Consider the following 230686-nt stretch of genomic DNA (forward strand, 5'->3'; position numbering starts at 1 on the left):
CCCGATTGTAATCGGGATGCCCTGAACTAACTGAGCTACGCGCCCTTTTTTATTTTATTTCCCAAAGGTTAGGAAAATTATTTTCACTCTCCTCAACACTGACCCTCCCGATTGTAATCGGGATGCCCTGAACTAACTGAGCTACGCGCCCTTTTTTATTTTATTTCCCAAAGGTTAGGAAAACTATTTTCACTCTCCTCAACACTGACCCTCCCAATTGTAATCGGGATGCTCTGAACTAACTGAGCTACGCGCCTTGCTTGTTGCGGGTGCAAATATAATACAGATTTTAAATTCACCAAAGAAAAAATGAAATTTATTTTTAAATAATTTCTGCCACCACAAAAGTACTTCCGCCAACATAAATTATATCTTCTTGATTAGCATTGCCTAACGCAGATTGAAACGCATTTTTTACAGATGAATATTTTTTTCCAAATAAATGAAAATCTTCTGCCTTTAGTTGTAAATCAACTTCGGAAAGACCTCTAGGAATATCCGGTTTACAAAAATAGTAGCTTGCAGAGGTTGGAAATAAAGGCAAAACTGTATCTAATTTTTTATCTGACACCACACCTAAAACAATATGCAACTTCTTATATTGCTCTTTTTTCAATTGACGCATAACAATGGCCACCCCTTCTTTATTATGTGCCGTATCACAAATCACCTTTGGTTGATCTTGTAAAATTTGCCATCTACCTTTTAAGTTCGTGTTTTTTACCACATTTAGCAATCCGTTTTTAATATGTTCTTTAGATACTTGGAAACCTTTTAATTTCTGAATGGTAGCCACTGCTGTTTTTACATTTTTCTGCTGATAATCGCCCAACAAATCTGTTTTATAATTTTGATTATCATCCGAAGCAAAAAAGAGATCGGCATTCATTTTTTTTGCTTTATCTAAAAAAACATGCGCTACTTCTTTTTGTTTTTCGCCAATAACTATTGGTATATTTTGCTTGATAATTCCTGCTTTTTCAAAGGCAATTTCGGGTAAGGTTTCGCCTAAAAACTGGGTATGATCTAAACCTATATTTGTAATTGTAGCAATTTCTGGAGTAATGATATTTGTTGAATCTAATCTACCTCCTAAACCCACTTCGATAATAGCAATATCAACTTTTTCGTCTGCAAAATAATCAAAAGCCAAACCCACTGTCATCTCGAAAAAAGAGAGCCTTTGTTGCTCTAAAAAACACTGATGGTCTTCAATAAAAGAAGTTACTTTTTCCTGAGAAATTTCATCACCATTAATTCTAATACGCTCTGTAAAATTTTTTAAATGCGGTGAGGTGTACAAACCTACTTTATACCCTGCTTCTTGTAAAATAGACGCCAACATATGTGATGTTGACCCTTTACCATTTGTACCACCCACGTGAATGGATTTGAACTTCTTTTCTGGAAAATTAAGTTCTTTAGCCAGTGCTAATGTATTGGTTAAATCTTTTTTAAATGCTGTTTTTCCCTCTTTTTGATACATGGGTAATTGGGCAAACATCCAATGTAAAGTTTCTTTGTAGGTCATAATTTAGTAGTGAGACCTTTCGCAAACTTCGTTTCTTACTTTCAATCAAAATATATTTTGATTTCAGTAATGCTCAAGGTGACATTTCAAAAACAAAAATAAGCATTATTTGGTGAGAGAAAACTTATAAATGATTGTACCAACTTGGCTAGCTGGTGCTTTTTTATCGGCATTCCAAGTCGTTTTTAAAGCGGCTTCTTTGGCTGGTTTTAATAAACAAGCTGCTGTATTTGTAGAACCTTTTACGCCCGGAATTGCACTGATTACCTTTCCGTTTTTATCAACAGTAATTCGAACTACAACGATGCCTTCTTCTTGACAATCTGGTTGCTCTTTAGGTTTTGACAAGGCTTTTCTACCTGCTAAATTGTAATTTCCTCCAGAACCACTGCCTGTATTTCCGTAATATTTATTGGAGTCAGGATCTCCTTTTTGATTTCCTTTTATCCCTTTTTGATTGTCATCTCCTTCACCTTTTGGGGCTGCATCAACAGCATTACCATTTAGCAGACTCTTTAAGGCATCTGTGGTTGCCTTTGATGGTTTTGGTTTGGGTTTTTCTTTAGGCACTTCCTTTTTTACAACTTCTTTTATAGGTTCTTTTTTTACTTCTTTTACTTTTTCTACAATTGGAACCTCTTTAGCGGTATCATCTGTAATGATTTCTTCTTTAATGATTTCTTTTGGTGTTTCTTTAACCGGTTCAACTACATCTTGGACCACCTCTTCTTTCTCAACTACTTCTGGTACTGCCTTTTTTTGAGTGAATTTTACAGGCTCTCCATTGCCTACATTTGCATCACCAAAATTAATGGCCAAACCATATTCTTCTGGCGGATCTAAATAGGTCATTCCATAATTAAAAATAACCCACAATAATAGTAACAATATTATGGTTGTTATTACTGCAGATTTACGTTGATGTTTGGTATCTAATATGGGCATTATTTACTTAAATATAGATTGCTGCTTTTGCAGGGATAGCAATTATAAGGATTAGAAGCTGAAATAAATTCAGCTTGACCTAAAGGTCATTTCCCTTTTACTGCTAAAATCATTTTTAATTTATTTTTGTTTGCAATATCAATCACTTTCATCACATTTTTATAAGGCACATCTTTATCGCCTCTAATAACAATAGTTTTCTTTTTATCTGTGCCAACACTGCTTAAAATTTCACTTTCCAACCTTGATGCGCTTACTTTTGTTTTATCAATATAAAAAACAGAATTATTAGTAATGGTTACTGCAACTGATTTGCTATTTTCTGTTTTACCACCCGCTTTTGGCAATAGCACATCAATAGCGCTTACTGTTACTAAGGTAGACGTTAGCATAAAAAATATCAACAGTAAAAAAACAATATCTGTCATTGATGACATATTGAACGTTGGATCTACTTTATTTCTTCCTCTTAAATTCATATTTGGATATTCAAGGTTTAACGTTTAAAATTCAAAATTGAGCCTCAAAAAATAGTTTGTAACTTTTAAACGCTATACTTTAAATTTTGAACTTGTATTAGACTGGCTCATTTAGTAAATCCAGAAACTCCACTGATTTCGCTTCCATTTGATACACTACTTTGTTGGTTCTTACCACTAAGTGATTGTAGGTAATATAAGCAATAATCCCTACAATTAACCCTGCAACTGTAGTTGTCATGGCAGTATATAAACCATCAGAAAGCATTTTTATATCAATTTGACCACCAGCATTTGCAATTTCGTGGATGGCCACAATCATACCAATTACGGTTCCTAAAAAACCTATCATTGGTGCAGCACCCGCAATTGTTGCTAAAACTGATACATTTTTTTCTAGTTGATATACTTCTAATTTTCCTGCAGTTTCAATTGCTGTATTGATATCATCTAGAGGTTTGCCTATTCTAGAAATTCCTTTTCCAATTAATCTTGCTGTTGGAGTGTTTGTATTTTTACAAAGCGCATTCGCAGATTCTAACTTTCCGTTAGTTACATAATCTTTTATTTGATTCATAAAGTTTTTATCTACTTTAGATGCTGCTTTTATTGCAAAAAAACGCTCAAAATAAATATACAGCGCCACTGCTAACAACACAAAAAGCAATGCAATGATTATTTGCCCCCCTAAACCACCATCTATAATTAAATTATAAATAGAAAGTGTTTTTTCTTCTTGTATAGCCTCGTCTAACAAGTTTCTATTTTCTTGAAAAAATGATATCATTCAATTCTTTTTTATGTTTATATATTAACGTCTGTTATTTTTTTAAATTGCTTTGGTGAAAAGGAATCTATATTGTACTATCAAAAAAAATGCCATTCTGTATTTTACAAAATGACATTTCCATATTTTGTTCATATTCATTTAAAATTTAAAAGAGTGTTCTTGTTATCATAAATGTAGCTGAACCCACCACAAAACCAATTAAGGCTAACCACGATATTTTTTTAAAATACCAAAAGAAATCAATTTTTTCCATTCCCATAGCCACAACACCTGCTGCAGAACCGATAATTAACATACTACCTCCAGTACCTGCAGAAAAAGCTATAAAGTGCCACAACTCATTATCTAACGGTTCAGAAAACATACCTAAACTTGCGGCTACTAAAGGCACATTATCAATTATTGCAGACCCTACACCTAATAACATTACTACTAAATCTGAAACTCCAGCTGCTCCTTCTGTATGCATTTCTGTACCCATCATAGGAACTGTTTCTTGCAAGGTTGATGCAAAATTAAATAAAATCCCTAAAGATTCTAAAGCCGCTACAGCCATTAAAATTCCTAAGAAAAATAAAATACTTGGCATCTCTATTTTAGATAACGATGCGTGTACTGGACTATGATGTGCCTCTGAAGCGTGCTCTTGCGCTTGCTCGCCTTCTACACTTGAAATTGAGAATTTAGAATTACTGTATATTTCTGCAAATGTTGCTACCACTGCTAAAGACAACATCATACCTACATAAGGTGGTAAATGTGTTACCGTTTTAAAGATTGGCACAAAAACAATTGCTCCTAGTCCTAAATATAACATTCTTGCACTATGAGGACTTTTGGGTTGATCGCCGCCTTCACTTTCATCAAAATCTATCTGACCTTTAAATGCTGGTAAAAAGCTAGCTATAAAGGTAGGAACTGCCATACATAATAATGATGGTATTAATAAATATTCTACCAATTTAAGAGTAGTTACTTTATTACCTATCCAAAGCATTGTAGTAGTTACATCACCAATTGGCGACCAGGCACCACCTGCGTTTGCAGCAATAATAATTAAACCTGCAAACCAAATTCTTTCATCTCTATTTTTAACAATTTTTTGTAAAATTGAAATTAATACAATAGTTGCTGTTAAATTATCTATAATTGCAGATAGAATAAAGGCTAGGATGGCAAATATCCAAAGAATACTTTTTTTGTTTTTTGTTTTTACAAAACTTTTGATGGTAGAAAAACCATCGAAATAATCAATAATTTCTACAATAGTCATTGCACCTAGTAGAAATACCAATATTTCTGCAGTTTTACCCAAATGATGTAGTAGGGTTTCTTCTACCAAATGCATTTTATCTTCATGAGCCATAGAAGCAAAACCATCTACCAAACCGTGATTTGCAGAATCAAACCAATTAGAAAAGGAATCTACCCCCAAAGCTACTGCAGCCCAGCAAACTGCCATCATAATTAAAGCAGGGATTAATTTATCTAGTTTTAAATTATGTTCTAAGGTGATTGCTAAATACCCTATTACAAATACAATAATAATTACTGATTCCATTTTTAGTTGTTTGTTTGTTTTATATTTATATCAATTCTTTTAAAGCTATTGCAAAAGCGGTTTCACTTATATGATACTTAGAACCGTTTTTAGCAAATGTTTTTTCCAAGGCTTTTTTTATAACATTAGAAGTATCTTCAAAAATTGCTGTATCAGACATTTCTACTCTTTGCTCCATAAAATAGGCAAAAACCCTTGCCATTCCGCAATTGGAAATAAAATCTGGTATTAAACTTACTTTTTTATCTGTATCTTCCATAATTGAACCAAAGAAAATTTCTTTATCTGCAAACGGTACATTTGCGCCACAAGATATTACCTCTAGTCCAGATGCTATCATTTGATTTATTTGCTCTTGAGTTACCAATCTCGATGCTGCACAGGGCGCAAACACCTCACATTGTAAACTCCAAATTTTTTCATTAATTTCATCAAAAGGAATTATATTTTCTGCCATGAGTGTGTTGCCATGTTTTCTCAGAAAAAATGCTTTAATCTCTTCAAACGAAAATCCATCTTCATGAATAACACCACCCTCTCTATCTATAATTCCAACTACTTTAACCCCCATTTGCGACAAATAAAACGCTGCAGCAGACCCCACATTACCAAACCCCTGAATAACGGCTCGTTTCCCTTTTACATCTCCGCCATAAATATCATAATAATGTTTTACAGCTTCAGCCACACCAAAACCAGTAATCATGTCTGCGATTGTATATTTTTTCGCAATATCTGGAGAATAAAAATCACTTTCTATGACTTTTATCACCCCAAGTCTTAATTGACCAATTCTATTTATTTTGTCTGCCTCTGTAGGTTTAAAATGACCGTTAAAAACGCCTTCCTGAGGATGCCATACCCCACTTTCTTCAGTAATTGGTATTACTTCATGAATTTCATCTACATTTAAATCGCCTCCTGTTCCATAATAATTTTTTAACAGTGGCGAAACTGCTTTAAACCATCTTTCTAAAACTCCTTTTTTACGAGGGTCTTGTGGGTCAAAATTAATGCCCGATTTTGCGCCTCCAATTGCTGGACCAGACACCGTGAACTTTACCTCCATTGTTTTTGCTAAAGACAAAACTTCATTCATATCCAAGCCTTTTCTCATCCTTGTTCCGCCACCTGCAGCTCCTCCTCTTAGCGAGTTAATCACTGTCCATCCTTCTGCTTCTGTTTCACTATCTTTCCAATTAAAAACAATTTCAGGTTGTTTTTCTTCGTATTTTTTTAATAATTTTTTCATCTTAAAAATTTAAATCAATTTACTTTTTGTCTTTTCAAACAATTTTAATTAGCTATTAAAATCCCCAGCAGGGGAAAAGTTACAATTGATTCATTTTTTTAAAATTTTAGTATCTTTTGATACTTCACAAATTTAGGGTAAAAAGTTGAGGGTTCAAATTTTTTAAGAAAATCCTAAGGATAAAAAATAACACCAGAGGAATGATTTTGCGTGGCGCCAGTTACACTAGATAAACAATTTACCTGATTACCAACTCTTAACACCCCTAAAAAGGCAAAAATTAAAGCTTCTTTAAAATCTATAAATTCTTTACTAGGTAAGGTTATTTTAACTTTTGAGAGGCATTCAATTCTATATACTAGAAAAGAATTGAAGGCCCCACCCCCTGTAATTAAAACAGCATCTGAATCTATTATTTTAGAAATCTGAAAAGCAATATGTTCTGTAAAAGTTCTTAAAATGGATGGAATATTGTTTTCTAGTGCATCAATTAAGGGAAAAATATGCGCTTGTACCCATTCTAAACCTAAAGATTTTGGAGGTTCTTTTTGATAAAATTCCAATTTATTTAATTGATCTAAAAGATGTTGATTTAGCCTTCCTGTAGATGCTATTTCTCCTTTATCATCAAATTGAAAACCTAATTTGCGCACATAATGATTTAAGACAATATTTACAGGACAAATATCAAAAGCTATTCTTTGAGTACCTTGCTTGAAAGAAATATTAGAAAATCCGCCTAAATTTAAACAATAGTCGTAATCAGAAAACAACAACTCGTCTCCAATAGGAACCAAGGGCGCACCTTGCCCCCCTAATTTTACATCTTGTGTTCTAAAATCGCAAACTACTTTGGTATTGGTAATTTTTGCCATTTCTTTTCCACAACCTATTTGTAAGGTTAGCTTTTTTTGAGGTTGATGCAAAATGGTATGGCCATGAGAAGCGATAAAATCAACTTTATCTATTTTATAATTTGAGATAAAATTATTGATAGTTTGTCCTAAAAACTGACCATAAACCACATCCAAACCCTTTAATTCATCTTGCGATTTATGAACCGCATGTTGCAACACCTGTTTCCACTGTTTAGAATATTCAATGGTTTGCGAATGTATAATTTTAAAACTCTTGTGGTTGTTATTCTCAAATTTTACATATACCAAATCAATTCCGTCTAAAGAAGTACCCGACATTAGCCCGATAACAAAGATTTCGTCTATAATCATATTATAAAAATAATAAAAGTATTTTTATAATATGTTACGAAATCGATATATTTGCATCAATATTTTACGAATTTAATAAAAATTATACATGGATTTTAGTTTAACAGAAGAGCATTTAATGATACGTGATGCTGCAAGAGATTTTGCACAAACCGAATTATTACCAGGTGTTATTGAAAGAGACAATAAGCAAGAATTCCCTCAAGAATTGGTTAAAAAAATGGGCGATTTAGGTTTTATGGGGATTATGGTCGATCCAAAATACGGAGGTAGTGGTATGGACACCATTTCTTATGTGTTGGTAATGGAAGAATTGTCTAAAATTGATGCATCTGCTTCTGTTATGGTTTCTGTAAACAACTCATTGGTATGTTACGGCTTAGAAGCTTATGGAACCGAAGCTCAAAAACAAAAATATTTAACCAAATTAGCTACTGGCAAGCAAATTGGTGCTTTTTGTTTGTCTGAACCAGAAGCGGGTTCTGATGCAACATCGCAAGCCACAACTGCAATTGACAAAGGCGATCATTATCTCATTAACGGAACCAAAAACTGGATTACTAATGGTGGACGTTCTGATGTGTATTTGGTAATTGCACAAACCGATCGTGAAAAAGGCCATAAAGGAATTAACGCTTTTATTGTAGAAAAAGGCACTGAAGGTTTTCATATTGGCCCAAAAGAAGACAAATTGGGTATTCGTGGTTCAGACACACATACGTTGCAATTTAACGATGTAAAAGTACCGAAAGAAAACAGAATTGGCGAAGATGGTTTTGGTTTTAAATTCGCGATGAAAACGCTTTCTGGCGGTAGAATTGGTATTGCTGCACAAGCCTTAGGTATTGCTGCTGGCGCTTATGAATTGGCTTTAAAATACTCTAAAGAACGTAAAGCTTTTGGTACAGAAATTTGCAACCATCAAGCCATTGCATTTAAATTAGCAGACATGTACACCGAAATTGAAGCGGCTAGAATGCTGGTAATGAAAGCTGCTTGGACCAAAGATCAAGGTAAAAATTACGATATGGCATCTGCCATGGCAAAATTATATGCATCTAAAGTGGCAATGGAGCAAACTGTAGAAGCTGTACAAATTCATGGAGGAAATGGTTTTGTAAAAGAATATCATGTAGAACGTTTAATGCGCGATGCAAAAATCACACAAATTTACGAAGGCACTTCAGAGATTCAGAAAATTGTAATTTCTAGAGGCGTTATCAAAGGATAAAAAAACAGCTCTTAAAGTGTAGTTTAGGAATGCATCCTCAAAAAAATAAAACCTTATATAATAGTATAAAATCCATCTTTCTTTTCAGGTGGATTTTTTTTGGGCGTGTTTTTGTAAAAAAAACAAAAACCGCGCTATCCACTGTATCTTTTTTTTGAGCGACTATACTAATCTTATTGCTTTTAAAAAAATCATTCTATTTATTGCCAACTAATTCCTTATTTACAAACACAAAAAAAAGGATGTCGTTCCTATCGCTCACGCAAATACTTGCCAACGGAATTTCTTTTCTAGATGGTAAGTAACTATTTATCCAGCCTGAGATGTAAAATCATGATAAATCAATTTATAAAGATCGATCAAAACTCATATTAGTGACGTTTTAACTAAAATAGAGGAATCTCATTATAACTCATCAACAATTATCTTATACTTTAAAGTCAATATTATACAATTGCAAACCAGAAGCAGGCGCAATATTTCTTAAAAATTTTCGATCGTTATCTTCTTGTAAAGAAGCTTCTATAAATGCTAGGTCTATATTGCCTTTTCCCAACTCAAACAATGTTGCCATCATCAATCTTATTTGATATCTTAAGAAACCTTTCCCTTTTACTTTTAATATATAAGACTTTTCAGGAAAAAAGTTTGCCATTAAAACATCGTTCTCTACAATTTTACAACTATCTATGGTTCTTTTAAAAATTGTATTGGTAGAAGGTTTGGTACAATACTTATGAAAATAATGCTCGCCCTCAAAAAGCTTTGCCCCTTTTTGCATCAAATTTATATTTAAGATTTCATCTACATTAACCACCAAAGAAGCCGCAAAAGGGTGATTCTTATCCCCAAAAGAAAAGTAATAATGATACTCTTTTATTTTATCCGCATTAATAATATTAAAGCTTATAGGTACTTTTTGCATAGAAATTGCCCTAAAATCTGCAGGAAAGTTAACATTTAAAAGCTGTAAAAATGTATCTACTTCTAAAATATCATCTGTAAACAATTGTACATAATACACATTTGCAGATACTTTTGCATCTGTTCTACCCACACCAATGGTTTTGTAATTATTGTTTTTTAATACAAAAGACAATGATTTATCTACAACATCATGCAAAGTTTTTGCATTTTTTTGCTTTTGCCAACCCGAAAACCGAAAACCGAGAAATTGTAAGCAGATTAAGTAAGAATCTGAATATTTCATAAGCACAAATGTACAATAATTGCATTTTTTTTCATAAAAAGTGCATTTTTATGAATATCTCAAATTTACAAGCTTGTTTTTTATGAACCCAATATTTTTTACCCTCAATCAAACAAAAAATATATTTATCTCAAATTAACCCCCTTTTTTTTGAGGGTATACCCTAAAAATACATCGTTTTTAAAAATACACCCCCTTGTTAGTAAAAATTAAATATCTACATTTGGAGCGTTCAAATAATAAAAATCAATAAAAACTAAAACGAACATTATTATGAAAAAAGTTATTTTTACTTTATTATTAGCAAGCAGCTTGTTAGTAAATGCTCAAGAAGAAGAAAAAAAATCATTTACCTTAAGTGGTAGTGTAGATACTTACTTTAGAGGTAACATTAGTGGTGGTACTTTTGACACTGCTCCAGGTAGTTCATTTGCAAACAACCCAGGTTTTTCATTAGGTATGATTAACTTGATTGCTGGTTATGAAGGAGAAAAAGTAGGTTTTGTAGCAGATATGGTATATGGTCCAAGAGGGGCAGATGCAGTATTTGGTTCTCAACAAGAGATTGACGGTCAATTAGTAAGTGGAAACTCTACAATTGTAAATCAACTTTATGCTTATTGGAATGTTAGTGAAAGCGTTACGTTAACTATTGGTAACTTTAACACATTTTTAGGATATGAGGTTATCTCTCCAACTGCAAACTTTAACTACAGTACTTCTTACTTATTTTCTTATGGTCCATTTAGCCATACAGGTTTAAAAGCAGATTTTGCTTTAGGAGAAGATACTTCGTTAATGTTAGCTATTATGAACCCGACTGACGCTACCGAGTTTAACCCAAATGGTAGCTATGCTTTTGGTGCACAATTTGGTTTTTCTGGACAGTACATCAACTTCTTGTACGACCAAGGAGCTTATGAATTAGATTTTACTGGAGGATTTGATTTATCAGATACTTTCTTTTTAGGTGTTAATGCCGCTTATTTCTCTGGAGATGACGCTCCTGGATTCTATGGCGCTGCATTATATCCACAAATTACTACTTCAGATTCTTTTAAAATTGGTTTAAGAGCGGAACTTTTCCAAGAAACTGATGGTGAGTTTGGTGCAATTGGAACTGGCGTAGCTGAATCTAGCGTATTTGCAACAACCTTAACAGGTAACTACACTATTGGTTCTTTAACAATTATTCCAGAATTAAGATTAGACTCTGCTTCTGAAGCTGCTTTCGTAGGAGACAAGTCTTTAAGTACTTTCCTTTTAGCAGCAGTTTACTCTTTCTAAGAAAAAGAAAAGCAAAAACTATTACTAACTAAAATTAATATAATATGAGTTTATTTTTAACATTATTTCAAGACGCTCCTGCTTCTGAAGCTTCTAAAGTTTTAGAGCAAGTGAATGGAGATATGGGAATGCTTTGGATGCTAATTGCAGGTATCTTAGTTTTCTTAATGCAAGCAGGATTTACATTAGTAGAATCTGGTATGACAAGATCTAAAAACGCTGTAAATATAGCAATGAAAAACTTGCTAGACATCTGTGTAGGTTCTATCACTTTCTGGTTAGTTGGATATTCTTTAATGTATGGAGATACTTCTAACGGATGGTTCTTTTGGAGTGGATTATTTCAAGGAGAAGGAGCTGATCTATTTTTCCAAACAATGTTTGCTGCAACCACTGCAACAATTGTATCTGGAGCTATAGCTGGTAGAACAAAATATACAACCTATATTATATTTTCTTTAATTATGACAGCTATCATCTATCCAATCTCTGGAGGTTGGGAATGGAATGGTGGATGGTTAAATGATACTGATGGTATTATGCCAGCCGAATTTATCGATTTTGCAGGTTCTTCCATCGTACACTCTGTTGGTGGATGGGCCGCTTTAGTTGCTGCTTTTATGGTAGGTCCTAGAATCGGAAAATACGTAGATGGTAAAGTACTACCAATACCTGGTCACAACCAAATATTAGCAACCTTAGGGGTATTTATCTTATGGTTTGGATGGTTTGGTTTTAATGGTGGATCTCAATTAGCTTGGGGTGGTGATGATGCTACTGGAGCTTCTACTGTAGTTTTAATTACAAACCTAGCAGCAGCAGCAGGTGGTTTAGGTGCATTAGTTACTACTTGGATTTGGTATGGGAAACCTAACTTAGGACAAACTTTAAATGGATGTTTAGCTGGTTTAGTAAGTATTACTGCTGGTTGTGGTAACATGACTGCTGGTGGTGCTGTATTAGCAGGGTTAATTGGAGGTATTATTGTAGTATTCTCAATTGAATTCATCGAAAAGAAATTAAAAATTGACGATGCTATTGGTGCTGCTTCTGTACATGGTGTAGCTGGTGCATGGGGTACTTTAGTAATTGGTCTTTGGGGTGTAGATGGTGATACTGCTATTGGTTTATTTAATGGTGGTGGCGCTGCTCAATTAGGCGCTCAAGCAATTGGTGTTTTAGCTTATGCTGTTTGGGCTGTAGGTTTATCTTTTATCATTTTAGCGATATTAAAAGCTACAATGGGATTACGTGTAACTAAAGAAGTTGAGATAGAAGGTTTAGATATTTCAGAACATGGGTCAATTGCTTATCCAGGAAAAAGAGTAAGAGAATTTGATGAAGATAAATAAATCTTAAATCGAATATATAAAAATTGATTGTAAAAAAAATCACGCAACATAGTTGCGTGATTTTTTTTGTAGCTAATATTTTTTAGTAATTTCGCAAGCTTTAAAAGAAAAACATCAACTATTAACAACAAATTTAATTTTACAATGAAGAAAATTGAAGCGATTATTCGAAAATCTAAATTTAGAGCTGTAAAAGATGCACTGCATGAAGTAGATGTAAACTTCTTCTCTTACTGGGATGTTACCGGACTTGGTAACGAAAAAGAAGCCCATGTTTACAGAGGAGTAAGCTATAGCACAAGCGATATTCAAAGAAGATACCTGTCTATCGTAGTAAATGATGATTTTGAACAAATTACCATAGATGCTTTGTTAAAATCTGCAGCAACAGGAGATGTTGGAGATGGCAAAATCTTTGTATCAGACATCACAGAAGCTTACAGAATAAGAACTGGTGAAAAAGGAGGTGAAACTTTAAAAAAAATATCAAAATAAGACAACATGGAATTACTTACAATAAACAACGTATGGATGATGATCTGTACAGCACTTGTATTTTTTATGCACACTGGTTTTGCTTTTTTAGAAATTGGTTTAACCAGACAAAAAAATACAATCAACATACTTTTTAAAAATATTTTTATCATTACAGTTGGTCTTCTGTTATATTACATTTTAGGCTTTAACCTCATGTACCCAGGTTTCGAAGACGGCTCTGCTGACTTTTTTAAATTTGCTGGTTTTGGAATTACTCCGCCAGAAAATGGCATGACCCCAGAATATGCAGATGGTGGCTACACTTGGTGGACAGACTTTTTATTTCAGGGTATGTTTGCTGCTACTGCTGCAACTATCGTATCAGGAGCTGTAGCTGAACGAATGAAAATAGGAGCCTTTATGATTTTTACTATTGTGTATGTAGGTTTTGTATACCCAATAGCTGGATCTTGGAAATGGGGTGGTGGATTTTTAGATGAACTAGGTTTTTATGATTTTGCCGGTTCAACATTAGTGCATTCTGTTGGTGGCTGGGCAGCATTAGTAGCTGTATACTTATTAGGTTCTAGAATTGGCAAGTTTAAAGACGGAAAGCCTCAAGCAATTCCAGGCCACAGTATTCCCTTAGCTACTGCAGGAGTTTTAATTTTATGGTTAGGTTGGTTTGGTTTTAATGGAGGATCTGTACTTTCTGCCGACCCAGAATTAACCTCTTTAACCTTAGTAACCACCTGTTTAGCTGCTGCTGCAGGAGGCGTAGTTGCTGCTTTAGTTTCTTTCTTAAAATACAAAAACCTAGATTTAACCATGTTTTTAAATGGAATTTTAGGAGGATTAGTAGGTATTACAGCTGGCGCAGATGTTATGACCCCAGAAAGCGCAATCATTATTGGTGGAATTGCAGGTGCATTAATTGTATTTGCAGTAGCCTTTGTAGACACCATTAAATTAGATGACCCTGTAGGTGCAATAGCTGTACACCTAATCTGTGGTATATGGGGCACTTTAGCTGTTGGTATATTTTCTACCAATCCAGAGCACACCTTTTTAGTTCAATTAACGGGCGTAGCTTGCTATGCTGCTTTTTGTTTAGTTACCTCATTTTTAATCATATTCACCCTTAAAAAAACTATAGGAATTCGAGTAAGTGAAAAAGAAGAGTTAGAAGGTTTAGACACCCACGAACATGGTATGGATGCTTACCCTGATTTTAGATTAAACGAACACTAATTGTTTACTATTACAACTAAAAACACCTTTAAAGTTTAAATTTTAAAGGTGTTTTTCTTGTTTTTATGAATATCACAAATAAATTAGGTATAATTATCATAAATATTTAATTTTTACTAATTTTTTAATTTCATCACAAAAATTACATCAAAGAGACTCAAAAACTAAATTATATTCAACAAAATACATAGCTTTGTAGATATAATTGATTTTAATATGGAGAAACAAGGACTATACTTACCAGAGTTTGAACATGAAAATTGTGGCGCTGGTTTTATATGTAATTTAAATGGAGATAAGACAAACCAAATTATACACGATGCCCTAGAAATACTCGTAAAACTAGAGCATAGAGGTGGTGTAAGTGCAGATGGTAAAACAGGAGATGGAGCAGGTTTATTAATAGATATTCCTCACGATTATTTTACAAGAGTCTGCGAATTTCCGCTACCCAAACAAAGAGAGTATGCAGTAGGTATGGTTTTTTTACCGAAAGTATCCAATCAATATAACTTCTGTAAAACTATTTTTGAAAACGAAGTGCAAAATCAAGGGCTTTCTATTCTAGGATGGAGAAAAGTTCCTGTAGATTCTACACAACTAGGTGAAATAGCACTTGCATCAGAACCAAATATAGAACAACTTTTTATTGGAAAAACTGATGACATTGATGAAGCTACATTTAAGGCTAAATTGTACGCTGCACGCAAAATAGCAGAACACGAAATCAGAGAATCTAAAATTTCTGAAGCGAACTATTTTTACATTCCAAGTTTATCTATTACAACCATTATCTATAAAGGTATAATTATGCCTGAAGATATTGGACCATATTATTTAGACCTTCAAGAAATTGACTTGGTAACTCGCTTAGCCTTAGTACACCAACGTTTTTCTACCAACACCATGCCTACTTGGGAATTGGCACAACCGTTCAGACACATGTGTCAAAATGGAGAAATTAACACCTTACGTGGTAACGTAAGTAGAATGCGTGTTCGTGAAGAAATTATGAAAAGTGAAGTATTTGGCCCTCAAATCGAAAAACTTTTCCCGATAATTTTACCAGGCAAATCTGACTCCGCTTCTATGGATATGGTGGTAGAGTTATTAACACATACAGGACGTTCATTGCCAGAAATTATGATGATGATGATTCCTGAAGCTTGGGAAAAACATGCAACAATGTCTCCTGAACGTAAAGCATTTTACGAATATAATGCTTGTATTATGGAACCTTGGGATGGACCTGCTTCTGTACCTTTTACAGACGGAGACTATATTGGTGCTTTACTAGACAGAAATGGTTTAAGACCCTCAAGATACACCTTAACAAAAAGTGGTAAATTAATCATGTCTTCTGAGGTTGGTGTGGTAGATATTGATCCTTCTGATGTTAAAAAACACGGTAGATTAGAACCAGGAAGAATGTTTTTGGTAGACATGAATGAAGGTAGAATTATTGATGATGAAGAAATCAAAAATAAAATCGTTACTGAAAGACCTTATCAAGAATGGCTAGACAGGTCTCGCCTTCACTTAAAAGATGTTCCTTACACTAACGAAACTTGCCCAATAGAAACTATAGATATTAAAACTCGTCAACGTTTATTTAATTATACTTTCGAAGACATACAAGAAGTTATTACACCAATGGCACAAGTGGGTAAAGAGGCCTTGGGTTCAATGGGAATTGATACACCATTAGCAGTTTTATCAGACAGACCGCAATTAATTTCTAACTATTTCAAGCAATTGTTTGCGCAAGTTACCAATCCACCTTTAGATGGAATTCGTGAAAATATTGTAACAGATATCAGCTTAAATTTAGGGAAAGATCGAAATATTTTTAGCATTACAGATAGACAATGTAGAAAACTAAGAATTCAAAATCCTGTAATTTCAAATGCTGATTTAGAAAAAATTAGAACCATAGATATCGAAAGTTTTAAAGCAGAAACTATCGAAATCTTATATCCAAAATCACAGGGTGTAAATGGCTTAGAAGATGCTTTGGATAATATTATTCTACAAATAGAAAAGGCTTTAGAAAGAAAGACAAATATTATAATACTTTCAGATAGAGGTGTAAACCAAGAGTTTGCTCCTATACCCGCTTTACTGGCTTGTTCTTATGTAAATCATCAATTAAACAGATTGCGCAAGCGTTCTTATTTTGATATTATTATTGAATCTGCTGAACCACGTGAACCTCATCATTTTGCCACATTATTTGGTTACGGTGCAAGCGCCATCAACCCATATATGGTAAATGAAATTATCAGAATGCAAGTAAAAGAAGGCTTTATTACTGATATGGACGAACAAAAGGCTGTCGATAATTTTAATATGGCCATTGGTAAGGGTATTTTAAAGGTGATGAATAAAATCGGAATCTCAACCTTACATTCATATAGAGGTTCTCAAATTTTCGAAATCGTTGGTTTCAATTCTCAATTTGTAGAAAAATATTTCCCTTACACTGCTTCAAGAATAGAAGGTATTGGTTTATACGAAATTGAAAAAGAGATCGATAAAAGATATAAACAAGCATATCCTGACAATCAAATTGACAAAAACTTAGGGCTAAATATTGGTGGTGATTACAGATGGAGAAGAAATGGAGAACGCCATTTATTCAATCCAACCACCATATCAAAATTACAACAAGCTGTTCGTTTAAGCGATCAAGCCAGTTACGATGTATATTCAAAAGCCATCAACGAACAAGCAGAAAATTTAATGACCATTCGTGGTTTATTTGAGTTTGACAATCTAGATCCTATTCCTTTAGATGAAGTAGAACCTTGGACAGAAATTGTAAAACGCTTTAAAACGGGTGCCATGTCTTACGGATCTATATCTAGAGAAGCTCATGAAAACTTAGCGATTGCAATGAATAGAATTGGTGGAAAATCCAATTCTGGAGAAGGTGGTGAAGATAGAAAACGTTTTCAAAAAGATATTAATGGAGATAGTAGAAACTCTGCCATTAAGCAAGTTGCTTCTGGTAGATTTGGGGTAACCTCTCATTATTTAACAAATGCAAGAGAAATCCAAATTAAAATGGCTCAAGGAGCAAAACCGGGTGAAGGAGGACAATTACCTGGCTATAAAGTGTTACCTTGGATTGCAGATGCAAGAAATTCAACACCTTTTGTAGGATTGATTTCGCCACCACCTCATCATGACATTTATTCTATCGAAGATTTAGCACAATTAATTTTCGATTTAAAAAATGCTAATCGTGAAGCAAGAATCAATGTAAAATTGGTATCAGAAGTTGGTGTAGGAACTATTGCTGCAGGTGTGGCTAAAGCAAAAGCCGATGTTGTTTTAATCTCAGGATATGATGGTGGTACAGGAGCCTCTCCTCTAACCTCTTTAAAACATGCTGGTTTACCTTGGGAACTTGGTTTATCTGAAGCACAACAAACTCTGGTGTTAAATAACTTAAGAAGTAGAATTGTAGTTGAGTGTGATGGTCAATTAAAAACGGGACGTGATGTAGCCATTGCTGCATTATTAGGGGCAGAAGAATTTGGTTTTGCAACAGCTCCTTTGGTAGCTTCTGGTTGTATTATGATGCGTAAATGTCATTTAAACACCTGTCCTGTTGGTATTGCAACTCAAGATAAAGAGTTAAGAAAAAACTTTAAAGGTACGCCTGAGCATGTCATCAACTTTTTCTATTATGTAGCAGAAGAGTTAAGAAAAATTATGGCACAATTAGGTTTCAGAACCTTAGCTGAAATGGTTGGGCAAACTCATAAAATCAATGCCAATAAAGCTATTGATCATTATAAAGCCAAAGGCTTAGATTTATCGAGCATATTACACAGACCAAGCGTATATAAAAGCTTAACAGTTAAAAATACAGAACAACAAGATCATAATTTAGAAGGTGTTTTAGACTTTACCATTTTAAAAGATTCACATAGAGCTTTATATCGTAAAGAAAAAATGAATCTTGTGTATCCTATAAAAAACACAAACAGAACTGTGGGTGCTATTGTAAGCAACGAAATTTCTAAAATTTATGGTCATTTGGGCTTACCTGAAGATACATTAAACATCAACTTTACAGGTTCTGCAGGACAAAGTTTTGGCGCTTTTGGTGCTTTCGGATTAACATTTACGCTAGAAGGAAACACCAACGATTATTTAGGAAAAGGTTTATCTGGAGCTAAATTAATTGTTAAAAAACCAACCAAAGCAGATTTTATTGCTGATGAAAATATCATTGTGGGTAACGTTTGTTTATTTGGTGCTGTAAATGGTCAGGCTTACATTAACGGAATTGCAGGAGAGCGTTTTGCAGTGCGTAACTCTGGTGCAACTGCTGTTGTTGAAGGTGTTGGTGATCACTGTTGTGAATATATGACTGGTGGTAAAATAGTGGTTCTTGGTAAAACAGGTAGAAACTTTGCTGCAGGTATGAGTGGTGGTATCGCTTACGTATACGACCCTGAAAATAAATTCGTAAACGGCCTCTGCAATACAGAAACTATAGAATTTGAAAAAGTAGAAGGTGAAGATGCTGCAGATTTAAAAGCATCTATAGAAAAACACGTTTTATATACAGATAGTAAAAAAGGCACTAGTTTATTAGCAGATTGGGATACAGCTGTAAATAACTTTGTAAAAGTGATGCCAACTGAATATAAACGTGCTTTAGAACGTTTAAGAACAGAAGAACCAATGGTAGAAGAATTAACAATAGCATAGTGTCATGGGAAAAGTAACAGGATTTAAAGAGTTTGAAAGACAAGATGAAAAGTACGTATCTGTTAAAGATCGTGTACAAAATTATAAAGAATTTACAGTTCCACTTACTGAAAAGGAACTTACGAAACAAGGTTCACGTTGTATGGACTGTGGTATTCCTTTTTGCCATAGTGGTTGCCCTTTAGGAAATCTTATTCCTGATTTTAACCACATGGTACATCAAGGGGAATGGCAAAAAGCCTCATGGATTTTGCATTCTACAAACAACTTCCCAGAATTTACAGGAAGATTATGCCCTGCTCCTTGCGAAAAATCATGCGTTTTAGGTATTATTGAAGATCCAGTATCTATAGAAAATATCGAAAAAAATATCGTAGAACGTGCTTTTAAAGAAGGTTGGATTAAACCTCAACCTCCAAAATCTAGAACAGGTAAAACTATTGCTGTAGTAGGTTCAGGCCCTGCAGGCTTAGCAACTGCACAACAACTAAACAGAGCAGGACATACAGTTACTGTATTTGAAAGAGATGATGAAGTTGGTGGACTATTGCGATATGGAATTCCGAATTTTAAAATGGAAAAAGAAGTTATTGATAGAAGAGTAAAAATTTTAGAGGCTGAAGGTATCGTATTTAAAACCAATATAAATGTGGGTGTAAATTATGATGTTGAAGATCTAAAAGCTTTTGATGCAATAGTACTTTGTGGTGGTGCAACAAAAAGACGTAGCTTACCTACTCCTGGTATTGATGCTGATGGTGTTGTACAAGCTATGGATTTTTTAACCCAACAAACAAAAGTGTTATTTGGTAAAGAAGTAAAAGACCAAATAAAGGCAACTGATAAAAATGTGATTGTAATTGGTGGTGGAGATACAGGTTCAGATTGTATTGGTACTTCTAATAGACATGGAGCAAAATCTGTGGTAAACTTCGAGATTATGCCAAAACCTCCAGGACACAGATCGCCATCTACTCCTTGGCCTTTTTGGCCATTACAATTAAAAACCTCTTCTTCTCATGAAGAAGGTGTAGAGCGTAATTGGTTAATCAACACCAAAGAATTTGTTACAGATGATAACAATAAATTAGTTGCCCTAAAAACCGTAAATGTAGAATGGAAAATGGTGCCCGGAGAAAGACCTCAGTTGATAGAAATTGCAGGTACAGAAAAAACTTGGCCATGTGATTTAGCTTTATTAGCCTTAGGTTTTACAGGTCCAGAAAATACTTTAGCAGACAAATTAGGCATTAAAACAGATGCACGTTCTAATTATAAAGCTGAATATGGAAAATATCAAACCAATATTCCAAACATCTTTACTGCTGGAGATATGCGTAGAGGACAATCTTTAATTGTTTGGGCCATTTCAGAAGGTAGAGAAGCTGCTCGTCAAGTAGATTTGTACTTAATGGGAAAATCAGAATTACCATCAAAAGATATTACTGGAGACTTAGTAGCTATGTAATTTTAAAACTTCTTTAGTTTATAAATAAAAACGCATCAAATTAATATTGATGCGTTTTTGGTTTTTACAACTCAAAGAGCTTCGTATTATTTTAAGGTATTATGCTTTTGATAAATCATTCATTCAACAAAAAAAATAGATCTTATTAAAAAACCTGAGTTCGACCTCAAAACTATTTTTTATGAACTCATCTCCTATTTTATGATTTAAAACGAATGCCTTTCCGAATAAAGCGCAAGCAAGAAACCACGAAACCAATACTTTACGATATAAGATTTTTCCACAAGGCTGAGATAACAAAAAAAACTGAGTAAAAGAGTTGAACATCCTTGCTACTAAAATGGAAAAATCTTAGTTTAAATTTGAGATTTCTTAGCTACACTATTTACTTTGCAAGCCACTTTTAACAAAATTTATTTTTACCTCAGTAATGTTCTAAATAACAATATGCTGTTTTTCAGAAAAATAAAGCTACATACATCATGCTAAAAAGCTATATTAAACTCTAATTGTTTTAATTATTCTTGTACTTGTTCGGTTTCCTCTGGAAAAATATGACTAAACAGACTAAGTGTTTTATTATACTCTTCTTGCAACTCTTTTATCAATTCAGGGTCATTATCATATTGTGCAACTTGATCGATAACTCCTCTGTATAAATATCTAAAAGTCATGTCAAATTCTTCAAAAATCATATCAAAATCGTCAACATCAAAAGTGCTAAACCAAACCAATTTTTCTCGAAATAAGCGCATTAAATTTTCTGCAGTCTCTCTTGCTTTTTCAACTTCGCCCAGTTTATAATACATTTCTGGGTATTCCATAGATAAACTATAATGATCAAAATCTTCGATAGGCAATTTATCTAATGATAAATCTAACACTTCAACTGCCTTAATAGTATCTCCTTCTTTAGCAAATGCAGCAGACAGGCGCATTAAACTATTTCTAAGCGAAATTGCGTTTCGTTTGGTTTGTTCATCTAAGTATATTTTACCATCGTTTATGTTTCTCCATTCCCATTTTTTAACGTTGTTGTACATTTTTTCGGGATCAATTCTACCAATGTCAAACAAACTCAACTGACGAACCAGTTTTCCATTATCATCATAAATTTTTGTTGGCGTTTTTATAGGCACAAATTTAAAAGCAACGCCATCTAATTGTAAATAATCTTTTAACCAAATGTACTCACTATCAGCGTTAGAACCTCCAGTAAAATAAATGGGTTGTTTCCAATCAAAATTATTTAAAATATCTAGCATTAAAATGGTGTTTTTACCAATAGCTCTATCAATTGTAATATCTATATAAGGCACAATTTTATCAGCATCTTTTTGTGCTACTATACCATATTTTAGTACATTTTCTTTATTAACAGGAATTCTAATTTTATTGGTAGGCAATATTTTTTCAGGGTTTCCATCGTCATCTAAATCATAAAACGTACGTTTACTATCGCTTTGAATCCATTTCATAAAATTCTCTAACTCTAAAACAGAGTCTTTTAATTGAGGAAACAATTCTTGAAAATAATACGCTACATCTAATGTTCCGTATTTATATTCATCGTGTGTTAATTGTGATGGAATAGGGGCTGCATCATAAGTTTTTCTTTTCATTTGGTCTATGTACCAATCTGTTTGAAAAAGACTTGTGTTAATTAGTTTTATATCAGTTCTAATTCCCTCTACTTCTTGCATGTACCAAAGAGGAAAAGTATCATTATCTCCAATGGTAAACATAATGGCATTAGGATCGCAACTTTCTAAATATGCTTGAGCATTTAAACGTGTGGTATATCTATTAGAGCGGTCGTGGTCATCCCAGTTTTGATACGCCATTAATGTTGGTACGGCTAATAACGAAATTACAGAAACAGCAACAGCAACTCTTCTTCGAGATGCAAAATTTTTCAAATATTCATAAAGTGCTAATACGCCAAAGCCCACCCAAATTGCAAAGATGTAAAAACTACCAACTACAGCATAATCACGTTCTCTTGGTTCAAAAGGTTTTGGGTTTGTGTAAAAAATAATAGCAAAACCTGTAAAAGCGAAGAAGAGAAACAATGTAAAAAAGTTATTTTTATCTTTTTTGATTTGATAGAGTAACCCAATTAATCCTAGAATAAACGGAAGAAAAAAGTAGGTATTTCTACCTTTATTTAGTAGAACTTGCCAAGGTAGCATTTTTTGTGAACCTAATCTTGCTTCATCAATAGCGTTAATACCACTAATCCAATTTCCGTTATAAATGTCTAAATTACCTTGAATGTCGTTTTGTCTACCAACAAAATTCCACATAAAATAGCGTCCATACATATAACCAAACTGGTAGCTTATCATAAATTTAATGTTCTCTGCAAAAGTTGGTCTACGTTTACTGTTGGCAGGAATCCCTGCTATAGCCTTGTATTTTTCTTCAGATGCTGGATTTACCATTCTGGGTATAAACCCTTTATGTTTATCAGAATAGTTAGGTAAAACATCTTTATAAACATTTACAATTACATAACGATCTTTACCTTTAACAACTTTTTTCTCGTATTTAGGTTTGTCATCTCTTGTCGGGTTTTCTCTATCTCTTTCGTCACTGTACTTATTAGAATAATAGGTGTCATAAAACACGTTGGCATCTCCATATTGTTCACGTTCATAGTAAGCTAATAATTCACGAGCACTAGACGGATTGTTTTCGTTGATAGTTGTGTTAGCATTGGCTCTGATTGGCAGCATCATCCAAGAAGAAAAACCAATCATTATAAATAATAAAGATATAATTAACGTGTTGGCAGTTACTTTTTGTTTTTTTCTTGTGTAGTTTAATCCGAAGATAAAAAGAGCTACTAAAATAATAGCCGCAATAATACTTCCTGAATTAAAAGGTAAACCAACAGTGTTTACAAAAAATAGTTCTGATGCACTAAAGAATTTTAGGGTAAATGGAAAGATAAATTTAAAGACCAATATTAAAACAAAAACCGAAAAAATGGTAGCTATTGCTGTTGTTTTTAAATTGATATCTGTGTAGGTTTTAAAGAAATATAACATCACAACAGCTGGTATAACTAGCAATGATAGTATATGTACACCAAATGATAAACCAACTACAAAACTTATTAAAACTAACCATTTGTTGCCTCTAGGTGTGTTTATTTCACTTTCCCATTTTAAACCTAACCAAAAGATTAATGCCATTAAAAATGACGACATTGCATAAACTTCACCTTCTACTGCGCTAAACCAAAAACTATCAGAAAATGTGTAGGTTAAAGAACCAACTAGACTACTACCAAGAATAGCAATGCGTTTTCCTTTTGAAATATTACCCGTTTTTGCGGCTAATTTTTCTGCTAAGTTACTTATAGTCCAAAACATAAATAAGATGGTGAAAGCACTTGCTAAGGCAGACATAAAATTTACCATTTTAGCAATCTCAGCTGTATCTGATGTAAACATTGCAAAAAATGCGCCAAGCATTTGAAAAAGAGGTGCTCCTGGTGGATGCCCAACTTCAAGTTTTACAGCAGTAGAAATATATTCTCCTACATCCCAGGCACTAACAGTAGGCTCTAAAGTTAAAGTGTAAGTAACTAATGCAATAGCAAATGTACCCCATCCTAAAATGATGTTCCATTTATTAAAATTTGCTGGTGTCATAAAAGTTGATTATTACGTGTGGGCGAATTTACTAATAATTATGAATAAACAAGGGCTAGGTAGACTTTTCTAATTGTTGATATCTTCATAAAAGTTTGTTAAATACAAAAATTATAAAAAAATGTTTGCAAAATTAAAAGAATATATTAAATTTGCATCCGCTAACAAGCATTGGCCTATGGTGTAATTGGTAACACACCGGTTTTTGGTACCGTCATTCAAGGTTCGAGTCCTTGTAGGCCAACTAAAGCAACTTTTAATCAATTGATTATCAGTTGCTTTTTTGCTTTATATAAAGTATTACATGATTTTTAAAAAACCTTAAAACTTTTGTAGCAAAGCCCTCCTTTTTTTTCTTGCAATTTCTATTAAAAAAATCAACTTTTGGTAGTATTCATTCAGTTACCACAAATCACAGACATTTACACCAATCAAAAGGTATATTCTGGTTTTAGTTTTAGATAGGTATTAAAAAGAAAAAAGAGCTTTTAAATATATATTTAAAAGCTCTTTTTTCTTTAACATAACCAATATTATAAACTTAATACGCTGTTTTCTGCACCTGCAAAATCGTTCCAAGCAAGGCTATCAGCTTCTAGTTCGTTGGTATAAGTGCCGTCAATTAAGTACCTAAATTCATAAGAACTACCAGTTTCTAAATTAACAGTACCTTTAAAAGATCCGTTTTTTAATTTTTTAAGTGGTGTAGCTTCTTCATTCCATTCGTTAAAGCTTCCTACTACTGCAACATTTTTAGCATCTTCAGCAGGTACAGTAAAAGTTACTTTACATACTGGTTTACTCTTTAAAAATTGTTTTTTTATTGCCATAATTATTCGATTAAATTATATTGTAAAAATATAAAGAAGATTGTAATCTAATACAATATCTTTCACTAAGTATAAAGAATTATCAGTTTAATAAAAACCTCATATAAATTATTGAGATTTCAAAATAAAAGCAGAGCTATATTATAGTTTTACAAAAAATAATACACTTGTTTTTCGCTGATTTTCAGGGTTTTTAGGTCGAAAACGTATTCGCTAATCTTTATTTTTGTTTAAAATTCACCCAAAACGTCAAGTTTTGTGAACTTTTAAGTTATTTTTGTTTAAAACTATGAGTACAGTATGGTTACAATTATAGCCGCAATTGCAAAAAATAATGCCTTAGGATTAAATAACGATTTGATTTGGCATTTACCAGCAGATTTAAAAAGATTCAAGAAAGTTACCACAGGACACCATATAATAATGGGTAGAAATACTTTTGAATCTATAGGAAAACCTTTACCTAATAGAACTACTATAATCATTACCAGAAATAGTAATTATACTCAAGAAGGGTGTTTAATTGCAAATAGTGTAGAAGATGCCTTAGATATGGCAAAAAATGATCATCAAATCTATATTATTGGTGGTGCGCAAATTTACAAATATGCCATTGAAAATGATTTGGTAGATGTCTTAGACATCACATTAGTTCATCAAGAGTTTGAGGCAGATGTGTTTTTTCCTGAAATTGATTTAAATATTTGGGAAGAAGTTAAAAGAGAAGATTTTATTGCTGATGAAAAAAATAAATTCGACTATAGCTTTGTTCGTTACAAGAAAATTACTAATTAATCCTATCAGTTCTAAAACCACCTCCCAAACTCATTTTATATTTGCGTTGTGCAAATAAAAAGTAATTAAAAAGTTTGTAATTCACTTCATAACCATAATCAATATTTGGTTGGTAATCAATTCTATTTTCATAAATTCTGTCGTTAAACTGACTAGGATTTTGAAACCTCTGATTCCAAGTAATTACCCAAGCTCTATTTCTTGCCTCTAAATAGCTTTGAGCGTAAAATCCCTCTGGTTGTGCAATGGCATTTAAAAAATAGGTAAAACCTGGATCTATAATAATAATCTCATACTCTAAACTATCGTTAGCAATCACCACAGGTTCTTCCTTTTCAGTAACTTTTTTAGTTATGGTAGATGATGAGCCACAAGCCCAAAAAGAAAGCGTTAAAATAAATATAGCTATTATTTGTGTTAAAAGTTTCATACGATGTAAATGTATTAAATTGTTGTTTTATTAGTGTTGTTCAAATGTAATTGTATCTTATACGATTAAAAATCTATAATGAGCAAATACTACTTTATATTGAGTGAACTCGCGTACTATAAAAATAGTTCAAAAAATATACCACTTTTTCAAGCATTAATACTAATTTTAAAACTTAATTTTTTTTAAAAATGAAATTCCAATTCGTTACGCTATTGTTTTTAATGGGCATCATCTCCTGTAGCTCACCAAAAAAAGATAAAAATACCTACTCAATTTTAAAAGAGCGAGATAGGGCCACTATCAAAGATGAATTACTAGAAGATAGATTTACAAATTTGCTCCCAGATTTAATGGACAAAGCAGAGATAGATCTATGGTTACTGATTTCTAGAGAATATAATGAAGACCCCATTTTAAAAACCATGTTGCCTGCAACTTGGTTAAATGCAAGAAGAAGAACCATTATTGTTTTTTATAGAGATAAAGAAAAAAACACTTTAGAACGTTTGGCAGTTGCTAGATATGATATTGGTAAAAGCATACAATCTGCTTGGAATAAAGAAAAAGAACCCAACCAATGGAAAGCATTGGCAGCAATTATTAAAGAACGAAACCCTAAGAAAATAGGAATCAATATATCTACACATTTTGCTTTGGCAGATGGTTTGGTTAAGACAGATTATGATGAACTCGTTCAAAACCTACCAAAAAAAGACGTTTCTAAATTAGTATCTGCAGAAAAATTAGGTATTGCTTGGTTAGAAACCAGAACCGAAAAAGAGCTCGCGCTTTTTAGAAAACTAGTAAAAATTACTCATGATATTATTGATGAAACATTTTCATCAAAAACCATTATTCCTGGTAAAACTTCAACAGAAGATTTGGTTTGGTTTATGCGTCAAAAAGTTACAGATTTAGGTTTAGAAACCTGGTTTCATCCAACCATAGACGTGCAAAGAAATAACGAAGCTTTAAAATCGCATATCGAATCTTTTTCAAAAAGTAAAGACAAAAAAATTATACAAAAAGGAGATTTATTACATTGCGATTTTGGCATTACTTATATAGGGTTAAATACAGATTGTCAGCAACATGCTTATGTTTTAAAAGATGATGAAAAAGAAGTTCCTCAATTTTTACAAGAAGCCTTTAAAAAAGGAAACAGAGTACAAGATATTTTAACAAGTACCATGAAATCTGGTAAAACAGGAAATGAAATTTTATTATCAGCATTAACAAAAGGAAAATCCGAAGGTTTACGTCCATCTATTTACACACATCCTTTAGGAAAATATGGGCATAGTGCAGGGACTACTATTGGGATGTGGGATGCTCAAGGTGGAGTGCCTTTTAATGGCGATTATCCTCTACAAAAAAATACAGCCTATGCCATTGAATTAAATACGACTGTTTATATTAAAGAGTGGAATAAAGACATCAGAATTATGCTAGAAGAAGCTGGTTTTTTTGGTGATGACACTTTTGAATATGTTAACGAAAGACAGATTGCAGTAAAACCTATAAAAATAAATTAACACATTTGTTGCTTTCCTTTTTAAAAATTCCGAAAAAAGACCTAAAAGAAATACTAATTATTTTTTTTAGAGAAGCTGGTTTGTTTATTGCAGCAGTTTTTTTACTTTTTATTGATGGTGTTTATTTTAATGAACACATTTTTAAATCGCAAACAATGCTCAATGTTCTTATGGGTTTGGCTTTTGTGGCCATGTTGTATCGTGCAAATCCACGAGTAAGAGAATTAATGGTTATTGCAGTAATTTTAGGTTTTATTGGTGAGCATTTTTTCTCTAAAGTATTAGGTATGTATACTTACAGACTAGAAAACGTGCCATTATATGTGCCTTTTGGTCATGGTGTTTTATATGCGAGAATATTTAGGTTTAGCAAAGCATCAATAGTAAAAAAATATCATAAAGAAATTGAATCTTTTTTAATAGTAATTATGATAATAGTTTCAACAACTTACCTCCTATTTTTAAATGATGTATTCGGTTTTGTAATGACCATTTTTGTATTTCTAATTTTATGGAAAAGACCAAAAGATCGCTTGTTTTTCTTTTCAATGTACGTTTTAGTTGTAATTTTAGAAATCGGTGGTACAGCTTTTGGGGCTTGGAAATGGCCAAGTATAGGTTTTGGAGTATTCGAATTTTTACCAAGTAACAATCCGCCAAGTGGTATCAGTTTGTTTTACTTTTTGTTAGATATTGGTTGTTTTGTGGTGTATATTGTTTTGCATCAAAAAGCTTGGAAAAGATTGAAAAGTATGAGGAAACAGCAATTAAAATCAACAAGATGAAGCACAGATGTTTTTGGGTAACTGATAGTAAATTGTATCAAGAATACCACGATTTTGAGTGGGGAGTTCCTGTGTATGATGATACAACTTTGTTTGAGTTTTTAGTATTAGAAACTTTCCAAGCAGGCGTAAGTTGGATTACAATTTTAAATAAAAGAGAAAATTTTAGAAAGGCTTTTGACAATTTCGATTATCAAAAAATAGCAGAATATCCAGAAAGTAAGTTCAATGAATTGATGGAAAATGCTGGCATTATTAGAAATAAACTAAAAATAAGAAGCGCCATTACCAATGCACAATTGTTTATGGATATTCAAAAAGAATACGGATCGTTTTCAAAATTTGTGTGGAGTTATGTGGATGGAAAACCAATCATCAATACATTTCATAAAAGAGAAGACGTACCTGCAACATCACCTATTTCTGATCAACTATCAAAAGATTTAAAAAAAAGAGGATTTAAATTTACAGGGTCAACCATCATGTATGCCTATATGCAGGCTGTAGGTATGGTAAACGATCATACAACAGATTGTTTTAAGCATCCAATGACATCAATATAAAAATTAAACGAGTGATTTACGAAGAAATAATTGAAGAATTGTAAAAAATAAGGAATAAAAACCTCTGATTATCCAAGAAAAATATACAGAAAAGCGTAACATGGCAAGAAAATCTAAGGATCCAGGTTTTGGGTATAACTCTAAAAAAAATGCACAAAGCGTTATTAATGATGATGGCTCAAGCAATGTAAACCACATCAATAGAAAACGTAATGTAAACGATTTGTACACTTATTTTATAGACATATCTTGGTGGCAGTTTTTTATACTCATCATTTTGGCGTATACCTTGTTAAATATCATTTTTGGTTTGCTCTATGTGGCTATTGGAATTGAAGAAATTACAAAACCTCAAGGCACTTTTTTTCAAGATTTTTTAAACGGATTTTTTTTCAGCGCTCAAACCTTAACCACAGTAGGTTATGGTGGAATAACACCAAAAGGTATTACAGCAAATTTTATTGCTGCTTTTGAAGCCATGATTGGTTTGTTGAGTTTTTCTTTTATTACAGGAATGTTGTATGGGCGTTTTTCTAAGCCAAAAGCAAACATTCGATTTAGTGAAAATTTAATTTTAAGAGATTTTAAAGATGGACAAGCCATTATGTTTCGTTTGATAAACAGCCGAAAAACTGTAATGATTGAGCCTGAAATTACAGTTACTTTATCTGTAACTGAAGAACAAAAAAACAAGAAGTTTAAACGAAATTTTTATCAATTAAAACTAGAGCGTAGCAAAATAATGTACCTGCCAACTATTTGGACAATTGTACATCAAATTGATAAAAATAGTCCATTATACAAATACTCCAAAGACGAAATTGTAAATTTAGACGCCCATTTGTATATTTTAATCAATTATCACGAAGAATCATTTTCACAAAAAGTATATCAAATCAACTCTTACGATTTTGATGATTTAATTACAGATGTAAAATATGCATCAGCATCAAGTTTTGATGTTAAGGGCTTTACAGTTTTAGATCATGATAAATTAAGCGAAGTCGAAAAGATGTAGTGTTAGTTGCCAAAAATAATTCTAATAGCAACAAAAACCGCAATAATTATACTACCATACAACAATACTTTTTTACCCGCATTTTTGTAATGTCTGTTATGGCTTTGAATATCTTTTCTGTAACTCCAAACAATTAAAGACCCAAAAGCCAATACAAAAAAGATGATAAAAACAATTCTGCCTGTAGTAAAATATGCATTAAAAATCATTTGAATCATTCTTTATATATTTTTGGTGGTTTCCTTTTTAGAAGCTTTAAATTATAATTAAGTTTCTATATATTTAACACAACAAAATTACGAATAAATCGTAGAATTTTACGATTTCAAAATCATAAAAATGAAAGATAAAATAGCAGCAGTACATGCTTTTCATACCGCATTTCAATTAAATATACAAGATACACCCACTGTACATATTTCTGAGGATAGAAAACAATTGCGTTTTGAGTTGATGAAAGAAGAAAACGAAGAGTATTTAGAGGCTGCAAAAAATAACGATTTGGTAGAGGTTGCAGATGCTTTAGGAGATATGTTATATATTTTGTGTGGTACTATAATTGAGCATGGCATGCAAGATAAAATAGAAGAAGTATTTCAAGAAATTCAACGTTCTAACATGAGTAAGTTGGGTGAAGATGGTAAACCGATTTATAGAGAAGATGGCAAGGTTTTAAAAGGGCCCAACTATTTTAAACCAAATATTAAAGAAATATTAGAAAAGTAATTTTTGTTTTAGCATTGAATTTTGTAAAATTTAAGTAGCTAATTTTCTTTACTACCTCTTTAAAGTATTTGTTTTTAAAGCCAATTATTGTTTTACATTAAGGATAAACTTTATTATTGATAGTAAAAATAAAAACCTGATTGACTTATATCTCAATTTGCATACCTTCCTCCGCAAATTGAAACCCCAGTTTCTCTATTTTAACTCTTTCTGTACTACTACTCTTTTGAATTACAGGATTTGTATGATTAAAATGAATAAAAACAACCTTATTTTTTGTGGCTAAAGATTCATTTTTAAATAAAGCAATGGTTTCTTGTATAAATGGATGAGGAACTTCTGTCATCGCTCTTTTTACTTCATTCTGATTTAAAAAAGTGGCATCTAAAAAAGCATAATCTACTTTTTTAACCTCTTCAATAATATCCTTTTTCCATTTTCCCCACTTGTCAATATCAGGAATAAATAGTGCAGTTTTTTTTGATCCTTCAATTTTATAACCCACAGTTTCTGAAAATTCATCTCTGTGTGGCACTAAAAAAGGAGTAACTTTTAAGGTGTTATTTAAAATTATTGTAGAATCTTTTTGCAAACTTTTTAGCTTAATATTTTCTAAAGAAATCAATTGGCTCCAAGGCCCATTACTTACCAAAAATTGCTTCATTTTTGGCATAGCAAAAACAGGAATGTTCTTTTTTCCATAAGCTTCTCTTCCAAAATACATTAAACCTGTATAATGCCCAATATGTGCGTGTGTTAAAAAAACGCCATTGATAATTGAATTTGTTTTTAAATGATTGTTTTCTAAATCAGCCAATTGCGTATGCATATCTGGTGTAGCTTCAAATAACCACTTTTGTTGATGCTGAGCATCAACTAAACCCAGAGCAACAACACTTTTTCGCTGTTCTTTTCCACTATAAACATTGGCACAACACTGTTTTTTACAACCAATATGAGGATAACCACCATCTTGTGCAATTCCTAAAACAGTAATATATTGAGGTGGTTTTTTTGCAGTATTTTCTTCTGTTATATTAATTCTATCACAAGAAATAAAAAAGAGAAAAACAAAAAGAGAAAAAAGATATTTCATTATTTAAAATTATTCGATTATTGCTAAAACTCTTGATCAATTTTTACAATTTCATCTATATTTTTTTTTAATCAGCGTTTTTTCTTTTGGCTCACATACTTTGGGTAAAGCGAATGCGTATTTTAAAAGTACACAATTGTTTCTTGTTTCCAGCCAATTGTACTATCAATCTTTTGCCAATATTTACATAATGTAGCGCTTTACTTTTTAAAGATACTAAATTTAAAACAACAAAAAAGCATCAAAATGAATTGATGCTCTTTAAAGTTTATATAGATATCTACTAAACAAAAACGCGCCACCCATAAGGGTCATCAGCTTTGTTGGTTTGAATATCGGTTATTAATTTTTTTAATTGATAAGCATACGGATTTTCTAAGACAGGCAAATCAAAATCATTTTCTTGATAGCCAAAACCTGCAATTGGCGATATTACAGCAGCAGTTCCTGCTCCAAACATTTCTTTTAAACTACCATTTTTAGCAGCTTCTACAACTTCACCAACAGAAATTTTTCTTACCTCTGTATCAATACCATTGTCTTCTGCAATTTGCAAAATACTTTTACGTGTAATTCCGTCAAGAATTCTATCGCTTGTTGGGCTGGTAATTAAAGTATCGTTAATTCTTACAAAAATATTCATTGCACCAGCTTCCTCAATAAATTGATGCGAGTTATCGTCTGTCCAAATTACTTGATTGTAACCTTTGTCTATAGCCAATTGTGTTGGGTAAAATTGTGCAGCATAATTACCACCAGCTTTAGCATAACCCACACCACCATTTGCAGCACGTGCATATTTTTCTTCGATTAAAACCTTTACTTTTCCTGCAAAATAAGCACCAGAAGGAGCAGTACAAATTATAAATTTATAAGCGTCTGCGGGTGATGCATGAAAACCATTACCAGAAGCAAACATAAAAGGTCTGATGTATAAAGAACTTCCGTCGTTTGTAGGTATCCAATCACGATCAACTTCTAACAAAGTTTTTAATCCATCCATAAAAATATCCTCAGGAATTTCTGGAATTACCAAACGCGCAGCAGATTTGTTCAAACGCTTACAGTTGTCTAAAGGTCTAAAAAGCATCACATTATCATCAGCATCTTTATAAGCTTTCATCCCTTCAAAAATAGATTGCCCATAATGAAAAATCTTAGCAGAAGGATCTAATGCAATAGGTGCAAAAGGTTCAATTTTTGGTTCTTGCCATTTGCCGTTTACAAAATCGCAAGTTAACATATGGTCAGAATATACACTACCAAAAGGTAAATTGTTAAAATCAACAGAAGTTATCTTCGATTCTTTAACACGTTCAATAGCTATGCTTGTTGTCATTTTTAATGAGTTTAATCGCTACAAATGTACATAATTTATTTATTCAATATGTAACCAAAATCGCTGTTTTCTTGTTAATTTTATTACATTTGTAAAGTTTCCGTTTAAAATTATGAATATGAAAAATATAATAAAAATTTATGCTATTACACTTTTAGCATTTGCAGCTTGTAAAAAAGAGAAAGTAGAAAAAGTTACTGACAAAGAAGTAACTAAAATAGCTTCTAATTACGATTCTTTTGGTGATAAAATTTCGGCAGATAAAGCCTTATCATCAGAAGAAATGTTGGTAAAATTCAATACTTTAAATGTTGGTGATACTATAAATGTAAAATTTGCATCTAAAATTAATGAAGTTTGTTCTAAAAAAGGATGTTGGATGAAATTACCAGTTGGCGAAACTGAAACAATGGTACGTTTTAAAGATTATGGTTTTTTTATGCCTTTAGATGCTAAAGACAGAGAAGTTATAGTAGAAGGTAAGGCATTTTTAAAAGAAACTTCTGTAGATGAGTTAAAACATTATGCAGAAGATGCAGGGAAAACAGATGAAGAAATTGCTAAAATTACAGCACCAAAAAAAGAATTTTCTTTTGAAGCTAATGGTGTTTTAATGAAAAAATAATGAAAAAATTACTTTGCTTATTGCTGTTTATATGCGTTTTATCTTGTGTTGATAAAAAAGAAAACAAAGTAATTATACAAGAAAATAAAGCATATCAGCAGTCAGAAATGGCTGCTTTAATGCTTAATATGTACCAAGTAAATTTAGAAAACAAAAAACTGATTTTAGAAGGTAAATCTCCTGAAAAATATCATCAAGAATTTTCTAAAATTCACACTGCAAAACTTACAGATTCTACAGATAGGAATGCCGCATTTAAAGGTTTTTCTGACTTTTATTTAAAGAATTATAAAATGCTTTTTGAAACACCAAAAGACTCTTTAAAATTTAGTCATAATAAAACCATTAATAGTTGCATTGCTTGCCATAAAACTACCTGTATTGGCCCTATTCCTAAAATAAAAAAACTATTGATTAAAGAATAGTGAAGAGAGAAATAATTATTACTTCAGATGGATCAACCTCCATACATTTACCAGATTGGAATGAGCAATACCACTCCAAACACGGAGCTATACAAGAAGCGTATCACGTTTTTATAAAAGCAGGTTTTGAGAAGTTTTATAATGATTTTCTTGTAGAAGTTGATAAAAACAAGTTTGATGAAATATCTATTTTAGAAATTGGTTTTGGTACTGGTTTAAATGCATTTATTACTTTTTTAGAATCCCAAAAGAAAAACTTAAAAGTAGATTATATTGGTGTAGAAGCTTATCCTGTTTTAGATGATGAAATTCTTAAACTAAATTATGTTTCTGAATTAAAAGCGCTAAAAAATAAATCAGAATTTGAACAAATGCATCAAATTTCTTGGGATGTAAAACATCAAATTTCGGAGCTTTTTAAACTCACTAAAAGAAAACAGTTTTTCGAAAATATAGATGATGAAAATCGATTCGATATCATTTATTTTGATGCTTTTGGAGCTACAAATCAACCAGAATTATGGACGGAATCTATTTTTAAAAAAATGTATCACGCTTTAAAAATAGAAGGTGTTTTAACTACCTACTCTGCAAAGGGCAGTGTAAGAAGAGCCTTGCAAAGTGTTGGTTTTACTGTAGAAAGATTAGAAGGTCCTCCAGGAAAAAGAGAAATGTTAAGAGCAATCAAAAAGAAATTAGATTAATTTTTGTACTATTTTTTTTATGAAAATAACATCCTCTTAAGATTAGTAAAACTCTCAATAACATTTACTAGCTTTACATCTAAATTAAAAACAACAATTAAAGCAATGGAATTCAAAAGAAAATTTGGAAGACAAAAAAAATCAAAACCTACAAAAGGGCTTTTTTTAATTTTATTATTAGCATTGGCTTTATTTTTATGGTATAATGCAGAATCGCTTTTAAAATCTTTATTTTAACTATTTGGCGCTAGAAAAAATTATTTTAGGTATAGACCCTGGAACAACAATAATGGGTTTTGGAATTATAAAAGTTGTGGGTAAAAAAATGGAATTTATTCAAATGAATGAATTGATCTTAAAAAAATACGACGACCATTACCTAAAATTAAAACTCATTTTTGAAAGAACAATAGAACTTATAGATACCTATCATCCAGATGAAATTGCCATTGAAGCCCCATTTTTTGGTAAAAATGTACAATCTATGTTAAAATTGGGTAGAGCACAAGGAGTTGCAATGGCTGCTGGTTTATCAAGAGAAATTCCTATAACAGAATATTTGCCAAAAAAAATTAAAATGGCAATTACAGGTAATGGAAGTGCAAGCAAAGAACAAGTGGCTTTAATGTTAAAATCGCTTTTAAACTTAAAATCATTACCAAAAAATTTGGATGCTACAGATGGTTTGGCTGCTGCAGTTTGCCATTATTATAACTCAGGAAAAGTTGTTGGTGGTAAAAATTATTCGGGTTGGGCTAGCTTTGTAAAACAGAATAGCCCCCAAACCCCCAAAGGGGGCTCAAAAAACTCTCTCACAATAAATTTAAGGAAGAAGAAATAATAATTTAATGGATCAAAATATAAATTTCCATAAAGAAGAGAGTTCCTCTCCTTTGGAGAGGTTAGGAGAGGCTTCAGGAATCTACATACACATCCCATTTTGCAAACAAGCTTGTTATTATTGCGATTTCCATTTTTCTACATCATTAAAAAAGAAAGAGGAGTTAATTGCTTGTTTAATTAAAGAGATTGAAATTAGAAAAGAAGAGCTGAATCAATCAACAATAGAAACCATTTATTTTGGTGGTGGAACTCCGAGTTTGTTATCAACTAAAGAAATAGAAAAGTTGGTAAATGCTGTTTATCAAAATCATACTGTTGTAGAACATCCAGAAATTACGCTCGAAGCAAATCCGGATGATTTATCCGAAGAAAAAATAATTGAGCTTTCTAAATCACCCATAAACAGATTGAGTATTGGTGTGCAATCGTTTTTTGAACACGATTTAAAATTGATGAATAGAGCACACAATGCATCAGAAGCCAAAAAGTGTTTAAGGCTAGCAACTCAATATTTTAAAAATATTTCTGTGGATTTAATTTACGGAATTCCAGATTGTACTAATGAGCAATGGATGACAAATATTGCAACTGCTTTAAGTTTCGGAATTCCTCATATTTCGAGTTATGCATTAACAGTTGAGCCAAAAACTGCGTTGGCAAATTTTATACAAAAAGGAATTATTAAAAATGTTGATGACGAAAAAGCTCAAGAGCAATTTCATATTTTAATTGATGAATTAGAAAAAGCCAATTTTGTACATTATGAAACTTCTAATTTTGGTAAAGAAGGTTTTTTTAGTAAAAACAATTCTGCTTATTGGTTGGGCAAACCGTATTTAGGTATTGGTCCTTCTGCTCATTCTTTTAGTGGAAATCAACGAAGTTGGAATGTTAGAAATAACGCAAAATATATAAAAGCAATTCAGCAAAATCAGCTTCCTATAGAAAGAGAGATTTTATCGAAAACAGACAGGTATAATGAGTATATTATGACAGGTTTACGAACTATTTGGGGAGTTTCTATCGATAAAATTAGTAAAGATTTTGGAGCTCATTTTGCAGCATATTTAGAAAATCAATCTAAAAAATACATTAACGAAGAATTATTGTATATTGAAAACCAAATTTTAAAAACCACAAAAAAAGGTAAATTTTTATCAGATGGAATTGCTTCAGATTTATTTATGCTGCATTAAAAAAAGCATTTGTAAATTAGCATTTTAAAATAAGGTATCAATTTGTTTTTAGCAGTTCTAGAAATCAAAAGAAAGTAATTAATTATAATAAAAAATACTGAAATCAGTTCAGCATAAATGAAAGCAACAGTAGAATACAACTCAAGAAAAATAATAGTAGATATTTCTAATCCTATAGACATTTCAATTCCTATTGATTCGTCTAAAAAAAATGTAAATGCTTGGTATACAGATGGGCCAAAAATTTCTGCAGAAACCCAAGAAGGTTATGAAATAAGTGTTGCAAATGGAGCTGTGGTTAACTTTAACAGTATTCATTTTAATCCACATTCGCACATAACACATACAGAATGTGTGGGGCATATTACCAAAGAAGTACATTCTGTAAATAAGAATTTAAAGTATTTTATTTTTTTAGCAGAAGTGGTTACTATTGCTCCTTTGTTTCATAATGGCGATTTTTTAATTGGCGTAAAACAATTAAAAACTGCTTTAAAAAACAAAAAAAGAGATGCCATTGTTATTCGTACATTGCCCAATTTAGAGGATAAAAAAAGTATGGAATATTCGAATACAAATCCTACGTATTTATCAGAAAAAGCGGCCATTTATTTAAGAGAAAAAGGGATTAAACATTTGCTTATAGATTTACCTTCTGTAGATAAAGAAAAAGATGATGGTAAACTTTTATCGCACAATGCGTTTTGGAATACAGCAGGAGAAATTAGAATGGATGCTACCATTACAGAGTTTATTTATGTACCAAATTCTGTAGAAGATGGTGAGTATTTATTAAACTTAATGATTGCACCTTTTGAGAATGATGCTACACCAAGTAAACCAGTTCTGTATGAAATTATAAAGTAATTTTTTGCTTTTGTAAAAAAGGTTTTTTGTTGATGAAAGCACTTCTTAAAAATACCAGACTTTTGCTTGTGTTTATAACTTCGCTTTGTATTTATTTATATATGGAGTTTTCAGAAAATATAAAAAACCTACTCAATTTATTAGTAACAAGTAACAATTCCTATGCCTTTGGATATTATCTATTGATTCATATTGCCAAATGTGCTGCCTTTTTATTTAGCCTAATTTCATTAATTTTTCTGATAAAACTAATCGTTGTTAAAAAGGAAAATTAAAACCACTTTTTACGTTTAAAATACCAAACAGCAATGGCAGTTACCAAAACCATACTACCTAACAAAATAAAATAACCATTCTTGTATTTTAATTCAGGGATGTTTTCAAAATTCATTCCGTAAATACCTGCCAAAAAAGTAAGCGGAATAAAGATTACAGAAAAGATTGTTAAGGTTTTCATCACCTCATTTAATCTATGACCTTGTATACTAAAGATCAGGTTTATCTTACTTTCTAATTCTTGCAATTCAAAATCTATATTCGCAGTTAAATTATTGGTTTGTTCTTTTAATTCGCTAAAATATTTGATATCAAAATGATCAATTTCTATTTTTTCGAGTTTAATGATTGTATCTCTTAAACTTAAAGTTGCTTTTTTAAAATTGAACAATTCTTGCTTTCTTTTTTCTACTGCAGCAGTAAATTCTGGAGTTGGTTTTATCTGAGTAGAGTTTAATTTATCTGCACTTAAAGCTGCATTTTTTTGATACGTTTCCTGATAATTATCTACAATCGATTCTAAAATTAAAAACAATAAATAATCTGTTTTCTTTTTTCTAACAATGCCTTTATTGGCTTCTAAACGCTCACGAATCCAATCAAAATAATCGCCTTCTTTTTCTTGAATACTCCATAAATAACTAGAAGAAACTACAAAAAGCATTTGTTCAGACTCTAAAGTTTCGCTGTTGGTAATTAAAACACGAGTAGACACAAACACCAAATCGTCTAACAAAATAACTTTATTAGAATGCTCATCATCCATAAATAATTTGATCAAAAAATCGTCTAATTTATTGTGGTTTACAATAGTTTTAAAAATTTCTGAATACTTGTTTCCATAAGTATTTACCCATTCTGTAGAAGGTGTTTTATTCGATAAAATAATGTCAGAAATCGCATTGTAAGTATTCTTTTGATAATGATTTACAGAATAACTAATTAGCGATGTCTGTTTTAAAAAATCCTTCTCCATTTTAAAATTAATTGTAGATTTGGTTTTATAAAGATACTTTTTTAAAACCAACAACTAAAATGCACATAGAACAATTACGAGATTTTTGTATGGCTAAAAAAGGCGTAACTGAACATTTTCCTTTTGATAATGTTACGCTTGTTTTTAAGGTGATGAACAAAATGTTTGCTTTGGTTGGCTTAAATCATTGGGAAAAAGGCGAGCAGAAAATCAACCTAAAATGTAACCCTGAAAAGGCTTTAGAATTGCGTGCTGAATATGAAGGTATTTACCCAGGTTTTCATATGAACAAAAAACATTGGAACACCGTAAAAATTAACACTGCAGATGTTTCTGATGAATTAATTTTTGAGTTGATACATCATTCTTACGATTTGGTTGTGCAAGGTTTAACTAAAAAAGCAAAAGCTGAATTGGCTAATTTGTAAAATGAAAAAAGCTGAACTCAGAAAAATATACAAACATAAAAGGAAAAATTTATCTTCGGATGAAATTCGTCAGTTTCAAGAAGATATCTACAATCAAATTTATGATTTGGATATTTCTAACATTAAAACCATTCATATTTTTCTTTCGCTAGAAAAGTTTAAAGAGATTGATACAAAACCAATTATTGATTATTTTAGAGATAAAAAAATAAAAATTGTAGTTTCTAAAAGCGATTTTACAAACAATAGCTTAACTCATTTTTACTTAGAAAAAGACACAGAAATAGAAGTAAATACATACGGAATTCCTGAACCCAAAAATGCAGAACAAGTTTTAGAAACAGCAATAGATTTGGTTTTTGTACCTCTTTTAATTTCTGATGAATTGGGCTACAGAGTTGGATATGGTAAAGGTTTTTACGATCGATTTTTATCGAATTGTAGAAAAGACGTAAAAAAAATAGGTTTAAATTTCTTTAAACCTATTTCGAATATTTCTGATGTTAATCCCTTTGATGTTGCTTTAGATGAGGTTATTTATCCAAAGAAATCTTGCTGAACACTAACTTTAGTTTAAAATAAAATATACTTATATGTATCTTTAATTTTATTTATTTAGACATATATGTATAAATAAATTTGTTTTTATATACTTATATGTATACATTTATTGAAAATTATATACCTATATGTATAATATTTTATAAGATGAGAAACAAAAATAAACTACTCATAGCACAATTGGATGAAAAATTAATCCATTTTAAAGAAGCAGAAAAGATTTTAGTTCCTTCAAAAGGTTGGGTTAATACTATTAGAACTTCTCTTAATATGACAAGAGAACAATTAGGGATGAAATTAAATTTGACGAAAGGCGGAATTCAAAAAATTGAAGAACGAGAAGCTACAGGTCAAATAACAATAAATAAATTAAAAGATGCAGGTAGAGCTTTAAATATGAAATTTATTTATGGATTTGTTCCTGAGGATGGTACCATTGAAAATTTAATTAGTTTAAAGGCAGAAAAGCTTGCACGTAAAATTGTTTTGAGAACAAATCAAAATATGAAATTAGAAGATCAAGCTATAAGTGAAAAAAAAATTGAAGAATCGATTAATGATTTGGCAGATGAATTAAAGAGGGAAATGAGCAAATCATTATGGGATTAGATTTAAATTACAATGAAGGACAAACTCCTTTAGATGAAGAAGAAAAGGAAGGTCTTAAAATAAAATCGATTACTACACAAAGAGAACTCAACGAATTTGAACAATTAAATATAGAAAAAGCAGTAGAATGGATTATTAAAACAAATTTAAACCCTGAAAATATATTAACTGAAAAATTTATAAAAAATTTGCATAAAAAGATGTATGCTGATGTTTGGAAATGGGCAGGTAAATTTAGAAGAACTGATAAGAATATTGGAACAAAATGGACATCAATAGCAATTGAATTAAAAAATTTGTTTGATGATACCAATTTTTGGATAGAAAATAAAACTTATTCACCTGATGAAATTGCAATCAGATTTAAACATAGAATTGTATCTATTCACTGTTTTCCGAATGGAAATGGACGGCATTCAAGACTAATGGCTGATATTATTATGGAATCCATTTTTGCTCAAGAAATTTTTAGTTGGCATAAGTCGAATATGGTGAAAGCAGATGAAACAAGGAAAAAATATATAAGCGCATTGAAAACTGCAGATAATGGAGATATAATGCCTTTATTATCATTCGCTAAAAACTAATTGCTTCTTCTTGTTAATTTTTAATATTAAAAACCTTAATCAATATGATATTAGTTTTAGATGATGTTATTTATCCAAGTAAAAAAAAATTAACTTAAAGTCTGTCAGTCTGAGCTTGTCGAAGACTATAATTTATTCTTTGACAAACTCAGAAAGACATTCTAAATTTTACTTTTATTCAGATATATTAGAAGTCTAATTTTGAATTACTCATGACAACTACAAGTTGGAGTTGTAAAACTATTGGTTTTTGTGTTAAAAGGAACTCCTTGATTATAGCCATCCATTTCAAAATAAAACTGGGTTCTTTTCTTATCGTAATTACCAATTTCGTTCATGGTATCAACATCATACAAACGCCCATTTACCATTGTGTAAATCACTGAATTAGAGTTTTTAATATCTTCTAAAGGATTTTTATCAAGTATAATTAAATCTGCCAATTTTCCTTTTTCTAAAGAACCAATTTCATCAGCAACACCAATATAATTTGCACCATTTATTGTGGCAGCTTTTAAGGCTTCTAGATTGCTTAAACCACCTTGTTGTAGCATCCATAATTCCCAATGCGCACCTAAACCTTGTAATTGGCCATGTGCGCCTAAATTTACTTTTACACCTTCTTTAGCCAAAGCTGTAACTGTTTCAGAAGTTAAAACATGTCCGTTTTTATATTCTTCTTCAGGTATCATAGTTCTGTGTCTAGAACGTGTATCTACCACATATCTAGGTGTGTATTTCAGTAAGGTTTTGTTTTCCCAAACATTTGTTTTTTGATACCATTCGAACTCACCATTCATACCTCCATAATTTACAATTAAAGTAGGTGTATAACCAGTTTTACTGTTTTTCCAAAGTGATATTACATCTTTATACACAGGATTTACAGGAATGTTATGTTCAATTCCTGTATGCCCATCAAAAATCATAGACATGTTAGAGAAAAAATTAGAACCACCTTCAGGCACTACATTTACACCCAATTCTCTAGCTGCTTGCATAATTTGTTGACGCTGTTCTCTTCTGGGTTGATTGTAACTTTTAATCGATTTTGCACCAAAAGCTTTGGTTCTTGCAATGGCAAAACGTGCATCGTCTAAATTATTTACAACAGCTTTAAAATCGCCTTCTGCTCCATATAAAATAAAACCTGTTGAAAACATTCTTGGGCCAACTAATTGACCACTTTTTTGCAATTCTTCTAAGGTAAAAGCGGCTGCTGTATGCACAGAAGGATCATGAGAAGTAGTCACTCCGAAAGCCAAATTTGCATAAAATTGCCAGTGTTTTTGAGTGCTTAAACCGTTTCTAAAAGCGCCAACATGTGCATGCACATCTACAATACCAGGCATAATTGTTTTGCCTAACATTTTATACACTTTTGCATCAGCAGGAATATCAATATCATTGGTTTTACCAATCTTTTCAATTTTATTTTTATAGATGATAATTGTTCCGTCTTCAATAACCTCATTACCATTCATTGTAATAATTCTGGCATTTTTAAAGGCAATTCTACCTTCAGGAACATCTGATTTTGCTGTTAAGTTTATTTTGATGCTTGTTGCTTCATCTGCTGCTAAATTGGTTTTTGCAAATGGATTTGTTGTATTGTTTACAATTGATTTTGATGCATAATCATCACCCAAAGTCCAGAATACTTTAGAATCGTTTTTTGCCCAATGTAAATTAATACCAGCGTTTTTAGACAAACTTTCTACGTTAAAAGAATTGGTATTGTTATCTAGATTGATTTCACTTCCGTTCTTTACAAAAGGAGCAACATACAATTTATGTAAATGAATAAAAGCAATAAATTTATTATCGTTACTTGGTACTAACCTATTGGCTAATTTTGATGAAAAATGACTTCTTTCTTCTTTTCCATTTAAATCTACACTTTTTAATTTCTTGGTTAAACCACCAAAAAAAGAACCACCAGTTTGAAAGAAAATACGTGAATCATCTGCAGAAAAACTTGGGAATTCTCCATTTTTAGAAACTCTTTTAGCATTAGTACCATCAGCATTGGCAATATAAATTCCTGTTTTCTTAGTGTAATCAAAACCTTGATCTCCATTTCCAGATTCTTTTCTGTATACAATTTTAGAATCATCACTATTAAAAGCAGGAGTTCTGTAAATTCCTTTTTCTTTGGTGATTTTAGTTAAGTTGGTTCCGTCTAAATTTACACTATAAATTGCACCTAATTCTTCATCATTCCAAGTTACAAATACTACTGATTTACCATCAGCAGAAAAATGAGGTTCTGCTTCAAAATCGGTTAAAGTTGTAATTCTAGTAGGTTTTCCATCTGGTAAAACTTTTTTATAAATATGTCCTAAAGCAGTAAAAACTATCGTTTTTTCATCAGGAGAAGTTTGCACATCTTTAATCATTTTTGATGTAAATTGTTCTGTAAAAACCTTTCTTTTTACGCTGTGTGTTTTTGCTAATTTAATTTCTTCATCAACCTCAAAAGGAATATTTTGAATCTGTTTTGTTTCAATATTTATTCTGTTAATTTTACCTTGCGCCCAAATGATAATGTCTTTACTATCTGGCATCCAAGCAAAATGAGGATATACACCAAATACAGCCCAAGCTTCACTTTGGTCTTTGCTCAAATTCTCATAAATAGGCCACTCTTTACCTGTTTCTAATTCGTGAATGTATAAAACTGACTTTGTTCTTACACGTTTTACAAAAGCTAATAATTTACCATTTTTAGAAATTACAGGTCTTGCTGCACCTCCAGGACCACCTGTAATTTGCTCAATTTCTCCAGTTTCAAAATTGTAACGTTTTATTACATAAATCTGTTGATTAGGATCTTTATTGTATTGAAAATATCCTCCAGGATACATGTCTTCTGCATAATACAAATATTTTCCATCAGGAGATATTGATGGATCATTTACATCTTGTTGATCGTTTTTTCTTTTGGTTAATTGCAAACCTGCTGCTCCAGAAAGTGGATATTGCCACATTTCTCCTGCACCTACAGAACGTTGAGAAGTGTAGTGTTTTCTGGCCACTAAAGATTTTCCATCTGGTGTCCAAACTGCATTGTTTAGTAATCTATATTTTTCTTTGGTAATTGATTTTGCATCATTACCATTTGCTTTCATCACCCAAATATTATTACCACCTTCAGCATCACTTGTAAACGAAATGTATTTTCCATTTGGGCTAAATCTTGGTTGCACTTCGTATGCCAAGCCCGAACGCAAAATAGTAGTTGTACCACCAGAAATTGGCATTTTGTAAATATCACCTAACAAATCGAAAACTATGGTTTTTCCATCTGGCGAAACATCTAAATTCATCCAAGTACCTTCTGTAGTATTCAATTGAAAAGAATTGTATCTCCACGTTTCATGAGGATTGTTTACATCCCATTTTTTAGGTTTTTCTTGCGAATTGATTTGTATCGAAAACGCTAAGCAAAGCAGAAGTAATATATTTTTAGTCATCATTGATCTTAGTTAAAAATTGTACTTGCTAAATGTAAGACTATTATTTTAGATTTTTTGACACGGATTTCACAGATTTTCACGGATAAATGATTTATTGTGAATAAAAATCTGTGTAAATCTGTGAAATCCGTGTCTTGTTTTTTACAAAGAAGAAATTTTAAATAATAAATTAGGATTTGGGCAAATCATTTTCCAATAGTCAAGTTCACTTTCTAAAACCACACCAGGAAAATCGTTTTTATACTCTAATAATGAGAGTATTACTTGAAAGTGTAAATGAGGCACCCACTCACCATTTTCTGAGTAATTTCCTAAATCACCTATTTTATCACCAACTTTTAATATGTTGCCAATGCTATGTTTTAAGGTGCTTTCTTTAGATAAATGTCCATATAAAGTATAAAATTCAACTTGGTTTATTTGATGTTTTAAAATGATAAATCCACCATAACCTTTTAAATCTTTTTGATGAATAGCACAAACAATTTTGCCTTCTAAAATGGAATGAACTGCCGTTTTTTCTGGCAACCAAAAATCGACACCCAAATGAATATTTCTTTTTTCTGATGAATTTTCGGCTTCATAAATATCAGAAGTATACAAAGCACGTTTTTCTAAATAACCACCAGCAATAATTTTATTTGGATGTTGATTTTGGATTTCTAACAATTTAGCTTCAAAAAAAGTTGGATTATTGAACTCAGCTTCCGTTTTTACAGTGGAGTTAGAAATGCTTAAATCTATATGACAAAGTTCTTCCTTTTGAACAGTTGGAAATAATTCTTTTAAAGAAAATTGTTGGGTTTTGGCCCAATTCATAAAATTTTGATACTGTAGTTTTTCATCCATATTCAAAAATAATACTTTGGTCTAAATCTACAATACAGTTTTTTTACAAGCAATTTGCATATTTTTTTTATCCAAATGCAAATCCTTTTTTATTATTTGTAGTTTTGTGTAAAAGCAAAAAAATGATAGTACAAGGAAACATTGTCGATATTCAGAATAAAACCATTTTTAAAGGAGAAGTTGAGGTAAAAAATGATAAGATTGTCGCTATTCGTAAAGCAAATCATACTAACGAAAATTATATTTTACCCGGTTTTATAGATGCGCATATTCATATAGAAAGCTCAATGTTAGTACCATCAGAATTTGCTAAAATTGCAGTTGTACATGGCACAGTTGCTACTGTTTCAGATCCGCATGAAATTGCCAATGTTTTGGGTGTAAAAGGTGTGGATTTTATGATTGAAAACGGAAAAAAAGTACCGTTAAAATTTAATTTTGGAGCACCAAGTTGTGTGCCAGCCACTTCTTTTGAAAGTGCAGGAGCTGTTATTAATGCAGACGACATCAAAAAAATGATGGAAAACCCAGACATTAAATATTTGGCAGAAATGATGAATTATCCTGGTGTTTTGTTCGATGATGCAGAAGTTTTAACTAAAATAAATCACGCAAAAAATAACAATAAACCCATAGATGGCCATGCACCAGGTTTACGAGGTGATGATGCTACAAAATATATTGCTGCAGGAATTTCTACAGATCATGAATGTTTTTCTTTTGATGAAGCCAAAGAGAAACTAGAAAAAGGAATGAAAGTAATTATTAGAGAAGGTTCTGCTGCCAAAAATTTTGAAGCCTTGATTGATTTGTTAGCAGATAATTACGAAAATATGATGTTTTGTTCAGATGATAAACATCCAGATGATTTGTTGTTGGGGCACATCAACCAATTGTGTAAAAGAGCAGTTGCAAAGGGAATTGATGTTTTTAAAGTATTGCAAGCGGCTTGTGTAAACCCTGTAAAACATTATAATTTAGATGTGGGTGTATTACAAAAAGGTGATTTTGCTGATTTTGTTGTGGTTGATAGTTTAGAGAAATTCAACGTTTTAGAAACCTACATTAATGGTGAATTAGTTGCCAAAAATGGAAACTCATTTGTAAAAGATGTTGACTTCGAAGTATTGAATAATTTTAATACGGATAAAAAGAAAGTAGAAGAATTTAGGTTTGCATCATCCTCTGAAAAAATTAGAGTGATTGAAGCTTTAGATGGCGAATTAGTTACAAATCAAAAAGAGGCAGCATCTTTAATTGAAGATGGAAATTTAGTTTCGAACACTAAAACTGATGTTTTAAAAATGACGGTTGTGAATCGTTATAAAAATGCTAAACCATCAATAGCATTTATCAAAAATTTTGGATTAAAAGAAGGCGCCATTGCAAGTTCTGTTGGGCACGATTCTCATAACATTATAGCCATTGGTGTTTCTGATGAAATGATTTGCAAAGCTGTAAATTTAATCATCGAAAATAGAGGTGGAGTTTGTGCTGTAACATCATCCAAAGAAAAAATTGTTTCATTACCAGTTGCTGGAATTATGTCTGATAAACCTGCAAATGAAATTGGAAAATCTTATGCAGAATTAGATAAAATGGCCAAAGAAATGGGTAGTAAATTAAGAGCACCTTATATGAGTTTATCGTTTATGGCGTTGTTGGTAATACCTGCTTTAAAGCTTTCTGATAAAGGTTTGTTTGATGGAACTAGTTTTCAGTTTACATCATTAGAAATTGCATAAAAGAATAGTACATTTGCCAACATCAACTAAAAAACAATAATGAGTTTACAACAAGATTTAGAAAAAAGAAGTGGTAACCAATGCGAATTGTGTGCAGCAACAAATAATTTAACTATTTACGAAGTGAAACCAGTTTCTACAGGAGGTTTTGATGGTAGTATTTTAGCTTGCGAAACTTGTGTAACTCAAATTGAAAATCCTGAAGAAGTAGACGCAAATCATTGGCGTTGTTTAAATGATTCTATGTGGAGCGAATTTACGCCTGTAAAAGTTACAGTTTGGCGAATGTTACATCGTTTAAAAAACGAAGGTTGGCCACAAGATTTGTTAGGGATGATGTATTTAGAAGATGATGAAATTCGCTATGCAAAAGAATCTGGAGATCATTTATCTGAAAGCGAAAAAATAATTCATAGAGATGCAAATGGTGCAATTTTACAAGCAGGCGATTCTGTTGTGTTGATAAAAGATTTAAAAGTAAAAGGTTCTAGTATGGTTGCAAAACAAGGAACTGCAGTACGTAGAATTTCTTTAGATCACGAAAATGCAAAATATATTGAGGGTAAAGTTGGACCTACACAAATTGTAATTATTACAGATTATGTTAAGAAAATGGCAGAAAAGGAATAATCGATTTCTTTTAACATTTTTAAAAAAGGGTTTGGAATTTCATGTGAATTTCAAACCCTTTTTTTTGATTTAAAATTTTTAATCAAAAAAAATAAAAATCATTTTTCAACTAAATAATTAGTTTAAATAATATTTTTTGCTATATTTGTTTTATAAAACTAAAAATTTAGTTGAAAATTATGCAAAAACAATTAACAAAAGCAGAAGAGCAGATTATGCAAGTTTTATGGGATTTAGAAGAATCTTCTGTAAAAGAAATCATAGAAAAATTACCAGAACCTAAACCCGCTTACAATACAGTTTCTACCATTATTAGAATTTTAGAAACCAAAGAATTTGTGGCACACAAAGCAAAAGGCAGAGGTTATGTGTATTACCCAATTGTAGAAAAAGAAACGTATAGCAACCAAAGTTTACATAAATTAATGAACGGTTACTTTAATGGATCCTTTAAAAGTTTGGTGTCTTTTTTTGTAAAAGAAAACAATATGGATGTTAGTGAATTAGAATCTATTTTAAAAGAAGTGAATAAAAAAGAGTAACAGTTTTTCAGTATTCAGTTTACAGTTAACGCTTTCATTTCGAATGAAACGCAGTGAAATTGAGAAATCATTGTGCAACTAGATTTCTCCACAAGGTCGAAATGACAAGTATAAAAATAAAATAAATAACTATGATCAATTACATCCTCCAAGTCATCTTATTCCAAATATTGTTTTTGGTAGTGTATGATTTATTTTTAAGTAAGGAAACCTTTTTTACCAAAAATAGATGGTATTTATTAAGTACACCAATGTTGTCTTTTTTGTTACCATTGATAAAAATACCAACCTTTCAAAAAGCGGTTCCACAAGAATTTGTCATACAATTACCAGAAATTGTTTTAAATCCTGATAAGGTCATACAGCAAACGATTCAAACAACAAATATCGAACAATCTATCAATTATGTAAGCATCTTGTTTTGGGTTGGTGTTGCATTTTTCTTGATTTTATTTTTGATAAAATTGATGAAGATTGTCTCATTTATCAAAAAAAATGAAAGCATTAGAAAATCTGATTTTATCTTGGTATTTATTCCGAATCAAGCCAAAGCATTTTCGTTTTTCAACTACATTTTTTTAGGGGAGGAAGTTCCAAAAGAACAACAAGAAAAGGTCATTCAGCACGAGTTGGTGCACAGTCAACAAAAGCATTCTTTAGATTTATTGTTGTTTGAGTTACTAAAAATTACAATGTGGTTTAACCCAATGATTTATTTCTATCAAAAGCGAATCACCTTAGTACACGAATACATTTCTGATGCGGTTGTAGCCAAATCAGAAACCAAAGAAAGTTATATCAATAGCTTATTGTCTAGTTTTTTTCAGGTAGAAAATATTGAGTTTGTAAATCAATTTTATAAAAAAAGTTTAATTAAAAAAAGAATCATTATGATGAAAAAGAATCAATCTAAAGAAATGAATCAGTTAAAGTATTTGGTATTAGTTCCAGTTTTAATAAGTATGTTGTTTTATACTTCTTGCGCTGATGAAAACGCAAATATTTCTGAAAATAAAATTTCAGTAAAACAAAAACAAATTAGATACACAAAGTTAGCAGACGGTAAAATTAAAATTAGAAAATCTGAAAAAACAAGCTATCTTGATATATTTATAGGCACAACTCCTCCTGATTGGAACGAAATTACTTTCGGGGATTTAACTTTTGAAGAAGCAGAAGAGTATGAATTTCAAATAAATAAAATAAATAATTCAGATTCTAGATTGGCAAGATTAACAACTCTTAAATTGTATCGTCATAAAAATGGAAGAAAAGTTATAGCCAGTATTATTGATATGGAAAAGTTAAGAAATGAGGTTGAAAAAGAAGTAATAGAAACAGAAGAAGTTTCATTTATGACTATTGATCAAGGACCAACTTTCCCAGGCTGTGAAGATGGAGATAAAGATTGTTTTTCAAAAAGTATACAAAAACATTTCGCAAAGAATTTTGATGCGGATTTGCCTAAAAAATTGGGCTTATCAAAAGGTAGAAAAAGAGTATTTATTGCTTTTAACATAGATAAAGAAGGTAATGTAGTAGATGTAAAAGCTAGAGCACCACATGAAGAAATTAAAAATGAAGTTTTAAATGTGATGAATTCATTACCTAAAATGACTCCTGGAGAACACCAAGGAAAAAATATAACCGTAAAATATGCAATACCTTTTACCTTATTTATAGAATAAACGATTTATGAAAAAGAAGATTTTATTTATATTACTATTTGCAATTGTAAAAGTTGAAGCGCAAACTTCAACTTTTTCTGTTGCTGACAGTTTGTTTGCCAAAGGTAGGTATAAACTTGCTTTACAAGAATTAGATGCCAAAGGAGCTTCATTTTTATCAAACTACAAAAAAGCAGTTATTTACGAATCTATAGATAATTATAAAAAAGCAGCGTATTTTTTAGAAAAAGCCATCACTTTTAAAGATGATGAAAAGGCAAAATTAAAATTAGCAAAGAATTATCGTGCGTTGAAATTATCAAAAAAAGCCATCCCCATTTATGAAGAAATTTTAGCTAAAGATTCCTTGAACTTGGTGCTACAATATCAATTGGGGAAACTTTATATCATCAACAGAAAAGCCATAAAAGCTGAAAAAACTTTTCAATACTTAATTTCTCAAGATGAATCTAATGCCAATTATAGTTATCATTTAGGTTTGGCTTATGCTTTACAAGGCAAAAGAGACCCAATGATCAATAGTTTTATCACCACTTATATAAAAGATACCACACATTTTAATGCTATTGCAAGATTGGCTAAAAGTTTCAATACATTAAAAGATAGAGATTCTACACAGTTATTTGTCAGTAAAGGCTTGGCGTTAAATAAAAATCATATCGATTTAAATAAGTTAAAAATCAATCAACTATATAGAGATAAAAATTATAAAGAAGCCATTCCGTATTTATTACATTTAGACACCATTGATAGAAAAGATACCTATAGTATTTCTATGTTAGGCAGAGTTTATTTTAAAATGGATAGTTTGGATAAAGCAAAAAAGTACTTTAAAAAATTATCTTTTAAAGACAGAGAAGATTTTAAAGCCAATACGTATTTAGGTCATATTGCCATGATTGAAAAAGAGTATCGAAGTGCAATGTTCAACTACATGATGGCTACCTATAAAGGAAAAGACAAAAGAGATGAAGAATATTTGGGGTTAGGTACCATGTTTTTAGCTACCAACAAACCCAAACAAGCCATAAATGCATTTCAAGAAGCCTTTAAAGAAAACAGAAGAAATTATAAAGCATTATATCAATTGGCTAAAACTTCAGATGATTATTATAAAGATAAAAAAATAGCGTACAAACACTATATTAACTACATAGAAACCTTTTACGATAAAGATGATGTAATCACTGCCTTTGTAAAACGAAGAATCAAAGACATTAAAAAAGCGTATTTTATGAAGGGTGAAACTTTAAAATAGAAGTCGTTAAATTTTAGTAATTTCACGCCATAAATAAGGATATTTATATGCGTGTTTTTTCTTTTTTTTTATTGGCGATTTTTTTCACTTCGTGTGATAAATTTCCGTTTACAAAAAAACAGCCTTTACAAGCTATAGATACTATTGTAGATTTTACTGCTGTAGATACTTCTCCATCTTTTTCAGAATGTGATTCTATTATCGATAAAACAAAAAAATCAGAATGTTTTAGAACAACCATTCATCAAAAAATTAGTACGGAGCTACAAAAACATCCATTATCTATTGAAGATACTATTGATGAAACTATTTTAGTAGATTTGATGATTAAAGCGGATGGAAAAATAACTTTTGAGGGCTTAAAATCATCTGAAAAAATAAAAACAGAATTGCCAGAATTAGACAGTATTATACAGATTTCTGTGGATAAATTACCGATTGTTTTTCCTGCTATAAAGCAACGTTATAAAGTAACTACCAAATATCAATTACCTATTAGGATTTACTTAAAAGAGTAATTATTGTATTCGTTTGTAGAATCATTGTTTTTTTTAAAAGTATAAAAAATAGGTTACACATTGTAAATATGAAGAATCAACTAAAAGACAATTGGAAACTTTTTTTAATAGCGAGTTTAACCTTAGGTTTAGCTCCTTTTAATCCTCCTCATATTTGGGGTAAAATACAATGGATTTTAGGCGGAAATGCTTTTCATCCAGAAAAAGGAATGCAAGCCCAAGATTGGTTTGATGTGTTGTTACATGGCACTCCTTGGGTTTTACTGACAATTTCTCTTATTTTAAATCTTTTTACATTTCTGATAAAAAACAAAAAAGAATAGAACTTTATTTTGATCAATTATTTTTGTTTGTTTTGAAGAGTTGAGGGTAACAGCGGTATTACTGTAAACCAGATTTTTTCACAAAGCAAAAGTCATTAGTTTCGAAAAGAAATATCAATTTAGTTGATGAGCATTACATATTTTCTAAAATTTCAAACTCCATTTCAGGCAAAAACCGACCATGAATCGAACTTTCTGTTTCAGCAATCACCTTAAAACCATGTTTTGCATAAAATGATTTTGCATTTGGATCTGATAAAACATTTAAGATTGCACAACCTCCTTTAATACAATAATTTTTTGCATGATTTAACAATTGTGTTCCTATGCCCTGCCCTATAAATTTTGGTGATACAAATAAAAACTCTAAAAAACTGGTTCTAATATTGGCTCTGTTTAGTATATAAAAACCTACAATTTCATCATCAGTAGCATATTTGTAAATGTTCCAATCTTCAAACATTTTTGGAGTTACAGTCAAATCTTCTTCCCAGCTTTCTATTAACTCATTAGAATAACCCCAAAAAGCTTTCGATTGTAAAGCTATTGCTGTTAATTGTTTTGCATCTAAAACATCAGCTTTAACAATCATTTTATTTTTTTATGATTTGTTTTATTTTAATGTTTAAAGCTGCAAAAAGTAAGGTTGTAAAAGGACTTAGCCAATTAAATATAGCGTAAAAGAAATATTCACCAACACCTACACCTAAAACCCCAGATTGATATGCACCACAAGTATTCCAAGGAATTAAAACCGAAGTTACAGTTCCGGAATCTTCTAAAGTTCTACTTAAGTTTTCTGGTGCTAAACCTTTATCTTCATAGGCTTTTTTAAACATTTTTCCTGGAACTACAATTGCCAAATATTGGTCTGAAGCTGTAATATTTAAAGCCAAACAACTAGCCACTGTACTTGCAAACAAGCCAAAAACTGTAGATGCTAAACTTAGCAGGGCTTTACTAATTCTAGATAATGCGCCAATAGCATCCATAACCCCCCCAAAAACCATTGCACAAATAATTAACCAAATGGTATTTAACATACCACTCATACCTCCTGCAGAAAATAAATCGTTTAGTTCGGCACTTGTAGTTTCTACAGCAGAATCTACAGTTATTGCATTCATAACACCTTTATAAGCAGTGTTTATGGTTAACGTTTTGGCTCCTGCAACATTTATAACAATGTCTGGCTGAGCTATAATTGCAGTTATACCAGCTAGCAGTGTACCTGCCAACAACGCAATTAAGGGTTCTGTTTTTTTTACAATTAAAAAGATAACAAAAGCTGGAACAATAAATAACCAAGGAGAAATATTAAAAGCTTGATGTATCGCTAATAATTTGTCTGAAATATCTGGTGTGCCCGAAGTTTCTATAGAAAAGCCAATAATTATAAAAACTAAAAGCGTTACTAAAATTGTTGGTATAGTAGTTATGGCCATGTATTTTATATGATCAAACAGTTCACCCCCTGCCATGGTTGGTGCCAAGTTTGTGGTATCAGAAAGAGGAGACATTTTATCGCCAAAATAAGCACCCGATAAAACTGCTCCAGCAGTCATACCAGCAGAAATTCCCAAAGTATTTCCTATACCAATTAAAGCAATACCAACTGTTGCAGAGGTAGTCCAAGAACTTCCGGTTGCTATAGAAATTATGGCACAAATAATTACAGAAGCTGCTAAAAATATGGTGGGGTTTAAAATTTGTAATCCATAATAAATCATAGAAGGAATAATGCCACTTATTAACCAAGTACCTGCTAAGGCACCTACCATTAATAAAATTAAAATTGCACCAGTTGTAGATTTTACATTTTCTGCAACCTCTGCTATCATTTGTTTGTAAGAAACTTTATTTTTAAACCCAACTATGGCAGCGACAGCTGCACCTATTAATAAAATAAACTGATTACTTCCGCTCAAAGCATCATCTCCATAAACAAAAAACACATTGTAAAATAACATTCCAATTAAAGCAAAAATAGGAATTAACGCTTCCCAAATATTTAGCTCTTTATTTTCAATTATGTTTTCGTCTTGAGGTTCTTTTGGAGATATATTTTGACTTTCCATTCTAAAGTTTTAGTTGTGTAATGTTACAATTTTACGCAATGTTATGCAAATCAAAATTGTGCTGCTAATTTTTGTAAAATATAGCTGCATTACGCAAATTTATTTTGATGTAATTTGAAATCGGATCGTTTTCATCTAGTCGCCTCAAACTAGTAGAGAAATCTTTTTTTTTAGATTATTGATATTTAGGCTTAACTATGTTTTATTAAAAATAACACTTTTTAAATTTTTAAACTATTTCTTAAAAGCCTTTACGCCTGCCCTAATTCCTATATCTAAATGATTTTTTCTCGGTGTTAATGGGCAAGAATATTTATCATTATAAGCACAGTAAGGGTTATAAGTATTGTTAAAATTTAATGTGATGGTGTTGTTGTCATTAATATCAGTAGTCATAACATCCATATAGCGTCCACCTCCATACGATTCGTTGCCAGAAGTATCGTCTGTAAAAGGTAAAAAAAGATAATCTTTATATTTTTCATCTCTCAAATCATCTTGACTTTGATAAATAGTGAGTTGTAAATCTTTTCCTTTTAAGTTAAAATTTAAAATGCCATATTCTTTGTATAAAGGTGCTCTGTCTGTGGTAGTAGCCATTTTAAAAGTTGGTGCATTTTCTGTTCTAGTTAATTTTGCGGTAACAATAAAAGAAGAATCCACAGGAAAAAAATCTAAACCTTTAAAGTTTTTTAAATCTTTCTTTTTTAAAGGCGATGTTGTTGCATCCTTATAACTAGCATTTAATTTTTGTTGATATGCAGTTTCACCCACCAAAGGTCTTTTATCTTGAGAGTTGCATGATAATATCAATAAAAAAGAAACAAATACAAATAGATTTTTCATCACATAAATTTTAGCTAATCAAAAATACAACATTCAACTATTTTATGTAGTTTAAGGCTTTAAAAAAAGAATAAGCCTAAATAAGTTATAAAGTGATGTAAATAAAAGTACAATAAGCAGCTAGTAAAAGAGTGCCATGTTTCCAATTTAAGATATATTTTTTGGGTAGTAAAACCATTGGTAAAATAACAATTGAAATGGCCAGCATCCAATAAATATCGCTTGATAATAACCTTTCATCAGAAAGCGAAATAGGTGTTATCATAGAAGTAATACCAATAACAGCTAATATATTAAAAATGTTAGAGCCAATTAAATTACCTAAAGAAATGGCTTTTTCTTTTTTAATAACGGCTATAATAGATGCAGCCAATTCAGGAATACTTGTACCAATAGAAACTATAGTTACTCCAATTACACGTTCTGTAACACCAAAATCTAAAGCCAATGCAGTTGCTCCTTTAATGAGTAATTCAGAACCTCCCCAAAGGCCCAAACCTCCAAGTAATAAATATAATGTAGTTTTAATACTAGTTAAACTACTACTATCTTCTAATTCCTCTAAGTCGATTTTTTTTTGAGTACGCAAAAGGTAAACTAAAAAGAGAACTAAAAAAGAGAAAAGCAGAACACCCTCATATCTTACAATCACAGTATCGTTAGATAAAAACAAAAAGAGTAACGCAGAGGCAATAAGCATAACAGGCCAATCTAATTTATAAAAGTTTTTTTCAACGGTCATATTACCAAATAACAATGTAATTCCTAAAACTAAACCAAGGTTTGCAATATTAGAACCTATAACATTGCCTAATGCCAAATCAGAAGATCCATTTAACGCAGCATTTATACTAACAATAAGTTCTGGAGCTGAGGTAGCAAAAGACACTACTGTCATACCTACTACAACTTTAGAAATATTTAGTTTTAAGGATAACGCAACAGCTGATTTTAACAACCAGTTACCGCCCAAAACCAACAAAACTAAACCTCCAATTATTAGTAAAAAATTCATTGAATTGCTTTTTTGCAAAGATACATTTTTATCATCTCGAAAAGAAAACAAAAAATCAAAATGCTTTTTTAACCCCTTTCTATAATAGGATTTCCTTTGCTTCTTAAAAAATCAATACAAACACCCCTTTAGTTGCTAATTGTTTTACACCTTAAAAGAGTTTTTAGTTTTATAGTGTAATGTTTTTATAGTAATTCATATTACACATTAAAACAAATTTTATTTTTTTAGTTTATAATGTTAAATCAGTTTAAAAGATTTGTTTATAAACATTTGGTAGGCAATATACAAACATAGTATCTTCAAAAAACAATTACTCAAATAACCTTATTACTAACTAAAAAAACTTAATTATCATGATTATTGCAGCGTTAAAATTCATTAAACTTATTTCTGAAATTATTATTTCAATTCTATTCTAAGCTATAGAATGCTTTAGCGCTTTGCTTCGTTTTTTTTCTTTTTTAAATTATCAAAACACAACTTATTTCGAACCTTGATATACAATGTTTCAGTAACAAACTGATAATGGAACTGTTAAAAATATTGCTGTGCTTAAGCTTAAAAGAACGCTTGTTTCAAAAAAAATATTCATTTCATCTAAAAAAACAATTACTATGCTAACATTTATCGGAATTACACTTATTGCTATTGGAATGGCACTATTTATCTTAAAAAAGGTTTTTACAAACAATACAACTACAACCTTTAATATACCACATCAAAAAAGAAGTTTTCAGATTATTATTCTTGGTGTTTTATTAACTGTATTAAATGGAATGTTCTTTTACGCAGATGCAGGTACTGCCTATGCTGTACAATATTTAACGGGTGGAGATAAAATGATTACTACCCAAGGTTTAAAATTAAAATGGTGGGGAAGAATTATACCCCTTTCTTATGAAACTTCTGTAAAAGACATTATTGTAGAAAACAGTAGCCAACTGCCAGAGAGTACACAAGGTATGTACAATAGAAAAGCGCAAAAATGGGAATTTAGTGATGCAATTAAAGCAGAAATAAGCACCTCTGTTATTGTGGGTGTTAATATTAATGATGAAGATGTGTTTTTAAATATGGCAGATAGAAATAAAAGCGAATCTAAATTGATTTATGGTAGAGTGTTACCCAACATTGATGCCGCTATTAAAAACACCTGTAAATTAATGGATGCCCAAGATTATATTTCTGGTCAAGCTTCTGATTTTGATCGATATTTTAGAGATCAGTTAGAAAACGGTATGTATCAAGTAGAGCAATATTATGAAGCTGAAAATGTTAACGAAATTGTGGGAGATACCACTACTGTAAGACGAATTCGTGTAAATAAATCGAGTAAACAGAAAAAATTTAGAATCAAAAGAGACAATAGTGGAAATATTGTTAGAGACAATACAAACTCTTTAAAACAATATGGATTAAAAATTTATCAGGCTCAAGTTACTGGTATTGATTGGGAATCTTCTTTTGATGAGCGTTTAGATTTGCAAAAAAATGAAGTTGCCCAAACACAATTAGAAAAGCAACAAGCAGAACGTGAATATTATAGAGCTAAAAAAGAAGTTGCTAAAGGAGAATCTGAAAAAGCTAAAGAACGTGCTCGATTAGAAAAAATACAAATACAACAAACTATTGAAGCAGAAACAGAAGCAAAAGTTGCAGAATTTAATTTGATAAAAGAAAAAAAGCAATACGAGGTAGAACAATTTAAGGCAAAAAGTAAAAAAGTTGCAGCTGATGCTCAGTATTATGAAAATGCTAAACTAGTAAGTGCAGGCTTAACACCACAAGAAAGAGCAGAATGGGAGTATAAAACAGCTGTTGGTGTAGCACAGCAAATTAAAGAATTGAGTTTACCTGCTACTTATATTTCAGGTACAGAAAAAGGAAATAATAGTAACCTATTGCAATCTTTAATTGGTGCAGATTTGGCAAAAAGAATGATGGTTAAGGAAAAGTAGTTTTAATGAAAACAACTCATTCTGAAAAGATTGAGTTGTTATTTTTCATTAAATTTGATAAATAATCAAACTTTAATGAAAAAACAAATTTTTAAAATAGTAGCTAAAATTAATAAAATTGTTTTACCTTCTTACTCCAAAAGAAAATTAGATGTTGCTAAAGCATCAAAAATACAATTGGCAATTATTGGTTGGAGAGCTTATGTAACTAAGAATTCACTTGATTAAACCTAAAATTATGGAATTAGATTATACTAAATTATTTACGGATACAACTATTATTATTAATGGATTAAAAATGGAATTGGAAGCTGCAAATATTCAATACTTGGTGAAAGATCGTTTTGAGTCTGCAAGATTAGGGGGTTATGGAGAGCAGCAAGCATCAGTAGAGCTATATGTTTTACAAAAAGATATAGAAAAAGCAGAAAAAGTGCTATCTGCATACAAATCACAAATAAATGCTTAAAAAAATAGAGGTCAAATTTTCTAATTTAGAAAAATGAGCTTATATTTGCACCCGCTTACGGCCATGTGGCGCAACTGAATAGCGCACTTGATTACGGCTCAAGAGGTTACAGGTTTGAATCCTGTCATGGTCACTTGAAAACCAGCACTTTACAACGTTTTTGTAAATGCTGGTTTTTTTATTTTCACACTATTTACAGATAATTTAACACGAGTTCGATATAACTTCTCTGGTTTAAATAGGCGTATTTATTTGAAAATTAAATTGTTGTTGTTTTTAATATTAATGAGTTGGCAATAATTATGAGGAAAATACTACTAATTTTAATAATCTTAATTTCTTGTAAAAAAGAAAATAGGAAATCTGATTTTATTGGAAATTGGAGTTCAACATCGGATACGAATTTTGATATAAATATTACATTTTCAAATGACTCAATATTGATAGAAAATCCTGTTGTTCATTATGACAGAAATTATTCAACTAAATGGAAAGTTTTTGATAAAAAAATTAAACTTGAAGAAACTGTTTGGGACTTTAAACTTAATTCCAGAAAAGACACTTTGTGGATAAAACACGAAACCGATTCAGTTTATAATTTAATCTTAAAGAGAATTCAAAATAATTTTGAGTTTCTTGAAAATAGAATTGGATTGAAATTAAATTTGCCTAAAACCTCTGAAAAATTATCGAACATTGAAAATAAAGAACTTACATTTAATTTATATTTAGGAAAGAAAGATGATTCTATTTTGGTTAGAACTGACAATAATTTGAACAGTATTAATGAAATAATTTTTAAACGGTCTCTTTTCAAACATACTGAAATAGTGAGAAATATTAATGCTAAAAAATTGGAAAGAAATTTCAAAGTAGACACTTTAAATGTTATAATTTTTATGGACAACTCAATTAATAATAATGAATTAGATTCTATTAAAAATATTTTTAGGAAAAATAATATTAATAAGTTTTTCAGAATTTATGATAACGGAAAATATAAAAAACCCGAATGGAAATCCGAAATTAATTGGTTAGGCAAATATGAGTATTAACTATTGCCAACACCTTATATAATTTATTGCTGGCTTCTCGCCTACTTACGAAAGTCCTCGCTGACTTTCTTGGTCGGTAATTATTTAATAAATTAGTTGCTTAAATCTCGCAACAAACCATATACAAAAACGATAAAATAAATTTTTATTGAAAGTAGCTTGCGAAGCAAATAGTTGGGCTAAGAAACCTTGTTTATTGATAATTAAATACATAGATATTTCGACTTCGCTCAAAATGACATCCAGACCTAATTTTCAGACAGTCTCTTTTTTAAAAAAATTTATTTTTATTAGAGATATTTTTGAATAATCTCAATTAAGGCATCAGCATTTTTAAAGCCAGTTTCTCGCCATTTCATTTCTCCATCTTTGTAAATCATAAAAGTTGGGTTTCCTTTTATACGCAAGGCATCTGCTAAAGTTTCGTTCTTTTTAATATCTATTTTAATAATTTTTGCACTGTTACCCATAGCAGCTGCAACATCTCTTAAGGTACTTACAGAACTTTCTGCCTCATCCCAATCAGAATAAAAATCAATTAAAACAGGTTTATTTACACTAATTAATTCTCCAAACTTTGCCATACTAAATTATTTTAAAGAAAAAACAGAAAAATATTTTTTACTCGCTTTACACAAATATACTAAAATTGAACAATTCTACTGATTATCAAGCCTTTTTCAACTCAATAACTGTAATTTCTGGCCAAATCCCCACTCTACCAGGAAAAGCATGATAACCAAAACCTCTATTTACATTGATGTAACGCCCATATTCTTGATACAAACCTGCCCATTGTTTATATACAAATTGAGAAGGACTAAATCTAAAACCTGGAATTTCGATTCCCATTTGTAAACCATGCGTATGGCCACTAAGGGTTAATTGATAATTAAAATCATCTTTCTTTACTTTTTCTTGCCAGTGACTTGGATCGTGACTCATTAAAATTTTAAAATCTTCTTTTTTAATGTTTGCTGATGCTTTTGCTAAATCGCCAGCTTGATTAAAACCTTTACCCCAATTTTCTACTCCTAAAAGGGCAATTCTTTGCCCATTTTTTTCTAAATATCGATGCTCATCTAACAACAAATCAAAACCAATTTTTTGATGTATTTTCTTTACATCTTCAAAGTTTTTTACTTTATCTTCTGGCGATTTCCAATCCATATAATCACCATAATCATGATTTCCTAAAATAGCATATTTGCCTTCTTTTGCCTGTAATTGTGCAAAAACATCAATCCAATTGTCCATTTCATCAGCTTTATTATTTACAATATCACCTGTAAATAATAACACGTCCGATTTTTGCTCGTTAATTAAATCTACTCCATACTGTATTTTTTCTTTATTCGTAAAACTCCCTGAATGAATATCTGAGATTTGAGTAATCGTATATCCATCAAAAGCTTCTGGTAAATCATCAAAAGAAAGCTGATATTTGATTACTTTATAATTGTACTTTCCTTGAATAATACCATAAATAAAAGACACAAAAGGAATTGCAGCAACCCCCAAAGCCAATTGCGAAATAAACTTTCTTCTACCTGCTAAAGGTTGAGTTTCTGAACTAGAAATTGCAGAAATTGCTTTTACAATCCATCGATATACATCTTCTCCAAAAAGTACCAAAATCACAAATAACTTGGGTATTGAAAAAGTTAGTAAAACACCCAGTGCCATTTGAAACTGTGGTGTTTGCCCTCTACTTCTATCATACGTAAGTATAGTAATCAAAAAGTAAATATAAACTGCAATACTAGCTGCTAAGAAAGAAAATCGTATCCATTTATTTGAGGTGATTGTTTTAAATGCCTGAAATATATAAATCTCTACAACAACTATTAAAACAAGTAAAATAAGAACTGGAATTAACCAACGAGGCATAAGCTAAAGTTTAAAAACAAAGCAAAGGTAAACGTTAAAAAACGAATGATTTTTAACAACTTGTTAAAGTTTTTAGTAGTTTTATGCAGTAATTTAAAATGTTTTACGGCAGTAACTGTTTCTTTTTTTTCTGATAATTGAACGAGTTTATAAAGAGTTTATAAAATTTAATTTAAACTTTAAGTTGCTTATTTGTTTTTTAGCTACCAAAAAGTGTTCATCATTTATGTATAGATACTAAAGGCAGTTTTACTTTACAAAGTGCTTTTGCTGTAGTTATTTTAATAATTTATCTTTTGTTTACAAACAAAACAACTTGTAAGTAAATTAATCCTTCAAAGAAAGTAGGTATTGTAGAAATTGCCTTAATTTTGTGAATCCTAGTAGTATCAATTTATTTTTGTAATTAATGAGCAACTTTTCACACATCAACAAAAGTAATCATCCTAAAATGGTAAATGTTTCTGATAAGAAAATTACCAAAAGAACAGCATTGGCAAAAGCAACAATGTTTTTGGGTGAAACTATTATTTCGAATTTTACAAATGATGAACTTATTACTAAAAAAGGACCTGTTTTTCAAACAGCAATTATTGCAGGAATTCAAGGAGTTAAAAAAACTTCTGAATTGATTCCTATGTGTCATCCTCTTTTGATAAATGGTGTAGCTATTGACATCAATATTATTGATAATGAACACATAGAAGTATTGTGTAAAGTAACCATTACTGGAAAAACTGGAGTTGAAATGGAAGCTTTAACAGGTGCTAATATTGCTTGCTTAACTATTTACGATATGTGCAAAAGTATTAGTCAAAAAATGGTGATTAAAGAAGTAAAACTCTTAGAAAAAACAGGCGGAAAATCGGATATTAAAATCCCATCTTAATCTTCCCAAAGGGAAGAAACTCTATTGTCTCATTTCAAATGAAAAGCAGTAAAAGTGAGAAATCTTTAAATAATTAATTTAAGATTTCTGCATAAAGTTGAAATGACAAAAGTTAGTTTATAGAATTTAAATGTACATGAAAAAACATCAAAAACATACAAATTTAGTTCGAAGAAATAATGAACATTATGCGCCTAACGAAATTGCGATTTTAGGAACAAACTGTAAAATTATTTCAAATCTAGTGTATGCGATTTCGCGTAAATTATCAAACTACAAATTGGCTTATTTTGATGCTTCACATGCAAAAGATGTAGATAACAACACCATCTCTGAATATACTTTTCATCATCAAGGAAATTTACAAATTACAACTTCTGGAAGTATCAATAAATTTCAACAAAGATTGCAATTTGCACAACATGATTTTGTATTTATAAATGGTAATCATTATCAAGCAACAAAACAAATCTTAGTTTTAGACGCAGCTAAAGAAGCGTCTGTTTTAAAAAGATTAGAGCAATTGGGTAACATTCAATTTATCATCAAACTAAAACCAGAAACCCAATATTTTGATTTTTTAGAAGAAAAATATCCGCAGATAAAAAACTTAAAATGCTATACGATTAACGAAATTGATAAAATTTCAAATCACATTAACTACATCATTCAAGAGAAAATTGCACCTGTAAAAGGGCTGGTTTTAGTGGGTGGAAAAAGTACAAGAATGGGAACTGATAAAGCCCAGCTTAATTATTATGGGAAGCCACAGAAAGAAATAGCCAAAGAATTGTTAGAAAACAACAATTTAGAAACTTTTTATTCGGTAAGACCTTTCAACTGCGCTCAAGGTGACAATGGAAAATCTTATATCATTTCGAACGCAGTCGAGAAATCTCAAAACGAAATCCCAGATACATTCTTGCATTTAGGTCCTTTTGGTGGCATTTGTTCTGCCTTTCAAAAAGATCCCAATTCAGCTTGGTTTGTTTTGGCTACAGACCTTCCTTTTGTGAATGACGATTTGATAAAATTAGTATTGCAAAAAAGGAATCCGTCTAAAACAGCAACTGCTATTAAAGGAAAAAGTAAAGAATTTGTAGAACCATTAATTACTATTTATGAGTCAAAAGCGTATCCTATTTTATTGCAATATTTAGCACAAGGATATTCTTGTCCGCGTAAAATGCTTATTAATTCTGATGTAGAAATTGTAGAAATTGATGACGATTTGATACGTAATATCAACACACCTGAGGAATTTGAAATGGCTAAAAATGAGTTAAAAAAAATGTAGTTTGTCCTTTCGACTTTATAGAGAAATCTTAAAAAAGAAAAGATTTTTCGACTACATTGCATTTCGCTCAAAATGACAAATATATCAAAAGTGAAACCAACAAAAAACCAACTTTTTAAACGTCAAATTACTTTATCTGAAATTGGTGAAGAAGGTCAGCAAAAACTTCTAAACGCTTCAGTTTTGGTGGTTGGTTGTGGTGGTTTAGGTAGCCCAATTGCTGTGTATTTGGCTGCAAGTGGCATTGGTAAACTCCATTTGGTTGATTTTGATACTGTTGATATTACCAATTTACACAGACAAGTTTTTTATTGTTTAGACGATGTTGGAAAACCAAAAGCAGAAGTTTTACGTAAATTTATAAAGCGAAGAGCACCTTTTACAGAGGTAAATTACACCAACAAAGCAATTGCCAAAGAAAACGTGTTTGAATTAATAGATAAATTTGACATTGTGGTTGATGGAACAGATTCGCTACCCACAAAATATTTGTTAAATGACGCGTGTGTTCTAAAAAACAAACCTTTGGTATATGGCTCTCTATATAAATTTGATGGTTATGTGGCTGCATTTAATATAAAGCAAGCAGACGGAAGTTACTCATGTAATTTAAGAGATGCTTTTCCAGAAATGGCTACAGATATTCCTAATTGTGAAGAAGCAGGAACCTTAAATGCCATTGTGGGTATCATTGCAACTGCGCAAGTAAATGAAGTTTTAAAATTGGTTGCTGGCATAGGAAAACCATTAACCAACCAGTTGTTAATTTACAATGTGTTGCAAAACACGCAACTAAAAATGAAATTAAAGTCTATTTTTACAAAAGAAAAAATTGCAAAATTGTTTAAAATGCAAACTTATGTTGATGCTGCTTGCGCTAATCAAAATTTGGATTGGCAAATATTACCTCAACAGTTAAAAGAAAAATTGGGCGATAAAAACCTAGAAATTATAGCTGTGTTAAACAATTTAAAATTGCCTTTTAAAGTGCATCAAACCATTCATATTAATAGTTTTGATGCTAAAAAAATTGATATTGACTACGCTAAAACTTATGTAATGGTTTGCCAAAGAGGATTCAATAGTTACAGAGCTACAGAAAAAATGAAAAAACAATATCCAAATTTAAAAGTATTAAATTTAACTGGCGGAATTTCAAGTTATGAATAATCCTTTAGCATTTTACAATCAGCAAAAAACGGATTTAGAGCAACAATCACTGCAGCTTAAAAACAATATTTTCAAACTAGCAGTTTTACGATTTGCGGTATTTTTAATCACCTGCTTTTTTATATATTTTACATTTGGTAATTATCCCACAGTATTTATTATCGCCTTTTTAGGTATTGCAATTTTCTCGTTTTTAGTATCACAACACATCAATCTTAGAAGAAAAAAAACGATTATTGATAAAAAAATTAGCATCAACACCATCGAAATTGAAGTTTTACACCGAAAATTTCATCACTTAGCAACAGGAAATGAATTTGTAAATCCCACCCATTTTTACAGTAATGATATCGATTTGTTTGGCAAAGGTTCGTTTTTTCAATACATCAACAGAACAACTACTATTGATGGTACAAAAGTATTATCTGAATGTTTTTCAGAAAATAAAATTGATGATATTTTCGAAAAACAACAAACTATTAATGAACTCGCAGATAAAGTAAAATGGCGTCAGCATTTTTCTGCTTTGGCAAGTTTGGTATCTGTAAAAAACAAATCTACTGCTATTGTTACTTGGTTTTTGAACTACTCTCCTACTTTACCTAAGTTTTTATCTAAAATACAGTTAGTTTTTTCTGTAGTTTCTTTAATTCTAATAGGACTGATTTCTTTCGGATTACTATCGTTTTCGTTTTTAACAGCTTGGTTTTTTGTGGGACTTTTTATCACAGGTGCGTTCATTAAAAAAACAAGCAAATTATATACTGAAACGGAAAAAGTTAGAGAAACATTTAAGCAATACCATCAACTTTTAAATGAAATTGAAAACGAAAGTTTTACCACAAAAAATTTAGTTAATCAACAGAAAATCATTCAATCTGAAAACAAAAAAGCCTCTACAATTTTTAAGGAGTTTTCTAAAATATTAGATGCTTTTGATAACAGAAACAACATTATTATTGCAGTTTTAGGCAACGGATTGTTGCTTTGGGAATTAAACAATGCTTGTAAAGTTGAAAAATGGATAACCAACTACAAACACACTGTAGAAAAATGGTTTGAAGTAGTTGCTTATTTTGATGCTCAAAACTCTTTGGCGAATTTTAAATTCAATCATCCTAATTTTATTTTTCCTGTAATTTCTAACACTGATAAAATTATACAAGCAACCAATTTAGGACATCCTTTATTAGATCAAAACAAAAGAGTTGACAACGATTTTACTATTGATAATGCACAATTTTTTATTGTTACTGGAGCAAATATGGCTGGCAAAAGCACTTTTTTAAGAACCGTTTCTTTGTCTATTGTTATGGCAAATTGTGGTTTACCTGTTTGCGCAGAACGTTTTCAATATTCGCCAATAAAATTGATAACGAGTATGAGAACTACAGATTCTTTAACAGAAGATGAATCGTACTTCTACTCAGAGCTAAAAAGATTAAAATTTATTGTAGATGAAATTAAGAAAGAAAAATATTTTATCATTTTAGACGAAATTTTAAAGGGAACAAATAGTAAAGACAAGGCAATCGGTTCTAAACAATTTATTGAAAAATTAACCAAATCTAAATCTACTGGAATTATTGCTACGCACGATGTTAGTTTATGCGATTTAGAAAATGAATTTTCTAGCATCAGAAATTACTATTTTGATGCAGAAATCAGTAATAGCGAGTTGCATTTTGACTATACTTTAAAAAACGGAATTTGTAAAAACATGAATGCTTCTTTCTTATTGCTAAAAATGGAGATTGTTTAATTTTTTTTGAGACAAGAGAGAAAAGAATCAAGAGACAAGACTAAATGAACCAACTACTTTACCATCAAGATTGGAATTCCTTCCCTTTGTCAAGGTTAGTATGGGCTTTATTTCCACTCAGTAGTCTCAATTAATTTTAAAACATCTTCTTTTATATAAGCAACAGCTGGTAAAATAGAATCGTAATTAGGTTTTGCATAGAAATACAAAGCCCCTTTTATAAAATGATGTGTACTATCTGTAAGATGAAATTGCAAATGAGAAGCTGCATTACCTGTAATTTCATACAAACTGCCAAAAACGTTATTTTTAGGATTCACAAAATCTTTCGGAATAATTTGCTCTGCTTTTACTGCATGTTTAAACACCAATTTTTCGGCTTCTGTTAACAGTTCTTTTAAATTGTTTTGTACAGGTCTGTAAGTAATATCTATGGATGCTTTTAGATTAGGATATTTTATTTTTAACCAGTTATTTTTATCATCAATAATGGTGGTGTTTTTTAAAACATTAAAAGTATAAGGTCTTTTTACACTTAATTTTTTATAGGTTTTCTTTGGATATTGTAAACTTAAATATGCTTTTGGTTTTGGCAACACATTATCGTTACAAGAAGTGATCAGAAAAAAAAATAGGATAAATAAAAAAAAGGTTTTACACATTTCTGATAGCTTTTACTTGTTTTATGCGTTTTTTATCTAAGGCTTCTATGGTAAACGTGTAATTCTTGAAGTTTATTTTATCGCCCTTTTTAGGAAATTTTCCAGAAACTTCTAGAATAAAACCTGCTAAGGTTTCACTTTCTCCTTTTTCTTCTTCAAAAATAGCTTCGTCTTCATCATCAAAAACACGACAAAAATCTTTTATTGTAGTTTTTCCTTCAAAAATATACGTATTGGCATCTACTTTAGAGTATTGTAAATCGTCATCATCAAATTCATCATTAATATCGCCAACAATTTCTTCAATAACATCTTCTAAAGTAACCAAGCCACTGGTTCCCCCATATTCATCAACCACAATGGCTAAGTGATTTTTACGTGCTCTAAAATCATCTAATAAATCATCTAGCTTTTTGTTTTCTGGCACAAAAAAAGCTTCTCGCAATAAACTTTGCCATTTAAAATTTTTCTTATTTAAATGCGCTAATAAATCTTTAGCATACAAAATACCAATAATATTATCGATGTTTTCTTTGTAAACAGGGTTTCTAGAATATCCATTTTCAAGAATTTTTTGCAACACTACTTCATAACTTTCATCGTCAGACAATGCAAAAATATCTATTCTAGGCTTCATTATTTGTACAGTTTCGGTGTTACCAAAGTTTACAATTCCTTCTAAAATTTTTTGCTCATCTTTTGTGGTTGCTCCTTCTGAAGTTAATTCTAAAGCTTGCGATAAAGTTTCTACCGAAAAACTAGAATTTTTATTGCCTAATTTTTTTTCTATAAATTTTGTGACGAAGATTAATGGCGAGCTAAAAGGTGTTAATAAAATATTTACTGAATTGATAAATTTAGACATTAATTTAGAAAACCGAAGTGCATTTCTAGACGCGTATACTTTTGGCAAAACCTCACCAAATAACAAAATTAAGAAAGTAACTAAAATTACTTCTATTAAAAATCGGATAGAAACTGTAAATAAAAATATGTTAAGTTCGTAATCATAATCGCCAAACAGGGTTTCTGCTAAAGAAGCAAATAATAATACAATTAAAATATTGATAAAATTATTAGTAATTAAAATCGTTGCCAATAATTTTCTAGGTTTGTTTAATAAAGTTACAATAATGTTTTCTTCTTTACCGTCGTTAGAAAGTTCGTTTAAATCTGTTTGTGATAAAGAAAAAAAAGCAACTTCTGTACCAGAAATGAGTGCAGAACAAAACAGTAAGATAAGTAGCGCTAAAATATTGATTGATGTTAAAAAATCAATAGCAGCTAAAAATAGCAATAAAGGTTCAGGATCTGGATCCAAAATAAATAGTTTTTAAATGCTTAATATATCTAGAAATATAATTTATAGATTTTTAAGAACAAAGACGTTGTGTTATTTTTATTTTAAAATGGTAAATCATCATTTTCTTCTTCTACAGCTGGTTTTGGTTGTGCTGCTTGAGGCTGGTTTTGCTGAGGCTGGCTTGAATTTGTATCGTTTCTTTTGTTAGAGAGCATAGTCATTTCATTAACCTGTACTTCAGTTGAGTAACGCTTTACACCATCTTGTTCCCACTGTCGGTTTTTTAATTTCCCCTCTACATACACTTTATCACCTTTGCCTAAATATTTTTCACAAACTTTAGCCAAACCATTTCTTACTACAATGTTATGCCAATCTGTATTGGTAATTTTTTCTCCTGTTTGTTTATTGGTGTAACTCTCTGAGGTAGCAATAGGAAAACGTCCTACACAATTTTGATCATCAAAATAGTGCATTTTTACATCATCACCCAAATTACCAATTAAAATTACTTTGTTTATTGTTCCTGCCATAGCTTAAAATTTATTTGATAATTCATTAGGGTTTTGTTTGGTACTAAACACATCAAGAATTACCACTTTATCAATTTTTCTTTCGTAAATTATTTTATAATTCCATTTTGGAATGAATCTATATTTATTTTCATTAATAATAGGTTCTTTTGAATATTCAAAACGCTCATCACTTAGTGAATCTCCCAAATCTAATAAAGTTTCGAAGACTTTAATTGCATTTTGTGGACTGTCATCAAAAATGTAATCATAAATATTGGTTAATGATTTCATTGCTTCACGCGACTAAACAACATCCATTATCTTTCTAAAACAAATTTTCTAATTTCTTTTGATGAGTATGTTTTCTCACCTTTATCAATATTTTTCCTAATATTATCTAAATGAATTTTATACTCTTTTTGCGTTAAACCTTTTCCCTCAGAAGTATAAATCACAATTCCATTAGACAAACTTTTTTTAAGCTCATCAATTCTCTCTAACATCTGTTCATCTAAATTTTTAATCCATCTAGATAACTCATTCCTTTTTGACTCTACATTCATCACTAAATATTTATGTAAATATAATAAAAACTCAAAAATATCAATCACTTTTTAATGAGGTAATCTTCTAAAAAATTAGCAATTAAAACTGGTACTGGATACTCTTCAATCTTCGACCATTCTATTTCTGCGGATGTCAACTCCTTGGTTTCAACAATCCAGAATTGGGTATTTAAATGTTGATGTGATAATTTATGTACAATCTCTTTTTTATTAAACAACGAAATCGTGGTTTCATCAGGAAATAAATTTTTAAATTCTTCGGATGAAATGAGTTCATCTTTATGAATCAATTTATTACTCTCAATTAATGGAAATTGATACAAACCTTGCCAAATTCCTTTTCCTTTTCTTTCATATAAAATAGTTTTATCATCTTCTGTTTGAATCACTAAATAGTTAAAATAACGTTTTCTTACTTTAGTTTTTTTCTCTTTTACTGGCAGTTTTTCAATGATATTTTTTTGCAGTGCCACACAACTATCGGAAAGCGGACAAAACATACACAATGGTTTTTTGGGTTTACACTGAATAGCGCCAAACTCCATGATTGCTTGGTTGTAAATTGCAGGTTGCTTTTTGTTAATTAAAGATTGCGCTAGCGTTTTAAATTCTTTAATTCCTACTGATGAATTAATTGCAGTTTCAATTCCAAAGTAACGCGATAAAACTCTATACACGTTGCCATCTACAACTGCTGTAAGTTCATTAAACGCAAAAGAGGCAATGGCTGATGCTGTATAATCTCCAACTCCTTTTAATTTTATTATTTCATTATAGGTTGTTGGAAAAACTCCATTTAATTCGTTGGCAATATATTTAGCTGCACCATGCAAATTTCTTGCTCTTGAGTAATAACCTAGCCCTTGCCACATTTTTAAAACCATACTTTCATCTGCTTTTGCAAGGTCAAAAACTGTTGGAAAAGCAGTTGTAAACTTGTTATAATAGTCTAAACCTTGTGCAACTCTGGTTTGTTGCAACATAATTTCTGACAGCCAAATAAAATAGGGGTTATTGGTTTTGCGCCAAGGCAATTCTCGCTTGTTTTGTAAGTACCAGTATATTAAAGTGTTAGAAAATTTCATCGATTAAAAATAGATTTGCAATATTACATCATAAAATTCACATAAATTTAGTTGTTTAAGTTTTTGGAATTGATTAATTATCATATATTTGCATCCGCATTTTTGAAACTTAATTAATAAAAATATAGTAAAATTAGAGACATGACGAAAGCAGATATCGTATCAAAAATTTCAGACAAATCAGGAATTGAAAAAACTGATGTTTTAGCAACAGTTGAAGCATTTATGACTGAAGTTAAAGATGCATTAGAAAATGGCGACAATGTTTATTTAAGAGGTTTTGGTAGTTTTATTATTAAAACTAGAGCAGAAAAAACAGGTAGAAATATTTCTAAAAATACAACTATTAAAATTCCTGCACACAACATTCCTGCTTTTAAACCAGCCAAAACCTTTACTGAAGGAGTAAAAAATAAAGTAGCTGTTAAATAACAAAATACTAATCGAAACCCATAAAACGGTTTTAAAAACACACGACGATTATGCCAAGTGGTAAAAAAAGAAAGAGAGCAAAAATCTCTACACACAAAAGAAAAAAAAGAGCTAGAGCAAATAGACACAAGAAAAAGTAAGCATAAGCTTACTTTTTCGTTTATAGTTTAGCGAAAGCATTAAAAGTTCATTGACATCGAGGTTACACATACCTCAAATGGTATTATAAATACCTGACAATATTAATCCATCTGTGCAACAATGCGCAGTGTTAAAACCAGTTCAGCATGAAAACAGAATTGATCATTCGTTCAAATTCATCTGATATTGATTTTGCCTTATTAAGAGATGGAAAACTTATTGAATTAAATAATGAAACAACTGATAATAAATTTTCTGTAGGCGATATTTTTTTGGCCAAAATAGGAAAAGTATTAACAGGCTTAAACGCATCGTTTGTAAATGTTGGTTACCCAAAAGATGGGTTTTTGCATTATCACGATTTAGGCGCGCAAGTAAACTCATTAAATTCGTTCATTAAGAAAGTAAGCACAGGTAAGTATAAAGAGTTCACTTTAAAGAATTTCCGCAAGGAAGAAGACATTAACAAAGACGGTAGTATTAAAGATGTACTAAAAACAGGACAAAACCTGTTGGTACAAATTGTAAAAGAACCTATTTCTACAAAAGGCCCCAGATTAAGCTCTGAGCTTTCTATAGCTGGTAGATTTTTGGTTTTAGTTCCTTTTTCTAACAGAGTTTCTGTATCTCAAAAAATTGCAGACCCAAAAGAAAAAGAACGTTTAAAAAGATTAGCAAAAAGCATTAAACCCAAAGGGTTTGGTGTTATTTTAAGAACTGTTGCAGAAGGTAAAAAAGTTGCAGAACTTGATAAAGATTTGCAAAACTCATTAGAACGTTGGAAAACAATGTGTAAAAGAATACCTAACACAAATACACCAACAAAAATTTTAAGCGAGTTAAACAGAGCATCTTCTATTTTAAGAGATGTAATGAATGAAAGCTTTACTAATATTGTAACAAATGATGAAACGTTGAAAGTAGAAATCAAAGAGTATCTGCAAGAAATTTATCCTGAAAAGGAAAAAATTGTAAAATTACATAGATCGCAAACTCCTATTTTTGAAAAATACGGAATAGAACGTCAAATTAAAACATCATTTGGAAAAACAGTTTCTATGAGCAAAGGTGCCTATTTGGTAATAGAGCATACAGAAGCTTTACACGTTATTGATGTAAATAGCGGAAACCGTTCTAATAAAGCTGGTTCTCAAGAAGATACTGCATTAGAAGTTAATTTAATTTCGGCTACAGAAATTGCTCGTCAATTGCAATTACGTGATATGGGAGGAATTATTGTTGTTGATTTTATTGACATGCATAAGGCTGAAAACCGAAATAAGTTATATCAGCATTTGAAAGAACAAATGGCTTTAGATAGAACAAAACACAAAATTTTACCTCCAAGTAAATTTGGGTTAGTGCAAATTACAAGACAAAGGGTTAGACCTGAGTTGAGTATAAAAACTACCGAGCCAAATCCAAATAAAGACGGACAAGTAGAAGCTCCTATTGTTTTGTTAGATAAAATTGAAGCTGATTTAGAGAAATACATCTCTAAATTAGAGAGCAGCAAATCAACCAATAAAAAGATACAATTACATATACATCCTTTTATAGCTGCCTATTTAACAAAAGGAGTAAATTCAAAACGCTTTAAGTGGTACTTAAAGTACAAAAAGTGGATAACAATTATACCTAGAGATGCTTACACCTATTTATATTATAGATTTACAACTGTAAAAGAAAATTAATCTATACTTAATAAAGGCAATAATTTTTTATCAAAAAACCCTGTAATTAAAAATTACAGGGTTTTGTGTTTTATATACTTTCCTTTCTTTCTCTTAGCTAGCTTTTTACAAATGAAATACACTTAATTAGATACTAGAGTAGACTCTCTAATGATTAGATTTGTATTGATCTCAATAGTTTTGCTTGATAAATGTTCTTTTGGTTCTTCTATTTCTTTGATGAGGTATTTTACGGCCATTTCTCCAATTCTATTTCCTGGCTGATCTATAGTAGTGAGTCCAGGTTCAACAATTGTAGAACTTAAAGAGTTGCTAAAACCAATAACGGCTACCTCTTCAGGAATTTTAAAGTTAAACTTTTTTAAGGTTTGTAGTGCGCCAATTGCAGCTGCATCAGTAATAGAAAAAATAGCATCTGGCTTTTCTTTTAGCGTAATTAATTGGCTAGTTAATCTTCTGCCTTTTTTTAAAGAAATATCATGTGTACTTAAAATTAACTTTTCATCTACAGGAATATGGTTTGTTTTTAAAGCTCTTAAATACCCTTGAAAACGCTTTTCAGAATTGTAAGATTGTTCAAATTCTTTAAGAATTGCAATTCTTTTTTTTCCGATATTAATGAGGTGTTCTACAGCATTAAAAGCGGCTTCTTCTCCATTAATTATAATTTGGGTGCAAGGAACTTTACTAGAAACTTTATCGAACAGAATTAATGGTTTTTGATGCAATGCATATAAAATGGGTTCTATATCTACAGTGTGTTTAGTCAAAGACATTAAAATACCATCTACACCAAACTGAAGCATAGTTTGCAGCATTTCTTTTTCTTTTTTTACATCATTATTAGATTCAGAAATAATAACCCTGTACCCTTTCATTTCAGCTTGTAATAATATTTCTTTTAAAATTGTTGATGTAAAATAAGATAGAATATTGGGTACAATTACACCAATAATATTAGTTCTGTGTTGCCTAAATCCTTTTGCAAAAATATTAGGCATATAGTTTAATTTCTTTGCTAAGTTTTTTACTTTTTTAGAAGTTTCTTCGCTAATATCTGGATGATTATTTAACGCTCTAGAAACTGTAGATGTAGAAACGTCAAGCAGTTGTGCAATTTTTTTTAGAGTGGTAACTTCTTTTTTCATGAAAATTAGAATTAATTTCATAAAAGTAAATAAAACAAACGTTCCCGCAAACGTTTGCGTTATTTTTTCGTAATAAAATGACAAATAAACAATGTATTTGTCAATAAATTTACTTCATAATTAACTAAATCATAAAAAATGAAAAAAATATTACTAACATTAATTTGCATTGTAGGCTTTTCTGCAACTTATGGGCAAACAGTAGTGAAAGGAACTGTAAAAGACACTTCTGGTAACCCAATACCAAGTGCAAGTGTTCTAATTAAAGGGACAACTTCTGGTGGATCTTCTGATTTTGACGGAAATTTTAATTTTACAACCACAAGCACTGGTTCACAAACTATACAAGTATCCTACATAGGATATAAAACCTTTGAAAAAGCGATTAATTTAACGGGTTCATCTTTAACTATAAACGTTGTTTTAGAAGAAGGTGGTGCTCAATTAGACGAAGTAGTTTTAACAGCATCAGCAACTTTTAGATCTCAAAAAGAAACGCCAATGTCTATCAGTTCTGTAAAACAAAAAGAAATTACCAAACTTTCTGCGAATTCGCAGGCAGATATCATTAGAAGTATTCCAGGTATTACTGCAGAAGGTGGTGGAGGTGAAACAGCATCTAACGTTTTTGTAAGAGGTTTACCTTCTGGTGGCCAGTATGTGTTTAATCCTTTACAATATGATGGAATGCCGTTAATGAGTACTTTCGGATTAAACTCTTCTGCACACGATGTGTATGCAAGACCAGATGTTGGTTTTAAAGGAGTTGAATTTGTAAGGGGTGGAGCTGCTGTTTTATATGGTGCTGGTTCTGTTGCAGGTATTATTAACTACACAAGTAAAACAGGTGATTCTAATGATGAAAACCTAATAAATGTGGAATGGGCAGATAAAGGTAGATTAAAAACAGATTTTTATACAGGAGGTAAATTAGGTGGCGAAGATTCTAATACTTATTACGCTTTTACAGGTTTTGTAAGAAAAGATGATGGGCCAATAGAAACAGGAATGCCAACAAAAGGGGTGCAGTTTAGAGCTAACATTAAAAAGAAGTTTGAAAATGGTTCTTTTACCATTCACGGACAATTGATTAATGATAATGCACAATTCTTTATGCCTTTACCTTTAGATGGTAACAGAAATAGAATTGCTGGTAATGATGGCGAAGCTGTTTCTCAATTATTATCGGGTCAGTTAGCAAATACTTCTTTTTTAACTGCTGGTGGTGCTTACGAAAGTCCGATTGAAGATGGAGTTTTTACTCAGGGTGGATATGTAATGGGTGATTTTAACTATAATTTTGCTGATGATTTAAAATTTAAATCAAAAGTAAAATACGCAAACTATAAGCACAATTTTGCATTGTATATTGGTGGAAATGGAACTTATAACAATCCATTAACTTTAGGAGATTACATCAACAATGTGGCTCCAGGAAATTTAGGATATGATGCTCAATATCAAGGAGGAATAGGTACAATAAATTCAAATGATTTAGTTGTAGAAAACTTACACGTAGATCGTTTAAGACCTATGACAGATTATTCTGGTGAAGCATCTTTAACAAAAACAATAGAAACAGACGCAGGGAGTCATAATATTACTGCAGGTGTTTATTTAGCAAGAACAGAAGCAGAAGATGTAAATTATCAATATAGAGTTTTATCAGAATTTAACAATAATCCACGTTTGGTAAATTTAAGTTTTGTAGATGCAAGTGGTAATAATGTAACGTATTCTGAAGGTGGTTTGTACAACAGAATTGGTATGACATCTAACAATTTTTTATCGCAAACTAAAACTGCATTTTATTTAACAGATGAAATGGTTTTTGACAAATGGCGTTTTGATGCTGGTATAAGAATAGAAAGTACAAAAGGTACTTTTAGCAAAGGTAATGTGGTAAGTAATACAGTGTACGATGATGCAAATCTATCATCAGATTTAGCAAATGTACAATTTGCAGATGGTAGTTTTGTTAGAGCAGATGTAGAAGCTTCTGATTGGGCAATCTCTTTAGCTGCATTACATAATTTAACAGATAATGTAAATTTATATGCTAACTTTTCTAGAGGATTTTTCTTTCCGCAAATAAGAGGTTTTGCACCAGTTGCTGGGATACCAAATACCAACTACGATTCAGAAAAAATTACGCAATTTGAGATTGGTGCTAAATTAGGTACAGAAAAATTATCAGGTTCTTTAGCAGCTTATTATGTGAGTTTAAAAGACAGAATTAAAATTACACAAGGTTTTGTAAGTGGAGCTTTAGTAGATTTAACAAGATCAGAACAAAGTACAGCTACTTTAGGTTTAGAGGCAAATTGGTCTTATAAATTATCGAATAATTTAGATTTTAGAGGTACAGCAACGTATCAAGATCATGAAATTACCAAAAATACAGATGAAGATTTGGTAAATGGAGGATCATCTGAAGTAAATGTAGGAAATGAATTGGCAAGACAACCGAACTTTTTAACAAGCTTAGGTTTGCATTATGACAATAGTAATTTCGATGGTCAGTTTACCTTAAATCATACAGGAAGTAAATTTACAGCAGATAACAATAATGTAGAGTTAGAGGCTATAAATATCTTTAGAATAGGAGCAGGTTATACATTTCAATTAAATAAAGCAGAAGAACGTAATGAAAACTTAAGAATTGGTTTTTCTGTATTTAATTTATTCGACGACTCTGGAGTTACAGAAGGAGATCCAAGAAATGTAAATCAAGCAGGAGATGCAGAGTTTTTCTTTGGTAGACCAATTTTACCAAGAAGAATGTTTTTAACGGCAACTTTCAATTTTTAGTTCCCCAGTTTCTTTAATAATTATCAGATTTCTCACTACTTGATGTAGGTATTAAGTAGTGAGATTTTTAATCTTAATATATATTAAAAAAATTGCAAATTTTATAAAAAGAAGTTCATTACAATCCCAATCAATTTTTAATTAATAGTAGTTTATTATTTATAGTTTTCTCACTACTTAATGTAGTATTAAGTAGTGAGTTTTAATTCAAAAAATTCAAATCAATACAATTTAGAGAATGAAAGATTTACAAGAAAAAGCAATAGAAATTTTAAATAACAACTGGAAAGGGAATTTTAGTATTCCTTGTGCCAATTTATATCCTTTTCAGTGGAAATGGGATTCTGGTTTTATTGCCATTGGTTTTGCACACTTTAACATGCAAAATGCAGAAAAAGAAATAGAAACGTTGTTAGATGCTCAATGGGAAAACGGATTTATTCCGCACATTGTGTTTCATACAGAAAACGATAGTTATTTTCCAGGAGCCAGTTTTCATAGATCAGATTTGCATCCTTTGGCATCAAAAAAATACAAATCTACAGGTATGACACAGCCACCTGTAACTGGTTTTGTGCTAGAAGAAATGTATAAAATTAGTAAGGATAAATCGCAAACGCTAAAGTATTTAGAAACTGTAATTGATAAAGTGTATTTTAATCACGAATATTTTTACAATCACAGAGATCCAAAAAGTGAAGGTTTAGTTTATATTTATCATAACTGGGAATCTGGTACAGACAATTCTCCTATTTGGGATGATATTTGGGCAACAATGAATCCGCCAAACTATACTTTTGAAAGAAGAGATACAACACACGTAGATGCATCAGAAAGACCATCAAAAAGAGAATACGATCATTATTTACACATTATAGAAATTGCAAAAGAGCATCATTATAGTGATGAAAAAATAGCAGAATTATCGCCGTTTTTAGTGCAAGATCCGTTGTTTAATGCAATGTTGATAAAATCGAACGAAAGTTTAATTCAATTGTATCAAGAAATTGGAGGTAATGCTGATAAAATTGATCAACTAAAAAAATGGCAAGCACAAAGTATAAAATCATTTAACGAAAAATTATATGATGACGAATTAGGAGCTTACATTCATTACGATTTAAGAAACGAAAAGCCTTTAAGATATTTATCATCATCGTCTTTTGCGCCATTATTTGCCAATATTCCATCGCAACAAAGAGCAGATAAAATGGTAAAAGTGATGTTGGAAAAATTTGGTGGAGAACATCAATATTTATGTGCTTCTTTCGATCCTGATAGCGATCGTTTTAATCCTAAAAAATATTGGAGAGGTCCTGTTTGGATTAACCTAAATTGGATGCTTTTCTACGGATTAAAAAATTACGGTTACAATGCTATTTCAGAACGAGTAAAACAAGATTCAATAGATTTAGTTGCTAAAAATGGATTTTACGAATATTTCGATTCTAGAAAAGAAATGCATACTGATGGTAAAGCTGGTTATGGTGGAGGAGATTTTTCGTGGAGTGCAGCTTTACTGTTAGATATGTTAAATAATTAAATTATACTTTTAACAATGCACAAAATATAGAATAATGAATTATATAGATTACATAATTATTGTAGTTTACCTATTAGGTTTTTTAGGAATAGGTTACTTTTTTAAAGAGAACAAAAATTCTAAAGATTACTTTTTAGGAGGGCAATCTATGGGTTGGTTTCCATTGAGTTTATCAACCATGGCAACTCAACTTTCTGCCATTAGTTTTATTTCTGCACCTGCTTTTGTAGGATTAAAAGAAGGTGGAGGTTTGCAATGGTTAACCTACGAATTTGGTGTGCCTTTGGCAATGGCATTTCTGTTAATTGCAATAATTCCTACTTTATATAATTCTGGTATTGTAAGTGTTTACGAGTATTTAGAAAAGCGTTTCGATGCTTCATCTAGATTGTTAATCAGTTTTGTTTTTCAAATTAGTAGATCTGTTGCAACAGGAGTTATGGTGTACACAATGGCTTTAATTTTACAAGCAACAGTGGGTATCGACTTTTGGATTTCAGTATTAATCATCGGAATTATTACCATGATTTATTCTTTTCAAGGAGGAATGAAAGCTGTTATTTGGGGAGATGTTATACAAATGTGTATTCTCTTTTTTGGTATTGTAGTTTGTTTAATTTACGGAATTAGCGAACTTGGTGGTTTCGAAAACTTTTTAACTAATGTAGATAAAGAAAGGTTAACTGCTGTAGATTTTTCTAAATGGGGTTTTAATAATGCTGATAAAAATGATGAGTTTGGTTTTTGGCCAATGGTAATTGGAGGTTTCTTTTTGTACGCTTCTTATTATGGAACAGACCAAACACAATCGCAAAGATTATTATCTGCCAAAGGCATGCCAACCATTAAAAAATTATTGTTAGCCAATGGTTTATTGCGTTTTCCTATTACACTAACTTATTGTGTTATGGGTTTGGTTTTAGGAACTTTATTGTTGCAAGATGCAAGTTTTCAATCTTTAATGGATAGCGTTTATCAAACAAATATTGGAAGTTTAGAAGGCAAAAAAGCAGATTTAATGGTGCCTGTTTTTATCATTAAATATTTACCAAATGGTATTATTGGTATTTTAATTGTGGCTATAATGTCTGCTGCAATGTCATCATTAAGTTCTACAGTAAATTCGTTATCCGCAGTTTCTTTAGAAGATTTTATCAAAAGATTTAAACCTAATATTTCCGACAAACAATATGTATCTTATTCTAGATTATTATCTGTTTTCTGGGGATTAGTTTGTCTGTTTTTTGCATTTTTTGCAGGGAGTGTAGAAGGTACTGTAATTGAGGTGATTAATAAAATAAGTTCTATTTTTTACGGCCCAATTTTAGCCGCTTTTATCTTGGCAATTTTAACAAAAAGAACCCACGCTTTAGGTGCCAATATTGGTATAATTGCAGGTGTAGCTTTTAACATGTATTTATGGTTGTATGTACCTAATGTGTTTTGGTTTTGGTGGAACGCAATTGGCTGTTTGGTAACTATGTTTGTAGCTTATACAGTAAGTTTGGTAATAAAAAGAGAAGCTAGAGAAGGTTTAGAAGTTGTTTTTTATAAAGGAGGTAAAAAAGAAGTTGTATTATTATTAGGTTACTTTATCATCATTGTAATTTTAGCAATGTTTTTAGTTAATTTTCTAAGTTAAAAATTAAGTTTTGAAAATTGTTATAGCACCAGATAAATTTAAAAATTCGCTTACAGGTTTAGACTTTTGCGAAATTGTAAAAAAAGAAATTCTAGCAAAAAATTCTAATATAGAGGTTGTTCAACTTCCGCTTGCAGATGGTGGAGATGGCACAATTGAGGTTGTCAACTTCTATTTACAAGGAAAAGTAGTTGAGATTACTGTAAACAATCCTTTTTTTAAACCAGTTAAAGCTTCGTATTTATATTCAGAAAATTCTAAAACTGCGTTTATAGAAATGGCTGAGGCTTCTGGTGTAAAATTATTAGATAAAACTGAATTCGATTGTATAAATGCCACCACTTTTGGAACTGGAGAAATGATTGCTAATGCCATACATAAAGGTGCACAAACAATTATTTTAGGTATTGGAGGTAGTGCAACTAACGATTGTGGAATAGGAATGGCTGCTGCTTTAGGGTATCAATTTTTAGATGAAAATAATAATATAGTAAAGCCAATTGGTGCAAATTTATCGAAAATTAAATCGATAAATGCTTCAGAAATTCATCAAGGAATAAGCCATGTAGATTTTAAAATTGCTTGCGATGTTACCAATCCTTTATATGGCAAAAACGGAGCTGCTTATGTGTATGGAGCGCAAAAAGGAGCATCAGAAAAAGAAATTATTTTACTAAATAAAGGGTTAGAAGATTTTGCTAAAATTTTAAACGATGTTTTTACAATCGATGTTCAGTCTGTAAAAGGAGCTGGTGCAGCTGGTGGAATGGGAATTGCTTCTAAATTATTTTTAAACGGATCTTTAGAACCAGGAATTCAATTGGTAAAAAACCTGGCTAATTTTGATGAAAAAATTAAAAATACAGATTGGATTATTACTGGAGAAGGTAAATTAGACAGCCAAACTTTGTCTGGCAAAACCATACAAGGTGTTTTAGAATCTGCCAAAAAACAACAGATAAACGTGGCTGCTTTTTGTGGTAAAATAGAAATGAATAAAAAAGAATTAGATAGTATTGGAATTTTGTATGCGGATGATATTATGAGTGCTGCCAAAGATTTTAATGATGCAATGAAAAACACTACAAAATATTTAAAAACAATAACTAAAAGATTTGTTAGAGATGTGATGTTATTTTCTAAATCCAAGGATCATCGTTAACCTCTAATTGCTTCTGACTTGTAAAAGTTGGTTTTTTTTGACCTCCTGCTTCACCAATTTTTAAACAAGAAAACAACAAAAAACAGATTTCTATATCTTTTGCATCCAATAACAATAATTTTATACTTTCTGGGGAGTTTTTATCGGAATAAGACTCGTCTATTTCTGCAATTTTAACATCATTTTTATATATAGATAATTTCTTCTTATAATGAATTTTTATCTCATAATGAATCTGATTTACATCCACAGCATAAATTGTTTTTCTATTATTCTGAGAGATTAAATCGGGTAATGTACCTTCATTTTTTTGGATGTGATACACCATTTTCCATCTCCAGAATTGAAACTGCTTGATTATTTTGTAGATGAGTTTTTGGTTCGCGTCAAAAATTTCACAACCCAATTTTCCAAAATCCATATACCACTCAGCAACATAAATGTTATCTGCTGTAGAAAATAATTCTAATTTATTGTTAGTGTGTTGTATCGAAAAAGAAGTTAACTCCATTAAGCAAATATTTACAATTTCTTTACAAAGATATATATTGTGTTAATGATAATCACTTATATCTTAGAAAATAACAATAATATTTCAAAATCATTCCATAATTTAAAATTCTTGGTTTTGCTTTTCTAAAAACTTTAACACCAAGTCTGGAAAATCGGTAAATACACCATCAACCTTAGCATCAATTAAAAGAGTGTGTACCATTTTTTCAAATGATGCAAATTCCCCTAAAGCATCTGCTCTAAAGGTATAAGGATGCACTTTTAAACCCAATTGATGCGCCTCAGCAACCAAATCTGTAAACTGCCATTTTCCTTCAACTTTTTTATCTAAAATTTGTGTGTACCAAGGGCCAATTCCGTCTGCATAAGTTGCAAAAAAACCAAGTTGTTTTGTTTCTTCAGGAAACTCTATCAATTGCACTAAAAATAATTCAGATTTTAATTCTTTTCTAATTCTTTGCAATTCTTTAGCATCAAAACACTGTAAAATACAATTGTCTTTTTTACTGTAATATCCATAATCAGATAAAATTTTTAGCACAATTTCAGAAATTTTTTTCCCTTCTTTTTGATGAAATTCTGGCGCTTTAATTTCTGGATAAATTCCAATATTTTTTCCTGTAGATGCATTTAACCCTTGAATCAATTCAATTTCTTCTTGTAAAGAATGTAATCTAAAACTAGCTTTCCATTTCGGAAAACGGTTTTTATAAACTTGTTGTCCTGTTTTTGGATTAAAACGTTCGGTAACTTTTAATGTTTGTAGTTCATCAAATGTAAAATCAATTACATAATAACGATTGTCTTTTCGTTTTCTTTCACTGAATTTTAATGCCACATCTGTAACATCATCCAAGTAAATATCATGAATAACCATAGGCACATCATCTTTACTTAAAACCACATCTTGTTCAATAAAATCAACATTCATGGCATGTGCCATTGCTTTTGCAGCTAAAGTATGTTCAGGTAAATATCCAGAAGCACCTCTGTGAGCAATTACTATCTTTCTATCCATTTTAGATTCTTTATTAGGTGTAATACTGCAACCAAATAAGCATATGATACTTAAAAATGGTAAAATTATTGCTTTGGCAGTCATATTGAAAAGTTTAATTTATGAAATTGATTTCAAATTGTATTTAAAGATATAACTTTTGTAATTTTGTAACATGAAGTTAGCGTTAAAAATAATGTTCGGAATTTTTATTCTTTGGATGATTACAGGAGCTTTTCTAGTAAACACCGAACACGAAAAAGCCCAAATTGTAATGGGTTTAGGGGTTTTATTTCTGTCTTTTATATTTATGCCTTTGTTTATTTACTACAGATACAAAGATGGCAAATACAAAAAATACATATTAAATGATGAGAAGATTTTAGCTGCCTTTAAAAAGCAGGATGATAATTAGGCTTTCTTTTTTAAAAAAGCGTATACAGGAAAATGATCTGAAAAACCACCTTGATACCATTTACCAATATAGGTTCTAAAAGGGCTACCTTTAAATTTGCCGCTATAAATTTTCATCCAATCTTTATTAAAAACCTCTGCGTGTTTCAAGTAAAACTTACCTGATTCTTTGTCTAAAAAGTTTTTAGAAAAAATAATTTGATCGAACAAATTCCAATTTCCATTATAAGTAAGCGTTCCGCTTTTGTCTTTATCCAATAAACTTTTCATCGGATTATAAAAATCATCTTGAACCAAATATTTCGCTACGCTTTTGCTTGTAGGATCATCATTAAAATCGCCCATAATAATAATTTTCGGGCTCATTTCTTTGGTATGAATATCATCTATAATAGCTCGTACCGTTTTTGCAGCTATAATTCTTTTATGTGCAGTTTCTGCGGCTCCTTCTCTTCTAGAAGACCAATGATTTACTAAAATATGAATTAACTCTCCATATAAATTTCCGCTAACTTTTAAAATATCTCTAGTATAATCTCTTTCTCCGATTTCGGTTTCTAGAAAAACAGGATAGGTTTCAGATTCAATAAACTCAAATGCAATTTTATTGTATAACAAAGCCACATCAATTCCTCTTTCATCTGGTGAATTATGGTGTACAAATTCATAATGGTGTTTTCTTAAATGCTCAGCATTTACCAAATCTGCCACTACTTTTGCGTTTTCTACTTCTACCAAACCAACAATTGCAGGTGGATATTTAGATGCATTTAAACCCAATTGAGAAATTACTGAACCTAATTTTTTTATTTTATTACGATAACGTTTGTAGGTCCACTTTTTTTTACCCTCTGGTGTAAAATCATCATCATCAGTTTTTGGATCATCTATGGTATCAAATAAATTTTCTACATTATAAAAAGCAACAGTAATGTTATTTTTTCTCTGTTGATGAGATACTTTTAATGGAAACATAAAATAATCTTTTTGGTAAACGTAAGTAATTAGAAAAAAACAGATAATAACTGTATCATCTTGTTTTATTAACGTTATTATAACGTATAATAATTACAAAATTCTTAAATTTGCACCATATTATTAATGATATAAAAAAATAAATCGCACTAAAATACATAATCTATGAAAAACAACAAGTAAAAGCATTAAAAATTTGAATTAATTAGTTAAAGCCTCAATATATATTGAGGCTTTTTCTTTGCTAAAAAACAAACTTTTTCATTAAGTTAGAAACACTTTTTATAGTGCGCTTAATATTAATTTAATGCTAACTTTTGTAGTGTTTTTAACAACTTACTGTATTTGTATTTTATTTTTTTGACACATTCTATCTTTCGTTATAAAATCATTATAAATTTAATAACTATTAACACTTTATTGGTAGTATAAATATAATGTTAAGTAATAAAAAACACCCCAAAAACTAACCAATAGCACACATTTATATAACGTTTATTTTCTTTTTTAAAATTAGTCTTCAATTAAATTTACAGTATTATTTAATCATATTAAAATTTAAAAAAATGAAAAAGCTTTCCATCTTATTGTTAATCACTTTAATGACAACATTTACAACATTTTCTAACAACAACCGCTCAATTAGAGACGAAGTTAGTAACAAATTAAGAACAAAAATTATAACACTACTAGGCAACTATCAAAATGTTTTAGATACGCAAACAGAAAAAGCAGCCGTTAAATTTATGATTAATAGAAAAGGAGAAATTATTGTTCTTTCTGTAGATACAAAACAAGAAAACATTTCAAATTTTATAAAAAATAAACTAAATTACAAAGCGGCTAACATTAAAAATGTAAAATACTTTGCAACTTACACACTACCTATAAAATTTGTAAAAAACTAGTTTATATTGTCATAAACTTATTTTGAATTCGTTTGATAAAGCCTCCTTTTGTGAGGCTTTTTCAGTTCTCTTAAATTCTTCATTACAAAATGATAAATTTTTGTTAAATACAGGTTTTACTTTCTTTTACAATAGTATTACTTTTATATTTGCATAAGGTAGTATTAAAGTAATTTTTCAAGTTTTAGTTTATTATTTTTTGTTCTTTTTCTTTAGAAAAATAAATTTACATAAGCTTGTTTACTATTTCATTAAAGTTAGTTTGGTTGATTGATAAAGTTGGCATTAAAAATTCATTTTTTTGATGTCAACTTTTCTATTTTTTAGTTCAAAATAGTTCGTACTTTTGTAATCTATGATAGATGCAAAAGAAGCCATTTCTGAAAAAGCCGTTTTAATCGGTGTAATTACACAACAACAAGATGAAGCAAAATCTGAAGAATATTTAGATGAGTTAGAGTTTTTAACATCTACTGCTGGTGGAGTTGCTGTAAAACGTTTTGTTCAAAAGTTAGATAAACCAAATCCAAAGACTTTTTTAGGCGCTGGTAAGCTAGAAGATGTAAGAGATTATATTCACTCAAATCATATTGGTACTGCCATTTTTGATGATGAGCTCTCCCCTGCTCAATTACGTAATATTGAGAAAATTTTAGATTGCAAAATTTTAGACAGAACCAATTTAATCTTAGATATTTTTGCGCAAAGAGCACAAACTAGTTCTGCAAAAACACAAGTAGAATTGGCGCAACACGAATATTTATTACCACGTTTAACGCGTCTTTGGACTCACCTTGACAAACAAAAAGGGGGAATTGGAATGCGTGGACCTGGAGAAACCGAAATTGAAACAGACAGACGTATTATTCGCGATAAAATTACTTTATTAAAAAAACGTCTCAAAACTATCGATAAACAAATGGCGGTTCAGAGAAAGAACCGTGGTAAAATGGTAAGAGTAGCTTTGGTGGGTTACACCAATGTTGGTAAATCGACCTTAATGAATGTAATTAGCAAAAGCGAGGTTTTTGCAGAAAATAAGCTTTTCGCAACTTTAGATACTACTGTGCGTAAAGTGGTTATTAAAAACATTCCGTTTTTAATGACAGATACTGTTGGGTTTATCAGAAAATTACCAACGCAATTGGTAGAATCTTTTAAATCTACCTTAGATGAAGTTCGCGAAGCTGATTTGTTATTGCACGTTGTTGATATTTCTCACCCCAATTTCGAAGATCACATAGCCTCTGTAAATACCATTTTAGATGATATCAATTGTGTAGACAAACCCACTGTAATGGTTTTTAATAAAATTGATGCTTATCAATACGAAACCATTGATGAAGACGATTTAGAGACCGAAAAAACTAAAGAACATTATACCTTACAAGATTGGGAAAAAACTTGGATGAATAAAGAAAATGTTGAGGCTATTTTTATATCTGCCTTAAACAAACAAAATCTAGAGGATTTTAAAGAAAAAACCTATGAAGAGGTAAAGAAAATTCACATTCAACGTTTTCCTTACAACGATTTTTTATACTATGAGTATAAAGAAGAGTAATCGTTAATCAGAATATTTTTTTCTTAACCTCAACCCTCTATACAGTTTAAAAGAACAAGGAAAAGAACGTGTAATTATTTAATAGCAATACTGTTATTAGAGCGTTTAACAGTTCTAAAAAAAAGTAATTTTATCACCAATAAGCAGCTTCATCAACTTATAAAGTTATTATTTTTTAACAAATTATTGTTCAACTATTTTCAAATCAGTTCGTAAAAAAATCAAAACAGCAAAAATAAATACTCTTGTTTTATAATTTTGATGAGAATCTAATATGAACTTAAAAAAACAAGAGATGAGAGTGCAACCGTATTTAACGTTTAACGGAAACTGTAACGAAGCTTTAAACTTTTACAGCGAACTATTTAATGCCGAGGTAAAAAACAAACAAACATACCATGATAAAAAAATAGATGTTCCATTATCCCACAGAAAAAAATTACAACATGCAGAGTTAAAGGGAAAAGGAATTCATTTAATGGCTTATGATGCTTCTCCAGACACTCCTTTAAACGCAGGTAACAATATTAGCATTAGCGTAGATTTAAATGATAATGAAGAGGCAGAAGATGTTTTTAATAATCTTTCTAAAGAAGGAATAACACATCACGAATTTAAAGAAAGAGAATGGGGTTATTATGGAAGATGTACAGACAAATACGGAATTAGTTGGATGGTAAACTGTAATTGTTAAAAAGAACATAAAATTAAAAACAATGGATTGTGGTTACACAATCCATTGCTTATCTTTAGGAAAAACTAACATTTGAAACTCGTAAAATTTACCAAAAAAGGTATTTATTGTATTCCAGGGAAATTCTATTTAGACCCCTGGTATGCTGTTGATTATGCCGTAATTTCTCACGGACACGCAGATCACGCAAGATGGGGAAATACGCATTATTTATGTCATAACGATTCTAAGGCAATTTTACAACACAGAATTGGTCAAGATATTTCTATTGAAAGTTTAGGCTATAATCAACCTAAACAAATAAACGGCGTAAAAGTGAGTTTTTTTCCTGCAGGCCATATTATTGGTTCAGCACAAATTAAGTTAGAATATAAGGGTTATGTAGTTGTTTTTTCTGGTGATTATAAAATGCAGCCAGATTTTCTTACTACGCCTTTTGAGCCTGTAAAATGCCACGAATTCATTACAGAAAGCACCTTTGGTTTGCCAATTTACAAATGGAAATCTGAAATGGCATTGCAAACCGAAATCCAAAATTGGGTGCTACAAAATCAACAAAATAATAGAACTAGTGTTTTTTTAGGATATAGTTTAGGAAAAGCACAAAGAGTAATGAAACTACTTGAAAGAGTTTCCGATATTTATGTACATTCAGCAATTCATAATTTAAATGAAGCCATTGAAAACTCAGGAATAGCATTACCAAAATCAACCTTAATTACTGCAGATTTCAAGAAAGTTGATGTTCAAAATAAAATTGTCATCTTACCTCCTGCTCTATTAGGCTCTAAACTATTAAAACGTATTCCAAATGCAGCCACAGCAATTTGTTCGGGTTGGATGCATATTCGTGGTAACCGAAGATGGAAAGGTGTTGACGCTGGTTTTGCTGTAAGTGATCACGCTGATTGGGATGGACTTTTAACTGCTATAAAGGCCACAGAAGCCGAAAAAGTATACGTTACCCACGGATCTACAGCAGTATTTTCTAAATACTTGAATGAAATAGGTATTGAAGCTTATGAATTAAAAACAGAATTTGGTGATGATGAAATCGATAAAGAAGATAAATTGAAAACAGCCACTCCATAAGCTATGAAAGACTTTTCCAATTTAATTAGCGCCATCGAAATCACTAATAAAACCAATGCAAAAATGGATGCTTTGGTCAATTATTTTATAGCTGCACCAGATAAAGATAAGTTATGGTTAATTGCTTTATTTACAGGTAAAAGACCAAGCAGACCTGTAAAATCGAACTTAATGAAATTGTGGTGTATGGAAATTACAAAACTTCCAGAATGGTTGTTTTTAGAAAGTTACAGCACTGTGGGAGATTTAGGAGAAACTTTAGCACTCTTATTACCTAATCCTAAAAACAATATTGAAAAACCATTGCATATTTGGATTGATGAACTCATCAACCTAAAACAAAAAACAGACGAAGAAAAAAAGGAATATGTGTTAACAGCCTGGAATGGTTTAAACGCTCAAGAACGCTTAATTTTTAATAAACTAATTGGCGGAAGTTTTAGAATAGGTGTTTCTAAAAAAACATTGGTAAACGCTTTAGCGAAACTATCTGGAATTGATGCCAATCAATTAATGCACAGTATTATTGGGAATTGGACACCAGATTCCATCTCTTTTGATGCCTTATTACATGGAGAGCATATCAATTACGATAACTCTAAACCTTATCCTTTTTGTTTGGCATATGCTTTAGAAAAAGATTTGCAAGATTTAGGTGATGAAAACGACTGGCAAGTAGAATACAAATGGGATGGCATTCGTGGGCAAATCATCAAAAGAAAAAACGAAGTTTTTATATGGTCTAGAGGAGAAGAATTGGTTACGCAACAGTTTCCTGAAATTGTAACCGCTATTTCTGAGTTTAAAGACGATTTTGTAATCGATGGCGAAATTTTAGCCATAAAAGATAGTTCAGTATTGCTTTTTAACGATTTACAAAAACGATTGAATCGTAAAAATGTAACTAAAAAACTGTTAGAAGAAGTTCCTGTAGGTTTGTATGTCTATGACATTTTAGAATTGAATGATGAAGATTTAAGAAATCAATCTATGGCAGATAGAAGACTAAAACTAGAACAATTATTCCAACAAAATACCAGTAACATTTTAAAATTATCCGAAGTCATTACTTTCAAGAATTGGGATGAATTGGATGCCTTAAGAAATGCAGCAAGAAGTTTTAATTCAGAAGGATTAATGCTCAAAAACAAATCATCTGTTTATCATGTTGGAAGAAAAAAAGGCGATTGGTGGAAATGGAAAGTAGATCCGTTAACCATTGATGTTGTAATGATTTACGCTCAAAAAGGAAGTGGAAGACGAAGCTCTAAATACACAGATTATACGTTTGCTGTTAAAAATGAAGATAAATTAGTGACAGTTGCTAAAGCCTATTCAGGATTAACAGATAAAGAAATTACTAAAATATCAAAATGGGTAAATCAAAATGCTATTGAAAAATTTGGCCCAGTAAGAACTGTAACACCTGCATTGGTTTTCGAAATTGCTTTTGAAGGCATTGCCTATAGCAAAAGGCATAAAAGTGGAGTCGCTTTGCGTTTTCCCAGAATAAAACGTTGGCGAAAAGATAAAACTGTAAAAGATATTGATACTATTGATTCAGTTAAGGCATTGATTAAAAATAATTAAAAATTCTTAATCTAAAACATATCAAGTTTAAGTTTATTGGTAGCAAAACAACTTTTTAAAGCATTTTTTGTTGTTTTTTGTAAAAAGAATCTGCTTGTAATTTCATTAATTCTCTTGCCATTTTTTGTTTGTAGTTGTACAATTCTTCATCAGCAGTTATATCTTTATACACTTTATTATCAATAGTAATATCGGCATGTAACATTTGTTCTCTTTGTTGCATTTGTTGAATTGCCCAAGTTTTAACAGCAGATAATTTTTCTTCGAGTTTAAAATCATATTCACCTTTTGGTGCTAATAATTTTGCAATAATTGGTGAGGTTTCAATAGCCAAAAACAGCAAGAAAATAAAGAACGATGTAAAGAATGGCAATTTACCTAAAGCCTTAATTCTTGCCATTAATCCGTCAAAATTAGAAATTATGGGTTGCGATTTTGTTTCTGCCAACTTTTGATTATCAATTAAAACAGCAATCTTATTTTCTTTTTCTTCAATTTTAGTTAAATTTTCTTTTTTCAGTTGCTGTAAAGCCAATAAAGAAGCATCGTGTTTTGCTCTTTTTTCTTTGTAAACGGGGCCTTTACCTAATTTTTTTGTTCCAGTAATACCTTCTGCTTCAGAAATATAAATTTCGTACAAATTATTGGTTTCATTTTCTTTGCTAATAATTTCTTGTTGAAGCACTTGAATTTCTGACTTAATTTGATTAATCTCTGGTGTAAATTGTTGTGCAATTTGAGATTTGTTATCCAAAGTCATTTGGTTTTTTTCCATTAACAAAACCTGATTGATTTCTTTTTCAAACAATTTTAATTCTAAAGGTTTCGAAATAACAGTGGCAATAATAATTGCCAAAATTATTCTAGGTGTTGCTTGTGCAAATTCTTTCCATTTAGCATCTGTTTTTTTAATAGTAGAGACTATAAATCGATCTAAATTAAAGATTAATAATCCCCAAATTAATCCGAAGAAAATAGCGCTATACAAATTATCAAAAACAGTGTATAAAGCATACGAACCTGCAATAGTTGCCATAATTGCAGTAAAAAATACTGTAGCACCTATGCCAACATATTTATTTTGTTCGCCATTAGAACATTCGTTAATTAAGTTTTTATCAACTCCAGAACAAGTAAGAAAGAAATTTTTAAGCAAGGTTTTTGTATTTAAATGTATAAATACAACGTTTTAAAAGCGAATTTGTTACGTAAAAAAGCCTCGCGATTTTTCGAGGTTTTTTTTGTAACAAATTCTATATTGTAACTTTTACTTTTTTGTATTTGTTATTTCTGGAATTTTACTTCTTTTAGATAACGTAACTAGTAATTTTTTAAATGCTTTTTTGAGATTCTATAAAAATTATAATCAAGGTTCATCCATTTTAGACCAGTGATGGTTTAACGATACAACGCTAAAAATAGATGGTAAATATTTATGATGATTTTTTAGCTATTTTTGTTTATGAACCAATAGAAAAGTGATGAAAAAAGTAATTTTAATTGTATTTGCAGTTTTGCTATCTTCTTGTGCATCAAAAAAGTTTAATGAAAAATGGTTAAAAAAAGAGGCTCCAGCAACTTTTAAAGCAAGATTTGAAACCACAAAAGGGAATTTTGATATTGAAGCAAAAAGAGAATGGTCTCCAAAAGGAGTAGATCGATTTTATCAACTAATTAAAAATGATTATTATGTAAATGTTGCTATTTTTAGAGTGGTGCCCAATTTTGTGGCTCAATTTGGTATTCATAATGATACGTTAATCCATAATGCATGGCAAAAAAGAGGCATTGAAGACGAACCCGTTTTAGAAAAAAATGCTAAAATGACGATTTCGTTTGCTAGAGGTGGTAAAAATTCGAGATCTAATCAAATATTTATCAATCTAAAGGATAATTTTCGCTTAGATAAATTGGCTTATTCTGGAGTAACTGGTTTTCCTGTGGTTGCTAAAGTTATTGATGGTGAAGAAAATATTTTAAAATTTTACGATGGATATGGTGACGAATTAGGCCGTAAACAAGGCAGAATAACTAAAGAAGGGAATGCTTTTTTAGAAGAAAACTACCCTAAAGTTGATTATATTTTAAAGGCTTATATTTTAAAGAAATAGAACTAAAAAAGGGAGTGATTCACTTTGAATCACTCCCTTTTCATACATTTATCTCCTTACTTTTTAAAAAAGCCCGTTAATTTGTGCGTCTATTCTATCAATAATATACCCCAAATCTTCTTGATTTTTAACAAAATCTAAATTATCTACATCAATTACTAAAAGTTTTCCTTTGGTGTATTTAGCAATAAAAGCTTCATAACGTTCATTTAATCTGCTTAAATAATCAATACTAATAGAGTTTTCGTAATCTCTACCTCTTTTATGAATTTGACCTACCAAAGTAGAAATATCTGCACGTAAATAAATTAACAAATCTGGTGGAGAAATTAGGTTTTCCATCAACTCAAAAAGAGAACTGTAATTGCTATAATCTCTATTGGTCATTAAACCCATTGCATGTAAATTGGGTGCAAAAATATGTGCATCTTCATAAATGGTTCTATCTTGAATAATGCTTTTACCTGTTTTTCTTAATTCTAAAATTTGTCGAAAACGACTGTTTAAAAAATAAACCTGTAAGTTAAAAGACCAACGTTCCATTTCTCCATAAAAATCATCTAAATACGGATTTTCATCAACAGACTCATAATGAGGTTTCCATTTGTAATGTTTAGCTAAAAGTTTGGTTAGTGTGGTTTTACCAGCCCCAATATTACCTGCAATTGCAACGTGCATATTCTTAAGTTATATAAAATTGAAAAGTGCTGCTAAATTATAAAAATTATAGCTTTAAAATAGTTAACAAATCAATTTATATCCAAAACCTCTAACATTTAAAATTTTTATGTTAGAATCTGCTTTTAACTTTTTTCTAAGTTTGCTGATAAAAACATCCATACTTCTGGCATTAAAAAAATCGTCATTACCCCATAATTTGTTTAAGATAAAAGTTCTGTCTAAGACTTCATTTTTTTTCTCAAAAAGATAAAAAAGTAATTGCGCTTCTCTGTGTGTTAAAGTTTCTGTTGTATTTAAATGTACCAACGTTTGTTTGGTAAAATTAAAAATATACTCGCCTATTTTAAGGGTTTCTACATTGGTTTTTAATTCAATTCTATTCAGTAATGCTTTAATTCTAACAATAAGCTCTTCCATAGAAAAGGGCTTTTTTAAATAATCGTTACCACCAATAGAAAAACCTTCTAAAACATCGCTAGTTTGCGATTTTGCTGTTAAAAAAATAATAGGAATATTCTTGTTTTCTTGTCTAATTTCTTGCGCTAAAGTAAACCCATCTTTTTTGGGCATCATAACATCTAATACTAAAATGTCTGGTTGTTCTGTTTGATAAATTTGGTAAGCTTCTTCGCCATTTTCTGCATGATAAACCACAAAATTTCTAGTTTCTAAACTCTCTTTTACAATCATTCCTAAACTAGCTTCATCTTCAGCTAAAAGCACTTTAATTTTAGACATTGGGTATGGTTATTTTAAAAATGGTTTGTTTTTTATCAGAAGAAAGCGCAATGCTTCCTGTATGTTTTTCGATAATTTTTTTACAATAATACAAGCCAATTCCAAAGCCTTTTACATCGTGTTTATTTCCTTTCGGAACTCTGTAAAATTTGTCGAAAATCTTTTCTTGTTGATTTTTTTCAATTCCATTTCCATCATCAGCAATGGTAATTTCTGTTGAATTTAAAATAGAATTGACGTTAATTTCAATAGTATTTCCACCATATTTTATGGCATTGTCTATTAAATTAGAAATTACATTTTCAAAATGAAAAACATCAACATTTACATAATTAGGTTGTAAGTTCCATGAAAAATGCAACTCTTTGTTATTGGCTAATAATTGGTGTTTTTTTACTAGTTTATCTGTCATTTCAACAATATCAACAGTTTCTTTTTTTAGCATTAATTGTTCGCTATCTAAAGTAGCAGTTTCTAACAATTTTTCTACCATTTGATGTAGTTTTTTTAATTGTACAGCAGACATTGCCAAATATCTTTGGGTTTTTTCTTTATCATCTAAAACATTAAAATTTTCTATAGCTTCAATGGCTGTAGAAACTGTAGCAATTGGTGTTTTAAATTCGTGCGTAATATTGCTAATTAAATCGTTTTTAATGGCTGCTAATTCTTTTTGTTGATTAATGATTTTTAATAAATAAAACAAACAAGAAATAATTAATAAAGACAAAATTAACGATAGAAAAATGCCGCCAAAACTTCTTTTTAGTGCTTCATAATTTGGGTTGCTGTAATATAATTTATAAGATTGATTGTCTTTTACATAAGTAGATTTTGAGTTTGCTGAAAACTTTTTATCCACTAAAGTAGTGTCTTTGGTTTTCTTAAAAATGGTATCTTTTTTTAAATGATGAAAACTTGTTTTTAAGTGAATACCTTTGGTGTTTAATTGATTTTCTATTAAAGAATCTATTGTATTGTAATCTAAAGATTGATCTAAAAATGAGATAAAGATGGGTTTTAGATTGGTGACTAGTTTTAAACTATCTGCGGCTCTTTTTCCTTTAAAATATTTTACTGCAGTTTTACTGCCATTTTCATCAAAATGAATTCCGTTTTTATCATCTGTAAATTGGGTATAGGAAGTAGTGGAATCATTCTTCCATCGAAAACGAAGTAAAGAATCTCTTTTCCAATTAAGTTTAGTAACAAATTCTCTTGTACCAAGCATCAAAGAATCTCTTTTTTCTTGAGATAAATTTTCATCCGAAGAAATTTGAATACTATTAATAGTAAATTTAGGTTTCAGGTTATTTTTAGAATTTGAACTGTTTTTTATTTTAGAAATTATAGAATCGAAAGCTATATTTTTTTTAATTTTTACAGTTTGATCAGCATCTGTATCGTTATTAACAATGGTTAAAAAATTACTTTTTGCCAAAGTAGAAAAGTATTCTTCTATTGCATTGTCTAAACTTAATTGAATTTCATTAGCAACTCTTTGCTTGTTTTCTTGATAATTTTTTAGATTCCAATAAAACTGAACCCCAATTGTAGTAATAATTGTGATGGTTATTAAATAAAAAATCCATTGGTATTTTTTGGTATTCATATTACAAATATAGGTTGTAATTTTAAGAAAATTAACTGGTTAACACTCGTTAACGTTCGTTAACCTTAAAAAGTAAATTGATGTTGCATCTTTGTAGTGTAATCAAATAAAACAATTCATTATGAAAAAACTTACAACAGTAATTCTATTATTATGTTCAACAATTGTATTAGCACAACATAAAAAAATCACCTTAAATGAATCTATTAATACAGAAACAGATGTAAAAATAAGCTCTATGACTTTTACTGCAGATACTGTTAAAGAATTGGAAAGTATAGATTGGAATGATGTAAAAGCTATCTTTGAAAACAATAAAGACGAGGAACTTATAAAATTGAGTTTTGGAATTGATTTAAAAAAATCTTCAAATAAAAAAGTTGCAATTACAGGTAAATTTTCTGTTGAAGGAAAATCTGAAAATATTGATGATTTAATAATCAAATCAAAAAAAGGAATTAACGGACTAATAAAACTTTACAAAAAATACGAAAACGAATAAATTATGAAAACTATTACAACACTATTGGCGTTACTAGTAGCTACTGTTATAAATGCACAAAATTTTACAGGAAAAGCTATTTATAAAACGAGTAGAAAATCTAATGTGAAATTTGGAGAAAACCAAAAGGGAATAACCGATGAAATGCAAGAAGAACTCCAAAAGAGATTACAAAAAATGAATCAAAAAACTTTTGTCCTTGAGTTTGATAAAACAAATTCTACCTACAGAGAAGAAGTAAAATTGGCAGCACCAAACCCAAAAGCAAATGGAGCAAAAATTGTTCTTATGAGTGTTGGTGGTTCTGGACAAGGGAGTATTTATTATAAAAACCTTAAAGAAAAGCGTTTTGCCAATCAAACTGAAATTATGGGAAAAGCGTTTTTAGTGAAAGATAACCTGCCTGAATATGACTGGAAAATGAGTACTGAAACAAAAAATATTGGACAATACACCTGTTACAAAGCAACCCATACAGAAGAGGTAGAAAATAAAAAAATTAGTTTTATTAACGGTGAGTCTAAAGAAACTTTAACCAAAGCAACTAAAGTTACTACAGCTTGGTATACGTTACAAGTGCCAATTAGTAATGGACCAAAGAATTACCAAGGTTTACCTGGTTTAATTTTAGAATTAAATGATGGTAAAAATCTAATAGTTTGTACAGAGATTGTGCTAAATCCGTCTGAAACTATTAAAATTAAAGAACCTGAAAAAGGAAAAGTAGTTAACCAAAAGAAATTTGATGAAATCCAAGAACAAAAAAGCAAAGAAATGATGGAGAAATTTAAAAGTAGAAACGGAATGGACATTGGTGGTGGAATTAATATTAAAATGGGTGGCTAAAAATCATTTGTTAAACTTTTCCTAACGTCTTTAAACTTTTAAGTTTTTTTTAAGTCTTACAGAATATTATAACAGGTACTTTTGTAAAAACTAAAAAAATGAAATCATTATTTACCCTAGTGTTAGCGCTAGCAACCATTACATCTTTTGCTCAAAAAGATTTTCAAGGAAAAGCAACTTATATGTCTAAAACTACTGTTGATATGAGTATGTTTGGAGATAGAATGACAGAACAACAGAAACAGCAAAGGCTTGCTAGAATGAAAAGCTTTTTAGAGAAAACCTACACGCTAAGTTTTACTCGATCAGAATCTTCATTTAAAGAAAATGTAAAATTAGATGCTCCAGGGGCTTCTCGATCTAGATGGGGAGCGAGTAATGGTCAAGGCTCTATTTATAAGAATTTAAAAGAAAAAGAAATGATAGAAGATATAGAGCAGTTTAGCAAACGTTTTCTTATTGTGGAAGAGATGGAGCAACCTAAATGGGAATTAGGTACAGAAACTAAAAAAATAGGTCAGTATACTTGCTACAAAGCAACAATGACTACTGTTGATACCAAAATTGATTGGGGTAGTATTTTTAGAAGAGGAAGTCAAGCCAAAGATTCTACAAAAACTGAAAAGAAAAACGATATTAAATTATTAAAAGTAACTGCTTGGTATTCGCCACAAATACCTGTTAGCTCTGGCCCAGAAAGTTATTGGGGATTACCTGGTTTAATTTTAGAACTAAATGCTGGCAGAACAACCATGCTTTGTACAGAAATTGTACTAAATCCAGAGGAAGCTATTGAAATTAAAAAACCTAAAAAAGGTAAAAAAGTAAGCAGAGAAGAGTACAACAAAATTATAAAAGTAAAAACAGAAGAACTTAAAGAACGTTTTCAAAACAGAAGTAGAGGTGGTGGAAGAAGATTTTAAAAATCGCCTAAATTGCTTTTAACCCAACTACATTAATTCAAATCAAACAAATGAAAAGAATATTACTAATCACCATTTTTATGGTGTCATGGGTATCTAGTGCCCAAATTAAATACACAGGAGTGGTAAAAGACTCTATTGGAGAGCCTTTAGAAATGGCCAATATTATTGCCTTAGATACTGTTGCTAAAACCATTGCGTCTTACGGTTTTTCTGATGCTAATGGTACTTTTAAATTAGATTTAAAGAAAAACACAGTCTACAACATAAAGATTAGCTACGTAGGTTTTAAAGAAATTAGTGAGTTTGTAAAAACAAACACTACCAATATTACTAAAAACTACACCATGTATGAAGACAATATGTTAGATGGTATTAATATTGTTGCTAAAATGCCAGTAACTGTTAAAGGTGATACTATTATTTATAATGCAGATTCCTTTAAAAATGGTTCTGAACGAAAGTTAAAAGACGTTATCGATAAACTACCTGGTGTAGAAATTAACGACGCTGGCCAAATAGAAGTAGAAGGAAAAGCGGTTGAAAAAATTATGGTAGATGGTAAAGAGTTTTTTAGTGGAGACACAAAACTAGCTACTGAAAACATACCTTCTAATGCTGTAGATAAAATTCAAGTTTTAAGAAATTATGGTGATGTAAACCAATTAAAAGGAGTGCAAAACAACCAAGATAGAGTTGCCATAAACATCAAATTAAAAGAAGGTAAAAAGAACTTTTGGTTCGGAGATATTTTAGCGGGTGCAGGAGATTCTCCAGACACTGGGTTATATCTATTTCAACCTAAACTATTTTATTACACACCCAAATACACCATTAATGTTATTGGTGATGTAAATAATATGGGAGAAGTAGTTATTGGTAGAAGAGAAGCAAGAAATTTTGGAGGAAGCTTTAGAAGTCAGAGTCCATCCAATGGAACTAATATTAGTACACCAGATGCAGGTATTGGTATTTTAAATGCAAGTGCTAGAAATGCCAATAGAATAGAAACAAAATTATCGGCTTTAAACTTTAGTTATTCTCCAAATCCAAAATTAGATTTAAGTGGATATTTAATATGGTCTGGAAACAGCAATGGACAAAGAAATATCAATTCTATCGATTATGTAGACCCTGATACTCCAGATGATGTTGTAGATAATACTACAGACCAAACCAGTAATATAGGTTTATTCAGGTTTAGTACTATCTACAAAAAAGATTTTAACAATCAATTAAACTACAATATTACAGGTCGTTTAACAAACGAGTTTAGAACAGACAATGTAAACTCTCAAGTTTTGAGTGATATTACTGAAACAGAAAGGGCAACACCTTTTACCATAAATCAAGATTTTAGTTATTTTTATACAGCTAGTGAAACAAGTATTTTTGCGTTAGAAGTACAACATTTATTGCAAGACGAAGATCCTTTTTATATTGCATCTTTAGAGAATGACCCAAATAACAACGACAATGATCCTGATGGAGATATGCCTCCAGATGGATTTGATGATGCAGCAGAATCATTAGATTTAGATAGAAGTTTAACGTTTTATGATTTAGAACAAGACAGACGTGTAAAAACAAATCAGCTGAATGCAAAATTAGATTACTATTACATTTTAAATCAAAAAAGTAATTTAAACTTTGTTGCTGGTACAATTTTAAGCAGCCAACGTTTTAATTCAGAGTTTTTTCAATTAGGTACCACTAACATACCAAATCCAGAAATTGATGGTATAGAAGATGAACAAATTAACAACGATACTGAATATAAATTTACAGATATTTATGCTGGTTTAAGATACCGTTTAAAAACTGGAATTTTTACAATCACTCCAGGTTTTACTGCGCACTCTTACAATTCTAATAATACACAATATGGTACAGAGTTTTTTCAGGACACCTTTTTTAAAGTGCTTCCAGAATTTGAAGCCATTGCACAATTTAAAAGAAGCGAGAGTTTAAGGTTTACCTATAAACAAGAAGTAAATTTTACAGATGTTAGTCAAGTTGCCAGAGGAATTGTAGCTAACAATTACAACTCATTTTTTGCTGGTAATTCAGAGCTTTTAAATGCTAGTTTTCATAACGTAAGTTTAAACTATAGTAGCTTTAACCTGTTTAATAACAGTAGTGTTTTTGCAAGAATAAATTATAGAAAAACAATGGATCAAGTAAATAGAAACACCATATTTGAGCCAGGATCTGTAGTTTCTAGTAGTACTTCTATAAATTCGCCATTAGATAACGAAAGTTTTACTGCATTTGCAAGTTTAAGTAAAACCATCAGAAAAATAACAGCAAGATTAGGAGGTAATTTTTCGTATAACAAAAGCTACCAATTTATAAATTCTTTAGAGAATACAAACGAAAATATTTCTAGAGGTATTAATACAAGAATTGGTACTAATTTTACAAAAGCACCAAACGTTAGCCTTCGATACAATGTAAACTTTAATGATCAAAGCAATACTGCAAGAACACAAGATGTAAAAACAGTAACACACACACCATCTATTAATTTTGATGCTTACATCTGGAATTCTTTAACACTAACAGCAGATTATTCTTACACAGATCAAAGACAGAATGGCGAAAGTACAAATACCTTTAGTATTTTAAATGCAAAATTAGCATACAGAAAAAATAGAGATGCCAAATTAGAATATGAGTTAATAGGTAGCAACTTATTAGCCACAGGTTCTCAGGCCTCAGTAAACCAAAGTATTATTGCTTTTACAACTAACGAACGTTTTATTTTACCAAGATTTATCAGTTTAAGACTACGTTACCAGTTGTAAATAACAGTTTAATTTAGTTTTTTTAAATGGCTCTTTTTAGAGCCATTTTTTATTTACTTTATATATTTTTGTAACATGAGTATTATTGCTACAAAATCATCATTTTACGCTGCGTTTAAGAGTTTAGGTCTGTTATATCTTTTCTTTATTGTGGGGTTGTTTTTAGATAGTTTTTATATGATAAAAATTACAAATAATGCCCAATTATATGCAAATATTTTAATGTTTAGTGTATTTGCAATTACCATCTTTAAAGTAAATAAAAGACTAAAAATACAAATGCTATTTGCTGTACTCATTGGTTTTGTAGGTGAGTATTTATTTTCTGTACTCTTAGGGATGTACACCTATAGATTAGAAAACGTACCACACTATATTCCTTTTGGTCACGCTTTTGTATATTTAGCTGTATTACTTTTTGCAAAAGCAGCCTCTATAAAAAAACACCATATAAAAATTGAGAAATTTCTGACTATTTTCATCTTCATTTATGCAAGTGTATTTCTTATTGTAAAGAATGATGTTTTCGGTTTTGTAATGACCATAACAACACTTTTAATTTTAAGAAATAAACCTAGAGAGCGTTTATTCTACTTAACCATGTATATTTCTGTAGCTTGCCTAGAAATAATCGGAACCTATTATAAATGTTGGTGGTGGCCATCCACTGCTTGGGGTGTTATTCCTTTTTTACCAAGCTATAACCCACCAAGTGGAATTAGTCTATTCTATTTTTTATTAGATTTAGGTACTTTATGGCTCTACAAACAAACCCATAAAACAGCTTGGCAAAGAATGAAAAATATAAGATATATTCGCTCATCCACATCAAACTAAAACAATAATAGCTACGTTATCATAATAATCAATTAAATTTAGAATGTCGATAAAAGTTACTTCAGTTAGCAAAATATACACCACTCAAAAAGCATTACATGAGGTTTCTTTTTCTGCGGATAAAGGTCAGATTATTGGGTTTTTAGGACCAAATGGCGCAGGGAAATCTACTATGATGAAAATCTTAACTGGCTATGTAAAACCAAATGCAGGCGAGGTTTTGGTTGATGATATTGATGTATTACAAAATCCATTAGAGGCTCAGAAAACTATTGGGTATTTGCCAGAACATAATCCTTTATATGCTGATATGTATGTACGAGAGTACTTGCAATTTCAAGCCTCAATTTTTGAGGTGGATAAAAACGAAATAGAAACCTGTATAAAAAAAGTGGGTTTAGGTGCTGAAGCGCATAAAAAAATCAATCAATTGTCTAAAGGATATCAACAAAGAGTAGGTTTGGCAGCTGCTATTTTACACAATCCGTCTGTGTTAATTTTAGATGAACCCACAACTGGTTTAGATCCAAATCAATTGGTAGAAATTAGAGCGTTGATTAAAGCCTTAGGCAAAGAAAAAACAGTACTCTTTTCTACGCATATTATGCAAGAGGTAGAAGCCGTTTGCGATCGGGTAATCATCATCAAAAAAGGTGAAATCTTAATCGATAAAAAGCTAAAAGAACTCCAAAATAACAATCAACAAGTTATAAAAGTTGTTTTTAATACTAAAATTGATGAGGATAAATTATATCAAATTCCTTATTTATTGTCCGTTGATAAATTAGACCACAAATCTTGGAAGTTATTTTTTAAAACCCAAGAAGATATGCGTTCTCAAATTTTTGATTTTGCGCAAGATAATGAGCTTAAAATCTTAGAATTGGTTGCAGAAAACAAGAATTTAGAAAGTTTGTTTAGAGAATTGACTTTACAATAAAGTTATATGCTTGTAAAATATAGACTTTACAGGTCTTGAATTATCTCGAAAAAATCACTACAAATTACTTCCTTTTGGAGTTTGCCATACGCGTTAAGGATTGAGCGGTTTGTTTGAACTCTTTTTTGCTTTTTCAGCAAAAAAAGTGAGTAGCGAAAGCCTGACCTGAAAGGGAACGCCCTAATAATTTTATTGAGTTAAATATTGATAGGCTTCTAACAAGGTAGGAAAAACCAATTGACTACCAGCTGCTTTAAGCTCTGCTTCTGAATATTGTGTTAAAATACCAATAGGAATCATACCTGCTGCTTTTGCAGCTTTTGTGCCTGTTAAGCTGTCTTCGAAAACCCAAAGATGTGCAAAATCGCTTTGTGTAAATCCTAAAGCTTTTGCCAAAGTCATATAAGCCTCTGGATGAGGTTTAGGTTTCTCATAATCTTGTACACCAAAAACCGTTTTAAAATCTAGATTTAGGTGATAAACACTATTCTTTAAAAATTGTTTGGTGGCATTACTTGCTATGCCATAAGGAATTTTTTCTTCGGATAAAAAAGCTGTAAACTCTCTTACACCTGGTAATAATTTAGGTACTGTAAAATAGGTGTCTAAATGTTTATCTTTTAAATGGTACAATTCTGCTGTTTGAGCTTCTTTACCAATAACGCTACAAAAATATTCAGCAATAATCATGGGCGATTTTCCTGAATGAAATTTTGGAAAAGGTGCAATTTCTTCATGAAACAGTTCTTTGAAAGCCGATTTCCAAGCAGAAAAATGGCTTTCAAAACTGTTTACGATTACACCGTCAAAATCGAATAAAAATCCTTTAGGCAATTTCATTAACCAATGTTTTAGCGGCTACTAATTTAGTTAAATATGGATTTAAAAACTTATTTGTTGGGTCTAATTTTTGTCTTATTGCTTTAAATTCTTCCCATTTTGGATAAATTTGAGACAATTCTGCATCTTTTGCTGCAAAACGTTTTCCCCAATGTGGTCTACCACCATATTTTAAGAAAATATTTTCTATAGTTTTAAACGCTTCATAAGTATCTGCAGTAGCTGCATTTCTAGATACACAACCCATGGTTACTGTATCATGTCCATAGGCATAACTTAACCAAGATTTGTCTTGATATACAAAACGCACATCCATTGGAATATGAATAAAAGATTTGTTATTCCATTGGTTGATTACGGTTTTTAATTCTTTAAATACTTCTGGAAACTTGTCTAAACTTACTGTCCATTCTGCCAACTCTAAAGTAGATCCTCTAGATTTTGTAACAGTGGCTTGATACAAAGTTCCTTTATGTTCTTTTTTTGAACTGAAAAAGGCTTTGGCTAATATTTTGTTAGCAATGGCTGTTAACCAAGGGAAAATGTGTGTGTATTTGTATAAAATTTTTGAAGCAGTTCTTCGATGTTTTAAATAACTTGGCCCTAAATTTTCTACCACCTTTGCATCAGCATCTATTTTATCGCCAGTAATCACGTATCCTGTATCTGTATGAGGCAGCCACAAGATTCTAAGAAAATCGTGTTTTTTTAACCTACTCTTAATTTTCGGTAACCATTCACTATCTTTTTCTGGTCCTTCTTTGATATGTAAAGTATAGGCTGGTTGACATTGAAAAGTTACAGTAGACATTACACCTAACATTCCTAAAGAAACCCGAACTGCATCTATTAAATCGTCTTTTTCTGTAATGGTTTTTACGCTTCCGTCAGCCAACACCAAATTACAAGATGTCATATATTCACACAGTAATTTACCGCTTGTTCCATGGGTTCCTGTGGCTAATGCACCACCGATAGTAATGGTATTAATATCTGGCAAGCAGGGTATACACCAACCTACAGATTCTATAGCTTCTAACAACTCGCTTAAGATTAAACCAGACTGAACTGTAATTGTTTTATCGTAATAATCGTAAGAAACAATTTTGTTATAACTTGTCATGTCTATCAACACATCAGTACCTGCAGCTATATCCGCAGAAGATTGTTTGCTTCCAAAAAAACGTATTTTTTCATTTTGCGCTACAACTTTTTGAAGTTCTTCTTCAGTAGTAATATCATACTTTGTGGTGTAGTTGTACTTAAGGTTCTCATTCCAGCTAACCCAAGTTCCGTTATTTTTTTGTTTCATGATTATTTAATTTTGTTAAACAAAATTACAGAATTATAAGGCTAACAATGTTTTTTAAGTGTTAAGAAAAACCAAAATACATTTATGGCAAAAAATTAAATCTAATTTTATGAATACCATAAAAGTGAAGTTTCAAAAAAAAGAATGTGTTATTTTTTATGTGATTAAAAGGCTTGAATATTTTTTTGGTTTATAAAAAACCCCTATTTAATTCAGTTTATAATGAATTTGTTGCTGTTGTAGCATTGCTAATAACTCGCTAGAAACTTTAACTTTTGTATTTCTACTTGGCAAGTTTACTTCAATTTTTTCTTTGGCATCCCAAATAGTAAATTTTAAAGATTGCTTACCAACATTAGTTTTAAGAATTTTCTGTAAATTGGTAATGGTTTCTTCGTTAATTTCGTCTACAGGAATTTTAATGGTTAATTTTTTGCACAGCTCGTCCATAATATCGTGCAATAATTTCATTTCTGTAAATTTTAATCTTGGTTCTCCAGTAACACCCTCTTTGTTTGTCCAGCCAGGTTGAATGGTACAACGTACAAATAAGAAAGAATTTGGCACTAAAAAGTGCTTCATTTTTAGGTAATCTTCACCAAAAATTCGAAACTCATTACTATCTCCATAATCTTCAATAGTAAATGCTGCCCAACCTTTACCAGCTTTAGAAACACGGTGTTGTACATCTGTAATAATACCAGCAAAAGACAAGTTCATCCCTACATACTTAGAAATATCACCTTTAAAATACTGTAAAGTAGCATTGCAGAAAACGAGCTCATTTTTAAAATCATCTAAAGGATGTGCAGAAATATAAATACCAATAACCTCTTTTTCTTGCGATAATAATTCCATGGTTCCCCAAGTATCACATTTTGGAATATCTGGTTCAGGAAATTGTACTGTAGAAGTTTCACCAAACATAGAAACCTGTGCTGAGTTTTTATTTTCTTGGTATTTACTACCAAATTTTAACGCGCGCTCTAAAAAAGTAAGTCCTTTTTCATCGGTTGCAAAATATTGTGCTCTGTGAGTATCTGTAAAAGAATCAAAAGCACCCGCTTTTATTAAACTATCAAAAGATTTTTTATTTGCTGTTCTTAAATCTACACGCTTTGCCAAATCAAAAATTGAGGTGTAATTCCCATTTTCTTCACGTTCTTTAATAATGGCTTTTACAGCAGAGTTACCAACACCTTTAACAGCAGCCATACCAAAACGAACAGCACCTTCTTGATTTACTGAAAATTTTAAAAAAGATTCATTAATGTCTGGCCCTAAAACTGCTAACCCCATTCGTTTACATTCTTCCATAAAAAACGATACCGATTTTATATCATTCATATTATTAGAAAGCACAGAAGCCATGTATTCTGCAGGATAATGTGCTTTTAAATATGCAGTTTGATAAGCAATCCAAGCATAACAAGTAGAATGCGATTTGTTAAAGGCATAACTTGCAAAGGCTTCCCAATCTTTCCATATTTTTTCTAGCTTTTCTTCATCATGGCCATTTTTACCAGCTTGCTCAATGAATTTGGGTTTCATTTTATCAAGTACAGCAATCTGCTTTTTACCCATGGCTTTACGTAAAACATCAGCTTCACCTTTGGTAAAATCTGCCAGTTTTTGCGAGAGTAGCATTACTTGCTCTTGGTACACCGTAATTCCGTAAGTTTCTGCCAAATACTCTTCCATTGCTGGTAAATCGTATTCAATTTCTTCTGTTCCGTGTTTTCTGTTGATAAAACTCGGAATGTATTCCATTGGTCCAGGTCTGTACAAGGCATTCATTGCAATTAAATCTGCAAAAACGGTTGGTTTTAAAGAACGCATGTGTTTTTGCATCCCTGGAGATTCATATTGAAAAATACCTACTGTTTCTCCTCTTTGAAAGAGTTCGTAAGTTTTTACATCATCTAAAGGAAAATTCTCAGGATCTAATTCTACACCATGTTTTGCTTTTACAATTTTAACAGTATCTTTAATTAAAGTCAGTGTTTTTAATCCTAAGAAATCCATTTTTAACAAACCTGCAGATTCTACAACAGAGTTGTCAAATTGGGTTACATACATGTCTGAATCCTTTGCCAAAGCTACAGGGACATAATTTGTAATATCACCAGGAGTAATAATTACACCACAGGCATGAATACCAGTATTACGAACAGAACCTTCTAAAATAGTCGCTTTATTTATGGTTTCTGAAGTTAAATCATTACCATAAGACATGTTTTTTAGTTCTTCAACTAGCTGTTTTTCTTCAGCACGCAAGCCATCAACTTTACCTTTACTTTTTGGGTCATCACCAAAAATATTTTTAAGCTTTATTCCAGGAATTAATTTGGCAATTCTATCAGCTTCAAAAAGCGGTAAATCTAAAACTCGGGCTGTATCTCTAATCGAAGATTTTGCAGCCATCGTTCCATACGTAATAATTTGTGCAACTTGATTGGCACCATATTTATCAATTACATAATCCATAACTCTGCTTCGTCCTTCATCATCAAAATCAATGTCGATATCTGGCATCGAAACACGCTCAGGATTTAAGAAACGCTCAAAAAGTAAATCGTATTGAATAGGATCTATATTCGTAATCCACAAACAATAGGCAACCACAGAGCCAGCTGCAGAACCACGTCCAGGACCTACAGCCACATCCATTTTTCTGGCTTCTCTAATAAAATCTTCAACAATTAAAAAATACCCTGGATAACCCGTTTTTTCGATTACTTCTAATTCAAAATCTAAACGCTCTTTAATTTTTGGCGTAATTTCTCTATAACGTTTTTTGGCACCTTCAAAAGTTAAGTGTTTTAAGAAATTATTTTCACCACGTTTTCCTCCATCTTCATCATCTTTTGCATCTTTAAACTTTTCGGGAATGTCGAAAGCAGGTAATAAAACATCTCTGGCTAGAGTAAAGATTTCAATCTTATCAACAATTTCTTGAATATTGATAATCGCTTCTGGCAAGTCTGCAAAAAGCGTTTTCATTTCATCTGAAGACTTGAAATAGTACTCTTCATTAGGCAAACCATATCTATAACCACGTCCTTTTCCTTTTGGTGTAGCTTGTTTTTCGCCATCTTTTACACACAATAAAATATCGTGTGCGTTAGCGTCTTTTTTCTCTAAATAAAATGTATTATTGGTCGCAACAATCTTAACATTGTGTTTTTTTGAAAACTTTAATAGCGTTTCATTCACAATGTTTTCATCTTGCTGATTGTGGCGCATCAACTCAATGTAAAAATCATCTTGAAATTCTTGTTTCCACCATAATAAAGCTTCTTCTGCTTGTTTTTCTCCGAGATTTAAAATTTTACTAGGCACTTCACCATAAAGATTTCCTGTTAAAACAATAACATCCTCTTTATATTTTTTGATGATTTCTCTATCAATTCTTGGTACGTAATAAAATCCATCAACAAAAGCAATGGAAGACATTTTTGCTAAATTGTGATAGCCTTTTTTGTTTTTTGCCAGCAAAACTACTTGATAACCATTGTCTTTTTGAGATTTATTGGTGTGATCTTCACAAACATTAAACTCACAACCAATAATTGGTTTTATTGGTTTTTCTGCACTTTTATTATGATTTAAAACAGCACTTACAAAATGAAATGCAGCCATCATATTTGCAGTATCTGTCATAGCCACTGCAGGCATGTTATCTTTTGCTGCAGCTTTTACAATGTTACCAATTTGCATGGTAGATTGTAAAACAGAATATTGCGTGTGGTTGTGTAAATGTGCAAATTGTACATCTTTTAATTCGGCTAAACCTGCTGATGTAGATTTTGTTTCTTGAACATCTTTTAATTTATCGAGACGTTTACGAATTTTATCACTTTCTTGTTTAAGGTTAATGTGCTTTAACCCTATTACTTGAATTGGTTTTGGGTTTGCTTCAGAAAAGTTTTTAAAATAATCTGCATCTACATCTAATTCCTCTTTGGTAAACTCTCTTAATCGAATTAATTCTAAAAAACAACGTGTAGTTGCCTCAACATCTGCAGTTGCATTGTGCGCTTCACCAAAACCAACACCAAATAAATGATTGTGTAATTCTGTTAACGTTGGTAATTTAAATTTACCTCCTCTACCACCAGGAATTTGACACATTTGTGCCGTTTTTTCTGTACAAGTATCTAAAAGTGGCAGTTTTGTTAAGTTATTTTCTACACCTAATCTATGAAATTCACATCCCATAATATTAATATCGAAACCAACATTTTGCCCAACTATAAACTTGGTTTTTTTAAGAGCTTCGTTAAAAAGTGCTAAACCCTTGTCTAGTTTAATACCTTGTTCTTGTGCTAATTCAGTAGAAATTCCGTGAATTCTTTCTGCATCATAAGGTATATTAAAACCTTCTGGTTGTACTAAAAAATCGTTATGTTCTAATACATTTCCCATTGCATCATGCAATTGCCATGCAATTTGAATACACCTTGGCCAGTTGTCTGTGTCTGTAATGGGTGCATTCCAACTTTTGGGTAAACCAGTGGTTTCAGTATCAAAAATTAAGTACATAAATGATTTTTTTTGCTCATTATTTTGGAAGGTTAAATGTACGAAATCATTAAAGACCTCGTGTTGAATATTTTTGATGACTTATCAACAATAATCAATATGATAAAAACGCAAACTCTTTTTAACAAGGCTTACAACTTTGTGTTTTTACGACGATTATAAAAATAATAACTACACACAAAAACGATTTAATTATCTTTGCTGAAAGACAATATAACAAATGAGTAATTTAATTGCACCTTCAATTTTAGCGGCAGATTTTGCCAACTTACAAAGAGACATAGAAATGGTAAACAATAGTGAGGCAGATTGGTTTCATATTGATATTATGGACGGTGTTTTTGTTCCCAACATTTCTTTTGGAATGCCCGTTTTAAAGGCAATTACCAAACATGCTACCAAAACAATTGATGTGCATTTGATGATTGTAAATCCTGATCAATACATACAAACTTTTGCAAATTTAGGCGCAGATATTTTAACAGTACATTACGAAGCTTGTACGCACTTACACAGAACCGTACAAGCTATTAAAACAGCAGGAATGAAAGCCGGAGTTGCCTTAAATCCGCATACACCAATTGCAGTTTTAGAAGATATTATTGCAGATTTAGATTTAGTTTGTATTATGAGTGTGAACCCAGGTTTTGGTGGTCAGTCTTTTATAGAAAATACCTATAAAAAAGTTTCTCAATTGCGTCATTTAATAGAGTTTTCAAAATCTAACTGCCAGATAGAAATTGATGGAGGAGTTACCAACAAAAATGCCAATGCTTTGATTGAAGCTGGGGCCAATGTTTTAGTGGCTGGAAGTTATGTTTTTAAAAGCGATGATCCAACAACAACAATAGCAGATTTAAAAAATAGTATAGCATAATTTGTATGCTGTTGTAGACATAGAAACCACAGGAAATGGGCACAAAGGCCAGAAAATTACTGAAATTTCTATTTTTATTTTTGATGGAAAAGTTGTGGTTGATGAGTTTACGTCTTTGGTAAATCCTGAGCAAAACATTCCACCTTTTATCACCAATTTAACAGGCATAACCAATGCAATGGTTCGTTATGCACCAAAGTTTTATGAAATTGCAAGAAAGGTAGAAGAAATAACCAAAGACACCATTTTTGTAGCTCATAATGTAAACTTCGATTACAACATTATAAAAGATGAATTTAAAAATTTAGGCTTTGATTTTAAACGAAAAAAATTGTGTACTGTTCGTTTAACTCGAAAAATTATACCAGGTTTACGTTCGTATAGTTTGGGTAATATTTGTGCAGATGAAAATATTCCTATAAATGGAAGACACAGAGCTAAAGGTGATGCTGAAGCTACTACAGAATTGTTTCGAAGATTAATTGAAAGAGATGATAAATTTATTATCAATTCTTTTTTAAATCCAAAATCAAGGCAAGCCACTTTACCCCCACTTTTAGATAAAAAAGTAGTTGATAATTTACCTGAAACTTTTGGGGTATACTATTTTAAAAATACCGCTAAAGAAATTATTTATGTGGGGAAAGCCAATAACATCAAACAAAGAGTCATTAGTCATTTTTACGACAAAAAGAAAAAAGAACGAGAATTGTGTATGGAAACTGCTCATATTTCTTACTCAGAAACAGGTAGTGAAATTTTAGCTTTGTTGTTAGAATCATCAGAAATAAAAAATATTTACCCAAAATACAATCGTTCTCAAAAAAACAATGCTGCAACTATTGGTTTATTCTCTTATGAAGACCAAAAAGGAATTATTCATTTGGCGTTTAACAAAGTAAAATTAGTTCCTAATTCCATTATGAATTTCAATTCTTTAGCAGCATGCAGACATTTTTTAGAAAACCTTTGTAAAGAATTTATTTTATGCCCTAAGTATTGTCATTTGCAGACTAACGTAAAAGCTTGCTTTCATCATCAATTAAAAGAATGTAAAGGGGTTTGTTGCGATAAAGAATCCGTTAAAGATTACAACAATCGTGTTCAAAAAGCAATTGATTCTATAGGTTTATCCTTAGAAAACAAGGTAATAAAAGAACAAGGCAGAACCAACAACGAAATTGGTTTTGCGTTAATATTGGGAGGCAAATATCAAGGATTTGGATTTATAGAAAAAAGTATTGCAGACCAATTAACTACCCCAGAAGAGTATCAGTTTTATTTACAGCCACAAAAAGACAACAGAGATATTCAAAGAATTTTAGCGGCTTATTTTAAAAAAAAGGAAGCTATGATAAACCTATAATATTTACCGATTATACGTTAACCTTAACTCACTAAATTACGAGAAAAGTTGATGTAGAAAAATGAGTTTGTCGAAATGTATTGAAGAAATTGCAATATATTTTATTCCGACAAACTCAAAACTTCACTCACTTAAACACTGTTTTTAAATTAATTCAATTGCGCCAACAAATACATACTTAAATCTGTAGTGGTAATAATGCCTTCTAAAACACCTTCTTGAACCACTGGCAATGCATGAAATTCTTTTTCTGCAAATATTTGTGCCACATCCCTTATAGTAGCTTCTGGTGTAACTACTGTTAGATTTTTTGCCATTAGTTGTTGAATGCTAAACATATCGTACACAAAAGCATCAACATTTTCTTCATTATTTGTTACATCTGCAAAACTAATTCTTAACAAATCGGAATAGCTTAACATACCTACAATTTTATCATCATCTACAACAGGAATATGTCTTATTTTATTTTTTTTAAATAATTTCTCAGCTGTTTCTAAACTATCAAAAACACCTAAAGTTATTAAATTAGTACTCATTATTTCGGAAATTGGTGTTCTTTTTTTCATCTTACATCGTATTTAATAATACTTCAAATTTTGCAAATAAACCGCATGTAAACCATGATTTTCATCATGTAATAAATGGTAATTTATTTGTATTAATGAAAGACTTTATCATAAAACTTAGAAGTAGTATCTTTATACTTATAACCATTATTGTTTTTTATGAAAAAATCAGATTACAACATATATATTATTGGTGCAGGTGTAAGTGGATTAGTTTCTGCTCAGGTTTTAGAAAATCATGGATATCACCCTACAATTATTGAAGCTTCTAACACTATTGGTGGCCGAGTACAATCGGATTTGGTAGAAAATTATATTTTAGATCGTGGTTTTCAGGTGTTGTTGACTTCTTACCCTGCCGCGAAACATTACTTGAGTTATACTGATTTAGAATTACAAGAGTTTTTACCTGGAGCTACAATTTTTAAAGATGGAAAATCACAAACCATTGGAGACCCTTTACGCAGTTTTTCTTTATTATTTCCAACACTTTTTGCTTCGGTTGGCAATTTTGCTGATAAAACAAAAATTTTAAAACTAAATGCTCTTTTAAAGAAGAAAAAAGTAGTTGAAATCTTTAGAACTGATGAAAAATCAACCTTAAAATATTTACAAGATTTTGGTTTTTCTGAATCGATAATTAACGATTTTTTCAAACCTTTTTTTAGTGGCATATTTTTAGAACCCAATTTAGCAACCTCAAGCAGAATGTTTGAGTTTGTCTATAAAATGTTTGGTGATGGTTTGGCTGTTTTACCAAAAGGAGGTATTCAAGAAATTCCGAATCAATTAAAATCGAATTTAAAACACACAACTTTTAAATTTAACACACCTGTAAAAGAAGTAAAAGACAGTGATATTATTTTACAAAATGATGCTGTTATTAAAAGTAATATGACCATTATTGCTACAGAAGCCAGTAATTTAGTAGCTAACTTAAAAAATCAAGAAACAGATTGGAAAAGTTGTGATACTTTTTATTTTGAAACCCATCATAGAGTTATCAATAAACCTTTAATTGGTTTAATTGCAGATAAAAACGCACTTATTAATAATATATTTTACCATACAAGTTTAGCAACGTCATCTAAAGGAAATAAAGAATTACTTTCTGTTACAGTAGTAAAAGAACACCAATTATCGAAATTAGATTTGATATTAAGAGTAACAGAAGATTTAAAGAAATACTGTTCTATTGATACTGTAAACCTCTTAAAACATTATCATATTAAAAAAGCTTTGCCTAAGTTAGACAACGTACAGTACGAAATTTCTAGCACAGAAACCAAATTAAAACCAACTGTATTTTTAGCTGGTGACCAATTGTTAAACGGCTCTTTAAATGCTGCAATGATTGCAGGTGAAAGGGCTGCTTTTGGGGTAATACAAACTTTAGAAGATGGCTTAATTGTTGATGAATTGACCTCTGAATATTCATCATAAAAAAACTCAAAACAAATTTAACTAGTTTGTTTTGAGATTTGTAATCTATAAAAAACCAATAGTTTATACGTTACTTAATTTATCCCCCAAAAAAATAAGTTGTATAAATCTATTGGTTTTTTACTGTACAATAACAACTTAGTTGTCTTGTATTGTTTCTTTTATTGAGTTTTGTTTGTGATCTTTTTTATCTTTACAAAGTGCAAAAGTAAATAACGCAACTTCTGCAAGCAATAAAGCAATTTTTAGCTTTTTACTTTTACTTACAGCCGCAGTTAATCCTAAAATTTTTGTAGCAATCATAATTTTTATTTTTTTGTTACTTCAAAATTAGTAGGATTGTGGTGTGCAAATTAATGCATTTCATTTAAAAAGTAACGCAAATAAAAAATCTCAAAATGTAAAATTTTGAGATTTGAATGTTTTAGAAAGAAAAGTGAGCTTAAATTCCGTCTCCTAATTCTTTTAATTTTTCTGTGTTTTCGGCTAACATTAATTCGTCTATAATTTTCTGAATATCGCCATTTACAATGTTAGACAAATCGTATAAAGTTAAATTTATTCTATGATCTGTAACTCTACCTTGTGGATAGTTGTAGGTTCTAATTTTTGCACTTCTATCTCCAGAAGTAACCATAGAACCACGTTTTGCAGCGTCTTCTGCTTGTTTTTTTGCCAATTCTAAATCGTATAAACGAGAACGTAAAACTTTAAACGCTTTCTCTTTATTTTTATGCTGACTTTTTTGATCTTGACATTGCGCCACTAAACCAGTAGGTATGTGCGTTAAACGAACTGCAGAATAGGTAGTATTTACAGACTGACCCCCAGGACCTGAAGAACAGAAAAAATCGATTCTTACATCTTTTGGATTGATTTCTACATCAAATTCTTCTGCTTCTGGAAAAACCATACACGTTGCTGCTGAAGTATGCACACGACCTTGTGTTTCTGTTTGCGGTACTCTTTGTACACGATGCACACCAGCTTCAAATTTTAACGTTCCGTAAACGTCATCGCCATTTACTTCGAACTGAATTTCTTTAAAACCACCATTTGTACCTTCAGAATAATCTACTGTAGAAACTTTCCAACCTTTACTTTCGCAATATTTGCTATACATTCTAAACAAATCTCCAGCAAAAATACTGGCTTCATCTCCACCTGTACCCGCACGTAATTCTACGACTGCATTTTTAGAATCTTCAGGATCTTTAGGTATCAGCAAAAATTTTATTTCTTCTTCTAATTCAGGAATTCTAGCATTGGCCTCTTCAATTTCCATTTTAGCCATTTCTGTCATTTCAGCATCAGAACCATCAGCAATAATTTCTTTAGCTTCTTCAATATTGTTGGTTAAGGTTTGGTATTCATCACCTTTTTTAACAACATCACCTAAATCTTTATATTCCTTCATCAATTGCGCATAACGTTTTTGATCCATAATGATTTCTGGCTGAATAATTAAATCAGAAACCTCATCATAACGTTGTTTTACAATTCTTAATTTATCTAACATCTTCTACTCTTTTCTTGGATTGCGAATTTACAATTTTTTATCTTAACTATTTTTTATTTTCATTTAACTATATTTGAAACAAAACTGCATGCATACTTTTAAAAAACTAAAATTATACCTTTATTTTTTTAAAGGAAAATTTTTTATTCCATTAATCTTTAGTGTATTTATAGTGTACACGTTTCAACTTTTATTTTTAGGTTTTATGGGTTTGGCATGTACCAGTGTTTTTGTTTGGTTTTACCATCATTATTTAAATGATATAAAAAAACAACATTTGTATTTCTATTTTAATTTTGGTCTTAGCGAATTACAGCTTTATATATTTACGTTTATTTTGAATTTAATTTTATTACTAATCTCTTATTACTTACTACAATGAACGTGCTTGAGGTAGATAATATTGAATTAAATTTTGGCTCAAAACAAATATTAAATGCTATTTATTTTAAAGCCGAAAAAGGACAAGTAACTGGTATTTTAGGAAGTAATGGATCTGGAAAAACATCACTTTTACGAATCATTTTTGGTGAGTTAAGACCAAATAATAAACTAATACGTATTGACCATAAACCAATTCTAAATGCACTATATAAAAACGAATATATAAAATACTTACCTCAATTTCATAGCATACCCAATTCTTTTACTATTAAAAAGGCTTTCTATTATTTTAGTTGTTCTGTAGATGCTTTTGTAAATGATTTTCCAAATTTTAAAAAGTATAAAAACCTTCGTTTTTCAGAACTTTCAGGTGGAGAAAGAAGATTGATTGAAGTTTATTTACACATAAAATCTGATGCTAAAATTATATTGTTAGATGAACCTTTTTCTCATTTAGCACCTCTATACATCGAAAAAATAAAGGAGATAATTGCTATTGAAAAAAAACATAAAATTTTTGTTATTACAGACCATTTATTTAAAGATATTTTAGATATTTCTGATGCTATTTATCTGTTAAAAAATGGATGGAGCAAGTTGATTAAAAATACTAATGATTTAATTTTTTACAGGTATACCAATTCAATATGAAAAAACTACTTTTATTATCTGTTATTTTACTGATTTTTTCTTGCAAAAATGAAACCAAAACCTCTGAAAAACCCACTTTTTTAATTGGCGAATGGAAGCGTTTAAATGATAAACCTGGCAGCCAAACATACGAAATGTGGAACACCAATTTAATAGGTATGGGATATACCATGAAAGGTAAAAAAAGATCTTTTCAAGAGATTTTAAGTATTGTAAAAATTGATGATACGTTACATTTAGAAGTAAAAGGCGTAAATGAAAAAGCTACTTTATTTAAGTTTACAAATCAAACAGATACATCTTTTGTTTGTGAAAATCCAAAAAACGAATTCCCAAAAAAAAATCACCTATTTTAAAGATGGTAAACAATTAAAAGCAATGGTTGAAGCAGATGATTTTAGGATTGATTTTATTTTTGATAGAGTACATTAATTTTGGTTTTTAGGAAGTGAAAAGAAAAATGTAGTTCCGATTTTTTCTTTACTCTCAACCCAAATTTTTCCGTTATAAAATTCAACTATCTTTTTTACAGTAGATAAACCTATACCAGAAGACGAGCCTACATTATCTAATTTAGAAAACACGTTAAATATTTTATTAAAATACTTAGACTCTATTCCTATTCCGTTATCTTTTACAAAAAACTCGAAATTATCTTCTTTCTCTGAACACCCTATTTCTATAACTCCGTTTTCTTTATCATTATAATTAATAGCATTTTGAATTAAATTTTGAAATAATTGATTAAAACGCCACGTATTTCCGTACAAAATAGGTAGATTTTCTTGCACCTTAATTTTAATATTTTTGGGCACTAAAGTAAGTTTAATAACTTCTTGTACAATGGTATTTAAATCTACGTTTCGATCTCTTGTTTCTAATCGATTAACTTTAGAGTAATCTAAGATACCTTTAATTAAAAGATCCATTTTTTCAATATTAAACAATACTTCGTGTAACGATTGCAAAGCTGTTTCATCAACCAAATGCTTATTATCACTGATAAACCAAGTTAGTAGTGTGTGCATGTTGATTAAAGGTGCTTTTAAATCGTGCGACACCATTTGCGCGTAGTCATTTAATTGCTCATTTTGACTCGATAAGTGTTTTAATAACTCCTCTTTTTTCTCTTCTTGTTTCTGTATTTGCTCTTCTTGTTCTGCCCTTTGAATAATATTTACCAACATGTTTGCAAAAACAAATAAAATGTTTTTTTCATCTTCAGAATAGGTATGCAACTCTTTTACCGAATCAAAACCAATAAAGCCAATTAACTCGTTATTTTTAATTTTTGGTATTGTAATTAAGCTTTTAATACCTTGAGGTTCTAAAACAGCACGCAAACCCATTTCACCATCTTCTGGTAAAAGACTAACATTTTCTACATAAAGAGCCTCGCCTTTACTATGAACATCTAACCAGTCTTTTACATGTTCTATAGGAACATTTTGTAAGTTATCAATTTCTGGTTCAGTTCCTTCACTGCACCATTCGTGGGTATTAGAGCAGGTTTTATTCACAAAATCATACGAAAAAATATAACTTCTATCAGCACCAACAAATTGACCAATTTTTTTTAAAGATTCTTTAATAAGCTCGTCAGATTTTGATAAATCTGCATTAATATATTTTGTAGAAATGCTTATGAGCAAGTCTTGAAACCGTAATTGATAATCGATTATTTTATCTTTTTCAATTTGGGATAAATCATTTTTTTTCATCAAATTCACTTTTTTTGTAAGTAAAATATTCATTTACTTATAGACAGAAAACAATATATAAAAATAAATCTTTTCCACGAACTTATAAAATGATAAAAAAACTCTTACCTAATAATTAGCTTAACCTCAATTTGAAGAACCGCTTTTATTAGCGATTAAGCAGTATTTTTTATAACTTTTACCTATCTGCAATACAACGCACAATAATTTCTTTATCAAAAAAACATTATCTTAGTTTTTACATTTCCTTTTTATTCAAAAAAAATAGTATTGAGTAGCGTTTAACATACTAACCAAAATATACAATACCATGAAACAAAATTTTGTATTTATAAGCATCGTATTTGCTTTTTTCTTTAGCAGTCTAAGTTCTGCCCAAGACAAAGTATTACAACTAAAAGATTATAGCAAATGGAAACGTATAGTATCCTCAAAAATTTCTTCGGATGGAGAGTGGTTTACCTATGGTCTTAAGCCAAATGGCGGTGATGATACTTTATTTATAAAAAAAACAACCGCTGCTACTTCAAACTTTAGCTATCGTATTCCTTACGCGAGTTCACCTTCATTTTCTAGCGACAGCAAATGGGCAGCCTATCTTATTTCTCCATCAAAAAAAGCTGCTAAAAAACTAAAAAAGTCAAGAAAAAAAGCATTCAAAACAGCTGAGTTAAGAAATCTTATTACTGGTGATTCTATTCGTTTTAAAAGAGCAAAATCGATGACATTTTCTGAAGACGGAAACTACTTTGCCATATCTTTAGAGAAGCCAGAAAGTGATAAATCTAAACACAAAGGGCAAGATTTGCTTATTATAGATTTAAAAACCCTTTCAACTTTAAATTTTGGTAATGTTAACGAATTTTCATTTAACAAAAACTCCACCCATATTGCATATACCATAGATGCAGCTGAAATGGTTGGTAATGGTTTGTATGTATACGATCTTAGCAAAAACAAACTACAGAATTTAGATAGCGATAGAAAAACATATAGCAATCTTACTTGGGATGATGCAAACGTACTCAAGAAAGATTGGGACACTAAAGGTACTCAAATTGCAGTATTAAAAGGTAAAAAAATAGATACCTTAGAGCAGAGAAACAATATGCTTTTAGTAGTCTCTAACGTGCATCAAACTCCAACCAAAAAGACGCTAAATATAAAGAAAACATCTAATTTTCCTAAAAACTTTGTAGTTAGTGAAAAAGGACGTTTGCAATTTAGCAACGATGGGAGTTTTGTTTTGTTTGGAATTAAAGAGCAAGAAAAAAAAGTAAAGTTATCTAAAGATACCATTGCCAATCTTGATATTTTTCATTGGAATGATGAAACTATTAATTCTGTACAAAGAAGAAGAGCAAGTAGAAATAGAAACTTTACCTATTGGGCATCATACCAATTTAAAAATAATGTATTTACCAGACTTACTGACGATAGTATGCGTAATTTATTATTCTCTAGAAACTCAGACTATTGGGTAGGCCGTAATCCAAAACCTTATATTAATGATGTAAATTGGGGAGTATCTCCTGCAGATTTATATCGTGTTAATCTAAAAACTGGAAAACGTGACCTTATGGTTAAGTTAATCAAAAGACCTTTAGGCTATTCACCTGATGGAAATTATTACGCCGTACAAAAAGACACAGCTATTCATATCATAGATTTAGCAAATAATAGAGTAACCAATATTTCTAAAGCTGCTAATGTAAACTTTATGAACTTAGAGCATCCTTATCCTCATGAAAAACCACCTTATGGTTTAGCAGGATGGACAAAAGATGGCGCTTCAATTATCTTAAATCATAAATATGATTTGTGGTCATTAAAATTAGATGGTTCTGCTGCTAAAAATATAACGCAAGGATTGGGAGACAAAGAAGAAATTAGATTTAGATACCAAAACCTAAATGCTAATGATCCTTACATAGACACCAAAAAACCACTACTTTTAAATGCCTATGGTGAATGGACAAAAAAGGCCGGTTTTTACGAATCAAAAGTGGGTAAAAAACCAAAAGCATTGCTTTTTGATGACTATGCATTTACCAGAATTATAAAAGCAGAAAATGCTGATAAGGTTGTATTTACCAAAGAATCTTTTGTAACATTTCCAGATTACCATGTAAGTAATCTTTCATTCAGAAAACCTAACAGGTTAACGGATGCCAATCCGCAGCAAAAAGAATACAAATGGGGTTCTAAAGTGTTGGTTGATTATACTAACAGTAAAGGAGACAAGTTACAAGGTACACTTACCCTTCCACCAGATTATGAAAAGGGTAAAAAATATCCTATGGTTGTGTATTTCTACGAGAAAATGTCTAACAGACACCATCGTTATTATATGCCATCTTATGATGATCGTCCACATGGCTCTACTTATGCTAGTAATGGGTATTTATTCTTTCAACCAGACAATGTTTACGAGGTAGGAAAACCAGGCACAAGCTCTTTAGATTGTATTACATCTGCAACTCAAAAAGTAATTGATTTAGGCTATGCAGATCCTAAAAAAATTGGGTTACAAGGGCATAGTTGGGGTGGTTATCAATCTTCATTTATACTCACACAAACAGATATGTTTGCTTGTGTAGTAACTGGAGCACCACCTACAGATCTAGAAAGTTTTTACAATAATATTTACGGAAATACAGGAACCAACCATGTTGGTATTATGGAAATTGGACAAGTAAGAATGGGTAGAGGTGTTACACCATGGACACATCGTGAAATTTATCAGCGAGAAAACCCAATGTTTCATGCGCAAAAAATTAAAGTTCCTTTTATGATATTACATGGAACAGCTGATGGTGCTGTAGATTGGACACAAGGTCTTGAGTTTTACAATGCTGCAAGAAGGTTAGGCAAAGAAGTTATCTTCTTATCCTATCCAGATGAACCTCATCATTTAAGAGTTGAGGCCAATCAAAAAGATTTTCAGGTTAGAATGAAACAATATTTTGATCATTATTTAATGGATAAAGAAGCCCCTAAATGGATGACTGATGGCATACCTCATCTAAAAAAACTGTATGATAAAGCGAAATAGTTTTTACTAAAAATTATCTAGGATTTATTCTTAAACATAAAAAAACTTCCAATACAAATTATTGTCTTGGAAGTTTTTAGTGTTAGAGAGTGATTATCCACACTTTGAAGAACCACATTCTTGACAAGTTAAACATCCTTCTTGATAAATTAAATCTGTAGAATTACAATTATCACAGGTTTGTCCTTTTGCTTTTGTACCATCTTCTACATAACGTTTTAAAGCTCTTTGCACACCGTTTTTCCAAGTGTTGATAGAAGCTGTGTCTAGTTGCAAACTATTAATTAAATCGACAACTTTATCAATTGGCATTCCATGACGTAAAGTACCCGAAATTAGCTTTGCATAATTCCAAAATTCTGGATTAAATTTATGAGACAAACCTTCTATAGTGGTTTTATAACCTCTTTTATTTTTGTACTGAAAATCGTAACGAGAAGCACCATTTTCATCTCTGCTTTTAATAATTACTCCTTTTTCTACAGAACGTGGAATTAAAATTCCGTCTTCATCATCTACCAAACCCGTAAAAATTTCATAAGGTTTGTGATCAAAAATACCTACAAAAGCAATCCATTTTTCTTTTTGATTTTGAAAACGAACCACATCTGCCTCTAATTCTACAGGTCTTTTTTTAGGAAAACCTGCATTAATTGTTTTGTCTTCGGTTTTATCATCCGTAGAAATTAAAACGCCAGCTCTAGAACCATCTCTATACACAGTAACCCCTTTACAACCAACTTGCCAGGCTTTTAAATACAATTCGCCCACCAAATCTTCTGTAACATTATTAGGTAAATTTACAGTTACACTAATGGAATGATCTACCCATTTTTGAATAGCACCTTGCATGGTTACTTTACTTAACCAATTGATATCGTTTGATGTGGCTTTATAATATGGCGATTTTTTAACAAGCTCATTTAATTCTTCTTGTGTAAAGTTTTTAGAAGAATCTATGTTATTTACTTCCATCCATTGTTTAAATCGATGATGAAAAACTACATATTCTTCCCAAGAATCGCCAACTTCATCCACAAAATCTACGCGAATATCTTTGTCATTAGGATTTACTTTTTTTCTACGTTTATAGACTGGCATAAAAACTGGTTCTATTCCAGAGGATGTTTGCGTCATTAAACTTGTTGTTCCTGTTGGAGCGATGGTTAGCAAAGCAATATTTCTACGTCCATGTTCTAGCATTTCGTAGTACAATTTACTATCGGCTTCTTTTAAGCGTAAAATAAATGGATTTTCTTTTTCTCTAGCTGCATCAAAAATTGAAAAAGCACCTCTTTCTTTGGCTAAATTTACAGAAGCTCTGTAGGTTTCTACTGCCAACGTTTTATGAACTTTGGTAGAAAATGCATTGCCTTTTTCACTTCCATAACGAATTCCTAAAGCCGCTAACATATCTCCTTCTGCAGTAATTCCAATTCCTGTTCTTCTACCCTCATAAGCTTTTTGTCTGATGTTTAACCACAGATTTTTTTCTGTGGCTTTTACAGTATCTTCTTCAGGATCTGCATCAATCTTTGCTAAAATTCCATCAATTTTTTCTAACTCTAAATCAATGATATCATCCATCATTCTTTGAGCAACAACAATATGTTTTTTAAATAATTTAAAATTGAATTCTGCCTTTTCTGTAAACGGATTTTCTACATAAGAAAATAAGTTGATTGCCAACAAACGACAAGAATCATAAGGGCATAAAGGAATTTCTCCACAAGGATTTGTAGAAACTGTTTTGTATCCTAAATCTGCATAGCAATCTGGTACAGATTCGTTAATTATGGTATCCCAAAATAAAATTCCGGGTTCTGCGGATTTCCAAGCATTGTGTACAATTTTTTTCCAAATTTTAGTAGCTTCTATCTCCTTTGTATACACAGGATTTTTACTAAATGTTGGATATTTTTGTGTGTACTTTTCATCCGCTTTTACAGCTTTCATAAAAGCATCATCTATTCTTACAGAAACATTGGCTCCAGTAACTTTTCCTTGTTCTAATTTAGCATCGATAAAATCTTCTGCATCTGGGTGATTGATAGAAACCGACAGCATTAAAGCACCTCTTCTACCATCTTGTGCAACTTCTCTGGTTGAGTTTGAGTAACGCTCCATAAAAGGCACAATTCCTGTGGAAGTTAACGCAGAATTTTTAACAGGAGAGCCTTTTGGACGAATGTGAGATAAATCGTGCCCAACACCACCTCTACGTTTCATTAACTGCACCTGTTCTTGATCTATTTTTAGAATTCCACCATAAGAATCTGACTCGCCATTATTACCAATTACAAAACAATTAGACAACGATGCAATTTGAAACGGATTCCCAATTCCGGCCATAGGACTTCCTTGAGGAACAATGTATTTAAAGTTTTTAATGACATCAAAAATTTCTTGTTCGGTTAACGGGTTTTTATATTTCTGCTCTATTCTTGCAATTTCTGATGCAATTCTTTGATGCATTTCATCTGGTGATTTCTCGTAAATATTATTTAAAGAATCTTTTAATGCATATTTATTTAACCATACAGAGGCTGCTAATTCATCGCCTTTAAAATATGTTTTTGCAGCTTGTAAAGCTTCTTCTCTTAAATACGTTTTTGTTAGAGAAAGCACAGTTTTAGATTTCATTGTTTTTGGTAAATTAAGTTGATTTAGAAGAAATAAAAATCCTTAAAAAACGAAACTTAAAAGATGATAATTATCATATAATTTTCAATAAAAAAAAATAAACAACTAATTATAAGACAGTTAAAAACTTATTAACACAAAAAAGTTAACAAGTAAATTCAATTATAGAAAATGAATTTTACATAAAATCACTAAATAAAACCTTTGTTGATGTACTCAATTTTGTAGAAATAAACCTTGTAAAACCGTATTTTATACTTGGTTTTTAGCGTCTTCTAATCCCCATTGATCTAGACTTCTTAAGATATTTTCTAAAGACTTTCCTCTTTCAGTTAAACCATATTCTACTTTTGGAGGCACTACAGGATAAACCTTTCTAAAAACCAAACCATCTTTTTCTAATTCTCTAACTGTTTGGGTAAACATTTTGTTTGATATTCCATTGATATGTTTCTGTAAAACACCAGAACGTAAATCGCCATCTAACAAATGAAACAATAATAAAGGTTTCCATTTTGTACCTATTAAATTCATAGTATAATTTAAAGGACATTTAATTTCTTTATTCAATTTTTAAATGTATTTTATTGATATTCATTATTTTACTAATTTTGGTAACTATACTACTTTTTAGTAAGTTATTGCCAAACAGGTAAATATAAATTAATTTTGCAACTTAAATCGATAAAACTATGACAACAAATAAAAATTATCCGAAATCATTTTCACATATAGGTTTAACAGTACCAGATATAAAAGAAGCTGTGAAATTTTACTCAGAAGTTATGGGTTGGTACATTATTATGGAACCTTCTACCATTAAAAAAGAAGCTGAAACTGCAATTGGCCAAATGTGTATTGACGTTTTTGGTAATGATTGGGAAGAGTTTGAAATTGCACATTTAGCAACTTCTGATGGTGTTGGTGTTGAATTATTTTGTTTTCCACATGGTGTAAAAGAAGCACCTGAGTTTACTCCTTTTAACACAGGACTTTTCCATTTTTGTATTCAAGATCCTAATATTGAAGATTTAATTGATAAAATTGTGGCTTATGGAGGGAAACAAAGAATGCCAATTAGAGCGTATTACCCAAAAGATAAACCTTTTAAAATGTGTTATGTAGAAGATCCTTTTGGAATTGTTTTTGAAATTTACACTCACAGTTACGAGTTAACGTATTCGTCTGGCGCTTATCAAAAGAAATAATTCCGAATTATTTCAATACTAAAAAACCTCTAAATTTTAATCAATTTAGAGGTTTTTAAATATTTTAAATTTAGGATTATTCATAAATGAATTCACCAAACTCGCTTTTAATAGTTAACTTTTTTATTTCTGATGCTTCTACTCTACCTACAATTTTAGCATCAACATTAAAAGATTTAGAAATAGAAATAATGTCTTCTGCAATTTCTGGAGTAACATACACTTCCATTCTATGACCACAATTAAATACTTGATACATTTCTTTCCAATCTGTTTTAGACTGTTCTTGTATTAATTTAAACAATGGCGGAATTGCAAACATATCATCTTTTACAATATGCAAATTATCAACAAAATGTAAAATTTTGGTTTGCGCTCCACCAGAACAATGAATCATTCCATGCACTTTATCCGAAGAAAAATGAGATAAAATTTCTTTAATAATTGGTGCATACGTTCTTGTTGGTGATAACACTAATTTACCAGCATCAATAGGAGAATCTTTTACTTCATCAGTTAATTTAGTACCTCCTGAATATACCAATTCTTCTGGTACAGCAGCATCAAAACTTTCTGGATATTTATCTGCTAAATACTTATGAAAAACATCGTGTCTTGCAGAAGTTAATCCATTAGAACCCATACCTCCATTATATTCGGTTTCGTAAGTTGCTTGTCCAAAAGATTCTAAACCAACAATTACATCACCAGCTTTTATGTTGGCATTATCAATAACATCAGAACGTCTCATTCTTGCAGTTACTGTTGAATCTACTATAATTGTGCGCACTAAATCTCCAACATCTGCTGTTTCTCCTCCTGTTGAATGTATGGTAACTCCGAATTTTTTTAAATCTTCGATTAACTCTTCTGTTCCGTTAATAATTGCTGATAAAACTTCGCCAGGAATTTTACTTTTGTTACGACCAATAGTGGAAGAAAGTAGTATATTATCTGTTGCGCCAACACATAATAAATCGTCTATATTCATAATTAACGCATCTTGCGCTATGCCTTTCCAAACAGAAATATCTCCTGTTTCTTTCCAATACATGTAAGCCAAAGAAGATTTTGTACCTGCACCATCTGCATGCATTATTAAACAATAATCATCGTCATTGGTTAAATAATCTGGTACTATTTTACAAAATGCTTTCGGAAACAAACCTTTGTCTATATTCTTAATTGCATTGTGCACATCTTCTTTTGATGCAGAAACACCTCTTTGTGCGTATCTTTTAGAAACTTCTTGACTCATATTGTATTGTTGATTTTTGCAAATTTAGTTTTTTGATTAGATAAAATACAAAAAACAGAGATGAATGTTTATTTTATGACATACAAAAATCAATATATTAAAAAAAGACCTTAGCTATTTTACAAAAATACCTAAGGTCTTTACACTAATAAATATACTATTTTAAGAAGCTGCTCTTAGCTTTTTTAATGTTGAATTTGATAGTTTGGCTTCTGCGTATTCTTTAGTTACGTTAAATTCTTTATCTTCAGAACTTGGTAAATCGAACATTGCATCTGTAAAAATAGCTTCACATAAAGAGCGTAATCCTCTAGCTCCTAATTTATATTCTACTGCTTTTTCTACAATGTAATTTAAGGCATCTTCCTCTATAGTAAACGCTACGTCATCCATTACAAACAACTTTGCATATTGTTTGATAATCGAGTTTTTGGGTTCTGTTAAAATAGCACGTAATGTTTTAGCATCTAAAGGATTCATATAACTTAAAACCGGTAAACGCCCAATAATTTCTGGTATTAAACCAAAAGATTTTAAATCTAAAGGTGTGATGTATTGTAATAAGTTTTCTTCGTCTATTTTGTCTTCATCTAAAGAGGCTCCAAAACCAACTGCTTGTCTGTTTAATCGTTTGCTAATTAATCGATCTATGCCAGAAAATGCACCGCCTGCAATAAATAAAATATCTTTTGTATTTACTTCGATAAATTTTTGCTCTGGATGTTTACGACCTCCTTTAGGCGCTACATTTACAACAGCGCCTTCTAATAATTTTAATAAAGCTTGTTGAACGCCTTCGCCAGAAACATCTCTGGTTATGGATGGATTATCGCCTTTTCTTGCAATTTTATCAATTTCATCAATAAAAACAATACCTCTTTGCGCTTTTTCTACATCGTAATCTGCTGCTTGCAGTAACCTACTTAAGATACTCTCTACATCTTCGCCAACATAACCTGCTTGCGTTAATACAGTAGCATCTACTATAGAAAATGGTACGTTTAACATTTTTGCAATTGTTCTTGCAACTAATGTTTTACCTGTACCTGTTTCCCCTACCAAAACAATGTTAGATTTTTCAATTTCTACATCATCATTTGTATCTTCTTGTAACAATCTTTTATAGTGATTGTACACAGCTACAGCCATTGCACGTTTGGTTTCGGTTTGCCCAATAATGTATTGATCTAGGAAATCTTTAATTTCTAACGGTTTTTTTAAAGTTAAATCTTTAGCTAGTGAACTAGATTTAGATTCAGAAATTTCTTCTTCTACAATACCATGTGCTTGTTCTATACATTTATCACAAATATGGGCATCCATACCTGCAATAAGCAAATCTGTTTCGGCTTTTTTACGTCCGCAAAACGAACACTCTAAGTTTTCTTCTTTTGACATTTTTATGAATCTTAAGTTGTTAGTCTTTAGACGTTAGATGTTAGTTTTTTTCACTACTGTCTAACTACTAATTACTATTGACCAATCTATTTTCTAGCTAAAATTTCATCAATCATTCCATATTCTTTAGCTTCGTCTGCTTTCATCCAGTAATCTCTATCAGAATCATTATGCACTTTTTCTATAGTTTGCCCAGAATGATTTGCAATTATAGCATACAATTCGTCTTTTAACTTTAAGATTTCTCTTGCCGTAATTTCTATATCAGAAGCTTGACCTTGTGCACCTCCTAAAGGTTGGTGAATCATAATTCTAGAATGTGGTAAAGCTGAACGTTTTCCTTTTTGCCCTGCACACATTAAAACTGCACCCATAGAAGCTGCCATACCTGTACAAATTGTAGCCACATCTGGCTTAATAAATTGCATAGTATCGTAAATACCTAAACCTGCATAAACGCCACCTCCTGGAGAATTGATATAAATTGATATATCTTTATTAGCATCTACACTTTCTAAAAACAACAATTGTGCTTGTATAATATTAGCAACCTGATCATTAATTCCTGTTCCTAAAAAGATAATTCTGTCCATCATTAAACGCGAAAAAACATCCATTTGAGTGATGTTCATTTGGCGTTCTTCCATAATGTATGGGGTTAAACTACTTGTTATTTTAGTATAAGAAGTGCTACTAATACCATGATGTTTTGTAGCATATTTTTCGAACTCTTTTCCGTAATCCATTTCTCTATTCTTTTAAAGTATTTGGTTGTGTAAAGATAAGAACATTTCTCTTAATATTATGTTACAGTTTTTGGGCAAAAAAACCTGAATTTTTCAATTCAGGTTTTATCATATTTTACGATATCTCTTCTTTACTAAAGATGATAAAATACCATCAAAAAATTACTTCTTGTAAGCCTCTTTTACAAACTCTTCATAAGAAACTTCTTTTGTTTTAAAGTTGATGTTCTCTTTAAAGAAAGTCAATAATTTTTGACTAATTAATTGAGATTGTAACTTTTGCGCTTCTTCTTGGTTTTGTAAAATTCTACCAGCAATATCGTCTAATTCTTTTTCTTCTGGATTCATGTTACCAAACTGAGCCATTTGCGTTCTGATAAATCCTTTTGCGTAATCTACCAATTCAGCATAATCTAATTTAATATCGTTATCTTTCATAAGCTTACCTTCAATTAATTGATAACGTAAACCTTGTTCAGATTTTTTATATTCTTCTTTTGCTTCTTCTGGCGTTAATTCTTTTTCGCCAGCAGTTTGTAACCATTTTTGTAAAAATGCTGCAGGTAAATCGAATTTTGTATTTTCTATTAAATACTCTTGTACAGCATTTAATAAATATTGATCTCCTTGTTGTTCGAATTGCTTTTCAGCATCTTCTTTAATTTTTTCTTTTAATTCAGTTACTGTAGTAACACTACCATCAGCAAATAATTTATCGAACAATTCTTGATCTAATTCTGCTGGTTCTGTTTTTGTAATTTCTTCTACAGTAAAAGTTACAGTAATATCTAAATCGTGAATTTCATCGTGAGAAACTCCTAATAAGTGTTGTAATTTATGATTGTCTTCGAATAATTTCTTAGTTTCTAACTCAATAACATCACCTACTTTAGCACCAATAACTTTCTTTTCATTTTTCTTACCTTTTAAGTCGTTAACTAAAAAAGTACCTTTTTTATTGATTTCTTTTTCTTCGTTAACAAATGTACCAGTTACGTTAGAATGTTCAGTAGCTTCATCTAAAGAGCTCATTTTTCCATAACGAGTCTGAATGTTTTTTACTTCTTCTTCTAATAATTCATCAGTTGCAACAATATTGTATTGCTTAATTTTATTTTTTTCTGATAAATCTATTTCGAATTCTGGAGCTAACCCTAATTCAAATTCAAAAGATAAAGTATCTGCATCCCAATTAAAATCATCTTGGACTCTTGGTAAAGGATTACCTAAAATATCTAACTTTTCTTCTGTGATAAATTTATTTAAAGAATCTTGTAAAAGCTTGTTTACTTCATCAATCATTACAGATTTACCATATTGCTTTTTTACCATTCCCATTGGTACATGGCCTTTTCTAAATCCAGGAATATCTGCTTTTTTGCGGTAATCTGTTAATACTTTTGTTACTTTTTCTTGATAATCATCTGCAACAATATCAACTTTTACAACTGCATTTAATGCATCTACGTTTTCTTTTGTAATATTCATTTCTCTTTAATCTAGTTCTTAAAAAAATCGAGTGCAAAATTAATCAATTAAATTGATTTACCAAGTCTTTAAATACTTCTATTTCAGTAATTTCGTTTCAATTTATAAATTACATAACAAATTAAAAACTAAAACTATAGCAGTGATTTGAGTATAAATAAAAAAAATACTTAATTTTGCACAACTCAAATTCTTTATCATAAGAATTTTTAAACAACCAAACAAAATGCAATACAAAAGAATTCTTTTAAAATTAAGTGGTGAAGCCTTAATGGGCGATAGACAATATGGTATAGACCCAAAGCGCTTGGCAGAATATGCAAAAGAAATTAAACAAGTGATAAATTTAGGCATTGAAGTTGCCATAGTTATTGGTGGTGGAAATATTTTTAGAGGTGTTGCTGGCGCTAGTAATGGTATGGATCGTGTACAAGGAGATCATATGGGAATGTTAGCCACTTGTATTAACGGATTAGCTTTGCAAAGTGCTCTAGAAGATGAAGATGTGCATACTCGTTTACAAACCGCTTTAGAAATTAAAGCTGTTGCAGAGCCATATATTAAAAGAAAAGCAATTCGTCATTTAGAGAAAGGACGTGTTGTTATTTTTGGTGCAGGTACAGGAAACCCTTACTTTACCACAGATACAGCTGCTGTTTTAAGAGCTATTGAAATTCAAGCAGATGCTATTTTAAAAGGAACAAGAGTTGATGGAGTATATAACACAGACCCTGAAAAAGATAAAAATGCTGTAAAATTTGACAATATTACCTTTAAAGATGTAATTAGTAAAGGTTTAAAAGTAATGGACATGACTGCTTTTACCTTAAGTGAAGAAAATAAATTACCGATTATTATATTTGATATGAATAAAATTGGTAATCTGATAAAACTAGTTTCAGGAGAAAAAATTGGTACTGTTGTTGATGTTTTATAAATAAACTTTTAATTTTAGAAAGATGAACGAAGAAGTTGAATTTGTTTTAGATAGTGCTAAAGAAGCCATGAATGGTGCAATTGCCCATTTAGAAAAAGAGTTAAAATCTATTAGAGCTGGTAAAGCCACACCAGCAATGTTAAGTACTGTAATGGTAGATTATTATGGCTCTCAAACCCCATTAGCTCAGGTTGCCAATGTAAACACGCCAGATGCAAGAACATTAAGCATACAACCTTGGGAAAAAAACATGCTTCAAGAAATTGAAAAAGCAATACAAATTGCCAACTTAGGTTTTAACCCAATGAATAATGGTGATGTTATTATGATAAACGTACCACCTTTAACGGAAGAAAGAAGAAAAAACTTAGCAAAGCAAGCAAAAGCAGAAGCTGAAGAAGCTAAAATTGGGGTTAGAAACGATCGTAAAGAAGCCAATAACGAATTAAAGAAATTAGATATTTCTGAAGATATGCTAAAAATTGCCGAAGGCGAAGTACAAAAATTAACAGATAATTTTACAAAACTTATTGATGAAAAACTAGCTGTTAAAGAAAAAGAAATTCTTACCATATAACACAATTCATAACATAATTAGAAAGAGGTGTTTTTAACACCTCTTTTTTTTAGCGCTCTATTTCAAATTATGTACCTTTGCGCAAATTTTTTTAAATGAATTTCTGGACAAAAGTCGCCGGTATTATTTTAAGAAACCGCTACTTGGTTTTATTAGGTATTGCCATCATTACAGGTTTGTTAGCCTCGCAAATGCAGTACATGAAGTTTTCTTACACAGAGGCAAACTTACTTCCAGAAAATCACGAAGCAAATTTAGAATACAACAAATTTTTAGAAATTTTTGGTGAAGAAGGCAACCTTGTAATCTTAGGTATAAAAGATTCTACCGTATTTACACCTCAAAAATTTAACGCTTGGAACAAATTAGTAGACCAGTTTGATGATTTAGAAGAGATTGATTTTACTATTTCTATTGCTGATGTTCAACAATTAAAAGCAGATAAAAAGAAAAGAAAATTTGTACTTGAGCCTTTGTATGAAGATAACCCCGCAACAATTAAAGAAGTTTTAGCCATAAAAAAACAGCTTTTTGAAAAACTTCCTTTTTACGATAATTTATTGTTTAATAAAGAAACAGGAACCTTACAAACTGCTATTTACATAAAAAAGGAAATCATTAACACTCCTGTTCGTAGAGATTTTATTTTCAATACCTTAATCCCTATAATAGAAAAATTTGAAAAAGAAAATAATCTTGATGTTCGTGTTTCTGGAATGCCTTATATACGTACATTAAATGCCCAAAACATACAAAATGAAATTGGCATTTTTGTTGGTGGAGCCTTGTTAATTACTGCTATTATCTTCTTTTTATTTTTTAAATCTTTTAGAGCCACATTCATTACTCTTTTAGTAGTGATGATTGGTGTTACTTGGGCATTTGGTTTTATTGGTTTATTTAGATATGAAATTACAGTTTTATCTGCTTTAATACCTCCTTTAATTATTGTAATTGGTGTGCCCAATGCTGTTTTCTTAATTAATAAATATCAACAAGAAATCAAAAAACATGGGCAACAAGCTAAAGCACTACAACGTGTAATCTCTAAAATTGGTAATGCCACTTTAATGACCAATATTACAACTGCCTCTGGTTTTGCCACTTTTGTGTTTGTAAAGAGTAATTTATTGAGAGAATTCGGAATCTTAGCTTCTGTAAACATTATTAGTATTTTTATTTTAGCATTGTTAATTATTCCAATTATTTACAGTTTCATGCCTCTTCCAAAAGAGAAACACTTGAATCATTTAGAAAGAAAATGGATAGAGAACGTGGTAGACTGGATGGAAAAAACAGTTAGAGATCAACGAATCACTATCTACTTTGCCACGGTTATTATTATAGTTTTAAGTATTATTGGTGTTTACAAAATTAGAGTCTCTGGGACACTTATAGAAGACATGCCTAAAAGTATGGGCTTTTATAAAGATATCAAATTTTTTGAAAAAGAATTTGGTGGTATTATGCCATTAGAAATTTTTATCGATACTAAAAAAGAAAAAGGGGTTATGAAATTATCTACCTTAAAAAAGATGGATAAAATAAATGAGATTATTGAATCTTTCCCAGAACTATCTAAACCTGTATCTGTTGTAAACTTAGTAAAATACTCTAAACAAGCTTTTTACAAAGGCAACCCTAAATACTATCAACTACCATCTAATCAAGAACAGAGTTATATTTTCTCGTACACTAAAAACACGAATAGTGATGCTGGCATGCTAAAAAACTTTGTAGATTCTACTGGACGTTATGCAAGAATAACCACGTTTATGAAAGATATTGGTACTGATAAAATGGATATTATTCAAGAACGATTACAATCAGTTATTGTAAAGGAATTTCCTTCCGAAAAATTTGACGTTTCTATTACAGGTAAAGCCTTAGTATTTATTAAAGGAACCAATTATTTAATTACAAATTTAGTTTTTTCTTTATCTCTTGCTATTATTTTAATTGCCTTATTTATGGCATGGATGTTTAGATCTCCTCAAATGATTATTATTTCATTATTACCCAATATTCTTCCTTTACTAATTACAGCAAGTTTAATGGGCTTTTTAGACATCCCTATAAAACCTTCAACCATTTTGGTTTTTAGTATTGCTTTTGGTATTTCTGTAGATGACACCATACACTTTTTAGCAAAATATAGGCAAGAATTAATTGCTAACAAATGGAAAATAAAACCCTCTGTATATGGAGCTTTGCGAGAAACAGGTGTAAGTATGTTTTATACTTCTATAGTATTATTTTTCGGGTTTTTAACCTTTACCTTATCTAGCTTTGGAGGCACAATAGCATTAGGTGGTTTGGTTTCCATTACGTTATTATTGGCAATGGTATCTAATTTATTACTACTACCTTCTTTATTGTTAACTTTTGAAAAGAAAATTGCTAATAAAAAAGTTTTTAAAGAGCCAAAAATTAAGATTATCCCTCCTAATGAAGACAAGGTAATAGAGCAATAAAAAACCTTTATCTGATTTTCAGTTGATAAAGGTTCCTATAACATCTAAATTGAGGGAATCTAAAGTTTTATTAATGCCAAATTTAAAATTCTTTTTCATAGCAATTTTCTTAGTAACATTTTTCTTTTTCAATAGTACTACAAATTTATGACACAATTATACATTAATCAACTGTGTAATTACGCAGTTTTTAGTATAATTGTACTATGAAAGAGGATTTTGGAAAATATACTAGAGACCGGGTGTCTAATATTCCTTTTGATAAAGATGACCCCACATATATAGAGTACAAAGAAAAGGTGCCTCAGTTTATGGGGCAAGCTGTTTATATTTATTCTTTTCAGAAAAATAGAATGCTTTTTGCCAATGGCTGGGAAGATTTATTAGGCTATAAAGATGAAGAAATTACACTATTAAAAATAGTAAGTTGCACTTCTAAAAGACACTTTAAATTCTCTAACGAATTAAACGACAAAGCTTTACTTTTTTTAAAAAATAAAAAGAAAGATTTAGATAAATATAGCTTTACAATAGAAGTTGAAAAGATTCATAAAAATGGAGAAATTATTCCGCTATTCTCTAGAGTAGGTATTTACAAATCTTTTAATGGAACTATTTTAGAAATTATTGGAATTTCTGAAAGAATACACTCAAGAAGGCTAGGTGATATTATGCAATATGCTGCTTATGGCCCTGAAAAATCTGGATTTGAAGATACCCTAAATTCACAATTATTTAATAAATTAGGTATCTCTAGAAAAGAAAAAGAAGCATTAGAGTTGGCGGCTAAAGGTTATGCTTTTAAAGAAATTGCTGATAAATTATGTGTAAGTCAGTCTGCAATAGAAAAAAGAATTATTCCAATGTATAAACGTTTTAAAGTAAAAAGTTTACCTCATTTAATTAGTTTTGCTCACGACAATTATATCTTATAATTAAATATCAATCAGATAAATTAATTGTAGAAATTTTACAATCATTAACACCAATTTCTAGCAAAAGATCTTTCCACAGATTTACATTGTTTTTGGTTGATTGCATCTTACTTCCCAAAATCCAAATTATGTTTTTTTCTTTAAGAGTTTTTCTATTATTAGTATTTATAGGTTGATTTGTATCTATAAAACTTAATAATGTTTTTGGTGAAATTAGTGCCTCTTGTATTGGTTTACTCGGATTAATATCATCAATCAGTAAAAAATCAGCTGTTCTCCAATTCCAAATTTCGTCATTACTTAGTTTATCCTCATCAAAAAAAGCATTAAACATTTTTATCCCATTTTTATACAAACAGCTATTGTTTTTGATACTCAATTCATTAAGAATACCAACCCCTAAACTTGTTTTACCACTACCAAAATCACCATAAATTAACAGATGATTTCCATCCTTTTTTTTACTTTTTTTATACTTTTCTACTATATCAATATTTTGTTTGCTAATATTTAAATTCCACTGACTCAATCTAAACTGAAATGGATACTTTGCATTTAATTGATACATTTTTGTTAAAAACCAATACCTAGAGGCAAAAATTAAATACAAGCCCAATAAAGAAAGTACAATAATTACGGTATTATTATTGTACTCGGTAAAAACTAAGCTAAACAAAAATGCACCCAGTGCAAAAAAACAAACATCAGTAAATGTGTCAAAAGTTATATTTACCCATTTTGGTTTAAAAGGATATTTTTGTTTTTTAAACATTAAAGGCACCAAAAAATTTAGTATTTCAAACCCTAACCAAAACAAAGAAACGATAACTGCAGAAGCCACAGAATTGTATTTAGTTGAGTAGCATATTAAAAAAGAAGGTATAAAACCCAAAGCTATATGCCCAAACTGATTTGCCATCAAAGCATAAGTTAAAGTTATACCTCTATGCGAATCTTTTCCTATTAAATCTGCTTTCAGCTGTTTTAAGACATATTTAGGTGTAATGGTATTTTTCATAACAAAAAAATTATTCTCAAATATAAATTATTCTACTCAATTTTAAAATCGAGCGCAAATCCCTTCTTCACTTTCCATCAAAAAAAGTATCTTTACGTTTTAGCAAATTTTTAGAGAAAATCAAACATTATATAACATGACAGAGAAAAATGTTGCAGAAATTTTAAATTCTAACATACTTTTACAAGAAGTACAACTAAAAGGTTGGGTAAGAACTTTTAGAAGTAATCGGTTTATTGCTTTAAATGATGGTTCTACTATTAAAAATATCCAATGTGTTATCGATTTTGAAAATACAGATGAAAACACACTAAAAAGAATAACAACTGGAGCTGCAATTTCTGTTAAGGGCACCATTGTAGAAAGTCAAGGTAGAGGACAATCTGTAGAAATCCAAGTGTCAGAAATTGAAATTTTGGGAGATTCTAACCCAGACGAATATCCAATACAGCCCAAAAAACATAGCTTTGAATTTTTACGAGAAAATGCGCATTTACGTATGCGAACCAATACATTTAGTGCAGTAATGCGTGTGCGCTCTAAATTATCTTTTGCAGTGCATAAATATTTTCAAGAAAATGGTTTCAACTATGTAAACACACCTATAATTACGGGTTCTGATGCAGAAGGTGCAGGAGAAATGTTTAGAGTTACTAGTTTTGAAGATAATAAAGCCCCTGTAACTGAAGATGGTAAAATTGATTATTCTAAAGATTTTTTTGGTAAAGAAACTAACTTAACCGTTTCTGGCCAATTAGAAGCAGAAACCTTTGCCATGTCTTTAGGTAAAGCCTATACTTTTGGGCCAACTTTTAGAGCTGAAAATTCAAACACTACACGTCATTTAGCAGAGTTTTGGATGATTGAACCAGAAGTTGCCTTTATGGATTTAGCAGGTAATATGGATTTGGCAGAAGATTTTATAAAATCTGTAATCAACAATATTTTAGAAAATTGTAAAGACGATTTAGCATTTTTAGATCAACGTTTAACGCAAGAAGAAAAAAGCAAACCGCAAGCGCAACGTAGTGAAATGAGTTTACTAGAAAAATTAAAATTTGTAGTAGACAATAATTTTAAACGTGTTTCATACACAGAAGCTATTGATATTTTAAGAAATTCTAAACCAAATAAAAAGAAAAAGTTTCAGTTTCCTATTAACGAATGGGGTGCTGATTTACAGTCAGAACACGAACGTTATTTAGTTGAAAAACACTTTAAATGCCCCGTAATTTTGTTCGATTACCCTGCAAATATTAAAGCATTTTATATGCGTTTAAACGATGATGGAAAAACGGTTAGAGCTATGGATGTGTTGTTTCCAGGAATTGGAGAAATTGTAGGAGGTTCTCAAAGAGAAGAGCGTTATGAAGTTTTGGTTGAAAAAATGAAAGCGTTAGATATTCCTGAAGAAGAATTATGGTGGTATTTAGATTTAAGAAAATTTGGCACAGCTGTACACTCTGGCTTTGGTCTTGGTTTTGAAAGACTCGTGCAGTTTGCTACAGGAATGAATAATATTAGAGATGTAATTCCTTTTCCAAGAACACCTCAAAATGCTGAGTTCTAAACAAAAAAATAAAAAACTTAATTTACAAATCGTCATTCCTTTAAGAATGGCGATTTTATTTTAACCGATTTCTTATATTTGTTTATATGCTAAAGCAAAGTTTACAATACAAATTACTTCAAAAATTATCTCCTCAGCAAATTCAGCTGATGAAATTGATTCAATTGCCAACGCAGGCTTTTGAGGAACGTTTAAAACAAGAAATTGAAGAAAACCCTGCCTTAGATACAGGTAAAGAAGAATCTGATTCTTTTGATGATGATTTATCTAACGAATACGACGATACTGGTACAGAAAAGATAGATGCCGAAGATATAAATATTGATGAATATTTAAGTGATGATGAAATACCGAATTATAAAACTCAGGCAAATAATTATTCATCTGATGATGAAGAAAAAAACGTGCCTTATGCAGCAGGAACAAGTTTTCATCAATCTTTAAAAAATCAATTAAATACTTATAGTTTAAATGAAGAAGAACGCTCCATTGCAGAATTTTTAGTAGGTAGTATTGATGATAGTGGATATATTAGAAGAGAAATTATTGATTTGGTTGATGACTTAGCTTTTACTGCCAACATTTTTACTACAGAAGAAAAAGTAATTACGGTATTAAAAAAAACAGTACATACTCTTGATCCAATAGGTGTTGGCGCAAGAGATCTTAAAGAATGTTTAATCATTCAATTGAAATCGAAACAAATTACTAAAATTAGAAGTTTAGCAATAGCTATTTTAGAAGAAGCTTTTGATCATTTTGTAAAGAAACACTACAAAAAACTATTAGAAAAATTTAATATTTCTGAAGAAGAATTAAAAGCTGTAAACGCTGAAATTTCTAAATTAAATCCCAAACCTGGTAGTTCTTATGCTGGCAATAATAAACTTGCAGAGCAAATTGTGCCAGATTTTTCTATCAAAATTATAGATGGCGAATTAGATTTAACCTTAAACTCTAGAAATGCCCCAGAGTTACATGTTTCTAGAGAATATAATAATATGCTGAAAGGTTATCAAGAATCTAAAACTAAAAGCAAATCTCAAAAAGATGCTGTGTTTTTTATCAAACAAAAATTAGATGCCGCAAAATGGTTTATAGATGCTATTAAACAGCGACAGCAGACACTCTTAGTAACTATGAACACTATAATGCACTATCAGTATGATTATTTTTTAACGGGTGATGAACGTAAGCTAAAACCAATGATTTTAAAAGATATTGCAGATAAAATCAATATGGATGTTTCAACGGTTTCTAGAGTTGCTAGTAGCAAGTATGTTTCTACTCCTTATGGTACTAAATTAATTAAAGAGTTTTTTTCTGAATCTATGAAAAATGATCAAGGAGAAGACGTATCTACTAAAGAAATTAAAAAAATATTGGAAACTGTTATTGCAGAAGAAGACAAAAAGAAACCTTTAACTGACGAGAAATTATCTAAAATTCTAAAAGAAAAAGGGTATCCAATAGCAAGACGTACTGTTGCCAAATATCGCGAACAATTAGAGTTACCTGTAGCTCGTTTACGCAAAGAGATTTAGTGCGATTTCATAAATCTATATCAACCATATTGCATCCAATTGTATTTCCTACTATTGGTGTAATGCTGTATTTTTTATTAACTACAAACAATTATTTGAGCAACCAAAAATTTGCCATTTTAAGTGTAGTGTTTATTTTTACCTATTTGGTTCCACTTTTAATTCTTATTCTTTTTAAGAAACTAGGAATCATCAAAAGTTATAAGACCGAAAGTATTAAAGAAAGAAAGTTGCCAGTAGCACTAATGATTGTTCTTTTTTATTTAATAGGAAATACAATGAATAGCGCTACAAATTTGAGAGATTTGGGCTTACTTTTTTACGCGACTTCTATAGGGTTATTGTTTATTTATATATTGTTTTTTTTTAAAATAAAAGCGAGTATTCACCTGCTTTCTACAGGTATTTCTGCAGGTTTTTTTATGGTTTTAGGACATAATTATTCTCAATCCTATTTAATTATTATCATTATTGTTTTTTTATTATCAGGAGTAATAGCCAGTGCAAGACTACACCTAAAAGCACATACACACAAAGAAATATATATTGGTTTTTTTGTAGGGATGCTAACCCCAATTGTTCTCAACTATATCTATAATATATAGAAAATTAGTCCGAATTTTAAAATTGATGAATTTATTTCCTCTCCGCTAATAACTGCATTATTGAATATTGAAGTCAGGCTGTAGTAGATATTCACGTTAAATTCGTCATAACCTGCAGAAAGTGTTAATCCATATTGAAATTGATTATAGCTACTAACATTAGTATAAGAAATAGTATTTGAATTTTCTTCAAAATTAAACGTGTTAGATAGGTTGTATAAGAGCTTAACTCCAGCATAAACACGCCAAAAATTGTATCTTTTTGCTGTTGATGTTCTCCACCTTAACTCAAAAGGAAACTCTATATTATGCGATTTAAAGACGTTTGCAGCCAAACTTTGGCCCCTACTAAAAAAAGTAGTAGCGTTACGCTCTTCTACTTTTAATTCATGATTAAAAAAATCAAATCCATAACCGACACCTAATGCTATTGCTACATTGCCTTGCTTGTTTAAAATAATATCTTTTATAAAACCTGTTGAAAGCCCATAAGAGAAACCGCTTTTGCTTATTGGTGATGGTTGATCAAACAACTGGGCATAAGATATCGAAACATATATTTGATCTTCAGCATATCTGTCTCCAATTTGCAAAGAATCTTTTTGGGCCAGTAGATTAGAAACACAAAATAGTATCCATAAAAAATTTATTATTTGTTTCATTTCTAAATTTAATGAATATAAATATACATTTTTTATAATAGGCTTACCAAAAAATAACAGAAATAAAAAAAGGTTAACTGTGTATAGTTAACCTTTTTTAAGAACTGTATTTTATAATTCTAATTCTTAGATCCAGCAGTAGATGAATAGTTAATTTTAAGAGCGTTAACATCTCTTAATTTTAGTCTAATATCTATAATAGTACCTACATTAGATTCTTTATCAGCCTTTATAGAAGTAGTCATAAAAGGATGTAAAGCTTCTGCTAATTTATCTCTTTTACTAAAAATAAAAGCAGGCACTTGATCTGCAGTTGAAATTTTATCATTTAACTGAATTTTATTATATCCTACACCATCTCTATTAGGGTCTTTAGATTTACCTACATAAATAGTGCTTACCAAACTTTTATCTTCTAATTTCTTAATTTCAGTTGCAGAAGGCAACCTAGGGTTTTCAATTACTAAATTTGTTTCTCTCATAGTTGTAGTAACCATAAAGAAAAATAGTAACATAAAAACAATATCTGGCAAGGCTGCTGTATTTACAGCAGGTATTCCTTTTTTCTTTTTTCTAAATTTAGACATAGTTTCTTGTTTTAAATTTAATTAATTAGGAAGTTGGTTCAGCATCTGAAATAATCTGAGGATAGGATTTCTTGATATCTTCAACTTTCACTTTCAATTGCTCAGATAATCTTTTGGTATCAGCACTTTTCTTAGCGTCTTTATATTGCTCTTCTAGTTCATCAAAAGAGATTCCATATCGTTGTTTAGACAATCTATTTCTTAATTCGCTGTAAGCCCTCAACAACTCATTCTGCACTTCAATATAAACCCCGTAATCTGTACCTCTATCACTTTGCACAGAGATAATTGCTTTGTTAGGATGATCAGAAGACTTATCACTTCTTTCACCTTGGCAATAGTCACAAGGTTTACCTGGTGTACCATCTTCTCCTGGCTTACCAATTCCACCTCCATTATCAATAAACTTTAAAGCTGCGTCTTTAATGTCTTTGATTTCCATTGGTTCATTTTCAACAAGAAGTTCATTATTTCTGTTGATATTTACCTCAAAGATATTTTTTTCTTTAATTACAGGTGGCACATAATCTGCTGGTGGTTTTTCTGACAACTTCTTAGAGACACCTGAATCTACATTCATGGTAGTAGTTACTAAGAAGAAAATTAATAACAGAAAAGCAATGTCTGCCATAGAACCTGCGTTAATTTCTGGATTTTCTCTTCTTGCCATATATTATGATTTAACTAATCCTTTTAATAAATCTACAATAAAAAATGCTCCAGCAATGATTAATAGTATTGTACTATACCATATTCCTGCGCCTACCCATCTATTTACAGATGACCCTTCTTCTCCTCCTGGTAAAACATTTAATCCATTTGCATCATATACAACTGAACTGTCTGACAAGAAGTAAGCAATAAATAACAACACTGCTAACACTGCTAAACCTCCTAAAGTTTTCTTTAGGTTCTCTGGATTTCTTATTAAACTCCAAAGAGATAATAATATTGTAATTACAACACCAGCAATAAACAACCAAAATGAAAATGAAATTAGTGGGCTAACCAAACTATTTTGTACATCAACATTGGTTTCTATTACCTCTGCATCTTCCGAAAATATTCTTACAAAAAGAATACCTCCAATAAGTGCTATTAAAGTAATTCCAATATTTAAAATTTTACTACTTTTCATATTGAATATTATTTTTTATACTTTACTAATAAATCTACCAATGATATAGATGCATCTTCCATATTGTTTACAATACCATCGATTTTTGCAACGATATAGTTGTAAAATATTTGAAGAATAATAGCCACAATTAAACCAAATACAGTAGTTAATAAGGCAACTTTAATACCACCTGCAACTACGGCTGGAGAGATATCGTTTGCTACAGCAATGTCGTTAAATGCTCCAATCATACCAATTACAGTACCCATGAAACCAAGCATTGGTGCTAATGCAATAAATAAAGAAATCCAAGAAACGTTTTTCTCTAATTGTCCCATTTGAACTCCACCATAGGCAACAACTGCTTTTTCAGCTTCTTCTACACCTTCATCAACTCTATCTAAACCTTGATAAAAAATAGATGCAACAGGCCCTTTTGTATTTCTACAAACTTCTTTAGCAGCTTCTACACCACCAGAACTTAAAGCATCATCTACATTTGCTAATAATTTTTTAGTGTTAGTTGTAGCCATATTCAAATAAATAATTCTTTCAATGGCAATAGCTAAACCTAAAATTAAAGCTACCAATACAATTCCCATAAAACCTGGCCCACCATCAATAAAGTTTTGCTTTAATATTTGGTGAAAGGTTTGTTCAGTTTCTGCAGCTTCTTGCGCAAAAGAGGATTGTACAGCTCCAAAAAACATAAATCCTGTTACAGATAAGACATTTACTACTTTTTTCATCTTAGTTATAAATTAATTTTAATAGTTATTAACGGGTTAAAGATATAAATTTTCGTTCCAAAAAAAGAAATAATATTGTTATTTATGATTTTTTTGGTCAGAATTTCTCTCATTCCTTTTTAAGAGACTGCCAAGTAACAAAAAATGTAAAGCATAAAAAAATTTTTTTTAGCTATTTATTGCTTTTTGGGCATTTTGTTGCTAAAAAAAATTTGTTCTGATTAAATTTTCGCTATTTGTTCTCTTATGTATCAGAAATCTCACCTCGTAAAGATTTTTCATAGTAGTATATAAAGTCTTTTTTTGACAGGTTTTTATGCAGCAAGTACATTAATTTTGCCACGGCAGATTCTGTAGTAATGTCTTTTCCGCTAATTACACCGATCTTTTTTAAAACCATACTTGTTTCGTAGTGGCCTTGTACCACACTACCTCCTTCGCATTGTGTTACATTTACTATTTTGATGTCTTTTTCAATTGCTATTTTTAACAAGTTTAAAAACCATTTTTCGTTTGGTGCATTACCAGCGCCATAAGTTTCTAGCACAACACCTCTTAAATTTTCTATGCTTAAAATACTTTGCACTGTTTTTTGCGTAATTCCTGGAAATAATTTTAAAATTACAATATCGTTTACCAAATCTTTTCTAACCACCAATTCTTTTGGGCTGTTTACTTTATTAATGTAGTGATGGTTAAAGTTTAAGTGTACCCCACTTTCTGCAAGTGGCGGATAATTTAAAGAACTAAACGCTTCGAATTGTTCTGCATTTATTTTTGATGTTCTGTTTGCTCTGTACAATTTATACTCAAAATACAAACATACTTCTGATATAATTGGTTTTTGATTTTCTTGTGCACATGCAATTTCTATAGAAGTAATTAGGTTTTCTTTGGCATCTGTTCGTAAATCTCCTATTGGTAATTGAGCTCCTGTAAAAATAATGGGCTTTTGTAAATTCTCAAACATAAAGCTTAAGGTAGATGAAATGTAAGACATGGTATCTGAACCTGTAAGAATTACAAAACCATCAAACTGATTGTAATTGTTTTCTATTATTTCTGCAATTTCTTTATAATAATGTGTGTTCATATTTGATGAATCCATAGGCTCATCAAAAGAAATCGTTTTGATATTACAATTTAATTGTTCTAATTCTGGAATCTTTTCTACAATTTGACTAAAATCAAATGCTTTTAGCGCATTTGTTTTATAGTCTTTTATCATACCTATTGTACCACCTGTATATACAATTAATATGTTTGGTTTTTTTGCCATTTTGACATCTATTTCTTAAAAAAATATTAATTTTCGACTACTATATTATGTCATTAGTTGATTTAATTCCATAAAAATGGAATTGGAATGCTTTATGTTGTAAATTTATCAAACAAAAATCGATACACAATTTAAAACCTTATAAATATGTTACAGTTTTATATATTAATTGGTGCAATTTCTTTAGTAAGTTGGTTAGTAAGTAATCAATTGAAACAAAAGTTTAAAAAATATTCTCAGTTAAGTTTAAGAAATGGAATGAGTGGTGCAGAAATTGCTACCAAAATGCTTGCTGACCATGGTATTTTTGATGTAAAAGTAATTTCTACTCCTGGTAGATTAACAGATCATTACAACCCAAAAGACAAAACTGTAAATTTAAGTGAGGCTGTTTACAGTCAAAGAAATGCTGCAGCTGCAGCTGTTGCTGCTCATGAAGTTGGTCATGCTGTTCAGCATGCAAAAGCCTATCAATGGTTAACTTTACGATCTCAATTAGTACCCATTGTTAGTATCTCTTCTAATTTTTCTCAGTGGTTAGTAATTGGCGGGCTAATTTTAGGTGTTGCTACCAATTCTACTGGTGGATATGGTATTGGTTTTTATATTGCCATAGCTGGTTTGGCAATGATGGCTTTAGCAACTTTGTTTAGTTTTATTACACTACCTGTAGAGTATGATGCTAGCAATAGAGCTTTAGCATGGTTGAAAAATAAAAATATGGTTTCTCAACAAGAATTTGAAGGTTCTAAAGATGCTTTAAAATGGGCTGCAAGAACTTATTTAGTGGCTGCTTTGGGTTCTTTAGCCATGTTGTTGTATTGGGGAATGCAAGTTTTAGGTAGCAGAGATTAAATATTGATTTTTTTTGTTGCAAAAGATACATTTAAAATGCTTTGATTTTCAAGGCATTTTTTTTTGTGGGAAACTATTTGAATAATTTCAGCGTCTTGTGTTTAAAGAAAAAGAATATCTGTTTATCGGAAAAATAACCCAATTCATCAGATTTCGATTTCACAACTTCTAATAATCAACCAATTTTGAAGTGTAAAACACAACGTATGAAAACTAAAATCACCACTTTATTTATTATTTTATGTACACTATCTATTTTTGCACAACACAACATCAACGGAAAAATTGTTGATGCGCAAAATACACCTTTACCATTCGCAAATATTGTGTTACAAAAAATAGATGCAGAAGCAAAACCAAAAGGCACTGTTTCTGATGAGAATGGAACATTTTTCTTTGATAAAATTGCATCAGGAAAATACAAAATAGAAATTTCTATGCTAGGCTTTAAAACCTATAAAATTTCTGAACTTGATTTGAACACCAATAAAACGTTCAACATTACACTACAAGAAGAAACACAAACTTTAAATGAAGTGGTTGTAAAAAGCAAACGACCAGTAATCAAACAAACCGCAGAAAAACTAATTGTAGATTTAGAAAAATCGGAAATGATTAATACCAATTTGCAAGATGTAATGCGTAAAATTCCTGGAGTTTTGGTAACCAATAACGGAATTTCTATTGCAGGCAATAGAGGTGTTCGAATTTTAATCAACGGAAAAACTACTGAATATATGGATGTGGAAACGCTTTTAAGAGATTTTCCTGCAGACAATATTGCTAAAGTTGAAGTTGTAGAACAACCTGGTGCTGAATATGAAGCTTCTGGTTCTGGTGCTATCATCAACATTATTCTAAAGAAAAATGTAAAACTTGGTACTTATGGAAGTGTAAATTCTTGGGTTGGTGAAGACCAAGGTTTTGAATGGGGTTCAGGCTTTTCAATTGCTAGTTATAAAAACAAACTAAATTGGCAATTGAGTACAGGGTATTCTCAACCCACTTGGAGAGAGGATTTATTTTTGATTAGAACAGTTGGAGAGGAAACATACAATCAAGTAACTAGAGAACCTTACGATCCTGATAATTTTAGATTTGGTGGTAGTTTAGATTATTATATAAGTGATAAACATTCCATAGGAATTGGAGGGCAAATTAACACGAGAGATTCTGACAGAATAGCAAGTAGTAAAACCATTATTTCTGATGAAAATTCTACAAACACTTTGTTTTCTGAAAATAGTTTTAATAGGCAAAGAACCACCTTTAACATCAATCCCTATTACGAATACAAAACAAACACAGACAAATTATTGATTGATTTTAATTATATAGATTTTGTAAACGATAACACCAATATTTTAAGTGATGCTGCTGGCAGTACAATTGATTTTACAAACAGAAAGTACATACAAGATGGCACCTACAACATAAAAACTTATAGAATAGACTATACCAAAACATTCTCAGATAATTTTAAACTAAGTGCGGGTTCTCGTTTTGCTGATGTAGCTACAGATAACGATTTACAAGCGTTCTCTGAAACCAACAATATTTTTGAAAAAGACATTGCTGAAAGTAGCCGATTTGTAATTGACGAAACCATCTTAGCTTTTTATGGAAAAATAAATGCAAAAATGGGAAAATGGTCTTTTTCTGGTGGTTTACGTTATGAAGATAGTAATACAAATGGTACTTCTACCTTTATAAAAGATGGAAATCAGGTAACTGAAATTCAAAAACGTCCGATCCAAAAAATATTTCCAAGCGCATCTATTAGCAGAAAATTAACCAATGTTTTAGGCGCAAGCGTATCTTACAGTTATAGAATTCAAAGACCTTCTTACAGTAGCTTAAACTCTTTTCAACAATTCTTAGATCCGTTTTCTGCAAATGAAGGTAACCCTACTTTAAGACCTTCTTTTACCAACAATTATCAATTTAATTTAACATACGATGGTCAACCTTTTTTTACCATCGGATATAGCAAAACTGATGACGCCATCTCTCAAGTAATCAGCCAAACAAATTCTACTGCACAAATAAGACAGCAAGAAACCAATATTGATGCATTATATAATTGGAATTTTAGATTGTTTGCACCTGTAAATTTTGCCAAAGGTTTAGATGGTTTTACCGGAATTATTGTAAATAACAACAATTTTGCTGCCACCATTTTAGATGATGATAACATTGGTGAATCTTTTAAAATAGATTTGAGCAAATGGAATTTAATTTGGTTTATTCAAGCGAGTTACCAATTGCCTTGGGATATTAATTTAGAAGTAAGTGGAAATTATGGTACTGGTGCTTTAGAAGGGCAAATTGAAGTAGATTGGTTGGCAGAATTGGATTTTTCTTTTGGTAAGAAATTTTTAGATGATAAGTTAAAAGTAAATCTTGGTTTTAATAAAATGTTAAACAGAGGTTTTGTAGGAAATATTGATTATGGAAATGGAACTGCTTGGGTAGAAAGCAATGGTTCTCGACAAAATGTTCAATTACGCTTAGTATATAGTTTTGGTTCTAAATTCGGAAAGAAAAAATCTCGTAGAAATACCAATAGAGACGAACAAAACAGAATTAATGACAGTAATTAATATATTTGTTTGATGAACACAAAGCTAAACAAATCTGACTACGTTATTCTCGCTATTTTTTACCTAATAAGTGTTACTCTAAATATTTTTGATTATCTAGATCAAGACGCAACTTTACTAGAATATTTGGTAGATATCCCTATGTATGTTATCACTTCTTTTTTGGGACTGCTTGCGTTTGTGTATATCATCATCCCAAAGTATTTGATTAAAAATAAAAATTATATTCTTTTTGTTGTACTTGGGTTATTGGTAATTACCTTAATTGGAGTTGTAGAAAGAGTAGTTGGTTTTGCTACAGGTAATAATGAATGGAGTAAATTTCCGAATGCTTACAATTTAATTTTATATGCCGTTTTTAACGGCTCAGATTCTGTTGGTCTTATATTAGGAATAATAATAACTAAGAAATTTTACGAATCTCAAACTCAAATTTCTAAAATAAAAGAACAACAAAAAGAAAACGAATTAAAATTGTTACGGTCTCAAATTGATCCACATTTTTTGTTTAATAATTTAAATACATTAGACAGTTTAATTGATAGCAACCCAGAAAAAGCTAAAGAATACATCAATAGGTTATCGTTAATTTACAGGTATTTAATTCAAACAAAAGATGCTGAAGTTATGGAACTTGGCAAAGAAATTGACCTCGGCAAAAACTATATTTTTTTAATTCAAACTCGTTTTGGTAATGATTACGAGTTTACCATCAATAAAAATATTTCTTTAGCTAATAAATTTATTCCTACAGGCGCATTGCAAACACTGTTAGAAAATGTGGTAAAACACAATAAATCAGATGGTACAAAGCCCATTAAAACAACAATTCAAATTCATAAAGGCTGGTTGATTATAACCAATACAAAATCAAAAGTAATTCCGCAAAAAGAATCTTTTGGCACAGGCTTAAAAAACCTAAAAACTCGTTACCAATTATTATCGGACGAAAAAATACAAATACTAAATACAGACACAAAATTTGAAGTTTTTATTCCTATAATTGAGTTGAGTAATTAAACTAGACTATAACCATTGTAAAATAATATTTTAGGTAAAGCACCCTTTTAAAACCTCTACTTATCAATAAATAAAAAAACGCATTATAAAACACATAACATATATTCTAATAACTCTTTATTATTCATTAAGTTTCGGGCAACAAAAAGAAATTGTTTTGGTAGGTACAATGCATCAAGTATCAAGGATTTTAAAAAATAATTAAGCTGAAAAAATTATAAAGATTGATCATAGTACGAGTACTTTTTATACATTTATAATGATTTTAAAATATATGAAAGAAGTACGATGATTTTTGAGCAAAAAGAAATACAGTTACCACCGTATAAAAGAGGTTTTCATTCTATAACTTCAACTATAATTAAGGCGTTTCCTGAAATAAAATCCATAGAAAAAGGATTTTTTAAAGTATTTATTAAACATACATCAGCAAGTTTAACGATTAATGAAGATGCAGACCCTAGTGTGCGTGTTGATTTTGAAAGTCATTTTAATACTATAATTCCAGAAAATGCGCCTTACTATATCCATACTTACGAAGGAAGTGATGACATGCCAGCACATTTAAAAACATCTATTTTGGGCTGTTCTGTAGAGATACCTATTACTAATGGGCGTTTAAATTTAGGAACTTGGCAAGGTATTTATTTGTGCGAACATAGAAATTATGGAGGTAGAAGAAAATTAGTAATTTCTGCTTTTGGTATTTAACAAATGTTCAATTTAGTTAGCAGTAATGCATGTCGTTTTTGTCTACGTAGTAATCACAACAAGTACAAATGATTATTAATTTTTAGAAGCAATCAATTGCTTTAAAATAGTTTCTACACCAAAATTGTTATTACTTTTAGTTGTAAATTTTGCAATTGCTTTGATATCTTTATGAGCATTACCCATTGCAAAACTCAACCCAGCTTCTTCCATCATTTCTATATCATTATGATAATCTCCAAAAACTAAGGTTTCTTCTTTAGTAACATTTAAAAGTTGTTGTACTTCTTTTAAAGCATTGCCTTTGTTGGCCTTTTTATCAGAAATATCTAACCAATTGATGCCGGATATTTTTAGTAATATGCCATCATTTAAATCTTTTACAACAGGATAAATATAGTGTTCGGAAGAGTCAAAATGATATACAGCAATTTTAAATACAGGCACAGTTTTGGCAATTGTCATCAAATCGTCAACCTGTTTAAAACTATGATAATATTCTTGAAATAATTGTATAAAACGCTGGTCTGTACTTTCTATATACGCTGCGTCATCACAACATAAAACCATATTTGTGCCTTCAATTTTTCGTAAAACCGGAATTAAATGGATTACTTTTTCAGCTGATAAAAAATTTGAAAGCAAAACGTTAGTGCCTTTTTTGGCAACACCACCATTTTCGGCAATCACATAAATATCGTTTTTAATACTATCTAATTTAGCAACAATGCTATTATGTTGTCTTCCACTAGCAGCACAAAATGTAATATTATGTTGTTGTAATTGTGTAAAAAGGTTAAAAAAATCGTTACTTACCTCACCTTTAGTATTTAATAAAGTGCCATCCATATCAGAAACGACAAGTTTTATTTTTGAAAAATCAATCATTTTATCTTGTAGAATCTCTTATTACTAAATCTGTTTTAATTACTTCAGTTACAATATCTGTATTTTTATTTTTGAGTTTATCAATCAAAATCTGAGTAGCTTTTGTTCCAATTTGTTCTCCATGCTGACTAATAGTTGTCATTTTTGGGCTTGAGTGTCTAGATAAAATACCGTTAGAAAATGCAATTACAGAAACATCTTTTGGTATTTTTTTACCGCTCTTTTTAACGGCTTTCATTGTAGACACGGCAACAGATTCTCCTGTAGCAATTACAGCATCAATTTCTGTAGAATTAATAAAAGGTTTTAGTACATTTTTATATTTCTTGTAATCTTTTTCGATGATATTTAAAACCAAGTTCTCATCAAACTTAAGCCCTACTTTTTCTAAACCTTTTTTGTATCCTAAAAATCGTTGTTTGCCTATATGCAAATTACTCATAGTAGATACAAAAGCAATTTTCTTATGCCCTTTTTTATATAAATACTCAACTGTATTTGATGCTGAGCTAATATTATCTGTTACAACTTTATCGCACGCAATCGATTGAGCAACTCTATCAAACATCACAACAGGTGTTCCGTTTTCTATAGATTCTTTAAAATGATCAAATTGATTATTTAGTTCTGTTTCTTTAGCCATTGATAACAGAAAACCATCTATGCTGCCATTAGACAACATTTCAATAATTTCTACTTCTTTTTCGTGAGATTGATTGGATATACAAGTAATTACTTTGTAACCTTGTTCTAATGCTGTTTTTTCTATTCCTTTAAATACCTGTGCAAAGAAATAATTGAGCATTGTAGGCATAATTACACCTATTGTTTTTGTACTTCTATTTTTTAAACTTAGGGCATTAAAATTGGGTTTATAATTATGCTCTTTGGCATATTTTTGAATTTTGTTTTTAGTAGCCTCACTAATTTCGTAGCTGTCGTTCAGCGCTTTAGAAACTGTAGAGATAGACACGTTAAACTGTTTAGCAATGTCTTTAATGGTTAGTTTTTTCATACAAAAAAATTAGCCACTAATATATAAAATTAATGGCACTAGCAATTTAATAAATTATTAATTATAAATTTTTTTTTACTGTTTTTAGTAATTTCGTAAATAAGGTACAGGTATACAACTAAATATTCTAAACTTACAAACCACAAGTTTTCTTGCCAAGGAGTATTTGAGTAAGCTTGATAACTTAAAATAACAACCAAACTCCACACAATTGGAAATTTATACTGAGTAAAAACCGATAAAATTATAGGTGTCGCTAAATACCAAGGATGCATGGTAGTGGTGGTAAAATAGTAAAAACATAAACCAAACAACATAGCTGTAAATAACTGAACCATTGAGCTGTTTTTTCTAAAAAACGTTAAAATGATTACGCATAAAATGGTTAATACTGGTGTAATTTTACCAATGATAGCAATTTCATTATAGCCTCTAAACAAGTAACCTATTTCTCTAAAAAGATAATAAAAGCTAGCATTAAATTCAAAATTTCTAAACCATAAACCTACAGAGTTTGCATAGTTTTCAATTAAGGTTGATGAATAAAAAGGCAAGAATAATACAACCACAGTAGTTACAACAATTGTGTAAAAAGCTAAAAGCTTTAACAAGTTTTTCGGTTGTAGTTTAACCCTAAACCATTTTATGTTGTTTGCGATTTTAGTAGAAGCGTTTTTAACAAACCACTGAAAAAATAGTGGTAAAAACAACAAAGGAATCAATTTTACAGACACAGAACAGGCTATTAATAGTGCAGCCAAAATCCATTTTTGTTGATGCAACTTGTACATCCCAAATATTAAAAAGAACAACATTACTGGCTCAAAATGTAAATTCCCTGTCATTTCTATAATGATAAACGGATTTAAGATGTACCAAAATATACTCTTGATTGGTAAATGTAAACGCTCCAAAAGACGTTTACCAAAGTATAAAATACCAATATCTGCTAAAATGATAATCAACCTTAAAACAATTGCAGCACCAACAATATTTTTACTAGAAAAAAATGCTGCTATTAAAAAACAAAGTTGATTTAAAGGCGGATAATTGGTATAGTGGCTGCCATTCAATTCACCCATACCTGCATACAATTCTTTTGCTTGAGCTACAGGATAATTGTTTTGTTGTATAAAGGTTTCTGGTAATGATAAATAGGGATTTAAGCCTTCAAAAATCATTCTACCATCCCAAATAAATCGATAAAAATCTTGCGATAGATTAGGGATTGCAAATAAAAAAACCAACCTAAAAATAATAGAAATACCAACTAAATTTGCGAATGAAATTTGATTGTTTTTCATCAATATATAAAAACATCCAAAAAGTGTAAACCATAAAAAACAGAGTTGATAAAAGGAAGTTCTTTCTAAAAAATACGCGAATAAAAAATAGAGTACGATGCTAACAAAAACTAAAACCAGTTGTTGCTGTTTTTTTAAAAAAGACATGGTTATGCTTTAGAAAAAATAGATTTAAAAAAAACATACGCAAAACCTATAAAAAGCATCAAATGAAAAGGAAACAACCCATAATCACCTCCTTGGTTACCAACTATAGATGCACTGTACATACCAAAAACAAAATAGCATGCTAATAAACCTTCTAAAATTACGTGTACAGAAGGTTTCTTTTTAATGTATTTATTGTTTTTCCACCCATCTTTTAGGGTTTTAATATTAAATTTTGGTGTACGTACAAATTCACTTTTTTTACCAAAATGCCCTTCTAGAACTGCAATGGTGTTGTGTAAAGAAAAGCCCATTGCTACTGAGAAAAATGTAAAAAATGCGCCAATATATTTTATAAATTTTACAAAACCACCGCCATAAATACTTTTATACATGTGCCAATAACAGATAAAAAAGATGATAGAACTCATCACAAAAAAGCTCATCACATAAAAATAATTTTTTAAGTGTGCATACTCATTTTTAATGTAAAGCATTGGTATGCTTAGCACTGCAACTAAAAAGATACAGGTAAACATAGAGCTGTTTAGCAAATGTAGCACACAGTGAATTTTTGTTTTCAAAGAAACGGTTTTACTGGTAATAATTTTGCGTACCATTTTTTGAAAATTTTCTGCACCACCTTTATTCCATCTAAATTGTTGCGATCTTGCAGCGCTGATAATTACGGGCAATTCAGCAGGGGTTTCAACATGTTCTAAATACTTAAATTTCCAGTTTTTTAGCTGTGCTCTATAACTTAAATCAATATCTTCTGTTAGCGTATCTCCTTGCCAATTACCAGCATCGTAAATACATTCTTTGCGCCAAACACCAGCTGTGCCGTTAAAATTTATAAAATGACCTTTGCTATTTCTACCCACTTGTTCTAAGGTAAAATGGGCATCTAACATAAATGCCTGAATACGAGTTAAGGTAGAATAGTTTCTGTTGATATGGCTCCATCTAGTTTGTACCACACCAATGTTATCGTCTTTAAAATAAGGTATTGTTTGGTGTAACCAGTCTTTTTTTGGTAAAAAATCGGCATCAAAAATGGCAATAAATTCACCTTTTGCCGTTTTTAAGCCTTCTTTTAATGCCCCCGCTTTAAAACCTTTTCTGTTACTTCTACGAATGTGTTGAATATCGATTCCTTTTTCTTGAATGATTTTTACGTGTTTTGCAGTCATTTCTACAGACTCATCAGTAGAATCATCTAAAACTTGAATTTCTAATTTATCTAAAGGATAGTCTAATTTTGCGATGTTTTTAAGCAAACGTTTCATTACATACAACTCGTTATAAACAGGCAGTTGAATGGTAACAAAAGGTATTTCTTTAGGATTGTTAAAGTTGAATTTTATGGAGTTGTCTTGTTTATTTTTATAACGTAAATAGTTGAATAAAAGGTTCAATTGTGCCAATGCGTACATAAAAATAAGTAGCAAACAAATTGTATATACAATAATAATGATGTACTCTAAAACCATTTATTTAAAACTATATTTAAAAATCCAACCAAGAATCTTTACTCCTGCAAATATAGTACCTTTTACAGTACCTGAAACTTTAGAAACACCTATTCTATTTCTATATTTTACAGGAATTTCTTGATAGCTCATTTTTTGTTTTAAAACTTTTAGTTGCATTTCTACTGTCCAACCATACGTTTTATCTTCCATTTCTAAAGCCAAAAGTTTATCGTATTTTATGGCTCTAAAAGGACCTAAATCAGAGAATTTTGCCCCAAAAAAAAGTTTCATTAAAAAAGTAGCTAGCCAATTGCCAAATACTTGTTGAGGTGTCATAGCACCATCTTCTCTTAATTTTTTAACTCTTGCACCAACAACAAAATCAATATCATCTTTAATTATAGGCTTAATAATTTCTGTTAATTGCTCTGGGTAATCAGAATAATCACCATCTAAAAAAACAATAATATCTGGTTTTTTTTCTTGTTTGCTGATGTATTTCATCCCTTTTAAACAAGCATTACCATATCCTTTTCTTTCTTCTGATAACACAGTTGCACCCGCATTTTTGGCATTAAGTTCTGTATCATCAGTAGAGTTATTGCTGATCACGATAACTTCATCAACAATATTAGGAATGTCTTGTATTACATTACCAATAGAATCTTGCTCATTATAAGCAGGGATAATGACTTTTATAATAGGTTGCATTATCTTAAATCGTTTAGATTATTCTCTTTTCTGAAAGATGAAAAATCTGTCCATTCTTTTAATTTCTTACCTGCTTTAAATTTAGAGGCTTTTATGAGTTTATTTTTTTTGTAAATCAAACAGTATCCGTTTTTTTTATTGTTTTTAAGTTGGCATTTGTGATTTATGTTTCCTGCTTTATCATAAAACAGCCACCAATCACTTTGCAAACCCATTTTAAAATGTCCTTCTTTTTCAGGAATTGAGTTCACGTTGTAAAAGTACCAATATTTTACTTTTTTTCCATTTTTATATCGACCTTCTTCTCTTATGTTACTATTTTTGTAATAAAACTTCCAATAATCAACTTTTTTTTCATTTAAAATCCAGCCTTCTTGTTTTAGATTTCCATTTTTAAAATATGTTTTTTGATACGTTTTTTGCGATAAAATCATCATTGAAAAAAGTAAAAAACAACAAGTAAGTATATTTTTCATGTTATAATAGGTTTCACAAAAACTACAAAGTATTAAGCCGATAATTGAAATTAAAGCCTTTTTGTATTTGAAGTAAATGATTTTTAAAAATTAAGTAGCTGTTTATTTTTTATTGATAAGATTCATTAAATCGACATCATTACCCAATAATATTTCAGTAGGATTTATTCTACCATCTTCAGGGCCATTTTCTAATTTTAATACTCCTCTTGGACAAACAGCAGAACAAATTCCACAACCTACACAACTAGAACGTACAATGTTTTCGCCTTTTTGTGCATAAGCTCTTACATCAATTCCTTGCTCACAATAGGTAGAACAGTTTCCACAAGAAATGCATTGTCCGCCATTAGTAGTAATTCTAAAACGCGATTTAAAACGTTGTACTAAACCTAAATAGGCAGCCAAAGGACAACCAAATCTACACCAAACTCTGTTTCCAAAAATAGGGTAGAAACCAGTACCAATTACACCTGCAAACCAAGCTCCAATTAAAAAACTGTAAGTATCTTTTATCCATTGCGATTTTATCCCCAGAAAAGAAGAAGTCCCTGAAAAATAACAATATAAAGTTACTAATGTCATCACCAAAGAAAATAGAAGAACAGTGTGAATTAACCATCTTTCCAGTTTCCAGGCATTTAAACTTTTGTTAGAATGTTGTCTGTAAGGATCTCCTAAAGTTTCTGCTAAACCTCCACAACCACAAACCCAAGAACAGTACCATCTTTTACCAAAGAAATACACCATAACAGGCACAATTACTAAGGTTAAAACGATTCCCCAAACTAGAATAAAAACACCTATTCCACCACTTTCGGTTAAACTTTTTAAATTCCATTCAAAGAAAAAATCATAATCTAAAGGAAACGCATTTTTAAAATCATAGCCTGGCATATTCAAGCTGGTCATAATTTCTGGAATTAAAAAAGCAAACACAATTTGAAAAAACAATACAGATGTTGTTCTTATAATTTGATATTTATTATGTCTGTATTTTATGTACATTCTAACCCCCATTACTAGCATAATTGTACAATACAAAAATCCGTAAACAAACCATTGAGAAGCCTCACCACCATTTAATGCTTTACTAATTGGGTCTAAAATAAATGTCCAGTTTACCACATAATCTGGTCTAAAATAAAGAACCAAATAAAATACAACCAAATACACCAAAACCAACCAAGCAATCCAACCTCTGTTTGTTGCAGATTCTAAATAAATTCCGTCATTTTTAATACCTGGTTTTCCTAAAAGAATCAAATTTGGAAGTATAAATAACAAAGCACCAATTATTCCCAAACCAAAAGTTAAAAACCAAAATAAGCCTGCATTTTCTTTTACTAAACCACTACCTGCTTTTTTAGCAATTTCGTAGCTTAAAGTGTGGGGTTTTCCAAAAATTTTGTATTGATATTGTTCTCCCTTTTTTGCCCAGTTTTTTTCTTTACTATATTTAGCAATCAATGCATCGTAATGATTATTTGAGGCTTCAAAAGCATTTCTAGCTTCTGTGGAAAATTCAAAAATATTTAATTTTTTATCTACAATTGCTTTGGATAGTTCTTGTTTTATAATTTCACTTTTATAGCCTTTTTCAGAAATATAAGTATCTAATTCTTGTTGAGTAAGCGAAAAATTTCCTGTAAAAATAGATGCTGTAAAAATCGATAATCCTATTAAGAAAATGATTAAACCAAATTGCTTTATAATATTCATTTATTTTGAGATTTCCTGCAAGGTTTTCAAAACCTTGTAGGTATTTGTTACTTATTTATACTTAGGTCTACCAGGTTTTTGAAACCTTGTAGAAACAGGATTACGCTTTTGAGAAAATTCGTTTCCAACTTTTCTTTCTTATTTTGATGTTTGTTTGATGTTCTTTATTGAATTTATCAACAATTTCTGCCTCATATAACGTATAAAATTCAGGATCAAAATTTGCATCTCTTAAAAATTCTAATACGTGCTCTATAGTTTGATTTTCATTTAGCCAACGATCAAAAATTTCGTGTCGCATTCGAATTCCGAAAGTATTTATTCCCAAAAATTTATGACTATTTTTATCAAAAGAAATGGTAATGCAAATATTTTCTTTTGGATGTTTCCATTGAAAATAAGCTTCGTTTTCTTGCTTATTTCTTTCACTAAAAACCCAACCATAAGTTTGGTATTCAATGTCTAAAAACTTGGCTGAATTAAACCAATTTCCTGGTTTGTATGCTGTTTTTTTGTTGCAAATTGTTTGTGCCAAAGTTTCTCCCATCATTCTACCTGTATACCAAACTGCCTCAATATTTCTGCGTTGTCCAATAGCTTCTCTTTGTTCTGCACAATCTCCAATGGCATAAACATCAGCAATATTCGTTTCTAAAAAACGATTGACTAAAACACCTTTTTTGGTTTCAATACCTGAGCCTTTTAAAAAATCGATATTCGGAGTTACACCAGCAGTTAAACCAACAACATTACAAGGAATTTCTTCTCCAGTTTCTTCGATAATTATCGATTTAACTTTGCCATTTTCATCCGCTTTTATTTCTTTTAAATTGGTGCTTAAACGCAAATCTATATGATGTTCAGTAATGTGTTTGTTAATCATTTCAGATTCTTGAGCAGGCAAAACTCCGTTCCAAAAACTGGATTCACGAACTAAAAAAGTAACAGGTATTTTTCTGCTTCTTAGCATTTCTGCCAATTCAATGCCTATTAATCCACCACCAACAATTACAGCTCTTTTACAAACTTTATTATCAGGTGCAAATTGCTCTAAATTCTCTAAATCTTGTTTATGATACATGCCCAAAACACCATCTAAATCTTGACCAGGCCAACCAAATTTATTCGGTTTAGAACCAGTTGCAATAATTAGTTTATCGTAAGAAAGAGAAGAACCATCTTTAAACTCTAAAGATTTTTGTACTGTATTTACTTTAGAAACATATCCCTCTTTTAAATCGATTTTATTTTTATCCCAAAACCAATTCTCATAAGGTTGTGTATGTTCAAATTTCATATGCCCCATATAAATATACATGAGTGCAGTTCTAGAAAAGAAGTACTTTGTTTCTGCAGATATAAGGGTTATTTTACTATCAGAATTTTTTCTGATATGCCTAGCAGCTGTAACTCCAGAAATTCCATTTCCTATAATAACAATATGTTGCATGGTTAATTAATTAGTTCTTGGTTTATGTCGATGCTAAAGTTAAGAACTTAAAAACGGACAGTAATTTAGAATTGATATAAATAAAAACACAAAGGTGTAAGTAATTAGAAACCATAAAGACTGAGGTTGTAATAAATTCTGATAATTAAAAATCAACTAAAATGAATAAAAGATATTTTAAATTTTTACTACTATTGGCCTTATCAATTAATTTTAATGCTTTTGCACAACAAAAAGGTGATACAGACACTGAATCAAGTGCAATACAAAGAAGTAATATACAAACCTATACTCCATCAATTTTATTAAAAAAAGGACAATGGGACATTAAACTCTTTAACAACTTATACACAGAAACTAAGGCTACTTTTGATGGTGTTGAAGCAGATAAACCAAGAGAAAATTATTTAACATCAACCTTAGAAATTTTTACAGGTGTTACAGATAGTAGAAGATTCAATTTAGGGGTTATTATAGAGGTTCGTTCAAATACAATTGGCGGAAAAGGTGCGTTTGATGTGTTTAACTTAGGTACAGATGATTTTTCAAGAAAAGCAATAACATCAATAGCGCCGTCTATAAAATGGCAGCCCATAGAAAGTGTTGGCAAATTTTCTGTACAATCTTCTATACATATTCCTTTGGTAAAAAGAGAAACTGTTGATGGTGTTTTTTTAGATGAAGCAGCCTGGAATTTTCAAAACAGACTTTTTTACGACTACACATTTCCTAACGGAAACTGGCAATTATTCTCTGAAATTAATACACAATATTTTTTTGGAGATAAAGAAGTAGCAACCTTTGATAGATTGGGCAGAAAAACAACCTCAGCAGGAAGTTTTGCCACCAATACATTTATTGTAAATCCTGGTTTGTTTTTAAGTTATTTTCCTTCAGATAAATCTACAGTGTTAGGTTTTGTGCAGCACACCAATAGATTTGGAGATTTTACACAAGATTTTACAGCTTTGGGGTTTGGTGGTAAATATCAGTTAACTGATGCATTAAACTTAGAAGTTTTATACAGTAAATTTGTTAGAGGAACCAATACAGGATTAGGAGAAAGTTTTAACATTGGTTTAAGAGTGTTATTTTAGAAAAAAGCCCTATTTTTAAGATATTTATGAAAATAAAATATCTCTTAGTTTTAGGTCTTTATCTGATACAAGTTTCAGCCAATAGTCAAGTTAAAAAATATAATGGTGTTAGTTTTGTAGCATCAGGTATTAAAATTAACGAAACCCACACAAACCCAGTAATAAAGGCACAAAGTAACACAGTTGCATTGATGCCTTTTGGTTTCATTAAAAACTTGTCATCTCCCCAAATTATACACAACACAAAAAAACAATGGTTTGGCGAAACTAAAGCTGGTTTAAAACAGTATGCAAGTGAGTTTAAAAAACATCATATTAAAATTATGGTGAAACCTCAAATTTGGGTTTGGAAAGGTTATTTTACGGGTGATATCATTATGGATTCTGAAGAAAATTGGAAGATTTTAGAAGATTCGTACACTTCATTTATTATAACCTACGCCAAAGCTGCTCAAGATATTAATGCAGAAATTTTATGTATTGGTACAGAATTAGAAAAGTTTGTGATGCACAGGCCAAAATATTGGAATAACTTAATTGCAAAAATTAGAAAAGTATATCAAGGAAAATTAACTTATGCTGCAAATTGGGATGAATTTAAAAGAGTCCCTTTTTGGAATCAGTTAGATTTTATAGGAATAGATGCCTATTTTCCATTAAGTGATAAGAAAACACCAACAGTTGCAGATTTTGAAAACGGTTGGAAACCTCACAAAAATGAAATTATACAAGTGCAAACTAAATTTCAAAAACCCGTATTATTCACAGAATATGGTTACAGAAGTGTTGATTATGCAGGTAAAAAACCTTGGGAATCTAAAAGACAAAAAGGTAACGTAAATTTAGACGCGCAGGTAAATGGTTTGCAAGCAATTCACAACCAATTTTGGAATGAAAAATGGTTTGCAGGTGGTTTTATATGGAAATGGTTTCACAAACATAATGAGGTAGGAGGTATTAATAATAATAGATTTACACCCCAAAATAAACCCGCCCAAAAAAGACTAACAAAATTATATGGTCATACAATTTACGAGTAAAACATGACGAAAGTCCTTTTTTGTTACACGCAATGATGTTAAATTTGAAACATAGTAATAAAAATACAACATGAAAAAAATTATAGTTCCTGTCGATTTCTCAAAGCACTCTGAATATGCACTAAAAGTTGCTGCGTTATTTGCAAAAAAATACAATATGACTCTTTATGCGCTGCATATGTTAGATATGCAGGAGTTTTCGATCTCAGAAAACCCGAATGTAAAACAAGAAAAAGGAGTGTTTTTCTTAAAATTAGCAGAAAAGAAATTTAAAAAGTTTTTAACGCAAGATTTTTTGAAAGGTGTACATGTTGTACCTATCATTAAACACTACAAAGTATTTAGCGAAGTTAATAAAGTAGCTAAAGAGGTTAATGCAGATTTAATTATTATGGGATCTCATGGTGTTTCTGGTTTAAAAGAGTTTTTTGTGGGCTCTAATACAGAAAAGGTTATCAGATATGCTAGTATACCCGTGCTTGTTGTAAAAAATGAAATTAAAGACATTAGTTTTAATAATATTGTTATGGCTACAGATTTCTCTGACGAGTCTGTACCAGCATTTAAAAATAGTTTACAAACCTTAGATTTTTTACAAGCTAAAAAACATATTCTGTACGTAAATTTACCGAACGAAAATTTTAAAACCACTCCAGAAATGGAAACCATGGCGAATAATTTTTTAACAAAAGTAGATGGTAATATAGATCGTTTGATAAATGTTAATTTTGTTTGTGCAAGATCTATTGAAAAAGGAATACTAAATTTTGCCAATGTAGCAGGTGCCGATTTAATTGTAACCATAACGCATGGTAGAAAAGGAATTTCGCATATTTTTGAAGGCAGTATCTCAGAAGATCTTTCAAATCATGCAGCCTTACCAATTATGACGTTTAAATTATAAGATGATAAAAAAGATACATCTATTTCTACTAACCGTTTTAATTTTATGTTTTTCTTGCTCAGAAGATAACGATATTACTACACCTAGAAATTTACAAGAATACATTGAAACCGTTTCTAGCAAAGAACTAGGAAATGTAATTGCATGTGCAGCAAGTGCAGATGAGAATGCAAGTTTAACCTATATTTTTTATTATCCAGAAGAGGGTGCAACCGATATTCGCTATTATGAAGCAGATAGTTTAACTATTGCAGATGAAAATGATTTTTCTAATTATCGTAAATACATTGCTACTCCTGAAGATGTTTTTGGCGGAAAATTACAACGATTTTCTCGTTCGAGCTCCGAAGAAAGTTGGAGTATTGTTACCTATATTTTAGAAGGGAAATTGCACATTTCTAATCCCATTCGTTTAAAAAATGCTACAAATGCAACTACTTGGCAAGATGAGGTAACTATTGATAATTCTGAAAGCCTACAACCTATTTTTACATGGTCTGATTTTGGTAGAACAGACAATGATATTTATTTTCAAGTAATTTTAGATAAAGATGATGTTTTTATGTCTGGAACATATACAAATGAAACCAATTTTAAATATTACGACACCTCTAACGTGGTTTTAAATATCAATACTGAAACACCAGCAGATTTAGTTTTAGATGATACGTATAATTTTACGTTAATGGCTATAAGTGAAGATAATTGGGTAAATTTGGTGATACAAAAGTCATTTGTAGCACAATAATGAAGCTTAAGAAACACCTATTTATACTATGTTTTATTGGCATAACCACCCTAGTTTTCTCTCAAAAGAGAATGGTAAATTCAATTACTATAAAAGGTGCTAACAAAACCAAAGTATCACTCATCAAATCATTATTAATTACAAGAGTAGACCAACCTTTAGACTCTATAACGTTAAAAAATGACATCATTCTCTTAAAACGATTGCCAGCAATTAGCCATGCACATTACCAAGTTTATCATTCTCATAAAAACAATTACAATATTTTTATTTATGTTAAAGAGCATCATACCATTATTCCAGAAATAAATTTATGGACAACCACTAACAATGTATTTTCCTATAAATTAGGTCTGTATGATTATAATTTTTTAGGAAATAATATCACCCTTGGTGGTTTCTATCAGTTTAACGGTTTTGATACGTATGCTATTAATTTTAGAGCGCCAAACTTATTTTCTAAAAAATGGGGTTTGGCTGTAAATCATCAAAACTGGAAAAGTGAAGAGCCTTTATATTTTAATGAGGTATCTGCAAACTACTTGTACAATAATATTTCTTTTGAGGCTTTGGGTTTATATCAAATCAATCTTAAAAATACAATTAATTTTGGTGTAAACTTGTTTAAAGAAAAATATCAATTTTTGTCGGGTAATATCGATTTTACCAACTCATCTGTTCCCAAAACTTTAAGTTTAAATAAAGCCTTACTAAAATTGGTGTATAGTTATAATAATTTAGAGTATAATTATCAATATGTAAGTGGTTTTAAAAGTATTTTATACGCACAATATGTAATTACTAAAAACAATTTTCAAAACGATTTTTATATTTTTTGGAACGATTTCTTTTACTTTAAAAGAATTAGAGAAAATGGCAACTGGGCAAACAGATTACGTTTTGGACTATCAGCTAACGAAAATTCACCATTTGCACCATTTGCTTTAGATAATAACATCAATTTAAGAGGTGTAGGAATTTTGGTAGATAGAGGTACAGGAACCATAGTTTTGAACTCAGAATACAGGCATACAATTTACGATAAAGCTGGTATAGCTATACAAACTAATGTTTTTTCAGATTTTGGGTCGTGGAGAAACCCAGGTGGCCAATTAAATGATTTTGTTCAAGAAGATAATATCCGAATTTACTCCGGTTTTGGCCTACGTTTTATCAGCAAAAAAATATACAATGCCACTTTTAGAGTTGATTATGGTTTTAGTATTTTAAATACAAAAGCCAATTCTAAAGGTGGTTTTGTATTCGGAATTGGTCAGTATTTCTAAAAGAATTTTTAATCAAAAAATCAACTCGTTTTTTTAAAAATAAACTTATCTGCAATTGCATTTTCTTTCATTTAATATTATAATAACTTTTTTTAATCATTTAAAAAGTTAAGAATAGTTAGTTTTGTACAAAACAATATAGTGATGAGAACTTTTGCAATTGGCGATATTCACGGAGGTTTAAAAGCCTTACTTCAAGTACTAAACAAAATTGAAATTAAAGACGATGATACACTTATTTTTATGGGCGATTATGTAGATGGCTGGAGCGAATCTGCACAAGTCATCGCCTTTTTAATAGATTTATCAAAAAAAATAGATTGTGTTTTTATAAAAGGAAACCATGATGTTTGGTGCCAAAACTGGCTAAAAGATAGCAATGATGTAAATCCTTCATGGTTTATGCATGGAGGCAAAGAAACTATAGAAAGTTATGCAGATTTTTCTAATGATGATAAAAAGCAACACCTAAACTTCTTTGATTCTATGCAAATGTATTATTTAGATGATGAAAACCGACTGTTTTTACATGCAGGTTTTACTTCGATGCATGGCGTTGAAAAAGAAACCTATTCGCATAAATTTTGCACAGATAGAACACTCTGGGAAATGGCTCTGGTAATGGACTCAAAAATTGACTTGAATCACAACACATATCCAAAAAGATTAAAACACTACAAAGAAATTTATATAGGTCATACCCCCACAACAAATTATGGAGAAGTGGAACCAATGAATAGAATGAATGTTTGGAATGTAGATACTGGAGCCGCTTTTAAAGGAAAAGTAACAGCAATGAATATTGATACCAAGGCTTTTTTTCAAAGTGATATCTTACCTAAATTATATCCGAATGAAAAAGGTAGAAACAAATAAATTCTTATAATTATTTAGCAATACATAAATAAAAATTTATACTTAATATAAGTAAGACTAATTAAAAACAGAAGGTTTCTATTTTTTTTTGATGTACATTTAACACGGGTTAATACTAGTGTTGGGGGACGCTTTATAACCATCTAAACTGCCTCTTGGGGCAGTTTTTTTTATTTAAAACTCACAAGATAAAAGCATCCCTAAATGCATACAAACTAAAAATTTGTAAATTCGTTGTATGAGTTTAAAAGACAAATTACTTGCCAACAGAATTTACCTAATTCTTGCAGCCCTTTTTATAGCTTCTTTGGTAACTTCTAACTTAATATTTCAAAAATTTTTTTATTGGTATCCTTTTGATATCGAAATTTTTGATACAAAATTATTTGAAGTTTCTGTGGGCTTACTCCCCTATCCCATTACATTTTTAATTACAGATATTTTATCAGAAATTTACGGAAAACGCAAAGCAAATGAGGTTGTTATTGCTGGTATATTTGCCTCCTTTTTTTCTTTATTAATCATTTACGCTTCTAAAGAAGTGCCAGCAACACCATGGTCTCCAATTAACAACGGTATTTTTACAAATGTTTTTGGCGCAGCTCCTTTAGCGGTTTTAGCTTCTATGTTAGCATATTTATTTGCTCAATTTATAGACATTAAAATTTATCATTTTTGGAAACAGCTCACAAAAGGAAAGCACCTATGGTTGCGAAATAATTTTTCTACATTTTCTTCTCAAATTGTAGACACCCTAACTGTTTTAGTTTTATTGTGTTCATTCAAAATTATAGATTGGAACAATTTTTTAGGTCTTTTTATAAGTGGTGTGCTATTTAAAGTGATGATAGCAGCTTTAGATACACCCTTGCTATATTTAGCAGTTTACGCTTTTAGAAAGCGATTTAAGTTAAAGGTGAATGAAGAAATTTTAGATTGATAATATTTTTTTGTAATCTGTGAAATAATTTCTCGTCTAAAAAATTAGAAATAAACAAAAATGAAAAAACCAATTGCATTCGTTATCGTAATTTTTACGTTCATCCAAGTAAATGCACAGTCATCAATATTCAACAAATTATTACAAACTCACGTTTCTGATAATGGAATTGTAGACTACAAATCTTTTAAAGCAGATGAATTAAAATTAGATAGTTATCTTTCTTATTTAGAAAAAACTACACCAAAAAATTCTTGGTCAATCAACAAACAAAAAGCATTTTGGATTAACGCGTATAACGCCTATACAATCAAATTAATTTTAGAGCATTATCCTTTAAAATCTATTATGGATATTAAAAAAGATGGCAAAACAGCTTGGAAAATTCCTTTTGCTAAAGTAGGGGGTAAAACCTATACGTTAGATTTTATAGAGCATCAAATTTTACGTAAAAAAATCTTCGATCCTAAAATTCATGTGGGTGTAAATTGTGCTTCGGGTTCTTGTCCTAAATTAGGAAATAAGGCATTTACAGAAGAAAATGTAGAAACAGAATTAACACAATTAATGAAAGATTTTGTAAATGATGTTTCTAGAAATAAATTATCAAAAAAGAAAATTCAAATATCATCTATTTTCGATTGGTTTAAAGAAGATTTTACCAAAAACGGATCGTTAATCGATTATTTAAATCAATATTCTGAGGTAGAAATTAAAGCCAATGCTAAGATTAATTATTTAACATACAATTGGGCTTTAAACGAAAAATAGACTTGCTATTTTTGCGGATAAGTTTTTGAAACAATTTGTATCTTTAATCCTTTTTAAAAAATATTATATGTCAAAATCATATTATGATGCAGCCGATTTAAGAAAATTCGGTAAAATAACAGAATGGAGTGTAGAACTTGGTAACAAGTTTTTCGATTATTATGGAAAAGTTTTTGAAGAAGGAGCACTTTCTGCTCGCGAAAAATCTTTAATTGCTTTGGCTGTAGCGCACACAGAACAATGCCCATATTGTATAGATGCATATACAAAAGATGGTTTGCAAAGAGGTATCACCAAAGAAGAAATGATGGAAGCCATTCACGTGGGTGCAGCCATAAAAAGTGGTGCAACTTTGGTGCATGGCGTACAAATGATGAACAAGGTGAATAAGTTGGAGATGTAAGCAGAGAACCAATTTTTGCAAAAAAACAAAAATTGTGTGAATCGCTTATCCTGAGTTTACGAAGGATCTTATTAAATAAATTTTTAATTACGAATTATGAGTTGAAAAACTCAATTCGTAATTCATAATTCTACATTCGTAATTAAATGAAGAAATCTTTAAAAGCAAGAAATAACGACATTGCAAACACTTCTCGTCAATTAGAAATTCTTTCAAACGGAATTTTTGCTGATGGAGAATTGCCCACATTTGCCACTAAAATAAAAGAAACCAATCAGTTTCCATTACGTCCTAAAAAATTAGAAATTCTTCAAATTAATTTGGGCTATATGTGCAATCAAGTTTGCGAGCATTGCCATGTAGATGCAGGTCCAGACAGAAAAGAAATTATGACTATTGAAACCATGCAGCAATGTTTGGATGTAATTAAAAATACGGGTGCACATACGTTAGATTTAACTGGTGGCGCTCCAGAAATGAATCCTAATTTTAGATGGTTTGTAGAAGAAGCTTCAAAAGCAGGAATTAAAGATTTTATTGTACGTTCTAATTTAACCATTATTAGAGCCAATAAAAAATATTACGATTTACCAGAGTTTTTTAAAAAACACAACGTTCATGTCGTTTCTTCTATGCCTCATTGGACACGTGGAAAAACCGACAAACAAAGAGGTGATGGAGTTTTTGATAAATCAATTAAAGCCTTACAAGAACTAAATGCGGTTGGTTATGGAATGCCAAATTCTGATTTAAAATTAGATTTGGTGTATAATCCTTCAGGAGCCTTTTTACCTGGAGATCAAATGGGCTTGGAACGTGATTTTAAAAAAGCGCTAAAGGCGGATTTTAATATCAATTTTAATAGTTTGTTTGCCATCACAAATTTACCTATCAGTCGTTTTTTAGATTATTTAATTGCATCAGAAAATTACGAAGATTATATGTTTGCTTTGGTTGATGCTTACAATCCAGCTGCAGTAGAAAATGTAATGTGTACAAATACCCTTTCTGTAAGTTGGGATGGATGGTTGTACGATTGTGACTTTAATCAAATGTTAAATTTAAAAGTCAACGCTAAAGTAAAACATATTGCCGAGTATAATGAAGAATTGTTGCAAAACAGAAATATCATTATCAATCAACATTGTTATGGTTGCACAGCAGGTGCAGGTAGTAGCTGCCAAGGAACTGTAGCCTAACAATCTCTTGCAAGGTATTTCCGAAGAATGAGGATTCCTTGTCAGTTTTAAATAAAATATACCTTAAAGGTTTATGAAACCTTGCAGGATAGTAAAAAAACAAACAATAAATGAGTTATTTAGAAACTACAAAAGATGTATACAAAGAGGCAGCCTTAACACCAGATGTTGGGTTGTGCTGTACTACAAATCCTATTTGGGAATTACCAGGTCTTAAGATTCCTAGAATAATGCAAGAAATGAATTACGGTTGTGGTTCTACTGTGCATGCGCGCGATTTAACCAACAATCCTAAAATGTTGTATGTGGGTGTTGGTGGTGGAATGGAGTTGTTACAATTCGCCTACTTTAACAGAAATAAAGGTGGAGTTATCGGACTAGATGTTGTTGATGAAATGTTAGAGGCTTCTCGAAAAAACTTTACAATTGCAGAAGAACAAAACGAGTGGTTTAAAAGTGAGTTTGTAGATTTACGCAAAGGCGATGCTATGGATTTACCTGTTGAAGACAATTCCATAGATGTTGCTGCTCAAAATTGTTTGTTCAACATTTTTAAGTCAGACGATTTAAAGAAAGCCATTGCAGAAATGTACAGAGTGTTAAAACCTCATGGTAAATTGGTAATGAGCGACCCAACTTGCGAGCAAGAAATGAATGATGAATTGCGTAATGACGAACGATTGCGTGCTTTGTGTTTAAGCGGTAGTTTGTCAATAGCAGATTATGTAAAAGCCCTTACAGATGCTGGTTTTGGAACTATAGAAATCAGAGCAAGAAAACCATATAGAATCTTAGACCCTAAGAACTATCCAACAGACGAATTGATTTATATAGAGTCTATAGAAGTTGCTGCCATAAAAGACCCAATGCCAGCAGACGGCCCTTGTATTTTTACAGGAAAAGCTGCTATTTATTTTGGTGATGAAGATTATTTTGATGACAATGCTGGTCATGTTTTACTTAAAAATCAACCCTTAGCCATTTGCGATAAAACTGCAGGAGCTTTAGCTGCTTTGGGTAGAGACGATATTTTTATTTCAGAAAGTACCTATCATTATGATGGTGGTGGATGTTGCTAGATTAGTTATTAGTTTGTCATTTTGAGCGTAATGAAATGGAGTCGAAAAATCTCATCTAATATTTAAGATTTCTCTACAAGATTGAAATGACACTTTGAAATATTTAAAAATGAAAAAAATACTCATCCTTTTTTTAATAATCAGCTCAGCAACTTTTGGACAAAAAAAGTTAGACAAACTACTCCATAAATGGAACAAAAGAAACGTTCCATATATGTCTGTGGAAACCTTAGCTTTACCAAAAACCAACGCTATTTTATTAGATGCTAGAGAAGAAAAAGAATACCAAGTTAGCCACCTTAAAGATGCTATTTACGTGGGCTATGATAATTTTAATCTAAAAAAAATAATAAACAAATTACCCAAAGATAAAAATGCAAAAATAGTAGTCTATTGCTCATTAGGAATCCGTTCAGAAACTGTTGCTTACAAACTCATAAAAGCGGGTTACACCAACGTCTATAATTTATATGGAGGTATTTTTGAATGGAAAAACGCCAATTTTAAAGTAATAGACACCTTAGGTAAACCCACTGAAAACATACACACCTTTAATAAGGAATGGAGTAAATGGCTAAAAAAAGGAAAGAAAGTGTATTAGTTGTTTGTCGAAAATTATAAATCAAATGTCATTTCGACTTTATGGAGAAATCTCATTTTAGTCAAAAGGTTGCCAAATCACAACTAATTTTGAAATGACAAAAATTATGAAGAAGAAAAACCTCCTATTAATATTTACCAGAAACCCAGAATTAGGGAAAGCAAAAACACGTTTAGCAAAAACTGTTGGCGATGAAACTGCTCTAGAAATCTATAAATTTTTATTACAAAAAACCAGAGATATTTCCTTAAAAGTAAATGCAGATAAAGCCGTTTATTATTCTGTAAAAATCAGAAAAAATGATATTTGGGATAATAACAGCTATCAAAAACACCAACAAAAAGGAGATGATTTAGGCATACGAATGCACAATGCTTTTAAAAACGGATTTGAGGCTGGCTATGAAAAAATCATTATTATTGGTAGCGATTTGTATGATTTAACATCAACAAATATCGACAATGCATTCCATCAATTAGATAAAAATGATGTTGTTATTGGGCCTGCTTTAGATGGTGGTTATTATTTATTGGGGATGAAAAAAATGCATCCACAAGTATTTTTAAATAAAAATTGGGGAACAGAAACCGTTAGAAAAGATACTTTAGCCAATTTACAAGACAAAAAAGTATTTTTGTTAAAAGAATTAAATGATGTAGATCTTTTTGAAGATATAGAACATCACCCTGCATTTCAACATTTTTTAAATTAAAAAGCATGACCAAACAAAATCAATTAAAAGAAACCATCCTTTTTTTAACTCAAAAAGGGGTAGCTAATCCAGAAATAGGGATTGTTTTAGGCACAGGATTAGGCAAATTAGTTGATGAAATTTCTATAGAAATAGAAGTTGCATATAAAGATATTCCTAATTTTCCTATGGCAACTGTAGAGTTTCATTCAGGTAAATTAATTTATGGTGAGTTGTCTGGGAAAAAAGTAATTGTTATGGCTGGTCGTTTTCATTTATACGAAGGATATACACCTTGGGAAGTTACTTACGGAATTAGAACAATGCACGGTTTAGGAATCAAAAATCTGTTAATTTCTAATGCAGCAGGAGCCATTAATTTATCTTACAAAAAAGGCGATTTAATGTTGATAGAAGATCATATAAACTTACAAGGTCAATCTCCATTAGGATTTAAAGGCGCAAATACTTTTGGTAATATTTTTGCTGATATGTTAATGCCTTATGATGATAAAATCAACACTAAAATTAAAACAATAGCCAAAGAACAAAATATAGTTTTGCATAATGGAGTCTATGCAAGTGTTTTAGGTCCTCAATTAGAAACTAGAGCAGAATATAGAATGTTGCAAATTTTAGAAACGGATGCTGTGGGTATGAGTACAGTGCCAGAAGTAATTGTTGCCAAACAACTGAATGTACCATGTGCAGCAATTTCGGTATTAACAGACGAATGCGATCCGAAAAACTTACAACCTGTAGATATTGCAGAAATCATTGCTGTTGCTGGTGAAGCTGAACCAAAAATGATAGCTTTGTTTAAGGGAGTTATTCAGGTTTTATAATAAATTAGACCCTTCAGGTTTTCAAAACCTGAAGGGTCTGTAAATAAGGTTTATGAAAATTGAAAAAGTAGAATCAGATTACTATTACCATATTTATAATAGAGGTAATAATGCTGATAATATCTTTTTTGATGAAGATAATTACAGCTATTTCTTAAGTTTGGTTAAAAAACATCTCTTACCAATTTCAGATATTTATGCGTTTTGTCTTCTTAAAAATCATTTTCATATTCTTTTAAAAATTCATCACAATTGCGAAAACCCTTCTCGTTATTTTTCAAATTTATTTAATGCCTATACCAAAGCAATGAATAAAAAATACGGAAGAACAGGAAGCTTATTTGAAAAACCTTTTAAAAGAATCAAAATTACAGATGAAAATTATTTAAAGACTCTTATTCTTTATATCCATCTTAACCAAGAACATCATCAAATTTCTAGTGACTTTAGTAAGTATAAACATTCATCATATAAATTAATCATATCTCAAAAAAAGACAAATATTAAAAGAGATGAAGTACTAGCGTTATTTGATGGAGTTAAAAATTTTGTAGAAACTCATTTCGATAGAAAAATATTGGTTAATGAAAGGAATAAACAATTATTATTAGAATGATCCAATATAAGATCCTTCAGGTTTTAAAAACCTGAAAGATCTATATAATATAAAATAAGAAAGACAAATTTAAAAGACTTATTCTAAAGCAAACAGGCGCATCAACTTTACAATAAAAAGTAGTCTTTCAGTCACTTACGAGTAGTTTTAGCTAAAATTGTTGAGGTTATAGAAATCTGAAGAATATAATTTTCAAAAAGTATTATTTTTAGGATGAACCAATATAAGACCCTTCAGGTTTTAAAAACCTGAAGGGTCTGCATTATATTAAATATAATTGACTATTTTACATTACTTATTCTAAAGCAAACAGGCGAAACTTTTTTACAAGAAAAGAAAGTAATTCAAACACTTAGCAGTAGTTGTAGTTAAATTATTAAGGTTTAGAAATCTGAAGAATATAATTTTCAAAAAGTATTATTTTTAGAATGAATTAGATTAAGACCCTTCATGTTTTTAAAACCTGAAGGGTCTGCATTATATTAAATATAATTGACTATTTTATAGACTTATCGTAAAGCAACAGGCGTAGTTTCTTAACAAGAAAAAGAATTCTTTCAGTCACTTAGGAGTAGTTGTAGTTAAACTGTTCAGGTTTAGAAATCTGCAGAATTTACTTTCAAAAGTATTACATTTAGCATCAATTATGTTAAGACCCTCAGGTTTTTAAAACCTGAAGGGTATGCATTATATAAAATATAAATGACTATTTTATAGACTTATTGTAAAGTAAACAGGTGTAATTTCATTACAATAAAAAGAATTCTTTCAGTCACTTAGGGTCAGTTGTAGTTAAATTGTTAAGGTTATAGAAATCTGCAGAATTTACTTTCAAAAATCATTACTTTTAGCATGAATAAGACCTTTCAGGTTTTCAAAACCTGAAGGGACTGTATAAAATAAAATATGAACAACCATTTTAAATCCATCATCCTACAAAATACAGGAGCATCATCCTTACAAGAAAAAGAAGTGATCCAATCACTTTGGAGCGGTTATGGAAAGATAATTCGAGTAGCATTACAGGGAAGTCCTCTAAAAAGTGTGGTTGTAAAAAATGTACAACTGCCTAAACAGACGAATCATCCAAGAGGCTGGAATTCGGATATTGGTCATCAAAGAAAACTAAAATCCTACAAAGTAGAAACCTATTGGTACAAAAACTACAGCAACCAAAGTAAGGCGCGTTTGCCCAAATGTTTGGCAATTGGACAAGAAAATGACGAGGTTTTAATGGTTTTAGAAGACTTAGATGAAGCAGGTTTTTCATTAAGAAAACAAAACCTAAGTTGGTTAGAAATTGAAGGGTGTTTGCAGTGGTTGGCTAATTTTCACGCCAGTTATTTGGGTAAAGATTCCAAAGGTATTTGGGAGGTTGGTACGTATTGGCATTTAGCCACAAGACCACAAGAATTAGCAGTTTTAGAAGATATTCCATTGAAAAAAGCGGCGATTGCAATTGATGATAAATTGAATAATTGTAACTTTAAAACTTTTGTACATGGAGATGCTAAATTAGCAAACTTCTGTTTTGCTAAAGATGGAAAAGTTGCTGGTGTCGATTTTCAATATGTAGGTGGTGGTTGTGGCATGAAAGATGTGGCTTATTTTATTGGCAGTTGTTTAGATGAAGAAGATTGTGAGCAACTGGAGTCTAAAATTTTAGACACCTATTTTACCCATTTTCACAAAGCTTTGGGTGATAAAAATGAAGCATTAGAAAACGAATGGAGAGCATTATATCACGTAGCTTGGGCAGATTTTCATCGTTTTTTAAAAGGATGGAGTCCTGGGCATTGGAAGATTAACAGTTATAGTGAACGGATTACAAAACAAGTCATTAAAAATTTATAAAATGGATTTACAAAAACTTACAGATATTGCCATAGAAGCAGCTTTAGCCGCTGGAAAAGTCATTCAAAAATACATGAATGATGACGTTACTATTTTAGAAAAAAAAGTAGGAGATTCTCTGGCCTCTCAAGTACTTACAGAAGTCGATTTAAAAAGTGAAGCAACTGTGTTGTCTTATCTTTTGCCTACTTGTAAAACTTACGATCTGGGATTGCTAACAGAAGAGCAAGAAGATGATAATAGTCGCTTTGCAAAAGAATTTTTCTGGTGTATAGATCCCATAGATGGTACATTGGCTTTTATAAAAAAGCAAGCTGGTTTTTCGGTGTCAATTGCATTGATTTCCAAAGAAGGAATACCACAAATCGGAGTTGTTTTTGATCCTACAACAAACAATTTATATCACGCCATAAAAGACAAAGGTGCTTTTAAAAATGGAAAACCTTGGCAATTTAATGAACCAAATAATTATTTGACCTATACTATCGAAAAAAACTTATCAGATTTACCCGAAAAAGAGGAGTTTATAGCAGTTTTAAATCGAGAAAAAGAGAAGCTAAAACTGAACGAATTGAAGGAACATTTTGGTTCGGGTTCTGTTTTAAATGCGATAAAAGTTGCAGAAAATAGACCTGCCATAATGTTTAAATTTCCTAAAACAGAAAAGGGTGGAGGTTGTATTTGGGACTACGCTTCCACAGTCTGTATTTTTAATGAACTCGGTTTAAAAGCTCGGGACTTTTATGGAAACCCACTAGACTTGAATAGCTCAAAAACTCCGCATATGAATGAGAAAGGGATATTATTTACTTCTTAACGTGAATTATATTTATTTTTTCAGATACACAAGCTTATATTTCTGAATATTAACTAATTGTTGTTTTTTAAGATTGTCGAAAACAAAGTCTATTTGTTTGAAAATAGCTTTTATAAATCGTAAAGTTAATATTTCTCCATTTTACTGGAAATAATTAGTTATAAATCCTTATAAAATCAAATAAACTACTAAATAGTGATTTCTAAATCGAGTCAAATCCATAGAAAAAACCTGTTATCTACAAAAAAAATAGCATCATTAAAATTTATTCTTCAAACTCCACTGTACTTTGTCTATTTCTATTTATGTGTAATTTGGTTACATCTGGTCTAGAATAATGACCAACAGGATCAAAATTTTGACGCTCTTCTAAAACACGATTAAAATCTAATGTTTCTATAATTAAACCCTCTTTGTTTATGATTGGCTCAATAATCCATTCTCCATCAGGACCAGCAATACAAGAACCGCCATTTGCTAAAATATCTGGTGCATTTTTTACAATTTTATCACAATGAGGTACATCTTCTGGAAAATCTACTTTTTGCATTAAAGCCGAAACCGAAATTACAAAAGAACGAGATTCTCTTGCTATAAAACGTGTAATATCTTTAGTATTATGATCTGATCCTGGCCAAACTGCAATATGCAAATCTTCGCCTAAACCATACAAAGCTGTTCTTGGTAAAGGCATCCAATTCTCCCAACAATTTAGCCCGCCAACTGTAAATTCTTTTAGAGGATGAACTTGCAAACCATTTCCATCTCCAGGGGCCCAAGTTAAACGTTCATCATAAGTGGGTTGTAATTTTCTGTGTACAGATTGTATTTTTCCTTCTTGGTTTATATACACTAAACTTGCATAAATACTATGACTTCCTCTATTTTGTGCACGTTCTATAATCCCTAAATAAATCGCAATTTTGTTTTCTTTTGCCAATTTGCAAATAGAATCGAGTTCGCCTTTTTCTATAGTTATTGAATTACGGACATAATGTGCGTGAATTTCTTTATTGATTTTTGAATTCCACTCAGCACCACCTGTTAATGCCAACCAAAAAGGATAACCTGGTAATAATGCTTCACCAAAAACAATTAGCTCACAACTTTTATTAGCTGCATCTTCAATTGATTTCTCGATTTTTTGAATGGTCTTTTCTTTGTTTAACCAAACTGGAGAAATTTGTGCTAAGGCTACTTTTAGTAGGTTGTCCATTATAGTTTAAAAAATTAAAGAATAACAAAGCTTCAAAGTTAACTATTGCTATATTCAGATATTATTACAATTATACATCAATATTTACAACTAATCCTTCATTAGCTCTTACGTTGAAAACGGTATCATCTTCAAAAATTAGATACTGACCTTTAATACCCATTAATTTTCCTGTGTAATTTAGTGTTTTAATCAAATTTAAACTTTTAGGTTTCTCTGGATATTTAGTTACAGGAAAGTTTAAATTGGTTTCTTCATTATGCGCTATAAAAAACGCTTTTGCTTCATCAGGAATGTATTGTTTTAGTTTCTCTCTCCATTCAACCAAGTTTTCGTCCTCAATATCATTCTTAAGCATTTTTCGCCAATTGGTTTTATCTGCAACGTGTTCTTTTAAAGCTACTTCTGTAATACCTGCTAAATATCTATTAGGTACTTCTACAATTTCTATAGCTTCGTGTGCGCCTTGATCTATCCATCTTGTAGGTACTTGTTGCTTTCTAGTAACCCCAACTTTTACATTACTAGAATTTGCTAAATACACAATATGTGGTTGTAATTGCACTTGTTTTTCATAAGCTAAATCTCGATCTTCAATATCTAAATGTGCCTTACTTAACTCAGGACGCATTATCCAATCACCAGCATTTGGCATATCAAAAAAACAAGATTTACAAAAACCTTGTCGATAAACTTTCTTCTCTAATCCACAACTCAAACACTCATAGCTTACAAAACTGATGGAAATTTCTTTATTTAACAACTGATTCATATTTAAGAAATCAGTTTTCATATCTAAATAATACTGAATTTCTTCTAAGTTTTCAGTTTTCATTTTTTTTAAAACCCCTTGATATTGCATAACAAATTTTAGTATTTTTAGCTGTTCACAAAATTACGTAAAAAATCGAACTTAATTCATGGCCTTTCCCTTAGTAAATTCTATAATTTCTTGGTTTTTGAAAAAAAGAATACATCAAATGGAATTGTTTTTAAAATATCCAAATGATGTGCAAAACGAACTCTTACTCAGATTAGTTTCAACTGCAAAAAAAACTGAGTTTGGTAAACAGCATCAATTTTCTACGATAAAAAGTTATTCAGATTTTACAAGATTAGTTCCGATTCACAAATACGAAACCATAGAACCCCTTATAGAACGATGTAGAAAAGGAGAACAAAATTTATTTTGGCCTAGCCATATTAAATGGTTTGCAAAATCTAGTGGAACTACAAACGCTAAAAGTAAATTTATACCTGTAAGTAGTGAAGCTTTGGAATATTGCCATATGAAAGCTGGTAAAGACATGCTGTGCTTATACATTAACAATAATGAAGATACACAGCTTTTTACAGGAAAAGGACTACGATTGGGTGGTAGTTCCGAAATTTATAAAGACAATAATTCTTATTTTGGAGATTTATCTGCAATTATCACAGAAAATTTACCTTTTTGGGCAGATTATAGTTCTGCACCAAGCCAAGAAGTAGCGTTAATGGCTGAGTGGGAAACTAAAATGGATGCCATTATTGAGGAAACCATCAATGAAGATATTACAAGTTTAGTAGGCGTACCTAGTTGGATGTTAGTATTGCTAAACAACGTTTTAGAGCGCACAGGAAAAGACAATATTCTAGAAGTCTGGCCAAATTTAGAAGTTTATTTTCACGGTGGTGTAAACTTTAATCCTTACAGAGAACAATACAAAAAACTGATTCCGAAAGCAGATTTTAAATATTATGAAACCTACAATGCATCCGAAGGTTTTTTTGCGATTCAAGATCAAAATAACTCTAAAGAATTGTTGTTAATGTTAGATTACGGAATTTTCTATGAGTTTATACCAATGAGCGATTATGCTGGAGAGAGCTCTAAAACTATTCCGATTTCTGAAGTACAAAAAGGTATTGATTATGCTTTAATTATTACTACAAACAGTGGTTTATGGCGTTATTTAATTGGTGATACCATTCGTTTTACATCACTAGAGCCTTATAGAATTAAAATTACAGGTAGAACTAGACATTATATTAATGTTTTTGGTGAAGAACTAAATATAGAAAATGTAGAGGATGCTTTAAAACTAGCTTGCGAAAAAACAGAGGCTATAATTTCTGATTACACAGTTGGTCCTATTTTTATGAAAGATAAAAAAAGTGGTGGACACGAATGGATTATTGAATTTAATAAACAACCCAAAAACATGAGTTATTTCACAGAAATGTTAGACAATTCTTTAAAGGCTATCAATTCTGATTACGAAGCCAAACGTTACAATTCTATGACGTTAGCCATGCCTAAAATTCACGTTGCCAGAAAAGGGCTTTTTTACGATTGGCTAAAGAAAAAAGGAAAGTTAGGTGGCCAACACAAAGTACCTAGATTGTCTAATAAACGAGATTTTGTGGAAGAGTTGTTAAGTTTATAGAACTACTATTTACTACAATTCTCACAATATGTTTTTCTGAGATATTCATTTTCTAATAACTGAAAAGTAACTCCATCTTCTAGAGAAGAATTAAACAATTTACAGAATCTACTTTTATTCATATTGATAGCATTTAACATAATTGTTCTGTAATCATCAGTAGTCACAGCGTAATTATTAGTAATGGTTAAATTCAAATAATAAAACAACAAATCTTCATCTACAGTAATGGTTCTTACTTTATCATCTAATAAGTAAGTGGCTTCGTCTAAATCTGAATAATAGGTTAAAAACTGGGCCAAACTTAAATAATCGTAGTTAGATAAATTTACATTCTCATAAGTATCAATGATAAATTCTACAGATTCATCTTTAGCATCATATTTTCTAGCTCTCATGTTTTTTTCTGCCTTTACAATATGAAAATTCACCAACATTCTATCAATTAAAGGTTTTGCTATTTTATATTTTTTTAGATTAAGAATTTCTTTTTTAAAATCAGAGGCATTAATATTTTGCCACTTGTTCCTCCAAATGGTAAACTTTAAGACCACTAAATTATATTTTATTTTTTTATTGTTGGGGCTTAGTTTTTCCAACGCTTTTAATTCATCAAAAGAAATTTTAGCATAACTTAAATTCAAGATAGATTTGAACATACTATTCTTGTTTAAAAGCGGTACATATTTTATTTGTTTAGGTACATTTAATCGTCTTAATTTATTAGGATTTTTTTCATCTTTCAATTTTTCAAATAATGAGTTTTGAACAATTAAAGCTTCATCTACGTTATCTTGTTGTACCAATTTATTAAAAGTAGATATTAATACTTCAGTAGTCATATCTTTGTATTTATCTTTTTTCTCTAAATCTAAAGTGATGACTGCTTTTCTATGATTTTTTAAAAATACTTCTAAATCTTTGGCAACTTGACCAGTTACTTTCTTCTTAATTTCTTGTTTAGATAGTGACCTTAGATTTTTAAAATCGCTTTTAGAAATATCATTTAAAAATTCTACCCAATTTTCTGAAGTTGAAATTACTGTTGCTATGTTAGGTTTTTGGAAAGATTGCATCGAATTTACAATACTATTTGCTCTTTGTTCTTGCAATTCTAAATTTCGTTCTAAACTTCCTTCTATAGAAGAATATGCATTAATATTTATTTTTTTAATATTAAAATCCGTTAAACGCAAAGAATCATATAGAGGCTTAATATCTTTTGGTAAATATTCTGATTTGTTCTTCTCAAAAGGGATTACAAACTTTAGTTTTTTATACTTGGTAACAAATTTATCATTATTATTTGTAATTTTTTTGGCTTTGTAGACCAACGAATCTAAGTAAGCTCCCATGTCTAACAGATCCCAAGGATAAGATTCTAAATTATAAATACGTTGATATCTACACAACACCTTATTGTTTAAAAACAAGATATTAAATTCTAATTCTTCATCTTGTAAATCAGTTGGTACTGTACCTACAAAAGTTTTGAATCTATTTCCTAGAGTTGGTTTTAAACCTCTAACCAATTGTTTTGCATACACAGGTTTCAATAAGATTCCTCTAATTTGCGAACTTCCAATTGGTGTACCGCATTTGTATCTGGACTTTGAAATAACATCAATCGCAATTCCATCTCCTGATTTTTTGAATAAATTGATTGCCCATTTTTTATCCGTAACCACAAAATAGAGTTTATCGTTTTCTCTTTTTATTGAGAAACCTACTTCTTTTGGGGTTTGTTTAAAATACGAATTGAAATAGGCGCATCTTGAATCTTGTGATGAGTTTTGAGAAAATATAATATCATAAATTTTCTGTGCCTTTAAAAGTTGATGTTAATAAAATAGCACAAATAAAGAGAAGTGCATTTTTCTTCATAGAAATTGTTTTTTTTGAATAAGAGCAATTATCAATCCAAAAATAACAAAAAGAATAGATTATAGAAATTAAACTTTACGTTCTACAACATAATCAATCATTTGAAGTAGTGATTTTTTGTAAGGTGATGTTGGGTAGGTTTCTAAAATAGTGATTGCTTTATTTTTGTAATAATTCATTTTAGTGGTAGTATATTCAATTCCCCCATTTTGTTTTACAAAAGCAATTACTTCTTTTACTCGTTTTTTATCTTTATTGTGTTTTTTTACAGAATTAATAATCCAGGCCTTTTCTTTTTTGGTACAATTATTTAAAGTATAAATTAAAGGCAAGGTCATTTTCTGTTCTTTGATATCTATGCCTGTTGGTTTTCCAATTTTATCATCTGTATAATCAAATAAATCGTCTTTTATTTGAAAAGCAATACCTATATACTCCCCAAATTTTCGCATATCTTGTATGATATCATTGTTAGCACCTACAGAAGCAGCTCCAATTCCACAACAAGCTGCAATTAATGTGGCCGTTTTTTGACGAATAATATCAAAATACACTTCTTCTGTAATGTCTAATTTTCTGGCTTTTTCAATTTGCAACAACTCACCTTCGCTCATTTCACGAACTGCAATAGAAATTAACTTTAGCAAATCAAAATCGTCATTGTCAATAGAGAGTAACAATCCTTTAGAGAGTAAGAAATCTCCTACTAAAACTGCAATTTTGTTTTTCCAGAGTGCGTTTATAGAAAAAAACCCACGTCTTCGATTACTATCATCTACAACATCATCATGCACTAAAGTTGCGGTATGAATCAATTCGATAATAGAAGCTCCTCTATAAGTTCGCTCATCAAAATTACCATCAGAAACCATTTTAGCAATTAAAAAAACAAACATTGGTCGCATTTGCTTTCCTTTTCTACGAATAATGTAGTATGTAATTCTGTTTAATAAAGGGACTTTAGAAAGCATGGCTTCTCTGAACTTTTTTTCAAAAAGTTCCATCTCTTTTTTGATGGGCAATTTAATAAGTTCTACTGGCTTCATTTTATGCTGAACAGGTTTCAGTATTTGATGTAAAAGTACAAAAAATTAAAGTCGAATTTTGTTAATTAAATCATTACAAAATTTATGATTTATCTATAAAAAGTTAAGCTTTATTGGCCAATTGCCCACAAGCTGCATCTATATCTTTACCTCTACTTCGTCTTACATTTACAGTAATATCGTGCATTTCTAGATTAGAAATATAATTATTTACAGCTAAGTTACTGGCTTGTTGAAATTGACCATCGTCTATAGGATTGTACTCGATTAAATTGACTTTACATGGCACATATTTACAGAACTCAACAAGTGCTTTTATGTCTTCTTTGCTATCGTTAATTCCATCCCAAACCACATATTCGTAAGTAATGGCTCTTTTGGTTTTTGCATACCAATATTCTAAAGATTCCTTTAAATCTTTTAATGGAAAATTAGTGTTAAAAGGCATAATTGAGGTTCTTACTTCATCTATGGCCGAGTGTAAAGAAACTGCCAAATTGAATTTTACTTCTTCATCTGCCATTTTTTTAATCATTTTTGGTACACCAGAAGTAGAAACTGTTATTCTTTTTGATGACATTCCTAAACCTTCTGGAGAAGTAATCATCTCTATAGATTTTAATACGTTTTTATAGTTCATTAATGGTTCTCCCATTCCCATAAAAACAATATTTGTCAATTTTTTATTGTGATACAATCTACTTTGTTTATCAATAACAACTACTTGATCGTAAATTTCATCAGGATTTAGATTTCGCATTCTTTTTAAACGCGCTGTTGCACAGAATTTACAATCTAAACTACACCCAACTTGACTGGAAACACATGCTGTGGTTCTTTTTTCTGTAGGAATTAAAACTGATTCTACTACTAAACCATCGTGTAATTTAATACCATTTTTTATAGTACCATCATTACTTTTCTGCATAGAATCTACCTTAATATGATTGATAACAAAATTGGCTTCTAACATTTCTCTTGTTGCTTTAGAAATGTTTGTCATATCTTCAAAAGTATGCAAAGACTTGTTCCAAAGCCATTCATAAACTTGGTTTCCACGAAAAGCTTTATCGCCATTTTTTACAAAAAAATCGCGCAATTGTTCTTTGGTTAAAGCTCTTATGTCTTTCTTTTTAATCAAGGTTTTCTATTCAAAAAAATTACAACTGCAAAAATACACATATATTTTGAGGTAATGACTGTTGTTTTTAAGTAAGCCTGCATTAGCGATTGAAATGGCATCCTTTTTTGAGGCACGAAAAAAAGATATAATGGAAAGCGCGACCTGAAAGGTAATGCCAAAAAAACTGGCACTTTAACGAGTACCAGTTTTATCATTTTAAATTCAGAACTTTAAATTTTGAATTTATATTATCAACATAGCATCTCCGTAAGTAGAGAATTTATAACCTTCTTTAACAGCTTCTTTGTAAGCTTCCATTAAAAAATCGTAACCCGAAAATGCAGCTGCTTGCATCATTAAGGTAGATTTTGGCGTATGAAAATTTGTAATCATTGCATTGGCAATACTAAAATCGTAAGGTGGAAAAATAAATTTATTGGTCCAACCTTCATACGGATTTAGTTTTTGATTAGAAGAAACTGAAGATTCTACAGTTCTCATAACCGTGGTTCCTACTGCACAAATTCTTCTTTTTTCTGCTTTTGCTTGGTTTATTTTATCTGCAGATGCTGCAGGAATAATTATCTGTTCAGAATCCATTTTGTGTTTAGACAAATCTTCTACCTCTACAGGGCTAAAAGAACCTAAACCTACATGTAATGTCATTTCTGCAAAATCTACTCCTTTAATTTCTAAACGCTTTAATAGGTGTTTCGAAAAATGTAAACCAGCAGTTGGTGCAGCTACAGCACCTTCGTGTTTTGCATAAATAGTTTGGTAACGCTCTTCATCAGAAGGTTCTACTTCTCTTTTTATGGTTCTTGGTAAAGGTGTTTCGCCAAGTTCTAATAATTTTTCTCTAAAAGCTTCGTAACTACCATCAAACAAAAAACGTAAAGTTCTACCTCTAGATGTTGTATTATCGATAACTTCTGCTACTAAACTATCATCTTCACCAAAAAATAATTTGTTACCAATTCTAATTTTTCTTGCAGGATCTACTAAAACATCCCATAATCTATTTTCTGCATTTAGTTCTCTTAATAAGAAAACCTCAATTCTTGCCCCAGTTTTTTCTTTATTACCATACATTCTTGCAGGAAAAACTTTGGTATTGTTTAACATTAAGATATCACCTTCGTCAAAATAGTTGATAACGTCTTTAAATGTTTTGTGTTCTATAGTTTGATCTTTTCTATTTAAGACCATTAAACGAGATTCGTCTCTATGTTCTGCAGGATAAATTGCTAACAATTCTTCTGGCAGTTCAAAATCGAAGTTTGATAATTTCATAAATGTATTTTGCTGTAAAAGATGCAAATATACGATATGAGAATAGGCGTTGTCAAGTGTTTGCCTATTTATCTTTAAAGTTCATCAATTTTAATACCTAATTGTTTCATATCTTCCCAGAATTTTTGGTAAGATTTTGTAACTACTTCAGCATTATTTATTTGAATAGGAACTCGCAAAGCTAATGGTGCAAAAGCCATGGCCATTCTATGATCGTTATAGGTTTTTATGGCTATATTTTTATGAATGGTATTGGTTACTTCCAAATGCAAAGTTTCGTTAGTTACAGCAATATTTGCGCCTAATTTAGATAATTCATCATGCAAAGCTACTAACCTGTCTGTTTCTTTAATTTTTAAAGTATGTAAACCTGTTAAATTACACGCAATATTTTCTGCAAAACAAGTTACCACAATAGTTTGCGCAATATCTGGAGCATTTTTTAGATTAATTTCTAAAGTAACTTTTTTAGTTTCACTAACTTTTTTTAAGGTGATAAAATTATCGCCAAAAGTAGTTGTTACTCCAAAATGTGTATAAATTTCTGCTAAGCAAGAATCACCTTGTAAACTTTCTTTTTTGTAGGCTGATAATTGAATTGATGAACCAATTTCTGCCAAAGCAACAATAGAATAAAAATAACTTGCTGATGACCAATCTGATTCTACAACTACTGTTTGTTTTTCTATTGATTTCTTAGGATAAACTTTTATAATATTCCCTTCAAAATTACTTTCAATTCCTATTTGAGAAAGCAAACTCAACGTCATTTTAATATAAGGAATAGAGGTAATTTTACCTGTTAACTCAATTTCTAATCCGTTTTCTAATTTTGCTGCAATTAACAATAATGATGAAATGTACTGGCTACTAACATTACCATTAATTTGAACTTTGTCTTTAATTATTTGAGTTCCTTTTATTCTAATTGGTGGATACCCAACTTTATCTTCGTAAGCAATATTTGCTCCTAAACTTTTTAAAGCATCAACTAAAATTTCTATAGGTCTATTTTGCATTCTTTCAGAACCTGTTAATACAGTTTCTCTACCTTTTTGTACGGCAAAATAAGAAGTTAAAAAACGCATTGCTGTACCTGCATGACCTATATTTACCAATTCTTCATCTGTAGATAAAGCATGTTGCATGTGCACAGAATCGTCAGAATCTGATAAATTTTCTATAGAAATTTCTGGAAATAATTTTTGCAAAATCAATAATCTATTCGATTCGCTTTTAGAACCAGAAATTGTTATTTTTTGGTCTATTTTTTTATCCTCTAAAACATTTAACAATATGTCCATTCTAAAAATTGATTTTAATTCTTACTTTTAATGCTTAATTTTATAACTAACCACAATGAAAAAACTCTTTTTTCTGGCAATTTGCATCTTCTTTTCTGCAAATGCCAAAGTTAATGCACAAAAAAAATCTACCAAAGTTTCTGATGAATATTTTAGCGCTATAAAATGGAGAAATATTGGCCCTTTTAGAGGAGGACGAAGTGCTGCTGTAACAGGTGTTGCTGGCAAAGCAAACCTTTTTTATATGGGCGCAACTGGTGGTGGAGTCTGGAAAACCACAGATGCTGGTAATACCTGGCAAAATATTTCTGACGGTTTTTTTGGTGGTTCTGTAGGTGCTGTAGCCGTTTCTGAATCTGACAATAATGTGATGTATGTTGGAATGGGAGAAAAAACCGTTCGTGGAAATGTTTCTTCTGGTGATGGAATTTGGAAATCGGTAAATGCAGGTAAAACATGGAAACACGTGGGTTTAAAAAACTCAAGACACATTCCTAGAATGCGCATTCACCCAAAAAATTCTGATATTGTTTTTGCAGGTGTTATGGGAGATTTATACAAACCCACTCAAGAACGTGGTGTTTACAAAACTACTGATGGTGGCGAAACTTGGCGAAAAGTATTGTTTTCTAACGAAGATTCTGGAGTTGTAGATTTGGTGATCGATCCAAATAATCCTAGAATTCTATATGCCACTACTTGGAACATCAGAAGAACTCCTTATAGTTTGTCTTCTGGTGGTGATGGTTCTGCTCTTTGGAAAAGTACAGATGAAGGAGAAACTTGGACAAACATTTCTACCAATAAAGGTTTACCTGATGGAATTTGGGGTATTGCAGGTATTACAGTTTCACCTGTAAATTCTGATATTGTGTATGCTTTAATCGAAAATAAAAAAGGTGGAGTATACAAATCTACAGATGCTGGTAAAACTTGGAAACTGATCAATTCTGAAAGAAAATTAAGACAGAGAGCTTGGTATTACACACGTTTGTATGCAGATACACAAGATGAAGATATTTTATATGTTTTAAATGTTCGTTATCATAAATCTACAGATGGTGGAAAAACTTACAAAACCTACAACGCTCCTCATGGAGATCATCATGATTTATGGATTGCTCCAGAAGACAACCAAAGAATGATTATTGGTGATGATGGTGGAGCACAAATCTCTTTTGATGCTGGCGAAAATTGGAGCACCATGAACAATCAACCTACAGCGCAATTTTATAGAGTTACGACAGACAATCATTTTCCGTACAGAATTTTAGCAGCACAACAAGACAATTCTACCGTAAGAATTTCTCATAGAACTGGAGGCAGATTTATTACTGAATCTGATTGGTCTTCTACTGCTGGTGGAGAAAGTGCACATATTGCTGTAGATCCTTTAAATGATGATATTGTTTATGGTGGAAGTTATGGTGGTTTATTAACAAGAGTAAATCATAAAACCAACGAATCTCGTGCAATTAATGTTTGGCCAGATGATCCTATGGGGCATGGAGCAGAGGATTTTAAATATCGTTTTCAGTGGAATTTCCCAATTTTATTTTCGCCAACTCATAAAAAAAGATTGTATGCAGCTTCTAACCATTTGCATGTTACTGAAGATGAAGGGCAATCTTGGCAATTAATTAGTCCAGATTTAACAAGAAACGACCCTAAAACTTTAGGACCTTCTGGAGGGCCAATAACCAAAGACAATACTGGTGTAGAATATTATGGAACTATTTTCGCTGTTGCAGAATCGCCTTACGAACCAGGTTTAATTTACACAGGTTCTGATGATGGCTTGGTGCACATCACTAAAAATAATGGCGAATCTTGGGATAACATCACCCCAAAAAAAATGCCAGAATGGATAATGATTAACTGCATAGAAATTGATCCTTTTACAAAAGGAGGTGCTTATATTGTGGGTACAAAATACAAATCTGGCGATTACAAACCTTACATCTACAAAACAGAAAATTACGGAAAAACTTGGGAGTTAATTATAAACGGAATTGCCAATGAAGATTTTACAAGAGCTTTAAGAGCAGACCCAAAACGCAAAGGTTTATTGTACGCAGGTACAGAAAGAGGTATGTATATTTCTTTTGATGATGGTAAAAACTGGCAAACTTTTCAACAAAATTTACCAATTGTGCCTATTACAGATTTAGCTATAAAAGATGATAATTTAATTGCGGCAACTCAAGGTCGTGCTCTTTGGATTATTGATGATTTAACTCCTTTACATCAATTAAATACATCAAAAGAAGAGGATGTAATTTTATACAAACCAAAAAATGCATATAATTTATCTGGTGGTAGAGGAAGAACCTCTAGAACCGCAGGTACAAATCATTCTGGAGGTGTAAATATTTACTATTACATTAAAGAACTAAAAGAAAAAGATGTAACTTCTATTTCTATTTTTGATGCCAATGACAACTTGATTAAAAAATTCTCTACAAAGCCTGATAAAGATAAAAAAGAAGGCAAATTGAACATAGAAGAAGGCAACAATATTTTTAATTGGAACATGATGTATGATGGTGCAGAATCTGTAAAAGGTATGATTTTATGGTGGGCTTCATTATCTGGACCAATGGCTTTGCCTGGAAACTATAAAGTTGAGTTGGCTGTAAATGATGTAAAAAAATCTCAGGATTTTACCATTGTAAAAAACCCAATGTCTGAAGCTTCTGAAAGTGATATGAAAGCTCAATTTGATTTTATCAACGACATCAACAAAAAAATGACTGAAATTCATAAGGCTTTAAAAAATGTGAAGAAAGTTCGTAGTCAAGTTGGTTTGTTAAAAAAATCTATTAAAGACAAAAAGAAACATAAAGACTTACTTGATTTTGCTGATAAATTAGTAAAAGATATGACTGTTGTTGAAGAAACATTATATCAAACAAAATCTAAAAGCGGGCAAGATCCTTTAAATTACCCAATTCGTTTGAATAATAAACTAGGTCATTTAAATTCGTTAACCAGAATTGGAAATTATGCTCCAACAAATCAAGCTATCGAATTTAAAAATGAAATTACAAAAGAAATTGATTTAGAATTGGCTAAACTATATTCTTTATTTGATAAAGGTGTAAAAGAATTGAACACAAAAGTAAAAGAAAGTAATATTGATTTAATTCAATTGGATTAATGCTGCATTCATTGTACTCATAAAAAAGGTTGTCAGAAAAGTTTTAATATTTTTCAGACAACCTGTTTAGTTGTATTTATTTTTCCAATTTTTGTTGATTAACTTTCTAAGTTTATGAAAAACTCTAAAAAAGAGAGCAAAACACACAGATTGAACTAAAACCATTCTCCAATCAAAATCAATATCAAAAAAGAAGCTACCTATGTATTGACCTATGGTAAACATTACAAAAAGTATAGGAATGTAAATCAATAAATATTTACCTAAAGATAGGGAGTTGATTAACTCAGTTTCTTCATTTACATTTTTGTTTAGTTTATCATTTACCTTTTTCAAGTTCACTATTTCATATTTTTATTGGTCATATACATGCCATAAACCAAACTTAAAAAAACTTTATATCCCCAAAATGTCATCCATTTCCCATCACTAAAATTATCGTTGATAAGTTTTATAAAATCGCCTGCAAAAACATCTCTCCAACTATTCATTATTAGAGATATAATGGTTACAAAAACAAAAAAAGGGAGGGCAATTTTAAGTGTATTTTGCCAATATTCTTTTTGCTTTATTTTTTTAAAAAAAGACATTTGTACTAGTTTATCAATTTATTTTTTTTAAGTGTAGTATGGAGAAATCATTACATACACAATAACGCCTGTTACAGCTACATACAACCAAATAGGAAAGGTTTTTTTAGCAATTTTTTTATGCCCCTCAAAATCGGTTAATTTTGCTTTCATATACGTTAATAAAACAAACGGAATTACAATTACAGACAATACAATATGTGAAATTAAAATAAAATAGTATACGTATTTGATTGCCCCTTCTCCACCAAATTTAGTAGAATCAGAAGTCATGTGATAGGCGATATACATCAACAAAAATGCTAAAGAAAGTGCAATTGCAGCAGTATTTAATTGTTCGTGTAGTTTTCTATTTCCTTTTTTTATAGCAATTACTGCTGCAACTAATAAAACGGCTGTTAAACCATTAGTTGTCGCATAAATAGGTGGTAAAAACGTTAGTGGCTTAACATCAAAACCCAGAGATTTTAAATTAACACCAAATAAAGCTGCAACTGCTAGTGGAATAATAACGGATAAAGCTGTAATTATTTTTTTATACTTTTTTTCTTGCGCTAGATTACTCATTTAATAACAGTTTAATATCTTCTTTTAATTCTTTTATTTGATCAGGAAATGTTTGCTCTTCTAGCGCCCTGTAATACATAATTGGATTCCCAAATTCATCTTTTCGAGAGCGGATATAACCATTTTTATCTACCAAAGCAAACAACCCAGAATGTTCAAAACCTGCATGAGATGCATCTCCTTTACCTGCATATAATTTAAATCCTTTATTTGATAATGTATACACTACATCTTCTGACTTACCTGTTAACAAATGCCAATTTTTATGGGTGATGCCATTATGTTTTGCATAAGTTTTTAATATTTTTGGAGTATCTATTTCTGGAGTTATAGAAATCGATGCAATACCAAATTCTGGATTTCCAAAAAATTCGTCTTGTAAGGATAACATCTTTTTGTTCATTAACGGGCATATTGTTGGGCAAGTAGAAAAGAAAAACTCAACTACATATACTTTACCTTTAAAGGTTTCATTGGTAATGGTTTTGCCCTCTTGATTCACAAATTCAAAATTGGGTACCTTATCAAACTTTACCAAACCAGTGTCTGAGAAACGATTTACCACTTTTGGTACAGTGTAAATACCAAACAACAAAATAATAAAGGTAATCCCTACATAAGAGTACTTTTTATTCATAATCCTACTTCTTTTCGGTTTGCTTTGTTCTTATTTTTATCTTTAAAAGCAGCGTAATATTCGTAATATAATACTTTAATATCGTCCTTAAGTTTACCATTTAACTCTGCCACCGAATTCAAATTGTAACCATATAATTTTTCATTCGTTTTGTCGTCTTTTAAACGCCCTCGTAAACTTAGACTTTTATCGATTAAAAAAGCTTTTGTAGATGATAAGTTGATTAATGGCTCGTTGTAAGCAAAACTCTGGTAAAACCCTTCAATTTCTGCTTTAGTACTTGGCACAAATTTCCATTTTTGCATATCTGTAAAAGCACCTATTTTTTCTTTAAGTGCGTTTACATCAACGGTTTTATCTTCTGGATAAACAGCTATTATCTGAAATTTCTTGTAGTCTATAAACTTCTTATAGATTTTTTCATTTAAGTTTAACAGGCCAGATGTTATGGATTCTATATCGTTTCCTAAAAAACAAACAATAGAGACAGACTCTTTGAGTTGTGTACTTTTAGCATCATCTATTGTAGCTACATCTAAAACTTTTTGGGTAAGTACGGGCAGTTTTTTAAAGTTATTTTCTCCTGTTGATAAAATGAGAAAACAAATTAAGGGAAAGATGAACAATAGAAATAAAACAACTCTTTTTTTGGTAAGAAAACGCATGTAATTAAAAGTTAGATTTTAAGAAATTTTAACATTTTTAAGCTAAAAAAAGGTGGTTAAAAAACCACCTTATTCATTTTAATTACCATCTTACAAGTGGTGATAACGTTTCGTATAAATAATCACCTTCTATTAAAAGTAAGGTTACTAAATAACAGATTAAGAAAATGGATGTCCAGACAATCGAACGTCTAAACCATTTTTTTTCATCTTCCATGTGCATAAAAGCCCATGTAATTCCGTAAGCTTTTGCTAAAGTTAAAATGATAAAAATCCAGTTTAAAGGACTTGTTCCTAAAAAATTTGTTAAGTGAAGTGCAGCTGGTTTAAATATACCTAAAGCAACTTCTACAATTGTTATAGCTGATAAAATCCAAAATACGTTCCAGATTCTTTTTGTATGTGATTCGTGTGCGTGTGCCATTTTAATGCTATTTTTTTATTAAACTAAGTAGAAGAATGTGAATACAAATACCCAAACTAAATCTACAAAGTGCCAATATAAACCTACTTTTTCTACCATTTCGTAATGTCCTCTTTTCTCATAAGTGCCTAAGATAACATTAAAGAAAATAATGATATTAATAACAATACCTGAGAAAACGTGAAAACCATGAAAACCGGTAATAAAGAAAAAGAAATCTGCAAAAATTGTATTTCCGTACTCATTTACTTTTAGATTAGCTCCTTCTACAACCATTTTACCTTTGGCTAACTCTTCAGCGCCTTTTTCTCTAGATAAGATAAATTTTTGTTTTTTATCCATATCTATTTGTTCGCTTCTAATTTGTATTGAAGGATTTGCTTGATAAGATGCCATTACTTGTGCCACAGAATATTGAGGTACTTCTTCTCCACTTACCCACCAAAGTCCGTTTTTACGTGTATGTGTTTCTTCAGCATCCATTCTATCACCTACAACAAAATCTGAAAGCGCTATTTGCTTACCATCCTTTACAAATTGTAAAACTTTACCCTCTGTAGTTTTTACAGCACCGTAAGAACCTTTAATAAAGGTATTCCATTCCCAAGCTTGAGATCCAACAAAAATTAAACCACCAATGATTGTTGCAAACATATACCAAGCCACTTTATTTTTTTGCATTTTGTGCCCAGCATCAACTGCTAATACCATGGTTACTGATGAAAAAATCAGTACAAATGTCATGAAAGCGACGTAATACATTGGAAACTCTCCATGAATAAATGGAACGTGTGTAAAAACTTCATCTGCAATTGGCCAAGAATCAATAAACTTAAAACGGGTTAAACCGTAAGCTGCTAAAAATCCTGAAAAAGTTAGTGCATCAGAAAGGATGAAAAACCACATCATCATTTTACCATAACTTGCGCCAAATGGTTTTACTCCACCACCACTCCAAGTACTTTTTCCGTCCGAAGGTATAGCAATATTTGCTTCCATAAATAATTTTAATTAGTATAAATCTTAAACGTTCGCCAAAAATAACTATTTTCTATCACTTAATAAAAGAGAAAAAGAAAAATAGATAAATCCATAATATATCTACAAAGTGCCAGAATATTGCGCCTAACTCAAAGCCAAGCAAATTATTGGGCTTGTATTTGTATTTAAAATGATTATAAATAACAACAAAAAGTACAATAACACCTGCCAAAAGGTGCAATACATGCAAAAAGGTGATTCCAATAATGAATGATGTAGATACTGTACTATTAGGTCCTGTAAAATACAAGCCTATACTTTTTAGTTGATTGAAACCTACATATTGTTGCCAAACAAAGCCTAGACCCAATAATAAAGTAGCTACTACTAAAATTAATGATAATTGTCTTTTATCTTGTTTTAAAAATCTTTGCGACAAAAATAATGTAATGCTACTTGCTACAATTAAAAAAGTACTGGTGTAAAATGCTTGTGGCAAATCAAAAGAGACCCAATCATCTCGTTTCATACTAATTACATAGGCACTTGTTAGTCCTGCAAAAAACATCACCATACTAATCATAGAAATCCACAACATAGGTTTTGCAGATTTTTTTTGTGCTACAACATACTCTTGTTTTAATGCTTGTTCTTCTATCATCTTCTTTCTTCTTTAATGTAAAAATTTATCAACTACATAAACAATTTGTACAACTGTTATATATAAGACACTTGATAACATGAGTTTTCTTGCATCTATGTTTTGTTCTGTTTTGTGTAATTTAATCCCATAAAACAACATTATACTACCTAATAATGCCACAATTACTGCTGTTAATGGGTATATATAAAAATCTCCTGAAACTCTTAACACTGGCGCTATAGAAACCAATATCATTACCAAGGTATAAAAGATAATCTGTTTTACAGCACCTTTATCTTTTGTGTTCATTGGCAACATGTTATATCCAGCTTTTTTATATTCTTCGAATTGCAACCAGCCAATTGCCCAAAAATGTGGAAATTGCCAAAAAAACTGAATCATAAATAAAAAACCCGCTTCAATACCAAAATTACCTGTAGCTGCTACCCAACCTAACATAAACGGAATGGCACCAGGAATGGCACCTACAAAAACAGTTAATGGTGTTACCGATTTTAAAGGCGTATAAACACTGGTATAAATAAATATTGAAATAGCACCAAAAAATGCAGTTTTTGGATTAATACTATACAAAATAGCGATTCCTAGAATTGTAAATACAACCGCAATTGACATGGCTGTGTTTACCGACATTCTTCCTGTTGGTAAAGGTCGGTTTTTTGTGCGTTGCATTAACGCATCTATATCTTTTTCTATAATTTGGTTGAATGCATTAGAAGCACCCACCATAAAAAAACCTCCTAAAGCTAATAGTAGCAAAACACTGTAATTGATAACCTCTACAGCTAACAGATAACCTGCCACTGAAGAAAACACCACACTCATAGACAATCCTACTTTTGTAAGTTGCTTAAAGTCAGTTATAAGCGTATTCATTGGCTTTTTAGTATCTGTAATTACAGTTAAACTCATAGTTTTGCAAAGATATTTGATAAATCTCAATTTACCATACCTTTAACAAGGTTTTGTGAAATTTTGAGCATAAAAAAACCCACTCAAAGTTTGAGTGGGAAAATTGCTATGAAAAAGAAAAAGTGTGACTTTTAAAAAGCCACATGCAAATATAATTATTTTTTTAAATAAAAAACAAAAATATTTTAGATTTATTTTTTTATCCCAAAATCTATTTTAAAAAAAACGGAATTTAATTCTTTATTTTTTTTAATTTAAATGAGGGTAAACCACTATAAATTGGCTTTAAACTGCCATACGTTTTGTTAAAAAAGTAAACATCACCAAAATCTATATTTCCATCAACATTATTTTCTTTTTTTAAGAATAAGGTGTCTTTTTTAAAAAAATAAGTACCTCGTTCTACACAAAAAGACCTTAACTCTACCGTTTTCAGTTCAAAAGTACTATCGTTAAATAAGTTTATTTCTAGTACTGCTTTCTCTTTTGAATAACCTTTAAACTTGTGTACTTTATTTTTAAATATATTTTTATCGTGATATTGTAATGTATAATACAAGCTCATCGAAAAAAAAAATGTAATAATTAGTGGTATGAAATTAAAAAGCTCTTTTTTTAAAGTAATATTGTATAAGTTGTAAAACGAAACAGATATAAAAGCAACAATATATAATATTGTTAAGCCTCCTACAATTAATAAATCTACATCTCCAAAACAGTAATTTTCTGAATGAATTAACCTGTAAAAAGGAAAAAATGCCAGTACAATAAGTAAAATATATCTTTTTTTTACTTTTTTCATTACACGTCTTTTTCTTTTTTTCTTTGGATTAATAAATCTGCTATGGTTGCATTTTCTGGATAACTTTTTATTTGCTGAAACTCATCACCAACTTTAACAGTTCCTGTTTGTACTACTTTAAAATACACTCCACACATTGTTGTATTCCAAAATTGTTTTACAATTTTCATAGAGTTGAACCGAATGCCTAATTTAAAACAAGGGCTTCTTTGTAAAGTTGCTTCTAAAATAGTTTCACCAACTTTAAAAGTATCCCCTACATGTATTTTTGTTTCGTCAATATCATCAAGGGTAAGGTTTTCTCCAAACATTCCAAAATTCCAATCCAAATCTGGATATAACGATTTCCAAAATTTATAATGTTTTAAAGAATACGCATAAACTGCTTGATCTATACCTCCATGATATTTTCTATCCGAAATTTCATCACCTTTTACCTCTTCAACATCTAAAAAAATAGGTTGCTGTACAGGATATTTGTAAATACCTGTAGTTACCTTTTTCTTTTTCCAAAGGATTTCTTTTTTATCACCAATATTTGTAGAAATAATTTTCATTGTTATTGTATTGCAACTGAATCAAGAAAAATATAAAGTTTGTACGTTTACTTTACAAATTTAAGTAAAGCGTTTTTGGTAAATTCTGATAAAACTAATTCTCCAGAAATTTTTGCTCTTTCTAATAAAAGTTTATCCCAATGATTGGTATTTTGCCACAATACTTTTTTCATTTCGGCTAAAGCGGATGGGTTATAACTTGCCAATTTTTGAGCAAACAAATCTACCTCAATATCTAACTCTTTACTATTTTCAAACACTTTGGCGTACAAGCCTTTCTCTTTTGCCCAATAAGCGTTTTTCCAACTTGTGGCATCTAATGTTAATTCTGATGTTGCTGCTAAACCAATTTTTCGAGTTACAGCAGGCTCTATTACAAAAGGACCAATACCAATGGTTAATTCTGATAATTTTATTGCTGCTTTTTCTGTTGCAAAAACATAATCGCAGGCAGCTGCTAAACCTACACCTCCTCCAACTGTTTTTCCTTGAACTCTGCCAATTATAATTTTTCCGCAGGTACGCATGGCATTTATTACGCTAGCAAAGCCTGAAAAAAAACGTTCTCCTTCTTCTACATTTGAAATAGCAACCAATTCATCAAAAGAAGCTCCAGCACAAAAAGCTCTTTCTCCTTCTGATTTTAAAATGATGACAGCAACATCATTAGTCATAGCAAGTTTTTTTAATTCTTTGGTTAACCTTGCTAATAATTCACTAGGAAAAGAATTGCTTGCAGGATGACCAAACTCTACTGTTGCAATTTTATTTTGGATATTTATATAAAGACTTCCACTTTGTCTGTTTGTATTCATAAAAGTTGAATTTTATCAAAAATAGGATTTTATAACTAAAAAATCAATGCACAATCGCTAAGATAACTCACAAAAAAAGCCATTACTATACTAGTAATGACTTTATCTTTATTAAATATTTTTTTAGATTTATTTGTATTTAAGTTTCAACCGAATTAAAATTAAAGCAGATATTGCTGTGATACCATTTGCTAAAATCATTGGTAAACTTTCTAAATAAAAACCATATACAATCCATAAAGAAACTCCAATAAAAAAAGAAGTATACATTGTTAACGATAGCGATTTTGTGTCTTTCGTTTTCCAAGTTTTATAAACTTGAGGCATAAATGCAGCTGTTGTAATAATAGCTGCAAACATTCCTAAAATTTCGAAAATATTCATAATACTGTCTTTATCAATTCGCTCTTTTAGTCTGAAAAATAAACATGACTTACACCACAAAAATAAAGTTTCTATCTTTGAAGTAAGACAAGTATTTAACCCACTATGTTTACAATTTTGCCTGGCACAACAATTACCTTTTTAGGTGTTCTACCTTGTAATTGTGCTTGTGTTTTTTCGTGAGCCATTACCGTTTTTTCTATTTCTTCTTTAGATAAATCTAAAGAAAGTTCTAAAGTAAAACGCATTTTACCATTAAAAGAAATTGGATAATTCTTTGTACTTTCTACCAAATGTTTTGGTTCAAAAACTGGAAAAGGCACAGTTGATATACTTTCTGTATGCCCTAATAAACTCCATAATTCTTCTGTAATATGTGGCGCATAAGGTGACAATAAAACCAACAATGGTTCTAAAATTTCGCGCTTATTACATTTTTGAGCTGTTAACTCATTTACGGCAATCATAAATGTAGAAACAGAAGTATTGAAAGAGAAATTTTCGATATCTTCTTCTACTTTTTTGATGGTTTTATGTAAGGTTTTTAAGGCCTCCTTATCCCCATCCGACTTCCCCAAAGGGGAAGAGTCAACTGCGAAAACACCGTTTTCTCCTGAATGGAATAATTTCCAAAGTTTTTTTAAGAATGATGATACACCCGAAATTCCAGACGTTTTCCAAGGTTTGGTTTGTTCTAAAGGCCCTAAAAACATTTCGAATAAACGCAAAGCATCTGCTCCATATTCTGCAACAATATCATCAGGATTTACAACATTGTATTTTGATTTTGACATTTTTTCTACTTCTCTAGAAACTTTAAAAGTGCCATCTTCTTCTGTTATGAATTCTGCATCATTAAATTCTGCTCTCCAATTTTTGAAAGCTTCAATATCTAATTCGTCTGATGAATTTACGAATGATACATCTGAGTGGATCTTTTGTAAGTGAATTCCTGTAAAAGAATTAACATTTGATTCTTTAGAAATCAATTTTAATCGATCAATAAAAATTGATTTTAATTTTTCTATTTCATCTTCATCTCCATTAGAAACCTTATCATATATAGATTTTGTTACATAAAAACTAGGAAATTTTGAAGTAGACACATCAAGTACTGAATCATTTTCTGTCACAATTCCAAACCAAAATCTATGTACAAAAGCAGAAGTCCCCAAAATCATACCTTGGTTAATTAGTTTTTTAGCAAACTCATCTACAGGTACAATTCCTTTATCGAACAAAAACTTTTGCCAAAAACGTGCATATAATAAATGTCCGGTTGCGTGTTCTGAACCACCAATGTATAAATCTACTTCTTTCCAATAATCAAGAGCATCTTTACTTGCAAATTCATCAGCATTCTTTGCATCCATATATCTGTTAAAATACCAAGAAGAACCAGCCCAACCAGGCATTGTATTGAGTTCTAATGGATAAATTTCATTTTGAGATTTCTCGACTTCGCTCGAAATAACATTTTTGTTACTATTGTCATCTTGAGCGGAGTCGAAAGATCTTTTTAACAAATCATTCGAAACCACTTTATTATTTTTAGCATCCCAACTCCAATGCGTCGCATTTCCTAAAGGTGGTTTTCCATCTTCAGTAGGTAAATATTTTTCCACTTCTGGCAATACAATTGGCAAATGTTTTGCATCTATCATTTGTGGCATTCCGTCTTTGTAATACACAGGAAATGGCTCACCCCAATAACGTTGTCTGCTAAACACAGCATCTCTTAATCTGTAATTTATTTTCCCATAACCAAAGCCACGCTTTTCCATTTCGTAAATGGCTAGCTTTAAAGCTTTCTTATATTTTAATCCTGATAAAAAGTCTGAATTTGCAATTACAGTTCCTTCTTTATCTGCATGTGCAGCCTCAGAAATATCTACACCTTCAAAAATATTAGGAATAGGAATATTAAAATGTTTTGCAAAATCATAATCACGTTGATCTCCACAAGGCACAGCCATTACAGCTCCTGTTCCATAAGAAGCCAATACGTAATCACCAATCCAAATTTGAACCTTTTCACCGGAAAAAGGATGAATTGCATACGCACCTGTAAAGGCACCAGAAATGGTTTTTACATCAGCCATTCTATCACGTTCAGAACGTTTTGCTGTAGCTTCTATATATGCTTCTACTTCTGCTTTTTGAGCATCAGTTGTAATTTTAGATACCAATTCATGTTCTGGAGCAAGTGTCATAAATGAAACTCCGAAAATGGTGTCAGGACGTGTTGTAAAAACATCAATCCTATCCCTCAATCCCTTTCCAGAGGAAAGGGAAGCTTTGGCTAGTTCTAGTTTAATTTTTTTTAGAACAGATTCAGTATCACCAATTACTTGCTTATTAGTAAAACGAATTACATCATATCCTAAATCTTCTAAAATTTTTGTTCTTTCGTTATCTTTTTCGATTTGTTCTTCAGAATTGTGATAATCACCATCAACTTCAATAACTAACTTTAATCGTAAACAAACAAAATCTACAATAAAATAATCAATTAAATGTTGTCTTCTAAATTTTAAACCTAATTGCTTTCCTTTTAATACTTGCCATAAAACACGTTCTGCTTCAGTAGGATTATTTCTATTTTCTTTCGCTTTTTCTATCAACAAGTGAGAGTTATTTCCACCTGTCATATATCCCTCATCATTTTCAGGATCTGATTTCTCTTCCCCTTTGGGGAAGGTTAGGATGGGGAAAGAAACCATTGCTCCTTGAGAACGACCAATCCAATTGGTTTGCGAATCTTTTAAAGGTTGTGGCCAATCAATAGTGTTTAAACCATCTAACAAACGTTGTGCGTATGCAGAAATTCGCATAGACCATTGTGTCATTTTTTTTCTCACTACAGGATGTCCTCCACGTTCTGAAACTCCGTTTACAATTTCGTCATTGGCTAAAACAGTTCCTAATGCAGGACACCAATTTACTTCTGTATCCGACAAAAAAGTTAAACGATATTGTAATAAAATTTCTTCTTTTTTGGTTGATGAAAAAGCGCTCCAATCTTCTGCTGAAAAAGAAATGATATCTTCATCGCAAACTGCATTTACTGTGGCATTTCCTTCTTTTTCAAAAATTGAAATTAAGGTTGAAATGTCTTCTGCTTTGTCTGAATCTTTGTTGTACCAAGAATTGAATAATTGAATAAAAATCCATTGTGTCCATTTATAATATTCAGGATTTGAAGTACGTACTTCCCTGCTCCAATCAAAAGAAAAACCAATTTGATCTAATTGTCTTCTATATGTTTTTATGTTTTCTTCAGTGGTTTTAGCAGGGTGTTGTCCAGTTTGAATGGCATATTGTTCTGCAGGTAACCCAAAAGAATCATACCCTTGAGGATGCAATACATTAAACCCTTTATGACGTTTGTAACGCGCATAAATATCACTAGCAATATACCCTAAAGGATGCCCAACATGCAAACCTGCTCCTGAAGGATAAGGAAACATATCTAACACATAATATTTAGGTTTTTCACTTTCATTACTGGCTTTAAACGTTTGGTTTTCTGCCCAAAATTTTTGCCATTTCTTTTCTATTTCTTGGTGATTGTATTGCATCATCTTTCAATTTAATGGCTGCAAATTTACGTTTATTCTTTGTAAGCGAAAAGAGGAAGTATTGCAAATTAGCAAGCACAATTTTAAAGCCCTATTTCTGTATTTTTACTTCTTCAAAAAATGCAACTACTATGTTTTAAAACTTCATTTCTGTTATCTATTTGATGTTATTTAAAGACTACTTCTTTGACTCCTTTTTGATAATCTTTACCTCTTAAATTGATAAAAGTAGCTCTCATTTCCTTCATTTTTTTAGGGTTCGATTTTGCAAGGTTATTTTGTTGCGCTTTATCTTCTTTTAAGTTGTAGAGTTGTTCAAATGGAAAATTACCAACTTCTATACCTACTTCTTCTCTAAAATTTGTTCCTTCATAAGCAGGTATGTATAACCAATCTCCACTTCTTAATGCTGTTTTACCTGTAGCTTCAATAATTAAATTAGTTCTTCCTTTTTTTGTTTTCCCTAAAAAAGCATCTATACAATTTTCACTATCTGTTGTGGTTTCTGATGTTCCTAATAAATTAGCTATAGAAGCCAATAAATCCATCTGACAAACAATAGCATTTGAAGTTTGTGGTTTAATTTTTCCTTTCCAGTAGGTTATAAACGGTACTCTTGTTCCTGCTTCAAAAATGCTGTACTTACCTCCTCTTAAACCACCTTTTGGATCGTGATTGCCTAATTTTTCTACAGCATCATCATAATAACCATCATTTAAAACAGGACCGTTATCACTAGAAAAAACAATTAACGTGTTTTCTAAGATACCTTCTTCTTTTAAGGTTTTTATAAATTCACCAATTGCCCAATCTGCTTCTAAAATCACATCACCTCTTGGCCCCATTCCAGATTTATCCACAAATCTTGGATGTGGAGTTCTTGGTACGTGAGGTTGCTGCATTGCATAATACAAAAAGAACGGTTTTTCTTTATGAGTTTTTACATAGTTTTGCGCTTTTTCTAAAAAATGATCGGCCATATCTGTATCTACCCATTTTGCAGATTCACCACCTTTCATATAGCCAATTCTAGGAATTCCATTTACAATACTGCTATTGTGCCCATGATGCCATTTCATAGTTAACAGTTCTGGATTTGAAATAGCAGTAGGTTCTCCTTCAAAATTTTCTTTGTAATTTACTTTTATAGGATCGTTTTTATCTAAACCAACCACATTCCCATCTTTAATATAAACAGTTGGCACCCTGTCTTGAGTAGCAGCCATAATGTAAGACTCATCAAAACCAACTTCATTAGGTCCAGGAGTTACTTTTTGGTTCCAATTTACAATGCCTGTACCCAAACCTAAATGCCATTTACCAACAATTGCAGTTTGATACCCTTGTTTTTTTAATAACTTAGGTAGTGTTTGTTGTTCTGTAGATATTAAAAGCGGAGCTGTACCTGGTAAAATTTTTGCTTTTTTGTTTCGCCAAGGATACATGCCTGTTAATAGAGCATATCTGCTTGGTGTACAAGTTGCTGATGAAGCATAACCGTTTGTAAATTTAATTCCTCCATTTGCTAAAGCATCTATATTTGGGGTTTGCAATTCTGTTGCACCATAAGAGCTTAAATCTCCATAACCCAAATCATCTAAATAAAGGACTACTATATTCGGTTTTTTGGTATTTATTTCTGGTTGATTAGTAGCTTTTTTAGGGGTTGTTGTACATGCTACAATAGTTAGTATTAAGAAATTTAAAAAATATTTTTTCATTATGATTATTTTGTAGTTGTTAAAATCTATTTGTTTTTAAGTTTTTGCTCAATATATTTACTCGGAGTCATTCCTTTTTCTTTTTTAAATAAGCTGATAAAGTGTGAGTAGCTGTTGATACCCACAGCATCCATAGCCTCTTGTACTCGATCGCATCCATCATCGAACATTTGTATGGATTTTTCAATTTTTATAGCATTAATAAAAGCGGTAGTACTTACGCCAACTAATGCTTTTAATTTTCGGTGCAATTGCATTCTACTTAAACCCAACTCTAAAGATAATTCTCTTACAGAAAAAACAGGTTCAGCCATTTTTTGATGAATGATTTCTACTGCATTTTTTACAAATTGTTGGTCGTAAGAAACATAATGATTTTTAATTTCTTCTGTGGAATTTGATGCAATATACTGTCTGAAATTATTTCTTGTTTTGATAATATTATTTACTTTTTGAAGCAATTGTGTACTATTAAAAGGTTTTGCAATATAATCCCAAGCACCTACTTTTAAGCCTTTATTGTAAAAATCTTCTCCTGTTTTTGCTGTTAGCATTAATACTGGAATATGTGATACTAGAATATTGTTTTTTATTTGCTGACACATTTCTATACCATCTAGCTCTGGCATCATTACATCTGTTAAAATGATGTCTGGTATTTCTTTTAAAGTTATTTGTAGGCCTTCTTTACCATTATTAGCCTCTAAAACCATATAGTCTTTGATTAATATGTTTTTTAAATATTTTCTTAAATCGTAATCATCTTCTACAATTAAAATTTTTTCTAAATCATTATCTTTGTTTTCTTCTAAAGGTTCTATATAATCTCCAGGTATATAATCTTTTGGAATACTGGTTGGAATATCATCTTTTGTTAAAAATTCTTCTTCGGTAAATGCTTTTGATGAAACTGGTAATGTAATCATAAATTCTGTACCTCCCAAAGCACTATTTAACACGTTAATTTCTCCCTTATGTGCCTCTATTAAGGTTGCTGTTAAGTGCAAACCAATACCAGAAGAAGAGCGATCTTTGCCATGAAAATGCCTTTGAAAAATTTTCTTTTTGTCTTGTTGTGCAATGCCTTTACCATTATCTTTTATTAAAATAACAAAGTACTCTAATTCTTGTTTCCAAGTAGGCTTAATTTCTATCTCTATCTTACCTTTATTAGGCGTGTATTTAAATGCATTTGATAATAAATTATAAATTACTTTTTCTACAATATCTTTATCAAAATGACAAAAATAACTATCTGGAGACACAATGTTTAAGTCAATTTCTCTTGCTTTAGATTGCCAAGCAAAAGACTTTGTAATTTCTGTGATAAATGAACACATATCATTTCTTGAAACTTTTAAGATATTTACCCCAGAGTTAACTTTTCTAAAATCTAAGAGTTGGTTTACTAGATTCATCATTCTATTTGTATTTCTTGACACAATACTGTAACAAAACTCTTTGTGTTCTTTGCTTATATCACCTTTTATTAAATCGTTTAAGGGTCCAATAATTAGAGATAATGGAGTTTTAAACTCGTGCGCTACATCTGTAAAAAAGGTTAATTTCATTTCGTTTACCTTTTTTTCTTGTTCATTTTTAAATTTAGAAATTTCTATTTGACTTCTCAGTTTTTCTTTATTTTGCCAAAAATAAATTAGCGAAAACAACACGCTAGATATTAGCAAAACATAAATTAAATATGCCCACCAAGTATTCCAAGGAGCTGGTTGAATTGTTAGCAAAATAGTTTTTGGTTTATTGGACCAAAGACCATTAGGATTTGTAGCTTCTACAACAAGCTTATAATTTCCGCTAGGAATATTAGAATAGCTAGCAAAACGCTTTTTATTGTCTACAATTTGCCATTTTTTATCGTAGTTTTCTAATTGATATCGGTATTTATTTACTTTAACATTTGCATAGTTGGTACTTGTAAATTCTATAGAAAAATCATTTTGTTTGTAATTAAATACTAACTTTTTAGAACTATTAAGCATTTTTGTGAGTATCGTAGCGCCAGAAACCTCTTCGTTTACGCCAACTTTATTGTTATTTACCCAAAGGTTGGTAAAAGACACTTTAGAAGGAAAGGAATTATCGTACAACTCACCAGATTTAAAATAATTAATGCCTAATATATTTCCGAAAAAAAGCTGTCCTTTATCATTTTTAGAAATGGCTTCTGTAAAAGTGTTGGTTAATAAGCCATCAAAATAACTGTACTTTGTAATTTCGTTTGTTTTAACATTGTATTTTATGATTCCTTGAGAATTATTCAACCATAAATTACCCAATTTATCGCTAATAATTCCCATTATTTTTTTATTCTGAATCCCTTTTATTTGTACAGATTTAAATTCATTTTCGTTCGTTTTTTTTAAAAGAAGGCCAGTATCTGTACCTACGTAAAGAGCGTTGTTTTTATCTTGATAGAATGACCAAATTGAATTATTTGGTATTCTATAAGCTCCTGTCATTTGTTCGTTATAACTTTCTACAGACAATATATTTCCAGATTTATCTAAATTCATTTTAAACAATCCTTCAGAAATAGAGCCTATCCAAATACAGTTTTTAATATAATCTACTTTTAAAGAAAAAACACGCACATTTCTTAAATAATCTAAATTTTCAAACTTTTCATTAACCCAAGTTGTGTTTTGTTTATTTTTTACTAAAAGCCCTCTAAACGTTCCAAAATACTGATTTCCAAAATTATCTTTACAAAAACTAGTTACTAATAAATTATTTTTTTCGGGCGAATTTTCAAAAACTGGCACAAGTTCAAATTCATCCTTTTTAGATTTCTTTTCTCTATACAAACCATCTGTGGTTGCTAAATGAACCTTACCATTTAAAGTATCAACTCTAAACGCTTTTCCGCTTTTAGGAATATCGATAGCTTTACTTGAATTTGAATTGAAAGAATACACATAAAATTGATCACCTTGTAATCCGTAGTAAATTTTATCGTTATTAGAAAAGAGCGTTCGAACATGTCCTTTTTTTTGGAGAGAAATGCTTTTAAACTTTTTACTATCTAAGTTTGAGTAAACCAAGCCTTTATTATTTGAAATCCAAAGTGTATTGGTAGCGTCTTTAAAAATATATTTTAATTGGCTGTTAGATAAGTAATATTCGTTGGCATTATTTATTGATGAGCTACTAGACAGTAATTTGTTATCTAAAGAAAAATGTAATAGTCCTTGGTTAAAAGTGGTAATCCATAAATCATTATTTACACCTTCAACCATAGACAATATATTACTATTAACAAAGCGTTCTTTAGATTGTAATATGCCATTTTTAAGTTGATATAAACCGTCTTTACCCCCAATCCAAATTTCTTGTTTTGAGGTTTCTAAAATTGTATTTAAAGAAACATCTTTAGCGTTTTTTACTAACGTATACTTATTTTTACGATATCTCCAAAGCCCTCTTGTGGTGGCATAAAGAACATCTTTACTACTTAAAATATTTATTTTTTTGATGTTAAAGCCAGTAATAGGTGTTTGTAATACCTCTACCAAAAAAGATTGATTTTGTTGGGATACTTTAAGTAAACCTTGTGTTGTTGCAACAATTATTTCACCTAAAGAGTTTTGTACGATATCATTTATAATTCCATAATTTTCAGGAACTTTTACTCTTGTAAAACTTCCTTTTTCTAAATCATAATAATTTAAACCATAACCATCAGTACCAATCCAAATTTGTTTTTTATCGTCTTCAAACAAACATCGAATTCTGTTACTCGATAAACTTAAAGTATTGTTATTATCATGAAAATAGTTTTCTATTTGGTAACCATCAAATCTATTTAATCCGTCGTAAGTAGCTATCCATATAAAACCTTCTGAGTCTTGAATTATGCTACTAACATCGTGTTGCGATAAGCCATCTTTTACAGTTAATGAGTTTAAATGTAAGCTTTGTGCAAAAACTGATGAGGAAATATTAAGAATAAAAAGTACATATACGATACGCCTTGCTACCTGCATTAATTGAATATTTTATAATATTTACCAAAGAAAATAAATAAAATCGGAAATAAACCACAGTATTGCTGATAAATACTCATTTTGTTACAATAGTAAAACTTATTGTTACATAACAAAACATCGATAATTGACCCTTTTTCTAGTTTTGAAGAGTGATATTTTAATACGTTTTAAAATTTCAATTCTCAATCAAATTATACATTAAAATACTTAAAAACAGATTACAGATTATGAAACACAAAAACTTTTTAATAGCAATGTTCTGCTTTTTTTTAACAGCTAATATATTTGGTATTGATATTTACGTAGGTACAACAGTAACTGATAGTGGAGCTGTTTTAGGTTCTGAAACAAACCCATATACGTCGTTAAACAGTGCAGTAATAGCTGCTTCAGATAATGATAATATTATTATAGTAGGTACAGTAGCTCAAACAGCTGAGATTACGCTTAGTAAAAATTTAACTTTTGAGGGACAGTCTGATGCAACTATAACCGGAAACGGTTCTAACAGACTTTTTGTAGTTTCTGCATCAGATCTTTCAATTTCATTTTCTAACATCATCTTTCAAGATATTGCATCAACAGATCCAGACCCAGGAAATTCAGCTCCAACAGATTATGCTGGTGGAGTTCTTTTTAACTCTCAAGCAAATTTTAGTTTAACGATTTCAAATTGTGTTTTTTCTGGAAATTCTTCTACCTCTACCTCTGGTGGTGGTGCTCTTTATTTAAGCGGAGGAGGCACAACTGCCGCAAATATTTCTAATAGCACCTTTTATAACAATCAAATTGTAACAGCAACAACTCTAGAAGCAAGAGGTGGGGCAATTATTGTTTACAATGCTACTGTAAGTTTAACCAATTGTACTTTCTTTGAAAACAAGTTGGCAAGAACAGGTAATTTTAATGGTGCAGCTATAAGGGCTAGTACAAATGGCGCTAGCGTAACTGCAACAAATTGTTTGTTTTACAATAATCAAGTTAGTGGTGGTGCTTATTCCGATTTCAATGCTGTTCCAGGTGCTTCTATGACAATGACAAATTGCCTTGCACAATATCAAAACAACCTAGACACTAATAATAATTCAACAATAACAAATTCGGATTATTTATCGACATCAAACCTAGTTTGGAATGCTTCTATGAATAGAGTTGTTTTTTCTGCTCCCAATTCTTTATCAGAAGCTACTCCAATAGATTTTGGAACTGATAATAATGATGTTGGTGCATGGAATTCTGAAATAAATATCTTTAAAGGCACTACTTCTTTATTATGGTCTGAAAACACCAATTGGTCAAGTGGTACTGCTCCTATTGGAGATGGTACAGAAAATATAGCCATCATTGGTGCAAATTGCAACATGTTTTCTACAGGGGTAGCTGTTAATGATATTAAAGTAACTACCGAATTACGAATACAAGATCGAAATGTATTTATTGTAAATGGAGCATCTGATGTAACTGGTATCGTTCGTTATTTTGCAAACCTACAAGATAATGCAGATAATACTAAAGCATGGTATTTGGTAGCCTCTCCTTTATCTGGCGAGGTTTTTGACACTGCTTTTGCAGATAAAAATGATCTTGCTTCTGGCACTGGATCTAATAGAGGGCTTGCAACATACAACCCTGCTGATAATGATTGGACATATTTTTCTGGTACAAATATACCTGCAAATCCGGGTCAAGGTTTTTCTATGAAAGTTACTCCAGATGATATAACATTTGCAGCAGGTGGAGGTGAATACGCAAATAATGAAGTTGGCTTTGAAGGAGATTTTAATACAGAAGATGTTACTATTACCACGAATACTGCTGGTTTTAATTTATTAGGCAATCCGTATATAGCTCACATTAATAGTGCTACATTTTTAGGAGCTACCTCTGGAATTGACCAATCACAAATTTGGGTGTGGAACCAATCTGAAAATGGTGGAGCTGGACAATATGAAGCTCAAGTATCTGGCGATAATTTTATGTTAGCACCTGCCCAAGGTTTTTTTGTAAAAGTAAACACGCCTGGAAGTATTAACTTCTCAGAATCTAACCAAGCAACTACAGGCGGTACCTTTCAAAAAACTACTAGAACCGAACTAAAATTATCAGTCTCTGATGGTAATAATAGTCGCTTTGCAAAAATCTATTATTTAAATAATGCTACCAAAGGTTACGACTTTGGTTGGGAAGGCGAAGTATTTGGTGGAGTTAAAAGTGATTTTGAACTCTTCACGCAATTGGTAAGTGACAATCAGGGTAAAAAATACCAAAAACAGTCATTACCAATATCTGAATTAGAATCGTTAATAATACCTGTAGGTGTGCTTGCCCAATCTGGTAAAACGCTAACATTTTCTTTAAAAACTTCAAATTTTCCACCAAATATTAAAGTTTATTTAGAGGATAGATGGAACAATACTTTTAATGAAATCTCACAATCAACTAACTTTAAAGTTACCTTAACAGAATCTTCTAAAGATGTAGGTCGTTTTTATTTGCATACATCTGCTACTGCATTAAGCACGGAAACAGCAGCCTTAGCCCATGTAGACATGTATCTTATTAACAATTCTACCTTAAGAATTGTAGGATTATCAAAAGCAAAATCTAATTTAAAAATGTTTAATACTTTAGGAAAACAAGTTGTAAATACTCCCCTAACATCCAATGGATTACATGATGTTCACCTTCCAAAATTAACTACGGGAATTTACATTGTTCAATTAGAAAATGATAAAGGAATATTAAACAAAAAAATTGTTTTAGAATAATTAATTAGCCTATAAATTAAGAAATCATCATGAAAAAAAATATCAAAAACAACAAAGAAGAAATTACTCGTAAAGAAGCCATAAAAAAAATAGGAAACTATGGTAAATACGCTGCATTAACAGCATTAGGTACTTATATGATTTTAAATCCTCAAAAAGCACAGGCAAGTTCAGTTCCTGCTGATCCTGGTGCAGGTTTTTAAGCACATAGAAAACAATTTTGTACTGCCTATGATAATACAAATATCATAGGTAGCACTTTTAATAACCTAAAATATAATCTGCAAATGAGGATAATTAAAGAAATTTTAAACAACAATATCTTGAAAAAAGGTGTCGTTTTTTTTGTACTGTGTATTGCAATGGGCAGTTACGGACAAAAAGTATTAAACCTATCAGAATTTAATATCCAAGATAGTAAAGATGCAACACCAATTGTTGTAGAAGCCTTAAAAAAATGCAAGGACGAAGGCATAAGCAAGTTAATATTTCCTAAAGGGACTTATCACTTCTATCCGACTTTTGCACCAGAAACATATTGCGAAATTACCAATAATGACAACGGATTAAAAAGATCTTCTTTTTTATTAATTGATTTTCACGACTTTGAAATTGATGGTGGTGGTTCTGATTTTATGTATCATGGTAAAATGATTCCTTTTATTATTGAAGAAAGCACCAACGTAAAAATAACGAACCTCAATATAGATTGGGAGGTTCCTTTTGCCTTAGAAGGTTTAGTTGTTGCTAAAGACGAAACAAGCAAAACGTTTGATATTGAAGTAAAATCGCCATACGAAGTAAAGTTTGGACATTTATATCTAAAATTAGAGAGGCCAGATACACCTTATGAAAGAAAATATGGAAAACGATTTGCATATTGGGAGCATTATAATTTAGAAGTTGGCCAAAACATATTTTGGGATCCCAAAACAATGGCACCTCTATACAACACAAAAATGTATAATATGCCAGAAAAAGGAATTTTTGCAAAGGAGTTAAAAAAAGGGTTGATAAGAATAACCACTGAAATGAAAAAAATTCCCCCAATTGGTACTGTAATGGTATCTAAAGGAGAATATTTACAAAATAGAACTAGCCCAGCTTTTAGAGTCTTTAAATCTAAGGATTTAGAGTTTAACAGTGTTAATGTGTATCATTCTGGAGCTATGGGATTAATTGCAGAAAGATCAGAAAACATTACCTTAGATAGCTTTAATGTTGTACTTAGAAAAGGTTCTGGCAGAATGGTTACAACTACAGCAGATGCTACACATTTTTGTAATGTAAAAGGCTTGGTAACCATTAAAAATTGCACATTTGAAAACATGTTAGACGATGCAACAAATATTCATGGTACTTATGTTAGAGTAAACAAAATTATTGATGATTATACATTGGCTGTAGAAACGTATCACCCACATCAAAATGGTTATTTATTTGGGGAGCAAGGAGATAAAGTGCAAATAATTGATCAAAAAAATTTACAACCCACTACGCCTCCAATGGTCTTAAAAAAAGTAGAACGTGTAAATGAAAAAATATCTTATATTACTTTTAATCAACCCATCACCAATAATGTAGAAGTGTTCGATGGTGTCGAAAATATCTCTTGGCATGCCTCAGCTATTTTAGAAAACAATATAGTTAGAAATAATAGAGCACGTAGTTTTTTAATTTCTACTCCGAGAAAAGTAGTGGTTCGAAACAATCATTTATCATCTCAAATGGCTAGTTTTCGACTAACAGGAGATTTGGGATTATGGAACGAATCTGGACCAAATGATGGATTGCTAATTGAAAACAACCTTATTGAAAATGCAGTTTATGGAGGTAATGGACCCCAATCTATATTTTTAATTGATCCACAATATGTAGACAAGAAAAATTTTAATGGAAATTATAGTAAAAATATTACCATTAGAAACAATACTGTTAAAACATTTGACAGTTCCATTTTACACGCTATTTCAGTAGATGGACTTGTTTTTGAAAATAATACGATTATCCAAACAGATAAATACAAACCTATTTTCCCTAACATCTCTAATTTAAGAATTGTAAATTGTACTAACGTTGCTATTAAAGGAAATCAATATAAAAGTTTAAATGATAGTATGAAAGGTTCTATAGAAATTGATAAAAAATCTACTAATGTAAACATCTCTAAAAAGGATGGTTTCACAATCATAAAATCAAAATAATTAAAGTCTTTAAAATGACTCTCTAAAACTTTAAAAATGAATAAACATATTATCATTTTATTACTTGCTCTTGTATCGTTTCAGTTTTCTTTCAGCCAAATTAAGGTTTCAGGTAAAGTTACAGATACAGAAGGTAATCTTTTACCAAGTGTTACAATACTCATAAAGGGTACTCAAATTGGAGATATTTCTGATTTTGATGGTAAATTTTCCATTGAACTACCCAATGCCGAAAGTATTCTTGTATTTAACTACTTAGGGATGAAAACTAAAGAAGTAAAATACAATGGACAAAAAATAATTAATGTTCAACTAGAGCAAGAAACAAATAACCTAGACGAAATTGTAGTTATTGGTTATGGAGTTACAAAGAAAAGTGATGTAACTGGTTCTGTTTCCTCTATAAAGCCAAAAACTCTAATGGAATCTCAAACCACAGATGTTTTTTCTGCAATGCAGGGTAGGGTTTCTGGTGTTCAAATATCTTCAGATTCTGGGCAACCTGGAGGAGGAAATAATATAACTGTTCGAGGGCAAACTTCTATAAATGGCACATCCTCTCCTCTTTTTGTAATAGATGGTGTTCAAATAGATGTAAATTATGATGAAGTGGCAACTACAGGTTCTTCTCAAGCAAGAATAAATCCTTTAACAGGTATTAATCCAGCTGATATAGAGTCTGTAGAAATATTAAAAGATGCATCTGCAACTGCAATCTATGGTTCAAGAGGTGCAAATGGAGTTGTAATTATCACTACAAAATCAGGTACTTCAGATGGTCGTATCACTGCTGAATACAGTTACAATTTAGGGATTTCAGAGGTTATAAAAAAATTATCGGTTTTATCAGCAGATGATTATTTAACCTATCAGCAAGATATAAATAATGATCAATTTTTAAATCAAGACACAAACAATGATGGTACTTTCGATACTCCTAGAGATTTTACGCAACTACCCTCTTTTGATTGGCAAGAAGAGGGTTTAAGAACTGCAATAAGTCATCAACACCAATTATCTGTAAGAGGAGGTAATAAAACCACCAACTATTCTGTTGGTTTAGGTGCTTTACAACAAGAAGGACTTGTTGTAAACAATGATTATGAACAATACAATTTAAGAATGCGTTTAAAAACTGATATTAATGATAAACTCAGTATTACGTTCAATTCTAATGGTTCTTATTCTGTTTTAGGGGGTATAGCCAATAATGGTGGTCCTGATAGTTTTACAGGTATAACTCAATTTCTTGTAATTGGTAATCCATGGAATATTAGAACAGACGATATTGTTTTTGCAGATGATGGTTTTATTAGCCCTTTAGATTTAATTAATGAATCAGACAAACAAACTAGTATTTTTAGACTTTTTGGTAATATGAACCTTAACTATAAATTTACTGATAATTTTAGTTATACAGGTTTTACCGGTTTTAATGTAAGCAATTCTAAAGTAAAAGAGTTTTACAGTTCAAACACAGGTTGGGGTAGGTTACAAAATGGTAGAGCTAGAGTTAAAGAAGTAAATACCTATTCTATAAATCATTCCTCACAATTAAATTTTAGAAAAAGTTTTAATCCAAACCACAGAATTGATGCTTTAGCAGGGTTTGAAATTTTCCACTACAACTTTGAAGATTTTTTAAATGAAGTTATTGGGTTTGAAAATCAAACCACTGGCGTTAATAATATAAGTGTTGGAACTTCTGTTAGTGAGTATAGTACCCAAAGATTTTCTACAAATAGAGTTTCCTTTTTAAGTAGAATTAATTACACCCTGTACAAAAGATTTATTTTAACTGCAACTATGAGAGCAGATGGGTCAGATAAATTTGGAGAAGGCAATAAATGGGGGTATTTCCCTTCTGGAGCATTAGCTTGGAAAATGACTAATGAATCGTTTATAAAAAATATTAACGCTATTTCTAATCTAAAATTAAGATTAAGTTACGGAGCTACAGGAAATGAAAGAATACCTGCATACACCTATCTAGCTCAATTAAATCCTGCATTTTATGCGAGTAATGATAATCTTATCTTTGGTTTGGCTCCATCAACACTTCCGAATCCAGATTTAAAATGGGAAACTACAGAACAACTTAACGCAGGTATAGACTTGGGTCTTTTTGGAGGAAAAATAAATTTCAGCGCAGATGTTTACAAGAAAATAACCACAGATTTATTACTGAATGCCCCAATACCCTCACAAAGTGGATTCAATTCACAATTTCAAAATATAGGAAGAATAGACAATTCTGGTGTTGAATTACAATTATCTACTTTCAATATTAATAAAAATGATTTCAAGTGGAAAACAGATTTTAATATCACTTTTAATCAAAACGAAGTTAAAGATTTAGGTGGTGCCGAATTTATACCTATAAGTACTTTTGGCGGATGGCAAGCCAATGTTGGTAGAGTAATTGTTGGTGAACAAATTGGTACAATGTATGGTTATCAATTTGATGGAATTTATCAAATAGATGATTTTACATGGCAAAACAACAGCGATCCTAACGTGGCTTTTGAGGACAGAAATTTCGCTTTAAAAGATGGACTTCCAGTATATTCTGGAACAGCTCTTCCAGGTAGAATGAAATATTCAGATTTAAATGGCGATGGTTTTGTAAACGATGAAGACAGGCAAGTTATTGGAAATAGTAACCCTGTACATTTTGGTGGAATTAATAATACTTTCACGTATAAAAACTTTGATTTATCTGTATTTTTTCAGTGGTCTTATGGTAATGATTTATACAACGCTGCTAAAGTTCGACTTAATGGAGTGCAACCTTGGATGAATATTTCTCAAGATTATTTTGAGAATAACTGGACTCCAGATAATCCAAGCAACACAGCGCCTGCCTATCGTCAACTAGATCAACAAATAGCATCTTCTTATTATCTAGAAGATGGTTCTTATCTCAGATTAAAAACCGTTTCTTTAGGGTATAGACTACCTAAAGATATCACTCAAAAATTAGGTTTCAAATCTTTACGATTTAATTTAATAGGTAATAATTTAATAACATGGACTAACTATACTGGTTGGGATCCAGAAGTTAATTTTAACAACCCTCTTCTTTCAGGACTAGATAGAATAGCTTATCCAAGAGCGAGAAATTTTACTTTAAGTTTTAACGCAACATTCTAAACAAACAAACCATGAAAAATATTATAAAAAACATTTTATTTTTAGCTTTTGTAGTTTTACTAGCTTCATGTGAAGATACATTAGAGCCAACACCATATTCATTTACATCACCAGAAAATTTTTATAAAACACCACAAGATGCTGAAATAGCTTTAGTAGGGGTTTATAATACACTTACTGCTGGTGATATTCAAGGACAAGGAAATGCAGATTCTTTTAGAAGAGATCTTTTTGAAATGTTAGTAGGTGGTACAGGTGAAGGAGTTGTACCTCAACAATTTGCAAATAATAGAGGAGGACAGTTTGGAACAGCAGCTTTTACAAGTCAAGATGTTGACTTAAATTTTAATTGGTTTTTCCTTTATGCTGGAATTAGTAGAGCCAATAGTCTTCTTGAAAACTTACCTAACATTCCTGATGCTGATTTTACGGGTACAAGAAAAATTGAAATTGAAGCAGAAGCAAAACTGTTAAGAGGATTTTTTCATACGATACTTTCAATGATGCATGGAGCTATTCCTGTGTATACAAGCACTAGTGATAGTCCTACTAAAGCAAGACAATCTGTTCAAGAAGTTTATGCTCAAATACTATCCGATTACGAATTTGGGTATCAAAATCTTCAAAACAGAGGACCTTTAGCTTCTAGTGTAAATAAATGGACAGCTGCTGGATTATTAGTAAAAGTACATACCTACTTAGCAAGCATGAAAATAAATGGCCTTAGTGATTTTGGATTTACGCTAAACAATTTTAATTGGGTAGATGAAGATGCAAGTTATCAAAGTGCAGTTACCATCTCTGGAGATATTGTTGCTAATAGCGGTTATCGTTTAACTCAAAATTACGATCGTCTTTTTAGAGAATCAACTAAATCAGATCAAGCAGAAGAAGTGATGTTTGCAGCTGAAGGTTCTTCTGATGCTTCTCAACAAGTTATTACAATTGTTATTAATAGCTTTATACCACAAGGGAATGCACAAAGAGTTGGAGGTGGTTCTGGTTGGACACGTCCAACAGGAGAACTTTTTGACCTGTATAACTCAGCTGATTTTCGTTTTAGTCATAATGTTTCTGGTAATTTAGGTGGTAACCCAAATATACTTGAAACAATAGAAATTGAAGGTGTTAGATATTATCAACCTAGAGACTTACCTGGAAAAGGTTCTGGATTTATGAGTGTAGGTAAATATAGAATGAAAGATCCTGCTCAAAAATCTTATGCTCCTTGGGCATCAGGTATTTCAATTCCATTATTAAGATATGGAGATATACTTTTATTAAGAGCAGAAGCACTTTTCTATACAGGAAATGAACCTGGAGCTAGAGCCATATTAACAGAATTGCGTCAAAGATCAATTATTGCTCCTGCCACAGTTACAGACCTTAATACTGCTTATTTTAATTCAAATTTTATTAAAGAGCTTCAAGAAGAACGCTCTAGAGAGTTGTGTTTTGAAATCTGGAGAAGGTTTGATTTGGCAAGATTTAATATTTTCGATCAAACTATAAATTCATTAGATCCCAGTAATGGGGCTTGGAACAGTCATGTTGTATTATTACAACAAAATTGGTTTTCAGAGAGAGTATGGTTTCCTATACCACTTCAACAAATTGATTTAAATTCAAATCTTAAACAAAATCCTGGCTACTAAAATTCTTTTAGTACAAAATCAATCTTAAATAATAATAAACATGAAAAGGTTTCTCTTAGTTGCCCTTTTAACTGTTACGTGTTCTTATTGGACTATAGCACAAGTAAAGAACCCAATAGTTATATCACCTAAAGAGGGTGATATGACACTTGTAATTAGAAATATTATAGAAAATACCAAAACAAAAGATGTACATTTAGTATTTAAAAAAGGGATTTATAAGTTCAATCCAGATTATGCTTTTGGTAAGTATTTAGATATTACAAATCATGGCAATGGCTATAAGCGTATCGTTTTTGATTTAAGTAAATTTAGAAAAATTACTATTGATGGTAATGGTGCTGAGTTTATTTTTCATGGACAAATAATGCCATTTTTATTCAACAATTCTGAAGCAGTAACCATAAGTAACCTTACTATTGATTGGGATATTCCATTTACCTTTCTTGGAGAAGTAATTGGTGTAAATGAAAAAGAAGGCTGGCGAGATATAAAACCCTTTACAAAAGGGTTTTCTTGGAAGTTAAAAAAAGGAAGATTACAGTTTCCAAATGTAGATGGTTTTAACTACAATATCTTGGGCAGTACATTAGCTTTTGACGCTCAAAAGAAAAGACCTATTCATGGTGCTTGGGATATTGAAAGTCATCCTAGATGGGTAGAAAAATTAGAGAATGGAAATTTAAGATTTCACGAATTCTTAAAACATTATCCACCTGTAGGCTCTTTATTAAGTTCGAAAGGAGATAGAGCGCATGATCGTTATGCACCAGCATTCGATTTTAAGAAATCATCAAATATTAAGCTCGATAATATTATTATTCATCATGCTCTAGGTATGGGGTTTCTTTTTGAATTATCAGAGAATATTCAATTACTAAATTCAGGAATTTATCTAAGAGATGGTACAAATAGGGTAATATCTACAACTGCAGATGCTACACATTTTGCGAACTGCAAAGGTACAATATTGATTGAAAACTGTAGGTTCGAAAACATGCTTGATGATGGTACAAATGTTCATGGCACCTATGTAGTTATTGATAAAGTTATTGATCATAAAACTGTACGAACAAAATTAGTGCATTTTGAACAACGTGGTTTTGAATTTGCAAGCCCTGGAGATGAGATGTGGTTTATAAAACAACCTTCTCCAGAACGTAATGAAATTGGTCTGGTTAACAACGTAAAACTAATAAACGAAGAGTTTAGTGAAGTTCGTTTTAATGCTGAAATTCCAAAAGACCTCAAACCTGGAGATATTTTGGAAAACAAAACATGGAATCCTGAGTTTACCATGAGAGGCTGCACCATTAAGAACCATAGAGCTAGAAATATTGTTTTGAAAACACCATTAAAAACAGTAATTGAAAACAATTATTTTTCTTCAATGATGTCGTCTATTTTTTTTAGAGGAGAAACATTTTTTTGGTACGAATCTGGGGCTGTCAATGATGTATTCATACAAAACAATATGTTCGATTATAGTGCATACAGTGGGGCAGAACATGCCATTTTGAACATCACACCACGTTTGGGAAAATCTTACGATACATCCATTATATATGATAAAAATATACGTTTCATAAATAACACCATAAAAACTTTTGGAAACAGAATTGTATGGGCAGATAGAGTAGATGGACTTGTCATAAAAGATAATATTATTATAAAAACGAACAATGCTCCAGAATTATATCCAAATACTCCACTAATCGAATTGAAAAACTGTAAGAACACTGTTGTGGAAAAAAATAAATACAAAGGCGATTTCAAAATAGCGATTGAAGCGGATGAACAAAGTAAAAAAACACTTGTTGTAAAAAAGAACAAAGGCTTTTGAATAATTCAACGAACTTACACTAAAATAAATACCGATGTTACATTTCATAAAGTTTATGTTACATCACTAAAAGTGAAAAATTACATTTTCATTTAATTTTGATCGTGTACAAATCATATGAACTAACAGATAGAAATAACTACTAAATTTTACATTATGAGAAAAAATTACATTACACTACTAGCTTTATTATTCACTGCAATTGGCTTTGCTCAAAATAATGATTTCACTAATGGTAGAGGTGACCTACTCTGGTCTAAAAATGGAAATTGGTCACTAGACACGGTTCCAAATACTAAAAACACAGCGATTGTTCGTCTACCTTTAATATTAGAATCAAAGGTCGATTCAAATTTTGTAATTAAGAAAATTCAAACTACATTTAGTACTCCTGGAGATGCCACAGTTGGTGGAACTAGTGTTTTAACTATAGATGCTGGTGCTAATGCTGTGCAGGGAATTGAAAATGTTTCAAATCAGAATATCAATTTAATTTTTAATGGAAACTTAACTATTAATAACTCCACCACAGCAGGAATAGCAAATACCTTAATGCGGAATCAAAATGGTTCTGGAAACTCAATCACTTTTTCAGAAAATTCGTTATTAACATTAACCACCCCACTTGAAGCCAAAACTGGTTCAAGTAATAACTTTAATTTCAATGGTTCAATTGCAGGTACTGCTCCATTAAGAGTAAATGCAAATACAATATCCACTTTTGGTAGCACATCTAATAACCCTAATTTTGAAGGTGATTTAGTTTGGGTTGGTGCAAATGCGTCAGTTATTGTAAATTCTGCAGATGATAATACTTTTTTACCTGTTGATAGAAAAATACAGATCAATGCAATAAATGGTTCTATAGAAGTAAACGGAATGAACGTTTATAAAGGTAATATTTCTATAAATGGAGACCGTTCTTTTATGTTTGATGTCAATAAAAATCAAAATAGTATAGGAACAATAACATTTGCTGGAGGAACTGCAAATGGTACTTTAAATTTAGATATTGACACAAGTATTACAGAGCTAGCTTTTGCAAATAGTTCTGAAGTAGAATGGAATTCCGGAACTTTAAATATTACAGGTTATAAAGAAGGTGTTTTAAGATTTGGAACAGATAATACAGGTTTAACTACTGCACAATTAGCGCAAATAGTTGTTGACGGAGTTAGTGATGCTGTTGCTTTAAATAGTGATGGATATTTAGTAAATAAAACATCATTATCTGTAAATGATTTTAATGAAGATATTCAAGCAGTTGCTTATCCAACTTTAACATCAAATAAAATATTTTTCAGCAAGCCTCAGAACAATGTAAAAATTGTTGACTTGAATGGAAAAACCCTAAAGCATACTAAAACCAATAATCAAGAAGAAATTTCTGTTGAATTCTTGAGTTCAGGATTGTATTTGATTGTTTTTGATAATAAAAAAATAGAAAAATTCATCAAGAAATAAATAGTTTATAAAAACGCATTATGAGAAACATTTCCGTAATTTTTATTTTGTTGTTTACACTAAGTAGCTCCGCTCAACAATTGGGTTCTGTGCCTTCTTTTTTTAGAGTTCAGCGTGAGCTACCTTTATTAGAATTGAATACAACAACAACAATTAATGTTTCTGATTATGGTGCAATTGTTAATGATGGTTTAGATGATGTTACTGCAATTAGAAATGCCATAAATGCTGTAAAAAATATTGCTACAGCTCAAAACCCAGTGCGTTTGCTTTTTGAATCTGGTACTTACGATATTATGTATGCTGGTACTTCTTCACACATAATTGATATAGCAGATATTAATGGATTACTTTGGGATGGACAAAATGCAGAATTTCTATTACACAATCCAACAGTTGGCTTTTTGGCTTTACTTCGTTGTGAAAACATCATTTTAAAAGATTTTTCGATAGACCATGCTACACTTCCTTTTTCTCAAGGAATAGTTACAAACATAAATGTAACTGAAGGTTATTTTGATTTTGTTTTAGAAGACTTTTCACCAGAACCAACAACAGATCCTTTTTTTAACTCACCACAAAGATGGGGAATGTTCAAGAATGCAAAAGGAGGTATTAAAGAAGGTACAAGAAATTTAATTCCACACAATCGTTTCTTTGAATCAATTGGCTCAAGAACCTATAGATATGGTGGACAAAATGCTAACACTTTGGTTAATGCAGAAGTTGGCGATTATTTTGTACATATTGGTAGATATAATGGTGCTACATTAATGAGAAATACACAAGGTAAAAACATTACTTATATGAACATTACTGGTTACGCAAGTGCTTCTGGTGGTTTTAATTCTAGAGATTGCTATGAATGGAACGTAATCAACTGTCATATAAAACTAAAAGAAGGTAGAGTGCACAGTGTTAATGCTGATGCCATGCATACAAATGGTAATTATATTGGTCCTTGGGTAGAAAACTGCTCTTTTGAAGGCTTTTCTGATGATTTTATGAATATAAAATATTCTAGAAGAACTATTAAAGAAATACACAGTCCCACAGAAATTACAATCCAATTCGATTTAGATGTTGGAGAAAAATTAGAGTTTTTCAACCCTAGAGATGCTGTACTTATTGGAACAGCAACAGTTAGTGCTGTACAAAATTTAGGCAGTAATTTATTTAGAATAACGCTTTCTAATGCTGTTAATTTGACCACTATCAATGCAGACGATGATCAATTGGCAGATAAATTATATGTAGAAAGTCGTTCTAATGAATCTTTTATTTTTAGAAATAATATTGTTCGAAATTCAAGAAGATATGGAATTCTTATACAAAGCAAATATGCACTAATAGAAAATAATCTTTTTCAAAATTTAAGTGGTGCTGGTATTCGCATTGAAAATGGTGTTGATTGGGGTGAAGGTTTTAGAGCTCATGAAATTGAAATCCGTAACAATCGATTCGAAAATTGTGGTTACGATAATTCTTTTATCGAAGAAGAAAATTCTGCAACTATATCTGTAGATTTTGCTAAAGTAAAAATACCATGTGTTAGAAATGGACGATTTTGTGGGACAGAAACAAGCGAATACCGAGCACATAGTAATATCAGAATAATAGGTAATACCATCCTTTACAATAAAAAAGGGATGTACTTAAAGAATATTGAAGGTTTAACAGTAAGCAATAATTTTATTTGCCATAGAGATGAAGATATCACACTTGGTAGTGACGAAAACCCTGAAGATATTACTATTTTAAATAGTGGAAACGTTAGTAACACTGCAAAAGAAGCTACTCTACCCAATGCTAATTTTCAATTTATACTGAATGATGCTTCACAAGAAAAAACTATCAGAAATACTGGAAGTAATCAAAACATTGGCGTTGAAATAAACACAACAGATGGTGAAATTATTCAAGGTTTTATAGACTCAGAAATAGGGAATGCTTTCAAAGTAAATACAGCTGGTAATGGACGTCTAAGTTTAATCAATAAAAATGATAATTCTCCTTATGCTGGACCACTAAAAGGCCAAGCAAGAAGCTATTCTTTTTGGATAAAACCAGAAGAAGCTATTTTCCACACGCTATTATATAGTGGAGGACCTTTAGAAGGGAGTGTTTTTGCCATACAAATACAAACAAATGGGGTATTACGAGTTACAGATAATGACAATAATTTTGTTAAAATGGATGATTTGCCTTTAGATATTGGTAAATGGAACCATGTTGCAGTTACTGTTCCCGAAAATAATACTTTTTTTAGTATCCAATTGTATAAAAACAGTGTTGCTTCTAATGAAACAAAAACAGGCAAAAATGTTTTGATAAACACAGCTGATAATAAAGTCGATTTTGTTCCAAGATTTAAAGGATTAATCAGTGACATCCGATTTTTTGATTATAAATTATGTGGTGCTCAAGTAGAATCAATATATAATGATTGGCAAAGAGCCTTATCAACAGAAGATTTTAATATCCTTGATGATAAAATAAAAGTATATCCAACTGTTACAAAAGGTAAGATAAATTTTAGTCAACCTATCCAATCTCTTACTATTTATAATCTTCTTGGTAAAAAATATATTTCTGAAAGAAACATTAATACAGATAGTTTTGATGTATCAAATTTATCGCCTGGTTTATATATTTTAAAGGTTAACAATCAACAAATTACTAAGATTTTAAAAGAATAAACAGATGAAAAAAACTATTTTAATACTCATTTTATGCATTTTTGGGTTTTCGTCTTACGCTCAATATAATTTTACATTGCCAGATCATTTTAGAACAAAACGAAACGTACCTGTAGTAGATTTTCCTACAAGTATGAACATAAAGCTGAGTGATTTTGGAGCAAAACCAAATGATGGTAAAAATGATGCGCTAGCCATTACAAAAGCACTAAATTTTTGTAAAAAGATGACTTCATCAGGAGCCGCTGTAAAATTAATTTTTGAAAAAGGAACATATGATTTATTTAGCAATCCAAAACAAGAAAGAAGATCTCATATTATAAATCTACAAAACGCGAATAATATTATTATTGATGGAAATGGTTCAAAACTTATAATTCACGATCCTTTAAAAGGCTTTTTTAGTGTTTTTAAATCGAAAAACATTATTCTTAAAAATTTGTTTATAGATTATGACCCATTGCCATTTACACAAGGAAAAATAGTAAATATAGACTTGACAGCTCGTGTTTTTGATTTAGAATTAGATAATGGTTTTCCAAAATTAAGTCACGAAATGTTTCAAAAAGCATCTCGAGTTTGGGGTATGTTAATGGATCCTAATATTCCTGGTAAATTAAAAGATGGTGCTCCTAACCTTTTTGCTTCTAAAGAATTTGAAGAAATATCTCCAGGTGTATTCAGAATTACAATAAGGGCGATTAATCTTCTTAAAGCAATGAATGTTGGAGATTTGTATGTACATATGGCAAGAACCAATGGTAGAAGCGTTTTTAAATCTGGTCATAGTAAAAATATTACTTACCTTAACAACACTAATTATTCCAGTCCTGCTGGCACTTACAATGCTTTTGAAATGGAAGAATGGAATATAATTGGGGCTCAAGTAAAATTAAAACCTGGCAGATTGCATAGTGCAAATGCAGATTGTATGCACGTAAATGGTGGTAAATTTGGCCCTTGGATACAAAATTCTCTTTTTGAAGGCTATAGTGATGATGCTGTAAATATGAAAGCTACCAAAAGAAATATTTTAAAGCAAAAATCGCCAACAGAACTCATCGTTAAATTTAATATTCAAAAAGATGAAGTTATTCATATATACAATCCAAGAGAAGGTATTTTAATTGGGCAATATAAAGTTTTAGAGACTAAGTTTCTTGGAGAAAATCAAATGAAAATAACCTTAGACAAACCTATTGATGTTGAATTACATACTGGAGAAACTAAAAAAAATGATCTTATTTATGTAGATTCTAGATCTAACGAATCTTTTGTGATTAGAAACAATACCTTTAAAAATGCACGTAGATATGGAATTCTTCTACAAAATTCTTACGGAATTATAGAACGTAATGTGTTTCAAAACTTAAGTCAATCTGCAATTACATTAGAAAATGGTGTAGATTGGGGAGAAGGTTTTATTGCGAATAATATTTTAATTCAAAACAATATTTTTAACAATTGTGGTTACGACTCCGCTTTTTTAAAAGAAGAAAGTGCAGCAACCATAAAAATGAGTGTTGGCAAACTCAAAAATCCAGATTCTAAAAAGAAATGGAGTGGTGTAGCTAGAGCAGATTGGCAAGGTATAAAAAACATTACCATTATCAACAATACTTTTAAATACAATAAACACGCCTTGTTTATAGAATGTTCTGTAAACACTATAATTAAAAATAATAGGTTTATTCGCAATTCAAAAGACCCATCAAAAGAAACTGAATTGATTCTCAAAGACAATAATACCAATTTAGTTTTTGAAGATTAACAGACTGCATATTTTTCAATTTTTACCAAAAAATGAACAATGAAAATCAATATAATTTTCTTTGCACCAGTACTAAGTCTTGTTTTACTATTAAGCTGTAAAACAGTAAATAAAACTCAGAAAACAGTTGTAAAATCAACAAAACCTAATATTGTGCTGTTTTTTGTAGACGATTTAGGTTGGGCAGATTTAGGTTTTCGTAACTCAGTTTTTGAAACCCCAAATATTGATGCATTAGCAAAATCTGGATTAAGTTTTGAACAAGCTTACATTGCAAGCCCTACTTGTAGCCCAAGTAGAGCAACATTAATTACAGGCAAGCATCCTGCTCGTTTAAAAATGGTACGTCATATTCCAGGAGGAAAAAAGAACGGATTTGATAAATTGGGAAGAACGAATCAAGAATTTCATTATTTAGAAAGAGACCCAGCACAATTTCCCAGCAGAAACTGGTTGCCACTAGAACATACCACGTTTGCAGAAGCCTTATCAAAGAAAGGTTATTATAACTTATTTATAGGTAAATGGCACTTGGGTCACGAAGATTTTCATCCTATACAACAAGGATTTGACAAGCAAATTGGGACTTCAAACGCGGGTCATCCAAAATCGTATTATCCACCTTATTTTGGTTATAAAGGTAATTATACAGATGATAAAAATACGTATTTAACAGATAAACTAACCAATGAAGCAGTTGATTTTATTTCAAATTACAATGAAGAAAATCCGTTTATGTTAACCTTTTCTTACTATTCTGTGCACACACCTCACCAAGGAAGAAAAGATTTATTAGCGCATTTTAAAGAAAAAGGTTTAGAAGGGAAATTTGCAAATTACGCAGCAATGGTTAAAGCTACAGATGAATCTATAGGTAGAGTTTTAAATGCAATAAAATCAAAAGGAATAGAAAAAGAAACCATAATTATATTTTTATCAGACCAAGGAGGGTATTTTGAGAATACGCCTTTTAGAGGTTCAAAAATGACTGAAACTTTATTTGAAGGTGGTGCTAGAGTGCCCTTTTTTGTAAAATGGCCTGGAGTTACAACACCAAACACTATTAATAATTCAATTGTTCAATCTACAGACCTCTTCCCTACTTTAGTCGATATTGCTGGTGGAAATGTCAATCAATACAAAGATTTAGATGGAGTTTCTTTAGCATCAACTCTTAAAAATCACAACACTTTAGAAAGAGATCCAATATTTGGCTACAGAGCCTACGAAGATTTATATGTTTCTGTAAGAGAAGGAGGTTGGAAATTACTAGCTTACAGAAGTGGTAAAAAAGAACTTTTTAATATTGCTAATGATATGAAAGAACAAAACGAAATTTCTAATCAACATCCTGAAAAAGTAAAAGAATTGGTTCAAAAACTTATCAAATGGGAGCAAAAAATGAAAGTTGAACAATACTCTGGAGTGCAATAATTTATCTATGAAAATATCGATTTCCATTTTTAAAGCAACATTAACTTTATTTGCAATTGGTTTAACTTTAGTCTGTAATTCACAACAAAAAAAGACCAATAAAAAACCAAACATTTTATTCTGTATTGCAGATGATGCCACTTGGAAACACATGAGTGCTTATGGCTCAAAATGGGTAAATACACCTGCTTTTGATAGGGTTGCAAAAGAAGGTTTATTATTCAATAATGCATATACACCTAATGCAAAATGTGGCCCTTCAAGATCTATCATATTAACAGGCAGAAATTCTTGGCAGCTAGAAGAAGCTGCAAATCATTTGGCGTATTTTCCAACCAAATTTAAAACTTATCCAGAAGCTCTTGCAGAAAAAGGATATGAAGTCGGTTATACAGGAAAAGGTTGGGCTCCAGGAACTGCATTACACAAAGATGGCACTAAAAGAAACCTGCTTGTCAAAGCATACAATAAAATCAAAAGAAAAGTGCCCACAAAAGGAATTTCTAAAATAGACTATGTTGCTAATTTTAAGAATTTTATAACCAATAAAAAAGCTAATAAACCATTTTATTTTTGGTATGGAGGACATGAACCCCACAGAAAATATGAATATGGAACTGGAGTAAGTTTAGGTAAAAAGAGACTATCTCAAATCGATTCGTTTTTTTCTTATTGGCCACAATCTGATATTGTAAAAAATGATATGTTAGATTATGCTTTTGAACTGGAATATTTTGACGAACAATTGGGTAAAATTTTACAAGTTCTTGAAGAAAAAGGCGAATTAGAAAACACAATTGTTGTGGTAACTTCAGATAATGGAATGCCTTTTCCAAGAGTAAAAGGACTCAGTTACGAACATTCAAACCATTTGCCTTTGGCAATTATGTGGAAAAATGGCATTCAAAATCCGGGACGTAAAATTGATGATTATGTAAGTTTTGTGGATATCGCAGCTACTTTTGTGGATATTACAGAACAATCACCAGAAAAGTTAGGAATGAAACCCATACAAGGTAAAAGTTTAGTTCCCTTTTTCTATTCAAAAAAAACAGACCTTATCAAAAATAAAAAAGATTATGTGCTTTTGGGTCAAGAAAGACATGATGTGGGTAGACCAAATGATGTAGGATATCCTGTTAGAGGAATTGTAAAAGATGGTTTTATGTTTCTTATCAACTACGAAAACGAACGCTGGCCAGCAGGAAATCCTGAAACTGGTTATACCAATACAGATGGAAGTCCAACAAAAACAGAAATCCTGAATTTAAAAAGGCAAGGAAAAACAGAAAAATATTGGGATTTCAATTTTGGTAAACATCCAAAAGAAGAACTATATCAAGTAAGTATTGATGATGAATGTGTCTATAATTTAGCTAATAACAACAAATTTAATACAATTAAAAAAGAACTTAAAGCGATCTTAATTGCCGAATTAAAAAAGCAAAACGACCCAAGAATGTTTGGTAATGGAGCTATTTTTGATGATTACAAACCAGATAGAAATGCAAATTTCTACGAAAGATATATGAGGGGAGAAAAAGTAAAATCTGGCTGGATAAACAACACCGATTTTGAAAATATCAAAAAACAATAGCGTTTATAGCAAAAGCTCTAATGATAAAGGTATGATACAAAATCAAATCACTCCCAATAATTTGAATTAAATCATTTAATGCCAAATAAAAAGGCTTTTAAAGGGCAATTTAAAGAGGTAAGAAATATAGAATTCTTCCTTTTTAGACTAACAAATATTTATGCTTAATTTTTTCCCACAACTTTTGGACTTGATCCTTGATCCATGATCCTTTAAAATCAAGCAACTTTTGGTGTTAATCCAAAAACAAAAAAGCCTTAACTTTAGTAAGTTAAGACTTTTTTTGCTCCCCCTCTTGGGCTCGAACCAAGGACCCTCTGATTAACAGTCAGATGCTCTAACCAACTGAGCTAAGGAGGAGTTTGCTTCCTTATTTAGGTTTAGCGAGTGCAAATATATATCTTTTTAGAATATTGCCAAATACTTTTTTAATTTTTTTCAATAAAAAGTTTATTGTTATAATTAAATTTTAAAAGTTGTTTAACAACTAAAAATTGTATTTTTGTACACTTTAATTGCTTATACTAAAAGCATAGTACAAATTATGGATAAATTTTCGTTTTTAAACGCAGCACATACAGGTTTTATTGCCGATTTATATGATAAATATCTTGTAAATCCTGATGCCATAGAGCCAAGTTGGAGAAGTTTTTTTCAAGGTTATGATTTAGCCAATGAAAACTACTCTTTTACTGATGATGATGATGAAACTGTTGAAATACCTCAAGAAGTTCGAAAAGAATTTCTAGTAATCGACTTAATTAACGGCTATAGAGCTAGAGGTCACCTATTTACAAAAACAAACCCAGTTAGAGAAAGAAGACAATACGAACCAACATTAGATATCGAAAATTTCGGTCTTTCCGAAAACGATTTAGAAAAAGAGTTCTCAGCAGGTGAAATTCTTGGTCTTGGAAAAACGACACTGGCAAAAATTATTGAAAAACTAAAACGTATTTATTGTGATTCTATAGGTGTAGAATATACCTATATGCGTAACCCAGAGAAATTAAAATGGTGGCAAAATCGCTTAAACAAAAACGACAATCACCCGAATTATAGTAACGATGCAAAAAAATACATCTTTGGTAAATTAAATCAAGCTGTTACCTTCGAGAGTTTTTTACAAACAAAATACGTTGGTCAAAAACGATTTTCTTTAGAAGGTGGAGAAACATTAATACCTGGAATTGCAGTAATGTTAAGAAATGCTGCAGAAGAGTTTGGTGTTAAAGAATGTGTTTTAGGAATGGCACACAGAGGCCGTTTAAATACTTTAATTAATATCTTTAAAAAACCCGTTAGAGAATTATTTAGTGAGTTTGAAGGAAAAGATTTTGAAGATGAAGATATTGACGGTGATGTAAAATATCATTTAGGACTAACCTTAAGCAAAACTTATAGAAATGGAAATGAAATCAAGATGAACTTGGTACCAAATCCATCACACTTAGAAACAGTAGCATCTGTAGCAGAAGGAATTACTAGAGCAAAAATTGATAGAAAATACAGTGGAGATTCTAGCAAAATTTTACCAATTGTTATTCATGGTGATGCTGCAATTGCTGGTCAAGGTATTGCTTATGAAGTAGTTCAAATGGCTAAATTAAATGGCTATAAAACTGGGGGTACTGTGCATATTGTGGTAAATAACCAAATTGGGTTTACTACCAATTATTTAGATGCACGTTCAAGTACCTATTGTACAGATGTAGGTAAAGTAACCTTATCGCCTGTATTACATGTAAATGCTGATGACACAGAAGCTGTTTGTCATGCTATGGAAATGGCTTTAGAATACAGAATGCGCTTTAAAGCAGATATTTTTATTGACTTATTAGGATACCGTAAATACGGTCATAACGAAGGTGATGAACCTCGTTTTACACAACCAAAATTATACAAAGCAATCTCTAAACATAAAAATCCAAAAGATATTTATGCTTCTCAATTAATTTCTGAAGGATCAATAGAAAATGGACATATAAAAGAAATTACTACAGAATTTAAAGAGATGTTAAACACCGAGTTTAACAAGTCTAAAGAAGATAAAACTTCTAAAGTAGAAGAATTTATGAAATCTACTTGGGAGGGCTTTGAACGTCAAGATCAAGAAGCAATGTTAGCTCCTCTAGATACTACTTACCCTTTAGAAAGCCTAAAGAATATAGCAAAAGTAGTTTCAACAGTTCCTAAAGGTGCAAATTTTGTTAGAAAAGCAGAGCGTATTTTACAAGCACGTGCAAAGATGACTTTTGAAACCAATAAATTAGATTGGGGAATGGCAGAAAACTTGGCTTATGGTTCGCTAATGGAAGAAGGTTTTAATGTACGTATTTCAGGACAAGATGTAGAAAGAGGTACTTTTTCTCACAGACATGCTATTTTACGTGATGAAGTTACAGAAGAACGCATCAACTTATTAAACACAAATCCAAACAATAAAGGGCAAATGACAATTTACAATTCGTTATTGTCTGAATATGGTGTTTTAGGTTTCGATTATGGTTATGCCATGGGTAATCCAAATACGTTAACTATTTGGGAAGCTCAGTTTGGAGATTTTTCTAATGGAGCACAAATTATGTTTGACCAATATATTTCTGCTGCAGAAGATAAATGGAAAGTTCAAAACGGAATTGTTGTTTTATTACCTCATGGATATGAGGGTCAAGGTTCTGAGCATTCATCAGCAAGAATAGAACGTTATTTACAATTGTGTGCCGAAGATAATATGACAATTGCAAATTGTACAACTCCTGCCAACTTTTACCACCTATTACGTCGTCAAATGAAACGGGATTATAGAAAACCGTTAATTGTATTTACGCCAAAAAGTTTACTACGTCATTCTAAAGCAGTAAACACTATCGAAGAATTGGCAACAGGCGAATTTCAAGAAGTTATTGATGACACATTAAATGTTGATGGAGTTACAAAAATGGTGTTCTGTATGGGTAAATTTTACTACGATTTATTAGCAGAAAGAGAAGAATTGCAAAGAGAAGACGTTGCTTTAATTAGAATTGAACAATTGTTCCCATTACATAAAGAAAAAATTCAAAAAATTATTGATAGATACCCTAATATAGAAGAATACATTTGGGCACAAGAAGAACCTAGAAATATGGGGGCTTGGAGTTATATGTTACAACGTTTTGAATTGAAAAATTTAAGTGTACGTTCTCGTAAATATTATGCAGTTCCTGCTGCTGGATCAAGCACACGCTTTAAAAAGCGTCACAAAGCAGTTATTGATAGTGTTTTTAATAGTTAAGATTATAAAATTTCAGAATAAAAATAGAAAACATGAGTGTTTTAGAAATGAAAGTTCCTTCTCCAGGAGAATCGATTACAGAAGTAGAAATTGCAACTTGGTTAGTTGAAGATGGAGATTATGTTGAAAAAGATCAACCCATTGCAGAAGTAGATTCTGATAAAGCAACCTTAGAATTGCCAGCCGAAGAAAGTGGAATTATAACCTTAAAAGCAGAAGAAGGCGATGCTGTAGAAGTTGGTGCTGTAGTTTGTTTAATTGATATGGATGCTGAAAAACCAGAAGGTGATGCTGCTCCTGCCAAAGAAGAAGCTCCAAAGGAAGAAAAGAAAAATGACGCTGCTCCAGCTCCAAAAGCAGATACTTACGCAACAGGAACAGCCTCTCCTGCAGCTAAAAAGGTATTGGCCGAAAAAGGTATTGCTGCATCTGCTGTAAAAGGAACAGGAAAAGATGGTAGAATTACCAAAAATGACGCTGTAAATGCTGTTCCATCTATGGGAAGCAAGCCAGCATATGGTTCTAGAGGAACAGAACGAAAAAAAATGTCGATGCTACGCAGAAAAGTAGCTGAACGTTTGGTTTCTGTAAAAAACGAAACTGCAATGTTAACTACTTTTAATGAGGTAAACATGCAACCTATTTTTGATTTAAGATCTAAATATAAAGAAGATTTTAAAGCAAAGCATGGAGTGGGTTTAGGTTTTATGTCTTTCTTTACATTAGCTGTAGTTAGAGCATTAAAAATGTATCCTGATGTAAATTCTATGATTGATGGAGACTTTCAAATAAAGCACGATTTTCAAGATATTTCTATTGCAGTATCAGGTCCTAAAGGATTAATGGTACCTGTAATAAGAAATGCTGAAAACTTATCATTTAGAGGAGTAGAAAGCGAAGTGAAACGTTTGGCTTTACGTGCAAGAGATGGTCAAATTACTGTTGATGAAATGACTGGTGGAACTTTTACTATTACAAATGGTGGTGTGTTTGGCTCTATGCTATCTACACCAATTATAAACCCTCCACAAAGTGGTATTTTAGGAATGCACAACATTGTAAACAGACCAATGGCTGTGAATGGTGGTATTGTAATTCAACCAATTATGTACGTAGCTCTATCTTACGATCACAGAATTATTGATGGACGCGAATCTGTTGGTTTTTTAGTGGCTGTAAAAGAAGCTTTAGAAAATCCAGTAGAATTATTAATGGATAACAATATTGAAAAGGCTTTAGAAATGTAAGTTGTAATTTTGTTAAATAAATCATACAATCCTGAGCATTTGCTTGGGATTTTTTTTTATTATTTTCTTAATTTAGCCAACAAAATTTTAAAACTAAAATGAAACAAATTCTACTTTTTATGTTTGTTGTGTTATCATCAGCACTCATCTTTTCACAAAAAAACACTGTAAAAAAATCAAACTTAACACTTAATTTTTTAGCGGGTGCAGCCATAGAATTAGGTGGAGACAGTGTTGCAGAAATTTATTTTGATGACAACAGTACGCAAACTGTAAATGCAGGACAAGGAGGTAGCATATTTGTGGGCGGAGAATTATTTTTTTCAGAATTAAAAAAAACCTCTCTAAGAGCAACTGTAGGTTTTAAATATGTTACCACAAAAGCAACTAACTATAGCATCACTTTAACAAGAATACCTATAGATTTCTCAGCAAATTATAGATTTGCTAAAGATTTTAGATTAGCCGCAGGTATTGTATCTCATCAAAATATTAAATTTAATACTGATGGTTTGGCTGCTAACGAAAACTTTTCTGCAGATTTGGGTTCAAAAATTGAGATTGCATGGAAATGGATTGGCTTAAGCTATACTTTTATGGATTATAAAGACGCTCTGAACAATAGCTACAACGCAAATGCTTTCGGTATAACATTAAGTTCTTCAGATTTATTTTAAAGATAAAACACAAATCATATAAACAACATTTTACAACCGCTATAAATGATTGTATTTACTTGTTCAATCAAATACATAGAGCTCTGCTGATGTCATAAAACCTTAATTTAGAGCTAAAACTTCTCAAAATACTTACACCATTTGGTACACGAAAAAAAGCTGTCTGACAAGCAGATTTATATGTCATTTTAAGCAAAGTCGAAAAATCAATACCTTTCATTACAAAAAATATGATTTCTACATTACTATCAGAATGACAAGCTTTAATACTTTTTAGACAGCCTCTTTTGCTTATCAAGAAATTTAAAAATGGTTTTTTTAAAACCTCT

198 protein-coding genes and 3 tRNA genes (1 of these 201 cut by a window edge) are annotated in these 230686 nt (G+C 30.8%); 111 read left to right on the forward strand and 90 right to left on the reverse strand.

The genetic code is table 11. From position 1 onward, the window contains the following. Positions 1 to 322: 322 nt before the first annotated feature. The 7 genes from ACW9UN_RS05075 to ACW9UN_RS05105 form a co-directional block, all read right to left on the reverse strand. Positions 323 to 1531 carry a bifunctional folylpolyglutamate synthase/dihydrofolate synthase gene (locus tag ACW9UN_RS05075; protein WP_459484482.1) on the reverse strand — a complete coding sequence of 403 codons (1209 nt, stop codon included), beginning with the start codon at positions 1529 to 1531 and terminating at the stop codon, positions 323 to 325. 105 nt (positions 1532 to 1636) lie between these two features. After that, positions 1637 to 2476, reverse strand: a complete 840-nt coding sequence (locus ACW9UN_RS05080) for an energy transducer TonB family protein (RefSeq protein ID WP_459484483.1) — start codon at positions 2474 to 2476, stop codon at positions 1637 to 1639. Positions 2477 to 2562: 86 nt separating this feature from the next. Then, positions 2563 to 2955, reverse strand: a complete 393-nt coding sequence (locus tag ACW9UN_RS05085; RefSeq protein WP_459484485.1) for an ExbD/TolR family protein — start codon at positions 2953 to 2955, stop codon at positions 2563 to 2565. A gap of 97 nt (positions 2956 to 3052) precedes the next feature. Then, positions 3053 to 3742, reverse strand: a complete 690-nt coding sequence (locus tag ACW9UN_RS05090; RefSeq protein ID WP_459484487.1) for a MotA/TolQ/ExbB proton channel family protein — start codon at positions 3740 to 3742, stop codon at positions 3053 to 3055. 148 nt (positions 3743 to 3890) lie between these two features. Continuing rightward, the gene (nhaD, locus tag ACW9UN_RS05095; RefSeq protein ID WP_459484489.1) at positions 3891 to 5306 is read right to left on the reverse strand and encodes a sodium:proton antiporter NhaD; all 1416 of its coding nucleotides are present in this window, start codon (positions 5304 to 5306) and stop codon (positions 3891 to 3893) included. A gap of 25 nt (positions 5307 to 5331) precedes the next feature. Beyond that, positions 5332 to 6558, reverse strand: coding sequence for a Glu/Leu/Phe/Val dehydrogenase dimerization domain-containing protein (locus ACW9UN_RS05100; RefSeq protein ID WP_459484491.1), 1227 nt, complete (start codon positions 6556 to 6558; stop codon positions 5332 to 5334). A gap of 173 nt (positions 6559 to 6731) precedes the next feature. Continuing rightward, positions 6732 to 7787 (reverse strand): anhydro-N-acetylmuramic acid kinase, encoded by a 1056-nt coding sequence (locus tag ACW9UN_RS05105; RefSeq protein WP_459484493.1) that lies wholly within the window; start codon positions 7785 to 7787, stop codon positions 6732 to 6734. An 88-nt stretch (positions 7788 to 7875) separates the two neighbouring features. On the opposite strand from ACW9UN_RS05105, the gene ACW9UN_RS05110 reads away from it, so the two are divergent. Further along, positions 7876 to 9018 (forward strand): acyl-CoA dehydrogenase, encoded by a 1143-nt coding sequence (locus tag ACW9UN_RS05110; RefSeq protein WP_459484495.1) that lies wholly within the window; start codon positions 7876 to 7878, stop codon positions 9016 to 9018. A gap of 427 nt (positions 9019 to 9445) precedes the next feature. On the opposite strand, the gene ACW9UN_RS05115 is transcribed toward ACW9UN_RS05110, so the two are convergent. Then, the gene (locus tag ACW9UN_RS05115) at positions 9446 to 10228 is read right to left on the reverse strand and encodes a tRNA pseudouridine synthase A (RefSeq protein ID WP_459484497.1); all 783 of its coding nucleotides are present in this window, start codon (positions 10226 to 10228) and stop codon (positions 9446 to 9448) included. A gap of 273 nt (positions 10229 to 10501) precedes the next feature. Between ACW9UN_RS05115 and ACW9UN_RS05120 the strand changes: the two genes are divergently transcribed. The 6 genes from ACW9UN_RS05120 (at position 10502) to ACW9UN_RS05145 (ending at position 20791) form a co-directional block, all read left to right on the forward strand. Beyond that, on the forward strand, positions 10502 to 11515 hold the full coding sequence (locus tag ACW9UN_RS05120) for an outer membrane beta-barrel protein (protein WP_459484498.1): 1014 nt from the start codon (positions 10502 to 10504) through the stop codon (positions 11513 to 11515). A 44-nt stretch (positions 11516 to 11559) separates the two neighbouring features. Then, positions 11560 to 12867 carry an ammonium transporter gene (locus ACW9UN_RS05125; RefSeq protein ID WP_459484501.1) on the forward strand — a complete coding sequence of 436 codons (1308 nt, stop codon included), beginning with the start codon at positions 11560 to 11562 and terminating at the stop codon, positions 12865 to 12867. 144 nt (positions 12868 to 13011) lie between these two features. After that, on the forward strand, positions 13012 to 13362 hold the full coding sequence (locus tag ACW9UN_RS05130) for a P-II family nitrogen regulator (RefSeq protein ID WP_459484502.1): 351 nt from the start codon (positions 13012 to 13014) through the stop codon (positions 13360 to 13362). A 6-nt stretch (positions 13363 to 13368) separates the two neighbouring features. Next, positions 13369 to 14595 carry an ammonium transporter gene (locus ACW9UN_RS05135; RefSeq protein ID WP_459484503.1) on the forward strand — a complete coding sequence of 409 codons (1227 nt, stop codon included), beginning with the start codon at positions 13369 to 13371 and terminating at the stop codon, positions 14593 to 14595. A 216-nt stretch (positions 14596 to 14811) separates the two neighbouring features. After that, entirely contained in the window at positions 14812 to 19323 is a 4512-nt protein-coding gene (gene gltB / locus ACW9UN_RS05140) for a glutamate synthase large subunit (RefSeq protein WP_459484504.1), read from the forward strand. A gap of 4 nt (positions 19324 to 19327) precedes the next feature. After that, complete coding sequence (locus ACW9UN_RS05145; protein ID WP_459484506.1) at positions 19328 to 20791, forward strand: glutamate synthase subunit beta; 1464 nt, start codon at positions 19328 to 19330, stop codon at positions 20789 to 20791. Positions 20792 to 21309: 518 nt separating this feature from the next. Here the strand turns inward: ACW9UN_RS05145 and ACW9UN_RS05150 are convergent. Continuing rightward, positions 21310 to 24453: a glycosyltransferase family 117 protein gene (locus ACW9UN_RS05150; RefSeq protein ID WP_459484507.1), complete on the reverse strand. Its 3144-nt coding sequence runs from the start codon at positions 24451 to 24453 to the stop codon at positions 21310 to 21312. Between the two features lie 172 nt (positions 24454 to 24625). On the opposite strand from ACW9UN_RS05150, the gene ACW9UN_RS05155 reads away from it, so the two are divergent. Further along, positions 24626 to 24697, forward strand: a tRNA-Gln gene (locus ACW9UN_RS05155). 289 nt (positions 24698 to 24986) lie between these two features. Here ACW9UN_RS05155 and ACW9UN_RS05160 read toward each other — a convergent pair. Then, positions 24987 to 25283 carry an isoamylase early set domain-containing protein gene (locus tag ACW9UN_RS05160; RefSeq protein WP_459484509.1) on the reverse strand — a complete coding sequence of 99 codons (297 nt, stop codon included), beginning with the start codon at positions 25281 to 25283 and terminating at the stop codon, positions 24987 to 24989. Positions 25284 to 25583: 300 nt separating this feature from the next. Between ACW9UN_RS05160 and ACW9UN_RS05165 the strand changes: the two genes are divergently transcribed. After that, positions 25584 to 26078: a dihydrofolate reductase gene (locus ACW9UN_RS05165; protein ID WP_459484510.1), complete on the forward strand. Its 495-nt coding sequence runs from the start codon at positions 25584 to 25586 to the stop codon at positions 26076 to 26078. Here the strand turns inward: ACW9UN_RS05165 and ACW9UN_RS05170 are convergent. Next, a complete protein-coding gene (locus tag ACW9UN_RS05170; protein ID WP_459484513.1) occupies positions 26071 to 26508 on the reverse strand; it encodes a DUF6146 family protein in 438 nt (145 codons plus the stop codon). The genes ACW9UN_RS05165 and ACW9UN_RS05170 overlap by 8 nt on opposite strands. 224 nt (positions 26509 to 26732) lie before the next feature. Here ACW9UN_RS05170 and ACW9UN_RS05175 point away from each other — a divergent pair, with 224 nt between their 5' ends. From ACW9UN_RS05175 to ACW9UN_RS05190, 4 genes are all read left to right on the forward strand, one after another. Further along, positions 26733 to 28046, forward strand: coding sequence for a M24 family metallopeptidase (locus ACW9UN_RS05175; protein ID WP_459484956.1), 1314 nt, complete (start codon positions 26733 to 26735; stop codon positions 28044 to 28046). Between the two features lie 8 nt (positions 28047 to 28054). After that, a complete protein-coding gene (locus tag ACW9UN_RS05180; protein WP_459484514.1) occupies positions 28055 to 28831 on the forward strand; it encodes a hypothetical protein in 777 nt (258 codons plus the stop codon). Continuing rightward, entirely contained in the window at positions 28828 to 29394 is a 567-nt protein-coding gene (locus ACW9UN_RS05185) for a DNA-3-methyladenine glycosylase I (RefSeq protein ID WP_459484516.1), read from the forward strand. The genes ACW9UN_RS05180 and ACW9UN_RS05185 overlap by 4 nt, the downstream gene beginning before the upstream one ends. A 100-nt stretch (positions 29395 to 29494) precedes the next feature. Next, the gene (locus ACW9UN_RS05190) at positions 29495 to 30412 is read left to right on the forward strand and encodes an ion channel (RefSeq protein ID WP_459484517.1); all 918 of its coding nucleotides are present in this window, start codon (positions 29495 to 29497) and stop codon (positions 30410 to 30412) included. 2 nt (positions 30413 to 30414) lie between these two features. Here the strand turns inward: ACW9UN_RS05190 and ACW9UN_RS05195 are convergent, their stop codons facing one another. Continuing rightward, positions 30415 to 30630, reverse strand: coding sequence for a hypothetical protein (locus ACW9UN_RS05195; protein ID WP_397445347.1), 216 nt, complete (start codon positions 30628 to 30630; stop codon positions 30415 to 30417). A gap of 121 nt (positions 30631 to 30751) precedes the next feature. Between ACW9UN_RS05195 and ACW9UN_RS05200 the strand changes: the two genes are divergently transcribed. Continuing rightward, entirely contained in the window at positions 30752 to 31138 is a 387-nt protein-coding gene (locus ACW9UN_RS05200; protein ID WP_459484519.1) for a pyrophosphohydrolase domain-containing protein, read from the forward strand. A 145-nt stretch (positions 31139 to 31283) separates the two neighbouring features. Here ACW9UN_RS05200 and ACW9UN_RS05205 read toward each other — a convergent pair whose 3' ends face one another. Continuing rightward, a complete protein-coding gene (locus tag ACW9UN_RS05205; protein WP_459484521.1) occupies positions 31284 to 32234 on the reverse strand; it encodes an MBL fold metallo-hydrolase in 951 nt (316 codons plus the stop codon). A gap of 283 nt (positions 32235 to 32517) precedes the next feature. Then, positions 32518 to 33573 carry a branched-chain amino acid aminotransferase gene (locus ACW9UN_RS05210; protein ID WP_459484522.1) on the reverse strand — a complete coding sequence of 352 codons (1056 nt, stop codon included), beginning with the start codon at positions 33571 to 33573 and terminating at the stop codon, positions 32518 to 32520. A gap of 118 nt (positions 33574 to 33691) precedes the next feature. Here ACW9UN_RS05210 and ACW9UN_RS05215 point away from each other — a divergent pair, with 118 nt between their 5' ends. The 7 genes from ACW9UN_RS05215 (at position 33692) to ACW9UN_RS05245 (ending at position 38233) form a co-directional block, all read left to right on the forward strand. After that, positions 33692 to 34198, forward strand: a complete 507-nt coding sequence (locus tag ACW9UN_RS05215; protein WP_459484524.1) for a DUF4920 domain-containing protein — start codon at positions 33692 to 33694, stop codon at positions 34196 to 34198. Continuing rightward, entirely contained in the window at positions 34198 to 34623 is a 426-nt protein-coding gene (locus tag ACW9UN_RS05220; protein WP_459484526.1) for a hypothetical protein, read from the forward strand. The genes ACW9UN_RS05215 and ACW9UN_RS05220 overlap by 1 nt, the downstream gene beginning before the upstream one ends. Continuing rightward, on the forward strand, positions 34623 to 35327 hold the full coding sequence (mnmC2, locus tag ACW9UN_RS05225) for a tRNA (5-methylaminomethyl-2-thiouridine)(34)-methyltransferase MnmC2 (protein WP_459484528.1): 705 nt from the start codon (positions 34623 to 34625) through the stop codon (positions 35325 to 35327). Before ACW9UN_RS05220 ends, mnmC2 begins: the two co-directional genes overlap by 1 nt. A 105-nt stretch (positions 35328 to 35432) precedes the next feature. After that, positions 35433 to 35564 (forward strand): hypothetical protein, encoded by a 132-nt coding sequence (locus ACW9UN_RS05230; protein ID WP_459484531.1) that lies wholly within the window; start codon positions 35433 to 35435, stop codon positions 35562 to 35564. Between the two features lie 4 nt (positions 35565 to 35568). Then, positions 35569 to 36168 (forward strand): crossover junction endodeoxyribonuclease RuvC, encoded by a 600-nt coding sequence (gene ruvC / locus ACW9UN_RS05235; protein ID WP_459484533.1) that lies wholly within the window; start codon positions 35569 to 35571, stop codon positions 36166 to 36168. A gap of 7 nt (positions 36169 to 36175) precedes the next feature. After that, positions 36176 to 37366 carry a radical SAM family heme chaperone HemW gene (gene hemW, locus ACW9UN_RS05240; protein WP_459484534.1) on the forward strand — a complete coding sequence of 397 codons (1191 nt, stop codon included), beginning with the start codon at positions 36176 to 36178 and terminating at the stop codon, positions 37364 to 37366. A gap of 117 nt (positions 37367 to 37483) precedes the next feature. After that, positions 37484 to 38233, forward strand: a complete 750-nt coding sequence (locus ACW9UN_RS05245; protein WP_459484536.1) for a cyclase family protein — start codon at positions 37484 to 37486, stop codon at positions 38231 to 38233. 271 nt (positions 38234 to 38504) lie between these two features. On the opposite strand, the gene ACW9UN_RS05250 is transcribed toward ACW9UN_RS05245, so the two are convergent. Further along, positions 38505 to 39485 carry a CorA family divalent cation transporter gene (locus ACW9UN_RS05250; RefSeq protein WP_459484537.1) on the reverse strand — a complete coding sequence of 327 codons (981 nt, stop codon included), beginning with the start codon at positions 39483 to 39485 and terminating at the stop codon, positions 38505 to 38507. Between the two features lie 59 nt (positions 39486 to 39544). Here ACW9UN_RS05250 and ACW9UN_RS05255 point away from each other — a divergent pair, with 59 nt between their 5' ends. The 4 genes from ACW9UN_RS05255 to ACW9UN_RS05270 all read left to right on the forward strand — a co-directional run bounded on the left by ACW9UN_RS05255 (position 39545) and on the right by ACW9UN_RS05270 (position 41670). Further along, on the forward strand, positions 39545 to 39913 hold the full coding sequence (locus ACW9UN_RS05255) for an MmcQ/YjbR family DNA-binding protein (RefSeq protein WP_459484539.1): 369 nt from the start codon (positions 39545 to 39547) through the stop codon (positions 39911 to 39913). Between the two features lies 1 nt (position 39914). Beyond that, positions 39915 to 40472 (forward strand): 5-formyltetrahydrofolate cyclo-ligase, encoded by a 558-nt coding sequence (locus ACW9UN_RS05260; protein ID WP_459484542.1) that lies wholly within the window; start codon positions 39915 to 39917, stop codon positions 40470 to 40472. A 149-nt stretch (positions 40473 to 40621) separates the two neighbouring features. After that, positions 40622 to 41083 (forward strand): mobile mystery protein A, encoded by a 462-nt coding sequence (locus tag ACW9UN_RS05265; protein ID WP_459484544.1) that lies wholly within the window; start codon positions 40622 to 40624, stop codon positions 41081 to 41083. Beyond that, positions 41074 to 41670, forward strand: coding sequence for a mobile mystery protein B (locus ACW9UN_RS05270; RefSeq protein ID WP_459484546.1), 597 nt, complete (start codon positions 41074 to 41076; stop codon positions 41668 to 41670). Before ACW9UN_RS05265 ends, ACW9UN_RS05270 begins: the two co-directional genes overlap by 10 nt. Positions 41671 to 41876: 206 nt before the next feature. Here ACW9UN_RS05270 and ACW9UN_RS05275 read toward each other — a convergent pair whose 3' ends face one another. Then, positions 41877 to 45149 (reverse strand): amidohydrolase family protein, encoded by a 3273-nt coding sequence (locus ACW9UN_RS05275; protein WP_459484548.1) that lies wholly within the window; start codon positions 45147 to 45149, stop codon positions 41877 to 41879. A 141-nt stretch (positions 45150 to 45290) separates the two neighbouring features. Beyond that, positions 45291 to 45998, reverse strand: coding sequence for a peptidoglycan DD-metalloendopeptidase family protein (locus tag ACW9UN_RS05280; protein ID WP_459484550.1), 708 nt, complete (start codon positions 45996 to 45998; stop codon positions 45291 to 45293). Positions 45999 to 46120: 122 nt separating this feature from the next. On the opposite strand from ACW9UN_RS05280, the gene ade reads away from it, so the two are divergent. From ade to ACW9UN_RS05315, 7 genes are all read left to right on the forward strand, one after another. Then, positions 46121 to 47743 carry an adenine deaminase gene (ade, locus tag ACW9UN_RS05285; protein ID WP_459484552.1) on the forward strand — a complete coding sequence of 541 codons (1623 nt, stop codon included), beginning with the start codon at positions 46121 to 46123 and terminating at the stop codon, positions 47741 to 47743. Positions 47744 to 47782: 39 nt separating this feature from the next. After that, complete coding sequence (locus tag ACW9UN_RS05290; RefSeq protein WP_459484553.1) at positions 47783 to 48373, forward strand: PhnA domain-containing protein; 591 nt, start codon at positions 47783 to 47785, stop codon at positions 48371 to 48373. A gap of 179 nt (positions 48374 to 48552) precedes the next feature. Next, positions 48553 to 48915: a BlaI/MecI/CopY family transcriptional regulator gene (locus tag ACW9UN_RS05295; RefSeq protein ID WP_459484555.1), complete on the forward strand. Its 363-nt coding sequence runs from the start codon at positions 48553 to 48555 to the stop codon at positions 48913 to 48915. A 131-nt stretch (positions 48916 to 49046) separates the two neighbouring features. After that, positions 49047 to 50603 (forward strand): M56 family metallopeptidase, encoded by a 1557-nt coding sequence (locus ACW9UN_RS05300; RefSeq protein ID WP_459484557.1) that lies wholly within the window; start codon positions 49047 to 49049, stop codon positions 50601 to 50603. A gap of 7 nt (positions 50604 to 50610) precedes the next feature. Further along, the gene (locus tag ACW9UN_RS05305; protein ID WP_459484560.1) at positions 50611 to 51861 is read left to right on the forward strand and encodes a tetratricopeptide repeat protein; all 1251 of its coding nucleotides are present in this window, start codon (positions 50611 to 50613) and stop codon (positions 51859 to 51861) included. 71 nt (positions 51862 to 51932) lie between these two features. Then, positions 51933 to 52379, forward strand: coding sequence for a hypothetical protein (locus tag ACW9UN_RS05310; RefSeq protein ID WP_459484562.1), 447 nt, complete (start codon positions 51933 to 51935; stop codon positions 52377 to 52379). A 68-nt stretch (positions 52380 to 52447) separates the two neighbouring features. Beyond that, positions 52448 to 52702 carry a hypothetical protein gene (locus tag ACW9UN_RS05315; RefSeq protein WP_459484564.1) on the forward strand — a complete coding sequence of 85 codons (255 nt, stop codon included), beginning with the start codon at positions 52448 to 52450 and terminating at the stop codon, positions 52700 to 52702. A 133-nt stretch (positions 52703 to 52835) separates the two neighbouring features. On the opposite strand, the gene ACW9UN_RS05320 is transcribed toward ACW9UN_RS05315, so the two are convergent. The 4 genes from ACW9UN_RS05320 to ACW9UN_RS05335 form a co-directional block, all read right to left on the reverse strand. Next, a complete protein-coding gene (locus ACW9UN_RS05320) occupies positions 52836 to 53294 on the reverse strand; it encodes a GNAT family N-acetyltransferase (RefSeq protein ID WP_459484566.1) in 459 nt (152 codons plus the stop codon). 1 nt (position 53295) lies between these two features. Then, positions 53296 to 54780: a Na+/H+ antiporter NhaC gene (nhaC, locus tag ACW9UN_RS05325; RefSeq protein WP_459484569.1), complete on the reverse strand. Its 1485-nt coding sequence runs from the start codon at positions 54778 to 54780 to the stop codon at positions 53296 to 53298. Between the two features lie 234 nt (positions 54781 to 55014). After that, complete coding sequence (locus ACW9UN_RS05330) at positions 55015 to 55626, reverse strand: DUF1684 domain-containing protein (RefSeq protein ID WP_459484571.1); 612 nt, start codon at positions 55624 to 55626, stop codon at positions 55015 to 55017. 85 nt (positions 55627 to 55711) lie between these two features. Continuing rightward, the gene (locus ACW9UN_RS05335; protein ID WP_459484572.1) at positions 55712 to 56641 is read right to left on the reverse strand and encodes a calcium/sodium antiporter; all 930 of its coding nucleotides are present in this window, start codon (positions 56639 to 56641) and stop codon (positions 55712 to 55714) included. Positions 56642 to 57258: 617 nt separating this feature from the next. Between ACW9UN_RS05335 and ACW9UN_RS05340 the strand changes: the two genes are divergently transcribed. From ACW9UN_RS05340 to ACW9UN_RS05360, 5 genes are all read left to right on the forward strand, one after another. Beyond that, positions 57259 to 58602, forward strand: coding sequence for an SPFH domain-containing protein (locus ACW9UN_RS05340; protein ID WP_459484574.1), 1344 nt, complete (start codon positions 57259 to 57261; stop codon positions 58600 to 58602). Positions 58603 to 58677: 75 nt separating this feature from the next. Continuing rightward, positions 58678 to 58830, forward strand: a complete 153-nt coding sequence (locus ACW9UN_RS05345) for an SsrA-binding protein (RefSeq protein ID WP_459484576.1) — start codon at positions 58678 to 58680, stop codon at positions 58828 to 58830. Positions 58831 to 58840: 10 nt separating this feature from the next. Further along, positions 58841 to 59071 (forward strand): putative signal transducing protein, encoded by a 231-nt coding sequence (locus tag ACW9UN_RS05350; RefSeq protein ID WP_397445387.1) that lies wholly within the window; start codon positions 58841 to 58843, stop codon positions 59069 to 59071. 59 nt (positions 59072 to 59130) lie between these two features. Then, a tRNA-Arg gene (locus ACW9UN_RS05355) sits at positions 59131 to 59204 on the forward strand. A gap of 169 nt (positions 59205 to 59373) precedes the next feature. Further along, a complete protein-coding gene (locus ACW9UN_RS05360; RefSeq protein ID WP_459484580.1) occupies positions 59374 to 60126 on the forward strand; it encodes a hypothetical protein in 753 nt (250 codons plus the stop codon). Positions 60127 to 60416: 290 nt separating this feature from the next. Here ACW9UN_RS05360 and ACW9UN_RS05365 read toward each other — a convergent pair whose 3' ends face one another. Beyond that, positions 60417 to 60710 (reverse strand): thioredoxin family protein, encoded by a 294-nt coding sequence (locus ACW9UN_RS05365; protein ID WP_459484582.1) that lies wholly within the window; start codon positions 60708 to 60710, stop codon positions 60417 to 60419. Between the two features lie 85 nt (positions 60711 to 60795). Further along, positions 60796 to 62016 carry a metallophosphoesterase gene (locus ACW9UN_RS05370; protein WP_459484584.1) on the reverse strand — a complete coding sequence of 407 codons (1221 nt, stop codon included), beginning with the start codon at positions 62014 to 62016 and terminating at the stop codon, positions 60796 to 60798. 409 nt (positions 62017 to 62425) lie between these two features. Here ACW9UN_RS05370 and moaC point away from each other — a divergent pair, with 409 nt between their 5' ends. The 4 genes from moaC (at position 62426) to ACW9UN_RS05390 (ending at position 67134) form a co-directional block, all read left to right on the forward strand. Next, complete coding sequence (gene moaC / locus ACW9UN_RS05375) at positions 62426 to 62905, forward strand: cyclic pyranopterin monophosphate synthase MoaC (RefSeq protein ID WP_459484586.1); 480 nt, start codon at positions 62426 to 62428, stop codon at positions 62903 to 62905. A gap of 136 nt (positions 62906 to 63041) precedes the next feature. After that, entirely contained in the window at positions 63042 to 64202 is a 1161-nt protein-coding gene (locus tag ACW9UN_RS05380) for an NTP transferase domain-containing protein (protein ID WP_459484587.1), read from the forward strand. 72 nt (positions 64203 to 64274) lie between these two features. Further along, positions 64275 to 65372, forward strand: coding sequence for a HesA/MoeB/ThiF family protein (locus ACW9UN_RS05385; protein ID WP_459484589.1), 1098 nt, complete (start codon positions 64275 to 64277; stop codon positions 65370 to 65372). Continuing rightward, the gene (locus ACW9UN_RS05390; protein ID WP_459484590.1) at positions 65365 to 67134 is read left to right on the forward strand and encodes a MutS-related protein; all 1770 of its coding nucleotides are present in this window, start codon (positions 65365 to 65367) and stop codon (positions 67132 to 67134) included. The genes ACW9UN_RS05385 and ACW9UN_RS05390 overlap by 8 nt, the downstream gene beginning before the upstream one ends. Positions 67135 to 67241: 107 nt before the next feature. Here the strand turns inward: ACW9UN_RS05390 and gldD are convergent, their stop codons facing one another. From gldD to mutY, 6 genes are all read right to left on the reverse strand, one after another. After that, on the reverse strand, positions 67242 to 67796 hold the full coding sequence (gene gldD, locus ACW9UN_RS05395; RefSeq protein WP_459484592.1) for a gliding motility lipoprotein GldD: 555 nt from the start codon (positions 67794 to 67796) through the stop codon (positions 67242 to 67244). Next, positions 67789 to 69117 (reverse strand): gliding motility-associated protein GldE, encoded by a 1329-nt coding sequence (gene gldE, locus ACW9UN_RS05400; protein ID WP_459484594.1) that lies wholly within the window; start codon positions 69115 to 69117, stop codon positions 67789 to 67791. The genes gldD and gldE overlap by 8 nt, the downstream gene beginning before the upstream one ends. 83 nt (positions 69118 to 69200) lie before the next feature. Then, positions 69201 to 69632, reverse strand: a complete 432-nt coding sequence (locus ACW9UN_RS05405; RefSeq protein WP_459484597.1) for a single-stranded DNA-binding protein — start codon at positions 69630 to 69632, stop codon at positions 69201 to 69203. Between the two features lie 3 nt (positions 69633 to 69635). Further along, a complete protein-coding gene (locus ACW9UN_RS05410; RefSeq protein WP_459484598.1) occupies positions 69636 to 69905 on the reverse strand; it encodes a type II toxin-antitoxin system RelE/ParE family toxin in 270 nt (89 codons plus the stop codon). A 26-nt stretch (positions 69906 to 69931) separates the two neighbouring features. After that, positions 69932 to 70177 carry a hypothetical protein gene (locus ACW9UN_RS05415; RefSeq protein ID WP_459484600.1) on the reverse strand — a complete coding sequence of 82 codons (246 nt, stop codon included), beginning with the start codon at positions 70175 to 70177 and terminating at the stop codon, positions 69932 to 69934. Positions 70178 to 70221: 44 nt separating this feature from the next. Beyond that, positions 70222 to 71265 carry an A/G-specific adenine glycosylase gene (gene mutY / locus ACW9UN_RS05420; protein WP_459484603.1) on the reverse strand — a complete coding sequence of 348 codons (1044 nt, stop codon included), beginning with the start codon at positions 71263 to 71265 and terminating at the stop codon, positions 70222 to 70224. A gap of 141 nt (positions 71266 to 71406) precedes the next feature. On the opposite strand from mutY, the gene ACW9UN_RS05425 reads away from it, so the two are divergent. Both ACW9UN_RS05425 and ACW9UN_RS05430 read left to right on the forward strand, forming a co-directional pair. Further along, the gene (locus ACW9UN_RS05425; protein ID WP_015481675.1) at positions 71407 to 71697 is read left to right on the forward strand and encodes an HU family DNA-binding protein; all 291 of its coding nucleotides are present in this window, start codon (positions 71407 to 71409) and stop codon (positions 71695 to 71697) included. 287 nt (positions 71698 to 71984) lie between these two features. Beyond that, entirely contained in the window at positions 71985 to 73532 is a 1548-nt protein-coding gene (locus ACW9UN_RS05430; protein ID WP_459484605.1) for an Rne/Rng family ribonuclease, read from the forward strand. 122 nt (positions 73533 to 73654) lie between these two features. Here the strand turns inward: ACW9UN_RS05430 and ACW9UN_RS05435 are convergent, their stop codons facing one another. Further along, positions 73655 to 74680: a LacI family DNA-binding transcriptional regulator gene (locus ACW9UN_RS05435; RefSeq protein ID WP_459484607.1), complete on the reverse strand. Its 1026-nt coding sequence runs from the start codon at positions 74678 to 74680 to the stop codon at positions 73655 to 73657. 138 nt (positions 74681 to 74818) lie between these two features. Here ACW9UN_RS05435 and ACW9UN_RS05440 point away from each other — a divergent pair, with 138 nt between their 5' ends. The 4 genes from ACW9UN_RS05440 to ACW9UN_RS05455 all read left to right on the forward strand — a co-directional run bounded on the left by ACW9UN_RS05440 (position 74819) and on the right by ACW9UN_RS05455 (position 81838). After that, positions 74819 to 77491, forward strand: coding sequence for a TonB-dependent receptor domain-containing protein (locus ACW9UN_RS05440; protein ID WP_459484609.1), 2673 nt, complete (start codon positions 74819 to 74821; stop codon positions 77489 to 77491). A 238-nt stretch (positions 77492 to 77729) separates the two neighbouring features. Continuing rightward, positions 77730 to 79034: an MGH1-like glycoside hydrolase domain-containing protein gene (locus ACW9UN_RS05445; RefSeq protein WP_459484611.1), complete on the forward strand. Its 1305-nt coding sequence runs from the start codon at positions 77730 to 77732 to the stop codon at positions 79032 to 79034. A 34-nt stretch (positions 79035 to 79068) separates the two neighbouring features. After that, positions 79069 to 80676, forward strand: a complete 1608-nt coding sequence (locus ACW9UN_RS05450; RefSeq protein WP_459484613.1) for a sodium:solute symporter family protein — start codon at positions 79069 to 79071, stop codon at positions 80674 to 80676. A 10-nt stretch (positions 80677 to 80686) separates the two neighbouring features. Continuing rightward, positions 80687 to 81838 (forward strand): glycerate kinase, encoded by a 1152-nt coding sequence (locus ACW9UN_RS05455; protein WP_459484614.1) that lies wholly within the window; start codon positions 80687 to 80689, stop codon positions 81836 to 81838. Here the strand turns inward: ACW9UN_RS05455 and ACW9UN_RS05460 are convergent. Continuing rightward, entirely contained in the window at positions 81816 to 82349 is a 534-nt protein-coding gene (locus ACW9UN_RS05460) for a hypothetical protein (protein WP_459484616.1), read from the reverse strand. The two genes, ACW9UN_RS05455 and ACW9UN_RS05460, sit on opposite strands and share 23 nt — an antisense overlap. Positions 82350 to 82451: 102 nt before the next feature. Then, a complete protein-coding gene (glpQ, locus tag ACW9UN_RS05465; protein WP_459484618.1) occupies positions 82452 to 83453 on the reverse strand; it encodes a glycerophosphodiester phosphodiesterase in 1002 nt (333 codons plus the stop codon). A gap of 70 nt (positions 83454 to 83523) precedes the next feature. Between glpQ and ACW9UN_RS05470 the strand changes: the two genes are divergently transcribed. Next, a complete protein-coding gene (locus ACW9UN_RS05470) occupies positions 83524 to 83763 on the forward strand; it encodes a hypothetical protein (RefSeq protein WP_459484620.1) in 240 nt (79 codons plus the stop codon). On the opposite strand, the gene ACW9UN_RS05475 is transcribed toward ACW9UN_RS05470, so the two are convergent. Next, a complete protein-coding gene (locus ACW9UN_RS05475) occupies positions 83760 to 84737 on the reverse strand; it encodes an endonuclease/exonuclease/phosphatase family protein (RefSeq protein ID WP_459484622.1) in 978 nt (325 codons plus the stop codon). The two genes, ACW9UN_RS05470 and ACW9UN_RS05475, sit on opposite strands and share 4 nt — an antisense overlap. A gap of 566 nt (positions 84738 to 85303) precedes the next feature. Between ACW9UN_RS05475 and ACW9UN_RS05480 the strand changes: the two genes are divergently transcribed. From ACW9UN_RS05480 to ACW9UN_RS05500, 5 genes are all read left to right on the forward strand, one after another. Then, the gene (locus ACW9UN_RS05480) at positions 85304 to 85645 is read left to right on the forward strand and encodes a hypothetical protein (RefSeq protein ID WP_459484624.1); all 342 of its coding nucleotides are present in this window, start codon (positions 85304 to 85306) and stop codon (positions 85643 to 85645) included. Between the two features lie 355 nt (positions 85646 to 86000). Continuing rightward, the gene (hflX, locus tag ACW9UN_RS05485; RefSeq protein ID WP_459484626.1) at positions 86001 to 87209 is read left to right on the forward strand and encodes a GTPase HflX; all 1209 of its coding nucleotides are present in this window, start codon (positions 86001 to 86003) and stop codon (positions 87207 to 87209) included. A gap of 274 nt (positions 87210 to 87483) precedes the next feature. Beyond that, positions 87484 to 87903: a VOC family protein gene (locus tag ACW9UN_RS05490; protein WP_459484628.1), complete on the forward strand. Its 420-nt coding sequence runs from the start codon at positions 87484 to 87486 to the stop codon at positions 87901 to 87903. A gap of 72 nt (positions 87904 to 87975) precedes the next feature. Continuing rightward, positions 87976 to 88995 carry a ligase-associated DNA damage response exonuclease gene (locus ACW9UN_RS05495; RefSeq protein ID WP_459484630.1) on the forward strand — a complete coding sequence of 340 codons (1020 nt, stop codon included), beginning with the start codon at positions 87976 to 87978 and terminating at the stop codon, positions 88993 to 88995. A 3-nt stretch (positions 88996 to 88998) separates the two neighbouring features. Further along, positions 88999 to 90585 carry an ATP-dependent DNA ligase gene (locus ACW9UN_RS05500; protein ID WP_459484632.1) on the forward strand — a complete coding sequence of 529 codons (1587 nt, stop codon included), beginning with the start codon at positions 88999 to 89001 and terminating at the stop codon, positions 90583 to 90585. Between the two features lie 55 nt (positions 90586 to 90640). On the opposite strand, the gene ACW9UN_RS05505 is transcribed toward ACW9UN_RS05500, so the two are convergent. Next, positions 90641 to 91741, reverse strand: coding sequence for a DUF4407 domain-containing protein (locus tag ACW9UN_RS05505; RefSeq protein ID WP_459484634.1), 1101 nt, complete (start codon positions 91739 to 91741; stop codon positions 90641 to 90643). 325 nt (positions 91742 to 92066) lie between these two features. Between ACW9UN_RS05505 and ACW9UN_RS05510 the strand changes: the two genes are divergently transcribed. Next, positions 92067 to 92696, forward strand: a complete 630-nt coding sequence (locus ACW9UN_RS05510; protein ID WP_459484636.1) for a peptidylprolyl isomerase — start codon at positions 92067 to 92069, stop codon at positions 92694 to 92696. Between the two features lie 63 nt (positions 92697 to 92759). Here the strand turns inward: ACW9UN_RS05510 and ACW9UN_RS05515 are convergent, their stop codons facing one another. From ACW9UN_RS05515 to ACW9UN_RS05525, 3 genes are all read right to left on the reverse strand, one after another. Beyond that, on the reverse strand, positions 92760 to 93374 hold the full coding sequence (locus ACW9UN_RS05515) for a deoxynucleoside kinase (RefSeq protein ID WP_459484638.1): 615 nt from the start codon (positions 93372 to 93374) through the stop codon (positions 92760 to 92762). 63 nt (positions 93375 to 93437) lie between these two features. Next, positions 93438 to 94115 carry a response regulator transcription factor gene (locus ACW9UN_RS05520; RefSeq protein WP_459484639.1) on the reverse strand — a complete coding sequence of 226 codons (678 nt, stop codon included), beginning with the start codon at positions 94113 to 94115 and terminating at the stop codon, positions 93438 to 93440. Further along, positions 94108 to 95727, reverse strand: a complete 1620-nt coding sequence (locus ACW9UN_RS05525; protein ID WP_459484640.1) for a sensor histidine kinase — start codon at positions 95725 to 95727, stop codon at positions 94108 to 94110. The genes ACW9UN_RS05520 and ACW9UN_RS05525 overlap by 8 nt, the downstream gene beginning before the upstream one ends. Before the next feature lie 121 nt (positions 95728 to 95848). Between ACW9UN_RS05525 and ACW9UN_RS05530 the strand changes: the two genes are divergently transcribed. The 6 genes from ACW9UN_RS05530 to gldA all read left to right on the forward strand — a co-directional run bounded on the left by ACW9UN_RS05530 (position 95849) and on the right by gldA (position 102582). Further along, the gene (locus ACW9UN_RS05530; protein ID WP_459484641.1) at positions 95849 to 96229 is read left to right on the forward strand and encodes a hypothetical protein; all 381 of its coding nucleotides are present in this window, start codon (positions 95849 to 95851) and stop codon (positions 96227 to 96229) included. A 3-nt stretch (positions 96230 to 96232) separates the two neighbouring features. Continuing rightward, positions 96233 to 97075, forward strand: coding sequence for a GLPGLI family protein (locus ACW9UN_RS05535; RefSeq protein ID WP_459484642.1), 843 nt, complete (start codon positions 96233 to 96235; stop codon positions 97073 to 97075). Between the two features lie 98 nt (positions 97076 to 97173). Continuing rightward, entirely contained in the window at positions 97174 to 97998 is an 825-nt protein-coding gene (locus ACW9UN_RS05540; RefSeq protein WP_459484644.1) for a GLPGLI family protein, read from the forward strand. A 50-nt stretch (positions 97999 to 98048) separates the two neighbouring features. After that, positions 98049 to 100805: a carboxypeptidase-like regulatory domain-containing protein gene (locus tag ACW9UN_RS05545; RefSeq protein WP_459484647.1), complete on the forward strand. Its 2757-nt coding sequence runs from the start codon at positions 98049 to 98051 to the stop codon at positions 100803 to 100805. A 75-nt stretch (positions 100806 to 100880) separates the two neighbouring features. Continuing rightward, positions 100881 to 101642, forward strand: a complete 762-nt coding sequence (locus ACW9UN_RS05550) for a hypothetical protein (protein WP_459484649.1) — start codon at positions 100881 to 100883, stop codon at positions 101640 to 101642. 43 nt (positions 101643 to 101685) lie between these two features. After that, positions 101686 to 102582, forward strand: coding sequence for a gliding motility-associated ABC transporter ATP-binding subunit GldA (gldA, locus tag ACW9UN_RS05555; protein WP_459484652.1), 897 nt, complete (start codon positions 101686 to 101688; stop codon positions 102580 to 102582). A gap of 189 nt (positions 102583 to 102771) precedes the next feature. Here the strand turns inward: gldA and ACW9UN_RS05560 are convergent, their stop codons facing one another. From ACW9UN_RS05560 to dnaE, 3 genes are all read right to left on the reverse strand, one after another. Further along, positions 102772 to 103422: an HAD family hydrolase gene (locus ACW9UN_RS05560; RefSeq protein WP_459484655.1), complete on the reverse strand. Its 651-nt coding sequence runs from the start codon at positions 103420 to 103422 to the stop codon at positions 102772 to 102774. After that, the gene (locus tag ACW9UN_RS05565; RefSeq protein ID WP_459484657.1) at positions 103409 to 104734 is read right to left on the reverse strand and encodes a D-arabinono-1,4-lactone oxidase; all 1326 of its coding nucleotides are present in this window, start codon (positions 104732 to 104734) and stop codon (positions 103409 to 103411) included. The genes ACW9UN_RS05560 and ACW9UN_RS05565 overlap by 14 nt, the downstream gene beginning before the upstream one ends. Positions 104735 to 104941: 207 nt before the next feature. Continuing rightward, positions 104942 to 109279, reverse strand: coding sequence for a DNA polymerase III subunit alpha (gene dnaE / locus ACW9UN_RS05570; protein ID WP_459484658.1), 4338 nt, complete (start codon positions 109277 to 109279; stop codon positions 104942 to 104944). Positions 109280 to 109499: 220 nt separating this feature from the next. On the opposite strand from dnaE, the gene rpe reads away from it, so the two are divergent. Next, positions 109500 to 110156 carry a ribulose-phosphate 3-epimerase gene (gene rpe, locus ACW9UN_RS05575; protein ID WP_459484660.1) on the forward strand — a complete coding sequence of 219 codons (657 nt, stop codon included), beginning with the start codon at positions 109500 to 109502 and terminating at the stop codon, positions 110154 to 110156. 1 nt (position 110157) lies between these two features. Beyond that, positions 110158 to 111522 carry an exonuclease domain-containing protein gene (locus ACW9UN_RS05580; protein ID WP_459484663.1) on the forward strand — a complete coding sequence of 455 codons (1365 nt, stop codon included), beginning with the start codon at positions 110158 to 110160 and terminating at the stop codon, positions 111520 to 111522. Between the two features lie 149 nt (positions 111523 to 111671). On the opposite strand, the gene ACW9UN_RS05585 is transcribed toward ACW9UN_RS05580, so the two are convergent. Then, positions 111672 to 112091, reverse strand: a complete 420-nt coding sequence (locus ACW9UN_RS05585; protein WP_459484666.1) for a CBS domain-containing protein — start codon at positions 112089 to 112091, stop codon at positions 111672 to 111674. 159 nt (positions 112092 to 112250) lie between these two features. Between ACW9UN_RS05585 and ACW9UN_RS05590 the strand changes: the two genes are divergently transcribed. Beyond that, complete coding sequence (locus ACW9UN_RS05590) at positions 112251 to 113534, forward strand: FAD-dependent oxidoreductase (RefSeq protein ID WP_459484668.1); 1284 nt, start codon at positions 112251 to 112253, stop codon at positions 113532 to 113534. Between the two features lie 138 nt (positions 113535 to 113672). Here ACW9UN_RS05590 and ACW9UN_RS05595 read toward each other — a convergent pair whose 3' ends face one another. Both ACW9UN_RS05595 and prfA read right to left on the reverse strand, forming a co-directional pair. Next, positions 113673 to 113837 (reverse strand): hypothetical protein, encoded by a 165-nt coding sequence (locus ACW9UN_RS05595; RefSeq protein ID WP_459484669.1) that lies wholly within the window; start codon positions 113835 to 113837, stop codon positions 113673 to 113675. Positions 113838 to 113976: 139 nt separating this feature from the next. Continuing rightward, positions 113977 to 115053 carry a peptide chain release factor 1 gene (gene prfA, locus ACW9UN_RS05600; RefSeq protein WP_459484671.1) on the reverse strand — a complete coding sequence of 359 codons (1077 nt, stop codon included), beginning with the start codon at positions 115051 to 115053 and terminating at the stop codon, positions 113977 to 113979. Positions 115054 to 115431: 378 nt separating this feature from the next. Here prfA and ACW9UN_RS05605 point away from each other — a divergent pair, with 378 nt between their 5' ends. Further along, the gene (locus ACW9UN_RS05605; RefSeq protein ID WP_459484673.1) at positions 115432 to 116088 is read left to right on the forward strand and encodes an ATP-binding cassette domain-containing protein; all 657 of its coding nucleotides are present in this window, start codon (positions 115432 to 115434) and stop codon (positions 116086 to 116088) included. Then, on the forward strand, positions 116085 to 116444 hold the full coding sequence (locus tag ACW9UN_RS05610; RefSeq protein ID WP_459484675.1) for a DUF6265 family protein: 360 nt from the start codon (positions 116085 to 116087) through the stop codon (positions 116442 to 116444). Before ACW9UN_RS05605 ends, ACW9UN_RS05610 begins: the two co-directional genes overlap by 4 nt. 72 nt (positions 116445 to 116516) lie before the next feature. On the opposite strand, the gene ACW9UN_RS05615 is transcribed toward ACW9UN_RS05610, so the two are convergent. Next, positions 116517 to 117809 carry a GAF domain-containing sensor histidine kinase gene (locus ACW9UN_RS05615; RefSeq protein ID WP_459484677.1) on the reverse strand — a complete coding sequence of 431 codons (1293 nt, stop codon included), beginning with the start codon at positions 117807 to 117809 and terminating at the stop codon, positions 116517 to 116519. A 310-nt stretch (positions 117810 to 118119) separates the two neighbouring features. On the opposite strand from ACW9UN_RS05615, the gene ACW9UN_RS05620 reads away from it, so the two are divergent. Then, complete coding sequence (locus ACW9UN_RS05620) at positions 118120 to 120864, forward strand: S9 family peptidase (protein ID WP_459484679.1); 2745 nt, start codon at positions 118120 to 118122, stop codon at positions 120862 to 120864. Between the two features lie 93 nt (positions 120865 to 120957). Here ACW9UN_RS05620 and ACW9UN_RS05625 read toward each other — a convergent pair whose 3' ends face one another. Together ACW9UN_RS05625 and ACW9UN_RS05630 are read right to left on the reverse strand one after the other, a co-directional pair. Continuing rightward, positions 120958 to 123507 carry an adenosylcobalamin-dependent ribonucleoside-diphosphate reductase gene (locus tag ACW9UN_RS05625; protein WP_459484681.1) on the reverse strand — a complete coding sequence of 850 codons (2550 nt, stop codon included), beginning with the start codon at positions 123505 to 123507 and terminating at the stop codon, positions 120958 to 120960. A 252-nt stretch (positions 123508 to 123759) separates the two neighbouring features. Continuing rightward, positions 123760 to 124041: a winged helix-turn-helix transcriptional regulator gene (locus tag ACW9UN_RS05630; protein WP_459484958.1), complete on the reverse strand. Its 282-nt coding sequence runs from the start codon at positions 124039 to 124041 to the stop codon at positions 123760 to 123762. A 158-nt stretch (positions 124042 to 124199) separates the two neighbouring features. Between ACW9UN_RS05630 and ACW9UN_RS05635 the strand changes: the two genes are divergently transcribed. After that, positions 124200 to 124715: a VOC family protein gene (locus ACW9UN_RS05635; protein WP_459484683.1), complete on the forward strand. Its 516-nt coding sequence runs from the start codon at positions 124200 to 124202 to the stop codon at positions 124713 to 124715. Between the two features lie 76 nt (positions 124716 to 124791). Here the strand turns inward: ACW9UN_RS05635 and ACW9UN_RS05640 are convergent, their stop codons facing one another. The 4 genes from ACW9UN_RS05640 to tig form a co-directional block, all read right to left on the reverse strand. After that, positions 124792 to 125973, reverse strand: a complete 1182-nt coding sequence (locus ACW9UN_RS05640; protein WP_459484686.1) for an AIR synthase related protein — start codon at positions 125971 to 125973, stop codon at positions 124792 to 124794. 162 nt (positions 125974 to 126135) lie between these two features. Further along, positions 126136 to 127371 (reverse strand): ATP-dependent Clp protease ATP-binding subunit ClpX, encoded by a 1236-nt coding sequence (gene clpX, locus ACW9UN_RS05645; protein ID WP_459484688.1) that lies wholly within the window; start codon positions 127369 to 127371, stop codon positions 126136 to 126138. An 86-nt stretch (positions 127372 to 127457) separates the two neighbouring features. Next, positions 127458 to 128117 carry an ATP-dependent Clp endopeptidase proteolytic subunit ClpP gene (gene clpP, locus ACW9UN_RS05650; protein ID WP_397445264.1) on the reverse strand — a complete coding sequence of 220 codons (660 nt, stop codon included), beginning with the start codon at positions 128115 to 128117 and terminating at the stop codon, positions 127458 to 127460. A 162-nt stretch (positions 128118 to 128279) separates the two neighbouring features. Continuing rightward, on the reverse strand, positions 128280 to 129605 hold the full coding sequence (tig, locus tag ACW9UN_RS05655) for a trigger factor (RefSeq protein ID WP_459484690.1): 1326 nt from the start codon (positions 129603 to 129605) through the stop codon (positions 128280 to 128282). 226 nt (positions 129606 to 129831) lie between these two features. On the opposite strand from tig, the gene pyrH reads away from it, so the two are divergent. The 4 genes from pyrH to ACW9UN_RS05675 all read left to right on the forward strand — a co-directional run bounded on the left by pyrH (position 129832) and on the right by ACW9UN_RS05675 (position 134528). Next, a complete protein-coding gene (pyrH, locus tag ACW9UN_RS05660) occupies positions 129832 to 130542 on the forward strand; it encodes a UMP kinase (RefSeq protein WP_459484693.1) in 711 nt (236 codons plus the stop codon). Positions 130543 to 130564: 22 nt separating this feature from the next. Beyond that, positions 130565 to 131119, forward strand: a complete 555-nt coding sequence (frr, locus tag ACW9UN_RS05665) for a ribosome recycling factor (RefSeq protein WP_459484695.1) — start codon at positions 130565 to 130567, stop codon at positions 131117 to 131119. Positions 131120 to 131214: 95 nt separating this feature from the next. Beyond that, a complete protein-coding gene (locus ACW9UN_RS05670; RefSeq protein ID WP_459484698.1) occupies positions 131215 to 133593 on the forward strand; it encodes an efflux RND transporter permease subunit in 2379 nt (792 codons plus the stop codon). A gap of 206 nt (positions 133594 to 133799) precedes the next feature. Then, positions 133800 to 134528 (forward strand): LuxR C-terminal-related transcriptional regulator, encoded by a 729-nt coding sequence (locus ACW9UN_RS05675; protein ID WP_459484700.1) that lies wholly within the window; start codon positions 133800 to 133802, stop codon positions 134526 to 134528. Positions 134529 to 134535: 7 nt separating this feature from the next. Here the strand turns inward: ACW9UN_RS05675 and ACW9UN_RS05680 are convergent, their stop codons facing one another. After that, positions 134536 to 135546: a P-loop NTPase family protein gene (locus ACW9UN_RS05680; protein ID WP_459484701.1), complete on the reverse strand. Its 1011-nt coding sequence runs from the start codon at positions 135544 to 135546 to the stop codon at positions 134536 to 134538. Positions 135547 to 135682: 136 nt separating this feature from the next. Between ACW9UN_RS05680 and asnS the strand changes: the two genes are divergently transcribed. From asnS to ACW9UN_RS05695, 3 genes are all read left to right on the forward strand, one after another. Further along, positions 135683 to 137116: an asparagine--tRNA ligase gene (gene asnS / locus ACW9UN_RS05685; protein WP_459484703.1), complete on the forward strand. Its 1434-nt coding sequence runs from the start codon at positions 135683 to 135685 to the stop codon at positions 137114 to 137116. Positions 137117 to 137202: 86 nt separating this feature from the next. Next, positions 137203 to 138660 (forward strand): RNA polymerase factor sigma-54, encoded by a 1458-nt coding sequence (rpoN, locus tag ACW9UN_RS05690; protein ID WP_459484706.1) that lies wholly within the window; start codon positions 137203 to 137205, stop codon positions 138658 to 138660. Then, positions 138660 to 139265, forward strand: a complete 606-nt coding sequence (locus tag ACW9UN_RS05695; RefSeq protein WP_459484707.1) for a hypothetical protein — start codon at positions 138660 to 138662, stop codon at positions 139263 to 139265. Before rpoN ends, ACW9UN_RS05695 begins: the two co-directional genes overlap by 1 nt. On the opposite strand, the gene ACW9UN_RS05700 is transcribed toward ACW9UN_RS05695, so the two are convergent. From ACW9UN_RS05700 to ACW9UN_RS05725, 6 genes are all read right to left on the reverse strand, one after another. After that, positions 139253 to 139927, reverse strand: a complete 675-nt coding sequence (locus tag ACW9UN_RS05700) for a porin family protein (protein ID WP_459484710.1) — start codon at positions 139925 to 139927, stop codon at positions 139253 to 139255. The genes ACW9UN_RS05695 and ACW9UN_RS05700 overlap by 13 nt on opposite strands. 119 nt (positions 139928 to 140046) lie before the next feature. After that, positions 140047 to 140514 (reverse strand): ExbD/TolR family protein, encoded by a 468-nt coding sequence (locus ACW9UN_RS05705; RefSeq protein WP_459484711.1) that lies wholly within the window; start codon positions 140512 to 140514, stop codon positions 140047 to 140049. A gap of 25 nt (positions 140515 to 140539) precedes the next feature. Next, a complete protein-coding gene (locus tag ACW9UN_RS05710) occupies positions 140540 to 141184 on the reverse strand; it encodes an ExbD/TolR family protein (RefSeq protein ID WP_459484714.1) in 645 nt (214 codons plus the stop codon). 3 nt (positions 141185 to 141187) lie between these two features. After that, positions 141188 to 141652, reverse strand: coding sequence for a hypothetical protein (locus ACW9UN_RS05715; RefSeq protein WP_459484716.1), 465 nt, complete (start codon positions 141650 to 141652; stop codon positions 141188 to 141190). Between the two features lie 8 nt (positions 141653 to 141660). Further along, positions 141661 to 142383 carry a MotA/TolQ/ExbB proton channel family protein gene (locus ACW9UN_RS05720; protein ID WP_459484719.1) on the reverse strand — a complete coding sequence of 241 codons (723 nt, stop codon included), beginning with the start codon at positions 142381 to 142383 and terminating at the stop codon, positions 141661 to 141663. Positions 142384 to 142627: 244 nt separating this feature from the next. Then, the gene (locus ACW9UN_RS05725) at positions 142628 to 143662 is read right to left on the reverse strand and encodes an asparaginase (RefSeq protein WP_459484721.1); all 1035 of its coding nucleotides are present in this window, start codon (positions 143660 to 143662) and stop codon (positions 142628 to 142630) included. Positions 143663 to 143809: 147 nt separating this feature from the next. Between ACW9UN_RS05725 and ACW9UN_RS05730 the strand changes: the two genes are divergently transcribed. The 4 genes from ACW9UN_RS05730 (at position 143810) to ACW9UN_RS05745 (ending at position 148851) form a co-directional block, all read left to right on the forward strand. Continuing rightward, positions 143810 to 144517: a zinc metallopeptidase gene (locus ACW9UN_RS05730; protein WP_459484722.1), complete on the forward strand. Its 708-nt coding sequence runs from the start codon at positions 143810 to 143812 to the stop codon at positions 144515 to 144517. A 206-nt stretch (positions 144518 to 144723) separates the two neighbouring features. Further along, positions 144724 to 147120 (forward strand): TonB-dependent receptor, encoded by a 2397-nt coding sequence (locus tag ACW9UN_RS05735; RefSeq protein WP_459484724.1) that lies wholly within the window; start codon positions 144724 to 144726, stop codon positions 147118 to 147120. A 12-nt stretch (positions 147121 to 147132) separates the two neighbouring features. Then, on the forward strand, positions 147133 to 148140 hold the full coding sequence (locus tag ACW9UN_RS05740; protein ID WP_459484727.1) for a sensor histidine kinase: 1008 nt from the start codon (positions 147133 to 147135) through the stop codon (positions 148138 to 148140). A 288-nt stretch (positions 148141 to 148428) separates the two neighbouring features. Further along, positions 148429 to 148851: a secondary thiamine-phosphate synthase enzyme YjbQ gene (locus ACW9UN_RS05745; RefSeq protein ID WP_459484730.1), complete on the forward strand. Its 423-nt coding sequence runs from the start codon at positions 148429 to 148431 to the stop codon at positions 148849 to 148851. Between the two features lie 75 nt (positions 148852 to 148926). Here ACW9UN_RS05745 and ACW9UN_RS05750 read toward each other — a convergent pair whose 3' ends face one another. The 8 genes from ACW9UN_RS05750 to ACW9UN_RS05785 all read right to left on the reverse strand — a co-directional run bounded on the left by ACW9UN_RS05750 (position 148927) and on the right by ACW9UN_RS05785 (position 158039). Then, positions 148927 to 149739 carry an HAD family hydrolase gene (locus ACW9UN_RS05750; RefSeq protein ID WP_459484732.1) on the reverse strand — a complete coding sequence of 271 codons (813 nt, stop codon included), beginning with the start codon at positions 149737 to 149739 and terminating at the stop codon, positions 148927 to 148929. A 1-nt stretch (position 149740) separates the two neighbouring features. Then, a complete protein-coding gene (locus ACW9UN_RS05755) occupies positions 149741 to 150754 on the reverse strand; it encodes a LacI family DNA-binding transcriptional regulator (RefSeq protein WP_459484734.1) in 1014 nt (337 codons plus the stop codon). A gap of 38 nt (positions 150755 to 150792) precedes the next feature. Continuing rightward, positions 150793 to 152205, reverse strand: coding sequence for an MptA/MptB family glycosyltransferase (locus ACW9UN_RS05760; RefSeq protein ID WP_459484736.1), 1413 nt, complete (start codon positions 152203 to 152205; stop codon positions 150793 to 150795). A gap of 2 nt (positions 152206 to 152207) precedes the next feature. Beyond that, positions 152208 to 153698 (reverse strand): cellulose synthase family protein, encoded by a 1491-nt coding sequence (locus ACW9UN_RS05765; protein ID WP_459484738.1) that lies wholly within the window; start codon positions 153696 to 153698, stop codon positions 152208 to 152210. Continuing rightward, positions 153699 to 154391 (reverse strand): glycosyltransferase family 2 protein, encoded by a 693-nt coding sequence (locus ACW9UN_RS05770; protein WP_459484740.1) that lies wholly within the window; start codon positions 154389 to 154391, stop codon positions 153699 to 153701. It lies immediately after the preceding gene. Beyond that, positions 154391 to 154867, reverse strand: coding sequence for a toxin-antitoxin system YwqK family antitoxin (locus tag ACW9UN_RS05775; RefSeq protein WP_459484743.1), 477 nt, complete (start codon positions 154865 to 154867; stop codon positions 154391 to 154393). The genes ACW9UN_RS05770 and ACW9UN_RS05775 overlap by 1 nt, the downstream gene beginning before the upstream one ends. Before the next feature lie 102 nt (positions 154868 to 154969). Next, positions 154970 to 156589: a 4Fe-4S binding protein gene (locus ACW9UN_RS05780; RefSeq protein WP_459484745.1), complete on the reverse strand. Its 1620-nt coding sequence runs from the start codon at positions 156587 to 156589 to the stop codon at positions 154970 to 154972. Between the two features lie 100 nt (positions 156590 to 156689). Then, positions 156690 to 158039: an NAD(P)/FAD-dependent oxidoreductase gene (locus tag ACW9UN_RS05785; protein WP_459484747.1), complete on the reverse strand. Its 1350-nt coding sequence runs from the start codon at positions 158037 to 158039 to the stop codon at positions 156690 to 156692. 161 nt (positions 158040 to 158200) lie between these two features. Here ACW9UN_RS05785 and ACW9UN_RS05790 point away from each other — a divergent pair, with 161 nt between their 5' ends. The 17 genes from ACW9UN_RS05790 (at position 158201) to ACW9UN_RS05870 (ending at position 173806) form a co-directional block, all read left to right on the forward strand. Further along, positions 158201 to 159136: a transporter family protein gene (locus ACW9UN_RS05790; RefSeq protein WP_459484748.1), complete on the forward strand. Its 936-nt coding sequence runs from the start codon at positions 158201 to 158203 to the stop codon at positions 159134 to 159136. Positions 159137 to 159162: 26 nt separating this feature from the next. Further along, positions 159163 to 160176, forward strand: a complete 1014-nt coding sequence (locus ACW9UN_RS05795; protein WP_459484751.1) for a glycoside hydrolase family 113 — start codon at positions 159163 to 159165, stop codon at positions 160174 to 160176. A gap of 70 nt (positions 160177 to 160246) precedes the next feature. Then, entirely contained in the window at positions 160247 to 161080 is an 834-nt protein-coding gene (locus tag ACW9UN_RS05800) for a universal stress protein (RefSeq protein WP_459484753.1), read from the forward strand. A 1-nt stretch (position 161081) separates the two neighbouring features. Beyond that, positions 161082 to 161828, forward strand: coding sequence for a hypothetical protein (locus ACW9UN_RS05805; protein WP_459484755.1), 747 nt, complete (start codon positions 161082 to 161084; stop codon positions 161826 to 161828). 71 nt (positions 161829 to 161899) lie between these two features. Next, positions 161900 to 163114, forward strand: a complete 1215-nt coding sequence (locus tag ACW9UN_RS05810) for a BamA/TamA family outer membrane protein (protein ID WP_459484758.1) — start codon at positions 161900 to 161902, stop codon at positions 163112 to 163114. A gap of 144 nt (positions 163115 to 163258) precedes the next feature. Continuing rightward, the gene (locus ACW9UN_RS05815) at positions 163259 to 163990 is read left to right on the forward strand and encodes a metallophosphoesterase family protein (protein WP_459484759.1); all 732 of its coding nucleotides are present in this window, start codon (positions 163259 to 163261) and stop codon (positions 163988 to 163990) included. Between the two features lie 238 nt (positions 163991 to 164228). Continuing rightward, positions 164229 to 164930, forward strand: a complete 702-nt coding sequence (locus ACW9UN_RS05820; protein WP_459484760.1) for a queuosine precursor transporter — start codon at positions 164229 to 164231, stop codon at positions 164928 to 164930. 60 nt (positions 164931 to 164990) lie between these two features. Next, entirely contained in the window at positions 164991 to 165701 is a 711-nt protein-coding gene (locus tag ACW9UN_RS05825; protein ID WP_459484761.1) for a DUF547 domain-containing protein, read from the forward strand. A gap of 67 nt (positions 165702 to 165768) precedes the next feature. Next, positions 165769 to 166104, forward strand: coding sequence for an arsenosugar biosynthesis-associated peroxidase-like protein (locus ACW9UN_RS05830; protein ID WP_459484764.1), 336 nt, complete (start codon positions 165769 to 165771; stop codon positions 166102 to 166104). Positions 166105 to 166250: 146 nt separating this feature from the next. Beyond that, entirely contained in the window at positions 166251 to 167303 is a 1053-nt protein-coding gene (gene arsS / locus ACW9UN_RS05835) for an arsenosugar biosynthesis radical SAM (seleno)protein ArsS (protein ID WP_459484766.1), read from the forward strand. A gap of 110 nt (positions 167304 to 167413) precedes the next feature. After that, positions 167414 to 168382 (forward strand): arsenosugar biosynthesis arsenite methyltransferase ArsM, encoded by a 969-nt coding sequence (arsM, locus tag ACW9UN_RS05840; protein WP_459484767.1) that lies wholly within the window; start codon positions 167414 to 167416, stop codon positions 168380 to 168382. Between the two features lie 109 nt (positions 168383 to 168491). Beyond that, positions 168492 to 168983: a rhodanese-like domain-containing protein gene (locus tag ACW9UN_RS05845; protein WP_459484768.1), complete on the forward strand. Its 492-nt coding sequence runs from the start codon at positions 168492 to 168494 to the stop codon at positions 168981 to 168983. A 106-nt stretch (positions 168984 to 169089) separates the two neighbouring features. Beyond that, positions 169090 to 169695 carry a TIGR04282 family arsenosugar biosynthesis glycosyltransferase gene (locus ACW9UN_RS05850; RefSeq protein WP_459484770.1) on the forward strand — a complete coding sequence of 202 codons (606 nt, stop codon included), beginning with the start codon at positions 169090 to 169092 and terminating at the stop codon, positions 169693 to 169695. A gap of 5 nt (positions 169696 to 169700) precedes the next feature. Next, positions 169701 to 170519, forward strand: a complete 819-nt coding sequence (locus ACW9UN_RS05855; RefSeq protein WP_459484772.1) for a purine-nucleoside phosphorylase — start codon at positions 169701 to 169703, stop codon at positions 170517 to 170519. A gap of 52 nt (positions 170520 to 170571) precedes the next feature. After that, a complete protein-coding gene (locus ACW9UN_RS05860; RefSeq protein ID WP_459484774.1) occupies positions 170572 to 171135 on the forward strand; it encodes a transposase in 564 nt (187 codons plus the stop codon). Between the two features lie 906 nt (positions 171136 to 172041). Next, a complete protein-coding gene (locus tag ACW9UN_RS05865) occupies positions 172042 to 172989 on the forward strand; it encodes an oxidoreductase family protein (RefSeq protein ID WP_459484775.1) in 948 nt (315 codons plus the stop codon). Position 172990: 1 nt separating this feature from the next. After that, the gene (locus ACW9UN_RS05870) at positions 172991 to 173806 is read left to right on the forward strand and encodes a 3'(2'),5'-bisphosphate nucleotidase CysQ family protein (RefSeq protein ID WP_459484777.1); all 816 of its coding nucleotides are present in this window, start codon (positions 172991 to 172993) and stop codon (positions 173804 to 173806) included. Positions 173807 to 174071: 265 nt separating this feature from the next. On the opposite strand, the gene ACW9UN_RS05875 is transcribed toward ACW9UN_RS05870, so the two are convergent. Further along, positions 174072 to 175022: a carbon-nitrogen hydrolase family protein gene (locus ACW9UN_RS05875; protein ID WP_459484779.1), complete on the reverse strand. Its 951-nt coding sequence runs from the start codon at positions 175020 to 175022 to the stop codon at positions 174072 to 174074. Positions 175023 to 175092: 70 nt separating this feature from the next. Next, positions 175093 to 175884 (reverse strand): DUF2797 domain-containing protein, encoded by a 792-nt coding sequence (locus ACW9UN_RS05880; protein WP_459484781.1) that lies wholly within the window; start codon positions 175882 to 175884, stop codon positions 175093 to 175095. A gap of 58 nt (positions 175885 to 175942) precedes the next feature. Here ACW9UN_RS05880 and ACW9UN_RS05885 point away from each other — a divergent pair, with 58 nt between their 5' ends. Further along, positions 175943 to 177451, forward strand: a complete 1509-nt coding sequence (locus ACW9UN_RS05885) for a GH3 auxin-responsive promoter family protein (RefSeq protein WP_459484784.1) — start codon at positions 175943 to 175945, stop codon at positions 177449 to 177451. Between the two features lie 5 nt (positions 177452 to 177456). On the opposite strand, the gene ACW9UN_RS05890 is transcribed toward ACW9UN_RS05885, so the two are convergent. The 5 genes from ACW9UN_RS05890 to ACW9UN_RS05910 all read right to left on the reverse strand — a co-directional run bounded on the left by ACW9UN_RS05890 (position 177457) and on the right by ACW9UN_RS05910 (position 184101). After that, positions 177457 to 179139, reverse strand: coding sequence for a hypothetical protein (locus tag ACW9UN_RS05890; protein ID WP_459484786.1), 1683 nt, complete (start codon positions 179137 to 179139; stop codon positions 177457 to 177459). A gap of 264 nt (positions 179140 to 179403) precedes the next feature. Beyond that, entirely contained in the window at positions 179404 to 180381 is a 978-nt protein-coding gene (locus ACW9UN_RS05895) for a polyprenyl synthetase family protein (RefSeq protein WP_459484787.1), read from the reverse strand. A gap of 103 nt (positions 180382 to 180484) precedes the next feature. Continuing rightward, on the reverse strand, positions 180485 to 181522 hold the full coding sequence (gene rlmN / locus ACW9UN_RS05900; RefSeq protein ID WP_459484789.1) for a dual-specificity RNA methyltransferase RlmN: 1038 nt from the start codon (positions 181520 to 181522) through the stop codon (positions 180485 to 180487). A gap of 225 nt (positions 181523 to 181747) precedes the next feature. Then, complete coding sequence (gene queA, locus ACW9UN_RS05905) at positions 181748 to 182797, reverse strand: tRNA preQ1(34) S-adenosylmethionine ribosyltransferase-isomerase QueA (RefSeq protein ID WP_459484791.1); 1050 nt, start codon at positions 182795 to 182797, stop codon at positions 181748 to 181750. Between the two features lie 74 nt (positions 182798 to 182871). Beyond that, a complete protein-coding gene (locus ACW9UN_RS05910; RefSeq protein ID WP_459484793.1) occupies positions 182872 to 184101 on the reverse strand; it encodes a 3-phosphoshikimate 1-carboxyvinyltransferase in 1230 nt (409 codons plus the stop codon). Positions 184102 to 184156: 55 nt separating this feature from the next. Here ACW9UN_RS05910 and ACW9UN_RS05915 point away from each other — a divergent pair, with 55 nt between their 5' ends. Further along, positions 184157 to 187261, forward strand: coding sequence for a WD40/YVTN/BNR-like repeat-containing protein (locus tag ACW9UN_RS05915; protein WP_459484795.1), 3105 nt, complete (start codon positions 184157 to 184159; stop codon positions 187259 to 187261). Between the two features lie 66 nt (positions 187262 to 187327). Here ACW9UN_RS05915 and ACW9UN_RS05920 read toward each other — a convergent pair whose 3' ends face one another. From ACW9UN_RS05920 to ACW9UN_RS05995, 16 genes are all read right to left on the reverse strand, one after another. Then, a complete protein-coding gene (locus tag ACW9UN_RS05920; protein WP_459484796.1) occupies positions 187328 to 187603 on the reverse strand; it encodes a hypothetical protein in 276 nt (91 codons plus the stop codon). Further along, positions 187603 to 187851 carry a hypothetical protein gene (locus ACW9UN_RS05925; protein WP_459484798.1) on the reverse strand — a complete coding sequence of 83 codons (249 nt, stop codon included), beginning with the start codon at positions 187849 to 187851 and terminating at the stop codon, positions 187603 to 187605. The genes ACW9UN_RS05920 and ACW9UN_RS05925 overlap by 1 nt, the downstream gene beginning before the upstream one ends. 27 nt (positions 187852 to 187878) lie before the next feature. Next, positions 187879 to 188418 carry a DUF420 domain-containing protein gene (locus ACW9UN_RS05930; protein WP_459484800.1) on the reverse strand — a complete coding sequence of 180 codons (540 nt, stop codon included), beginning with the start codon at positions 188416 to 188418 and terminating at the stop codon, positions 187879 to 187881. Further along, on the reverse strand, positions 188411 to 189055 hold the full coding sequence (locus ACW9UN_RS05935) for an SCO family protein (RefSeq protein WP_459484801.1): 645 nt from the start codon (positions 189053 to 189055) through the stop codon (positions 188411 to 188413). The genes ACW9UN_RS05930 and ACW9UN_RS05935 overlap by 8 nt, the downstream gene beginning before the upstream one ends. Next, the gene (locus ACW9UN_RS05940) at positions 189052 to 189720 is read right to left on the reverse strand and encodes a hypothetical protein (RefSeq protein ID WP_459484802.1); all 669 of its coding nucleotides are present in this window, start codon (positions 189718 to 189720) and stop codon (positions 189052 to 189054) included. The genes ACW9UN_RS05935 and ACW9UN_RS05940 overlap by 4 nt, the downstream gene beginning before the upstream one ends. An 82-nt stretch (positions 189721 to 189802) precedes the next feature. Then, the gene (locus tag ACW9UN_RS05945) at positions 189803 to 190144 is read right to left on the reverse strand and encodes a cytochrome C oxidase subunit IV family protein (RefSeq protein ID WP_459484804.1); all 342 of its coding nucleotides are present in this window, start codon (positions 190142 to 190144) and stop codon (positions 189803 to 189805) included. Positions 190145 to 190162: 18 nt separating this feature from the next. Continuing rightward, positions 190163 to 191143: a cytochrome c oxidase subunit 3 gene (locus ACW9UN_RS05950; RefSeq protein WP_459484806.1), complete on the reverse strand. Its 981-nt coding sequence runs from the start codon at positions 191141 to 191143 to the stop codon at positions 190163 to 190165. Between the two features lie 55 nt (positions 191144 to 191198). Beyond that, positions 191199 to 191786: a cytochrome c oxidase subunit 3 gene (locus ACW9UN_RS05955; protein WP_459484807.1), complete on the reverse strand. Its 588-nt coding sequence runs from the start codon at positions 191784 to 191786 to the stop codon at positions 191199 to 191201. 12 nt (positions 191787 to 191798) lie between these two features. Then, positions 191799 to 192701 (reverse strand): heme o synthase, encoded by a 903-nt coding sequence (gene cyoE, locus ACW9UN_RS05960; protein ID WP_459484809.1) that lies wholly within the window; start codon positions 192699 to 192701, stop codon positions 191799 to 191801. Between the two features lie 232 nt (positions 192702 to 192933). Then, complete coding sequence (locus ACW9UN_RS05965; RefSeq protein WP_459484811.1) at positions 192934 to 193503, reverse strand: hypothetical protein; 570 nt, start codon at positions 193501 to 193503, stop codon at positions 192934 to 192936. Then, positions 193503 to 194060, reverse strand: a complete 558-nt coding sequence (locus ACW9UN_RS05970; protein ID WP_459484812.1) for an MOSC domain-containing protein — start codon at positions 194058 to 194060, stop codon at positions 193503 to 193505. Before ACW9UN_RS05970 ends, ACW9UN_RS05965 begins: the two co-directional genes overlap by 1 nt. 47 nt (positions 194061 to 194107) lie before the next feature. Then, a complete protein-coding gene (locus ACW9UN_RS05975) occupies positions 194108 to 194875 on the reverse strand; it encodes an enoyl-CoA hydratase/isomerase family protein (RefSeq protein WP_459484813.1) in 768 nt (255 codons plus the stop codon). A 129-nt stretch (positions 194876 to 195004) separates the two neighbouring features. Continuing rightward, on the reverse strand, positions 195005 to 195259 hold the full coding sequence (locus ACW9UN_RS05980; protein ID WP_459484815.1) for an SWEET family sugar transporter: 255 nt from the start codon (positions 195257 to 195259) through the stop codon (positions 195005 to 195007). 95 nt (positions 195260 to 195354) lie between these two features. Next, entirely contained in the window at positions 195355 to 198840 is a 3486-nt protein-coding gene (locus ACW9UN_RS05985) for a leucine--tRNA ligase (RefSeq protein WP_459484817.1), read from the reverse strand. Between the two features lie 167 nt (positions 198841 to 199007). Then, positions 199008 to 200561, reverse strand: a complete 1554-nt coding sequence (locus ACW9UN_RS05990) for a sulfatase family protein (protein ID WP_459484818.1) — start codon at positions 200559 to 200561, stop codon at positions 199008 to 199010. Positions 200562 to 200587: 26 nt separating this feature from the next. Continuing rightward, positions 200588 to 204565 carry a hybrid sensor histidine kinase/response regulator transcription factor gene (locus tag ACW9UN_RS05995; protein WP_459484819.1) on the reverse strand — a complete coding sequence of 1326 codons (3978 nt, stop codon included), beginning with the start codon at positions 204563 to 204565 and terminating at the stop codon, positions 200588 to 200590. Positions 204566 to 204795: 230 nt separating this feature from the next. On the opposite strand from ACW9UN_RS05995, the gene ACW9UN_RS06000 reads away from it, so the two are divergent. The 11 genes from ACW9UN_RS06000 (at position 204796) to ACW9UN_RS06050 (ending at position 225156) form a co-directional block, all read left to right on the forward strand. Continuing rightward, a complete protein-coding gene (locus tag ACW9UN_RS06000; RefSeq protein WP_459484821.1) occupies positions 204796 to 207336 on the forward strand; it encodes a DUF8693 domain-containing protein in 2541 nt (846 codons plus the stop codon). Between the two features lie 29 nt (positions 207337 to 207365). Beyond that, positions 207366 to 207539, forward strand: a complete 174-nt coding sequence (locus ACW9UN_RS06005; RefSeq protein WP_459484823.1) for a hypothetical protein — start codon at positions 207366 to 207368, stop codon at positions 207537 to 207539. An 84-nt stretch (positions 207540 to 207623) separates the two neighbouring features. Beyond that, positions 207624 to 209540 (forward strand): alpha-1,3-galactosidase-related protein, encoded by a 1917-nt coding sequence (locus tag ACW9UN_RS06010; protein WP_459484825.1) that lies wholly within the window; start codon positions 207624 to 207626, stop codon positions 209538 to 209540. A gap of 36 nt (positions 209541 to 209576) precedes the next feature. Then, complete coding sequence (locus tag ACW9UN_RS06015; protein ID WP_459484826.1) at positions 209577 to 212693, forward strand: SusC/RagA family TonB-linked outer membrane protein; 3117 nt, start codon at positions 209577 to 209579, stop codon at positions 212691 to 212693. 11 nt (positions 212694 to 212704) lie between these two features. Further along, a complete protein-coding gene (locus tag ACW9UN_RS06020; RefSeq protein WP_459484828.1) occupies positions 212705 to 214348 on the forward strand; it encodes a RagB/SusD family nutrient uptake outer membrane protein in 1644 nt (547 codons plus the stop codon). Positions 214349 to 214388: 40 nt separating this feature from the next. Next, positions 214389 to 216191 carry an alpha-1,3-galactosidase-related protein gene (locus ACW9UN_RS06025; protein WP_459484831.1) on the forward strand — a complete coding sequence of 601 codons (1803 nt, stop codon included), beginning with the start codon at positions 214389 to 214391 and terminating at the stop codon, positions 216189 to 216191. Positions 216192 to 216347: 156 nt separating this feature from the next. Beyond that, positions 216348 to 217655, forward strand: coding sequence for a T9SS type A sorting domain-containing protein (locus ACW9UN_RS06030; RefSeq protein ID WP_459484832.1), 1308 nt, complete (start codon positions 216348 to 216350; stop codon positions 217653 to 217655). A gap of 20 nt (positions 217656 to 217675) precedes the next feature. Beyond that, positions 217676 to 220354, forward strand: coding sequence for a LamG-like jellyroll fold domain-containing protein (locus ACW9UN_RS06035; RefSeq protein WP_459484834.1), 2679 nt, complete (start codon positions 217676 to 217678; stop codon positions 220352 to 220354). Between the two features lie 4 nt (positions 220355 to 220358). Next, on the forward strand, positions 220359 to 222125 hold the full coding sequence (locus tag ACW9UN_RS06040) for a right-handed parallel beta-helix repeat-containing protein (RefSeq protein WP_459484836.1): 1767 nt from the start codon (positions 220359 to 220361) through the stop codon (positions 222123 to 222125). A gap of 39 nt (positions 222126 to 222164) precedes the next feature. After that, positions 222165 to 223559 carry a sulfatase gene (locus ACW9UN_RS06045; RefSeq protein ID WP_459484838.1) on the forward strand — a complete coding sequence of 465 codons (1395 nt, stop codon included), beginning with the start codon at positions 222165 to 222167 and terminating at the stop codon, positions 223557 to 223559. A 7-nt stretch (positions 223560 to 223566) separates the two neighbouring features. Further along, positions 223567 to 225156, forward strand: coding sequence for a sulfatase family protein (locus ACW9UN_RS06050; RefSeq protein WP_459484839.1), 1590 nt, complete (start codon positions 223567 to 223569; stop codon positions 225154 to 225156). A gap of 286 nt (positions 225157 to 225442) precedes the next feature. Here ACW9UN_RS06050 and ACW9UN_RS06055 read toward each other — a convergent pair. Beyond that, a tRNA-Asn gene (locus tag ACW9UN_RS06055) sits at positions 225443 to 225516 on the reverse strand. 184 nt (positions 225517 to 225700) lie between these two features. Here ACW9UN_RS06055 and ACW9UN_RS06060 point away from each other — a divergent pair. The 3 genes from ACW9UN_RS06060 (at position 225701) to ACW9UN_RS06070 (ending at position 230357) form a co-directional block, all read left to right on the forward strand. Further along, positions 225701 to 228433, forward strand: a complete 2733-nt coding sequence (locus ACW9UN_RS06060) for a 2-oxoglutarate dehydrogenase E1 component (RefSeq protein ID WP_459484841.1) — start codon at positions 225701 to 225703, stop codon at positions 228431 to 228433. Positions 228434 to 228465: 32 nt separating this feature from the next. After that, on the forward strand, positions 228466 to 229680 hold the full coding sequence (odhB, locus tag ACW9UN_RS06065; protein ID WP_459484843.1) for a 2-oxoglutarate dehydrogenase complex dihydrolipoyllysine-residue succinyltransferase: 1215 nt from the start codon (positions 228466 to 228468) through the stop codon (positions 229678 to 229680). A 98-nt stretch (positions 229681 to 229778) separates the two neighbouring features. Next, positions 229779 to 230357 carry a hypothetical protein gene (locus ACW9UN_RS06070; RefSeq protein ID WP_459484844.1) on the forward strand — a complete coding sequence of 193 codons (579 nt, stop codon included), beginning with the start codon at positions 229779 to 229781 and terminating at the stop codon, positions 230355 to 230357. Between the two features lie 67 nt (positions 230358 to 230424). On the opposite strand, the gene ACW9UN_RS06075 is transcribed toward ACW9UN_RS06070, so the two are convergent. Next, positions 230425 to 230686 carry the 3' portion of a hypothetical protein gene (locus ACW9UN_RS06075; protein ID WP_459484846.1) on the reverse strand. 17 nt of this gene lie beyond the right edge of the window, so 262 of the gene's 279 nt are visible here — the last part of the coding sequence; its start codon lies off the right edge, out of view — the gene reads right to left on this strand; the stop codon is at positions 230425 to 230427.

This window comes from Polaribacter litoreus (genome assembly GCF_054584775.1).

Bases quoted from the DNA above. Each gene is read 5' to 3' on its own strand.
- clpP (WP_397445264.1), bottom strand. From the start codon at position 128,117: ATGGATTACGGAAAAGAGTTCGAAAAATATGCTACAAAACATCATGGT.
- ACW9UN_RS05895 (WP_459484787.1), bottom strand. From the start codon at position 180,381: ATGAAGCCAGTAGAACTTATTAAATTGCCCATCAAAAAAGAGATGGAA.
- prfA (WP_459484671.1), bottom strand. From the start codon at position 115,053: ATGTTAGATAAATTAAGAATTGTAAAACAACGTTATGATGAGGTTTCT.
- ACW9UN_RS05735 (WP_459484724.1), top strand. From the start codon at position 144,724: ATGAAAACTAAAATCACCACTTTATTTATTATTTTATGTACACTATCT.
- ACW9UN_RS05860 (WP_459484774.1), top strand. From the start codon at position 170,572: ATGAAAATTGAAAAAGTAGAATCAGATTACTATTACCATATTTATAAT.
- ACW9UN_RS05525 (WP_459484640.1), bottom strand. From the start codon at position 95,727: ATGAATACCAAAAAATACCAATGGATTTTTTATTTAATAACCATCACA.
- ACW9UN_RS05605 (WP_459484673.1), top strand. From the start codon at position 115,432: ATGAACGTGCTTGAGGTAGATAATATTGAATTAAATTTTGGCTCAAAA.
- ACW9UN_RS05475 (WP_459484622.1), bottom strand. From the start codon at position 84,737: ATGTTTCCATTAAAAGTATCTCATCAACAGAGAAAAAATAACATTACT.
- ACW9UN_RS06035 (WP_459484834.1), top strand. From the start codon at position 217,676: ATGAGAAACATTTCCGTAATTTTTATTTTGTTGTTTACACTAAGTAGC.
- ACW9UN_RS05275 (WP_459484548.1), bottom strand. From the start codon at position 45,149: ATGATGACTAAAAATATATTACTTCTGCTTTGCTTAGCGTTTTCGATA.
- ACW9UN_RS05335 (WP_459484572.1), bottom strand. From the start codon at position 56,641: ATGAATTTTTTACTAATAATTGGAGGTTTAGTTTTGTTGGTTTTGGGC.
- ACW9UN_RS05320 (WP_459484566.1), bottom strand. From the start codon at position 53,294: ATGATTGTTAAAGCTGATGTTTTAGATGCAAAACAATTAACAGCAATA.
- ACW9UN_RS05165 (WP_459484510.1), top strand. From the start codon at position 25,584: ATGGTTACAATTATAGCCGCAATTGCAAAAAATAATGCCTTAGGATTA.
- ACW9UN_RS05975 (WP_459484813.1), bottom strand. From the start codon at position 194,875: ATGAATACAAACAGACAAAGTGGAAGTCTTTATATAAATATCCAAAAT.
- ACW9UN_RS05765 (WP_459484738.1), bottom strand. From the start codon at position 153,698: ATGGTTTTAGAGTACATCATTATTATTGTATATACAATTTGTTTGCTA.
- ACW9UN_RS05090 (WP_459484487.1), bottom strand. From the start codon at position 3,742: ATGATATCATTTTTTCAAGAAAATAGAAACTTGTTAGACGAGGCTATA.
- ACW9UN_RS05755 (WP_459484734.1), bottom strand. From the start codon at position 150,754: ATGAAAAAACTAACCATTAAAGACATTGCTAAACAGTTTAACGTGTCT.
- ACW9UN_RS06040 (WP_459484836.1), top strand. From the start codon at position 220,359: ATGAAAAAAACTATTTTAATACTCATTTTATGCATTTTTGGGTTTTCG.
- ACW9UN_RS06005 (WP_459484823.1), top strand. From the start codon at position 207,366: ATGAAAAAAAATATCAAAAACAACAAAGAAGAAATTACTCGTAAAGAA.
- ACW9UN_RS05295 (WP_459484555.1), top strand. From the start codon at position 48,553: ATGCAAAAACAATTAACAAAAGCAGAAGAGCAGATTATGCAAGTTTTA.
- ACW9UN_RS05450 (WP_459484613.1), top strand. From the start codon at position 79,069: ATGAATTATATAGATTACATAATTATTGTAGTTTACCTATTAGGTTTT.
- ACW9UN_RS05330 (WP_459484571.1), bottom strand. From the start codon at position 55,626: ATGAAAAATCTATTTGTATTTGTTTCTTTTTTATTGATATTATCATGC.
- ACW9UN_RS05635 (WP_459484683.1), top strand. From the start codon at position 124,200: ATGACAACAAATAAAAATTATCCGAAATCATTTTCACATATAGGTTTA.
- ACW9UN_RS05125 (WP_459484501.1), top strand. From the start codon at position 11,560: ATGAGTTTATTTTTAACATTATTTCAAGACGCTCCTGCTTCTGAAGCT.
- ACW9UN_RS05800 (WP_459484753.1), top strand. From the start codon at position 160,247: ATGAAAAAAATTATAGTTCCTGTCGATTTCTCAAAGCACTCTGAATAT.
- ACW9UN_RS05745 (WP_459484730.1), top strand. From the start codon at position 148,429: ATGATTTTTGAGCAAAAAGAAATACAGTTACCACCGTATAAAAGAGGT.
- nhaD (WP_459484489.1), bottom strand. From the start codon at position 5,306: ATGGAATCAGTAATTATTATTGTATTTGTAATAGGGTATTTAGCAATC.
- ACW9UN_RS05990 (WP_459484818.1), bottom strand. From the start codon at position 200,561: ATGAAAAAATATTTTTTAAATTTCTTAATACTAACTATTGTAGCATGT.
- ACW9UN_RS05410 (WP_459484598.1), bottom strand. From the start codon at position 69,905: ATGAAATCATTAACCAATATTTATGATTACATTTTTGATGACAGTCCA.
- ACW9UN_RS05470 (WP_459484620.1), top strand. From the start codon at position 83,524: ATGAAGTTAGCGTTAAAAATAATGTTCGGAATTTTTATTCTTTGGATG.
- ACW9UN_RS05845 (WP_459484768.1), top strand. From the start codon at position 168,492: ATGAAAAAAATACTCATCCTTTTTTTAATAATCAGCTCAGCAACTTTT.
- ACW9UN_RS05885 (WP_459484784.1), top strand. From the start codon at position 175,943: ATGGCCTTTCCCTTAGTAAATTCTATAATTTCTTGGTTTTTGAAAAAA.
- ACW9UN_RS05545 (WP_459484647.1), top strand. From the start codon at position 98,049: ATGAAAAGAATATTACTAATCACCATTTTTATGGTGTCATGGGTATCT.
- ACW9UN_RS05175 (WP_459484956.1), top strand. From the start codon at position 26,733: ATGGGCATCATCTCCTGTAGCTCACCAAAAAAAGATAAAAATACCTAC.
- mutY (WP_459484603.1), bottom strand. From the start codon at position 71,265: ATGAAATTTTCTAACACTTTAATATACTGGTACTTACAAAACAAGCGA.
- ACW9UN_RS05870 (WP_459484777.1), top strand. From the start codon at position 172,991: ATGGATTTACAAAAACTTACAGATATTGCCATAGAAGCAGCTTTAGCC.
- ACW9UN_RS05820 (WP_459484760.1), top strand. From the start codon at position 164,229: ATGAGTTTAAAAGACAAATTACTTGCCAACAGAATTTACCTAATTCTT.
- ACW9UN_RS05875 (WP_459484779.1), bottom strand. From the start codon at position 175,022: ATGGACAACCTACTAAAAGTAGCCTTAGCACAAATTTCTCCAGTTTGG.
- ACW9UN_RS05965 (WP_459484811.1), bottom strand. From the start codon at position 193,503: ATGAAAAAAGTAAAAAAAAGATATATTTTACTTATTGTACTGGCATTT.
- tig (WP_459484690.1), bottom strand. From the start codon at position 129,605: ATGAATATTACAAAAGAAAACGTAGATGCATTAAATGCAGTTGTAAAA.
- ACW9UN_RS05135 (WP_459484503.1), top strand. From the start codon at position 13,369: ATGGAATTACTTACAATAAACAACGTATGGATGATGATCTGTACAGCA.
- ACW9UN_RS05460 (WP_459484616.1), bottom strand. From the start codon at position 82,349: ATGGAGTTAACTTCTTTTTCGATACAACACACTAACAATAAATTAGAA.
- ACW9UN_RS05130 (WP_459484502.1), top strand. From the start codon at position 13,012: ATGAAGAAAATTGAAGCGATTATTCGAAAATCTAAATTTAGAGCTGTA.
- ACW9UN_RS05340 (WP_459484574.1), top strand. From the start codon at position 57,259: ATGCTAACATTTATCGGAATTACACTTATTGCTATTGGAATGGCACTA.
- ACW9UN_RS05590 (WP_459484668.1), top strand. From the start codon at position 112,251: ATGAAAAAATCAGATTACAACATATATATTATTGGTGCAGGTGTAAGT.
- ACW9UN_RS05970 (WP_459484812.1), bottom strand. From the start codon at position 194,060: ATGAAAATTATTTCTACAAATATTGGTGATAAAAAAGAAATCCTTTGG.
- ACW9UN_RS05930 (WP_459484800.1), bottom strand. From the start codon at position 188,418: ATGAGTAATCTAGCGCAAGAAAAAAAGTATAAAAAAATAATTACAGCT.
- ACW9UN_RS05345 (WP_459484576.1), top strand. From the start codon at position 58,678: ATGAAAAAACAAATTTTTAAAATAGTAGCTAAAATTAATAAAATTGTT.
- ACW9UN_RS05265 (WP_459484544.1), top strand. From the start codon at position 40,622: ATGAGAAACAAAAATAAACTACTCATAGCACAATTGGATGAAAAATTA.
- ACW9UN_RS05110 (WP_459484495.1), top strand. From the start codon at position 7,876: ATGGATTTTAGTTTAACAGAAGAGCATTTAATGATACGTGATGCTGCA.
- frr (WP_459484695.1), top strand. From the start codon at position 130,565: ATGAACGAAGAAGTTGAATTTGTTTTAGATAGTGCTAAAGAAGCCATG.
- ACW9UN_RS06060 (WP_459484841.1), top strand. From the start codon at position 225,701: ATGGATAAATTTTCGTTTTTAAACGCAGCACATACAGGTTTTATTGCC.
- ACW9UN_RS05435 (WP_459484607.1), bottom strand. From the start codon at position 74,680: ATGAAAAAAGAAGTTACCACTCTAAAAAAAATTGCACAACTGCTTGAC.
- ACW9UN_RS05270 (WP_459484546.1), top strand. From the start codon at position 41,074: ATGGGATTAGATTTAAATTACAATGAAGGACAAACTCCTTTAGATGAA.
- ACW9UN_RS05080 (WP_459484483.1), bottom strand. From the start codon at position 2,476: ATGCCCATATTAGATACCAAACATCAACGTAAATCTGCAGTAATAACA.
- ACW9UN_RS05380 (WP_459484587.1), top strand. From the start codon at position 63,042: ATGAAAAAACATCAAAAACATACAAATTTAGTTCGAAGAAATAATGAA.
- ACW9UN_RS05290 (WP_459484553.1), top strand. From the start codon at position 47,783: ATGAGTTTACAACAAGATTTAGAAAAAAGAAGTGGTAACCAATGCGAA.
- ACW9UN_RS05075 (WP_459484482.1), bottom strand. From the start codon at position 1,531: ATGACCTACAAAGAAACTTTACATTGGATGTTTGCCCAATTACCCATG.
- ACW9UN_RS05585 (WP_459484666.1), bottom strand. From the start codon at position 112,091: ATGAAAAAAAGAACACCAATTTCCGAAATAATGAGTACTAATTTAATA.
- ACW9UN_RS05680 (WP_459484701.1), bottom strand. From the start codon at position 135,546: ATGAAAAATACCATTACACCTAAATATGTCTTAAAACAGCTGAAAGCA.
- hflX (WP_459484626.1), top strand. From the start codon at position 86,001: ATGATAGATGCAAAAGAAGCCATTTCTGAAAAAGCCGTTTTAATCGGT.
- arsM (WP_459484767.1), top strand. From the start codon at position 167,414: ATGAGTTATTTAGAAACTACAAAAGATGTATACAAAGAGGCAGCCTTA.
- ACW9UN_RS05630 (WP_459484958.1), bottom strand. From the start codon at position 124,041: ATGAATTTAATAGGTACAAAATGGAAACCTTTATTATTGTTTCATTTG.
- ACW9UN_RS05925 (WP_459484798.1), bottom strand. From the start codon at position 187,851: ATGTCTTTTTTTAAAAAAATAAAGCAAAAAGAATATTGGCAAAATACA.
- ACW9UN_RS05945 (WP_459484804.1), bottom strand. From the start codon at position 190,144: ATGGCACACGCACACGAATCACATACAAAAAGAATCTGGAACGTATTT.
- ACW9UN_RS05560 (WP_459484655.1), bottom strand. From the start codon at position 103,422: ATGAAATTGCCTAAAGGATTTTTATTCGATTTTGACGGTGTAATCGTA.
- ACW9UN_RS05520 (WP_459484639.1), bottom strand. From the start codon at position 94,115: ATGTCTAAAATTAAAGTGCTTTTAGCTGAAGATGAAGCTAGTTTAGGA.
- ACW9UN_RS06045 (WP_459484838.1), top strand. From the start codon at position 222,165: ATGAAAATCAATATAATTTTCTTTGCACCAGTACTAAGTCTTGTTTTA.
- ACW9UN_RS05370 (WP_459484584.1), bottom strand. From the start codon at position 62,016: ATGCCTCGTTGGTTAATTCCAGTTCTTATTTTACTTGTTTTAATAGTT.
- ACW9UN_RS05940 (WP_459484802.1), bottom strand. From the start codon at position 189,720: ATGCGTTTTCTTACCAAAAAAAGAGTTGTTTTATTTCTATTGTTCATC.
- ACW9UN_RS05670 (WP_459484698.1), top strand. From the start codon at position 131,215: ATGAATTTCTGGACAAAAGTCGCCGGTATTATTTTAAGAAACCGCTAC.
- ACW9UN_RS05115 (WP_459484497.1), bottom strand. From the start codon at position 10,228: ATGAAATATTCAGATTCTTACTTAATCTGCTTACAATTTCTCGGTTTT.
- ACW9UN_RS05710 (WP_459484714.1), bottom strand. From the start codon at position 141,184: ATGGCAAGAAGAGAAAATCCAGAAATTAACGCAGGTTCTATGGCAGAC.
- ACW9UN_RS05855 (WP_459484772.1), top strand. From the start codon at position 169,701: ATGACCAAACAAAATCAATTAAAAGAAACCATCCTTTTTTTAACTCAA.
- nhaC (WP_459484569.1), bottom strand. From the start codon at position 54,780: ATGGAAAGTCAAAATATATCTCCAAAAGAACCTCAAGACGAAAACATA.
- ACW9UN_RS05935 (WP_459484801.1), bottom strand. From the start codon at position 189,055: ATGAATAAAAAGTACTCTTATGTAGGGATTACCTTTATTATTTTGTTG.
- ACW9UN_RS05865 (WP_459484775.1), top strand. From the start codon at position 172,042: ATGAACAACCATTTTAAATCCATCATCCTACAAAATACAGGAGCATCA.
- ACW9UN_RS06050 (WP_459484839.1), top strand. From the start codon at position 223,567: ATGAAAATATCGATTTCCATTTTTAAAGCAACATTAACTTTATTTGCA.
- ACW9UN_RS05230 (WP_459484531.1), top strand. From the start codon at position 35,433: ATGGAATTCAAAAGAAAATTTGGAAGACAAAAAAAATCAAAACCTACA.
- gldA (WP_459484652.1), top strand. From the start codon at position 101,686: ATGTCGATAAAAGTTACTTCAGTTAGCAAAATATACACCACTCAAAAA.
- ACW9UN_RS05780 (WP_459484745.1), bottom strand. From the start codon at position 156,589: ATGAATATTATAAAGCAATTTGGTTTAATCATTTTCTTAATAGGATTA.
- ACW9UN_RS05300 (WP_459484557.1), top strand. From the start codon at position 49,047: ATGATCAATTACATCCTCCAAGTCATCTTATTCCAAATATTGTTTTTG.
- ACW9UN_RS05705 (WP_459484711.1), bottom strand. From the start codon at position 140,514: ATGTCTAAATTTAGAAAAAAGAAAAAAGGAATACCTGCTGTAAATACA.
- ACW9UN_RS05620 (WP_459484679.1), top strand. From the start codon at position 118,120: ATGAAACAAAATTTTGTATTTATAAGCATCGTATTTGCTTTTTTCTTT.
- ACW9UN_RS05195 (WP_397445347.1), bottom strand. From the start codon at position 30,630: ATGATTCAAATGATTTTTAATGCATATTTTACTACAGGCAGAATTGTT.
- ACW9UN_RS05760 (WP_459484736.1), bottom strand. From the start codon at position 152,205: ATGTCTTTTTTAAAAAAACAGCAACAACTGGTTTTAGTTTTTGTTAGC.
- ACW9UN_RS05740 (WP_459484727.1), top strand. From the start codon at position 147,133: ATGAACACAAAGCTAAACAAATCTGACTACGTTATTCTCGCTATTTTT.
- ACW9UN_RS06010 (WP_459484825.1), top strand. From the start codon at position 207,624: ATGAGGATAATTAAAGAAATTTTAAACAACAATATCTTGAAAAAAGGT.
- ACW9UN_RS05910 (WP_459484793.1), bottom strand. From the start codon at position 184,101: ATGGACATATTGTTAAATGTTTTAGAGGATAAAAAAATAGACCAAAAA.
- ACW9UN_RS05565 (WP_459484657.1), bottom strand. From the start codon at position 104,734: ATGAAACAAAAAAATAACGGAACTTGGGTTAGCTGGAATGAGAACCTT.
- ACW9UN_RS05350 (WP_397445387.1), top strand. From the start codon at position 58,841: ATGGAATTAGATTATACTAAATTATTTACGGATACAACTATTATTATT.
- ACW9UN_RS05150 (WP_459484507.1), bottom strand. From the start codon at position 24,453: ATGACACCAGCAAATTTTAATAAATGGAACATCATTTTAGGATGGGGT.
- ACW9UN_RS05700 (WP_459484710.1), bottom strand. From the start codon at position 139,927: ATGAAACAAATAATAAATTTTTTATGGATACTATTTTGTGTTTCTAAT.
- ACW9UN_RS05830 (WP_459484764.1), top strand. From the start codon at position 165,769: ATGTCAAAATCATATTATGATGCAGCCGATTTAAGAAAATTCGGTAAA.
- ade (WP_459484552.1), top strand. From the start codon at position 46,121: ATGATAGTACAAGGAAACATTGTCGATATTCAGAATAAAACCATTTTT.
- clpX (WP_459484688.1), bottom strand. From the start codon at position 127,371: ATGTCAAAAGAAGAAAACTTAGAGTGTTCGTTTTGCGGACGTAAAAAA.
- ACW9UN_RS05625 (WP_459484681.1), bottom strand. From the start codon at position 123,507: ATGAAATCTAAAACTGTGCTTTCTCTAACAAAAACGTATTTAAGAGAA.
- ACW9UN_RS05430 (WP_459484605.1), top strand. From the start codon at position 71,985: ATGAAAACAGAATTGATCATTCGTTCAAATTCATCTGATATTGATTTT.
- ACW9UN_RS05955 (WP_459484807.1), bottom strand. From the start codon at position 191,786: ATGATAGAAGAACAAGCATTAAAACAAGAGTATGTTGTAGCACAAAAA.
- ACW9UN_RS05880 (WP_459484781.1), bottom strand. From the start codon at position 175,884: ATGCAATATCAAGGGGTTTTAAAAAAAATGAAAACTGAAAACTTAGAA.
- ACW9UN_RS05170 (WP_459484513.1), bottom strand. From the start codon at position 26,508: ATGAAACTTTTAACACAAATAATAGCTATATTTATTTTAACGCTTTCT.
- cyoE (WP_459484809.1), bottom strand. From the start codon at position 192,701: ATGAGTTTAACTGTAATTACAGATACTAAAAAGCCAATGAATACGCTT.
- ACW9UN_RS05385 (WP_459484589.1), top strand. From the start codon at position 64,275: ATGACAAATATATCAAAAGTGAAACCAACAAAAAACCAACTTTTTAAA.
- gltB (WP_459484504.1), top strand. From the start codon at position 14,812: ATGGAGAAACAAGGACTATACTTACCAGAGTTTGAACATGAAAATTGT.
- ACW9UN_RS05500 (WP_459484632.1), top strand. From the start codon at position 88,999: ATGAAAGACTTTTCCAATTTAATTAGCGCCATCGAAATCACTAATAAA.
- gldD (WP_459484592.1), bottom strand. From the start codon at position 67,796: ATGTGTAAAACCTTTTTTTTATTTATCCTATTTTTTTTTCTGATCACT.
- ACW9UN_RS05220 (WP_459484526.1), top strand. From the start codon at position 34,198: ATGAAAAAATTACTTTGCTTATTGCTGTTTATATGCGTTTTATCTTGT.
- ACW9UN_RS05390 (WP_459484590.1), top strand. From the start codon at position 65,365: ATGAATAATCCTTTAGCATTTTACAATCAGCAAAAAACGGATTTAGAG.
- ACW9UN_RS06015 (WP_459484826.1), top strand. From the start codon at position 209,577: ATGAATAAACATATTATCATTTTATTACTTGCTCTTGTATCGTTTCAG.
- ACW9UN_RS05260 (WP_459484542.1), top strand. From the start codon at position 39,915: ATGAAAAAAGCTGAACTCAGAAAAATATACAAACATAAAAGGAAAAAT.
- ACW9UN_RS05510 (WP_459484636.1), top strand. From the start codon at position 92,067: ATGAAAAAAGTAATTTTAATTGTATTTGCAGTTTTGCTATCTTCTTGT.
- ACW9UN_RS05185 (WP_459484516.1), top strand. From the start codon at position 28,828: ATGAAGCACAGATGTTTTTGGGTAACTGATAGTAAATTGTATCAAGAA.
- ACW9UN_RS05985 (WP_459484817.1), bottom strand. From the start codon at position 198,840: ATGCAATACAATCACCAAGAAATAGAAAAGAAATGGCAAAAATTTTGG.
- ACW9UN_RS05365 (WP_459484582.1), bottom strand. From the start codon at position 60,710: ATGGCAAAGTTTGGAGAATTAATTAGTGTAAATAAACCTGTTTTAATT.
- ACW9UN_RS05995 (WP_459484819.1), bottom strand. From the start codon at position 204,565: ATGCAGGTAGCAAGGCGTATCGTATATGTACTTTTTATTCTTAATATT.
- ACW9UN_RS06025 (WP_459484831.1), top strand. From the start codon at position 214,389: ATGAAAAGGTTTCTCTTAGTTGCCCTTTTAACTGTTACGTGTTCTTAT.
- ACW9UN_RS06020 (WP_459484828.1), top strand. From the start codon at position 212,705: ATGAAAAATATTATAAAAAACATTTTATTTTTAGCTTTTGTAGTTTTA.
- pyrH (WP_459484693.1), top strand. From the start codon at position 129,832: ATGCAATACAAAAGAATTCTTTTAAAATTAAGTGGTGAAGCCTTAATG.
- ACW9UN_RS05850 (WP_459484770.1), top strand. From the start codon at position 169,090: ATGAAGAAGAAAAACCTCCTATTAATATTTACCAGAAACCCAGAATTA.
- ACW9UN_RS05775 (WP_459484743.1), bottom strand. From the start codon at position 154,867: ATGAAAAATATACTTACTTGTTGTTTTTTACTTTTTTCAATGATGATT.
- ACW9UN_RS05360 (WP_459484580.1), top strand. From the start codon at position 59,374: ATGAGGAAAATACTACTAATTTTAATAATCTTAATTTCTTGTAAAAAA.
- ACW9UN_RS05085 (WP_459484485.1), bottom strand. From the start codon at position 2,955: ATGAATTTAAGAGGAAGAAATAAAGTAGATCCAACGTTCAATATGTCA.
- odhB (WP_459484843.1), top strand. From the start codon at position 228,466: ATGAGTGTTTTAGAAATGAAAGTTCCTTCTCCAGGAGAATCGATTACA.
- ACW9UN_RS05280 (WP_459484550.1), bottom strand. From the start codon at position 45,998: ATGGATGAAAAACTACAGTATCAAAATTTTATGAATTGGGCCAAAACC.
- ACW9UN_RS05805 (WP_459484755.1), top strand. From the start codon at position 161,082: ATGATAAAAAAGATACATCTATTTCTACTAACCGTTTTAATTTTATGT.
- ACW9UN_RS05725 (WP_459484721.1), bottom strand. From the start codon at position 143,662: ATGGCAAAAAAACCAAACATATTAATTGTATATACAGGTGGTACAATA.
- ACW9UN_RS05215 (WP_459484524.1), top strand. From the start codon at position 33,692: ATGAAAAATATAATAAAAATTTATGCTATTACACTTTTAGCATTTGCA.
- ACW9UN_RS06070 (WP_459484844.1), top strand. From the start codon at position 229,779: ATGAAACAAATTCTACTTTTTATGTTTGTTGTGTTATCATCAGCACTC.
- ACW9UN_RS05440 (WP_459484609.1), top strand. From the start codon at position 74,819: ATGAAAAAAATATTACTAACATTAATTTGCATTGTAGGCTTTTCTGCA.
- rpoN (WP_459484706.1), top strand. From the start codon at position 137,203: ATGCTAAAGCAAAGTTTACAATACAAATTACTTCAAAAATTATCTCCT.
- moaC (WP_459484586.1), top strand. From the start codon at position 62,426: ATGAGCAACTTTTCACACATCAACAAAAGTAATCATCCTAAAATGGTA.
- ACW9UN_RS05305 (WP_459484560.1), top strand. From the start codon at position 50,611: ATGAAAAAGAAGATTTTATTTATATTACTATTTGCAATTGTAAAAGTT.
- ACW9UN_RS05550 (WP_459484649.1), top strand. From the start codon at position 100,881: ATGAGTATTATTGCTACAAAATCATCATTTTACGCTGCGTTTAAGAGT.
- ACW9UN_RS05795 (WP_459484751.1), top strand. From the start codon at position 159,163: ATGAAAATAAAATATCTCTTAGTTTTAGGTCTTTATCTGATACAAGTT.
- ACW9UN_RS05915 (WP_459484795.1), top strand. From the start codon at position 184,157: ATGAAAAAACTCTTTTTTCTGGCAATTTGCATCTTCTTTTCTGCAAAT.
- ACW9UN_RS05535 (WP_459484642.1), top strand. From the start codon at position 96,233: ATGAAAACTATTACAACACTATTGGCGTTACTAGTAGCTACTGTTATA.
- glpQ (WP_459484618.1), bottom strand. From the start codon at position 83,453: ATGACTGCCAAAGCAATAATTTTACCATTTTTAAGTATCATATGCTTA.
- ACW9UN_RS05540 (WP_459484644.1), top strand. From the start codon at position 97,174: ATGAAATCATTATTTACCCTAGTGTTAGCGCTAGCAACCATTACATCT.
- ACW9UN_RS05785 (WP_459484747.1), bottom strand. From the start codon at position 158,039: ATGCAACATATTGTTATTATAGGAAATGGAATTTCTGGAGTTACAGCT.
- queA (WP_459484791.1), bottom strand. From the start codon at position 182,797: ATGAAATTATCAAACTTCGATTTTGAACTGCCAGAAGAATTGTTAGCA.
- ACW9UN_RS05145 (WP_459484506.1), top strand. From the start codon at position 19,328: ATGGGAAAAGTAACAGGATTTAAAGAGTTTGAAAGACAAGATGAAAAG.
- ACW9UN_RS05595 (WP_459484669.1), bottom strand. From the start codon at position 113,837: ATGATTGCTACAAAAATTTTAGGATTAACTGCGGCTGTAAGTAAAAGT.
- ACW9UN_RS06000 (WP_459484821.1), top strand. From the start codon at position 204,796: ATGAAACACAAAAACTTTTTAATAGCAATGTTCTGCTTTTTTTTAACA.
- ACW9UN_RS05790 (WP_459484748.1), top strand. From the start codon at position 158,201: ATGAATAAAAGATATTTTAAATTTTTACTACTATTGGCCTTATCAATT.
- ACW9UN_RS05405 (WP_459484597.1), bottom strand. From the start codon at position 69,632: ATGGCAGGAACAATAAACAAAGTAATTTTAATTGGTAATTTGGGTGAT.
- ACW9UN_RS05675 (WP_459484700.1), top strand. From the start codon at position 133,800: ATGAAAGAGGATTTTGGAAAATATACTAGAGACCGGGTGTCTAATATT.
- ACW9UN_RS05610 (WP_459484675.1), top strand. From the start codon at position 116,085: ATGAAAAAACTACTTTTATTATCTGTTATTTTACTGATTTTTTCTTGC.
- ACW9UN_RS05255 (WP_459484539.1), top strand. From the start codon at position 39,545: ATGCACATAGAACAATTACGAGATTTTTGTATGGCTAAAAAAGGCGTA.
- ACW9UN_RS05245 (WP_459484536.1), top strand. From the start codon at position 37,484: ATGAAAGCAACAGTAGAATACAACTCAAGAAAAATAATAGTAGATATT.
- ACW9UN_RS05770 (WP_459484740.1), bottom strand. From the start codon at position 154,391: ATGCAACCTATTATAAAAGTCATTATCCCTGCTTATAATGAGCAAGAT.
- ACW9UN_RS05105 (WP_459484493.1), bottom strand. From the start codon at position 7,787: ATGATTATAGACGAAATCTTTGTTATCGGGCTAATGTCGGGTACTTCT.
- ACW9UN_RS05250 (WP_459484537.1), bottom strand. From the start codon at position 39,485: ATGGAGAAGGATTTTTTAAAACAGACATCGCTAATTAGTTATTCTGTA.
- ACW9UN_RS05200 (WP_459484519.1), top strand. From the start codon at position 30,752: ATGAAAGATAAAATAGCAGCAGTACATGCTTTTCATACCGCATTTCAA.
- ACW9UN_RS05160 (WP_459484509.1), bottom strand. From the start codon at position 25,283: ATGGCAATAAAAAAACAATTTTTAAAGAGTAAACCAGTATGTAAAGTA.
- ACW9UN_RS05750 (WP_459484732.1), bottom strand. From the start codon at position 149,739: ATGATTGATTTTTCAAAAATAAAACTTGTCGTTTCTGATATGGATGGC.
- ACW9UN_RS05480 (WP_459484624.1), top strand. From the start codon at position 85,304: ATGAAAAAGCTTTCCATCTTATTGTTAATCACTTTAATGACAACATTT.
- ACW9UN_RS05425 (WP_015481675.1), top strand. From the start codon at position 71,407: ATGACGAAAGCAGATATCGTATCAAAAATTTCAGACAAATCAGGAATT.
- ACW9UN_RS05720 (WP_459484719.1), bottom strand. From the start codon at position 142,383: ATGAAAAAAGTAGTAAATGTCTTATCTGTAACAGGATTTATGTTTTTT.
- ACW9UN_RS05825 (WP_459484761.1), top strand. From the start codon at position 164,991: ATGAAAAAACCAATTGCATTCGTTATCGTAATTTTTACGTTCATCCAA.
- ACW9UN_RS05715 (WP_459484716.1), bottom strand. From the start codon at position 141,652: ATGAAAAGTAGTAAAATTTTAAATATTGGAATTACTTTAATAGCACTT.
- ACW9UN_RS05445 (WP_459484611.1), top strand. From the start codon at position 77,730: ATGAAAGATTTACAAGAAAAAGCAATAGAAATTTTAAATAACAACTGG.
- ACW9UN_RS05640 (WP_459484686.1), bottom strand. From the start codon at position 125,973: ATGAGTCAAGAAGTTTCTAAAAGATACGCACAAAGAGGTGTTTCTGCA.
- ACW9UN_RS05815 (WP_459484759.1), top strand. From the start codon at position 163,259: ATGAGAACTTTTGCAATTGGCGATATTCACGGAGGTTTAAAAGCCTTA.
- ACW9UN_RS06030 (WP_459484832.1), top strand. From the start codon at position 216,348: ATGAGAAAAAATTACATTACACTACTAGCTTTATTATTCACTGCAATT.
- ACW9UN_RS05530 (WP_459484641.1), top strand. From the start codon at position 95,849: ATGAAAAAACTTACAACAGTAATTCTATTATTATGTTCAACAATTGTA.
- ACW9UN_RS05490 (WP_459484628.1), top strand. From the start codon at position 87,484: ATGAACTTAAAAAAACAAGAGATGAGAGTGCAACCGTATTTAACGTTT.
- ACW9UN_RS05210 (WP_459484522.1), bottom strand. From the start codon at position 33,573: ATGACAACAAGCATAGCTATTGAACGTGTTAAAGAATCGAAGATAACT.
- ACW9UN_RS05315 (WP_459484564.1), top strand. From the start codon at position 52,448: ATGAAGAATCAACTAAAAGACAATTGGAAACTTTTTTTAATAGCGAGT.
- ACW9UN_RS05415 (WP_459484600.1), bottom strand. From the start codon at position 70,177: ATGAATGTAGAGTCAAAAAGGAATGAGTTATCTAGATGGATTAAAAAT.
- dnaE (WP_459484658.1), bottom strand. From the start codon at position 109,279: ATGTACTTAATTTTTGATACTGAAACCACTGGTTTACCCAAAAGTTGG.
- ACW9UN_RS05100 (WP_459484491.1), bottom strand. From the start codon at position 6,558: ATGAAAAAATTATTAAAAAAATACGAAGAAAAACAACCTGAAATTGTT.
- rpe (WP_459484660.1), top strand. From the start codon at position 109,500: ATGAGTAATTTAATTGCACCTTCAATTTTAGCGGCAGATTTTGCCAAC.
- ACW9UN_RS05615 (WP_459484677.1), bottom strand. From the start codon at position 117,809: ATGAAAAAAAATGATTTATCCCAAATTGAAAAAGATAAAATAATCGAT.
- ACW9UN_RS05190 (WP_459484517.1), top strand. From the start codon at position 29,495: ATGGCAAGAAAATCTAAGGATCCAGGTTTTGGGTATAACTCTAAAAAA.
- arsS (WP_459484766.1), top strand. From the start codon at position 166,251: ATGAAGAAATCTTTAAAAGCAAGAAATAACGACATTGCAAACACTTCT.
- ACW9UN_RS05120 (WP_459484498.1), top strand. From the start codon at position 10,502: ATGAAAAAAGTTATTTTTACTTTATTATTAGCAAGCAGCTTGTTAGTA.
- ACW9UN_RS05950 (WP_459484806.1), bottom strand. From the start codon at position 191,143: ATGGAAGCAAATATTGCTATACCTTCGGACGGAAAAAGTACTTGGAGT.
- ACW9UN_RS05980 (WP_459484815.1), bottom strand. From the start codon at position 195,259: ATGAATATTTTCGAAATTTTAGGAATGTTTGCAGCTATTATTACAACA.
- asnS (WP_459484703.1), top strand. From the start codon at position 135,683: ATGACAGAGAAAAATGTTGCAGAAATTTTAAATTCTAACATACTTTTA.
- ACW9UN_RS05810 (WP_459484758.1), top strand. From the start codon at position 161,900: ATGGTAAATTCAATTACTATAAAAGGTGCTAACAAAACCAAAGTATCA.
- ACW9UN_RS05515 (WP_459484638.1), bottom strand. From the start codon at position 93,374: ATGCACGTTGCAATTGCAGGTAATATTGGGGCTGGTAAAACCACACTA.
- hemW (WP_459484534.1), top strand. From the start codon at position 36,176: ATGGATCAAAATATAAATTTCCATAAAGAAGAGAGTTCCTCTCCTTTG.
- ACW9UN_RS05205 (WP_459484521.1), bottom strand. From the start codon at position 32,234: ATGAAATATCTTTTTTCTCTTTTTGTTTTTCTCTTTTTTATTTCTTGT.
- ACW9UN_RS05730 (WP_459484722.1), top strand. From the start codon at position 143,810: ATGTTACAGTTTTATATATTAATTGGTGCAATTTCTTTAGTAAGTTGG.